Origin of the sequence: Pseudomonas sp. P97.38 (assembly GCF_001269745.1) — a bacterium.
Taxonomy (GTDB): domain Bacteria; phylum Pseudomonadota; class Gammaproteobacteria; order Pseudomonadales; family Pseudomonadaceae; genus Aquipseudomonas; species Aquipseudomonas chlororaphis_E.
Window position 1 is genome coordinate 344,472 of the sequence record NZ_LHVJ01000015.1, and the last position, 224,433, is coordinate 568,904.

Below are 224,433 nucleotides of genomic sequence, written 5' to 3' on the forward strand. Positions count from 1 at the left end.
CGTGCTTCACCGGGCGCGTTGACCGCCCGGCGAACGTGGGAAATACGCCGTTCGGAGTTGGTCACCGAACCCTCTTTCTCGCCCCAGCTGGCCGCGGGCAGCAGCAGGTCGGCGAAGGCGGCGGTCTCGGTGGTGCGGAACGCTTCCTGCAACACCACGAACGGACAGGCTTGCAGCGCGTCCCGTACCGCCGTCTGGTCCGGCATCGATTGGGCCGGGTTGGTGCAGGCGATCCACAAGGCCTTGATCTTGCCGCTGCGCACCTCGTCGAACAGCTCGATGGCGCTCAAGCCCGGGTTGGCCGGCAACTGCTCGACGCCCCAGTAGCGGGCGACCTCATCGCGGTGTTCCGGGTTGTTGGCTTCCCGATGACCGGGCAACAGGTTCGACAGGCTGCCGGTTTCCCGTCCGCCCATGGCGTTGGGCTGGCCGGTCAGCGAGAACGGCCCCGCGCCCGGACGGCCGATCTGCCCGGTGGCCAGGTGGAGGTTGATCAACGCGCTGTTCTTCGCGCTGCCGGCGGTGGACTGGTTCAAGCCCATGCACCACAGCGACAGGAAACTCGGCGTGGTGCCGACCCATTCGGCGCACTGGTGCAGTTGTTCGACACTGATGCCACACACCTGGGCGACCATGGCCGGGGTGTAGTCGCGCACCAGGTTCTTCAATTCAGCCAGGCCTTCGGTGTGGGCCTTGATGAAATCGCGGTCGACCCAGTCTTCCCACAGCAACAGGTGCAAAATTCCGTGGAACAAGGCGACGTCGGTTCCCGGCAGGATCGCCAGGTGCAGGTCCGCCAGGTCGCAGGTGTCGGTGCGCCGAGGGTCGATGACGATGATTTTCATCTGCGGACGGCGGGACTTGGCTTCTTCGAGGCGACGAAACAGGATCGGATGCGCGTAGGCCATGTTGCTGCCGACGATCATCACGCAATCGCTCAGTGCCAGGTCTTCATAGTTGCAGGGCGGGGCATCGGCGCCCAAGCTGCGCTTATAGCCGACCACGGCCGAAGACATGCACAGGCGCGAATTGCTGTCGATGTTGTTGGTGCCGACCAAGGCCCGGGCGAGTTTGTTGAACGCGTAGTAGTCCTCGGTCAGCAACTGGCCGGAAATGTAGAACGCCACGCTGTCGGGACCGTGCTCGGCAATAGTGGTCGCGAAGACGCTGGCGGCATGCTCCAGGGCGCTTTCCCAGTCGGTACGGGCGCGGGCCAGGCCCTTGCCCAGGCGCAGTTCGGGGTACAGGGCGCGGGCGGCGAGGTCGCCGGTCAGGTGCAGGGTCGAGCCCTTGCTGCACAGTTTTCCGAAATTGGCCGGGTGGGTGGGGTCGCCACTGACGCCGAGGATGCGCTCGTCGTCATGGTCGATCAGCACGCCGCAACCGACCCCGCAGTAACAGCAGGTCGAGGCAGTGGTTTGGTGGCTCATCAGCTTGCGTCCCGTAGCGCCAGCAGGACCCGGCCGTTTTCGACACGGGCCGAATGATGATGGGCGCAGCCCACATCCGGCGTCTGGGCCTCACCGCTTTGCAGGTCGATCTGCCAGTTGTGCAACGGGCAGGCCACGCGTTTGCCGTAGATCAGGCCCTGGGACAACGGCCCCCCTTTGTGCGGGCAACGGTCGTCGAGTGCGAAGACTTCATCGTCGCTGGTACGAAAAATCGCGATATCGCCTTTCGGGCCCTGGATGATGCGTGAGCCCAGGGCGTTGATCTCTTCCAATGCGCAGATATCCAGCCAGTTCATGCCGGCACCTCCAGGTTCTTCACGGGGATGACTTCGAACTCTTTTTTCAGCTGGGGTTGTTCCAGGCGCTGTTTCCATGGGTCCTGTTCCAGGGCCAGGGAAAATTTCAGGCGTTCATGCAGCGCTTTGCGGCGGGCCGGGTCTTCCAGCACAGCTTTCTTGATGTGCTCCATGCCGACCCGCTGCATGTAGTGCACGGTGCGCTCGAGGTAGAAGGCTTCTTCGCGGTACAGCTGCAGGAAGGCGCCGTTGTATTCGCGGACTTCTTCGGCGGTCTTGAGCTTGACGAAGAACTCGGCGACTTCGGTCTTGATCCCGCCGTTGCCACCGATGTACATCTCCCAGCCGGAGTCGACGCCGATGATGCCGACGTCCTTGATGCCCGCCTCCGAACAATTGCGTGGACAGCCCGAGACCGCCAGCTTCACCTTGTGTGGCGACCACATGTTGAACAGGTCGTGCTCCAGTTCAATGCCCAGCTGGGTGGAGTTCTGCGTGCCAAAGCGGCAGAACTCGCTGCCCACGCAGGTCTTCACGGTGCGGATGGACTTGCCGTAGGCGTGGCCGGACGGCATGTCGAGGTCTTTCCAGACGCCCGGCAGGTCGTGCTTCTTGATGCCCAGCAAGTCGATGCGTTGCCCGCCGGTGACCTTGACCATGGGCACGCTGTATTTATCGGCGACGTCGGCGATGCGGCGCAACTCCGCCGGCGTGGTCACGCCGCCCCACATCCGCGGCACGACCGAGTAGGTGCCGTCCTTCTGGATGTTGGCGTGGGCGCGTTCGTTGATCAGGCGCGACTGTGGGTCGTCCTGGGCTTCGCCGGGCCAGGTGGAGATCAGGTAGTAGTTCAGGGCCGGGCGGCAGGTGGCGCAGCCGTTGGGGGTGCGCCAGTTCAGGTAGCTCATGGTGCCGGCGATGGTCAGCAGGTGCTCGTCGCGGATCGCCTGGCGGATCTGGCCGTGGTTGAGGTCGCTGCAGCCGCAGATGGCTTTCTCGCTTTTCGGCTTGACGTCCGCCGCACCGCCCACGGTGTTGATCAGGATCTGCTCCACCAGGCCGGCGCAGGAGCCGCAGGAACTGGCGGCCTTGGTGTGTTTTTTCACGTCATCGACGCTGAACAGTCCGTGTTCCTGGATCGCCTTGACGATGGTGCCCTTGCACACGCCGTTACAGCCGCAGACTTCGGCGCTGTCGGCCATGCTCATGGCTTTGTCCTGGCCCTGGTGGCCGACATCGCCCAAGGCGTTTTCACCGAACATGAGGTGATCGCGGATTTCGCTGATCCCGGCGTTTTCACGGATCTGGCGGAAATACCAGCCGCCGTCCGCCGTATCACCGTACAGGCAAGCGCCGACCAGCACGTCGTCCTTGATCACCAGCTTCTTGTAGACGCCGCCAATCGGGTCGGAGAGGGTGATGGTCTCGGTGCCTTCGCCGCCCATGAAGTCCCCGGCGGAAAACAGGTCGATGCCGGTGACCTTGAGTTTGGTCGAGGTCACCGAACCCTTGTAGGTGGCGAAGCCCAGTTGCGCAAGGTGGTTGGCGCAGACCTTGGCCTGTTCGAACAACGGGGCCACCAGGCCATAGGCCGTGCCGCGATGGTTGGCGCATTCGCCGATGGCATAGATGCGCGGGTCGTAGGTCTGCATCGTGTCGTTGACCAGGATCCCGCGGCTGCACGGAATGCCGGACTTTTCCGCCAGCTCGGTGTTGGGGCGGATGCCGGCGGCCATCACCACCAGGTCGGCGGGGATGATGTCGCCGTTCTTGAACTGGACCGAGCCGACCCGGCCGTTGCCGGCGTCGTGCAGCGCTTGGGTCTGCTCGTTGAGGCGAAAGTTCAGGCCCCGCTCTTGCAGCGCGCTTTGCAGCAATTGGCCGCTGGTCTTGTCCAGTTGCCGCTCCAGCAGCCAGTCACCGAGGTGCACCACGGTCACGTCCATGCCCCGCAGCTTCAAGCCGTTGGCGGCTTCGAGGCCCAGCAGGCCGCCGCCGATCACCACGGCGTGCTTGTGGGTCTTGGCCGTGTCGATCATGGCCTGGGTGTCGGCGATGTCGCGGTAGCCGATGACGCCTTCGAGCGTGTGGCCAGGGATCGGCAGGATGAACGGCGTGGAACCGGTGGCAATCAGCAGGCGATCGTACTCGGCCTCGGTGCCGTCCTGGGCGATGACCCGGCGCTTGACCCGATCGATCTGCACCACCTTGCGGTTGAGCAGCAGGTTGATGTGATTGTCCTGGTACCAGCTCAGGTCGTTGAGCACGATCTCTTCGAACGTCTGCTCGCCGGCCAGCACCGGCGACAGCAGGATACGGTTGTAGTTGGTGTGGGGCTCGGCGCCGAACACCGTGATGTCGTACAGCTCGTTGCTCAGCTTGAGCAGTTCTTCAAGGGTCCGAACCCCGGCCATACCGTTGCCGATCATCACCAGTTTGAGTTTTTTCATCAGGGTTCTCCGCGAGCTCATGCCCGTTTCTTCACGGCGATCGGGCTGGCTCGGCCATTTTTTCGAAAACAAAAAAGGCGTCCCGCTAGCAAGCTAGCGAGGACGCCTTTGTCCTGGTCCCGTTCTCTCGGGAAGCACCGCCTTCATCGTTGGAGGCGTTGCCTTATGTCTGTTGCCAGGGGTTATGCAGTGGTTGTGCCAAGTGGGCCGAGGGTGTGGATTTATTGGGCGGGCCGCTGGTCGGGCGCGCAATGGCGGGATTTATTGCACCGAATCAAAGCGTATTGCCCGGTAATGGAGCGTTGGGGCTGGCGCATCGCGGCGCAAGCTTTGCTCCTGCATCGGATCCATTGTGGGAGCGGGCTTGCCCGCGAAAGCGGTGCGTCAGTCAACATCCATGCTGAAGGTGCTGACGCCTTCGCGGGCAAGCCCGCTCCCACAGGATCTCAGCTGTGAAATACCAGGAACAGCAGCACGATGTTCACCACCAGAGACAGCAGCGCCAACGTGCGCCAGACCTTCAGCGGCTCGCGTTCCAACAGTGGCCGGGGCCTTACGCTCAAGCTGCGACGTTCGCCCTGTTCCAGCAACAGCAACCATTCCTCGGCGGTTTCGAAACGCTCGTCCGGGTCTGCCGCTACGGCCCGTTCCAGGCTTTGCCCGAGCCATTCCGCCAGGTCCGGTCGATAACGGTGGGCACTGACCGGCACGCCAAAGCGCGGCCGCTGGAACGCCTCGATCTCGCCATAGGGGTAGTGGCCGGTCAGCAGGAAGTACAGGGTCACGCCCACGGCGTACAGGTCTTGCCGAGCGGTCGGCGCGTGGCCGGCGAAGGCTTCCGGGGCGATGTAGCTGGGCGTTCCGGGCAAGACGTTGGCCTGGTCTTCGGACAGCCCCGGGCAGTAGGCCAGCCCGAAATCCAGCAGGCGCAATTCGCCATCGTCCCCCAGGTGCAGGTTTTCCGGCTTGATGTCGCGGTGGTAGATCTGTCGTCGATGCAGCAGCCCCACCGCGCGCACCAGCCGTTGCGCCAGGTCCAGCCATTGTGCCAATGGCAACGGGCCGCCCTGGTCGAACAGCTCGGCCAGGGTCAGGCCGGGGTATTCGCGCATCACGTAATACAGGTGCTGGCGCTTGGGCACGCCATGGACTTCCGGAAACTGTCGACCGGCGACCCGCCTGAGAAACCATTCTTCGGAGAGCAGCGCTTGCCCGGCTCGACTGTCGTCCCGGAGCTGGCCGGGCAGGGTTTTCAACAGCCATGGCTGGCCCTGGCCGTCGTGCACCCGGTAGAGCAGTGATTGCTGGCTTTGACCGAGCAAAGCTTCGACCTGCCACCCCTCGAAGGCCTGGCCTGCTTTCAGCGCCGGGGGCAGGGGCCATTGCTGCAACTGGATCAGCGCGTCGCCGATGCTCGCTTCGCCCAAGGCGTCGACGCGCACCAGCAAGGCGCTGGCGTTGTCCTGGCTGCCGGCCAGGTGCGCGGCGTTGACTAGGGTCTGCGCTGCGCGATCGAGGTCCGGTTGGTCGCGCAGGACGCCGGCGATGGCCGTGTCCCCCAGGGCGGCCCAGACGCCGTCGCTGAGCAGGACGAAGGTTTCGTCGGGGCGCAGTTCGCCGTCGAGGAAATCCAGCACCAGGTGTTGATCCAGCCCCAACGCCCGCTTGAGCACATGTTGCATGCCCTGTTGGTCCCAGACGTGGTCTTCGCTGATGCGATGCAGCTGATCGGCGTGCCAGCGGTAGACCCGGCAATCGCCGACATGGGCGAGGGTGAAGCGACGGCCCCGCAGGACCAGCGCGCTGACGGTGGTGAGCAGCGGTTGCCCGCCACCGTTGGCTTGCAGCCAGCGATTCTGCGCCAGCAGCAGGCGATCCAGTGCCTGGGCCACGCCCCAGGTTTGTGGCGTGGCGTAGTAGTCCAGGGCCAGCGCCTGCAAGGTCGACCGGGCCGCCAGGCCGCCGTCGGCGCATTGGCTCACGCCGTCGGCGATGGCGAACAGGTAGCCCTTGCTGGCGGCCAGGGCCGGGGCCGGGGTGACCAGGCGCAGGGCGTCCTGGTTTTCGTCCCGTGGGCCGATGGCGCTGGCTTCGGCAAAACTCAGTTGCAGGCTCATGGGGTTGGCTTACACCCGGGCAGCGGTGACGGCGGCCGAACCCCAGGTGGTTCTCCAGCGACGCTTGACGCCGTACAGGCCGAACCAGGCCAGGACGCCGAGGCTGGCGAACAACCACAGCGCCATCTGGTAGCTGCCGGAGCTTTGCTTGATCGCACCCATGCCCGCCGCCAGGGCGAAACCGCCGATGCCGCCGGCCATGCCGATCAGCCCGGTCATCACGCCGATCTCACGACGGAAGCGTTGCGGCACCAGTTGGAACACCGCGCCGTTGCCCGCACCCAGGCCGAGCATGGTGCAGACGAACAGGGCCAGGGCGGCGTAGGAGTTCGGCAGGTTGAAGCCCACCGCGGCAATGCAGATGGCCGCGACGGTGTACATGCCCAGCAAGGTGCGGATGCCGCCGAAACGGTCGGCCAGGGCGCCGCCCAGCGGCCGCATCAGGCTGCCGCCAAAGACGCAGGCGGCGGTGTAGTAGCCGGCCGTTACCGGGCTCAGGCCATACTGGTCGTTGAAGTAGCCGGGCAGGGCGCTGGCCAGGCCGATGAAGCCGCCGAAGGTCACGCTGTAGAAGAACATGAACCACCAGCTGTCACGGTCGCCCAGGGCCTTAAGGTAATCGGCCATGGATTTGGCTTTGGGGCGCTCGGGAGCGTTCTTGGCCAGCCAGGCGAAGAGGACCAGGGTCAGCACCAGGGGGATGAGGGCGAAACCGAACACGTTGGTCCAACCGAACGTCACGGCCATGATCGGCGCGATCAACGCGGCGAGCACGGTGCCCGAGTTACCGGCACCGGCGATGCCCATCGCCTTGCCTTGGTGCTGGGGCGGATACCACTGCGAGGCCAACGGCAGGGCCACGGCGAACGAAGCCCCGGCCACCCCCAGGAACAGGCCCAGCAGCAGGGCTTGTTCATAGCTGTGGATGCCCAGCTTCCAGGCGCAGAACAATGCGCTGATCACGATCACCTGACCCACCATGCCGGCAGTCTTTGGCGAAATCCGATCGGCCAGAAGGCCCATGAACAGGCGCAGCACCGCGCCGGCCAGGATCGGCGTGGCGACCATCAGGCCGCGTTGCTGAGTGGTCAGGTGCAGGTCGGTCGAGATCTGCACCGCCAATGGGCCGAGCAGGTACCAGACCATGAAACTCAGGTCGAAATACAGGAAGGCCGCGAACAGGGTCGGGGTGTGGCCGGATTTCCAGAAGCTTGAATTCATCGCGCACCTCAGCGGTTAAAGTCTCGAAAATGAGTCAGTGCTTCGAGGTGGTGCGCCACAACGGCGACCCCCACCGACCCCGGACGTTGGGGCCAAAGCAAAAAAACGCCGCAACCCGAGTCGCCAAGCCAGGCGAAAAGGGTGTGCGACGTCTTTGTCGTAGGTGGGGCAACCGCCGTTGGTTACCTGTGAGGTTGCTTAAGCGAGATCTGTGCCAACCCGTAAGCGTCTTCGCGAGCAAGCCCGCTCCCACAGGTGACGTGGGTGTTCACAGAGGCTGCATTCACTCTAAAACCCATGTGGGAGCGAGCTTGCTCGCGAAGGCGTCGGGTCAGTCGATATCAATGCCGGATATTGGAGCGCTTTCGCGAGCAAGCCCGCTCCCACAGGTGATGTGGGGTGTTCACAAAGGCTGTGTTCACCCTAAAACCCATGTGGGAGCGGGCTTGCCCGCGAAGGCGTCGGGCCAGGCGCCGTGGGGCGTTCAGCCGAGCAGTTCGTTCATGGCAATGATCTGCTCGGCCACCTGGATCAGCTTCTGCTGGCGGCTCATGGCCTGGCGGCGCATCAGGGTGTAGGCCTGTTCTTCGTTGCAATCCTTCATCTTCATCAGCATGCCCTTGGCCAGTTCGATGCGCTTGCGTTCGGCCAGTTGCTGGTCGCGGGCCAGCAGTTGGGCGCGCAGGGCCTGGTCGCTTTCGAAGCGGGCCATGGCCACGTCGAGGATCGGTTGCAGGCGCGCGGCGTGGATGCCTTCGACGATGTAGGCGCTGACTCCTGACTTGATGGCCTGGCGCATCACATCCGGGTCGTGCTCGTCGGTGAACATGACGATCGGTCGTGGCTGGTCGCGACTGACCAGCACCACTTGCTCCATCACATCGCGTCCGGGTGACTCGGTATCGATCAGAATCACGTCCGGACGCACCGTTTCGACGCGTGCGGGCAGGTCGATGGTCAGGCCGGATTCGTCGATAACCTCGAACCCGGCTTCAATCAGCGCCGCCTTCAGGCGCCCGACTTTTTTCGCGGTGTCATTGATCAGCAGGATACGCAGCATGTGGAAGGCTCCTGTCAGCGACTGGCGAAAAGGGCGGTGGCATCGCTCAAGGCGTGCAGCTTGAAGCTTTTGGCATACCCGGCCGGGTCCGTGCCGTCCCAGGTGGTGCCGTCGATCAACAGGCTGCTGCGCATGTCCGGCAGCGGGGCGGGGATGTCCAGCGCCGCGCAGGCTTCACGGTACAGCGTGAGTTGCTGGACTTGCCGTGCCACGTCCAGGTAGTCCGGGTCCTCGCGCAGCAAGCCCCAGCGGCGGAACTGGGTCATGAACCACATGCCGTCGGACAGGTACGGCAGGTTCACCGCGCCGCCCGCATGGAAGCGCATGGCGTGAGGGTCCTGCCAACTGTTGCCCAGGCCGTCGGCATAGATCCCCAGCAAGCGCGGTTCGATGCAGTCCAGCGGGGCGTCGAGGTATTGCGGCGCACTCAACAGTTGTGCGGTGCTGCGGCGGTTCTCGCTGCTCTGCTCGATGAAGCGGCTGGCCTCGAGGATCGCCATCACCAGGGCCCGGGCGGTGTTGGGGTACTGCTCGACGAACGCGCGGGTGCAGCCCAGGACTTTTTCCGGGTGGTCGGGCCAGATGGTCTGGGTGGTTGCCAGGGTGAACCCCAGGTTCTGCTTCACCGCGCTGGCGCACCAGGGCTCGCCGACGCAGAAGCCGTCGATCCGCCCGGCCTGCAAGTGGGCGATCATCTGGGGCGGCGGCACCACCACGCTGTCGACGTCGGTCAAGGGGTGGATGCCCTGGGCCGCCAGCCAGTAATAGAGCCACATGGCATGGGTGCCGGTGGGAAACGTCTGGGCGAAGGTCAGTTTCGGGCGAGATTGGTGCACATGCCGTTCCAGTGCCTCAGGACTGGTCACGCCCTGGGCCTGCAAGCCGTGGGACAGGTTGATGCTCTGGCCGTTCTGGTTCAGCCCCATCAGCACGGCCATGTCGGTGGGCGCCACGCCGCCGATGCCCAGGTGCACCGCGTAGACCAGGCCGTACAAGCTGTGGGCGGCGTCGATTTCACCACTGACCAGCTTGTCCCGCAGGTTGGCCCAGGATGCCTGGCGCTTGAGGTTCAGGGTCAGGCCGTAGGGCTGGGCGAACCCCTGGGTGGCGGCCACCACCAGGGGGGCGCAGTCGCTCAGGGCCATGAAGCCAAGATTGACCGCGCTCTTTTCCGGGGCATCGCTGCCATTGACCCAGGCCAGGGGGTTGGCTGGAACTTCATTCATCGCGCATCACCTTCCACATGAAAGCGCCGCCATCCGGCTGGATGACGGCGCCCTTGTCCTCAAAACCGTGTGGCACTCATCCCGGCAACGGCATGGGCACCGATGAACGAAAAGGGTGCAAGGCATATGCCAGCCCGGTGCTCATCATCTTTGCATCAAGATTTCAGGCGCCGCGCCTTTCATCCTGTCGCTCCTTCCATTCGCCACGTTGCAGAGGAGACACCGGTGCAGGACACATCATCTCGCTCCACGGTATTGACTGACCCGCGCGAGCGGGTGGTGCACCTGCGGGTCGTCCAGGGTGCGGTGGCGCTGGGCAGCGCAGGGGGCGGGCAGCGCCAGGCCCTGCCGAGCGGTTGGCAAGGGCTGGTGGTGCTGCGCGACCCGTTGCGGTTTTCCGGTGGCCAATTGCATGTGCTGCCGGTCTGCCCGGCGCCGCTGGTGAAGTTGCAGGCGTTCTTCGACATGAGCGATGCCTTCGCCGCGAAAAGAACCGAGGTCGCGCCATGGGCCTTGTTGCCGGTGGCGGATGATGTCGTGCGGACCCCGGCGCGGTTCGAGCGCTGGTTCATTGAACAGGCGCTGGGTGGCACCCCGGGTTATCACGCCGTTGCACCGTTGTTGCGCCAGCATGAAAGCTACGGCCTGGTGCGTTTTTTGTTGGAGCAAGGCACCCGCAGCGAAAAGCTCAACACCCTCGCGCAGCGCTACGGCGTGTCGGTCTCGCATTTTCGTCGGCTCTGCCGGCAGGCCCTGGGCAGCGCGACCAAACCGGCCTTGCGCGGGTGGCGCACGGCCCAGGCGTTGTTGGACATGAGCCTGGGCAACGGTTCGCTGACCGACGTCGCGCTGGCGTTCGGCTTTGCCTCTTCCTCGCATTTCTCCAAGGAAGTGCGCGAGCTGGTGGGGTTCGCCCCCAGCAGCCTGGCCGACATCACCTACCTGCCGGGCAAGTGAACCGATGAACCGTCACGCGTTGTCCCTGTCCTTGCTCCTGCTGCTCGCGCCCCTCGCGGCGCGGGCCGACGTCTACAGCTTCGAGGCTCGCGAGCAGAGTGCGCGAACGTTTTTCAGCGAGCTGGCAGGCGTGCTCGGCAAGCCTGTCATCGTCAGCAAGGTGGCGGCGGCCAAGCGGGTGGGCGGCACCTTCGACTTGCGCACGCCGCAGCAGACGTTCGAGCGCATCAGCGCGCAAATGGGTTTGATCTGGTACAGCGACGGTCAGGCGATCTACCTGTACGACGGCTCGGAAAACAAAAGCTCGATGGCCTCGTTGCAGACGCTGACGGTGGCCAAGCTGCTGGCGTTTCTCAAGCAATCGGGGCTGCACGACCCACGCTATCCGTTGCGCAACGACGGCCTGCGCACCTTTCACGTGTCCGGGCCGCCGATCTACGTCGACCTGGTGCTACAGGCCGCGCAGTTGATGGACAACCAGCGCTCGGAGCTGTTGTTGGGCAAGCAGCAGATCGGCGTGATCCAGGTGCGCAATACCTTCGTCAGCGATCGCCAGTACGAATTGCGCGATGACAAGGTGACGCTGCCGGGGTTGGCCAGTGTGATCGAGGCGTTGTTGCGCGGTGAGCAGCAGTCGGTCGAGCCCACGGTGGCCCAGGCGCCCGGGCCGCGGTCGCGGGCGATGATGCCGGTGTTTCCCCTCGAAGGCCTGGCGAACACGGCCTCGGAACACGACCCTACCGCGCCACGCATCCTCGCGCGGGAGGTGGCCGCCGGCAACATTCGCGTGGTGGCCTACCCGGACACCAACAGCCTGCTGGTCAAGGGGCTGCCGGAACAGGTGCGTTTTATCGAGAACCTGGTGAGTGCGCTGGACACACCCAAGCGCCACGTCGAACTGTCGTTGTGGATCATCGACCTGCACAAGGATGAACTCAATCAACTGGGTATCAACTGGCAAGGCGCGGTGAAATCCGGCGGTACGTTCAGCGCCTCGCTCAACGCCGGTTCGGCGACCACCCTCGACGGTGCGTCGTTCGTCACCCGCGTGCTGGCCCTGGAGCGCACCCAGCGGGCCAACGTCGTGTCGCGCCCGGTCATCCTGACCCAGGAAAACGTCCCGGCGATCTTCGACAACAACCGTACCTTCTATGCGCCGTTGGTGGGAGAGCGCAGCGTCGACCTGCAACACGTGACCTACGGCACCCTGGTCAGCGTACTGCCGCGCTTCGCCCAGGCCGACGAGATCGAGATGTCGCTCAACATCGAGGACGGCAACGAGGTCGAACGTCCGGCCCAGGACGAGCGCCAGGGCGCGTTGCCGACGGTGGGCCGTACTCGCATCAACACAGTGGCGCGGGTGCCCCAGGGCAAGAGCCTGCTGGTGGGCGGCTTTACCCGTGACGACCACGGCGAGCAGATCGGCCGGGTCCCGGTGTTGGGCTCGATCCCGTGGCTCGGCAGGTTGTTCAGCTATCGCCAGAGCCGCTCGGCCAACACCGTGCGCGTGTTCCTGATCCAACCCCAGGAAATTCGCCAGGCCCTTGAACCTGACACGATCGAGCCGGGCGGGCCGTTGCTCACCCCGGAGCAGCACGAGCGCTTGCGGCGTTCTTACTTCAGGCTGTCGCAACCATGAGCCTGCCGCCGGTTTCCATGGGCGGACGCGCCGCCCAGGCCCGCCTGAACAGCGAGAAGGCCGCCGAGCATCCGCAGCCGTCGGTCGACGCCTGGGCGGACGTGGACGACAGCGCCACGACGGCGGTGGCGCAGCGCATGGTGCAGATCAGCGACGAGCTGTCGGCGGCGCTCACCCAGTTCCGTGGCCGCCGCCTGTTCGAGCTCAAGTCCGAAACGCCGACCGACACCTTCGAACGCGTGCTGGAGGACGACACCGTGCCCAAGGCGCGGCAGGTGCTGAGCCTGGCGCGGCTGGCGGACAAACCGGTGGCCTGGCTGCTGGACATGGCGCGGCAACTGTTCCCCGACGACAGCGACCTGGCCCTGGTGCTGCGGGCGTTGTTGCGCCGGCGCAACCTGCAAAGCCCGACCCGCCAGCGCCTCGAAACGCTGTTGCAGACGGTGGTTGCCCAAGGCTCGCCCAAGCGCATGAACGCCGGGATCAACGCGGCGCTCAAGGCGCGGATGTTCGGCGCGAGTATGGCGGTGCGGGCCGGCCTGCTGCGGGAAACCTACCGCGACTTTCTCGAATCCGACGACGGCCCGCTCAATGCCTACCAGGATTGGATCGCCCTGTACGGACCGTCGCAGCGCATGAACGTGCTGGCCTTCATCGAGGCCGCGTTGCTCACCGACATCAGCGCCCAGGACCCCAGTTGCTCGCACGCCGAGTTCGGGCAACTGCTGGGACGACTGACCGACCTCAAGCACCTGCGCTCGGCCGACGGGCTGTTCATCAACGCGTTGCTGGGCGATGCACTCGTCTGCCGGCACAACGCCGATGAGACCGACTGGCTGGTGTTCCTGTTCGGCGTGCTGGCCTACCCCGATGACCTCGACCAATGGCTGCTCGGTGCGGTGGGCGAGCCGGTGCTGCTCAGTTCCCACCGTGACCGTTCGGCGCTGTTGCAGACCGTGCGCCGGCTCAGCCTGCGCTTGCCGCCGTCGTTGTTCGTCGATGAAGACGCGCCGGTGCGCCTGGCCCAACAGTTCACCCGCCTGGCCGATGTCGCCTATGCCCATGAATGCCTCGAACAGCGCCGCGCCGGCGGTTGCCCGTGATGCCGTCCCGGAGCCTGGCCTGAATGCTTAATGTTTTTTTGCGCAACGTCAGCGCGCGCCCGGAACTGCTGATCCTGAGCCTGATGGTGATGATCATCGCCATGCTGATCATCCCGTTGCCCACGGTGCTGGTGGACGCGCTGATCGGCCTGAACATCGTCATTTCGCTGCTGGTGTTCATGGGCTCGTTCTACATCGAGCGCATCCTCAGCTACTCGACGTTCCCGGCATTGCTGTTGCTGACGACGTTGTTCCGCCTGGCGTTGTCGATCAGCACCAGCCGGCTGATCCTGAGCCAGGCCGACGCCGGCGAGATCATCGCCTCGTTCGGTGACTTCGTGATCGGTGAAAGCCTGGTGGTGGGCTTCGTGATTTTTTCCATCGTCACCATTGTCCAGTTCATTGTCATCACCAAGGGCTCGGAGCGGGTGGCCGAGGTGGCCGCACGCTTCTCCCTGGACGGCATGCCGGGCAAGCAGATGAGCATCGACGGTGACCTCAAGGCCGGCGCCATCGATGCCGCCCAGGCCCGGGAAAAACGCAGCGTGCTGGAGCGTGAAAGCCAGTTGTACGGCTCTTTCGACGGCGCAATGAAGTTCATCAAGGGTGACGCCATCGCCGGCATCATCATTATCTTCGTCAACTTCATCGGCGGCATGGCCATCGGTGTCGGGCAATTGGGCATGGACATGTCCGTGGCCCTGTCGACCTACACCCTGTTGACCATCGGCGATGGCCTGGTGGCGCAGATTCCCGCGCTGCTGATCGCCATCGGCGCCGGGTTCATCGTCACCCGGGTCAACGGTGACGACAGCAACCTGGGTCGCAACATGCTCAGCCAGATGCTCGGCAACCCGTTCGTGCTCGGTGTCACCGCGTTGCTGGCGGTTGGCGTCGGCCTGCTGCCGGGTTTTCCCTTGCTGACCTTCCTGGCCATCGCCAGCGCGCTCGGGCTGGTGGTGTTCGTGCGCCAGCGCAAGGCCTGGCGCCAGGGCTCGGCCGAACAGCGCGCCGAACCCGCCGGCCAGGACGCGCCGCAGGCCGATTCTGGCTTGCTCGAAGACGTCGACCACATCGCCACGGAGACCGTCGCACTGATGCTGCTGGTGCCCGCCGCACGCTTGCCAGCGCTGGAAAAGCAGCGGTGGGCTGCGCGCTTTCGCAGCCAGTTCTTCGTCGACTACGGCTTGCGCATTCCCGAACCCCGGCTGCGGGCCAGCGAAGCGCTGCCGGCGCATCAAGTGGCGGTGCTGATCAATGAAGTGCGCGCCGAACAATTCGACATTCACTTCGACCACTGGCGCCTGCTGGACTATTCGCCCGAGCTTGAGCCCCTGGGGTTCGCCCTGGTGCGCGGCAACGACAGCAATCGCCAGGGCGGGGTCTGGGTTGGCGCGGCCGACCGCGAGCGGGTGCAGCAACTGGGCTATCACCTGCGCCCGGCGGACGAGGAATGCTATCGCTGCCTGGTCACATTGCTGGCGCGCAACATCCGCGAGTTTTTCGGCGTGCAAGAAACCAAGCAACTGCTCGACGAAATGGAAAGCCGTTATCCCGACCTGCTCAAGGAAGTGTATCGCCACGTCACGGTGCAGAAGATCGCCGAGGTGCTGCAGCGCCTGATCGGCGAGCGTATTTCGGTGCGCAACATGAAGCTCGTACTTGAATCGCTCGCGCACTGGGCCTCCCGGGAAAAGGATGTGCTGGCGCTGGTGGAGCACGTGCGCGGGGCCATGGCCCGCTACATCAGCAACAAGTTTGCCCAGGGCAACGACTTGCGCGTGCTGCTGTTGTCGCCGGAGTTCGAAGAGGGAGTGCGCCGAGGCATCCGGCAAACCTCCGGCGGCAGCTTCCTCAACCTCGAGCCGGCCGAATCGGAAGAGCTGATGGACCGCCTCAGTGTTGGCCTGGACAGCCTGCACATCGCCCACAAGGACCTGGTGCTGCTGTGCTCGGTGGATGTGCGGCGCTACATCAAGAAACTGATCGAGGGCCGCTTTCGGGAGCTGGACGTCATGTCGTTCGGCGAAATCTCCGAGACCGTTTCGGTCAATGTCATCAAGACGCTGTAGGGAGATCGTTCGTCAATGAACCTGCGCCTGGAACGACACGCCGCCCACCCTTTGCGCCTGAGCGGCCCGCTGATCGAGGCGGCGCTGGGCGAGGTGGTGGTGGGGGAGGTCTGTGAAGTGCGTCGGCACTGGCGCTCGCCCGAGGTGGCGGCCCGGGCGCAGGTCATCGGCTTCAAGCCCGGCGCCGTGCTGCTCAGCTTGCTGGGCGAGGCGAAAGGATTGTCAAGGGAGTCGATGATCGTGCCCACCGGCGCCACCTTGCAATTGACCTGCAGCGATGCCTTGCTCGGCAGCGTGGTCGATCCCCTGGGCCGCATCGTCGAGCGCCTGGCTCCGTCGACGGCCCTGGCGCAACGGGATTGCCCGGTGGACGCCGACCCGCCGTCGTACCAGCAGCGGCGCCCGGTAGCGCAGCCGTTGTCCACCGGCATTCGCGCCATCGACGGCCTGCTGACCTGCGGTGTCGGCCAGCGCCTCGGCATCTTCGCCGCCGCCGGGTCCGGCAAGACCACCTTGATCAACATGCTCATCGCACACACCGATGCCGAGGTCTTCGTGATCGGCCTGATCGGCGAGCGTGGGCGGGAGGTGACCGAGTTCATCGCGCACCTGCGCCAGTCGCCCCAGCGTTCGCGCTGCGTGGTGGTGTACGCCACTTCGGATTTTTCCTCGGTGGATCGTTGCAACTCGGCGCTGCAGGCCACCACCATCGCCGAGTACTTTCGTGACCAGGGCCGGCGCGTGGTGTTGTTGCTCGATTCGCTGACCCGCTACGCCCGCGCGCGCCGCGACCTGGCCCTGGCGGCCGGTGAAGCGCCGGCGCGGCGCGGTTTTCCGGCTTCGGTGTTCGATGCCTTGCCACGCCTGATGGAGCGCCCCGGCATGACCGCTGGCGGCAGCATCACCGCGTGGTACACGGTGCTGCTGGAAAGCGATGACGAGCCGGACCCGATCGCCGAGGAGATTCGCTCGATCCTCGACGGCCACGTCTACCTCAGCCGTGCGCTGGCGGCCAAGGGGCATTACCCGGCCATCGACGTCTTGCGCAGCGTCAGTCGCGTGGCGACACAAGTCACCACGCCGCAGGCTCGGCAATTGGCTGCGTCTGCCCGGGACACGCTGGCCCGTCTCGAACAGTTGCAGGTGTTTGTCGACATGGGCGAGTACAGCCCGGGGGCGGATGCGGCCAACGACCGGGCGATGCAATGCCGCGACGCCCTCGAGCAGTGGCTGCGCCAGCCCACGGATGAGCGCTGCGAGCCCGATGAAACCCTGCGCCGCCTGCATGACATCCTCGCTTGATGGGCGCCGCCTGTTGGCCCTCAGTCAGTGGCGCCAACAGCGCGGTGAGCACGCGCTGCTGCGCGTCCAACGGCAATTGCAGCCGCTGTTGCAGGAACGGCGCGGCTTCGAGGCGCAAGAGGCGGCGCTGCTTGAACTGTTGGCCAGCCACCGCGCGAATGACTGTGTGCTGGATCACGGGCAACTGTTGGCGCTGCTGCGTACCCAGGCCGTCATCCGGCGACGGATCGATCTGCTGCGGGTCGAGCGTGACCGCGTCGACCAGCAATGCCGAGCGGTTGAACAGCAGTTGCAGACCCAGCGCGAGTGCCTGCGCTCGTTGCAACGCAAGCACCTTCAGCTTCAGCGTGCGGTCGAGCAGCAGCGTCGCCGGCAACGGCTGGCGCAGATACGCCAGGAAGAACGGGAGCAGGAAGACATGACGGGGATGAGGCGATGAATCAGGTTGTCGGGGTGCCCGCTCTGCCGGTGCAGGTGTTGGAGCTCGTGGGCGAAGGGCGACTGGACGAGCGAACGGACATTCTCGTCCCGGTGCAAGAGGAGGACCTGCCCCAGGGCGTGCTGGACCTTCTGGCGGCGTTGCCGGTTTTTCCCCCACTCCAGCTGGACAGCGGTCGCGGGCTGGCTCGGCATGCGGTGCCGGTCGTTCAGGAGGGCGACGCTGTCCAGCACCGCGACGCGTCGCCGAGCGGGACGGTCGCGAGGGACGTCAGGCGCGAGCAAAGTCTTACCGCGAAGCCCTTGCCACAGGCGCACCCGTCGTCCGATGCGATCTCAGTGGCGGCGTCGTTACGGCTGGAAATGGCCGTTGAGTACACGAACCCACCCGTGCAGGTGGCACCGATGGAGCCGGTGCCGGCTGAACCGTTAGCGGCTGTCGAGCAAGCGTTGCGCACGTCTGCACCGAGCCCGCAGGTTGTGCGTCTTGTGCCCGGCGCCATCCCGGCGCCGCTTGCTCCGGTGGTCATGCCACCAGCGCCCGATGCAGGGGGGCATGCCTCGCCGGGGTTGCTGCAGGTGCCGTTCAACAACGGTGCGGCCAGCGGCCAGGTGACGATCCATCGGCTGCCGGATGAGCCCGCTCGCCTGATGCTCAGCCCCAGCAATGCCCTGGTCCTGGAGCAACTCAAGGAGCCTTTCGCCCAAGCGCGGGAGCCGACCTGGCGATTGACCGACAGCGGCGGTGAACAACCGCGCCAGGGGTCGCAGCAGACGCCGGATGACGATCAGGACGAAGCGCCGGAACATCCCGCGTGAGGGCCTTGAAACTGCGGCGGGTCGATTCCCGGCTGCACGCCTGTACGCAAGCGATTGAGCGTTGGCGCCGGGCCGGTCGGCCGGCCGGATTGGGCCGGGTGCCTGATCGCTCGGGCTTTATCCAGTTTCGCGCGCTGGGCGACGGCGGGGACTGGCACGGGCTGATCCTGGCCCATGACTGGCTGCATCGAGCACTGCCGACCTCGCCGTCGTGGGTGGGGCGCCAGAGCCCGTTGTCGAGCATCGTCGCTTTGTTCCGTGCGGTGCCTCGGCCCTTGCCGTTGGCGGTGGACGAACTGCGCTACAGCCGGCTGGCGGACATCGAAGGCGTTGAAGGAACGCGATGCCCGACGCACGACCTGCCCTGGCTCGACACGCCTCGCGGGCGCGTGTGGGTCACACGCTTACCGCCGCGGGGCCGCGTGGCCGAGCCAGGGTCACACGCCTGGCTCCAGGCATTGCCGATGCGCCTGGTGTTGCAGTTGGGCGTCAGTGAACTGCGCGCTGCACGGCTTCGGCGACTGCACGAAGGCGATGTCCTGCGCATCACCGAGCGGACTCAGCACGGTTTGCTGGCAAACCGTTGCCTGGGCGTTTTCACATTCACCGAAGAGGGTTTACACATGCAACCGAGCGTGGCCGATGCCGATCCACCGATCCCCCCGTCACCTGGTCCGGCCGTCGATCCGAGCGCGCTGATGGTGCGCCTGGAGTTCGTCCTCGCGAGCTGCGACATCGACTTGGCGCGGCTGTCGCAATTCATCGACGGGCAACTGATCCCACTGGCCGCCGATGCCGCGCAGCACATCGAGATTCGCGCCAATGGCCGGCCCGTGGCCGTGGGGGAGTTGGTGCAAATGGAGGCGCAGTTGGGCGTTGAGCTGCTTAAGGTCTATCGGAACGGCAGCGATGAATGACGTTTCGCTGATCGCGCTGCTGGCGTTCGCTTCGCTGTTGCCGTTCCTGGTGGCGGCGGGCACGTGCTACCTGAAGTTCTCCATCGTCTTCGTCATCGTGCGCAACGTCCTGGGGTTGCAGCAGGTGCCTTCGAACATGGCGCTGAATGCGATCGCGCTGATGCTGGCGATCTTCGTCATGACGCCGGTGATGAAACAGGGCCATGACTATTACAAGCACGAGGCGGTGGTCTTTACCGACCTCGAGTCGGTGGTGAATTTCGCCGAGAACGGCCTGGGCAGCTACAAGGATTACCTGCGTCGGTACACCGACCCGGAGCTGGCGCTGTTCTTCGAGCGCGCCCAGGCGGGCCAGGTCGATGCCGACGCCGACCGGTATGCCGAGGATGACCTGGCGCCGTCGTTGTTTTCGCTGCTGCCGGCCTATGCGCTGAGTGAAATCAAAAGCGCCTTCAAGATCGGCTTCTACCTGTACCTGCCGTTCGTGATCGTCGACCTGGTGATCTCCAGCATCCTGCTGGCGCTGGGCATGATGATGATGAGCCCGGTGATCATCTCGGTGCCGATCAAACTGGTGCTGTTTGTCGCCCTCGACGGTTGGGCGTTGCTGTCCACCGGGTTGGTCAAGCAATACCTGACGTTGTTGGCATAGGGGCGGACGATGAACGACCTGGTCTATGCCGGTAACAAGACCCTGTACCTGATCCTGCTGATGGTGGCCTGGCCGATCATCGTCGCCACGGTGGTCGGCCTGGTGGTGGGGTTGATCCAGACCGTGACCCAGTTGCAGGAGCAGACCCTGCCGTTCGGGTTCAAGTTGTTGGCCGTCGCCGCGTGCCTGTTCCTGCTTTCGGGCTGGTACGGCGAAACCCTGCTGGATTTCAGCCGCGAAGTCATCCGCCTGGCGTTGGACTAGGCCGATGTCGATGACCTTGTTCTTCGAGCTGTACGGCGGGTTTGCCGCCGCGCTCCTGGGCCTGGCACGCCTGGCGCCGATGTTCTTCATGCTGCCGTTCCTCAACAGCGGTGTGCTCACCGGCGTGCCGCGCCAGGCGGTGATCGTGCTGGTGGCACTGGGGTTCTGGGCCTATGTGGGCGTGCCCGTGCCCGCCCTCGACAGCCTGGCGCTTCTTGGCTTGATGCTGCGTGAGGCGAGCATTGGCGTGCTGCTGGGCGGGCTGTTGTGCTGGCCGTTCTGGGTGTTGCATGCCATGGGCAACCTGATCGACAACCAGCGCGGCGCGATGCTCAGCAGCACGGTGGACCCGGCCAACGGCGTCGACACCTCGGAGCTGGCGAACTTTCTCCAGTTGTTCGCCGCGGTGGTGTACCTCGAAGGTGGCGGCCTGCTGTTGATGCTTGAAACCGTTGCCCAGAGCTATCGCCTGTGCGCGCCGGTGAGTGGTTGCGCGATGAACCTGCCGGCCATCCATGCCCTGCTGGACATGCTGGTGGGCAAGACCCTGGTGATCAGTGGACCGGTGGTGGCCGCGTTGCTGGTCAGTGAAGCCCTGCTCGGCTTGCTCTCGCGCTATGCGCCGCAGATGAACGCGTTCTCGGTGTCGCTGACGGTCAAGAGCCTGGTGGCGCTGGTGGTGCTGATGCTGTACTTCGGCGTGCACCTGCCGGATGAAGTGCTGCGCATGGGCGGCATGTCCGCAGGCCTGGCCGACTACCTGGATGTTGAAGAGGGCGGGCATGTCGTCCAGCGCCTCGAAGACTGAAAAACCCACGGCCAAGCGGCTCCGGGATGCGGCCCGCAAAGGCCAGACGTTCAAGGCCAAGGACCTGGTCATCAGTTGCCTGACCCTGTGCGGTATCAGCTACCTGGTCTTCAACAGCTCGCTGGTCGAGGTCATGGAGGTCTACCGGCGGATCATCGACAGCGGCTTTGACGCCGACCTGCAAGCGTACTCGATGATGTGGGTGCTGCTGGGGCTGGAAGCGTTGCTGCCGCTGTTACTGGTGTGCGTGCTGACCAGCGCCGTGCCGGCCTTGCTGCAAAGCGGTTTTGCCTTGGCCAGCGAAGCGTTGAAACTCAATTTTGGCGCGTTGAACCCGGTCAATGGCTTCAAGAAGCTGTTCAGCCTGCGCACCGTCAAGGACACCGTGAAGGCGCTTTTGTACCTGGGCAGTTTCGCCCTGGCGCTATGGGTCGTCTGGGTCACGCAACGGCCGCTGCTATTTGCCCAACTGTTCGCCCAGGCCCCCGATCTGTTCGCGATCTGGGGGCGTTTGCTGCTGGTGCTGGTGCTGGCGTTCCTGGCCTGCGTCGTGTTGATCGTCGTGCTCGATGCGGTGTGCGAGTACGGGTTGTTCATGAAGGACCAGATGATGGACAAGGATTCGGTCAAGCGCGAACACAAGGAGCAGGACGGCAACCCGCAGATCAAGGGCCGCCGCCGTGACCTGCACATGGAGCTGCTGTCGGAGCAGGTCAAGTCCGACGTGCGCAGCTCGCGCATGATCATCGCCAACCCGACCCACATCGCCATCGGCGTGTACTTCCGCCCGGAAATCACCTTGCTGCCGTTCATTTCCCTGATGGAAACCAACCAGCGCGCCCTGGCCGTGCGGGCGTACGCCAAGGAGGTGGGGGTGCCGGTGGTCAACGACGTGGCCCTGGCCCGGCGCATCTTCAAGACCCACCAGCGCTACAGCTTTCTCCAGGTGCAGGAAGTGGAGCAAGTGCTGCGGTTGCTGATCTGGCTGGAGCAGGTGGAGCAGGCGTGAGGCCTCACCAATCCCGGCACCCAACCCGTGGCGAGGGAGCTACTCCCGCTAGGTCGCAAAGCGGCCCCAAAAAACCGACAACGCGATGCATCAGGCTGCCGGATGAGGTCTTGCGGGGTCTGCTGCGCAGCCCAGCGGGAGCAAGCTCCCTCGCCACAAAAGATTTCTGCCGACCAGGGGAAGGCACTCACCGCAATGAGCGCAATTTGGCAGCGCCCCCACCCGCGGTTTGGCTCAATGCACCCGTCAGCGACGCTGGCATTTTTTCAGGAGTGGGGCCGATGAGTCGCAACAACAAACAAGACGAGCAGGTGGCCCTGGAGGTCGTCGATGCGGTGCTCGCGGGCGCGGCGTTGAAAGACGTGCAAGGCATCAGTGACGAACACATGGCCAGCCTCTATGCCTTCGCCTTCGAGTTCTACGAGCAGGGGCGCCTGGACGATGCGCAGAAGTTCTTCCACTTCCTGTGCATCTACGACTTCTACAACAGCCATTACTGGATGGGACTGGCGGCCGTGCACCAGCTCAAGCAAGACCACCAGAAAGCGATCGACCTGTATGCGATTGCCTTCGCCCAAGGCAAGGACGACTACCGGCCAATGCTCTACACCGGCCAGTGTCACTTGGCCCTGGGCAAGGTTGGCAAGGCCCGGTTGTGTTTCGAGTATGTGCTTGAGCAAGCCACGCAAGACGATCTGCGCGAGCAGGCCAAGGTGTATCTCGACACCTTGGCCCACATGGAACAGCAATGTTCGGAGGACTGAACATGAGTGAGATTACCCGCCCCGCGTACCCGGGCGTCACGATGAACCGCGCCGAGGCCTTTGAGCGCTACGGCGCCGCCGCCAGCCAGGCCGCCAGGACCACGCAGTACCGCGAGGCGGGCCAGAAGGCGCTGGAGGACCTGATGTCGGTGCGCTACGAAGGCCAGGGTGGCCCGTCCACCGCCAGCCTGGGCCGGCCCGTGCTGCATCCGCCGCTGCGAGCCGACGGCAACAGGCAGGAGACCAATGGCGACCTGTTCACCTTGTTGATGGCGATGATCAGCGAGCTGATCGGTGAAGTCGACGTCAACAAACTGAAGAACCGCCTGGCGATGCTGCAGAGCATGGCGAGCGCCCGGCAACAGGGGCTGGAAAACCTCTCGGCCGATTACGCCGCGGCACTCCAGGCCTGGGCGGCGGCCGAAGGGCAGGTCGGCAGCAGCCAGGAGCATCTCGAGCAATTGCATGAGCGGCTCGTGCATGCGCAGGGCTTGCTGGCCGAAAGCGAAGCCCGGTTGGCGCAGTTGGACCCAGGGTCCGCCGAGTACGCTGAAGAGCTGAGCCGTCGTGACCAGCTCAAGGGCGAGTTGGCGAGCCACACCCAAGCCTTTAACGCGGCGACCGAGGCCCACCTGAAACTGATCGGGATCGCCAATGCCTTTGCCAACACCTTGAGCGGTTTGGTCGCCAGGGTAGTGGTGTCCGGCATGAGCGGCCCCGCCACGCAAGAGACGGATGAAAAAGCCCTCAGCAGCAGCGCGCTGGCGTTGCTCAATCGCCTCAAGATCATCGAGTTGCTGGGCGAGGCGGCGCAGAACAAGGAGGAACTCAGCCAGGAGCTGTTCCAGGAATTGCAGGTCAAGCTTCAGGAGCACATGAAGCGTGAGTCGGATAAATACCTGGAGGAAGTCCGCAAGGCCGAGGCACTGCAGAAAACCATGGGCTGCATCGGCAAGATCGTCGGGGCGATCTTGAGCGCTGCCACCATTGTCGCTGGCGTGTTGACGGCCAACCCAGTACTGATCGCGGTGGGCGTGGTTGGCGCAGCGGTGATGATCGGCGATGCGGTGGTGGAAGCAAAAACCGGCAAGTCATTCATGGCCGAGGCCATGAAGCCGCTGACCGTCGTCATGCAGGAAGCCATCAAGCGCTTCACCGAGCTCTACACCCAGCTCTTGATCGATTTCGGCGTCGATCCCGAAAAGGCCCGGGACATCGCCCAGATCGCCGGCATGATCCAGGGCGTGATCTCGACCCTGGCGGCGGTGGCCCTGGTCGCCATGGTCGGGGTGCAGGTGATCGGGCCAATGGTGAGTGCCGTCGCTTCGAAACTCGCTTCCGTGGCCGCCCAGGCAGCACCCGCCGCCATGCAAGCCATGAAGCAGATGGCGTCGTCGGTCGGTAACGCCCTGACGCAGGCGCTGACCCAACTGCGTGGGTTCATCACTCACGGCGCCGATCCGGTGACGCTGGCCCGTTACGCCGCGAACCTGGAGATCGCCCAGGCCCTGACCGAATTCGGCAGCGTGGCGGTGCAGGGCGGGTTGCAGATCCAGAGCGGCAAGCACCAGGCCCAGGCCGCCGTGCACCTGGCGGACGTGCGGGTGCGCATGGCGATCAGCGAGGAAATCAGCCGGTACCTGACCCAGGTGGTCGAGGACTACGGGCAAGCGATGCGTGACAGGACCCGACAGATCGAACAGGTCTTCGCCGACCTGCAACGCAGCCATGCCGTGAGCCTGAGCATGGTTCGGCATGTTTGAAATCAATCACTGACCCCAGGTATCCGAGATGATCAATCCTTACGCTACGAGCGGGATCGCCCCTGTACGGGTCGATGCCAACCCAGAGCACCCGTCCAAAACCTATCGTTCCGGTTCCGCCGTGTTCGACGCGGCCACCGCCAGTCAGGTACTCGACCGCGACAGCTTCATCGCGCCGACTGAGCTCGAACGCAGAATCAACGCCTATCAGCCCACCGAAACGGATGGGCAAGACTTCATGGCGGCCTCGATGATGCTCAGCGACGACGCGCGCAACGAACTGATCTTCGACCCCGGCGCCTGGGAAAAACACGCCAACGTGTTGGTGGCCGCGATCATCGCGCTGAACATCGCACGCGTCGCCAATGCGCAACTGCGCGGCCATTTCACCGTCATGGCGTCCGACGCGGCCAAGGCCCAGGGCAGGGCCATCGTCGAGTCCGGCAAGGCGGCGCTGTACAGCGCCATCACCGCAGCCGTGGTGTCCGGCGCCGTCGCCGGTTTTTCCATGGTCAAGACCCTTCACGGACAGGCGCTGAAACACGCCGACATCGACCTGCACAGGCGCAACGCCTTGGACGCCGGCAACCTTGAACGCGACCTCAAGCTGCAGCGCCAGCGGGAGGACTGGGACCCCAAGACCACCTACAAGATCAACACCCTGGATGATTTCGCCCGTCCGACCACTGTCGATTTCAAACCCAAGGGCGCCACCCTGACGTCCCAGGAACAGGCCTGGTTCGATGGTGAGATCCTCAAGGCCCAGAAGGTCGGCCAGACCTCCGACTGGCTGAGCCAGATGGGCAGCAAGGGCATCGAGAAAAAACTGGAAATCGGCCGCGCCCTCGGCGCCATGTCGATGAACTTAAGCCAGGTAGTGGCCAACGTGGTGCGCCTCGCCGAGCACGCCGCGCGGGAGCAGGAAGTGCTGCAGCAAAGCGCGCAGAACAGCCAGAAGGGCCTGGCCGATGAAGTCGCGCAGAAAGACGCGGCCGAAGCCGCGTTGTTGCAGAAGCTGATGGACATGGTGATGCAGCTTTTCCAATCGCGCAGTGACGTTATTCGCGCAGTGACGGCTTGAGCAGGAGAGAACCATGGAAATCACCAAATTCATACCGACGCCAGTCGTATTGCTGCCCAACGTAGACGCTATGGTCGATGCGCCGTTGTTATCGGAGATACCCGCTGAGATTCAAACGGTCAGCTCCCTGACGCAACTTCTTGATCGGTCCATGAGTGCAATGAATCGCAGTATCGCCTATATGCTCAAGAGCCCATTCAACGCCATGTCGCTGGAAGGCATGACCACCGAGTCCGTGGCGCAACGGTTTATCCCGGAGCTTCTCGAGCAGATCCACGCCAAGCGCGATCGCGCGCACATGTGGGCCCAGCGAGCTCGCCAGTGTTGTGCGGTGATGAGCCACAGCATGAAGTCCACGCTTCTGGACGAAAGTCGAATGCGTCAGCTCAACGACGAACAAGGCGAAATACTGCGCAGCCTCAAGCAAGCCTTGGAGCGGGATAAACCTCTCGAAATAGCGGAGGCCCTGGATGTCGGGATCAATTCCTCCAATGACTTCTTCGAGAAACTGCTGGAGCTGATCGACCTGATCAAAAACGGCTACCTCGCCGGCTACGAGCACATCATCGCCGCCTATTCGGACTTCTTCGCCGACTTCAACGCCGAGATCACCGCGCAGATGAAGGACTGGACCGAGGGTGCGAACGACGGCAAGGACGTCAAGCTCGATGCCGGCGCCTTGCGCGCCGCACTGACCCGGCTGATCGAAAAATACAGCCACCCCAATCCGGCTTCGGTGCTGTTTCCAAAACCCGGGGAAGGCGGCGCCAGCAAGGACGAAGCCGAGAAATGGCTCAAGGCCCTGGGCCTGCCCGGCAGGTGTCTCAAGCCAAACGGTGACGGCACCTGGTGCGTGGTCATCGACCTCGACCCGCTCAACCTCATGAAGAGCGGCCTGCCCGCCAGCGGCGGCACCGTGACCTGGGACACCGCCAAGTACAACCAGTGGCAGACCGGCTTCAACGCCCAGGAAGAACGTATGAAGAACCTGCTGCAGTCGTTGACCCAGAAGTATTCGAACGCCAATGCCTACCACGACAACTTCAACAAGACGCTGTCGGCGCATTTGAATCAGTTTGCGGATATGTTGCGGGCGATGTTGAATTTTTGAAGTGTAAGTGGCGGAGGTGTCTGTGACTGAGTTGTGTGTGGAGTCTAGAATAATTGAGTTGTTTTCCGGTTATTTTTTGAAGGCTGAAAAGATAAGTGGCTGCTCTCGATTGATCGAGGATTTAAACGCTGACTCAATGGATTTCGTTGAGCTGGCTATGATTGTAGATGAGGTGTTTGAGCTGGTTCTGGCACCGAGTGAAATAGCCGGTTGGAGAACGGTGTCGGACGTTATAAGTACAGTTGAAAATAATAACATGGGAGTGCGGTGTGCCTGGTGTTGAGGGGGCGTATATGGAGTTTATGGTGGGAGTTAAAGGTGCGCGCGAGGAGTGGTAGAACATCTGTCGAGTCAGATATTAAGAGTGAAATAGAGATATTTTCAGAAGAAGTTAGAGGGCGTTATCGTGTGGAAGAGGTGTTTGTCGATGAGTCTGGTGATTTTAGCTTGGATCTAGGTAGTAACGGGCTTTTCAGCTTTCAGTCCGGCGATGGGGCATTGGTTATGGTGTTCCTATTACGCATATCTTTTTTTCTGACGGAGAATGAAATACAGATTTTGAACGAAGCTTTGGTGTCGGATGACCTTGAGAAAGTCGGTAATATTGAACTTGTGAGTGATGGATGGCTTGCTTACTTCAGTTTGATGGAAGATGTATGCGCTGACTCTTGGTTATGCGTCCTGGGGGAAATGATTTCCTGTTGGGAGCGAATGTTGTTTAGGGTGAAACGAATGGGTCTTGAGGAGTTTAGTCTTGTTAGCAGTTGAAATTTCCGGTGTGGCACGAGCACATAGCTTTACCTGTTTGTCGGAGTTGAATAAGAGTCTGCTCGCTGATGCGGTTGTTGCTTCAGCGGAGGATCGAGAGGCCTTAAAGAGTGTGGTGCAGCAGTTGGTAGGTGATAGGCTGTCTTCGGATTCAGTCGACGAGGCTGGTTTTAGAAGTCGATCGAATAGCACTATTTTGCCTTCGAAAAAAATTCAGGAATTACAGGCGCGAGAGCAAGAGAAAAAAATAAATGTGTTTGATCAAAGTCCATATAAAGAGCAAGTAACGGAAAATAAAAAAATCGAGCGGTTTTTGGGGAAGAATCTGAGTTGTAATCCGGAATTGACATTGATTGCAAGGAGTATCAGAGAAGTAACAGGTAGTCCGATGAGTTTTTCCGAATTTAGCTTGGAACAACAGCAGAAAATTAGAGAGGAAAGTCTCTATATTGGGGGCGCTAAAGAGTTGCTGGCGGATGAGGATACTTTGGATGCCCATGTCCTTGCGACCTTAATAAAAGCTGAAAGTAAAGAATACGATATAGGTAATATGGAACGAAGAAAATGCATGTTTAATCATGTTCGATCTCCTGATAATCCTATTTATCCGTGGAATAGCCATCGCTTTGATTTGGAGATTTTTGAAGTTAAGAATCCTATTCAGTATACTGAAGAGATGCGTAATTTGATCGCAGACAGGTGGGGGGATTTTCTTGTTAGACAGAGCGATGTGGAGAATTATTTGTACCAGGAGGTCGGTATCTCGCAGGTGGATTTGAACGATGGGATATTGAATATTCTACAGTCGCTCAGTGTGTCCGAACGAAAGACCTTGTTGAAAGATGTATTGCATATAAATTGGAGTACTGAGGTTTTTGTTGAGGATGAGCGTAATGCTCGTGATAGTAATCCATTAGGTGCCGAGTACAGACAGCATACTACAGGGGCTAGGTCCAACGTCGTTAGGGTGTCTGATGATGAGGACAAAAACGTTAATAAATGGGTGTTTGAAGCTATTGTACACGGTAAACCGGTTACTTCCGGACCCAGTGGACATACCCTGCGTTATTTGAACCATTTTGCGATGTGCAGTGAAATGCTAACTTTCACTAATCCAGAAATGAAGGAGATTCCTTCGCTGGAAGAGGCAAGGCTTGTGATGCTTGCCAACCTAATGGCGCCAAAGGATCATCATTCCTATCATGAAATAATGCTTGCTTCAATAGGCGTTTACAATGGTGCGGAAATGCTGGCGTATGATCATAAGGATTCTTATGAGGATATTAGGAAAACTGCGATTGGTGCGGCGGCGCTGGATAATGCTAATGCGGTATTGCATGAAACGTAATTTGTTTGGCTGGGTCCGTACTTAGCGGCTTGCTTGAAAAAAACTGAGCAGTTAGCGATCTGGTCTTCCGTTGGAAAGCTAGAGGCGCTGACTGCTCAGTTATTGATATTCTTCTATTGGATTTTGTTTAGCTATAGCGCTGATTTCGTTTCTTTAGGATTTGATGGCTCAATAGTGTGGAATTATTTTTTTTTTTTTTTTTTTTTTTTAGGATAGGTTTTAAACGGGGTTTCTAGCGCTTTAATGTCGTTATAACTGTCTTTGATTTTGTCCTTTTTGCATGGCTTAAGCTGCTTTTGAACTTGCCTGCTCTGATGTTGGCGTTATAGGGGCGTCAATTTTTATTCCCTGCGTGTATTGCAGCTTTCTGGTGGGTATGTGGTTTACTTACTGCTTGTGTCGTAATTTCCTACGTTGGTTAATTAAAAAGCCTACGGAATCCCCCTACGCATCTTCCTATAGTCACGCAGCTCGTCATCCTGAGCCTGCCTGCCGGCAGGCTCAATCGCGCTTCAGTCACTTTCTATAGAGAAGTCTCAGAGTATGGACAGTACAACTGATCAAACGCCGGACCGGTCATTCGTGTTCGACCACTGGCTATTGCAAAGCGATGGAACGCTGACGCGAGACGGACAAGGTGTCCATGTTCCCCCTAAAGAATTGCACGTGCTGCGCCTGTTGCTGGGTTCGGCGGGTTCGGTGGTCGGCAAGGACCACCTGCTGGACCAGGTCTGGCCCCGCATGGACACGGCCGAGGAATCGTTGACCCGCTGCATCTATGCCTTGCGCAAGTTACTCAGGGACAACAAGGATTTCATCGCGACGGTGTACGGCCAGGGGTATCGTTTCACCTGCCCGGTGGTGGCGCTCGATGGGCCGAGCCAGGCAAGGGCTACGGCGCCTTCGCTGGCGGTGCTGCCGTTTCGCAATCTGGACGAGACGGCGGCGCTGGATCTGCAGGATGTAATGATCCGTCAGTTGAGCGTGGCGTTCGGTGAGGCGTTGCGGGTCATTCCCTCGGGCATGATCGCGGCCTGTGGGCCCGTGCAGGATGTGCGCTCGTGGGTCGGGCGGTTGTCGGTGGATTACTGCCTGAGCGGGCGTTTCAGCGGTTCGGGCGCGGCGCCGCTGTGGTCGGTCGAATTGATGCGCGGCGCCGACCAGGCGTTGCTCCATGGGCAGACGCTGGAGGCCAGCGATGCCGGCGAGGCGTTGGGCGCGCTGACGTGCCTGGTGGCCCAGCGCGTACCCGGCCTACGCCCGGTGGGTGATCGGTGTGGTGCCTATCCGGTGGCGGTGGCCTATCTCAATGGGCTGTGCCGCGTGCAACGGCACACGGCCCAAAGCCTGCGCGATGCGGCGGTGCTGTTCAGGCAGTGTGTGAACCTCGATGCCGGGTACGCGCCACCGTGGTGCGGCATGGCGGACGTCTGGCTCGGGCAGGCGATGATCGGGGTGGTCGATCAGGAGCGGGCCATCGAAGAGGCCCATGTGGCGGTTTCCAAGGCCTTGGCGCTGGACCCCGGCAGCCTGCCGGCGTTGACGCGATTGGCCTTGCTTACCAGTCTGCGCGGCTGCGAACAGGCGGCCGAGGTGTTGTTCCGACGCTGCCTGTTGTCGGCCGATCAGGCGGACGTGTTGTACTTTCACGCCTGGCATCACTGGTTCTGGCGCCGTAACGAACTGGCGGCACAAGTCATCGATCAGTGCCTGGCGCACGATCCCGATTGTGTCCGGGCCCGGCTGTTGCAGGTGCGCATTGACGAGCAACTGACCTGGGCCGGCGAGCGGCGCCTGGCATGAAGGGGCGTCGCAATGCTTGGTTGTGCTGGCCGGTGTGTCTCGGCCTGTGCCTGGGCGCGACGCAGGCCAATGCCTGGTGTTGGAGCCAGGCCGGGCAGTTGCATGGCATCGAGCCCGAGTTGCTGCAAGCGATTGCCGACGTCGAATCGGGACAGCGGCCTGGCGCGATCAACCACAACCGTAACGGCACCCGCGACATAGGCCTGATGCAGGTCAACAGCAGCCATCTGCCGCGCCTGCAACGCCAGGGAATTACCGAGCGGCGGTTGCTGGAAGAACCGTGCCTGTCGGTGGAAGTCGGGGCGTCGGTGCTGGCCGAATTCATCGCCCGCCATGGTTACAACTGGACGGCGGTCGGCGCTTACAACGCGGGCAACTCACCCCATCGCCAGGCCGCACGCCTGCGCTATGCGAGCAAGGTCTGGCAGCGCTATCAAGCGCTCACTCAGGGCCAGTCAGGACGACCTGCAACCGAACCGTCGGACGGATGAGCCTCGCCACGGGGCTTGCTCGGGATTCTGATCCCTTACGCGGCACAACCGGCAGATTTCGATCAGGAAGCCTGCTTGCGCAGTGCCTACCATGGCGGCTCATTCGACTGCCCTGGAGTTTGGACGGTGACAGTGCCGACGGCCCCTACGCTACAGCCTTGCGTCCTGCGGATACTCAATGGCCCGTTGCAGGGCTGCGAGTTTGCGCTGGGCGAAGGCACCACGGTGTTCGTGGTCGGGGCGGTGGAGCTGTTGGAGGAGGGCGCACTTTCGGCCAGTGTGCCTGCCGAGGCCATTTTCGTTCCGCTGCAGACCGGTGGCTGTAACTTCGAGGTGCTGGCTGATCAGGCCACGCCGCAGGGCGTGCCGTTGCGGGTGCTCGGCGATTCGGTCGAGGTTCGCCATGTGGCCTTCCAGGCCAGGGTCCAGGTCGGTGGTTTGTACATCGCCTTGCGAGCCCAGAACGAAGCTTGGGCGCCCGATCTTTTCAAGCATCCGAGCGCTGCGCCTGATCATGCAGCCGCACCCATCGCGTGGAACAGTCTGCGGCCCCGTTGGATCGCCTGCGGCCTGGTGCTGGCTGCACTGGCGATTGCGCTCGGCTTCGTGGCGCGACCGGGACCGGCGCCTGAAACCGCTGTTCGTGCATTGATTGCCGGCGCCAGTGCCCAGGTGCAGGTGCTGGGCGGGCGCGATGAGGCGGTGTACGTGTTCGTTTCCAGTGAGCGCGATGCCGGCTGGAGCCGTCAGGTGCTGACGAGCCACCCCACGCTGGCCGGCACCGTGCGGGTGCTGGACCAGGAGCGGCGTCGGCTGGAGCAGGTGCTGATCGACCATGACCCGCAACTGGCCTGGCATGTGCTCGATCTCAAGGACCCGTCATTGCCGCGCCTGTGGCTCAGCGCACAACGCAACCTGCTCACACCCGACAGCCAGGCGCGCCTGCTCGAAACACTGCTGGCGGCGGCGCCCTATGCCCGCGATGTCGTGCTGCAGATGCAGGACGACCGAAGGCTGGCTGACCTGGCCCAGAGTGGTTTGCAACGCCTCTCGCTGGCCTTCAGCCGGGTCGAGCACAGCGACAGTGTCACGTTTGCCGTCGAGGGTAACTTGCAAGATGCCGAGCTGGCTGCGGCGCGCCAGTACGTCGACGATTTTTACCGGCAGTGGGGGGATCGCTACGTGCACTTCACCGTCGAGCTCAAGGACGACGCGCTCAAGGGCAAGTCGTTTCAAACCGGCCCGCAGGGCTACGTCAAGACGGGGTCTTCGTCCTGGCATTTTCTAAATCAGACAGAGTAGGTGACGCATGGCTGGTATCGGACTCCCCATCACATTCCCCGATGACTTTCTCGGCGAGCAGGCCGCGGCATTCGAAGAGGGTGCGAAGAAACTCAAGGAAGCCTTGGACGAAGCGCTGGAGAAGCTGAAAAACGATGCGTCCGACCCCGGCCTGCTGGCGGCCTATCAAACGGCATTTTCCTCGTACACGGTCTTTCGCAACGCCCAGACCAACACGATCAAGGGCTTCAAGGACATCGACATGGCGATCATCCAGGCGGCGCGCTGACGCTTTCTCTTTCGGCTGGCCATCGCGTGTGACGATGGCCCTTTCAGGAGTGCACCGTATGCCTTTGCAAGGTCTTTACCCGTCGGCCATCGAGCGGTTGGCCATCGCTGAATTGCATGGCCCCCAGGAGGGGCCGATCGTTTCGCTGGAGTCGCGCCTGATCGACAGCTATGCCAGGGCTTTCGTTGACAGCGGGCAGGATGTCTCGGCCATCGGTCAGTTGCTGCGCCGCCCCGACATCACCGACCCAGGCGTGTTGGCCCAGTTACAGGAGCTGACGGGGCAATACAACGTCGACATCAACTTGCTCAATGTGATGGTGCGCAAAGCCGTGGGCACCGCCGAAACCCTGTTGCGTGCCTCATGAGAACGAGCCTTTGTTGCGTGTTGCTGTGCCTGGCCCTGGCGGGGTGCCGCCAGCCGAGCCTATTGGAGGGGCTGGATCAGCAACAGGCCAACGAAGTGCTGTCGGTGCTGCAGCGCAACAACATTGCCGCGGTGAAGGTCGACACCGGCAAGACCGGTTACGCAGTGAAGATCGATCCGCCGGATTTTGCTGCCGCCGTCGACCTGCTCAACCTCTACGCGCTGCCTTCCAGGCCGCGTCTGCAAGTCTCCGAGATGTTTCCCGCCGACGCTCTGGTGGCCTCGCCCCGCGCGGAAAAGGCCCGTTTGTATTCGGCGCTGGAACAGCGCGTCGAGCAGTCGCTGGGGGTGCTTGAAGGCGTGGTGTCGGCGCGGGTCCATATCAGTTATGACCTGGACGCCGGCGAGGGCGGTCGCAAGCCTGCGCCTGTGCACCTCTCGGCGGTGGTGCTGCATGAGCGCGACGTCGAGGCGCAGTTGCTGATCAACGACATCAAGCGTTTCCTCAAGAACAGTTTCGCCGCGGTGGACTACGAGAACATCTCGGTGGTGCTGTCCAGGCGCTCGCCCACCCAGCACGTTGCGCCGTCGCGGCTCGCCCCTCGTGGGTATTCGCCCTGGCCGTGGTTGTTGGGGGTGATGAGCGGACTATTGGTGGCCGGTGGGGCGGCCTGGCTTTATCACTTTGCCGGCGTGAGGCGACGTGATGTCGGACGTTGAATGCCTGCGGCGTCTTCTCGCCGAGCCTTTGGCTTATCTGCACCCGCAGCGCCTGGTGGTGCCGCCGGACTTCGAGGGCGAAGAGGCGCGCCGGCTGCTCAATGACATGCTGCGTGATGGGCTGGCGCTGCCACTGGCGCTGCCTTCGACAGCGCTGGGCGGCGTGGCAAAACAGTGGGTTCGCCATTGGCGGCAGCTGCCTTGCGTGGCGTTGCTGATGGGGGCCTATCGGCTGTTGCCCGCGTTGGCGCGAGGGGCGGCATGGCGATGCCTGCCGGCGTCGGTGCGCCGCTTCGCCGGCTGTCGCCTGGGTGCCCGCGGTGGCCTGCCGGTCGCGGGCCTGCCGGTTTCAATCGCGCAGGTCGAAGCGGCCGGCCTCAATGCGCTGTGGGGCTGGCACACGCAGGTCCCACCGTGGCTGCTGGAGTGCCTGGCCTTGCAGTTTTCCGAACCGGTCGTGGGCTTGCACCGGCAGTGGCCGGTCCCTGAACCGGACCCGACGCTTTTCTTTCTGGCGGTGCAGCATGCTCGACTCGATCCGATCCATCGCTGACCTGCCCGTCGATGAAGACGTGCACCTGGCCCGCGAGGACATCGCCGCTGCCCGCCGCCGTCGACGCCTGCAACTCGACGCCCAGCGCCGGGCCCGCGAATGTGTCGAACAGGCGCGGCGCGAGGCCGAAGCGGTGCACGCCGAGGCGTTCCGGCAGGGGTATGCCGAGGGCATCCTGCGGGCGGCCGGGCAGTTGGCGGAAGGCTTGTTGACCGCCCAAACCCTCGGCCAACAACTACACCAGCAACTGATCCGGGCTGCGGGCGATCTGCTCGCCCAGGCCTTGAATCAGCCCCAATGGCTGGACGACATGCTGGCGCGCTGGCTGGTCGGGCAAGCCGGCGATAGCGACGCGGTGTTGCAGGTGCTATTGCCGCAACACTGTCGTCCGCGCGGCGATGAAATGCGCGAGTGCGTGGGCAAGCACTGGTCGGGTGAACTGCACCTGGAGTACCACCCGCAGGATCGCTACGTGCTGCGGCTGGCGGATCAACTGCTGGAGTTCGACCTGGAGGCCACGCGCGAGCGGCTCGCGCCGCGCTTGTTGGCGAGCATTGCCGACTTGCCGGATTCGGTGCGCGTGCTGGACCAGGCCGCGTTGCAAGCCCTGTCGGCGCTGTGCGCCAGTTTCGCCCCACACACCGCGCCTGCCGATGTGCCTTGTGAAGATTGAACCCACACCCGGCACCGTTGCCCTCGATCGCGACGCCGGCTCCCCGGTGCAAACATTGGAATCGCGTTTGCTGGCCGCCCATGAACCCTTGACCGACACCAAGCGTCCTGACCCTGGGTTCGAGCAACTGTATCAATGGCTGTTAGGGATGGAGGGGCAGGGCGAAAAGGCCCTCTATGAATTTTTGCGCGGGCTGCGAGGGCCAGACGGCCACACCGCGGCGTACCCCACCGCAAGCGCATTGAAGGCGGTCACGTTGCAGGTGCTGTTTCGATTGAAGGACGAGGGGCTGGAAAAGTCCCGGCTCTACAAGGAAATCAGCGGCGCCAATGGGCTGGCGTTTGCCATGGAGGTGTTTGTCACAGGGTGGATGCGTGAAGTGTTTGAGCCGATGGGGGATGAGGCGTGGGAGAGGAGTGAGTGGTGACCCGGACCTCCGTTGGTACAACGAATGCTGGACCCGGGTAATCATTCGTGGCGAGGGAGCTTGCTCCCGCTGGGCTGCGCAGCAGCCCCAGGACAGGGCCGCTTCGCGCTGGTGCGCGAGCCCGGCCGAGCGGGAGCAAGCTCCCTCGCCACGGTTGGCCTCTGCCTGAACCAGCTGTGTCAGGCAGAAAACACGGGTGCCGAAGGTGCTTATCCTGGCTGAGTACGCGCGTTGACGTAGGTTGTTCCGGGACGTATAGCGAATACCACCAGGGCGACCAATGCGTTGGCGATATGGTCTACCCATTCTTTTGGAATTGGCAGGGTTGAAAAGTACCGGGAAGCCGAGATGACGACGGCCATGATGACTTGGCCTACGGAGGTTCGTATTGCATTCGTGGAAAACAATTGATTACCTATCTGCTCGGCGGTGGGTATGCGTCCGGTAAGAGGGGTAATCCGGAAGCCGTCCTTGGAGGGGGTTTCCTGGAAGGCGTGCATCGCTTCGCCCATGAACAATTGGCCGAGGACGTCAGCGCCGCCGTTGTAGAGACCTCGCAACCCATCGTGTCCCAGCACCGGGATCAGGGATTCGACAATCTGGCTGGCACGGGCCTCAGGTGACAGGTTTGCGTCGGGCGCCCTGGCGTTCTGCTGTTCAAGCCAGGCCGACAGTTGAAAAGCCAGGCCTTCTGCCTCATGCGCAGGAGGCTTGTTACCTTGAGCCATGACATAACCGGGACCGGAATGGGGGGCGGTGTAGTTCATTGCGGTAAACGACAGAAATTGCAGAGCGCCATTGAGCAGGCCGGCGACGGCCGTACCACCGGGATTGGCCTTGGCGTTGTCGCCGGTCGGGCAGAACAGGCTCACCATATCTTGGGCAAACGTGTAGAGCGCCATTTGTGAACCAAAGGAAGCCAAGGCCGGCAGCGCGGAGGGGACGGTGACCGCGGCGGCGAAGGTAACCAGCGATAGGGTGAGCGTAAGCAGACGGGCCAGGCGCGTTTCCTGGTTTGCCGTACCGTTGCATTCGTCTCTGACCGCACCCAGGACGTTCAACAGTGGACCGATCATCTGGACGATCGAGCCGATGACGTTGCGTGTCAGCGGGGAAGCGGCGCTGGACTGAAGAAGTTTTTCCAGGGCAAATCCAATCAGTTGCCTAGCCACCGTCAGGGTAGCGGTGACAAGACCCGTGCGTAAGACGGAGTGCGTCACGTTGCCGGCCCAGCGTCCAAACTCGCCTTCAAGTTCATTACGGGCCAATTTGCCCAGTTGGTCGCTGAGATAGGCCAGGACTTTTTGAGCACGCAATATGTATCGCTCGGGCTCCACGGAGCCTTTCAAATCTTCGAGGCATGCCAGAAGGCCACTTTCCAGCTCGGACGTGGCGTTCGGTAAGCTGCTGCCAGGGTCTTCTATCAGCAGATCGACGTCGCGTAGAAGAGGAGAGGCGGGCTCAGCGTTGTTGTTTCGCTCGTCAATGATCTTACGGATCGCACCCTCTACGCTGCTTAAGGCAAACTCCATGTCTTGCGAAGAGAGCGGTGCCCTGTGTTCGGTAGGGATCTGCTGATCGATCTCCCGAAGGGTGGCTTCCAGTGAGTCGATATCGATCACCGTGTGCGGTTCATGGGAGTGAATAGGATTAATCGATTGAGTGGCCGGCCGGGCTGTGTCAACGGCGTTCATTTTCTGATCCTGCATGGCGGAACGTGACTGGAATGCTGCAATCGCAGCTGCAGTGATCTTTTGAAGGCTTTTTGCGCTCACCACTATCAAATAACGCTCCCAAGTGCTGGCGGTGGTGCAGGGAGACAAAGATGTAGCCTGCAATCGCCAGGGTTCTCGCCGCTAGCCGTCCTGGCCGGTATACTCGCGTCACTTTTTATTGCCCAGAGTCAAACCCGCCCATGTACACCCTGGCCCGTGAGCTGCTGTTCAAACTTTCCCCGGAAACTTCCCACGACCTGTCCCTGGACCTGATCGGCGCGGGTGGGCGGCTGGGGCTTAACGGTTTGCTGTGCAAGGCCCCGGCGAAATTGCCGGTGACGGTCATGGGGCTGGAATTCCCTAACCCGGTCGGGTTGGCGGCGGGGTTGGACAAGAATGGTGCGGCCATCGACGGGTTCGCTCAGTTGGGCTTCGGTTTCGTGGAAATCGGCACCGTCACCCCGCGTCCGCAGCCGGGCAACCCCAAGCCCCGGCTGTTCCGCCTGCCGCAAGCCGAGGCGATCATCAATCGCATGGGCTTCAACAACCTCGGTGTCGACCATTTGCTCGCCCGGGTGGCGGCGGCCAAGTACCGGGGCGTGCTGGGGATCAACATCGGCAAGAACTTCGACACACCGGTGGAGCGCGCCGTCGACGATTACCTGATCTGCCTGGACAAGGTCTACGCCCACGCCAGCTACGTGACCGTCAACGTCAGCTCGCCGAACACGCCGGGGCTGCGCAGCCTGCAATTTGGTGACTCCCTCAAGCAACTGTTGGCCGACCTGGCCCGTCGTCGTGCGGAACTGGCGGTGATTCATGGCCGGCATGTGCCGATGGCCATCAAGATCGCCCCGGACATGAGCGACGAAGAAACCGCCCAGGTGGCCCAGGCCCTGATCGAGACCGGCATGGACGCGGTGATCGCCACCAACACGACCCTGGGTCGCGAAGGTGTCGAAGGGCTGGAACATGGTGACGAGGCGGGCGGCTTGTCTGGCGCGCCGGTGCGTGACAAGAGCACCCACACCGTGAAGGTCCTGGCCGCCGAACTGGCGGGGCGTTTGCCGATCATCGCGGCGGGCGGCGTCACCGAGGGACGGCATGCCGCCGAGAAGATCAGCGCCGGTGCGAGCCTGGTGCAGATCTATTCGGGCTTTATCTACAAGGGGCCGGCGTTGATTCGTGAGTCGGTGGATGCGATTGCGGCGTTGGGTTGATTCAGACTTTCTGAAAATCGGGCAAATCCAGTGTGGCGAGGGAGCTTGCTCCCGCTGGAGTGCGAAGCACTCCCGAAATCTGCTAACGCGATATGACTGAATCACCGTTTGTGATGGTGTTTGGGCTGCTGTGCAGCCCAGCGGGAGCAAGCTCCCTCGCCACACCTGTGTTCACAGCCAGGCATCGGCGTTGTTCATAAGATCCAAGCAATAAAAAGGGCTCCTCGAAGGAGCCCCTGGGCCGTAGCCCGCCGTCCGGATGGGACGCGCGTGGTTAAATCGATTGGCACATCAGATTGTCGAGTTCTCGAGTGTTAAGCCCTGTGTCAGCCGACGGCGTGAAGTTCGTTGAGTCTATGGATACCCGCAGTGCCGGTCATACCGTCCCAGTTGTCGCCGCGTCCTTCTCGCCAGCCATTGATCCAGGCTTGACGTACTGACGGTAGAGTAAAGGGGCAAAGCTCACGGGATTTACCACCAACGCCATATTGGTAACCGCGTAAAAATGCTCTTTCCAACGGATCACGCTTAAGTCTTCTCATAGGGTGTTGCCCTCACTTGTTGACTGTTTCTTTAGCGTCGGCCCTTGTCGGGGCCGGGGCAGAATCATTCTGCCGTTGGTGGCTCGTTGCCGGCGTGACGAGCCAAGGTGTTGGCGCCGTGGCGACGTCAACCTGTGTTGAGTTCTAACCAAAGCGTCACATGGATGGAATGATCGTTTTGTCATAAGCACGTAACAATAAAGATGTTAGGGCGATAAGTAACTTGATGTTCAGCGTCCGCTTTTGAGCAAGACCCCTGTATGATCAGCCCTGCGCTCAAAGGCGCGGTCCTGACCCGGATGAGAATGTCCTCCCGTTGCACTCGGGTACTATTCGACGAAAGGGTCGGGTTTTCACAATTTGTTGCACAGAATTTTTTATCTGCCCCCGCATCTAAGCTCTTTTAACCTGAGCGGCGAGGGTGGAGAGGCACACCTTCGTGCCACGCGGGTGCTCTTGAGAAAAGCACCTGACTGAACCCGACCCGGCAATGCGTTGCCCGGTCCACTTAGCCAAAGGCGCTGGAATCCCCATGTCCGACCGTTTCGAACTCTTCCTCACTTGCCCCAAGGGCCTCGAAGGCCTGCTCATCGAGGAAGCCGTCGGGCTTGGCCTTGAAGAGGCGCGCGAGCACACCTCGGCCGTGCGCGGCATGGCCGACATGGAGACCGCGTACCGCCTGTGCCTGTGGTCGCGCCTGGCCAACCGGGTGCTGCTGGTCCTCAAGCGGTTCGAGATGAAGAACGCCGACGACCTGTACCACGGCGTGCTGGACGTCGACTGGCAAGACCACATGCTGGCCGACGGCACCCTGGCGGTGGAGTTCAGCGGACACGGTTCGGGCATCGACAACACCCACTTCGGCGCCTTGAAGGTCAAGGATGCCATCGTCGACAAGCTGCGTACCCCGTCGGGCGAGCGGCCGTCCGTCGACAAGCTCAACCCGGACCTGCGCATCCACCTGCGCCTGGACCGTGGCGAAGCGATCCTGTCCCTCGACCTTTCCGGCCACAGCCTGCACCAGCGCGGCTATCGCTTGCAGCAGGGCGCCGCGCCGCTGAAGGAAAACCTCGCCGCCGCGATCCTGATCCGAGCCGGCTGGCCGCGCATCGCCGCCGAAGGCGGGGCGCTGGCCGACCCGATGTGCGGCGTGGGCACGTTCCTGGTGGAAGCCGGCATGATCGCCGCCGACATGGCGCCGAACCTGCGTCGCCAGCAATGGGGCTTCACCGCGTGGCTCGGCCATGTGCCGGCGCTGTGGAAGAAACTCCACGAAGAGGCCACCGCCCGCGCCGCCGCCGGGCTGGCCAGGCCGCCGCTGTGGATTCGCGGCTACGAGGCTGATCCACGGCTGATCCAGCCGGGCCGCAATAACGTCGAGCGTGCCGGCTTGAGCGAGTGGATCAAGATCTATCAGGGTGAAGTCGCCACCTTCGAACCCCGCCCGGACCAGAACCAGAAAGGCCTGGTCATCTGCAACCCACCGTACGGCGAGCGGCTGGGCGACGAAGCAAGCCTGCTCTACCTCTACCAGAACCTCGGCGAACGCCTGCGCCAGGCTTGTCTGAACTGGGAGGCCGCGGTGTTCACCGGCGCGCCGGACCTGGGCAAGCGCATGGGCATCCGCAGCCACAAGCAGTATTCGTTCTGGAACGGCGCCTTGCCGTGCAAGTTGTTGCTGATCAAGGTGCTGCCGGACCAGTTCGTCACCGGCGAGCGTCGCACCCCGGAACAGCGTCAGGCCGAGCGCGAACAGGCTCGCCTTGACCAACAAGCGCCCGCAGCACCGCAGGAGCGCCAGTACAACAAGAATGGTAACCCGATCAAGCCGGCTCCTGTCCCCGCCCCGGTGGTGGAACAGGCACGCTTGAGCGAAGGCGGGCAGATGTTCGCCAATCGCCTGCAAAAGAACCTCAAGTTGCTGGGTAAGTGGGCCAAACGTGAAGGCGTGGACTGCTACCGGGTCTACGATGCCGACATGCCGGAATACGCCATGGCCATCGACCTGTACCACGACTGGGTCCATGTGCAGGAATACGCCGCGCCGAAATCCATCGACCCGGAAAAGGCCTCGGCCCGACTGTTCGATGCCCTGGCGGCCATTCCCCAGGCCCTGAGCGTCGACAAGAGCCGCGTGGTGATCAAGCGTCGCGAACGCCAGAGCGGCACCAAGCAATACGAGCGCCAGAGCGCCCAGGGCACCTTCACCGAGGTCAACGAAGGTGGCGTCAAGCTGTTGGTCAACCTCACCGACTACCTGGACACCGGGCTGTTCCTCGACCACCGGCCGATGCGCCTGCGGATCCAGAAAGAGGCGGCCGGCAAGCGCTTCCTCAACCTGTTCTGCTACACCGCGACCGCCAGCGTCCATGCGGCCAAGGGTGGTGCTCGGAGCACCACCAGTGTCGATTTGTCGAAAACCTACCTGGACTGGGCGCGACGCAACCTCTCGCTCAACGGTTTCTCCGACAAGAACCGCCTGGAGCAGGGCGACGTCATGGCCTGGCTGGAAGCCAGTCGCGACGAATACGACCTGATCTTCATCGACCCGCCGACCTTCTCCAACTCCAAGCGCATGGAAGGGATCTTTGACGTGCAACGCGACCACGTCCAGCTCCTGGACCTGGCCATGGCCCGCCTGGCGCCGGGTGGCGTGCTGTATTTCTCCAACAACTTCCGCAAGTTCCAGCTCGAGGACAACCTCGGCGAGCGCTACGCGGTGGAAGAAATCACGGCCAAGACCATCGATCCGGACTTTGCCCGCAATGGCAAGATCCACCGTGCCTGGAAGATCATGGCCCGTTGACCGATTACTGATTGGATCCACGCAAGCCTTGTAACTCAAGGCTTTCAGCTCATCTTGGGGCTGGTCAAAGTGATGGCTAATAGCTATAACTTAGCCTGTGGCCGGGTTGAACCTTCTGCCTGGCCCTTTTTGAGTCGTGTTTATGGCCTTGCATCAGGTGCGCCCCAGGATCCTGGGCTTTATCAGCGAAGACGTCTCGGCCTGGCTCGTGGCAACGCTGGTCTTGCTGGCCGGCAGCTTTCTGACGGCGGTGCTGAGCTGGGCGATGATGAACCTGTTCGGCCAGCAACTGCGCCAGCGCTTCGAATTGCAAGCCGAGGAGCGTTTCAGCCGGATCGAGGAGCGCTTCCAGGAACAGGAGCAGCGTCTGGATGGCTTGCGGCGCTTCTTCGCCAACTCGGAGTCGGTGTCCAATGATGAATTCCGTGGGTACGCCGAGGCCTTGTTGCGACGTACCCGGGCACTCGCCTGGGCGCCCAGGGTGCGACGGGACAAACGGCTGGCGTTCGAACAGCAGGCGCGGGCCGATGGCTCGATAAACTTCATCGTCCGTGAGGACGACGGCAGCGGTGGCCTGCAGCCGGCCGCCGAGCGGGACGAGTATGTGCCGGTGCTCTACGTGCAAAGCCAGGCCTCCTATGGCTCGCCCTTGGGCATGGACCTGCTGTTCGAGCCCGTTCGGCGGGCCACCCTGGACCGGGCGCGGCAGAGTGGCCGGTTGGCGGTTTCACAGCCACTGGACCTGATTGGCGTCGATCCGGCCTTCACCCGCGGCGTGTTGCTGGCGGCACCGGTCACCCGGCCAGGGGCCACCGAACCGTTCGGGTATGTGGTCGCGGCCATCAGCATGCGCCAACTGGCGGGCGACGGCCTGCCGACGGCCGGTCATGACAACCTGTCGATGCGGGTTATCGACCTGTCTGCGGACGATCGCGAGGAAGCCCTGTTCGAATCGCCCACCCCGGCCGGCCACAGCGAATTGTCGGAGACACGTCGGGTGCGCCTGGCCGATCGCGATTATCGGGTGGAGCTGCGTCCCAGTCGGACGTTCCTGACAACCAACCACTCATCGGCGGCAAGCCTGGTGGTGCTGGGTGGCTTGCTCAGCCTGTTGCTCAGCGCCTTGCTTTACGTGCTGGTCAGCCAGCGGCAACGGGCACTGAAACTGGTGGAGCAACGCACCCGCGAGTTGCGGGCCAGGGAGCAGGAACTGCGCGGCACCCATGGCCAGTTGCGCGGTGTGCTGGATGCGGCGACGGAGGTGGCGATCATCGCCACGGACCTGCGCGGCGTCATCACGACTTTCAACGCCGGCGCCGAACAGATGCTCGGCTACCCCAGCAGCGAGGTCCTGCAAAGCATGACCCTCGAAAGCCTGCATGTGCCGCGTGAACTCCAGGCCCGGGCCGCCCAGCTCGGTGCGCGTTTCGGCAAGCCGATCCCCACCTGTCACGCGATGTTGCTCGAGGGGGGCGAGCAGGGCGGGCAGCAGGCGCGGGAATGGACCCTGGTGCGTCGCGACGGCAGCCATCTGACCGTGAACATGCTGGCCACGCCGATGCTCGATGACCAGGGGCTGTGGGTCGGGCACCTGGCGATCTGCATCGACATCACCGAGCGCAAGCGCGTCCACGAAGCCTTGGCGGCACGGGACCTGTTGCTGAAGAAACTCAGCGCCCATGTGCCGGGCGGCATCTATCAGTTCAAGATGGATTTCAACGGCCGTTTCAGTGTGATCTACGCCAGCGACGGCATTCGCGACATCTACGAATTGGAGCCGCACGTGCTGGTGCAGAACGCCGAGGCGATTTTCTCGCGCATTCATTGCCTGGACGCCGGCCGCGTGCGCAGCTCGATTCGTGCATCGGCCGATACCCTGAGCCCCTGGCGTGAAGAATACCGGCTGCAGTTGCCGCAGCGGGGCCTGCGTTGGGTCCGGGGCGAGGCCACGCCGGAGGAACTGCCTGGCGGCGGGGTGCTGTGGCACGGCTATATCTCGGACATTTCCGATCTCAAGCGGGTGGAGGAAGAACTGCGGGCCCTGTCGGTTACCGACGCCTTGACGGGGATTCGCAATCGCCGTTATTTCCAGGAACGACTGACCTCGGAGATGTCTCGGGTCGAGCGTGGTTCCGGGGGGCTGGCGGTGATCATGTTGGACATCGATCACTTCAAGCGCATCAACGACCAGCACGGTCATGCGGTGGGCGACCGGGTGTTGCAGGCGGTCTGCCAGCGGGTTGCCCAGCGGTTGCGGCGTACCGATGTGTTCTGCCGATTGGGCGGGGAAGAGTTCGTGGTGTTGTGTCCGGACACGGACAGCGAGAGTGCCTATGCCCTGGCCCTGGGACTCTGGGAAGGCCTGCGCTCGGCCCCGATCGAGGACGTGGGAATCGTCACCGCCAGCTTCGGCATCGCCACCTGGCGCGCCGGTGAGGGCGCCGACGCCTTGTTGCTTCGGGCCGACTCGGGCGTGTATGCCGCCAAGCAGGCCGGGCGGGATCGCGTGGAAACGCAGTTGGGATAGCGGTGGGTCAGTAAATGATGATGCCGGCTGTGCCGCCGTCTTCGCGAGCAAGCCCGCTCCCACACAGGTGACAGTGGTGAACACCTAGTTTGCGGCGTACAAGTGACCCTCTGTGGGAGCGAGCTTGCTCGCGAAAGCGGTGGGTCAGTTTGCATTGATGTTGAATGTACCGCCGCCTTCGCGGGCAAGCCCGCTCCCACAGGTTGATCGTTGGCGACCACGGATGTGTGTTCACCGTAAATCCCTTGTGGGAGCGAGCTTGCTCGCGAAAGCGGTGGGTCAGTCGATGGAAATGTTGGACAAGCCTGGCCTCTTCTTCGCGAAGACGGCAGTCCAGACAACCTCAGCCGCAATCCTTTGCGGCGGCGAGGGTTACCAGTTGTAGGTCAGGTCGGTGGTGAGGGTTCGGCCCTGGCCGTAGTAGCAGTCCCAGTTGCTGCGGCAACTGGCGACGTATTTCTTGTCCTCGAGGTTTTCCATGTTCATCCGCACGCTCACGCCCTTGATGTGCAGCGGGGACTTCTCGAAGTCGTAGGACATCATGGCGTCGTAGACCGTGTAGGACGGAATCGTGAATGCGCCTTCGTAGTCGGTGCCGTAGCTCTCGCGCACATACCGTGCGCCGATGCCCGCGCCGAGACCGGCCAGGGGGCTGGCGCCGGTGAAGGTGTAGTCGATCCAGGCCGAGGCGGTCAGGGGTGGCGCACTGGCCGGGTGACGGCCTTCGCGACCATCGTTGTCCTTGGTGTACTCGATGTCGTTGCGCGACACCGAACCGATCACCCGTACGTTCTTGTTCAGGTTGACCTTGCCTTCCAGCTCGATGCCCTGGGAACGTACTTCACCGGACTGGCCGCTGAAGCCGGGGGTGAGTGGATTGGACGTCACCACGTTCTTTTGCACGATGTCGTAGACCGACAACTGGATAAAACCGTCGATAGCCTTGGGTTCGTATTTGATCCCGGCTTCGTACTGCTTGCCCGTCGTCGGCTTGAACGCGGTGTTGCCAAACCCGGTGTCAGTGACGGGGAGGAATGACTCCGAGTAGCTCACATAAGGCGTCAGGCCGTTATCGAACAGGTAGCCGAAGCCGGCCCGGCCACTGAATTTTTCATCCCGGGTCTTGGTGCTGGTCCCGTCAAGCGGACGCTTGTTGTCGGTTTCGGCAAAATCATAGCGGCCGCCCAGCGTGAGGAACCACTTGTCCCATTTGAGCTGGTCCTGGACATACAGCCCGGTCTGGCGAACGGTGTTGTCCCAGCGGTAGGGCGAGCTGAAGTTGATCGCGCCGCCGTACACCGGGTTGTACATGTCGATGGCCGACGCGCTGCGATCGTACAGGCCGAGGAACTTCGATTCGAAATGGTAGTGGTCCACACCCAGCAAGACGGTGTGGTCCAGTGCCCCTGTGTGGAATTTGGCCTGGGCGGTGGTATCGATGTTGTAGACCTTGTTGGTCTGCGACCAGTCGACCCCGTAGCGGCGCATGTAGCGTTGGTCGTTGGCCCCGGTGACCGGGTTGGCGATGAAGCCGTAGCCGTGCAGCGGATCCACGTACTGGTCATCGACCTGGGCGTAACGCGCGGTCTGCTTCAGCGTCCAGACGTCATTGAGTTCATGGGAGGCCTCATAGCCCACGACGAACTGCTCGCGGTTGTACTTGTTCACGTCCGGCTCGCCGAAGAAGGTCGAGCGGCTGTACTTGCCGTTCGGGTTCGGCAGCACCGTGCCGGAGGCGGGCAGGCCCTGGGCGGACGGGGTGTCGTGGTCTTTCTGGTACTGGGCGAAGAAGGTGATGCTGGTTTCGTCGCTGGGGTTCCACGTCAGGCTCGGCGCCAGGAGCATGCGGTTTTTCTCGACGTAGTCGATTTCCGAACCGGAATCTTCCGCCACGCCGGTCAGGCGATAGAGAAATTCGCCCTGGTCATCCAGCGGGCCGGCCAGGTCGAAGCCGAGCTTCTTGCGGTCGTTGTCGCCGGCGCCCAGGGTCACCTCATGCAACGGCGTGGCGGTGGGGCGCTTGCTGACCATGTTGACGATCCCACCCGGCTGATTCTGGCCGTAGAGCACCGAGGCCGGACCCTTGAGCACTTCGATGCGCTCCAGGGTGTACGGGTCGATCTGCAGGGCGCCGCCGGTGCTGCCGCCGCCGTAGGGCAGGTGCAGGCCGTCGAGGTACAGCGGCGTCGGGATGAAGCCGCGGGAAGTCGGTTCGTCGAAGATCGTCACCCGGTCGGAGAAACCGCCACCGGTCATGCCGGCGGTGTAGCGCAGGGCTTCGGTGACGCTCTGCGAGCCGCGCAGCTTGACCTCGTCCTGGGTGATGACGTTGACGGTCTGCGGCACTTCGTTGAGCGGCGTGTCGGTCTTGGTGCCGGTGCCGGTTTTTTTCGCGACGATCCCATCCACCGGCCCCCATGCCGATTCCTGGGTGCCCGAAATGTTGATCGGCGCCAGGTCCAGGCCCGCCCCATCGTTGCGGCTGCGCAGTGTCATGCTGTTGCCCTGGACGCTGTAGGCGATCGGGGTGCCCTGGAGCAACCGGGCCATGGCGGCGGCCGGCTCCAGGTCACCGCTCACCGCGGTGCTGCGCAGGCCACTGACGTCGGCCGGGTTGTAGAGCACTTGCAGGTTGGTCTGGCGACCGAACTCCTGCAACGCGCTGCCCAGCGGTTGCGCCTGGATGTTGATCGGCAGGCTCTGGGCCTGGGCCGTCAGCGGCAGGCCCAGGACCAGCGCGCAGAGGACCGGGACGTGCGGTCGAAACGAATGACGGATCAGTAGAGCCTGGGTGAGCGGTTTCAGTCCTAGCGGTGCTGGCATTATTTTTTCTCGTCAGAATGTTACTGAGAACTATTTCTATTAGCTGCTAGTAAGACGTTGGGCCTTGGGTAAACCGGAAAGACCCAACGTCTTTTTTTAAAGAAATGTTCACCGTCAGGCCGGTTGCAGCTCGGTGACGACATGGCCGGCTTCCATACGCACCAACTGGTCGGCGATATCGAAGTAACGGTCGTCGTGGGAAATCACGATGATGGTCTTGCCCAGGCGCTTGAGGTCCGGCAGCAGTTCGGTATAGAAAATCCGTCGGAAAGTCGGGTCCTGGTCGGCGGCCCACTCGTCGAACACCAGCACCGGGCGCTCTTCCAGCCAGGCGTTGACCAGGGCCAGGCGCTTGCGTTGGCCGGTGGACAGGTCGGTGGTGGTGAAGGTGCCGTCGCGCACGCTGACCTTGTGGGCGATCTCCAGGCGTTGCAGGTACTGGTTGGCGTCGTCGGGGATGTGGGTCTCGCCCTGCACGACGTCGTCGAACAGGTAGTAGTCGGCAAAGATCGTTGTGAACAGTTGGCGGTAGTCGTCGCGGTCCAGGTCGGTCACCGCCTGGCCGTTGAGGCGGATTTCCCCCTGTTGCGGGGCATACAGGCCCAGCAACAGCTTGATCAGCGTGGTCTTGCCGCAGCCGTTTTCACCGATGATGAAAATGATCTCGCCCTGGTCGATCCGCAGGTTCACCGGGCCCAGGCGAAAGGGCGTGGCGCCTTCGACCGACGGGAAGCTGTAGGCCACATTGTTCAGTTCCAGGCTTCGCACCGCGGTCTTGCGATTGCCCGGGTCGCTGAGCAGCAGGTGCGGTTCTGGCGAGGAAAACCGTTCCGACAGCTCGGCGATCCGGCGGAAGGCGATCTGCGCGCGGCTGACGATCGGCAGTGTACCGATCAAGTGTTCCAGCGGCCCCTTCATGTACAGCAGCACCAGCACGAAGCCGCTCATCACCGCTTTGTCCGCGCTTGGCCACAGCGATTGCAGCGCCAGGGCCAGGCCGATGACCACGAAGAACAGCATGGAGCCGAGGGTCTTGGCGACCACGAAGATGTTCACCGAGCGGATCTGTGTGTCGCAGATCGTGTCGGCGGTGCGCTCGATGCCCGAGACGAACATGCGCTGGCGACGCGGACGATGGATGCGCAGTTCCTTGGCGCCCTCGGCGATGGCGTTGTAGTGCTTCTGCAGTTCGTCTTCGTGTTCGCGGGCGTTCAGGAAACCCTGCATGCCGCGGCCTCGGGCGATGTACTGGATGACCGTGCCGATCAGGATCGCCACCACGGTGACCAGGAACATCGGCCACGACAACAGCGCCAGGTAACCCATGCAGCCGAGCGTGACGGTCAGGGAAATGGCCAGCGGGGCAAAGGCAAAGGCGAAGTCGCTGATGGTGTCGACGTCGTGGGTCAGCACCGGGATCAGGCGATGGCTGCGGTAGCGCTCGATCTGTTCGATGGGCGCCGACAGCACTTTTTCCCCCAGGGTCTTGCGCAAACTGGCAATGATCTTCTGGCCGACATAGTTGGTGCCGATGTCCGAGAAGATCGAGCTGGTCAGCGCCAGCAGGCACAGCCCGGCAAACACGCCGACCACCGTGGCGCTGAGGCCGTTGTCGGCGTACAGGACCTGGTTGATCGTCGCCAGCAGCACCGTGACGCTGAGCCCGCCAAGCATGCCCAGCGCAATGGCGCCGATGACAATCAGCCGGAAAGGTTTGAGCAGCGTGAACAGCTCGTGCATCACCCCGCGTGTTGGTTGGTTCATGGCGGTTTCCCTGCTTGAAGAAAGGGCGAAGGCCCCCGCAGGTATTCATCGCAAGGGCTTGAGGACGGAGCGCGCCGGTTGTATCGCGCCCCCCTGTAGAACGGTTGGAAGAACATGGGATTTAGCGACCGGTGTTCGTGGCGAGGGAGCTTGCTCCCGCTGGTCGCGCAGCGGCCTCTCGTCCCCTCAACCCATCCGACACAACCCATGCCCAGGCTATGGGGGCACTGCGCGCCCCATCGGGGATCAATCCCCTCGCCACAGGGCGCACCCCCGCAAGTGAATTCACGGGCTACATATCCCGCACCACCCGAAACCCCAGCCAATCCCCACGCGCATCCGGGTACGCCGCGTTACGGTTGCCCGAGCGGGAAAACACCGGCGCCTCGCCCCAGTCGTTGCCACGGATACGCCGCACTTTGCAGTCGCCGTCGAGCCAGGCGCTGCCGTCGTCCGGGGCGCCGGTGTAGCTGTCGTTGTAGCAATCGGCCGTCCACTCGTAGACATTGCCGTGCATGTCGTACACGCCGAAGGCGTTGGCCGGGAAGCTGCCGGCCGGCGAGGTGAAGTTGAAGCCGTCGGCGGCGCCGTAGGTATTGGCATGCCGGGCGATGCTGTAGTCCTTGCCTTCATCGAACGGGAAGGGGAACGGCCCGGTGCTGCCGCCGCGTGCCGCGTACTCGCGCACCGACTCACTGGTCAGCCGGTAGGGCTTGCCGGTTTTCTTCGACAACCAGGCCACATAAGCATTGGCCTCGTTGAAGTCCATGCACACCGCCGGGTGACGGTCGCTGTATTGCTTTTGCGGGTCGCTGCCCTGGTATTCCGGCACGCCGGCCTTGCAGGCGCGGCCAGGGCGGTCATCGCCGTCGGGCATCGTGTAGCCGGTGTCGCGCAAATAGGCGAACCATTCACCCTTCAACACCTGGAAACGGCTGATCGCCAGCGGCCGGGCGAACGTCACCGGGTGCATCGGGCCTTCATCCGGCTCGCGGCCGACTTCGTCCGGCGGGGTGCCCATCTGGAAGGTGCCGGTGGGCAACACGACCATCTCCGGGCAATCCTTGCAATCGCGAAACACCTGGCCCGGTTGAGACGCTTCGGCGCCGCTGGGCAGCAGGGTGACCAAGGCCAATGCGGCAAGTACTTTCAGTGGAAAACGGTTCATTTTTTCTCTCGATTAAAGTCCAACAAGCGCGGGTCAAATCGCTTGCTTCAACAGCGTCATGAAACGATCGATTTGGGCTTCGTTGTTGAGCAGGCCCGGTGCGGTGCGGATCACCGGCCCGGCATCGCGGTGAACGGCGTCGACGATCACGCGTTGCTTCATCAGGTCGCCGGCCACCTGATCGCTTTCGCGGCCCTTGATGCGGAAAAAGGTAAAGCCGGCCGACAGCGCCGGGCTCAACGGCGTGACCAGTTCAACCTGCGGCATCGCCACCAGTTGTTTTTTCAGGTAGCTGTTGAGGGCGTGAATGCGCGCCTGTACCTCGGCCTTGCCCAGCTCCAGGTGCAGCTTGAAGGCCTCGTCCACCGCCCAGCGGTGCTCGAAGGCATGGAAGCCGCCCGGAGTCATGACGGTGGAAAACGCCGTGGCTTCGGAAAAGGTCGGGATGATCGGCGTGACGTATTTGAGTTCGTCGCTGCGGCTGCACACCAGCCCCGTGCCGCGCGGGCCGAACATCCACTTGTGGGTGCCGGCGATGAAGAAGTCGCAGTTCATCGCCGCAAAGCCCAGGTCCTCCACGCCAAAGCCGTGCACGCCGTCCACCACGTAGACGATGCGTTGATCATCGCGGCGGCCCTGGTTGTGCCGCTCCACCAGCGCACCGATCTGGTCGATGGGCAACTTCACGCCGCTGCCGGAGTGCACCCAGGTCATGCCCAGCACCCTTGTTTGCGGGCGGATGGCGCGGTCGATGGCGGCCAGGATTTCATCGTGGCTTGCGCGGTGGGCGTCCTCGAACAGCTTGATTTTGCGCACGCGGGTGCCGTCCCGTTGGGTGCGCAGGTCGAGGATGGTGTGGGTGGCGTAGTGTTCGTGGACGGTGGTGAGGATTTCCTGGTCGGGCTTGACCTGGACCCCGCCGTAGATCATCGCCAGGCCTTGGGTGGTGCTGCCGGTGAGGGCGATCTGCCTGGGGCCCGCTTGCAGGTAGCGGCCGGCCCAGGCGCGCACGTTTTCCTCGCGGGCTTCGGTGATGCCCAGGTCCCAGTCCATCTGCAGGCCGGGGTTCTTGTCGAGAGCGGCGCGGTGTTGCTCGATGGCCTCGCGCACCGGGCGCGGATGGGTGGTGACGAGGAAGTTGGCGAAATGCAGGTAGTCCGGATCCTGGTCGAACAGCGAGCGCAGTTGCGCCCATTTATCCCGCGGCAGCGACGGCAGCGATGGGGTGCCGGCCGTGGCGGGCAAACTGTTGGCCAGGGGTAGGCCGGCGGCGAGGATCCCGGCCCGCTTCAGGAACGTGCGGCGTTCATTCATGCTGGCCGACCTTCTGGTTCGAGGCCACGGCCGGTCGCGCTGCCTTCTGGACCTGATCCCAGACCCGCAGGAAATTGCCGCCCCAGAGTTTGGCGATGTCGGCTTCGGAGTAGCCGCGGGTGAGCAGTTCGGCGGTGACGTTACGGATGTCGCCGACGTTTTCCCAGCCTTTCACGCCGCCGCCTTCGTTGAAGTCGGAGCTGATGCCGACGTGGTCGATGCCGATCTTGCGCACGGTGTAGTCGATGGCGTCCCCCAGGTCCTTGAGGCTGGCCTTGGGTTCTTCTTCCAGGATGCCGTAGAGCTGAGCGGCGTATTCGCCGAACTTCTGCTCGGGCCAGGCGGCGATGATCGGATCGCCGGGCATCAGCGCCATGGCCAGGTTGGGCAGCGGCGGCAGGTCGAAACGCGCGCGCAGGGCGTTGAGCTTGTCCTGAGTCTTTTGCGTGAGCGGGCGCAGGTACTGGGAGAAACCGACGATCTGCACCACGCCGCCGCTGCGCTTGATCAATTGCAGTTCCTTGTCGCTGAGGTTGCGCGGGATGTCCACCATCGCCCGTGGCGCGGAATGCGAGGCCACCAGCGGTGTGCGGCTCAGTTGCGCGACCTGCTCCAGGGCCTGGGTCGACATCTGCGACACGTCGATGATCACACCGAGGTCATTCAGGCGGGTCACCGCTTGCTTGCCGATGTCCGACAGGCCGCCGAGGGCATCCGGCGAGTCGTTGAAGAACGGCAGCGGGCGCGAGGAATCGGCCCAGTCGTTGTTGCCGATGTAGCTGAAGCCGAACATGCGCATGCCTCGCGCCGTCCACAGGTCCAGCAGGTTCAGGTCATCGCCAAGGGGGTAGGCGTTGAGCATGCTGATGAAAATCGCGAACTTGCCTTCACCGTGCAGCCGGCGAAAATCCTCCGGGGTGTAGGCGATGGCGACCTGGTTGGGGTAGTCGCGGACCAGCCCGGTGATGATCTTGTAGCGCACTTCCTGTTGGTTGCGTGCCTCCTCGACGAAGCCGGCGGTGGGCTTGTGCGGCGCGTTGGGGCCGTTCCACAACTCCGGCCAGCCGAACACCGTCAGCGCCGCGCCGGACAACTGGCCGCGATTGGCTTTCACCAGGTCGAACTGGCCGTCGCCGTCCTTGTCGGCTTCGTGGCCGGCGGTGCCGAAATCCAGCGGTACGGTGATGTGGCTGTCGAAGGAGAGCAGGCGCTCATGCAGGGCCCGGGCCTCTTTCATCACCTTGACCGGGTAGCCGGGGTTGCCCCGCCATCCATAGTCCCAGGCCGCGAGGCCACCGCCCACTACCAAGGCCAGGGCCAGGGGCACGCCGATGAACAGCGCCTTTTTCGAACGTCGTGTTGTCATTGCCGATCTCAGTCAGGTTCGCCTTTGCTGTCTGGGAAGGACGAGTGATGGGTGGGGAAATTTAGCGGTCTGGGAGGGCCTCTTCGCGAGCAAGCTCGCCCCCATTGGGGATCACCTCCAGGTGGCTGACCTCTGTGGGAGCGAGCTTGCTCGCGAAGAGCCCCCCACAGTCTTTAAATTTGTCCCCCCAGCCATCGTCCTAGCTTGGATAACGCCCACCCCAGGGCTGAACACAGGTAAGGCAATGACGATTTCTCGACGAGGGTTCATGGCAGGCCTGGCACTCACCGGTGCCGCTGTGCCTGCGGTGTATTACGGGCATCGCGAACTGACCCGGCCGGACCCGACCATCACCCCCGGCGAGGCGTCCTTCGATGTGGCGGATGTGGCGGGCCAGCGCCGGGCGGATACGTTGCGGGGGATCTGGACGATCCGTTTCAGCGGGCAGGAGGCGGGCCTTTCGGGCGTGCCGGACGACGATCTGCAGCTCTTTCTCGACATCGCCCACAAGGGCCGTGGCCTGGTGGGTTGCCTCGACACCGCCGGCCGGCTGCGCAGCGGCGCCGAGCCGCGCTACCGGGTGCTGGGTGACCTGGCCGGAACCGACCCCAGGCAGTTGAGCTGGCGGCTGGTCGATGGGGCGAGCGGCGTGCCGCGCTATGAATTCATCATGGCCCTGGACGAAGTCTGGGCCGGTTTCGGCAATGCCGGCCCCGCCACCCTCAGCGGGCGCGTATGGTCGCTGGATCGTCCGCTGGCCCAGCCGGAACTCGACAACCGCTTCATCGCCGTCAAGCAGCCGTTTCCCGAAGCCCGCGACCGCGTGCCGCTGAGCCCGGCGCTGTTGGCCTGGCTGGTGTCGCCCGAGCATCGCTTGTTCCATCAACTCTGGCATGCGACGCGGGACAAATGGCACACCCTGGACGAAGGCAAGCGCAACGCCCTGCGCGGCATCGGCTGGCAGCCCGGGCCAAGGGGCCATGAGCGTGACGCGCGCGGACCGCGCAAGGATCGCAACGGCTCGGGCATCGACTTCTTCTTCATGCATCGGCACATGCTGGGCACGGCGCGCTCGTTCCAGCCGTTGCCGTCCTGGCCACGCTTCCCGTTGCCGCAACCGGAACTGGCGCGTGACCGCCTCGGGTTCGCCCGTTATTTCGACAACCACGACGGCACGGCCTTGCCGCCCACCTGGCTGGCCGACGGCGACGAGCAGTACGCCCAATGGGTGAGCGACATCAAGACGGCCGAGACCTATCACAGCAATTTCCAGGTCTGGGAGTCGCGTTATCGTGACCCGCGCTACCTGTCGAAACTGACCCTGGGCCAGTTGGGGTCGGAGATGGAACTGGGGCTGCACGACTGGCTGCACATGCGCTGGGCCTCGGTGCCCAGGGACCCGTCCAACGGCCACCCGGTGCCGTTCGCCCGCGACCCGGCCGACTTCGCCCAGCGCTGGTATGCAGCGGAAAACGACTTTCTCGGCGACCCGTTTTCTTCCCACGTGAACCCGGTGTTCTGGTCCTTTCACGGCTGGATCGACGACCGCCTCGACGACTGGTTCCGTGCCCACGAACGTTTCCACCCCGGCGAAGTGAGCCGCCTGGACGTCAACGGTGTACCGTGGTTCGCCCCGGGTCGCTGGGTGGAAATCGCCGACCCCTGGCTGGGCCCGGACACCCACGGTTGCAGCACCACGCCGGGGCTGCAAGTGGGGCGTTCGGTGGAAATGGACCCGGAAACCATGAAACTGGCCCTGCGCATCACCTTCGGCAGCGACGACAAGAAACTCGCCGAACTGTTTCGCCGGGTGCCACAGCGACCGTGGTATGCGCGCAATCTCAAGGCCAAGCCTGTTTAACCCTTCTGATTGGATGAGCAGAGGCGGGAATTATTTGTGGCGAGGGAGCTTGCTCCCGCTCGGTTGCGCAGCGACCGCAAGATCTTAGGGCTGCTGCGCAGCCCAGCGGGAGCAAGCTCCCTCGCCACGGGTGTCACTCGGCTTGAGGGTGTGCGTTTAGCGCGGTACGGCGATGTCCAGAGCGCGGTTTGCCAGCAGTTCTGCCAACTCGATCATTTGCTGGATGCCCAGCGCAAAATGGCGCCGCGAGCCTTCCAGTTCAAAGGCTTGCTCGCTTGCCATGACGTTGACCGAAGCGAGGGTTTCGCTGAGGTTGGCCAGCACGCATTCCATGTCCGCGCCTTCTGCAACAGTGAACAACTGGCCCGGTGATGGATTGGGTGTTTCAGGTTTGGGGTCGAGATAGAAGGCGAGGGCGCGGTCGGCGGCTTCGTCGAGTTTTTTGGGATCGTCTGCGGGAGGGTTTGGAGTGATCTTGAACATGGTGCAGCTCCTGGTTATTCAAAAGGGCTGACAGCCAGCACTTGCAGATGATGGGTGGCAGCTATGCGCGGGTCTGCAAGACCGGGAACCAGGCACCCGGCAGACCCGAGGGTCTCCCGCACACAGCGGCCATGAAACGAACACAAATGGGCCGATGGCTTGTGGCGATGCACCTGGTATTCGGCGGGCTTGCAGACCCGATCACTGACGAGCAGTGACGGGAAACAAGTTATCGATGGAGGGCCAGGCGCACAAGCCGGCGGATTCTGGCGCAGTTGTAGGTAACGGCGCAAGGCGATGTAGCCTGGCTCGGGAGTCCTACATGGCCGGATAAACAGAACCTAAGCCGAACACCCTTTATAGGGGCGGGAATTATTTGTGGCGAGGGAGCTTGCTCCCGCTCGGTTGCGCAGCGACCGCAAGATCTTAGGGCTGCTGCGCAGCCCAGCGGGAGCAAGCTCCCTCGCCACGGGTGCACTTGGCTTGAGATTGAGTTCAAGTGAACAGCTGGGTGGCTTGATGGTGTGTTCGAGGCCTACATCACCCGCCACCCCCCACCCAACGCCTTGTACAACGCCACGCTGGCCTGGACTCGGGCCAGGCGCAGTTGCACGTTCATGTCCTGGGCGGCGTAGAGGGTGCGTTGGGTTTCCAGCACGGTGAGCAGGTCTTCGGCGCCGGCCTGGTAGCGGCGCTGGGCGATGTCGAAGGCGCTTTGGGCCTGTTGCAGTTCTTCGGCTTGCCACTGCCGTTGTCGGTCGAGGCCGTTGATGCCGTTCAAGGCTTTTTCGACGTCGGCGAAGCCGTTGACGATAGCCGCGCGGTAGGTTTGCAGCAGTTCTTCCTGGCGCGCGGTGGCCTTGTCCCGTTCGGCTTTCAGGCGGCCGTTGTTGAACACTGGCGCCGCCAGGCCGGCGGTGAGGTTGTAGACGGTGTTGCGCAACACCTGGTCGGCGATGTCGGCACCGCTGGCGAGGCTCAGGCCCAGGGTCATTGAGGGCAGCATCGCCGCGCGCGCCACGCGGATGTCGGCTTCGGCGGCGCTCAGGCGCGCTTCGGCGGCGGCGATGTCCGGGCGGCGGCGCAGCAGGTCGCTGGGCACGCCGGCGTCGATGGACGGCCAGTGCAGACGGTCGAAGTCCTCGGCATCGAGGCGGACCGCCTGCACCGGCTGCCCCAACAGCGTCGCCAGGGTGATCAGCGCCTCCCGGGCCTGTTGCTGCACCTGCGGCAGTCGGCGCTGTTGCGCTGCCACCAGGCCTTTCTGCTGGGACAGTTCCACGGCGGTGGCGCTGCCGGCGTCGTAGCGGGTCTGCACCAGGTCGAGCACGCTTTGGGCATTGGCCAGGTTCAGTTCGGCGATGCGTCGTTGTTCGCCCAGGGACAGCGCCTGGGTGTAGCTGTTGGCGACGCCGCTGAGTAGGGTCAATTCCACGGTCGCCCGGTCGAACCGGCTGGCCGCCAGGGTGCCTAGCGCGCTGTCCCGGGCCGCCCGTTTGCCTCCCCAGAAATCCAGCTCATAGGTGGCGCTGAGGTTGGCGTCGTAGTAATCCAGCGAACGGTTGTCCCGATCCACGTCCAGTTGGCTGTAGCCCTTGCCGCGCAAAAGCTCCTGGCGCGTGCCGTTGAGCCCGGCCTTGAGTTCCGGCAGCAGGGGCGCACCGGCGATCACTGCACTGGCCTGGGCCTGGCGAACCCGTGCCATGGCGGCGGCGAGGTCGTGGCTGTCCAGGCGCGCCTGCTCGATCAGACGATTGAGTTGTGGGCTGCCGAATTGCGTCCACCATTGCCGGTTGTCTGCCTCGGCGGTGGGAGTATCGAGGTGTTGCCAGGTCGATGGCGGTTGGATGCCGCTGTCCGGGGGCGACAACGGGGTGCTGCACGCCGCCAGTAGCAGGCTGGCGGCCAGGAGGGTCAGGTGCGCTTTCATCGGCATGCGTTCATTCACTGGTGAGGGCCGCGACGGGGTCGAGGCGGGCGGCCTTGCGGGCCGGCATGAAGCCAAACACAACACCGGTGGCCAGGGCGCAACCGAAGGCGCCGAACACCGCCAGCCATTCGAACGCCACCGCGATCTTGCCCAGCAGCAACGCGCCGCCCACCAGCAGGGCCAGGCCGATGCCGGCCAGGCCGCCGACCACCGAGAGCATCACCGCCTCGGTGAGGAACTGGCGCAGGATGTCCCGTTGGCGGGCGCCGGTGGCCATGCGAATGCCGATTTCCCGGGTCCGTTCGCGCACGGTCATGAGCATGATGTTCATTACGCCGATGCCGCCCACCAGCAGCGAAATCGCAGCAATCGCCCCGAGCATCAGCGACAGCGTCCCTTGGGTGCGTGCCTCGGCCTGGATCATCGCGGCGTTGTTGGTCAGTTCGAAATCCTGCTGGCCGTCGTGCAGGCGCAACAGGGTGCGGGACACCGCCTGTTCGGCCTGATGGACCTTGCCGGCGTCCCGGGCGGCGATCACCACGTATTCCGGGTGCCGGCTGCCGAACAGTCGCACGCTGGCGGCGGAGTAGGGCACGGCGATGCGGTTGTCGGCGTCGGAGTCGCCGGAGCTGGCGCCTTTTTCCGCGAGCACGCCGACCACCTGGAACGGTACGTTCTCGATCAGGATGTAGCGGCCGATGGGGTCGGCGACGTCCTTGAGCAGTTTCTGCCGGACCTTGTGGCCGATCACGGCGACCGCCGCCGCGCTGCGCTCATCGGCATCGCTGAAGTAACTGCCCTGGACCACCGGCCAATTGAAGATGAGCGGAAAGTGCGTGTCGTTGCCGCCGACGTAGCTTTTGTGGTCGAGGTTGCCGAAGCGCACGCTGGCTTCGGCACCGTTGACCGGCATGATGCGCTGCACCTCGGGCAGGGCGGCGAGGGCGGCGAGGTCTTGTTCGCTGATGATGCCCTTGGCGGCGCGCGGGTTGGGCGCGATGCCGTTGAGGTAGATGATGTTGGAGCCGAAGGCGCCCATCTGGGCCATCACCTGGCGCTTGCTGCCTTCGCCCACCGCCAGCATCACCACCACCGACGCCACGCCTATGATGATGCCGAGCAAGGTCAGGGCGGTGCGGAAACGGTTGATCCACATCACCCGCCACGCGGCGTGCACGGCGTCGAGCAGTTCGCCTTTCCAGGCGCCGTTGTTTTCGCTGCCGGCACTCAGGCGCTGGCGCAGGTCCACGGCCTGCAAGGCCTTCGGGTTGGCGCAGGATGTCGCGGGCGCGCCGTTGGCGCTGTCGCTGATGATCGACCCGTCGCGGATTTCGATGATGCGCTTGGCCCGTGCCGCCACTTCGCGGTCATGGGTAATCAGGATCACCACGTGGCCCTGGCTCGCCAGTTCGTCGAGCAAGGCCATGACTTCGATGCCGCTCTGGCTGTCGAGGGCGCCGGTGGGTTCGTCGGCGAGGATGATGTGACCGCCGTTCATCAACGCCCTGGCAATCGACACCCGTTGCTGTTGCCCGCCGGATAACTGATGTGGACGGTTGCCGGTGCGGCTCGCCAGGCCCAGGCGTTCGAGCAACGCCTGGGCGCGGGCATGGCGTTCAGCGGCCGAGGTGCCGGCGTAGATGGCTGGCATCTCGACGTTTTCCTGGGCGGTGCCGGACGGGATCAAGTGGTAGCCCTGGAACACGAATCCGAAGGCTTCGCGCCGCAGCCAGGCCAGTTCGTCGCTGCCCAGGCGTGCGACGTCTTCGCCGGCGAACCGGTACTCGCCGCTGGTGGGCCGGTCGAGGCAGCCGAGAATATTCATCAGTGTCGATTTGCCGGAGCCGGACGCCCCGACGATCGCCAGGAATTCCCCGGCGTGGATCGACAGGTCGATGCCCCGCAGCACTTCCACCCGGGGGCTGTCGCCACCGCCGTAAGCCTTGCGGATGTCCCGCAGTTCGATCAGGGGCGTGTCCATTCAGCCTCCGCTGCCGGGCGCCGGGCCGATCAGCACCCGTTCGCCTTCATCCAGGCCGCCGAGCACCTGGGTGCGCAATCGATCGCTGATGCCGGTGCGTACCGTGCGTGGTTGGACGTCGCCATTATCGGTCACCACCAGCACCTGGCCGGCGGTGTCCTGCAACGCGGCGGTGGGCACGCTGAGCACGTCGCGGGCCTGGGCGGCGACGAAAAATACCTGGGCGGTCATGTCCGTCATCAGGGCGCGGTCGGCGTTGTCGACATCCAGCAGCACGGTGTAGAGCACCACGCGCTCGCTGCCGCTGCGACCACCGGTGGGGCTGCCGCCCTGGCTGGCTTCCAGGGGGCGCGGCGGCACCGGGAGGATCTGGCGAACGTTGCTGCTCCAGCGCCGGGTGCCGCCGGCCAGGGTGGTGAAGTAGGCGTTCATGCCCGGTTTGACGTGGCCGATGTCGGCTTCCGAGACCTCGGCCCAGACCGTCATGGGCGTCAGCCGGGCGATGCGCAGGATCAAGGGGGTCTGCTGCTGCGCGTTGAGCGTCTGGCCTTCCCGGGCGCCGACGGCGACCACGGTGCCGCTCATGGGCGCGTAGATCCGTGTGTAGCCCAACTCGGCCTCGTCGCTGCGCAGGCTGGCCTGGGCTTCGCGGATCCGGGCCTGGAACATGTCGATGCGCGCCTGGGTGGCCCGCACCTCGGCCTGGGCGGTCTGCACGTCTTCCTCGCGGGTCGCGCCGCCGGCCTGCAATTGTTGCTGGCGACGGGATTTCTGTTGGGCCAGGTCGTGCTGCGCCCGTTGCTCCTGCAACTGGGCCTTGAGGTTTTCGATGGCGAAGCGTCCGGCGTCCAGCTTGGCTTTTTGCGTGGACGGATCGATTTCCACCAGCAACTGGCCTTCGCGCACTTCGTCGCCGGCTTCCACGTGGATCTTCTGGATCTGTCCGGACGCCTGGGCGCCGACGTCCACGTAGCGTCGCGGTTGCAGGGTGCCGAGGGCGGTGACGCTGTTTTCGATGTCGCCACGGCTGACGGCGGCGGTCGCCCGGGCGGTGGGCGTCGGCGCGACGGCTTGCCAGGCGGCGAAGGCGACGGCGGGCAGCAGGGTGATGGTAAGGAGCCAGGCGCGTCGGGTAGGGCGGGGACGTTTCATGCAGGGTTCCGGCCGATGGATTCAAGCCCGTCGTAGCAGGGGCAGGGACGGGAGGCTGTTCTGGTAAACGAGCGTTTTGGGCGGGAATTTACTGGTTGAAACACTTGGTAGCAGGTTGGCGCGTCAGCCGCCGCGACCGTGGCGAGGGAGCTTGCTCCCGCTGGGTTGCGAAGCGACCCCAAACACTCAACCTCCGATTTTTCTGGCTCGGTGGAAGTGTTTGCTCTTGGGCCTGCTGCGCAGTCCAGCGGGAGCAAGCTCCCTCGCCACAAAAGCTGTACTGGCCTAGAGATCTAGGGTGTGCGGCTGCGGTTCAACTTGAACGAATAGGCATCGACACAAACGAAAGCTTTAAATCTATATGAGAATTACTATAAATTACGCGATTGAATCTGCCACTATCGTGCCACTGCCTGTTCCAGGCACGCCGAGTGGACACAAGGATAGCGGTCGCAGCCATTGCGCACGGGAGTCATGTTGGAAAACTACTATCGCGAGCTGGTGTGTTTCCTGAACGCCAGGCTAGGCAGCCGCCAGGCGGCCGAGGATGTGGTGCATGACGCCTATGTGCGGGTTCTGGAGCGCGCCAGCGACACGCCCATCGAACAGCCGCGGGCCTTCCTGTATCGCACGGCGTTGAACCTGGTGATCGACGGCCATCGGCGCAACACCCTGCGCCAGGTCGAATCCCTGGACGTGCTGGACAGCGAAGAACGCTTCTTCACGCCATCGCCCCACACCTGTCTCGATCACGGCCAGCGCCTGGACATGCTCCAGCGCGCCCTGGCCGAGTTGCCGCCGCTGTGCCGCGAAAGTTTCCTGTTGCGCAAGCTCGAAGGCTTGTCGCACCCGCAGATCGCCGAGCGCCTGGGCATTTCCCGGGCACTGGTGGAAAAGCACATCGTCAATGCCATGAAGCACTGTCGCGTTCGGGTGCGACAGTGGGACACGCCTTGATTTGCCGCTGGCGAGCCGTGCGGCGGTAAATTTTTTTTCCTTGTCCTCGTTCCTCTCAACAGACGACTTGCCGGCCCTGCACTCGGGCCGGTCGGTTACCCCCAGGCTTTTCGCGCCCTGTTGAGGGGCTTCTCCAGAGGACACTGGAATGACACAGGCAATTGCATCGCCCATCGTTCACGACTTGATCGGCATTGGCTTCGGCCCTTCGAACCTGGCACTGGCCATTGCGTTGCAGGAGCGAGGGCCGGTCCAGGGCGAGTTGGACGTGCTGTTCCTCGACAAGCAGGCCGACTACCGCTGGCATGGCAACACCTTGGTGACCCAGAGCGAGTTGCAGATTTCCTTCCTCAAGGATCTGGTGACCCTGCGCAACCCCACCAGCCCTTATTCGTTCGTCAATTACCTCAAGCAGCACGGGCGCCTGGTGGATTTCATCAACCTGGGCACCTTCTACCCATGCCGCATGGAGTTCAACGACTACCTGCGCTGGGTCGCCGCGCAGTTCGCCGAACAGAGCCGCTACGGCGAGGAAGTGCTGCGCATCGAGCCGGTGCTGCACCAGCAGCAGGTCGAGGCGCTGCGGGTGATTTCCCGCGACAGCCAGGGCGAGGAATTCGTCCGCACCGCTCGTTCGGTGGTGGTCAGCGCCGGCGGCACGCCACGCATTCCGGACGCGTTCAAGGCGTTCAAGGACGATCGTCGGGTGTTCCATCATTCCCAGTACCTGGAGCGCATGGCAACCCAGCCGTGCATGAGCGGCCAGCCGATGAAAGTGGCCATCATCGGTGGCGGGCAGAGCGCCGCCGAGGCTTTCATCGACCTCAACGACAGCTTCCCGTCGGTCCAGGTCGACATGATCCTGCGTGGCTCGGCCCTGAAGCCGGCGGATGACAGCCCGTTCGTCAACGAGGTGTTCTCGCCGGAATTCACCGACCTGGTGTTCCAGCAGCCCCACAGCGAGCGCGAGCGCCTGGTCAACGAGTATCACAACACCAACTATTCGGTGGTGGACATCGACCTGATCGAGCGCATCTACGGGATTTTCTATCGCCAGAAAGTCTCCGGCGTGGCCCGCCATGCCTTCCGTACCCTGACCACCGTGGAAAAAGCCACGGCCACCGACGCCGGTATCGAGCTGGCGGTGCGCAACAGCGCCACCGGCGAATTGACCGTGCGCCGTTACGACGCGGTGGTGCTCGCCACCGGTTATGAGCGGCAGATGCACCGTTCGCTGCTGGCCCCGCTGGCGCCGTACCTGGGCGATTTCGAAGTGGACCGGCACTACAAGCTGATCACCGACGAACGCTGCAAGGCGGCCATCTACATGCAGGGCTTCTGCCAGGCCAGCCATGGCTTGAGCGATACCTTGCTGTCGATCCTGCCGGTGCGCGCCGATGAAATCGCCGGCTCGCTGTATGACCATGGCAAGCACCGCGGGCAAGCGCGCCCGGTGCCTGACCTGCACCTGGCGTCGGCGTAACCTCCCACTGCCAGGCCCCCTGTGGGAACTTGCTCGCGAATGCGGTGGGGCAGTCGATGGCGATGTTGGCTGTGCGGCCGCTTTCGCGGGCAAGCCCGCTCCCACAATGGGCCAGGTGACGACCACAGACTCAAGGCAAACCCAAAACCCTGTGGGAGCGGGCTTGCCCGCGAAAGCGTTCCACCTGAATTTGTGCTGCACGGCAGGCAAATCCTCAGAAATTTCCTACACTCAGTCCACGCCTGCCGCCATTTGACAGGCCCATGGACGGTTCGCTGTTCTCCCGTATTGGCAGTCTGAACCCATCAGCCGGGTGCCCCCGACTCGAACGCAGTCGGCGGCGTCCCGGGCCGACTACGCCAAGCGATGCAATCTGACTCCGATGATGCAGCTTCTACGCACAGGCCTGGCGGCGCTGTTGCTGGGCTCGTTGAGTGTGACGCCACCGGCGCAGGCGGCGCCCGAGTCGTTGCAGGTGCTCGGGCGTTCGAACGTGGAGGATTATTCGGTGTCCCTGGGTGCGGCGGACTGGGCCTGGCTGCGCCAGAAAGGCACGTTGCGGCTGGGGGAGTCGGCGCCGGACTACGCGCCGTTCGGCATGACCGGCGATGGGCGCCACTACGAAGGCCTGACCGCCGACTATGCGCAACTGCTGGGGCAACTCTTGCACGTCCAGGTGGTGGTCCAGCGCTATCCGTCCCGGGCCGAATCGCTCCAGGCCCTGCGTGGCGGCGAGATCGACCTGCTCGGCAATGCCAATGGCTTCGAGGCCGGCGACCCGGACCTGGCGATGTCCCAGGCCTATGCCGATGACCTGCCTACCCTCGTGGCGCGCACCGACGACAGCCAGGACTTGCCGCCGGACCTGGCCGGCAAGCGCGTGGCAATGCTGTACCACTACTTGCCGCCGGACACCGTCAAGGCGTTTTATCCCGAGGCGTCCTTGCAGTTGTACCCCTCGACCCTCAGCGCCATCGGCGCCGTGGCGTTCGGACAGGCCGACGTTTACCTGGGGGATTCGATCAGCGCCCATTACCTGATCAGCAAGAACTACCTGAACAATGTCCAACTGGCGGATTTCTCTCGCCTGGAGGTGCAGCCGTTCGCCTTCGCGGTCAGCCGCGACAACGCGCGCCTGCTGCGTATTCTCAACGCCGCGTTGCAAGCCATTCCGGCCGGCGAGCGGATGAACATCCTGCGCCGCTGGAGTGCCGGCGGCGCCAGCGTGCCGGGGCAGCAGGCGCTGCATTTCAGCGTCAAGGAGCAGCGCTGGCTGGACACCCATCCGCGGATCAGGGTGGCGGTCAACGAGCATTTCCCACCGCTGACGTTCATCGATGACCAGGGCCAGTTGCGCGGTATCAGCGCCGACGTGCTGGCCAGGATCAGCCTGCGCACCGGCCTGAAGTTCGATCTGCTGCGCGGCGGTTCGCTCAACGAGCTCATCGAGCAGGTACGCAGTGGCCAGGCCGATGTGCTGGCGGCCGCGCCCGTCAGCCCCGAACTGGAAGACCAGTTGCGCTTCACCCGACCGTACCTGAGCAACCCGTTCGTGCTGGTGACGCCACGCAAGGTCGCGCTGACCCTGGACCAGATGGACGGTAAGCGGCTAGCGCTGATCCGTGGCAACGTGCTGCGTGACTACCTCTCGGAAACCTTTCCCGGCGTGCACCTGGTGCCCGCAGAAAACGCTGCCGACGCCATGGCGATGGTGGCCGCCGGCACGGTGGAGGGCGCGGTCAATTCGTTGATCAGTGCCCGCTACCTGATTTCCCGCCAGTACCGCGACCGGTTGCAGGTCACCAGCACCGTCGGCACCTTGCCGGCTCGCGTGGCCCTGGTGACCCGGCGAGACTCGACGCAACTGCATTCGATCCTGGACAAGGCGCTGCTGAGCATTTCCCCCGAGGAAATGGACGAACTGACCAACCGTTGGCGCAGTGAAGTGGTGATCGATGACAGCTACTGGCTGCGCAACCGCACGACCATCCTGCGCGGCTTCGCCATCGCGGCGCTGTTGTTGCTGGTGACCCTGGGCTGGGTCGTTTACTTGCGGCGCCTGCTGGAGCAGTTGCGCGTGGCCAAGCAAAGCGCCGACGACGCCAACCGTGCCAAGACCACCTTCGTCGCGACCATGAGCCATGAAATCCGCACACCGATGAACGCGGTGATCGGCATGCTGGAGCTGGCGCAGAAAAAAGCCGACCAGGGCGTCGTCGACCGGTCCGCCATCGAGGTTGCGTCAACGGCGGCCCGCGGCATGCTGGACTTGATCGGCGACATCCTCGACATCGCCCGCATCGAGTCCGGCAAACTCACGTTGACGCCGGAGCGCGCCGCTTTGCATGCGCTGATCGAGTCGGTGGCGCGGATGTTCGACGGGCTGGCCCGGCAGAAACACTTGCGCCTGCTGCTGGACGTGGAGGCCACGCTCCAGCGCGATGTGTTGATCGATCCGCTGCGCTTCAAGCAGATCGTCTCGAACCTGTTGAGCAACGCCATCAAGTTCACCGACCAGGGTGAGGTCCGCCTGAAGGTGCGCGGCGAGCCGGGCCTGGAGGGGGAACGCCTGGACGTGTGCCTGCGGGTCGAAGACACCGGCTGCGGGATTTCGCTTGAGGATCAGCGGCGGCTGTTCAGCCCGTTCAGCCAGGCCGGTCAGAATGCCTCGTCGGCCCGCGGCGGTTCCGGGCTGGGTCTGGTGATCAGTCGAACCCTGTGCGAAATGATGGGCGGCACCCTGAAGTTGAGCAGCGTGCCGGGGCAGGGCACGCAGGTCGAGGTGCTGCTCAGCCTGCCGGTGCTCGACGCTCGGCCCGGCGTGCCACGCGCCGAGACTGCGACTGAGGCTGCGGTGGCGGCTCGGGCGCTGAAGATCCTGGTGGTCGACGACTACCCGGCCAACCGCTTGCTGCTGAGCCAGCAACTGAGCTACCTGGGGCATCACGTCCAGGTCGCGGCGGATGGTGAGCAGGGCCTGCGGGCCTGGCGCAGCGAACCCTTCGACGTGGTCATCACCGACTGCAATATGCCGTTGTTGAGCGGCTACGACCTGGCCCGCGCCATCCGGGCCGAGGAGCGCGCCCGTGACGTGCCGGCAACGCTGCTCCTGGGCTTTACGGCCAATGCCCTGCCGGAAGAGAAGCAACGCTGCGCCGAAGCGGGGATGGATGACTGCCTGTTCAAGCCCATCGGCCTGCGAGAGCTCGCCGCGCGTCTGGCCCAGGTCCTGCCGGAGGTGGCGCCATCACCGCCCAGCGCCGGTTTCGACTTGTCCACCCTCGAACAACTGACCGGCAGCGACACCGACTCCCTCAGGCAACTGCTGCGCGAACTGCTTAGCAGCCATGTCGAAGATCAAGCCCGGCTGCTGCGCCTGTCCGATCAGCGCGACTTGCCGGGCCTGGCGGACCTGGCGCATCGGATCAAGGGCGGCGCGCGGATGATCAACGCGCAGCCGCTGATCGACGCCTGTGAAGCCTTGGAAAACGCCTGCCGCGCCGCCGACCGGAGCACGCTGGCGTCCGCCGTGGAAGGTCTGCGCGCGGTCATGGAGCAACTGGCGCAGCGACTGGCGCAACACATGGCCGGGATGCCCGGTCCGGGGGACGCATGAAAGGGTTTGCCGGGACAAATCCCAACGCCACGAGGAATACATCCTTCTTCAATTTGGGAATAGTCCTACAGCGCCTCTCAAAAGCTTCCTCTAGCCTGACGCCCCTTACTGTTTACGAGCCGGTTCCTGCCGGGCGCGTTGCTATTGGAATGCCTGCCATGCCGAACAAAGCACTACGTATCCTGATTGCCGACACCCAACATACCCATCGAATCGTGCTGGAACGCCTGTTCAATCAACAGGGCTACTTCCGGATTGTCCCGGTGAGCGACGTGCAAGCGCTGCTGACGCTGGTGGAGTACGGCAGCGAGCCCTTCGACCTGGTGGTGGTCAACGCTGGGCTGGCGGAGGGGGCGTTGGACCTGCACGATTTCATCCTCTACAACCCACAGGTGCGTCACGCCATGCTCTACGACGTGCAGCAGATCGGCCTGTCGCCGGTGCCCGCCGTGCGCCGTTCCAGCCTGCATCTGAGTCACGCCCCGTTGCCTGACCTGGCCGCGTTGCGGCGGGTGATGGAGCGGGTCGATCCCCCGGCCAGCGAGCCGGTGCAACCCTGGGGACGGTCCTTGAGGCAAGGCCGTGGTGGTTGAGGCGGGCCGTTGGTCCGCACTGTCGGCCCTGACAGGTGGCAGGGCCTGTCACCTGTGGAACAGTCCGCTGCAAACATGGCATCGGCGCCTTTTATCTTGACCGGGGGAACAGCCTTGAAAGACGTATTGATCGTGGATGACCACCCTGTGATCCGAGGGGCGCTGCGGCTCATTTGCCAGAACGAGGGCTTCCATCGCGTCAGGGATGCCAGTGGCGTGGCTGATGCCAGGGACCTCATCAAGGAGGGTGCGCCTGACCTGGTGATCCTCGATCTGGTAATGAACGGTTTCGACGGCCTGGACCTGCTGGTCTGGATCATGGGCCAGTTTCCCGCGTGCAGCGTGCTGGTGTTCACCGCCCAGGATGCCCAGCATTTCTGCAACCGTTGCATCTCGGCCGGAGCGCGGGGCTTCGTGACCAAGAAAAGCGACTTGAAGGAACTGATCAAGGCCATCCATGCGTTGAAGTCCGGCTATGCCTACTTTCCACAATTGTCCGTGCGCCTCGACTTCCAGCAGCGCACCGAACAGCAGGCCCTGGAAAGCCTCTCCACGCGTGAGCTGTCCATCCTGCGCATGCTGGCGATGGGGATGCGCGGCAAGGACATTGCCGAAAGCCTGTTCCTGAGCCCCAAGACCGTCAGCACCTACAAGACCCGCCTGCTGGAGAAGCTCGGGCTGAAATCGCTGGTGGGGCTCTCGGATTTCGCCAAGCGCAATCATCTCTAAAGCACTTTTTGCCAGGCAGCGGCGGGCGTGAACGGGCTCGCTCCCGCTGGGTATCGTTCTTTTAATGGAACGCTAAGGCTGGTTTTTGCCGTCTAGTGCATCAAAGGGTTGGCTTTTAAGCTGTGTCATCGAATCGCTACACCTGATTGGGAGATATGGCATGAAAAACATCATTGGCCTCTACACCAGCCCCCGACCGCATTGGGTCGGCGATGGCTTCCCGGTCCGCACGCTGTTTTCCTACGACCACTTGGGCAAGCACATCAGCCCGTTCCTGCTGCTGGACCACGCGGCCCCCACCGAATTCGCCCCCACCACTGAGCGACGTGGTGTCGGCCAGCACCCCCATCGCGGCTTTGAAACCGTGACCATCGTCTACCAGGGCGAGCTGGAACACCGTGACTCCACGGGCAGCGGCGGCAAGATCGGCCCCGGCGATGTGCAATGGATGACCGCCGCTTCCGGCATCATTCATGAGGAATTCCACTCCGAAGCATTCGCCCGGCAGGGTGGCTTCATGGAGATGGTCCAACTGTGGGTCAACTTGCCCGCCAAGGACAAAATGGCCCCGGCCGGCTACCAGACGATCCTCAAGGCCGACATTCCCCACATCGCCCTCAAGGACGACGCCGGCAGCCTGCGCCTGATCGCCGGGCAATTCGACGGACAGCAGGGGCCGGCCAGGACGTTCACGCCCATCGACGTCTGGGACATCCGCTTGAACGCCGGCAAGACCCTCACCCTTGACCTGGTCGAAGGTCACAACACGGCCCTGGTGGTGCTGCGCGGTTCGGTCCAGGCCAACGGCCGCGAACGGGTCGAGGCCGGTCAACTGGCCCTGTTCGATCGGGCCGGCGACCAGTTGAGCCTGCACGCCAATAATGAGGCGGTGGTGCTGCTGCTCAGCGGCGAGCCCATCGACGAGCCGATCGTCGGCCATGGTCCGTTCGTGATGAACAGCGAGCAGGAAATCCACCAGGCCTTCGGCGATTTCCATTCAGGGCGCTTTGGGCGGATGGACGACTGAAATAAATGTGGGAGCGAGCTTGCTCGCGATGGCGGCATGACAGTCAAAGATAGGGCGACTGTCGCACCGCCATCGCGAGCAAGCTCGCTCCCACACTGTTTTATGGTGTATCTACAGTTTCTTCAACTTGTGCCACTCTTGCCGTCGATGACCTGCCTGGAGCTGTCCCGATGCTGTCCCTGATCTCCGACCACCCGTTGCTCTGTGCCCTAGTGCTGCTGGTGCTCGACCTGCTGTTGTGGCGACTGGTCAGCGCGCAGCGGACCTATTGGAAAATCGGCACGCGGCTGGTGATTTTTTCGTTGTTCAGCGTGCTGCTGTTCAACGAAGGCCTCAACCCGATGGTGCCGGCGCAGTGGGTCGACGACGTGCCCCGGCACCTGGCGGCCACCGGTTTGCAGATTGCCTGGTGGTTGTTTGCCGCGCGGACCCTGACGGAGTTGATCGGTGCGGCGATGATGCAGCGGGTCGGCCACACCGGGCGGTTGCTGCAGGACCTGCTCGGCGCGGTGATCTTCCTGATCGCCGTCATTGCGGCCCTGGCCTACGTGCTGGACCTGCCGGTCAAGGGCGTGCTGGCGACGTCCGGCGCGGTGGCGATCATCGTCGGCCTGGCCTTGCAGAGCACCCTGAGCGATGTGTTTTCCGGGATCGTGCTCAACACCACCAAGCCGTATCAACTCGATGACTGGATTTCCATCGACGGCACCGAAGGCCGGGTCACCGACATCGACTGGCGGGCCACGCGGTTGCAGACCTCCCAGGGCAGCATGGCGGTGATCCCCAACTCCCTGGCGGCCAAGGCCAAGATCATCAACTTCAGCCGGCCCAGCGACGTGCATGGTTTGTCCATCAGCGTCCAGGTCAGCCCGCACGCCCGGCCGCAAAAGGTCATCGAAGCGCTGGAGCGCGCCATGATCGGCTGCCGTGCGTTGCTCGCCAGCCCGGCACCCTGCGTGACGCTCAAGTCCTCCGGCAGCAGCGGGGCGGAATACGAAATCAGCGGGTTCGTGGCCTCGATGGGGCAAAAGCGCGACGTGCGCAATCAATTGTACGACCTGGCGTTCCGGCATCTGCGGGCGTCGGGCATCAGTCTGTTGTCTACCACGGAAAGCGCGTCGGCCAGCGCGTTCTCGCGGCCCAGGGCATTGCTGGAAAGTTCGAGCATTTTCTCCACCCTGCGCCAGGAGGAAAAGGACACCTTCAGCCAGAACATGACCCTGCAGACCTTCCGCCCCGGCGACATGATCCTGCCGGCGGGAGAGGTCAGCGATCACCTGTTCATCATCGAATCCGGCGTGGTCAGCGTCACCCTCGTGCGCAACGGCCTGACGCTCGAAGGCGGACGCATGGGGCCGGGGGAGGTCATCGGCGAAGCGGGCATCGTCGCCGAGCAAGCCACGCTGGCGAATTTTTCGGCGAAGACGTTCTGCAGCCTCTATCGCATCGAGAACACCTACCTCAAGCCGTGCCTGGAAGCCCGTCGTGACATCAGCGACGCCATGAAGAACCTGCTGGACGTGCGCATCCACCTGGCCGAGAACCTGACGCGCGAAGCCCCCAAGCCGATCGCCAAGAAGCGCTTTTTGCAGTGGCTGCGTAGCCGGGCTTGAGCGAATCCTGAAGTTGCCCCACCCCCCTGTGGTGAGGGAGCTTGCTCCCGCTGGGTTGCGTAGCGACCCCACAATCCTTGCGCCTGCTGCGCAGTCGAGCGGGAGCAAGCTCCCTCGCCACAGGGACGATGTTTTCCAGCACTGATCGGTTTTTTGCCCTTGCCCAACGGCCCGCCCCGATGGGCCATTGGCTACCCGAACTTCCCAACAATTGGCTATTTGTCTTGCGCTATTGCAGGGCTAACGTAGCGCCACACCTCATTGTTCTGGAGTTCACCCATGCAACCGCGTATCGATTTCTACACCGCTTCCCCCGACGCCTTCAAAGCCATGCTGGCCCTGGAAACCGCCGTCTCGAAACTGGGCCTGGAAAAATCCCTGATCGAACTGGTCAAGCTGCGTGCCTCGCAGATCAACGGCTGTGCCTTCTGCATCGATATGCACACCGCCGACGCCCGCAAGGACGGCGAGACCGAACGGCGCCTCTACGCCGTCACTGCCTGGCGCGAGGCGCCGTTCTTCACCGGCCGCGAACGCGCCGCGCTGGCCTGGACCGAAGCCCTGACGCGCCTGAGCGAGACCCACGCCCCGGACGCCGACTACGCTCTGCTGAGCGAACACTTCAATCCCAAGGAAATGGTCGACCTGACCGTGGCGATCAACGCCATCAACGGTTGGAACCGTTTGGCGGTCGGTTTCCGCAAGATGCCCGAGGCGTAAGCCCGCGCGGGTGATCGAGCCCGACAGCGATCCGTGGGGCATGAAGGGCTGGCCAGGCCTCAGACCTTCAGGACCCTGCCGCTGGCCGCCACCGCCACCAGCGCCAGGGCGATCAACCCGAAGGCCACGCTCAGGCTGCTGCCATGGGCCACGAAACCGATCAACGCCGGGCCGGCCAGGATGCCGGCGTAGCCAATCGTGGTGATGGCCGGCACCGCGATGGCCTCTGGCATCAGCGTCTGCTTGCCGACCGCGGTGTACAGCACCGGCACGATGTTCGAACAACCGGCGCCCACCAGCGCGTACCCCAGCAGCGCCGCTTGCCACATCGGTGCCAGGGTTGCCAACAGGAACCCCGTCGCTGCGAGGGTCCCGCCGTAGATGATGATGCGTTTGGGTCCCAGGCGACGCACCACGGAGTCGCCTGTCAGCCGGCCCACCGTCATGGTCAGCGCGAACGCGGCATACCCCAGCCCGGCATAGGCCGTCTCTACCCCGCGCTCGGTGGTCAGGAACACCGCGCTCCAGTCCAGCACCGCGCCTTCGGCCAGGAACACGATGAAACACAAGATGCCGATAAACAGTACCACGCCGTGGGGAATCGCAAACGCCGGCCCCGAGCTCTCGCTGCCATAGGGCAGCAGGTGCGGCGCGGCCTTGAACAACGCCGCCAGCAACAAGGCGTTGACCACCAGCGTCGCCCCCAGGGGCGACAACCCCAGGCCGAGCAGCGCGCTCACCCCGGCAGCGCCAACGATTCCGCCGAGGCTGAACATGCCATGGAACCCCGACATCATGGTCTTGCCGCTGGCCCGTTCGACGATCACCGCTTGCAGGTTAACGGTGGAGTCCACGGTACCGAGCCCGGCACCGAACAGGAACAAGGCCGCCACCAGCCAGGGCAATGAGGTCATCGTCGCCAGCAGCGGCAACGCCAGGCAGACCAGGATCGTGCCGCCACTGAGCACCCGGCGGCAACCGAACCGCGCCGCCAGCGCACCGGAAATCGGCATCGCCAGGATCGAACCCACACCCAGGCACAACAACAGCAGGCCGAGCGTGCCTTCATCCAGGTTCGCCCGCGTCTTGGCGTAGGGCACCAGCGGTGCCCAGGCCGCAATGCCCACGCCGGCGATGAGGTAGGCAAGACGGGTGGACATCTGTTCCAGACGTCCGGGAACAAAGGTTGGCGGGGGGGTGATGGCGGTCATGAATCTTCCTTGGTTTTCGGGCGGTGCGCTCGGGTGACGCAGGCAAGGGGCCTATGCTTGCATATCCACTGACCGCACCGCGACCCCAAGGTGCCCATGCGCTGCCGCGTCCTTCTGGTGTCCAGTGGCTTTACGGGGATGAGGTGTGCTTTTGCGGCGCGGGACCTTAAAGTGGCGGCTCACCTGGCAGCTTCCGGACCCGATTCATGACGCAGTTCTATGACGCACGCGGCAATCTCTATGGGGTGGTTTCACCGCAACAGGTGCGTGCCTTCGGTGTGGGGTTGCCGCCGACGGCTGCCCAGGCCGCCCAGGCCCGCGAATCCTGGGCCGCGGCGGCGATACAGGCATTCTGTGCCTGGGCGCCGGGCGAGAAGCCGGCCGGCGCCAAGGACCATCGCAGCGACGGCCTGTTGATCGGGCCCTTCCAGGAGAAACCACCGTTCGATGTGTTGATCGTCAACACCGACGGCACCCTGGCCGAACGCAGCGGCAACGGCCTGACGATTTTCTCCCAGGCGCTGCGAGAGCAGGGCTTGATGCCGGACGATGGCGAATGTGTGCTGCAGGTTCATCATGACAAGCGCCAAGGCTTTTCACCGTTGCAGACTTCGGTGCGTGCCGCTGAGTTCGAGGGCCTGCAAGGCTTCTGGCTGGACCTGGGGCAGCCACTGTTCGGGCCGCAGGCAGTGGGTGCCCAAGGGGTGGGCAGTGTGACCTTCGATCAACGAGACCTCAGTCGAGTACCTGCGCTCTGTGAGTTGAACCCGGCCTGGGGCCACAGTCAGTTCGTCAACCTGGGCAACCCGCACTGCGTGACGCTGGTGGAGGATGCCGAGGCGTTGCCGGCCAATGCGCAGATGGGCGCTGCGCCACTCTTGCAGGAACTGACCCGCACCGCGTTCGCCGCGCCCGGTGGCGACGGGGTTCCCTGTCCGCTGGGGGTGAACCTGCAATGGGCCTGGCGCGAAGCCGAAAGGCGACTGGCGGCCCGGGTGTTCGAGCGCGGCGAAGGGCCCACCGCCTCCTCGGGCACCAGTGCCAGCGCCGTGGCCTGCGCCGCGTGGCGGGTGGGTTGGGTGACAGCGGGGCCGGTCAGCGTAGTGATGCCGGGCGGCACGGCGCCGATTCTGTTGCAGGAAGAGAGTGGAGAGTTGGTGCGGGTGAGTCTGTTTGGGGCGGCCAGGGTCATGCCTTGAGGGGGGTGGTGAGGCTGATGGCCTCATCGCGAGCAGGCTCGCTCCCACAGTGGATCTTCAGTAGTCATCAATCTGATGTACAACGCTGAACCCCTGTGGGAGCGAGCTTGCTCGCGATAGCGCCGGATCAGTCACCCCAGTATCAATTGATAGACCGCCATCGCGAGCAAGCTCGCTCCCACGGGACGGCATCAGAGGTCAGTCCAATTGCGTTCCGAACTCCACCACCGGCATCTGCCGCTTCATCAGCACTTCACCCTGGCGAATCGAGTAGAGCGGCAGGCCCTGGCTGCGGATCACTTCGTAGTCACTGTCGGCCGAGAGGATCAGCAGGTTCGCCGGGCGTCCGGGTTCCAGCCCGTAGCGTTCGCCCAGGGCCATGGCCTTGGCGCTGTTGTCGGTGACCAGGTCGAGGGCGCTTTGCAGGTTGCGGTAGCCAAGCATGTGGCAGATGTGCAGGCCGGCTTCCAGCACTCGCAGGATGTTGCCGTTGCCCAGGGGGTACCACGGGTCGACGATGGAATCCTGGCCGAAGCAGACGTTCATTCCGGCTTCGAGCAGTTCATTGACCCGCGTGACGCCGCGGCGTTTGGGGAAGGTGTCGAAGCGACCTTGCAGATGGATGCTCTCGGTGGGGCAGGAAACGAAGCTGATGCCCGAGTGCCCGAGCAGCCGGAACAGCTTGGCGCAGTAGGCGTTGTCGTAGGAACCCATGGCCGTGGTGTGGCTGGCGGTGACCCGGGCGCCCATGTCGCGGCTGCGGGCTTCTTCGGCCAGCACTTCGAGGAAGCGCGAGTGTGGGTCGTCGGTTTCGTCGCAATGCACGTCTACCAGGCAACCGGTGCGTTCGGCCAGGTCCATCAAAAATTTCACCGAACTGACACCCTGGTCACGGGTGTACTCGAAATGCGGGATGCCGCCCACCACGTCGGCACCCATGCGGATCGCTTCCTCCATCAACTCGCGGCCGTTGCAGTAGGACTCGATGCCTTCCTGGGGGAACGCGACGATTTGCATATCGACCAAATGGCGGTTCTCTTCGCGCACCTGCAACATCGCCTTGAGGGCGGTGAGCTGGGGGTCGGTGACATCGACGTGGGTGCGCACATGCTGGATGCCATGGGCGGCCAGGGCCTGGAGGGTCTTGCGGGCGCGGGTCTGGGTGTCTTCCAGGGTGATGGTGGCCTTGCGTTCGCCCCAGCACTCGATGCCTTCGAACAGCGTGCCGCTCATGTTCCAGCGCGGCTCGCCGGCGGTGAGGGTGGCGTCCAGGTGGATGTGCGGTTCAACGAAAGGCGGCACCACCAGGTTGCCGCCGGCATCGAGATCCTCCGGCCCGAGGCTCGGGGCCTCGGTCTGGCGGGCGATGCTGGCGATCAGGCCGTTTTCCAGGTGCAGCTCATGCAAGCCTTCGCGGTTGCGCAGGCGGGCGTTGATGATGTGCATCAGGCGAGTCCCTTTCAGAGGTCTTGGAGTGGCGCGTCAGCGGAGCGAGCCCCCATGGCGCTGATCAATAGCACATACGCCAGAGAGTGGCGAGTGCCCTTTACGGCAGTACATCGCGCGCGCGACGGTCAGCCCCGCGTCCCGGACACCGGGGTGTCCGCATTGGCGCCTATGTATCGCAACACCGCCGCCACGATCGCCTCTGGCGCGTCCTCCTGGACAAGGTGCCCGGCATTGGGGACGAGCAGCAGTTGTGCGCCCGGAATCAACCGTTGCAGGGCCTGGCCGCGTTCGATGGGGATCCATTGGTCATTCTCTCCCCAGAGAATCTGCGTCGGGCAACGTACGCTGGGGTACAACCCCTCGACTTCGCGGGTGTAGCGCTCGTCCATCTGCGCAATCTGCCGATAGAACGCCGCCTGGCCGGTCTCGCCGAGCCAGGGCTGGACGTAGGGCGCCAGCTCCCGGTCCGGGATGTCCCGTTCGATCGCGCCGCGGATATAGGTCGGCACGATGGCCCGCTGGATGTAATCGGGCAGGCCGCTGAAGGCCGCTTCGTGCTGACGAACGTGCTGCACGAAAGGCGAGCCCCAGGGCGATAGCGCCACCGGGTCGATCAGCGTCAGGCTGCGGTAGTTCTTACCATTGAGCAGATGCGTGCGCAGCGCGGTGGCGCCGCCGAAGTCATGGGCCACCACATCCGGGCAGTCCAGGCCCCAGTGCGCCAGCAACTGCGCGAGCAATGGGTTCTGCACGCCGAGGGACACATCGGCATCGGGTTGCGCGGATTGGCCGTAGCCCAACAGGTCGAAGTAATGCACCCGGTGAGTGGAAAAGAAGAGCGGGGCGATCCGGTGCCACACATAGGACGAGAAGGGCGTTCCATGGACAAACACCAGCGGTGGCCCGTCACCCTGGATGGCGTAGCGAATGGAATGTCCGTTGAAGTCGTATACCTGATCCAGCAGCCAGTCGGTCATGGTCGATGCTCCGCCGAGAAGGGTTCAGGGGGTAGAGCATAGGCCAATGCAGGGTGGCAGGAGAGCACAGTTGTGGCGAGGGAGCTTGCTCCCGTTGGGCTGCAGCAGCCCCGAAAGCGGCGACAACGATCGACCTGACGACGCAGCCCCAGGCTTAAGGGCCGCTTCGCGGCCCAGCGGGAGCAAGCTCCCTCGCCACGGGAACAGCGTGGGGTCATTCGCCGTGATAGATGCAGCCACTGGTGCAGGTTTCATGGATGCGAATCGCGCTGAGTTCCGGCAGCAACGGCTTCAACTCGTTCCAGATCCACTTGGCCAGGACTTCGCTGGTGGGGTTTTCCAGGCCGGGGATGTCGTTGAGGTAGTTGTGGTCCAGGCGCTCGTAGAGCGGTTTGAAGATCGCCTTGATCTCTGAAAAGTCGCGGATCCACCCGGTGTGCGGGTCGATGTCGCCGCTCAGGTGGATCGCTACCTTGAACGAATGCCCGTGAAGGCGCCCGCACTTGTGGCCGTCCGGCACGTGGGGCAGGCGGTGGGCGGATTCGAAGGTGAATTCTTTGAAAATTTCCACAGGTTCGGGCTCTTTGAAAGATCAGTCGCGAGGCAGGCGGCGCAGTTTATCAGGTTGCCGACGGTGGTGCGCGGCCATGCTGACTAAAGGGTCAGCAATCGCTCGGCCAGGCTACCGTTGGCGGTCAGTTCGAGAAACTCGTCACCGAGGCGGCGACTTTCGTCCATCGCCTTGCGCCAGTAGGTGCGGCGGCTCGGGTCATCGCCCATGAAACGCTTGAAATCGTTACGGTCTGGCAGTTTGCCGTAGGGCAGGCGAGCCAGGTATTCCCGTGACGGCGCCAGTAACAGCACGTCCTGCAGGCGTTCGACGCTGGCCCGACGCCAAGGCAGGCCTTTGTCGAACCAGCCGGGGATGACCCGGTCGGTGAAGTGCGGGTACAGCACGATGTCGTTGCCGCTGTAGGGCAGGTCGAGGTGATAATCCAGCAGGCCACCGTCGCGATAGGTGCCGGCGCCGGCGCCGGGCAGGTCGCGCACCCCTTGCATCACCATCGGGATCGAGCCCGATGCCAGCAGCGCCTGGCGCAGGTTCGAGGCGTCCAGCGGCACGAAGCGGGACGGAAAGTCCTCCAGCGGATGCAGCGGCGGGGCCAGGCGCGGGTCGTGGATGATCAGGCGCTCGAAGTGCCGCGACAGCCGTGCCCGGCCGCGCAGGTTGTCGGCAATCACCGACGACAACCCCAGGCCCAGCCGCCCGCGATGGTCCTGTGCCAGCCAGCCGTGGCTCTTGACCACCATGATGTTGAGCCGGTAGTGCGGGGTTTCGAGGATCGTGTTGTCGCGGCCTTCGAGCAGGTCGTCGAGCATGCGTTGCGAGCTCTGGCTGACGCCGGCCATGGTCACGCCCTTGGCGAAGCTCTGTTCGTTGTACAAGGTGCCCAGGCGTCGGATCCCCTCGGCGGCATCCGGCAGGCAGGCACTGGCGAAGCGCCAGGAACCCACCGAGGCCCCGATCAGCGAGCGTTCCCGGGGCGCGGCAGGCAGCCACTCGCCGAACAGCGCCAGGTCCAGCCCCTGGATCCCCAGGGCTTTCGGGCCACCGGCGGCACCTGGCAGCGTGCCGACGTCGGCGGCATTCAGGCCGGCCTGGCGGATGCGTGCGAGCGCACGGGGGCCGGCCTTGAGGGTGAGGGCGGGGAACTTGATGTGGATGGCTGTCATACCGGTCTCGTGACTTGGGCAAGCGAAGGATTATAGCGACACGCGCTATCTGTGGGGGCGGGCTTGCTCGCGAATGGGGTGGGCCAGCTTGCATCGATGTTGGATGTACTGACGCCTTCGCGAGCAAGCCCGCTCCCACAGGGATCGCGACCTTGACCTGGGTTCGATGATGGCAATTCAGTTTCAGTTAAGTTCGCCCCGATACAGTTCCAAGGTGACGACTATAAAAAGGAGACAACCCATGAACCGCCTGACTGCCTTATTCATCGCGACCCTCATGGCCTTCAACGCGGGCCTGGCTCACGCTCGCGACCTGGGGGCCGATGAGTCCCGCAAGCTGCAAGACGCTGGTACCATCCTGAGCTTTGAAAAACTCGACGCTGCCGCCCTGGCCGAACACCCGGGTGCCACCGTCACCGACTCCGAGCTGGAAGAAGAGTACGGCAAGTACATTTACCAGGTGGAACTGCGCGATGCCAAAGGCATCGACTGGGACCTGGAATTGGACGCCGTCACCGGCAAGGTACTCAAGAATCATCAGGATACGTAATGAAGCTTAATTTACGCGCCCGCAGCCGCTGGGCGCTGGCGCTGCTGGCGGTCTGTTCGGTGGTGGTGGCCCGGGACCTGGACCAGGACGAAGCCCTGCACCTGCGCCAGCAGGGCGTGATCCTGCCGCTGGAGCAACTGCTGCAACAGGCGCTGGACCTTCATCCCGGGGCCAAGCTGCTGGAGGCCGAGCTGGAAGAAAAGCACGGCGTCTATATTTACGAGGTCGAGCTGCTGGACACCGACGGCGTCGTGCGCGAACTGGACCTGGAGGCCGCGACCGGTCGTTTACTCAAAGATAAGGAAGATTGATGCGCCTGCTTCTGGTGGAAGATCACGTTCCCTTGGCCGACGAGCTGATGGCCGGGCTGACACGGCAGGGCTACGCCGTCGATTGGCTCGCCGATGGGCGCGACGCGGTGTATCAAGGCAGCAGCGAGCCCTATGACCTGATCATCCTCGACCTGGGCCTGCCGGGCGTGCCGGGCCTTGAGGTGCTGGCCCAGTGGCGTGCCGGTGGCCTGGCCACGCCGGTGTTGATCCTGACCGCACGCGGTTCGTGGGCCGAGCGCATCGAAGGCCTCAAGGCCGGGGCCGACGATTACCTGACCAAGCCTTTTCATCCCGAAGAACTGCACCTGCGGATCCAGGCGCTGCTGCGTCGCTCCCATGGCCAGTTCAACCAGCCGACGCTCCAGGCCGCCGGGCTGCATCTGGATGAGGGGCGTCAATGCGTGATCCGCGACGGCACCGACATCCAGCTGACCGCCGCCGAGTTTCGTCTGCTGCGCTATTTCATGCTGCACCCCGAGCAGATCCTGTCCAAGAGTCATCTCGCCGAGCACCTGTACGACGGTGAAACCGAGCGCGATTCCAATGTGCTGGAGGTCCACGTCAATCACTTGCGACGCAAACTGGGCCGCAGCGTGATCGAAACCCGTCGCGGCCAGGGTTACCTGTTCGGCGGGCAGGCCCAATGAGCGACCTGCCGTGAGATCCATCCAGCGCCGCCTGAGCCTGGGCCTGATCGGTGTGATGGTGGTGGTGGGCCTGGTCCTGGCCCAAACCAGCCTGTGGCTGTTCGAGTTGGGTTTGCAGCGTTACCTGGAAGCCGGGTTGCGCAACGACAGCGAGAACCTGCTGGTGGCGCTGGTGCGTGGCCCGCAGGGCCTGCAACTGGATGAGCGACGCTTGTCGCCGGCCTACCAGCGGCCGTTTTCCGGGCATTACTTTCGCATCGATTTTGCCGATGCCCACTGGCGTTCCCGCTCGCTGTGGGACCAGGAACTGCCCCGGCTCGACCATCCGGGCCTGCACAGCAACCTGCAACTGGGCCCCGAGGGCCAGAAGCTGCTGGTGTTGCGCACCGATTACCGGCGCCTGGGCCAGGCGATCTCCATCAGCGTCGCCCAGGACTACACCCCCGTGCGCGACAGTTTCCGCCGGATGCAGCAGATCGGCCTGGGCCTGGGGTTGGCGGGGTTGCTGCTGATTCTGTTGCTGCAACGCCTCACTGTGCGTCGGGCCTTGCGCCCGTTGGACCGGGCCCGGGAGCAGATTGCGCAGTTGCAACGCGGCCAGCGTTCACAGCTCGACGAGCAGGTTCCGCGCGAGCTGGAACCGTTGGTGGCGCAGATCAACCATCTGCTGGCCCACACCGAGGACAGCCTCAAACGCTCGCGCAATGCCCTGGGCAATCTCGGCCATGCCTTGAAAACACCCCTGGCGGTGCTGCAGAGCCTGGCGTCGAACGAGAAACTCGACCCACACCCCGAGTTGCGCAAGCTGTTGCTTGAGCAACTCGAACAGGTACGCCAGCGCCTGAACCGTGAGCTCAATCGCGCCCGGTTGGCCGGCGATGCGTTGCCCGGCGCCCACCTCGATTGCGACGCCGAACTGCCTGGCCTGCTGGCGACGCTCAATATGATCCACGGCGAACACTTGCATTTAAGTTACCTCGGCCCTCCTGGCCTGCACCTGCCATGGGACCGCGAGGACCTGCTGGAACTGCTGGGCAACCTGCTGGATAACGCCTGCAAGTGGGCCGACGCCGAAGTGCGCCTAACGGTGACCGAGACGGCCGGGAGATTCAGCCTGGCCGTGGAAGACGACGGCCCAGGCATCCCTGAAGACCGCCGCGACCAAGTGTTCAGCCGCGGCACACGGCTGGATGAACAGACCGATGGCCACGGCCTCGGGCTGGGGATCGTGCGCGACATCGTCGACAGCTGGGGCGGCAGGCTGGTGTTGGACGCCAGTGAGTGGGGCGGGTTGAAGGTGGTGATCGAACTGTCCAAGCGCTGAAGCCTGCACTTGCCCCTGTGGGAGCGGGCTTGCCTTTGTGGCTGGCACAAATCCCCCTGTGGGAGCGGGCTTGCCCGCGAAAGCGGAGTGTCAGTCATGAATGTTTAGCTGATACACCGCCTTCGCGGGCAAGCCCGCTTGTGTCTGAGTAAGGGAATAAACTCTGGGGTGAGAGGGGTAGATGGCAAGCTGTGAGTCCGCGGTGCTTGAAGCACGAGTGGGAGCAAAGCTGCCATCTACCTTTCTACTCTGGCCCATAAGCCCGAACAGTTGTACGAGCGGCACTCGAATCACAAGCGTGGGCAAAGCCAGAGCACTCTCATTTCTGAGTGTAAGAGGGTTTTGCCATGATTTCCTGGGTCGGTATCGATATATCCAAATCAAATCTCGTCGTTTGGGTTCGACCACAGAACCAAGGCTATGAGGTCCCCAATACGTCTGAGGGTTTTGCACAGCTGGTCGAACAGCTAAGCCAATACACGATTGGCCGGGTGTTACTGGAAGCCACGGGCGGCTATGAACGAAAGGTTATGGCAGCACTGCAGGAGGCAGGTTTCAATGTGCTCAGGATCAACCCTCGCCGGGCTAGAGCCTTCGCCGTAGCAATGGGCAAGAATGCCAAGACCGACCCCATCGATGCGGCTGTTCTTGCCGATTTTGCCGAAGCTCTGCATGCGTCTCACGAAAAGCCCATTTCACCTGAGCGTGAAGCACTGCGGGAGCTGATTCAGCTGCGCGAACACTTCGTCCAGCAACGAGATGACAACAAGCGCCGACTACAGCAGGCTCAGCTTCCGGCGGTTATCGAGGTGATCAAAGATCATATTCGCTACCTGCAAATCCAAATCAAGCAGTTTGGCAAAGCCATTAATCAAAGCATGCGTAAGCTGGATGCGGAGAAAGCCGATCGACTCACATCAGTTAAAGGGATCGGCACTGTGGCGACTGCTAGTTTGTTGGTTTACCTGCCTGAGCTCGGTGAGCTTGATCGCAGAGAGATCGCGGCCCTGGCGGGAATCGCCCCCTACAACGACGACAGTGGCAATCACAGCGGCAAACGTCAGATTTACGGAGGAAGAGCGCGGGTCAGACGTGCGCTTTATATGTCGTGCTGGGTTGTCATCCGCTATCACGCCGACTTCAAGGCCCGGTACGAAGCACTTCGAGGGCGAGGCAAGAGCGCGAAAGTCGCGCTCATCGCCTGCATGCGAATATTGCTAATCAGACTGAATGCCATGCTTCGAGACGGCACTGAATGGCGGTGACGGGTGGCAGAGGTAAGACAGTTGCTCCCACATTGAACCGTTGTTCACCATGAATCGGTGGCCATACACGGTCCGGTGTGGGAGCGGGCTTGCTCGCGAAGAGGCCCTCAGTGACAACGGATTTCCCGAATCAATCCCCAGTCCCCCGCCAAATCCCTTTCCCACTCAACCGCGCCCGATCATGGGCCCCGGTGAAGTCCTGCTTCGGCCCCTTCGGTACGATCCCATTGGGGTTGATGGTCTTGTGGCTGCCGTAGTAATGACCCTGGATGTGAACGAAGTCCACGGTCTCGGCGATGCCCGGCCACTGGTACAACTCCCTCAGCCAGTTCGACAGGTTCGGATAGTCGGCGATGCGCCGCAGGTTGCATTTGAAATGGCCGAAATACACCGCGTCGAAGCGAATGAGCGTGGTGAACAGGCGGATGTCCGCCTCGGTCAGGTATTCACCGGCCAGGTAGCGGCGGCTGGCCAACAGGGCCTCCAGCCGGTCCAGCTCGGCGAACAGGCCGTCGAAGGCTTCTTCGTAGGCGGCTTGGGTGGTGGCGAACCCGGCGCGGTACACGCCGTTGTTCACCGCCGGGTAGATCCGCTCGTTGAGCGCGTCGATCTCGCTGCGCAGGTGCGCCGGGTACAGGTCCAGATGATTTTCAGTCAGGCCGTCGAATGCGCCATTGAACATGCGGATGATCTCCGCCGATTCATTGTTGACGATGCGCCCCTGTTGCTTGTCCCACAGCACCGGTACGGTGACGCGGCCGGTGTAGTCGGCGGTGTCGGCGGTGTAGCGCTGGTGCAGGAAGTCCAGGTCGTCCAGTTTGTCGCCGGTGGAGCCATGGGTTTTGTCGAAGGTCCAGCCGTTTTCCAGCATCAGGTAGCTGACCACTGAGACGTCGATCAGGTTTTCCAGGCCTTTTAGCTTGCGGAAAATCAGCGTGCGGTGGGCCCAGGGACAGGCCAGGGAGACGTACAGATGATAGCGCCCGGCCTCGGCGGCAAAACCGCCCTCACCGCTAGGGCCGGCGCTGCCGTCGGCGGTCACCCAGTGACGGCGCTGAGCCTGCTCGCGCTGGAAGCGGCCGTCCTTGCTTTCATACCACTGGTCTTGCCAGCGGCCTTCGACTAACAAACCCATCTCGATCTCCTCGACCTATAAACGTTGGAGAGGAGTCTATTCCGATAGGTTCGAACAAAAAGCGCAAAGGTTAGGCGTTAATCATCAGTTAAATCGAACGATCCCGGCTGTCCCAGTACTGTCGGGCGCGCTCGAACGCCGCTTCACGCGTCAGGCCCAGGCCGCGCAAGGCCAAGGCCATGGTGGCGATCAGGGCCAATTGCGGGTAGCTGTCCTGGACGTCACCGCGCCAGACGGCCTTCAAGTGTTCGGGGTCGAGGCTTTCCGGCTTGACGTGGCGCTGTTCGGCCAGTCGCGGCCATTGCTCGTCCCAGCTGACGCCGCCGGACGTTCCGTAGAGGTGGCTGTCGGCGTCTGGGTTGATCTCGATTTCGCCGCCATCACCCTTGATCACGATGGCGGTGTCGCCCAGCAAGCCGCTGGCTTCACGGTGCACGGCCTGGTAGCCGGGGTGGAAAATGCTCTGCAACCCGCAGCGTGCGCCCAGCGGGTTGAGGATCCGCGCCAGGGAATGGATGGGCGAACGCAACCCGAGGGTGTTGCGCAGGTCGATCATTCGTTGCATCTGCGGCGCCCAGTCCACCAGCGGCATGAAGGCCAGGCCGCCGTTGTCCAGGGCGCCGGCGACCTGCTGCCAGTCCCGGCACAGCGGGATTTGCAGAAAGCCCAGCAATTGTTCGGTGTAGAGCCGGCCCGCCGTATGAGCGCCGCCGCCGTGCATGAAGATCCGCACGCCGTTCTGCCCCAGGCACTTGGCCGCCAGCAGGTACCACGGCAAATGGCGTTTCTTGCCGGCGTAGGTTGGCCAGTCGAGGTCCACCTTCAACCCCGGGACAACCAGGCGCTCACGCAAGGCCTCGGTGAAACCGGCCATTTCCTCGGCGCTTTCTTCCTTGTGCCGCAACAGCATCAGGAAGGCACCGAGCTGGGTGTCCTCGACCTGTTCATCCAGCACCAGGCCCATGGCCTGGCGCGCTTCTTCGCGGGTCAGGTTGCGGGCGCCGCGCTTGCCTTTGCCAAGGATGCGCACGAACGGGGCGAACGGGTGTTCGGCCGGGGTCTCAAGGGTCAGCGAAGCAAAGTCGGTCATAGGCAATTCGTCGGTTTGGGCAGGCCCGCCAACTTGGCGGCGAGTTTGGCGGGAGTGCCTTTGAACAATCGGTTCAAATGCAGGCTGTTGCCTTTGTCCACGCCCAGTTTCAGCGCGGTGTACTTGATCAGCGGCCGGGTCGCGGGGGAGAGCTGGAACTCGCGATAGAAGCCGCGCAACAGTTCGAGGATTTCCCAGTGCTCGGGGCTCAGTTCGATTTCTTCAGCGGCGGCCAGGGCCGTGGCGACATCGGCCGACCAGTCGTCCAGGTCGGCCAGGTAGCCGTCCTTGTCCAGCGCGATGGCGCGTTCGCCCACATTCAACGTGTTCATAGCCAGGTGTTGACCTTGTCATGCTCGATCGACAGTTCGACGAAGGCCGGGTAGTCGATGGCCTTGGCCCAGCCTGGCGCCTGCAAGGCGCGGGCCTGGACGTCTTCGGCGAGCACGAACAGTTTCAGGCCGCGGCCCTGCAGGGTTTCAAACGGCGCGGTGCCAGGCCGTAGGGCATACGTCGCGTCGCCGCACAGCAGCAGGGCATCGTGTTCGCCGAGTATGCGCAAGCAACTGGCGAAACGAGAGTCGCCGAAGGGCGAGTGAGACAATACGTGCAAGGTCGACATCAGAGGGTGATCACCTGGTCGTAACGGTCAATGAGCGCGGCGATCTGTGCCGCGTCCAGTACATTCATGTCGTCCAGCGCCAGCGTATCGGTGGCGACGCCGCGCTCGGCGGCGCTGTCGACGCAGACAAACAGTTGCTCGACGCCGAACAGCGGCAGTGCCTGCAAGTTCGCGCTCAGGTCTTTCTGCTGGACGGCCCTGGCGTCTTGCGCCGCGAGTAACTGGAACACGCCGTCGTCGAGAAACAGCAGGCCGATGGGCAGGTCGAACGCGCCGCCGGCCAGGACGATGTCCAGCGCTTCGCGGGCGCTTGGGCCCGACCATGGGGCCTGGCGGCTGATCAGCAGTAATGACTTGGGCATCAAGCGCCTCCAAAACAGATCAGGCGGTCCGCGTCCTGGATCGCATCGTGCAACTGGCCGAGGCCGGACAGGGCCCAGGGCGCCTCGACACTGGCCGCCGATCGCTGGTAGCGCTGGGCTTCTTCGTCGTTCAACACACCCCGGCGCAACGCCGCCGCGATGCACACCACGCCGTCGAGGCGATGGTCGCTGACGAACGTGCGCCATTCGCGTGGCAGGTCCTGTTCGTCCTGGGGCGTGACGATGCTGGCGCCGGCGTTATAGACGCCGTCCTGATAGAAAAACAACCGCACGATTTCGTGCCCACCGGCCAGCGCGGCCTGGGCGAACAGCAAGGCACGGCGCGAGGAGGGCGCGTGAGCGGCGGAAAACAGCGCGATGGCGAACTTCATGACAGACCCGGTCAGCGAAACTGCGGCCATGATAAAGCTTTATGGGCGGTGGGGCGATTGCCAAGGGGGCTCGACACGAAGGGCATGGCGAGTACGGTGTGGTGAGCGAGCTTGCTCCCTCGCCATGGTTTACTGCTTGTCTTCAAGGCCATGCAGCTGGCAATACTCCGCCCAGTCCATCCCCGCCATTTCCGCCACTTCCTTGTGCACCTCCAGGCGCTGGGCCTGGTAGTCCTCGGGCGAGGCGGCGGTCAGTTGCAGGGTCAATTCCCAGGCGAACAGGTGCTGGCGCTCGGCCTCGGCTTCGAAGGCTTCATGCAGCCGTTCGGCGCGATATTGTTCGGCGGTCTCGCCCTTGGCCTGGGCGAGCAGCGGGTTGAGGGTGTCCAGTTCGTGGCGCAGGTGCGGGCGTTCGTCGAGAAACCTTGCCAGGGCCCGTTCGTGTTGTTGTTCGGTTGCCGCCATGGTGACTCCTTTGGTTGGTGGCCCACAGGTTGCGCGAATCGACGCCTGCTGTCGCGGGTAAATTTCAGTAAAGCAGCGCGACGGTTCGGGTCGTAGTGCTACAGTCGGTTTTTTTCGGTGAGAGAACGCAATGCGAATGTTGACGGTGGCCCTGGCCGCTACCTTGCTGGCCGGCTGTGCGGGTTCGGCGATGAACCAGGCCCGGACCCAGGCGCCCTACAAGACCCTGGCCTCGGACAAGCCTGCGCAGGTCGTGGCCCAGTGCGTGCAGTTTGCCTGGCAGGATGAAGCGGTGTTCGGCGTCGATGCCGCGGCGTACCTGCAACCCGGCGAGAAGGGTGGCCTGACGGTGTACACCCGCTCCGCCGAATCGTTCGTCGATGTCCTGGCCGGCGCCAACGGCACGGCGTTGAACTACTACGCTCAGCACGACGACTTCGTCGCCAAGCGTCGGCTGGCGGCGCTGGCGACCTGTTTGTAAGCCGCCAGCCCAGCAGCCCTGTGGGCGTTCAGTCCGCCGCTTCCAGGCGCTTCTGGAAGAAAAAGTGCTGGTGGCCCGGTGGGTAGTCGTCGATGTGGCCGACTTCCGTGAAGCCTTGCTTGCGATAGAACGCCGGTGCCTGGAAGTCGAAGGTGTCCAGAAAGATGCCCACGCAGTTTTTCTCCCGCGCCAGGTCTTCGGCCATTTGCATCAGGGTCGAGCCCGTGCCCTGGCCCCGGGCCTGTTCCGGCACGACCAGCAACTCGATGTAGAGCCAGCGGAAAAATATTCGCCCGTAGAGCCCGCCGACGACTTCAGCGCTGTGCTCGTCGCGTATCAGCAAGGCGACGAGCTCGGGCACCGTGGCGCCGGTCTGGGCGCTGTTGTAGGCGCGCAGCGGCGCGAGAATGGCCTGGCGCTCCTCGTCGGTGGGCGCATCGGTGCGTTCGATTCGCAGCGTCATCGGGTATGTCCTTAAGCGGGAATGATCTGCGCGAGACTATCGCAACGGGCGCATTGCGCAAACCGGGCCATACTGGCTAGGTCCTAAAACAAGAAGAGACCTGACCCATGATGTTCCAATCCCTTGCCAGGACCCTCCTGGCCACCTCGCTGACCCTTGGCTGCCTGGCCGCGCAGGCCGCGTCCCAGGCGCCGGTTGCCGCCGAAAACGGCATGGTGGTCACCGCCCAGCACCTGGCCACCCACGTGGGCGTCGATGTGCTCAAGAACGGCGGTAATGCCGTGGATGCAGCCGTGGCGGTGGGCTATGCCCTGGCGGTGGTCTACCCGGCGGCGGGCAACCTGGGGGGCGGCGGCTTCATGACCCTCCAACTGGCCGACGGCCGCAAGACCTTCCTGGACTTCCGCGAAAAAGCCCCTCTGGCGGCCACCGCCAACATGTACCTGGACAAGGACGGCAACGTCGTGCCCGAACTCAGCACCCGTGGCCACTTGGCGGTGGGTGTGCCCGGCACCGTGTCCGGCATGGAGCTGGCGTTGCAGAAATACGGCAGCAAGCCCCGGGCTGAACTGATCGCCCCGGCCATTCGCCTCGCCGAAGAAGGGTTCACCCTCGAGCAGGGCGATGTCGACCTGCTGGAAACCGCAACCGATGTGTTCAAGAAGGACATGCGCGACTCCGGGGCGATTTTCCTGCACAACGGCGAGCCCATGCAGGTTGGCCAGAAACTGGTGCAGAAGGACCTCGCCAAGACCCTGCGGGAAATCTCCGCCAAGGGCGCCGATGGCTTCTACAAGGGCTGGGTCGCCGATGCACTCGTCACCTCCAGCCAGGCCAACAAGGGCATCATCACCCAGGCCGACCTGGACAAGTACAAGACCCGTGAGCTGGCGCCGGTGGAGTGCGACTACCGCGGCTACCACATTGTTTCGGCGCCGCCGCCCAGTTCCGGTGGGGTGGTGTTGTGCCAGATCATGAACATCCTCGACGGCTATCCAATGAAGGAGCTGGGTTTTCATTCGGCCCAGGGCATGCATTACCAGATCGAAGCCATGCGCCACGCCTATGTGGACCGCAACAGCTACCTGGGTGACCCGGATTTCGTGAAGAACCCCATCGACCACCTGCTGGACAAGCAATACGCCGCCAAGTTGCGCGCCGCCATCGAGCCGCAAAAGGCTGGCGATTCGCAGAAGATCAAGCCGGGCGTGGCGCCCCATGAAGGCAGCAACACCACCCATTACTCCATCGTCGACCAGTGGGGCAACGCCGTTTCTGTCACCTACACCCTCAACGACTGGTTCGGTGCCGGGGTGATGGCGAGCAAGACCGGGGTCATCCTCAATGACGAGATGGACGACTTCACCGCCAAGGTCGGCGTGCCCAACATGTACGGCCTGGTGCAGGGCGAGGCCAATGCCATCGCACCGGGCAAGGCGCCGCTGTCGTCCATGAGCCCGACCATCGTCACCAAGGACGGCAAGACGGTGATGGTGGTGGGGACGCCGGGCGGCAGCCGTATCATCACGGCGACCTTGCTGACCATCCTCAACGTGATCGACTACGGCATGAACCTCCAGGAAGCCGTCGATGCGCCGCGTTTCCATCAGCAGTGGATGCCCGAGGAGACCAACCTGGAAACCTTCGCCGCCAGCCCCGATACGCAGAAGCTGTTGGAAAGCTGGGGCCACAAGTTCGCCGGCCCGCAAGACCCCAACCACATCGCGGCGATCCTGGTCGGCGCGCCGTCGCTGGGTGGCAAGCCGGTGGGCAAGAACCGCTTCTATGGCGCCAACGACCCTCGCCGTAACACCGGGTTGTCGTTGGGTTACTGATCCCGTCAACGTTTGCAGAGGAAAGTCATGAGCACCGCATTGCTGATCATCGATGTCCAGAACGGACTGTGCAGTGGCGAAGAAGAATGTTTCGACATCCAGCGCGTCATTCGGACCATCAACGACCTCAGTGCCAAGGCCAGGGCGGCCGGCTGGCCGGTGATCCTGGTCCAGCATGAGGAACTGGAAGGTTCGCTGACCCATGGCTGCGACGCCTGGCAACTGGCTGACGGCCTGCTGACTGACGCAGACGACCTGCGGGTGCGCAAGACCACGCCGGACGCCTTCTACCAGACCGACCTGCTGTCGCTGCTGCAAGCGCGGAGCATCGATCGGCTGGTGGTCTGCGGGCTGCAAACCGATTACTGCGTCAACGCCACCGTGCGCCAGGCCCATGCCCTCGGCTATGACCTGGTGCTGGCGGCCGACGCCCACTCCACGGTGGACAACGGCAGCATGACGGCAGAGCAGATCATCGCCAACCACAACAACCGTCTGGGGCGCCTGAGCAGCGCCGTGTCGCGGATCGACGTGGTGCCGGCGCAGGCCGTGCGGTTCTGACCCCACCCAGCACCTGTGGCGAGGGAGCTTGCTCCCGCTCGACTGCACAGCAGTCGCTTGAATGATGGGGCCTGCTTTGCAGGCCAGCGGGAGCAAGCTCCCTCGCCACGGAACCTGATCGCCAGGGCAGGACGCCGGTGCTTCAATTGCGCCCAGCCACCCCGGCCACGGGCGCCTTGGCCCGTTCAACCTTGCGGTACGTCAGCAGCACGATACCGGTGACCACGATCGCGCCGCCCAGCACCTGGCCCGGGTTGAGCATCTGGTCCAGCACCAGCCAGCCAATCAGCAGCGTGGCCAGCGGTTCGATGTTCATCACCGGGGCGTTGCGCGGCATGTCCAGGCGCGGCACGCAGATGAACAGGACGGTGAACCCGGTGCCGTAGAGCACCACCAGCGTGGCCAGGGCCAGCCAGCCGGTGCTGCTGGCCGGCAGGTCGAAACCGCCAGGCAGGGCGCCGGTCAGGCCGGCGAGGTTGACGCTGCTGAAGACGATGAAAATCGTCAGCAGGCTGCGCACCGAGCCGCGCACCTGGGACAACTTGTGGTCGGTAATCCACAAGGCGCAGGCAAACACGCAGGCGGCGCAGAAGGCCAAACCCACCCCGACCAGCCATTGCGGGCCGACGCTCTGTTCAGAGGCCAGCCGCGCCGGCACCTCCAGCACGAACACCAGGCCCACCAGGATCATCCCCATCAGCGCGGCGGTGCGCGCGGTCGGGCGGGGCCCACCCAGTGCCCAGGTGAGCAGCGCCAGCAGAATCGGAAAGAGGTTGCCGACCAGCAGCGCCAACGCCACGGGCACCCGTGCCACGGCGGAGTAGAGGCACAGGCTCTGGGCACCGATCAACAACCCCAGCGTCAGCTGCCAGCGCCACGCACCGCGGGGCAGGCGCAGGCTCTGGCGTTGCCACAGCACCAGGGCGGCCAGCACCAGCAAGGTCCCGCCCGAGCGCAGCAGGATCGCCAGCAGCACCCCGGCGCCGTCGTCGAAGGCGGCCCGGGCGGCGACATGATTACCGGCAAAGGCGCAGCCCATGCACAGCAGGACAAGCACCGCGAGGTGCCGGGGAAGTGGAGTGGGAGCGGCAGTAGCGAGGGTCATGGCAGTCTCGAAGGGCAGGCCACCCGAGCAAGTATTTCGGATGACCATTATTGTTATTAGTTATCGTACAACATGAGTTTTTACCCCACGAAAGGCCAGGAAACAAGCGCGCAGTCGATATCAGTGGCTCGCCATCAGTGGGATGAAATGCGGGTCGTCGCAACAAAACGCAGGATTGTCCATCTTGTACGATGTCTTATCACGGAGTAAAACTGTGCTCCCGTCCAATAACAATAACGGAGAGACGCACGATGGATGCTTCGCAATCTTCAACCGCCGCCGATCAGGGGCGTCGGGTCTTCCTGAAAAAATCCCTGGTGGTTTCGGCGGCTGCCGCTACCTTGGGCAACCTGCCGGGGCTCGCCCAGGCCGAACCGCTGAGCCAGCGTTACCCGGACCCGTTGATCAATATCCTCGACCCCAGCTTCATGGACTTGCGCATCTTCAACGCCAGCGTGGAAAAGCTCGCCACCGGCCTGCGCTGGGCGGAAGGGCCGGTGTGGATCGGCGACGGTCGCTACCTGCTGGTCAGTGACATTCCCAACAACCGCATCGTGCGCTGGGATGAAATCACCGGTGATCTCTCGGTGTACCGCGAGCACTCCAACTTCTCCAACGGCATGTGCCGGGATCGCCAGGGACGGTTGCTGGTGTGCGAAGGTTCCACCACCTCCAGCGAAGGCCGGCGCGTGACCCGCACCGAGCACAACGGCACGATCACCGTGCTGGCAGACAGTTTCGAGGGCAAGCCGCTCAACTCGCCCAACGACATCGTCTGCAAGAAGGACGGTTCGATCTGGTTCACCGACCCACCGTTCCAGACCGGCAACAACTACGAAGGGCACAAGGTCACACCGGCCCAGCCCCATGCGGTGTACCGCATCGATGGCGAGACCGGTACGCTCAGCCGGGTGATCGACGACCTGGCGGGGCCGAACGGGCTGTGCTTTTCCCCGGACGAGAAAATCCTCTACGTGGTCGAAGGCCGGGCCAAGCCCAACCGTCTGATCTGGGCGATCACGGTCAAGGACGACGGCACCTTGGGCGAGCGGCGCAAGCACATCGAGGGCCTGGACTACGCCGCCATCGATGGCATCAAGTGCGACGAAAGCGGCAACCTCTGGTGCGGCTGGGGCGGCAACGGTGACCCCAAGGCCGACCTGGAAAAACTCGATGGCGTGCGGGTGTTCAACCCTCAAGGCAAGGCTATCGGGCACATCTCCCTGCCGGAACGCTGCCCCAATGTCTGCTTTGGCGGCCGGGAAGGTAACCGGTTGTTCATGGCGGGCAGCCATTCGTTGTATTCACTGTTCGTGAATACGCGGGGGGCGACGTTCGCCTGATCGATCGAGTGCTGTCAGGCAGCCCTTTTCCTGTGGCGCGGGCTGCCTCGCAGCCCCGCGCAAGCAAGCGCCCTCGCCACGGGAGGGGCGACGCCGGTCATTTATGGCCGACGTCCAGCCTGGTGTAGGTCACTTTCCCGCCTTCGCTGGCGTACCCGACGTTGTCCAGAGTGTAGACGCCGGCCTTGAAGTAGAAGTCGTAGCCGTACCAGGAAGGGTCCAGCTTGACCTGTTTGCCGAGGCTGTTGATCAGCACGGTGAGCTTGCCTTGCTTGTCCATCTGCAACGCATAGGTGAAGGCTTTGTTCAGCGCCATGTTCGGCACGCTGAAGAGCACCGGGCTCTTCACGTCCTTGGGCTTGACCCGGTATTCCACGTCGAGGTTGCCGGTGCCCTTGGCGTAGCGATACACCAGTTTGAGCAGCGGGGCGGGGGCGTCCTTGGCGTGGATCTGCGCCACCACGACCCGTCCTTCCGACGGTACCTGGTTTACCGACAAGGTGCCGTTGAGGGTGTTGAGGCCACTGTTGTAGCGCCAGTTGCGCAGCTTGCCGTCCTTACTGGTTTCCCGCAGTTCGGAGCGCGGGAAGTCGCTTTTGCCGGTGTGGGAACCGGTCACCGGTGCCCAGAACACGATGCGCTCGCCGTTGCGGTTGAAATACGGGCTCTGCAGCGTCGGCATGGCCTTGGTGGCCACGGTCAGGGCCGGCGTTTGCACGGGCAGGGTGATGTTCCAGACAGTCAGGTCAATCATGCTCAAGCGCTCCAACGGGGCTGGCCGTCGTTCATCGATACTCGGTCTGCTGGGCAACCAATGGCCTTGCCGGGCGCAGTGACTGGTTTATCGACGGCGTGCCGTTTCGCTGGAGCGGCAACTGACGAGCGGCTCTGGGTGGCGCCTCGCAGCTGGACAAGGGAATGCTGTCAATCTGATGCTGATCGGTTAGAGTACGCGCCGCCCGAGAGATGGATCCCGGGCGTTTTCCCATGGAGTATTCAATGAACCACCTCAGCAAGATCGCTGCCTGCGCACTGCTCGGCCTGGCCCTGGCGGGCTGCACCGGCGCCCCGATGAAAACCCAGCAATACGACAGCAGCCAATACACCGTAGTCGGCCACAGTGAAGCCAAGGCCACCGGCCTGCTGCTGTTCGGGGTGATCCCGATCCAGCAGAATAGCCGTTTCGTGCGCGCCCAGACCGCTGCGATCAAGGCTAAGGGCGGCGACGCCATGATCAACACCCAAGTCCAGGAAAACTGGTTCTGGGCGTGGGTCCTGACCGGCTACACCACCTCGGTGTCCGGTGATGTGGTCAAGCTGAAGAACGTTCAGTAAGCCATCACTCTGTGGCGAGTCAGCGTCTCCCTCGCCACAGTCCCCTCAGTGCCCCCCGACCACCATCCGACTGAACGGCACCACATACGCCTGCAACGTCACCAGCCCGCCCACCAGGATCGCCAGCACGACCGAGTGGAAGAATACGTAGCGCAGGATTTCCCCTTCATGGCCGTACCAGCGAGTCGCGGTGGAGGCGACCACGATCGATTGCGCATCGACCATCTTGCCCATCACCCCGCCGGAACTGTTCGCCGCCGCCATCAGCACCGGGCTGATCCCCAACTGTTCCGCCGTGACCCGCTGCAAGCCACCGAACAGCACGTTGGACGCCGTGTCCGAACCGGTCAGCGCCACGCCGAGCCAGCCCAGCAGTGTGCCGAACATCGGGTAGAAGATGCCCGTCGCGGCGAAGGCCAGGCCCATGGTGGCGTCCAGCCCCGAATAGCGCGTGAGGAACCCCAGGGCCAGCATCGCCACGATGGTGGTCAGCGAATAGCGCACCACCCACAGCGTGCGCAGGTACTGGCGCAGCAGTTGCGGGATCGAATAGCCCATCAGCAGGCCGCCGAGGATGGCCGCCAGGAAGATGCCGCTGCCGGTGGCGGTGAACCAGTTGAACTTGTAGATCGCTTCCTCGGTTTTCGGTTGTGGCACCACCGGCGGGACTTTCTCGATCTGCTGGTGCAGGGTGCTGAACGTCAGCATCGGCGAGAACAGCGGATTGGCCTCGCGCACCGGCTTGCCTTGCGGGTCCAGCTTGACCGACTGGGTCTGCGGGTCGAGCGCCGCACGGGTGTCGAACAGGTTCTTGAAGCCCTGGGTGCCCCAGGCGAAGACGAACACGGTGAGGATGATCCACGGCATCCACGCCCGCAGCACGGCCGGGCGCGCATCGCTGGCGAACGCACCGCCGGCGACGGGCTGTGCCTGTTCGCTGGCCTCGATCTTCGAGTCATCGACCCGCCCCGACAGCGCGGCGGAGGTGTGCACCGTGGCCGGTTTCCAGACCTTGAGGAAGCCGGTCAGGCAGGCCATGGAAATCAGCGCGGCAATCACGTCCACCAGCATCGGTCCGTGGTAGTTGGAGACCAGGAACTGCGGGATGGCGAAGCTGACGCCGGCCACCAGGATCGCCGGCCAGATTTCCAGCATCTTGCGCCAGCCGGCGAATGCCCAGATCAGCCAGAACGGGACGATGACCGAGAAGAACGGCAGTTGCCGGCCGACCATCATCGACAGCTCCATTTCATCCAGGCCGGTGACCTTGGCCAGGGTGATGATGGGCGTGCCAAGGGCACCGAACGCCACGGGCGCGGTGTTGGCGATCAAGGCCAGGCCCGAGGCGGCCAGGGGCGAGAAGCCCAGGCCGATCAGGATGGCCCCGGTCACCGCCACCGGCGTACCGAAGCCGGCCGCGCCTTCGAAGAACGCGCCGAAGCAGAAGGCGATCAGCAGCAATTGCAGGCGCCGGTCGTCGGTGATGCGTGCGAGGGAATCCTGCAGGACCTTGAACGAGCCGTTCTCGGTGGTCAGGCGGTGCAGGAAAATGATGTTGAGCACGATCCAGCCAATGGGTAACAGGCCGTTGGCCGCGCCGTACAACGCCGCCGACCCGGCCATCCCGGCGGGCATGCCGAAGGCGAAGATCGCGATCAGCAGGGCCGACGCCAGGGCCAGCAGCGCCGCCAGGTGCGCCTTGATATGAAAGAACGCCAGGGACGCCAGCATCACCACCACCGGGACCGCCGCCAGGAGCGTCGACAGCACTGCATTACCGAAGGGATCGTAGACTTGTTGCCAGACCATGTTCCACCTCTGCTTTTTATTATTGGAAGTGCAGGCCCCGTGGGGGTTGGCAGAACAGTATAGAAGGGGATTGGGCGGCAGGCCGTCTCGTCAGTTTTGCTCCTCTCGCAGCGCCAGGCTCAAGCCATCGCAGCTTTGCGACCAGGCACTCAACCAGGGCGCCAGCGCCGGCGACTGTTCGGCCAGCCCCAGTGCGCGGATGAACTCACCCGGTGCAACCGTGCCCCGGGCCGAGCGGAACAGGCCCCGCATGATCACCACGCCGACCACGCGCCCCTGGCTGATGAAACGGTGTTCCATGAAGGTCCACTTGTCGTCCCAGCCGAGCATCCGCGAGTGCACCTCGAACGCTTCGAACAGCTTGAGTTCGCGCCGGAACTTGCCCCAGACATCCCCCACGATCGGCACCGCACGGTGGCGCAGGGCGACTTTGTAGGCGCCGCTGCGCAGCACGTAATCCATGCGCCCGACGTCGGCCAGGGTGAAGTAGCGCCCGTTGGTGACGTGGCGGTTGAGGTCCAGGTCCAGTGGCCAGACGCGCATCCGCACCACAGTGGTGCCCAAAGGGTCAGTGGGCTTGCGCCAGGGACGACGCAACAGCATCAACAAGAGTCGGAACCAGAGATTCATGAGCACGCCACCAGGATGGAAATGGCGCACTTTAGCGGCGTGGCCGAGGCCGGGCTAGGTGCGTAAATGACTGTTTTTCGGGAAAACGCGCGTTTGGGGCAGGTGGCATATCCTGTGGCGAGGAAACTTGCTCCCGTTGAGTGATCAACCCGCCGGGAGCCTGGGACCGCTGCGCGCTCCAGCGGGAGCAAGCTCCCTCGCCACGGGGTGGATTGTTGATTCAGGCCTTGGCGGCCATTGCCGTCACTTCCACGCGCATGCCTTCTACTGCCAGCGCCGCCACGCCCACGGCCGCGCGCACCGGCCAGGGTTTGGCGAAGAAGCGTTTGTAGACTTCGTTGAAGGCGGCGCGATCCGCCATGTCGGTGAGGTAGATGGTCAGGTGCAGGACCCGGTCCATGGAGCTGCCGGCGCGTTCCAGGGCGGTCTTGAGGGCTTGCAAGGTGCATTCGCTTTGCAAGGTGATGTCGCCCAGCTCCAGGCTGCCATCGGCCCGGGTCGGGATCTGGGTGGAAACCAGCAGGCCGCCGAAGCCGGCAACGTCGGAAGAGATGGAATCTGCGTCTGGGTCGGGGGTGAAGGTGATGTCTGGATTGGCCATGCAAGCCTCTTGTCGAAAGGGGTGAGGAGCGGATTCAGGCGGCCAGTTTACCGTCTCTCGTCGAGCCTTTCGTGATTTCCTTGAGTGGCCGCTGTCAGCTCCGGCCCTGGGCCAGCCGTTGGGTGGTCGGGATGTGCCCGAGGGGTGGGTTGACCAGCGCCGCGCTCGCCGCGATCTGCTGCGCCTGTTCCCACTCCAGGTCGGGCCGTAGCCACTGGAGGGCTTCCTCGCCGGTGAAGGCCAGCAGGCGCTGCTGCTTGCTGGCGATGTCGCCGTAGGTCACCAGGGTCAGGCCATCGCAGCCGTTGGGTGTTTCGCTGGCCTGGGCCAGGGCCGCGAGGAAGATCGGCGCGGCCTGGTTGGACGCGGTGTAGCTCAGGCGCGGGGAGGCGGGCGCCAGGGTGGCGTCGGCCGACTCGTACCAGCCGTTCACCGCCACCAGCACCCGGCCCTCGCGCTTGATTCGATCGAAGACCTTGGAGCGCATCACCAGGTGCAGCGGCAGATGGGTCAGCGGCGGCATCGTTCCGACGGACCAGATCGGCGACCAACCCCAGCGCACCTTGATGCACTCCAGGCGCCCGCCCCGGCAGCGAATGGCACTGAGCTGCATGTTCGGCTTGATCAGGTTCTGCTGGTCGTGGGGTTTGAACTGAGCCGTCACCGACAGCCCGGCGGCGGGCGCACTGGCCTTGAAACCCGTGCCGTGGGTATCGCGTTGGGCAAAAAACGCCAGGGACTCCTTCGAGGAAACCTGTTGGACTAGGCATTCGTACATGGCGAAACTCCGGCAGTGAACTGCAAGGACACTCAATGCGCCCGCCGTTCAAGCCGTGATGCCCCGTCGCTTGCAGCGGTGTCATGTAGCTACGAGCCGTAGCGAGACGCTTGGTTCGAAAATCCTGAGGGCGGGGGGACGAGTGGCGGGTGGGCTGGGCCGAAACCGCCGGATCGGCGTGCAGCCCTGTCGAGTCAGGCCGCCACCGTCACTTGCGGGCCTGGATGAAATCCACGAAGGCCCGCAGCGGCGAGGGCAGGTAGCGGCGGCCGGGGTAGTAGAGGAAGGGGCCGGTGAAGCGCTGCCACCAGGGTTCGAGGACCGGTTCGAGGGCGCCGCTGTCGAGGTAGGGGCGCAGCCAGTCTTCGAACAGGTAGATTACGCCTAGCCCATCCAGGGCGGCCTGGACCGCCAGGTCCACCGCGCCGCCGATCCGCACGATCAACGGGCCGCTCGGGTCGACGCTCACGGTTTCGCCGTCGCGTTCGTACTCCCACGGCGGCATGGCGCCGCTGGCGAACTTGCCCCGCAGGCAGGCGTGCTGGAGCAGGTCCCGCGGGTGTTCGGGGCGGCCCATGGCGTCCAGGTACGCCGGTGAGGCCGCCGTGGCGAAGCGTTGGAAACGCGGGCCGATGGGGATAGCGATCATGTCCTGCTCAAGGCGCTCGTCGTAGCGGATGCCGGCGTCGCAACCGGCCGCGAGCACGTCCACGAAGCTTTCTTCGGCAATCACCTCCAGGCGAATGTCGGGGTAGCTTTTCAGGAACGGCGTGACGATCGCGGGCAGCACCAGCCTGACCGCGCTGGCCGGCACGTTCAGCCGCAGCGTGCCCGAAGGGCGGTCGCGAAATTCGTTGACCACGTCCAGCGCCGACTCGACCTCGCCTAGGGCCGGCACGATGCGCTCCATCAACCGGGCACCGGCCTCGGTTGGTACCACGCTGCGAGTGGTGCGGTTGAGCAGGCGCACGCCCAGGCGCTGCTCCATCCGGCGTACCGCATCGCTGAGGCTGGAGGCAGACTTGCCGCTGAGCCGCGCGCCTTCGCGAAAGCCCCCTGCGTTGACCACCGCCACGAAGGCCAGCAAATCCTGGATATCCGCCGCCATTGTTCTCTCCCTCGTACAAGCTGTGCCGATTGCACCTGATTATCAGCGCAATGGTCAATGCTTATAGTGCTCGTACTTTCATTGATCCAAGGGGCACGCGATGAGCATTGCAGACAAGGCAGGCACTTTTCTACTGGGCGACCGTGCGGTCAAGCGCATGGGCTACGGGGCGATGCAACTGGCGGGGCCCCATGTATTCGGGCCACCCAAGGACCCGGCGGCGGCCGTCGCGGTGCTGCGTGAGGCCGTGGCTAGCGGGGTCAACCACATCGACACCGCCGACTTCTACGGCCCGCACGTCACCAACCGGTTGATTCGCGAAGCGTTGCACCCCTATGCCGAGGACTTGACCCTCGTGACCAAGGTGGGCGCAGTGCGCGGCGCCGATGCCTCCTGGAACCCGGCCCAGAGCCCCGCCGAGTTGACCCAGGCGGTGCACGACAACCTGCGCAACCTGGGCCTGGATGTGCTGGATGTGGTCAACCTGCGGGTATGGGGCAATGTGAGTTCGCCCTCGGACGAATCCATCGAGCAAGCCTTCACGGCCCTGGCTGAGTTGCAGCACCAGGGACTTATCCGGCATTTGGGCGTGAGCAACGTCACCGTCGCGCAGGTCAGGCAGGCCCAAGGCATCGCCAAGGTTGTCTGTGTGCAGAACCACTTCAACCTGACCCATCGGGCCGACGAGTCCCTCATCGCCGAGCTTGGCCGCGAAGGCATCGCCTACGTGCCGTTCTTCCCGTTGGGCGGCTTCACGCCGTTGCAATCGCAAACCCTGTCCAGCGTCGCGGCGCGCCTGGAGGCGTCGCCGCTGTGCGTGGCCCTGGCGTGGCTGCTGCAACGGGCGCCCAACATCCTGTTGATCCCGGGTACGTCATCGTTGGCGCACCTGCGGGAAAACCTCAGTGCCAGCGAGCTGACCCTTGCACCGGCGCTGCTCGCCGAGCTGGACGCCTTGGTGGAGGTGGGCTGACGTCGGGCGCGCGACTCAGTCCGGCTCCGGCCGATGCTGTTCGGACCAGCCGTGGGTCGGCCGGGCGCGGTCTTCGTTGAACATTTCTTCGAGCAATGCGTTGGCTCGTCGGTAGGCGTTGTGGCGGAAGTCGAGGTCGTCCGCCGGATGGGCCACGATCTCGTCGAGCATCTGCAGGTTCAGGCGACGGAACTGGTCCGCGCGCTCCCGCGCTTCGTAGCTGCCCACACCCATCTGCACTAGGGCGCTTCGACCCAGTGCCAGCGCGCTTTCGAAGGTTTCCCGCTCGGCGGCCTCCACGCCCAGTTGCCGCAGGGCGATGATGTGCCCCATGTCCCGGGCCCGGGCAAGCAGCTTCAAGCCGGGGAAGTGTTCCCGGACCAGGCGCGTCAGCTTCAGGTTGTCTTCCTGGTCGTCGATCGCATTGATCATCACCACGGCCTGGCCCGCGCCGGCCGCTTCCAGCAGGTCGAGGCGGGTGGCGTCGCCGTAGAACACTTTCACACCGAATTTGCGCAAGGTCTCGATGTTGTCCGGGTCGTGGTCCAATACCACCACCTCGACGCCGCAGGACATCAGCAGGCGGCCGGCGATCTGCCCGAACCGGCCGAACCCGGCGATGATCACCCGGGGCGTCTGCGGGTCGACCAGGTCGGATTCCTGGCGGTTCTTCTTGCTGGCGGACTCCATGCGCGCCAACAGCAGGATGAGCAACGGCGTCAGGCACATCGACAGGGCCACGGCCAGCGTCAGGCTTTTACCCCATTGCTCGGTCAGGATGCCGGCGACCGTCGCGGCGCCGAACACCACGAAGGCAAATTCGCTGCCCTGGCCCAGCAGCACCGCCTGCCATGAGCGCTGGCCACCGGGGACGTTGAGCAAGCGTGCGATAAGCCGGATCACCAGCAGCTTGATCAGGATGAAACCCAGGGTCAGGGTCAGGACCTTCAGCGGCGCATGGATCAGGGTGCCGAAGTCGATCGACATGCCCACGCCGATAAAAAACAACCCCAGCAGTAAGCCTTTGAACGGCTCGATGTCGCTTTCCAGGGCGTGCCGGTATTCCGAGCTGGCCAGCAGCACCCCGGCGAGGAATGCGCCCATCGCCATCGACAGGCCGGCTTCCTCCAGCAGGAACCCGAAACCGAATACCAGGAAGAGGGCGACGGCACTGAAGATTTCCCGCAGGCCGGATTTGGCGACAAAGCGCAGCAGCGGCCGGGAAACGTAACGGCCGAGCACCACGACAAGGCCGACTGCCGCGACGATCTTGCCGATCGACAAGGCCAGGTCGGCGCCTGACGGGGTTCCGCCGTGGGCCGCCAACAGGGGGATCATGGCCACCAGGGGAATGGCGGCGATGTCCTGGAACAACAGCACGGCAAAACTGCTGCGCCCCACGGCAGTCGCGGTCAGGTTGCGTTCACTCATGGCCTGCATGGCAATGGCCGTGGAGGACAGGCTCAAGGTCAGGCCCACTAGCAGCGCCGCCGTCCAGTTCAGGCCAAGCAGCGCGCAGAACGAGGCGATGGCTGCGCCACAGGCGAGCATTTGCAGCGCGCCGCCGCCAAACACCATTTTGCGCAGCGCCCACAAGCGCTTGGGGTCCAGTTCGAGGCCGATGATGAAGAGCATCAGCACCACGCCGATCTCGGCGAATTCCAGGATCGCCTTGACGTCGGTGACGAGCTTCAGGCCCCAGGGGCCGATGGCGCAACCGGCGAGCAGGTAGCCCAGCACCGGGCCCAGCCCCAACCGGACGGCGATCGGCACGATCAGAGCCGCCGAGCCCAGGTAGATGAGCATTTCAATCAGGCTATGTGTTTCCATTTCAATCGTCCTTCCAGGCGGCCAGGCGAGCGCAATAGTGCTCGATTTGTGCGTCTTGGGCGTCGCAGGCACCGGCATACGCGCCGTGCACGACCACCGGCTCCAGCCACCGCATGTGGCAGTAGAGGGCTGTCGCGTGGAGGGGTTGGGCCAGCGCCGGGAACCCGGGGTAGTCGCCCATCTGGAAATGATCGTGCGCGCCACCGGTGGTGACGGCCCACAGCAAGGGCTTGCCCTTGAGGGCGACGGCGCCCTTGCCATAGGCCCAGCCCTGGGTGAACACCTTGTCGATCCACAATTTCATCAGCGGTGGGGCGCTGTACCAGTACATCGGGTGTTGCAGCACCACCAGTTGCGCTTGCTCGACTGCCCGCTGTTCGGCCTCGACATCGATGTCGAAGTCCGGATACAGCTCGTAGAGGGAGCGGATGACCACTTCCGGGTGACGGGCGGCGCGCCTGAGCATCTCCTGGTTGACCCGCGATTTATCGGGGTAGGGATGGGCGTAAATGATAAGAATCATCGGGTGAACTCCATAACGTTCAATTGGCTCCGTCGATCCTTTGGTACACGTGAGCGAAGGGGGAACGATTGCGCCCGAGCGCGGTGTCGGGCAGAAAAAAAGCGCCTTCCCGGACAGGGCCGGGGCAGCGGGGCCGGACATCCTATCGAGGAAGGCGCCGATTGTTTAGCGCATTATTCGTTGTGGGGGTTTTTCCAGCCGTTGCCGGGCTAACCATTCAAGGGCAGCAGGACCTTGGCCTCCAGGCCGCCACCGCGACGATTGTTCAGGCTCAGCGTCCCGCCATGCTCCAGCACGGTGGCCCGGGCTGCTGACAGGCCCAGGCCGACACCGCCGGTGTTTTTGTTGCGTGAGCCTTCGAGACGGAAGAACGGAGCGAATACCCGCTCCTGGTATTCGGGGGCAATGCCTGGGCCGCGGTCGAGGATGCGAATCTCGACGTGATCGGTCCAGGCCTTGAGTTGCACCGCCGGTTCGCTGCCGTACTTGATCGCGTTGTCGATCAGGTTCACCAAGGCGCGCTTGATCCCGATGGGCCGGCCGACATAGACGAACCGCTGGGCGCCCTCGAAGGCCACCTCGATGCCGGCGTCCTTGAAATCATCGACGACGGTGTGCAGCAGTTCGGCCAGGTCGAAGGCGGTGGCATGCTCCAGCCGGGCGTCGTCGCGGAAGAACTCCAGGGCCGAGTTGACCATCGCCTGCATCTCGTCCACGTCCCTGAACAGCCGGGATTGCTGCTCGGCATCGTCGATGAACTCCCCGCGCAGGCGCATGCGGGTCAACGGTGCCCGCAGGTCATGGGAGATGGCGGCGAGCATCTGCGTGCGGTCTTCGATGAAGTGCCTGAGCTGGGCCTGCATGGCATTGAAGGCGAGGATCGCCTGGCGGATTTCGTAAGGGCCGATCACGGGAATGGGCGGGGCCCGGTGATCCACGCCAAAGCGCCTGGCCCCTTCGGCGAAGCGTTCCAGGGGCGCGGCCAGGTGCCGGGTGGCGACCAGCGCCACGATGAAGGTCGACAGCAGGATCAACGCCAGGATGATCAGGTTGCGCTCCCAGTCTTCCAGCCCCCAATTGCGCGCGGGCATGGAAAACATCACCCACGAATGATCGCTCAGTTCGATCAGTGCGGCGTAGCGCGCGCCGGGTTCGCCAGCGGGCCAGTCGCTCGGCTCGTAGCCTTCTATCCGCGCATCCGGCCTGCCCAGTTGCTGGCGCAGCCGCGCCGCGCCGTCGTTGTATTGCGGGTCGTCATCGACCACTGGCACTCGAGCGTCGTCATGGTGTTGCAGCCATTGCGTGCTGAATGCCTGGTCGCTGGCGGCCCTGGCGATGGCGGGGCGCTGTTCGGGCGTTGCCGAGTCGATGATGCGGCTGATGGCGGAGATCTTTTCGAACAGGCCGGTTTCCATCAGGGGCGGGCGCGCCCAGGCATCGGCCAATTGGCTGAACAGCGCGTTCAGGGCCAGCAACGTCAGCATGGCACCGAGGGTCGTCAGGGCGATCCAGCGCGCCAGGGTGTCCCGTGGGCGCTTGGCGCCCGAGCGCGGCGGTTTCATCGTTTTACCACCTGGGGCGTGAACAGGTAGCCGCCGTTGCGCACGGTGCGGATCATCGACGCGCCGGTGCTGTCGGTTTCCAGCTTGCGGCGTAGCCGGCTGACTTGCACGTCGATGCTGCGGTCGAACGCGTCGTAAGTCTCGCCACGGGCCATGTCCAGCAACTGCTGGCGGCTGAGCACCCGGCGCGGGTGCTCGACGAAGACCAGCAACAGTTCGAACTCGCCGGTGGAGAGCGGGATCATGACGTTGTCCGGTGAACGCAGTTCGCGGCGGGTGACGTCCAGTTGCCAGTTATCGAACGCCAGCACCCAGCGGGACGTGTCGTTGGCGGGGCTCCTGGTTTCGCCGGTGCGCCTGAGGACGGCGCGGACCCGGGCCAGGAGTTCGCGGGCATCGAACGGTTTGGTCAGGTAGTCGTCCGCCCCCAGCTCCAGGCCCACGACGCGGTCACTCAATTCGCCCATGGCGGTGAGCATGACGATGCCCACGGTGTGCTCGGCCCGCAGTCGCTGGCACAGCACCAGGCCACTGTCGCCCGGCAGCATGACGTCGAGGATGATCAGGTCCGGCAACCGGCGTTCCACCGCTTGCCAGAGGGCGCGACCGTCGGCGGCCACGTCCACGCTGTAACCGTGTAGTTCGAGGAATTTGCGCAAGAGGGCGAGGACTTCGAGGTCGTCGTCCACCAGTAGTAAATGGCTCACGGCGGGCACGCTGGGCAAGGAATACAGGCGTCGATACTAGGGTCAATCCAGGGCCCGCGTCATATATTTCAATCCGGAAATAAAGTTACCGCTGGGCAATGTTGCGGAAATCTTCGGGCAAGAAAACGGCGGCAGGATTGCGCCGGTGTCAGTCAGTTTGCCTGCGACCACACTCGCCACGGGCATTCAGGCAGCACTTCCTCAATTCCTTGCCGAGACAGCCCCGTATGCCGCTCACCGATCCCGCTTCGTTACGTGTTCGATATTCCCTGGTCCTGGCACTCGCCGCCCTCGCCAGCGGCTGTGCCCAGACGCCGGCGGCCACGCCCGGCCGTTGCGAGCATGCGCGCTATGGCGTCCATGATCCCGCCGAGCCCATCAACCGCGGCATCTTCGCTTTCAACCGGACGGTGGATGACTATGCGCTGGCCCCGGTGGCCCGCGGTTACCGCAAGCTCCCTGGGTTCTTCCAGGCCGGTGTGCACAACTTCGTGGCGAACTTCGGCGAGCCCAAAGTGTTCGTCAACGACCTGCTGCAAGGCAACGCCCAGCGCTCGGTCAACACCCTGGGCCGTTTCGTGATCAACACCACGGCGGGCATCGTCGGTCTGGTCGATGTCTCCGGCAAACTGGGTATTGAACGCCACGAGGCCGATTTCGGCCAGACGTTCGGCGTCTGGAACGTCGCGGCGGGGCCGACCGTGGAACTGCCGATACTGGGAACGGCCAACCTGCGGGACGCTACGGGCAAGGTGATCGATTTCATGGTCAGCCCGTTCGGTGACAACAGCAGTACCGTCGACACCCTGGGCACGCTCAACACCGCCGGCGGCATCGTCGATGGACGTGCGCAGGCGTTGCCGCTGACAGACGAACTGCGAGCCCGACCGGACTATTACGCGGCCCTGCGAGAGGCCATGGCGCAGCGGCGCGCCGATGTTGTCGCCGAGGGCAAGCTGGGCGCGGTGGTGACCGATCAATCAACGTGCCCGGACGAGGAGAACGCCGATGAGTAGGGGCGCGCTGGTCTTGCATCGACGGATGCGCACGCTTGAGCAGGGGGCCTTGCACTGCCGCGAGGTGGAGCTGCACCTGGCCGAGGATGGGCGCCATGTGGTGCTCAGCCGCTATGTCGAGCGGTTCAGCCAGGACAATGTCGGTTGGTGCGCCGTGCACCAGCATCGAGTGGCGTTGGTGGACATGGTGCGCTGGATGGTCGAGAACGGCGAGCGCTGAGGACGCTGGCTGTCAAATTGCCAGCTTTTCCGACCGCGGATCAATGAAACATTTCTACATACTTGAGGCTCAAGAATGGTTGTACGATGTCGTATCTAATGTGTTCGACTGTGGCCCGTTTCTCACAAAAAAAATAACGGAGATTCCATCCATGTCGAGCATTCCGTCCGTCGAAGGCAAGGCCGCCGCGCCCGCCCAAGGCCGCTTTGTACGAATACTCAAGCTTCTGGGCCCGGGCATCATCGCGGTCCTTTCCTGGCTCGGCGCCGGCGACCTGATCACCTCTTCGGTGGCCGGTGCGAACTACGGCTACGCGATGATGTGGGTGCTGGCGGTGTCGCTGCTGCTCAGATACCTGATCGTCAACATCATCGCGCGCTTCCAGCTCTGCAATAACCAGGGCATGACCATCTTGCAGGGGTACGCCCAGCTCAACCCGTTCTTCGCCTGGTTCCTGCTGGTCTATGCGCTGCTCATGGGCCACTTGATGAACGCCTACATGATCAAGGGCGCCGGCGAGTCCTTGGCGATGCTGCTGCGGGTGGACTACCCGTTGCTGTGTTCGATGGCGGTGGTGCTCGCGGTGTGGCTGCTGGTGGGGCGCAACATCTATTCGATGATCGAAGGGGTGATGAAGGCGCTGCTGGCGATCATGACCCTGGCGTTCATCGCCCTGGCCGTGATGTCCGGACCGGATGTGGTGGGAATCGTCAAAGGCACCATCGGCTTCAGCATTCCTGCGGACGAAGGTGTCCACGGTGCGCTGCTGGTGGCAGTCTCGGTGATTGGCGCGGTGGCCGGCTCGATTGCCAACTTCGTGCATCCATACGTCATGCGCCAGAAGGGCTGGACCGGGCCCGAGCACAAGCGCATCCAGCGCAACGACCTGCTGTTCGCGGTGTTCGTGGGGATCGTCATCAACCTGGCGATCTGGATCGTCGGCGCCGAGATCCTGCGGCCCAACGGCATTGAAGTCAAAACCCTGGGTGACCTGGGCAAGGCGTTGGAAATCTTCTTCGGCCCCATCGGCTGGTACGTGTTCTTCGTCGGTGTATTCGCCACGCTGTTCGCCAGTATTTCCGGCAAGACCACGGCGTTCCCGATGCTCATTACCGATGCCTTCCAGCACGTCTTGCCCAAGCGTCGGGAGCGCTACGGCAAGGAGTTCCACCGTGACCCGATGCACAAGTGGTTCATGCTCTTCATCCTCGTCACACCGTTGATCTGGTCGATGCCCGGCATGCCGGACTTTGTCACCCTGACCATCGGTGTCAGCGCGCTGAACATCGTCGGCCTGCCGGTCATTTCCCTGGGCCTGTTGATCATGTCCAACCAGAAATCGTTGCTGAGCAAGCAATACCGCAACAACCTGTTCGAGAACATCGCACTGTTGTTTGCCACGGGGCTGGCGCTGTGGGTGGCGTTCCAGCTGGGGGTCGATCTGTTCACCTGATGGGCGATAGGCCCGGCTCGATAGGGGACTGCTAGACTTCACCGTCCAGTCCCTCTCTCGGAGAACGCGGATGAACAACAAGAACACGATCTGTCTCTGGTACGACGGCGCTGCGCTGCAAGCGGCCCAGTTCTATGCGCAGACCTTCCCGGACAGCAAGGTGCTGGCCGTGCACCGTGCGCCGGGCGATTTCCCTTCGGGCAAGCAGGGCGATGAGTTGACGGTGGAGTTCACGGTGATGGGCATCCCGTGCCTGGGGTTGAACGGAGGGCCGTCGGTCAAGCACGGCATTGCGTTTTCCTTTCAAGTGGCCACTGATGACCAGGCCGAAACCGACCGCTTGTGGCACGCGATTGTGAGCAACGGCGGGCAGGAAAATGCCTGTGGCTGGTGTACGGACAAGTGGGGCATCTCCTGGCAGATCACCCCTCGGGTCCTGAGCGAGGCCGTCACTCACCCGGACCAGGCGATCGCCAAGCGCGCCTTCGACGCCATGATGACCATGACCAAGATCGACATCGCGGCGATCGAGGCGGCCGTCAGGGGTTGATCACGGCTGATCCACCGCCTTCGCGAGCAAGCTCGCTCCCACAAAGGTGCGCGGTGGGGCGCCGCAGAGCCATTTGTGGAAGCGAGCTTGCTCGCCAAGGCGTCGGCCGAAGACTTACCCCTTGCCACCCTCCGGCAACTTGGCAATCACCTTGATTTCAAACTCAAACCCATACAACCAGGTCACACCGACCGCCGTCAGGGTCGGATGCGGAGCGTTGCCCCAGAATTCGGGCACAACCTCCCAGATGGCCTCGAATTTCGCTTCGGGGTCGACGATGAAAACGGTGACGTCCACCACGTCGTCGAAGGTGCAATCGGCGGCCGCGAGAATCGCTTTCAGGTTGTTGAACGCCTGCCGCACCTGGGCTTGCAGTTCGGGCACCGGCGAACCCTCCTCGGTGCTGCCGACCTGCCCGGACACGAACAGAAACCCGTTGGAACGAATGGCCGGCGAATAGCGATTGCGCTCGTAAAGCGCCTGGCGTCCGGCGGGGAAAACAACGTCACGCTGTGTCATGCAGACCTCCATCAATGGGCCGTGAGCGACCCGAAATCAACGATGAAGTCACTCTAGGGACTTGTGCCCAGGCGATAAACGAGCAACCTTGGCGATCACTGTTTGTAAAACCCAAACAATCCGACAAGTGCCGAGGCAGATATGGATCGTTTCGATGCGATGCAGGCGTTCGTGCGGGTGGTGGAGGCGGGCAGCTTCACCAAGGCTGCCGAGACCCTGCACATGAGCAAGACCACCGTGACGCAACTGGTCCAGCAACTGGAGGCGCGCTTGCGGGTCAGGTTGCTCAATCGCACCACGCGCAAGGTCAACGTCACCGCTGACGGCGCGGCCTATTACGAACGGGTGATCCGGCTGCTGGCGGACATGGACGATGCCGAGACCAGCCTCGCCGGTGCGCAGACCTTGCCCCGTGGACGGCTGCGGGTGGACGTGCCGAGTCCGCTCGCTGCCATGATCCTGGTGCCGGCCTTGCCTGCGTTCTATGCGCGGTACCCGGACATCCAGATCGACCTGGGTGTCAGCGACCGGATTGTCGACATGCTCGATGAAAACGTCGATTGCGTGGTGCGTGGCGGCGAGCTGGTGGATCAGTCACTGGTTGCCCGGCGCATCGGCGATTTGGCCCTGGGCATTTTCGCCGCGCCGGGTTACCTGGCGCGTCACGGCGCGCCGGATCATCCGCAGGCGCTGGAAGATTCCCAGCACCGTGTCGTTGGTTTCCTCTGGGCGCGCACGCGCAAACCCATGCCGTATGCGATGCATCGCCGGGGCGAGCGCTTGCAGGTCAAGGGCCGCTACGCGTTGGCCGTCGACGATGGCAACGCCTACCTGGCGGCGGGCCTCGCGGGGCTGGGGGTGCTGTGGCTGCCCCGGTACATGTCCAGGCCATACGAAGTGCAAGGCCAGCTCGTGCCGCTTTTCGAAGACTGGCGCATAGACCCCATGCCGCTCTACCTGGCCTATCCGCCGAACCGCCACCTCAGCGCCAAGTTGCGGGTGTTCATCGAATGGGTCGCGGAGTTGATGGCGTTGCATGCGCCCGTTATCAATCGTCATGATCCGTGACTACTGACCGCTGCATGCATTTCCAAGCAAGGAAGACGGATGATCGCCCAGGCAATCGTGATACTGCTGGACTACGCGTTGTACCTGATACCCGGCCTGGTGCTCTTCGGGCTGTGGTTCGGCTTGACGCCCAAGGCCCTGACGGGAACGCGTATTTTGATTCTGCTGATGGCGTTCGTGCTGATGCGCGACGTGATGACACCGCTGCGCCTGTGGTCGCTCAAGGGGGACTTGCAGATCAGCTTTCTCGCCAACCCGTTCGTGCTGGCCACACTGGGGCTGTCGTCGCTGGGGCTGATCGCACTGAGTGCTCGCTTGTTGCCCGATCTGTGGCAACTGGTGGTGTTGTCCAAGGGGCGTCGATTGACGGGCGTTGCCCTGGGCGTCGGCGTGGGAGGCTTGATCGGCTTGCCGCTGCGGCTTTGTCAAGCGACTGATGCGGCAATGCTGCCAGGCTATTGGGCATGGTTGCCGGGCATGGTGGTGCTGGCCTATGGCGCCAATATGCTCGAAGAAGTGCTGTTTCGCGGTTTCCTTCAGGGCCATCTCGAACAGCATGTCAGCGCCCTGCGAGCGGCGCTGATCAGTGGTGTGGCGTTTGCGGCGTGCCATGGGTTCCTCGCCTTGAGCGTGACGTCGCTTGGCTGGCCAATTCTTCTTTTCACGTTGGTGGAGGGGTTGGCTTGTGGGTGGGTGCGCATGCGCCACGGGGTCGTGGCATCGACCGCGACGCACGGTACCGCGATCTTGCTGATGGCGGTACCGATGGTGGGCAACGGCTGAAGCAAACCAGATGCAAGAGGGGTCGAAGGCGTATCGATACCTTGAATCGAGTTGAACCTGGGCGCCCTGGATGCCCCTGATCAGTTGATGCCGACCTACGAGTGCTGGACCCGGCGGCGCGAGGCCTGGTTGCCGGCGTTCGTGCACATGAAACCGTACGCAGGCGACCGTGAGGGCCCAGGGCGGTCAGAGCCGTAGGCGATCAACCGAAGCCGACAATCGCCTTGGTCTCCAGATACTCCTCGAACCCATGGACGCCATACTCGCGGCCATTGCCCGAGCGCTTGTAGCCACCGAACGGCGCCATCGGATTCCACGCCGGGTAGTTCAACAGCACCTGGCCTGCGCGAATGCGCGACGCCACGCTGCGCACCTGGTCGAGGTCCTGGCCCTGGACATGGGCCCCGAGGCCGTAGACGGTGTCGTTGGCGATGGCGACGGCTTCGTCCAGCGTGTCGTAGGGGATGATGCACAGCACCGGGCCGAAGATCTCTTCCTGGGCGATGCGCATGGCGCTGTCCACCTGGGAGAATACCGTCGGCCGGGCATAGAAACCTTTGTCAAAGCCGGGCACGCGGCCTGGCCCGCCGCACAGCAATTTTGCGCCTTCCTCCAGGCCGAGGGCGATCATGCCTTGCACGCGGTTGAACTGCGCTTCGTTGGCGATGGGGCCGAGGACGGTGGCTTCCGATTGCGGATCGCCAACGATGATCGCGTTGGCGGTCGCGGCCGCGAGGGCTTCGACTTCCGCCAGGCGACTGCGCGGCACGATCATCCGGGTCGGTGCGCTGCAGGACTGGCCGACGTTGCGAAATGCCGACATCACGCCTGGCGGCACGGCCTTGGCCAAGTCCGCGTCCGGCATCAGCAGGTTCGGTGATTTGCCGCCCAGTTCCTGGGTGACGCGCTTGACCGTGGGCGCGGCGGCCTGGGCCACCAGCGCGCCGGCGCGGTTCGAGCCGGTGATGGAGATCATGTCGATGTCCGGATGCGCCGCCATGGCCGCGCCGACGTCGGCACCACTGCCGTTCACCAGGTTGAAGACGCCTGGAGGGAGGCCTGCGTCATGCACCAGTTGGGCGAAGAGCAGGGCGCTCAACGGCGACAGCTCGCTGGGTTTGAGGACCACCGTGCAGCCGGCGGCAATCGCCGGGGCGACCTTGGCGGTGATCTGGTACAGCGGCCAGTTCCACGGCGTGATGAGGCCGCAGACGCCGATGGGCTCGCGGTCGATGGCGGTGCCGTTCTCGACCTTGCGAAACGCATAGGTGGCCAGCAGGTCACGGGCCACCCGGACATGTTCGGCCGCCAGCGGCACCTGCATGGCCCGGGCGAAACCGATGGCGGCGCCCATTTCCAGCGAGAGCGTCTGGGCCAATGCCTCCTTGTGTTCGAGGATCAGCTCATGGAGTCTGCCCAGGATCGATGCGCGCGTGGCCACCGGGGTCGCGGCCCACCCCGCAAAGGCCCCACGGGCGGCGGCCACTGCCCGGTCAACGTCCTCGCTGGAGCCGCGGGCGACTTCGGCGATCACCGCTTCGGTGGCCGGATTGACCACCGGCAGCGTGGCCGGGTGGGCCGCAAACGACCAGTCGCCATTGATGTAAAACTGCCCATGCGTCAGCGGGCTATTCGAAGATCGGGTGGTCATCCAACGGGCTCCCATGGGGCGTGATGCGATGGCCGGCAGCAGATCGCGATGCCGTTTCTCGTCAATAAACTATCAAAGCCGTTGCGATGGCTTGTGCCGTTGTTGAGCCTGGCAAAGGATAATCTGCTGTATCTGCCGGGCAGACGGGGCAAAACGTAGCGGCGCAGGTTTCATGGCGCAAAAAACCTCGGGTCGTCAGCCGATGGCTTGGGCGGTTCAGACAAGCTTGCCGGTGCTCGCGATCGAGAGCGGCGTGGCGAAGGCCAACGGCTCGGTGAAGCGGCGGATGTCGAACGGGCTGATCAAGGTGCTGGTGCTGCCGGTGCTGATCAACTCGGCCATGACATCGCCGACGCCTGGGCCGAGCTGGAAACCATGTCCGCAGAACCCGAAGGCGTAGAACAGCCCCGGCACCTTGCCGCTGGGGCCCATGATCGGCAGCGAGTCCGGGGTATAGCTCTCGATGCCGCTCCACACGCGGATGATGTTGAGGTGGCCGATCCCTGGCAGCAGGCGACTCATCTGGTGCATCTGGTTGAGCAGGCTTTCCGGCTGGAAGTAGGCGCGACGGTTGATCATGTCCGGCTTGCAGCGGTTGCCACCGCCGATGATGAGGTTGCCCCGGGGGATCTGCCGGAAGTAGATCACTTCTTCCTTGATCTTGGTGAACACCCCGATCACCGTCGGTAACGCATAGGGCACCGGTTCAGTGACCGACATCTGCGGCCCGTTGGGCTCCAGGGGCACGGCTTCGTCGAACTGTTCGGACAGCCTTGCCCCCCAGGCGCCCGCCGTGATCAGCAGCTGCTCGCCGATGAACTGCTGGCCGTCGGTGGTGGTTACGTGGAATTCGCCGTTGACCTTTTGCACGTCGGCCAATTCCGTGCGTTCGCGGACGTGGGCCCCGGCCCGGGTTGCCGCGCGGGCAAAGGCCGGTGCCGCCAGGCGCGGATTGGCGTGACCGTCGTGGGGGGCGTACGAGCCGCCCTTGACCTCGGGGCCGAGGAAGGGAAAGCGCTCGTGCAAGGCTTTGCCGGTGATGATCTGCAAATCCAGCGCCCGGGCCTCGGGGGCGTCGGCGTAGGCCTGCAGCTCGGCGATCTCGTCTTCGCGATAACACACGCGCATGTGGCCGCTGGGAATGAATTCCAGGTCGTCGCCGATCAGTTCGGGTAGCCGTTTCCATAACCCGTAGGAGCGGTTGGACAGCTCCAGTTGGCCAAGGAATCGCCCTTGGCGCCGCACGTTGCCGAAGTTCACCCCACTGGCGTACTGGCCGATCAGGTCGCGTTCGAGCAACGTCACCGAACGCCCGCGCTGGCGCAGGAAAAACGCCGACGCCGCGCCCATGATGCCGCCGCCGATAATCAATACATCGCTTTTTTGTGGCTTCATGATGTGTGCTCGATAGGCCCATGGGGCGAGGGTGAACAGGTGCCCGCGGGGACACCGGCCAGCGCTTCGATTTCGATGAGGTAACCGTGATGCAGGGCCGGCACCGGGACCACGGCCCGGGCAGGGCGGTGCTCGCCCAGGTAGCGGGCGTAGAGGCGGTCGAAGGCCGGCCAGTGTTCGATGCCGGCGACATAGACCGTCACCTTCACCAGGTCGCCGGGTGTGCAACCGGCTGCGCCGAGAATCGCCATCAGGTTATCCAGGGCAATGCAGGCCTGGGCCTCGAACGGCTCGCCGACGCTGTGGCTGCCATCGGCGCGTACCGGCAGTTGCCCGGACACATAGAGCACGCCCCGGTGCACCACGGCCTGGGTGTAATGCCCACCCGGCGCGGCGGCCTGGGGAGTATGAATCAAGGCGATTTCACCAGCCATGCAGGCGACTCCAGGTCTGGATTTCGCCGCTGGCCTCCCAGGCGCTGTACTGAGGAAACTGCGCGCCCGTGGCGCACGCGTGGTTGGGCAGGATGCGCAGGCGGCTGCCGATGGGAAACCGTGTCGTGATGTCCACGTTTTCGGGCCGTTCCAGGGTGATGATGCCGTGCTCCTGATTGGCGCCGGTGAGCCGCGCGCCGTCGATCCAGTCGCCGGCCTCGCTGCACACCTGGCCGTAGCCAAAGTCGCGCCGTTGGCGCTGCGTCCCCCGGTCGCGACTCATGGCCATCCAGCCGGCATCGGTGATGATCCAGCCTTTGTCTTTCTGATGACCGATCACGGTGGTCAGTACGCTCAGGGCCAACTCGTCGGCGGAGCAAACACCGACGTTGTGCATCACCAGGTCGAAGAACACATACACCCCGGCGCGAACTTCGGTGACGCCTTCCAGGTGCTGCGCCGACAAGGCCGTGGGTGTCGAGCCGATGCTGACCTGCGGGCAGGCCAGGCCGGCTTCGCGGATGCGCTGGGCGGCGCTGACACAAGCGTGCCGCTCCTGTTCAGCCAAGGCTTGCAGCGCCTGGGGCGTGTCGAGTTCGTAGCTGGATCCGGCGTGGGTCATCACGCCGCACAGGTGCATGCCGCCGTCGCTGAGCGTGTTCGCGATGTCGACGAGCGACGGGTCCTCGATCCGCAGGCCGGATCGATGGCCGTCGCAATCGATCTCGATCCAGACGGCGAAACGTTCGTTGTGGTGCCGGCCGAAATCGACGACGGCCTGGGCGGCGGCCAGGCTGTCGACCAGGAGGCTCAGCTGGCAGCCCTTGCGCCTGAGGGCCAGGGCCTGGGGCAATTTGCCAGGAGCCATGGCGACCGCATAGAAGATGTCCTGGATGCCGTTGGCGAAACAGTGTTGCGCTTCCTTCAAGGTGGAGACGGTGACCCCGCTGGCGCCGGCCTGGATCTGCGCCTGGATCACGGGCAGGCATTTGCTGGTCTTGATGTGCGGGCGCAGATGGACGCCCAATGCGTCCATGCGTTGCTGCATGCGCTGGATATTGCGCTGCATTCGCGGCACATCGATGAGCGCGACCGGGGTGTCGAGAGAGGCGAGGGAGACGGGCATGGGCAGGGCTCGGTGAGGGGAGACAGGGCGACTCTACGCAGCCATCGTGAAGTTATGGTTCAATGCTTCGTCATCTATCATTAAGTTGAATTGAATGATTGCCATCGAAGACCTGCGCATGGCCGTGACGCTGGCGCGTTCCGATTCGTTGAGTGCCGCCGCCAGGGCCCTCAATGTCTCGCCGCCGGCGTTGTCCATGCGCTTGCGCAAGCTGGAAACGCTGCTCGGCCTGACCTTGGCCAACCGCGACGCCCGGCGCCTGAGCCTGACCGCCGACGGCGAGCGGTTCTCGCGCCAGAGCGCGTTGTTGCTTGAGCAGTTGGAGGCGCTGCCCGAGTCGTTCAAGCAACAAGACGATCAGATGGCCGGCACCCTCAGGCTGGCGGCGCCGTTCGGCTATGGTCGACAACGCATCGCGCCGCTGCTGGCCCGTTTCGCCCGGCTGCATCCGCACCTGTGCCTGCACCTGGATTTGCGCGAAACGCCCTGGCCTGATCGCCATGACAGCGACGCGGTGATACACGTCGGCGCCCTCAGTGACAGCCAGTGGGTGGCCCGGCCCCTGACCCAGAATGACCGATGGCTCTGCGCAAGTCCGGCCTATCTGGAGCAGTACGGTACGCCTGCGTTACCTGAGCAACTGGCCGAGCACCGCTGCATCTGCATTCGGGAAAACGATGAAGACGTCACGCTGTGGCATCTGCGCAACGGGCAGACGCGCAAGACATTGCGCATCAAGCCTGCGCTATTGAGCAACGACGGCAGCGTGGCCCGGCGTTGGGCCGAGCAGGGGCTGGGCTTGGTGCTGCGTTCGCAATGGGACGTCAGCAAAGCCATCGCCGAAGGCCGCCTGGTGCGGGTGCTCGCCGATTGGCAATTCGACAGCGCCCCGATCAACCTGCTGGTGCCCTCGCGCAAGCTGCGCAGCGCACGGGTACAGGCCTTGGTGAGCTTCTTCGAGGCTGAATTGAAGGCCTGAGTTCTACAGGCCTACCGCCTTCGCGAGCAAGCTCGCTTCCACAGTGGTTTGGTGGTGTGCATCCAGTGCAGCAACACCCGATACCTCCTGTGGGCGCGAGCTTGATCGCGAAAGCGATCGTCCATTCCACACAGCCGTCAGCACTGCCTATTCCAGGCGTAGATTCTGCCGTAAAGCACCCTTTGCAGCGCCGGTTTGCGCACCATAACTGCCCGCAAAGCCTCAGAAACACGGGTGCAGCGCCCACGCCTGGAGCATCCCGCAAAGTCTGCTGAGGGAGCCCCGCAAAACGGTGGTTTGTACCAAGCGGCCAGTATTTTTAACCGTTTTTCCACGGTCTCATGGTGTTGTAATGAAAACGTGATGCAGCGATGCCGCGACGCCTCACGACCCGCAGCAATGTTTGCCACGTCAGGCCCTCAACCATCATCAGGACCCGCACTCATGAGCTTTCTTCGACCCAAGTACATCACCTTCGACTGCTACGGCACGTTGACCAATTTCCAGATGGGCACCATGACCCGCGAGCTGTTTGCCGACCGTGTCAGCGCCGGGCAGATGGACCAGTTCGTCACGGACTTCGCCGCCTATCGCCTGGACCAGGTGATGGGTGACTGGCGGCCCTATGATGAAATCATCAAGACCTCCCTGATGCGGGTCTGCAAGCGTTGGGGCGTCGAGTACCGGGGCGAAGGCCAGCTCTATTACGATGCCGTTCCCACCTGGGGCCCGCACGCCGATGTACCGGCGGGCCTGTCGAAGATCGCCGACAAGATCCCTCTGGTGATTTTCTCCAACGCGATGGACGAGCAGATCATGTCCAACGTCGACAAGCTCGGCGCGCCTTTCCATAAAGTCTTCACCGCCCAGCAGGCCCAGGCCTACAAGCCGCGCCTGGCGGCCTTCGAATTCATGCTCGACAACTTAGGTTGCGGGCCGGAGGACGTGCTGCACGTCTCGTCCAGTTTCCGCTACGACCTGATGCCCGCCCACGACATGAAGATCAGGAACAAAGCCTTCGTCGCCCGTGGCCATGAACAACCGGGCAACGCCATCTACGGCTACCACCAGATCGCCGATATCGGTGGCTTGCCCGGCCTGGTCGGGCTCTGAGGCGCACGCACTCTTCAAGGTCAAAGGGGTTAGACATGGGCAGTGAGTCCTATTGGCTCGATACCGCACCGGTATTTACCGGTGCCCAGCTCGGCGGGTTGCCGGGGCAGGTCGACGTCGCCATCGTCGGTGGCGGCTTCACCGGCCTGGCGGCGGCCCGCGCCTTGGCCTTGAAAGGCGCCAGCGTGGCGGTGCTGGAGGCCGGCAGGGTGATCGGCGAAGCCTCGGGGCGCAACGGCGGCCATTGCAGCACCGGCGTGGCCCAGGACTACGCCGCACTCACCGCCAGCCTTGGCGCCGATAAGGCGCGTGCCTACTACCAGGCCTACGAAAGCGCGGTGCAAAGCGTCGTTTCGCTGGTGGAGCAGGAGGGGATTGCCTGCGACCTCAAGCGCAACGGCAAGCTCAAACTGGCCGCCAAGCCGATGCACTACGAAGGGTTGGCGCGCACCTGCGAGCTGATTCGCAAGGAGGTCGATGCCCAGGTCCAATTGCTGTCCGCGCAAGAGACCCGGGCGGAGGTCAACTCCAGCCAGTTCCACGGCGGCCTGTTGCAGCGCAACGGCGTGCAGATGCACGTCGGGCGCTTCGGGATCGGCCTGGCCGAGGCGGCGGCGCGTCACGGCGCGCTGATCTTCCAGGGCGTCACGGTCAAGGACTGGAAGGCCAGCGCCGGCGGCTATCAGGTCAACACCAGCAAGGGCACGTTGCACGCCTCGCAGGTCTTGTTGGCGACCGGCGCCAGCCAGCAGGGCGGCTTGGGTTGGTATCGGCGGCGCATTGTCCCGGTGGGCAGCTTCGTGGTGGCTACCGAGGTGTTGCCGGACGCATTGATCGACAGCCTGCTGCCGGCCCGGCGCTCCTATGTCACCAGCCGGATGATCGGCAATTACTTCCGGTTGACGCCGGACAATCGCCTGCTGTTTGGCGGCCGCGCGCGGTTTGCCATGTCCGACAGCGTGTCCGATGCCAAGAGCGGCAAGGTGCTGCAAGCGGCGATGGTGCGGATGTTCCCGCAACTGGCGAACACCCGGATCGATTATTGCTGGGGCGGCCTGGTGGACATGACGTCCGATCGCCTGCCCCGGGCCGGGCAGCATGGCGGGGTGTTCCACTCCATGGGCTACAGCGGCCATGGCGTGCAGATGTCGGTGCACATGGGCCAGGTCATGGCCGAGGTCATGGCCGGCAAGGCCGAGGCCAATCCTTGGCGTGAACTCGATTGGCCGGCCATCCCCGGCCACTTCGGCAAGCCTTGGTTCCTGCCGTTGGTGGGGGCGTACTACCGGCTGCAGGACTACCTGCACTGAGTTTCATGAAGTTGCTTGGCGTTCCATTCACGTTGCGTCAACCGTGCGCAACCGAGCCCTTATCACTTGGAAAGGTAGAACTGACATGACTGACAATAAGAACAGCATCGACAGCCAGTTGATTACCGGCACAGAAAGTCTGCGTGTTTTCGAAGGGCTCAACCGCGGCATGTCGCGTCGCCACGCCTTGCAGATGCTGGGACTGGCGGGTGTCGCGGCAGCGGGGGCCGGCAGCCTGTTCGGCGCCGCGGGCAAGTTGTTCGCCGATGAACAGGCCAACCCCGGCAAAGGCAAGCCCGGCGGGCGTATCCGCGTCGCGGGCATCTCCAGCTCGACCGCCGATACCCTGGACCCGGCCAAAGGCTCGTCGTCCACCGACTACGTACGTCACTACATGTTCTACAACGGCCTGACCCGTTTCGACAGCCACATGGTGCCGCAACTGGAGCTGGCCGAACGCATCGACACCACCGACGCCACGCTCTGGGTCGTCACCCTGCGCAAGGAAGTGACGTTCCACAACGGCAAGGGACTGACTGCTGCCGATGTGGTGTATTCGCTGATGCGCCACAAGGACCCGATCACCGGTTCCAAGGTCATGTCGCTGGCGGAGCAGTTCGCCGAGGTCAAGGCCACCGGCACCCACGAGGTGCAGATCCGCCTGAGCGGCCCGAATGCCGAACTGCCGTCGATCCTCGCCGTTTCTCACCTGCTGATCGTCCCGGAGGGCACCAGCGACTTCAACCAGGGCATCGGGACCGGGCCGTACAAGGTCAAGGAGTTCAAGCCTGGGGTGCGTTCGATCGGTGCACGCAACACCGGCTACTGGAAACCCGGCCTGCCGTACCTGGACGAGATCGAATTCATCGGCATCGGCGACGAACCATCGCGGGTCAACGCGCTGCTGTCGGGCGACGTGCAGATCATCAACGAGGTCAACCCGCGCTCGACCACGCGGATCAAGGACAGCAGCGGCCACCGTGTGGTGGATTCCCCGTCGGGCAACTACACCGACCTGATCATTCGCCAGGACCAGATGCCCGGCCAGAGCGCCGAGTTCACCGAGGCGCTGAAACTGCTGCTGGACCGCGAGCAGGTCAAGTCGGCGATCTTCCGTGGCTTCGCCCGGGTCGGCAACGACCACCCCATCGCCCCCGGCGCGCGGTTCTACAACGCCGACCTGCCGCAGCGGGTCTACGACCCGGAGAAGGCCAGGTTCCTGCTCAAGAAGGCCGGCATGGAAAGCATCAGCATGCCGCTGATGTGCTCGCCGGCCGCCACCGGTTCGGTGGATGTGGCCGTGCTGTTGCAGCAATCGGCCAAGGAAGCCGGGCTCAAGCTCAACGTCAACCGCCTGCCGAGCGATGGCTACTGGTCCAACCACTGGGCCAAGCACCCGCTGAGTTTCGGCAACATCAACCCGCGTCCCAACGCCGACATGCTGTTCTCGCAGTTCTTCCAGTCCTCGGCGCCGTGGAACGAGTCCGGTTGGAAGAACCCGCAGTTCGACCAACTGTTGGTGCAGGCCCGGGGGGAAACCGACGAGGCCAAGCGCGGCAAGATGTACGCCGACATGCAGACCCTGGTGCACGACCACAGCGGCATCGGCATTCCGGTGTTCATCAGCAACATCGACGGCGTCGACCAGCGCGTCAAGGGCTATGGCACCAACCCGCTGGGCGGTTTCATGGGCTACATGTTCGCCGAGCAAGTCTGGCTGGACGCCTGATGAACGTCGGGTATCGGCCGGGTGACCGGGCAGGAGGGCAGGGTGATGAATAGCAGCACACTGTGGCTGATCGGCCGGCGCGCAGGCGCCGCGATCGTGACGCTGTTGATCGTCTCGATGGTGGTGTTCGCCATCACCGCGGTGTTGCCGGGAGACGCGGCACAACAGGCCCTCGGACAGTTCGCCACGCCGGAGCAGGTCGCGGCGCTGCGGGTGAAGATGGGCCTCGATCAGCCGGGCGTGCTGCGCTACCTGCACTGGTTGACGAGCCTGCTCAGTGGCGACCTCGGCGTGTCGGTCTCCAATGCCGTGCCGGTCACCGAGCTGATGGCCGGCAGGGTGCCCAACACGCTGATGCTGGCGGCCACCACGGCGCTGGTCTCGGTGCCCGTGGCATTGATCCTGGGCATTGGCTCGGCGATGTGGCGTGGTGGCCGCGTCGACGGTTTCATGAGCTTCTTTACCCTGATGATGGTGGCGGTGCCGGAGTTCCTGGTCGCGACCCTGGCGGTGCTGATCTTCGCGGTGAACCTGGGTTGGCTTTCGGCGCTGTCCTACGCCAGTGAAATCACCTCGCCGTGGCAGTTCATGCGCACCTACGCCTTGCCGGTGATGACGCTGTGCTGCGTGATCGTTGCGCAGATGGCGCGCATGACCCGGGCCGCGGTGATCGATCAGCTGGACAGCCCCTACGTGGAAATGGCCCGCCTCAAGGGCGTGAGTGCGGTGCGGGTGGTGTTGCGGCATGCCTTGCCCAACGCGATTGGACCGATCGCCAACGCCATCGCCTTGAGCCTCTCCTACCTGCTGGGCGGGGTGGTGATCGTCGAGACGATTTTCAACTACCCCGGCATCGCCAGCCTGATGGTCGATGCGGTGACCAACCGTGACATGGCGCTGGTCCAGGCCTGCACCATGCTGTTCTGCACGGCGTACCTGATGTTGGTGCTGATTGCCGATCTGTGCGCGATCCTTTCCAATCCGAGGCTGAGAAACCAATGAACAATCCCATTGTGAAATCCCCGACGGCGGCGGTCGCACTGGCATTGGGCAAGGACGCTCACGGTTCGTCCTGGCTGGGGCTGATCGGCGCCGTGATGTGCGCGGCCTGGCTGCTGGTGGCGATCTTTGGCCCCTGGCTGGCACCGCACCCGGTGGGCGAGGTGGTCTCCGACAACATCTTCGACAGTTTCAGCGCGGCCTACCCGCTGGGCACCGATTACCTGGGTCGCGACATGCTCAGCCGCATTCTCGTAGGGGCGCGCCTCACGGTGGGGCTGGCGCTGGTGGCGGCGGTCCTGGCCAGCGGGCTGGGCACCAGTTGCGCGCTGCTGTCAGTGGTCTCGCCCAAGTGGCTGGATGAGTTGATCAGTCGGCTGATGGACGCCTTCATTTCGATCCCGAGCAAGATGCTGGCGCTGATCATGGTCTCGGCCTTCGGTTCGTCGGTAACGCTGCTGGTGTGCACGGCGGTGCTGAGCTACACGCCGGGCGCGTTCCGCATCGCCCGCAGCATGGCGGTGAATATCGAGGCGCTGGAGTACGTGCAAGTGGCGCGCACCCGGGGCGAGCGGCGGCTGTACGTCGCCTGTGTGGAAATTCTGCCGAACATGCTCAACCCGGTGCTGGCTGACCTGGGGTTGCGTTTTGGCTTCATCGTCCTGCTGCTCAGCGGCATGAGCTTCCTCGGCCTCGGCGTGCAACCGCCGGACGCCGACCTGGGATCGCTGGTGCGCGAGAACATCGGTGGCCTCAACCAGGGCGCACCGGCCATTGTGATCCCGGCGTTGGCCATCGGCACCCTGACCATTGGCGTCAATCTGTTTATCGATCGCCTGTCGTCACGGCGCAATCGACGTTCGGGAGGCCATTGATATGAGTGAATTGATCCGAGTTGACAACCTGCGGGTGGTCGCCAGTGGCGAGCGTGGTGACGTGGAGATCGTCAAGGGCGTGAGCTTCGCCCTGGAAAAAGGCGAGGTGCTGGCCCTGATCGGCGAGTCCGGCTCCGGCAAGACCACCATCGCCCTGGCGCTGCTCGGCTACGCCCGGCGCGGTTGTCGCCTGGCGGGTGGGGTGGTGCAGATCGGCGAGCACAACATGCTCGCATTGAGCGAGAGCGAGTTGCAGGGCTTGCGTGGCAACCGAGTCTCGTACATCGCCCAAAGCGCCGCGGCGGCGTTCAACCCGGCCAAAAGGCTGATCGACCAAGTGGTGGAAGGGGCGCTGATCCATGGCCTGGGCAGTCGGGCCACGCTGGAAACCAAGGCCATGGAGTTGTTTCGCGACCTGGCGTTGCCGAACCCCGAGCGCATCGGCCGTCGCTATCCTCATCAAGTGTCCGGTGGGCAATTGCAGCGGGTCATGGCGGCCATGGCGCTGATCAGCGATCCGCTGCTGGTGGTGCTCGACGAGCCGACCACCGCCCTGGACGTGACCACCCAGATCGATGTATTGCGCGCCTTCAAGCGCGTGGTGCGCGAGCGCGGCGCCACGGCGGTCTACGTGTCCCACGACCTGGCCGTCGTGGCCCAGATGGCCGACCAGATCGTGGTGCTCAACGGCGGGCAGATCTTCGAGCAGAGCGCCACCGCGCCGTTGCTCAAGGGCCCGGCCCACGCCTACACCCGCAGCCTGTTGGCGGCGGCGCGACCGGACACGACCCTGCGCCCGCCGTGCGGCGTGGCGCAAGACACGCCGCTGCTGACCATCCAGGGCTTGACCGCCGGCTATGGCAACAAGGATGCGCGCGGCATGCCGACGATCCGTGTCCTGGAGGATATCGACCTGACGGTGCGCCGGGGCCAGGCCATCGGTGTGATCGGTGAGTCGGGTTCGGGCAAGTCGACCCTGGCGCGGGTGGTGGCGGGGTTGCTGACCCCGGCGGTCGGCCGGCTGACGTTCGACGGGCAACCCCTGGGGGGCAGCCTGTCCGAGCGCACCGATGAACAATTTCGACGGATCCAGATGGTGTTCCAGAACGCCGACACCGCGCTCAATCCGATGCACAGCATCAGTACCATCCTGGGCCGGCCGCTGAAGATGTATTTCGGCCTCAAGGGCGCGGCCCTGCGTGAGCGTATCGGTGAGCTGCTGGACCTGGTACGCCTGCCGCGGGACTTGGCCGAACGCCGCCCCGGCGAGCTTTCCGGCGGGCAGAAACAGCGCGTCAACCTGGCCCGGGCGCTGGCGGCCAAGCCGGACCTGATCCTGTGCGATGAAGTGACCTCGGCCCTCGACACCGTGGTCGGCGCGGCGATCCTCGAACTGCTGCGCGACCTGCGCCAGCAACTGGGGGTTTCCTACCTGTTCATCAGCCATGACATCTCCACGGTGCGGGCGCTGTGCGACGACATCGTGGTGATGTACAGCGGCTACAAGGTCCAGGCCGGTGCGCGGCAAGCCTTCGCCCAGGCGCCGTTCCATCCCTACACCGACCTGTTGATCCATTCGGTGCCAGAAATGCGCCAGGGCTGGCTGGAAAGCTGCGGCGCCACGACTTGCGGCTCGCTGCCCGTCCTGGGGCCGAGGGCCGATGTGCCGGGGTTGTGCACCTTTCTCGAACGTTGCCCGGTGCGGGTCGATGGCGTGTGCAATCGCACCGCGCCGCCGCGACGAATCATCGACGGCGGCAGCGAAGTGCTCTGTCATCACGACAGCGGCGAGCTGCTCAAGACCCAACAGGATTCAAACAGCATGATCGTGGGAGCCTACGCATGAACGCGCGTTTTGTGAGGTTGGCCGAACAGGGCCGGCCCGTTGTCCGATTGAAGGTCGATGGCGAACCCATCGAGGCGTTGCAGGGCGACACGCTGATGGTCGCGCTGTTGACCCATGGCCCGGCGCTGCGCCAGTCGGAGTTCGACCCCGGCAGTCGCGCCGGCTTCTGCCTGATGGGCGCCTGCCAGGATTGCTGGGTCTGGACCCGCGGCGGCGAGCGCCTGCGCGCTTGTTCCAATGAAGTGCGCGAAGGACTGGACATCATCACCCGGCAACCGGAGGCGATATGGCCACTGCGCGGATGAACACTCATCGAATTGCCATCGTCGGCGCGGGCCCGGCCGGCGTGCGATGCGCCGAGACCCTGGTGGCGGCGGGCTTCAGGCCGATCCTGATCGATGAAAATCGTCGCGACGGCGGGCAGATCTACCGCCGCCAGCCCGAAGGCTTCACTCGCAGCTACGCGACGCTGTACGGCACCGAGGCGGACAAGGCCAGGGCCTTGCACGACAGCTTCGACCGCCTGCGCCCGCAGATTGACTATCGCCCGGACACCCTGGTCTGGAACCTGACGCCGGGCCAGCTGTGTTGCGTCAGCCAGGGCGTGCATTCGACGGTGGAATACGACGCCCTGATTCTTTGCACCGGTGCCACCGACCGCTTGATGCCGGTCGAAGGCTGGCAACTGGGCGGCACCTACAGCCTCGGCGGGGCGCAGATCGCGCTCAAGGCCCAGGCCGTTTCCATCGGCCATCGCGTGGTGTTCATGGGCAGCGGGCCGTTGCTGTACCTGGTCGCCAGCCAGTATTTGAAAGCCGGGGCCTCGGTGGCCGCGGTGCTGGACACCTCGCCCCTGGGCCATCGGCTCAAGGCCTTGCCCAAGCTCATGGCACGCCCGGGATTACTGTTCACCGGGCTGAAACTGCTGGCGCAACTGTATCGGGCGAAGATCCCGGTGCACCTGGGCATTTCTCCCCTCGGCGTGCTCGGCGAGGCCAGCCGTGGCGTCAGCGGCGTGCGGGTGCGCCGCGCGAATGGCGAGACGTTGACCGTGGCATGCGACGCGCTGGCGCTGGGTTACCACCTGCGGCCGGAGACCCAACTGGCCGACCTGGCGGGCTGCCGCCTGCGCTTTGACGAGGCGAGCAGTCAATGGTGGCTGGACACGGACGCCGAGGGCCGGACCTCGGTCAGTGGCGTCTACGCGGCCGGCGATGGGGCGAAGGTCCGCGGTGCCGATGCCGCCGAACATGCCGGTCGCCTGGTCGCCATGGCGCTGCTCCGTGACCTGCAACAGCCGGTGGCGGCGATACTCCTGGCCGATCAGCAGCGTGCGCTCAAGGTCATGGATACGTTTCGCCTGGGCCTGGCCGAGGCATTCCCCTGGCCTGCCGAACAAGCCGGGGCCTTGCCGGACGAGGCCATCGTCTGTCGCTGCGAAATGATCAGCGCCGGCGAGTTGCGCCGCACCGTCAGCGAGAAGGGCGCCTGCGAAGTGAACCGGGCCAAGGCGTTCAGCCGGGTCGGCATGGGCCGCTGCCAGGGCCGTTACTGTTCCCAGGCCGGGGCCGAAGTGATCGCCGCCGCCGCTGGCATCCCGGTGCAGGAAGTGGGGCGCCAACGTGGCCAGGCACCGGTGAAACCGCTTTCGATGCTGACCCGGGAGGTAACCCCATGACGGTGCAACGAGCCGATGTGGTGATTGTCGGCGGCGGCCTGATGGGCTCGGCCACGGCGTTTTTCCTGCGGCAGCGGGGGCAGTCGGTGATCCTGCTGGAGCGTGACCAGGTCGGCCAGTACGCCAGCGGTGTGAACTTCGGCAATGTGCGACGCCAGGGGCGTTTTCTCGGGCAGTTGGAACTGGCGAACCGTTCGTGGGCCTTGTGGAAGCGCCTGCCGGAGTTGATCGACGATGACCTGGAATTCATCGCCAGCGGTCACATGCGCGTGTGTTATCGCGAGGATGAAATTGCCGAGCTCCAAGCCTACGCGGCGGCGCCTGAAGCGGCGCAGCTGGATTTGCAGATCTACCGGGGCGCCGAACTGCACGAGCGCTTCCCGTTCCTGGGCAAGGACGTCAAGGGCGGCTCCTATGCGCCCCACGACGGGCATGCCAACCCACGCTTGGCGGCACCTGCGTTTGCGCGGGCGGCCCGGCGGCTCGGGGCGCGGATCGAAGAGCGCACCGAAGTGGCCGACGTGCACAAGAGTGGCGAGGGATTTGGCGTGACCACCACCGATGGCCGCCAGTTCAGCGCCGCGCAGTTGCTGATCACCGCCGGTGCCTGGGGCGAGAAGCTCTCGGCGCAATTCGGCGAACCGGTTCCCCTGGAAACCAACGGCCCGCAGATGGCCGTCACCGAACCGGTGCCGTATGCCTTGCCAACGGTGATCGGCGTGTACACCAAGATCCCCGAGGAGGTGATCTACTTCCGCCAGATCCCGCGGGGCAACATCATCATTGGCGGGGGGTATCGCAGCAAGCCGGACATGCTCAACCGCCGGGCCTACGTCGAGCCGCGCAGCATCCTCAACCAGCTGGAGCAGATGCGGCGCCTGGTGCCGGGCATCGACAACCTCAACATCATCCGGGTGTGGAGCGGGATCGAAGGGTACCTGTCGGACGCTTTGCCGGTGATGGGTCGCAGCGGCACTGTCGACGGTCTGTTCTATGCTTTCGGCTTCAGCGGCCACGGCTTCCAGCTCGGCCCGGGCGTCGGCGACGTCATGGCCGAACTGATCAGCACCGGCAGCACCAGCACCTCCATCGAACCGTTTTCCATTCGCCGGTTCGCCTCATCCGCCGAGCAACGGAGCAAGGCTTCATGAAACCTCGGGTACTGGCCATCCTCGAACGCCTGCTGGCCTTTGAAACGGTCTCTTCGCAGTCGAACCTCGCCTTGATCGAATACGTGCGCGACCTGTTGCTGAGCAAGGGCATCGAGTCGTTGATCGTCGAGGATGAAAGCGGCAAGAAAGCCAACCTGTTCGCCAGCACCGGGCCACGGGAGTTGCCGGGGATCCTGCTGTCCGGGCACACCGACGTGGTGCCGGCGGCCGGGCAGGCCTGGACGGTCCCGGCGTTCCAGGCGACGCTGCGGGACGGCCGGATCTACGGCCGTGGCAGCTGCGACATGAAGGGCTTCATCGCCCTGGCCATCGACGCCATGCTCGATGCGGCCGAGCATCCGTTGAGCCGGCCGTTGCAGCTGGCGTTGTCCCACGACGAGGAAATCGGTTGCGTGGGGGTGCGACGCTTGCTCGATGTGCTGCACCTGGCGCCGGTGCGACCGTTCCTGTGTGTGATCGGCGAGCCGACCAACATGCAGTTCGTGCTCGGCCATAAGGGCAAGGGTTCCTACCGCACCTACTGCCGTGGCCTGGAGGCGCATTCGTCGCTGGCGCCGCGCTCGGTGAATGCGATCCACCTGGCCTGCGACTTCATCGCCGCCTTGCGCCAAAGCCAGCAGCGGTTGCAGGCGCACGGAGCGCAGGATGCGGATTACGACGTGCCCTACAGCACCGTGCATGTGGGACAGATTGTCGGCGGCAAGGCGCTGAACATCGTGCCGAACCTGTGCACCCTGGATTTCGAAGTGCGCAACCTGCCGGCCGATGACCTCGACGGGTTCCTGGAGCAGTTGCGCGAACACGCCGAATTGATCGTCAGGGAGGCCAGGCAGTTGTCCAGCGTGGCGGCCATCGAGATCGAAACCGTGAACGTCTACCCGGGCCTGGACACTCACCCGAGCGTCGAGGCGGTGCGTTTCCTCAAGGCCTTCGCCGCCCCGGACACCGGCACCGCCAAGGTCTCCTTCGGCACCGAGGGCGGCCTGTTCAAGCAACGTCTGGACGTGCCGGTGGTGGTCTGCGGCCCGGGCTCGATCGAACAGGCGCACAAGCCCGATGAGTTCATCGAGATCAGCCAGATGGAAGCGGGCGAGCGATTCCTGGATGGGCTGCTGGGATCGCTCAAGCGCTAGACTCCTGTGGGAGCTTGCTCGCGAAAATGGTGTGTCTGCCGCTGCCTAGGTAGCTGACCTGACGCCTTCGCGAGCAAGCCCGTTCCCACGGGGTTTCTGCTTGCCGCAATTATCGCAGCCACCCCAAAGACAACTGTGTGAGCTTGCCCCCACTCGGGATTCTCCAACAAGGGGAATCATCAGGATCAGGTTGATTCCGGCGGTCGGTAGAGCCTGCCGTCCCGTCGCGATTTTCAGCATCCAACACTGCGTCAAAATACCCTTTCAGCATCCTGCCCCGTGGCATCTCCCTAGACTGGAATGACCTCGGAACAGGACACGACCATGCTCAAGAATCGCCTGAAAGACCCCAACCTGCTGGTAGAACTCGCCTACATCGATGGCCAATGGGCCGCCGCTGATGACGCGGCCACCCTCGACGTGCTGGACCCGTCCAGCGGCCAGTGCCTCGCGCGGGTGCCGGCAATGGGGGGCGGCGAAACCCATCGCGCCATCGAGGCCGCCGAGCGTGCCTGGCCAGCCTGGCGTGCGCGTCCGGCCGCCGAGCGTGCGGCGCTGCTGGAGCGCTGGTATCAGGCCATGATCGACAACCTCGACGACCTGGCGCTGATCATGACCTGTGAACAGGGCAAGCCGCTGAACGAAGCCAAAGGTGAAATTCGCTACGGCGCCAGTTTCGTCAAATGGTTTGCCGAGGAAGCCCGCCGGGTGTACGGCGAGACCATCCCGACGCCCAGCGGCGACCGGCGCCTGCTCACGCTCAAGCAGCCGGTGGGCGTCTGCGCGGCCATCACACCGTGGAACTTCCCCAACGCGATGATCACCCGCAAATGTGCGCCGGCCCTGGCGGCGGGCTGCCCGGTGATCGTCAAGCCGTCGGACCTGACCCCGTTGTCGGCGCTGGCGCTGGCGCTGCTGGCCGAGCGGGTGGGGATTCCGGCCGGGGTGTTCAACGTCGTCACCGGCCTGCCGACGGCCATCGGCGAAGCGCTGACCAGCAACCCGGTCGTGCGCAAGATTTCCTTCACCGGCTCAACCGCCGTCGGCCGTTTGCTGATGCGCCAGAGCGCCGAGCACATCAAGCGCCTGAGCCTGGAACTGGGCGGCAATGCCCCGTTCATCGTGTTCGACGACGCCGATCTGGAGCAAGCCGTGGCCGGCATCATGCTCAGCAAGTTTCGTAATGCCGGCCAGACCTGCGTGTGCGCCAACCGCATCCTGGTGCAGGATGGCATCTACGAGCGTTTCGCCGCGCGCCTGGTGGAAGAGGTGGGCAAGCTCAAGGTCGGCAGTGGCCTGGAGGCCGATGTGACGATCGGCCCGCTGATCAATCCGGCCGCGGTCGACAAGGTGGCCCGACATATCGACGATGCCTTGAACCAGGGCGCTCGGCTGCTGTGTGGGGGCGTGCCTGACGGCGACAGCCAGTTCGTCCAGCCGACGGTGCTGGGGGAGGCCCACGCTGGCATGTTGCTGGCCAGCGAAGAAACCTTCGGCCCGGTGGCGCCGCTGATGCGCTTTAGCACCGAGCAAGAAGCCCTGGCCCTGGCCAATGCCACGCCGTATGGCCTGGGGGCGTACTACTTCACCCAGGACCTGCGCCGCTCATGGCGGGTCGGGGAAGCGCTGGAGTTCGGCATGGTCGGCCTCAATACCGGGATCATTTCCATGGAGGTCGCGCCGTTCGGCGGGGTCAAGCAATCCGGCCTGGGACGCGAAGGCAGCAAGTACGGCCTGGATGAATACCTGGAAGTCAAAGCCTTCCACATCGGTGGGCTGTGAGCCGGTCACCGTTCGAACCAACACCGTGGAGCCACGATAGATGAATAGACCCTTTCGAATCGCCGCCATTGCCGGCGATGGCATTGGCAAGGAAGTCCTGCCGCAAGGATTGCGGGTACTGGAGCAGGCCGCAAAAACATGGCAGTTGGCGCTGAGCATCGAAGTGCTCGACTGGGCCCACTGCGACTACTACCTGGAGCACGGGCAGATGATGCCCGCCGACTGGTTCGAGCGTCTCAAGGGCTTCGACGCGATCTACTTCGGCGCCGTGGGCTGGCCGGACAAGGTCCCGGACCATGTGTCGCTGTGGGGCTCGCTGCTCAAGTTCCGCCGCGACTTCGACCAGTACGTGAACATCCGCCCGGTGCGCCTGTTCCCCGGCGTGCCGTGCCCCCTGGCCGGACGCGAAGCGGGGGACATCGACTTCGTGGTGATCCGCGAGAACACCGAGGGCGAATATTCTTCCGTCGGCGGCAAGATGTTCGAAGGCACCGAGCACGAGTTCGTACTCCAGGAGTCGGTGTTCACCCGGCGCGGTGTCGATCGCATCCTCAAGTTCGCCTTCGACCTGGCCCAGGCCCGGCCGCGCAAGCGCCTGACGGCGGCGACCAAGTCCAACGGCATCTCCATCAGCATGCCCTACTGGGATGAGCGCACGGCGCTGATGGCCGAGCAGTACCCGCAGGTGCAATGGGACAAGCAACACATCGATATCCTGTGCGCGCGTTTCGTCCTGCAACCGGATCGGTTCGACGTGGTGGTGGCGTCCAACCTGTTCGGCGACATCCTCTCCGACCTGGGGCCGGCCTGTGCCGGCACCATTGGTATCGCGCCTTCGGCCAACCTCGATCCGCAGCGGCGCTTTCCGTCACTGTTCGAGCCGGTGCATGGTTCGGCGCCGGACATCTATGGGCAGAACATCGCCAACCCGATCGCGATGATCTGGTCCGGGGCATTGATGCTCGACTTCCTCGGCAACGGCGATGAACGTTACCGCGCCGCCCACGACGGCATTCTCAAGGCCATCGAGCAGGTGATCGCCGAAGGCCCGATCACCCCCGACCTGGGCGGCCAGGGCTCGACCCAGGACGTCGGCAGGGCGATTGCCGAGGCGCTCCGGGCCGATTGAACGCCATCCACTCGCAGCACCTTTGCCCGCGCACACTGCGGGCTTTTTTTATGGGACTGCGCAGGTAAACCCTGCGGGTGGTGTCCTACCTGACGACATAAACCTTGCGCACATAGACCAGGCTCTTCCAGGCACACGGCGCATTCAGCGGCACGAACACTGTATCGCCCGTGCCGACCAGCAGTTCGCGGCCATCGGCGGCCTGGAGGGTGACGCTGCCTTCGAGCAGGTGCATGAGTTCATGCAGCTTGTGCGGTCGTGAGCCGCGGGTGTAGGGCGTCGAATCCCAGAGGCCGACGCGCAGGTCAGTGGCCTCCTCGACGAATAGATTGTGCGAGCGACATTGCGGCGCGGCACTGAGCAGGATCTGCGCATCGGGCGCCGCCGAAGGCGAGAGCAGGGTGTGGGCGGGCAGCGCCGTGAGCCCGGGCATCCGCGCGTCGATCGCCTGCGCATCGGCACAGAAGGCCCAGAGCGACTGAGGGTGTGCCTCGACCTCCAGTGACGTCCCGCGGCCGATCACCGCGCTGTCCCCTGGCTTGAGCAGCAGCGTGTGCGCCGGGCTACGCAGGGTGACGTCGCCGGCGTGCACCACGATCGTTTCACTGAACGGGTAATCCTCGACGGTCAATCGTCCGCTCGCCCGGACCACCCCGGCCGCCATGCCATCCGCGCCATGGTAGGCAATGAGCCTGTCGAACGGATCGTTGGGCCCCAGGGTGCCTTCGGTGAACGGGGTCGAGGGGAGGCGGCCGTCGGCGTGGGCCAGCAGCATGGCGGTGGGTTCGAGCATGGCGATGATTCTCTTGGAATGTTGTTCGGAACGGGAAATGCTCAGCCGACGGCCTGGGTCGCCAGCGCGAACTGCTGTACGCCGCCGCTGGGCTGTGGCGGCGTGCCCCGGGCCATCTGGGCGACGCTGTCGACCTGCTTGAGCCCGGCGTCTTCCAGCCAGGGTGCCAGGCCCGTGTGGACGGGAATGTCGATGCGCACGAAGGCGTCCGGCACCCGGGCCAGCAATTGAGTGATCAAGTGCCGGGCCTGCTCGGCGGTTTGCGCCACCACCGGGCCAATGCAGCGGCCACGGCCAAAGGGGCGCAACAGGGCGAAGGCGCACAACTGGCCGTCGCGTTCGATGCCCACCGAATGCTCGACGACCTCGAACAGGTCCGTCAGCACGGCTTCCCGGTCCAGCCCGCTGCCGGCGTTGGCCAGTTGGATCAGGCGGGCGTTGTCGGCGCTGGTCAACGCCCGGCAATGCTCACCGGCGGCCAATGCTTGCAGGGCCGGCACCCGCGCCTGCCCCTGATGCTGCTGGACATGCCCAAAGTCGACGAAACCCTGGCTGGCATACAACGGCGCGCCGGCCAGCGTGGCATTGAGGATGGCCGTCCGCGTGCCGCAGGCCTCGATGGCCAGTTCCATCAACTTGCGTCCGATTCCCTGGCCCTGGTACTCGTCGCTGACAATCACCAGGCCGATGGTGGCATGGCCGCCCTGAGGGCAGGTGAAGGCCGAACCGATCACGCGGCCTTGGTCTTCCACGACGAACCCGTGGGCGACACGCTGCAACATGGCCCAGTCTTCCAGCCGATGGGGCCATTTCAACTGCACCGACAAAGCGTGCGCCGAAGGGACATCGGCGGCCGTCATGGAACGGTAGGAATAGGTGGGGCGTTGCGCATTTGACATGGCGAGTCACCGCTGGAAAAGGTGCTTGATGGGGGCGGATTCAACCGCTGCTGGTGCTTGTATCTCACCTGCAACGGGCCCTGACAAGCGCCAGCAATTGATTCGGCAGGTTAGGTAAGCCTCGGCTTTTGCCGCCACATTTCTTGCTCAAATGGGCGGCTTGGCCAGCAGTAAATACCGGGCCGTTTTTCAGTGGCCCGGCGCAAGGCTCGCCGTGTATCGCCTGTCACGCGACGGGCCTTTGGGCGGGCGATCAGCCTTTTTTCAAGGTCGACAACAGGTCGGTCAGCCCGGGCATGGTCGGGCCGGACTCGTTGGAGATGAGCCCGGTTTCCGAGCGACTGAACAGCGACTGCAGGATGATCTTTCGCGACTCTTCGTCCACTTGCGTGTCGTTGCTCAAGGACAGGTACAGGTGCGTGAGCTGTTCTCGTTCCTCGGCGTCTCGTTGCAGGTGAAACGCGCTGAAGATCAGCTTGGAGAGCGTCCTGACGGTAAAGGCCAGCGTTGACAGGAGCGAGACGAAAATCAGCGCGCCCTCAATCTGACTGAGCCCCACCGGAGTCCGCGCGCCACTCAACCAGATGTTGAAAGACGTCCACAGCCAGATGACAGAGACGAACAGGATGACGCCGAGCACGCCGGTCCAGATGTAGCCGCGGGTCTGGTGCTCGCTGGCTTTCTTCGCCCAGTAGGTGGCCGGTCCCTCCAGACGCAGCTTTTCCCGGTAGGTGGCTTCCAACGTGTTGAGGCGCTGGGTCCAGGCCTCTTCTTCGGTCTTGTGCCAGTCGGAAAACGTACTCAGCTCTTTTTCAGCTTTGCGGGTGAGCCTGGCTTTGGCTTTGAAGAACTTGGAATGGACGTCGCGCAGGGCCAAGGTTTGCGCAGCGGCGCGACCGGTGAAAGCGCTTTCCAGGGGCAGCTTGAATTCATAAGCCGCCAGGTAGCCCGTCAGGTGATCGAATGAATCCAGGTGCTCGCTTTTTCCAAGGAAGATCCCGTCATAGAAGCCTTCCGCCACCGCCGGTTGTTGTGCGTGCAGCTCCAGCCATTTGCGCGTTGCGGGGGACTTGCTGTAGAGCCAGACATCCGAGAGGCGCTCTTCGGGCTGGTCATCGTAGATAAAGTCGTTCTCATCGACCTCGATCTGGTATCGGAGGACGGCCAGGCTGCTGGCCAGGTTTTCGAAGGCTTGGTGCTTCGCAGACATATTTTTGACCTGGAGCGCTTCATGTTGCGCTTTCCAGAAGCTCAGTTCGTTTTTCATGAACTCGCTTTTGGCGGCGATACTCTCGAACACATAGTGTTCGCCGTTCAAGGTGATCAGCGTCCTTGCAGCTTCATTCATGCAGGCGGTCCATCAGAAGTTGAAGGCTAAATGCTATCACTTCGGCGGAGGCCAGAGGTAGTTGTCGGCCTGGTCTTGCGCCCGTTGCGGTCAGTAACTGCGCGCTCGGTCCACGCATCCCAGCATCGGTTCGCCCTGTTGATGCCGACGAATGTTTTCCAGCAACCCCGCAAAGGCGCTGTCGGGTTGCGTCATGGCAGCGATGTGGGGCGTCAGCAGGATCTGCGGATGAGTCCAGAACGGATGGTCCGGCGGGGCCGGCTCCTGTTCCAGGACGTCGAGCACGGCAGCGCTCAATTGGCCGCTCGCCAGGGCTTGGAGCAGGTCCGCTTCGACCAGGTGCCCACCGCGGCCCATGTTGACCAGCGAGGCCCCCTTTGGCAGGTGCTGGAACAACGAGCGGTCGAGGATCCCACGGGTCTGCTCGGTCAGCGGCAGCACGCACACGACGATGTCGCACTGGCCGAGAAAGGCCGGCAGTTGGTCGGCGCTGGAAAAGCAGGTCACTCCGTCAATGCGATGTTCGCTACGCGCCCAACCCGACAAGGCGAAGCCGAAGGCCTGCAAGGTGGCGAGTATCTGTCGCGCCTGCAAGCCCAGGCCCATGACCCCGACCCGGCGTTGTTGCGCGGGCACCAGCCGGTGCGCCTGCCAGTTCCCCTGGGCCTGTTGCTGGCGGTAGCGCAGCATGTCGCGGTGCAGGCCGAGCACGGCGAAGCTGGCGTATTCGCACATGCCCTGGGTGATGCCCGGGTCGAGCAGGCGCACCACCGGCAGCGTGGCCGGCAGGCGGTCGAGGTCGAGCTGATCGACCCCCGCCGACAGGGCGAACAGCACTTGCAGGTTCGGCAGCAGTGTCTGGATGTCGTCCGGTGCCTGCCAGGCCGCGAGGTAGCGGATTTCCCGAGGGTCGCCGATGTCTGGCCAGGCACGCCATTGGATGTCCGGCGCGTGTTCGGCGAACAGCCGTTGCCAGTGTTCACCGCGTACCGGGTCAGCTTTGTAGAGCAGGGCCATGGATCGCTTCTCGCCTGAAATCAAGGAGCCTCAAGCATGCCTCAACGGCGGAGCAGGATCTGTCGAAAGGAGCGGCGATAAAACCCGGCGCTGCGTTGCAGGGCCCTCGGGGCGGCAGATTCGATGGGCCTGGGGCGCCTTGGAGGATTCTGCTGTTTGCCGACGTGTAAACAGTCGATCCGAATTTCTCAGTGACCAAGTTCGGCTTAGACAATCGTGTCGAACGCTTAACCTGTGATCACACCGCAGCCGCTTCCCGGGTGCGAGGCTCACGATGGGAAATGCCAATGAACAGTAAAGTCGAAGAAACCCCAAGTCTGCTCCGTCAACGTGATCAATTCGTGCCTCGTGGCCTGGTCACCGCTCACCCCTTGGTGATCGACCGGGCCCAGGGTGCGCAACTGTGGGACGTGGACGGCAAGCGTTACCTGGACTTCGTCGGCGGTATCGGTGTGTTGAACATCGGCCACAACCACCCCAAGGTCGTCGCGGCGGTGCAGGCCCAGTTGCAGAAGGTGTCCCACGCCTGCTTCCAGGTCGTGGCCTACACGCCTTACCTCGACCTGGCCCAGCGGCTGTGCCGGATGATCGGCGGCGAGCAGGCCTATAAGGCGGCGTTCTTCACCTCCGGCGCCGAAGCGGTGGAAAACGCCGTGAAGATCGCCCGGGCCCACACCCAACGCTCGGCGGTGATCGCCTTTCGCGGCGGGTTCCACGGCCGGACCTTGCTCGGCACCACGTTGACCGGCATGAGCCAGCCGTACAAACAGAATTTCGGACCGTTCGCCCCGGAGGTCTTCCACACGCCTTATCCGAATGCCTATCGCGGCGTTACCAGCGAGATGGCGCTCCAGGCCCTGGACGAATTGCTGGCGACCCAAGTGGCGCCCGAGCGCGTCGCCGCCATCATCATCGAGCCGGTGCAGGGCGACGGCGGTTTCCTCGCGGCCCCCGCCGAGTTCCTCCAGGCGCTGCGAGCGCTGACCGAGAAGCACGGCATCGTGCTGATCCTCGACGAGATCCAGACCGGGTTCGGTCGCACCGGTAAATGGTTCGGCTACCAGCACGCCGGGATCCAGCCGGACCTGGTCACCGTCGCCAAGAGCCTGGCCGGTGGCTTGCCCTTGTCGGGCGTGGTCGGCAAGGCGCAGATCATGGACGCGCCGCTGCCGGGCGGGCTGGGTGGCACCTATGGCGGCAACGCGCTGTCGTGCGCGGCGGCGCTGGCGGTGATCGAGGCCTATGAGCAGGAGCACCTGCTGGCCCGTGGCGAAGCCCTGGGCGAGCGCCTGCGCCAGGGCTTGTTGCGCTTGCAGGCCCGCTACCCGCGTATCGGCGACGTGCGCGGCAGCGGTTTCATGCTGGCGATCGAGCTGATCAAGGACGACGAAGCCCGCACGCCGGATGCCGAGTTGAACCAGCGGCTGATCGACGAGGCCCGGCTGGGCGGGCTGCTGGTGATCAAGTGCGGGGTCTACCGCAACGTCTTGCGCTTCCTGGCGCCGCTGGTGACCGACGAAGCGCAGGTCGACGAAGCGCTGCAGATTCTCGAGGGCGCGTTGGCGCGGGTCATGAATTGAATTGCCACACTCGGCGCAATTCCTTGGAAGAACGGCATTAGGGACTCATCAGAGGTTTACCCATGAGGCTGACTGAATATCGAGCGTTGTTGATCGACTGCGACGAGGTTCTGGTGGACCGCGATTCCGGTGTCTGGACGGCGTTGCAGCCGCTGTTGGAGCAGCGTGGCGAGCCGCAGGACAAGGCCCGGGTGTTGGCCGAGTTCGACGAGGCGTTGCAAGCCCTGTACCCGCGTTTCGGCGACCTGGGTTTCAGTGGCCTGCTGTGCTTTGCCCACCGCCAATTGGCCGAACGCTGGAGGCTCAAGGTCAGTTGGGAGGAGGGCATGAGTTTCGCCCGCTCGGCCGCCAGTTGGTCGTTGTTCGAGGATGGGCCGGGTGCGATGCTCTACCTGCGCAAGTTCTATCGCCTGCTGGTGCAGGGAGACCGGGATGCCGAAGATCGCGGTGTGTTGTGCGAGCGGCTGGGCATCGAGCCGGAAGATTTCATTTCCCTGGCCAGCGATCCCTTGCAGGATCACGCCTGGTTGCAGGCCAATGCCCTCGACGCCGAGGCTGTCCTGCGGGTGACCCGCCCGGGCGCCCGTGCATTGGCCGTCGGGGCGGCCTGCCTGATCTGTCGCGACCCCGACAAAGCGTCCCGGCCGTGCAGCGCGGACTACTGCATCGACAGCATGGCTGACCTGGTGGCTCAGCATCAGCTGTCTTTACGACGCTGATTTTGTTAGAAGATTGTCTTACAAACGGCAGGCAAGAGGTATGCGATGGAAGGTTTAGCGAAACTGGACCGGATCGACATCAGCATTTTGGTAGAGCTTCAAAAAGACGGTCGCATGACCAACGTCAGCCTGGCCGATGCCGTTGGCCTGTCGGCCAGTCCCTGTCTGCAACGGGTCAAGCGGTTGGAATCGCTGGGGTATATTTCCAGCTACAAGGCCCATCTGAACCTGGCCAAGATCACCGATTCGGTGACGGTTTTCACCGAGGTCACCCTGAGCGACCACAAGCGCGAGGATTTCGCCAAGTTCGAATCCAATATCCGCCTGGTGGATGAAGTGCTCGAATGCCACCTGATCAGCGGCGGCTACGACTACCTGGTGCGCTTCATGACCCGCAGCATCCAGGATTACCAGGACGTGATGGAAAGTCTGTTGGACCGCAACATCGGCATCTCCAAGTACTTCAGCTACATCGTCATCAAGTCTCCGGTGCGCAAGGACGAGATTCCGCTGCGCAAGCTGCTGCGCCATTGAGTCAGCGCTTGGCCGACTGGATCAGCGAGCGCACCCGGCGCCCCAGGTCGGTCAGGCTGAAGGGCTTGGTCATGATCCAGGTCGTCGCATTGGCGCTGACCAGGCTTTCCCCCTCGGCGAAGCCGGTGATGAACAGCACCTTCAGTTCCGGGTCGCGCCTGCGCAACTCGTCGGCGAGGCCGATGCCGTTCATGGCGCCGGGCAGGCCGATGTCGGTCAGCAACAGGTCGATGGCCCCGGCTTTTTCGGCTTGCTGCAAGGCCGAGACGCTGTCCAGGGCCTCGACGACGCGATAACCGGTTTCCGCCAGGTACTCCGAGACCATCTGCCGGATGGCCGCTTCGTCGTCCACCAGAAGGATCGTTTCGTTGCCGCCGGGTTGCACCGGCGCCGCGCTGTCGGGCGCGGCGGTTTTCGTGCGTTGGGAAGCTCGGCGCGCCACCGGGAAATACATCGTCACCGTCGTACCTTCGCCGACATTGCTCTGGATCCTGACGTGCCCTGCGGACTGCTGGGCAAATCCGTAGATCATCGACAGGCCCAGCCCCGATCCCTCGCCCAGGCGCTTGGTCGTGAAGAAGGGGTCGAACACCCGGGACAGGATGTCGGCACTGATGCCCGTTCCCGAGTCCGAGACCGCGATCGCTACATACGGCCCCGGCGGCAACAGTTTTGCGTCGGCGCCGTTTTCCTCGATCACGTGGCGGTGGACGTCGAGCTTGAGGACGCCGCCTTCGGGCATGGCGTCCCGGGCGTTGATCGCCAGGTTGAGCAGCGCATTCTCCAGTTCGTTCGGGTCACACTTGATCGGGTCGTTGTTGCGGAACGAACACTCCACAACGATGTTCGGCCCCACGGAGCGGCGGATCATTTCTTCCAGGCCGGCGACCACCTTGCGCGGTTCGAGGACCGCCGGTTGCAGCGATTGTTGCCGGGAAAAGGCCAGCAGCCGCTGGGTGAGGGCGGCGGCCCGGGTCGCCGAGGTCAAGGCCACGGCGTTGTAGCGCGACAGCTCGGCGTACTGCTGGCTGTCGATGCGCCGCTGCATCAGCTCCAGGCTGCCCGTGATGCCTGCCAGCAGGTTGTTGAAGTCGTGGGCGATGCCGCCGGTGAGCTGGCCGACCGCTTCCATTTTCTGGCTTTGCCGCAGCTTCGATTCGGCCAGGGCGCGTTCGTGCTGTTCGGCCTCCAATTGCCCGGTACGCTGGGCGATGCGTGCTTCGAGTTGGTCGTTCCAGTCTCGCAATGCGGCTTCCAGTTGCACTCGCTCGTTGATGTCTTCGACGGTGCCATACCATTGTTCGCAGTGCCCGGCAGCGTCGAGGCTGCACAATGCCCGGACCCTGAACCAGCGGTATTCGCCGGTGTGCCGGCGCAGGCGAATCTGCGCGTCGAAGGGTTGCAGGCTCGCCAGGGACTGGTTCCACAACCGGGCGATGGTGAGTTTGTCGTCAGGGTGCGCGGCGTTCAACCATTGGCGCCCCAGCGTCTGCTCCGGGGTCCGGGCGGTGTAGTCGTACCAGCGCGGATCCAGCGACAGCAGCGCGCCATCGCTGGTGGCCGTCCAGGGCCAGAGTGGGTTGAGCTCGGCCGCGATCCGGTAGTGCCTTTCACTCTCGCGCAGCTTTGCCTCGGTCAGGCGCATGGCGTGCAAGGTCACGGAGCGCTTCAAGGCCGCCCCGATCAGGTTGGCGTAGCCGCGCAAAAAATCGATATCGCTCTGGGTAAACTGCCGGGGATGGCGACAATCGACCTCGAAGATCCCGAACGGTCGCGTCTCGGTGGCGCCATGGACCAGCACGTTGACGAAAGCCTGGACGCCGTTCTGGATCTGGAAGTCGTGATAGCGAAAACGGGTTTCGGTGGCGATGTCCGTGGAAATCACCGCACTGCCGGTGTCCAGCGAGTGGCGTTCGGGGGTGCCGTCCAGCGCCTGCACCCGGACCTGGCCCACCACGCCCGGAGCCCAGCCGACTCCGTTGCGCACGGTCAGCGTGAGGCCATCCTCTTCCAGCAGCATGAATTTCGCCATGTGGGTTTCGAGTGCATCGCCCACCAGACGGCACGCCTCGTCGAGGATGTGCTCCAGGTCGTCCGACACCAGCGCCAGCTCACCGAGTTCGGCCAGCACCTTGCGTTGGCGCAGTAACGTATCTTCCATTGCCATGTGGGTCACCCTTGCTCCGTCTTCCATATCCGAGGGCCGGGCGCGGGCTAGGTTCACACGAATCGATGACCGTGCCTGTTCACTTCACCTGTGGGAGTGAGCTTGCTCGCGAAGGCGGTAGGTCAGGCGCTGCAACATGGCTTGATCCACTGCCTTCGCGAGCAAGCTCGCTCCCCCATGGGTTGCCTGGTCGCAGGCTATCCCTGGGGGAGCGAGCGGCTTGCGCAGCGTTATTGCTGAAGAAACTTCAACAGGTCCTGGTTCAGGCGATCCTTGTGGGTCTCGGTCAGGCCATGAGGGGCCCCGGCGTAGACAATCAGTCGGGCGCCCTTGATCAGTGCGGCCGAGGCTTTGCCCGAGGCGTCGATGGGGACGATCTGGTCGTCGTCACCGTGGATCACCAGGGTCGGCACGTCGAACTTCTTCAGGTCGGCGCGGAAATCGGTGGCCGAGAACGCCGCGATCGAATCGTAGGTGTTCTTGCTGCCGCCCAGCATGCCTTGCGCCCAGAAAGACTGGATCAGGCCTTGGGACGGCTTGGCACCCTTGCGGTTGTAGCCGTAGAACGGCCCCGAGGCGATGTTCAGGTACAGCTGCGAGCGGTTCTCCAGGGACGCCTTGCGCAGGCCGTCGAATACCTCGATGGGCAGGCCGCCGGGGTTGGTGTCGGTCTTGAGCATCAACGGCGGCACGGAGGACACCAACACGGCTTTCTTCACGCGTCCGGTGCCGTGGCGACCAATGTAGCGCGCCACTTCACCACCGCCCGTGGAGAAACCGACCAGGGTCACGTCCTTCAGGTCCAGGGCTTCGATCACGGCTGCCAGGTCATCGGCGTAGTGATCCATGTCGTTGCCTTCCCAAGGCTGGCTGGAGCGACCGTGGCCGCGACGGTCGTGGGCGATCACGCGGTAGCCCTTGGAGGCGAGGAACATCATCTGCGCTTCCCAGCTGTCGGAGTCCAGCGGCCAACCGTGGCTGAACGTCACGACCTGGCCATCGCGCGGGCCCCAATCCTTGTAGTACAGCTGCACGCCATCTTTTGTGGTGATGTAGCTGGCGGACTGGATGACGCTGCCGACAGCGGACACCGGGGCAGTGGCCTGGGATGGGGTGGCGGCTTCGGCGCCGAGGGAGGCCAGTGCCAATGTGGCGACGGCCAGGGTGCGGTTCAGTGTGTTCATGGTCTCTCTCCTAAGGGGTTGGTCTGTCTGGTTGCGACCGTTGTCGATCGCTTGGTGTGCAGATTAGAGAGGGACGCCGATGTCGAGAACGGTGCGGGTATCGATAGCAACTATGCGCTTGACCGATAGCTGGGCTTCGCTCCGCTGGGTGGGGCGAACCTGTTGGGAAAGAGGCGCTGAGACCCGCTAGGCAGGCTCTACCTGCGCCGCCAGGTAAACTTGGCGGCGCAGCCATTGGTGCCCGGCATCCTTGTTGTTGCGCGGATGCCAGGCCAGCGACAGGCGCAGGGTCGCCAGTTCGACGGGGGGCTCGAACAGGTCCAGGCGGTCGCGGTACTGGGCAAGGAAACGCGCGGGCAGGGTGCACACCGCATCCGTTGCCGCAATCAACGAGGGCGCGAGGGCATAGCTTTGAATGGAAAATGCCACGTTGCGCACGCGGTTCAGCTCCACCAATGCATCGTCGACCACACCTGCGAAGCGTCCGCCTTCGGAAGAGACGAGCACGTGGTCGAGGGCGCAAAAACCGTCGAGGTCGAGCGGGCCGGTTCCCCGTGGATGGCCTTTGCGCTGGGCGGTCAGGAAACCATCCTCCCAGAGCGCGCGCTGCATGACATCGTCACGCAGGGCCTGCGGCACGGTGATCAGCAGGTCGATCTGCCCTTGCTCCAGGCGTTCGAACACATCGTGTGCAGGGTGAACGAAAGCCAGCCTGGCGTGCTTGGCCTCTCGCGCCAGGCCCGCGCAAAGCGCCGGTGCGAGGAGCGCTGCCGGCGTTTCGAATAACGCGATGACGAAGGTGCGGGTCGTTGTGGCCGGGTCGAATGCATCGGGTTCACTGGCCAGCCGCTTGAGTCCTTCGAGTACCTGCAGCAAGTCTTGCTCCAGCGCTTGCGCCCGGGGCGTGGGCACGACGCCTCGGCCGTTCGCCGCCGGCACGAACAGCGGATCGGCGAGGATGTCTCGCAAGCGTGCCAGCCGCGCGGACAAGGCCGGTTGGCTGATGCCCAAGCGGACGGCGGCCCGGGTGACATTGCGCTCCTCCAGCAGCGCCTTGAGCGTCAGCAACAGTGCCGCGTCGAAATCCGTGTAGTTCATCATGATCTCCGATCAGCGCCTTCAGGCAGGCGGCTGTACGGGCATCAAATCAAACCAGGCAGTGGTCTGTACAGGGCGAGCCGGGCTTGCTCGCCCGTCTCAGTCACGGTTGCGATAGTCGGCCGGCACCCATTCATAGTGCCCGGCTTGTGCGCGAAGGTGGCCTATCCCTGGGAACGGCAAGTGCGCGGCCGCCGACAGGCGCGCTTCGTTGGCCGAGGCCTTGAACTGTTGTTGGCGCTGGGCGCGTGCGTGGTCCTGGTCGACATCGAAAGTGACCGTCACGTCAGGTCGGGCAAACTGGATCGGGCCGACGTGGAGGAGATCGCCCCAGAAATCGATGCTCTCACCCTGGCTCTCGACCCGGTAGACGCTGTGGCCCGGGGTATGGCCAGGTGTCGGGAGCGCCGTGATGCCGGGCACCAGGGTCGTAGGGCCGCTGAAGGTCTTGACCCGGCCCGCATCGACGTAAGGCCCAACGGTCCTCTGGCTCTTCTCCAGGTCCTGGGGTTTGAGTCCTTTGCTCAGATTGGCCGGGTCGAGGAAGAAATCGACGTCGGCCTGGGCCACGTGGACGGTCGCATTGGGGAACATCATCTGCCGGTTGCGCGACAGCCCGCCGGAGTGATCGGCGTGGATGTGGGTGAGCAGGACGTCGCTGATGTCCTCCAGTTTATAACCGGCCGCCGCCAGGCTCTGGGGCAACTTGCCCGCCACCTGGCCAAACAGCTCGCCGGCTCCGGTATCCACCAGCAGCACCCGTGGACCGGTGTCGATCACATAGGCGTTGATCGACGTCTCGACGGGGTTGCGAATAAAGCTGTTTTTCAGCAACGCATCGATCTTCTCGGCGCTGATGCCTCGCAGCAGCGGGTGCAGGTCCAGCGGCAGCGTGCCGTCGCTCAGGGCGGTGATCTGGAAGGCGCCGACCTGGAATCGGTAGACACCTGCCACCTGCGGTTTGTGGATGGGCAGGGGCTCCGCGACCGGTGTCGCGGCGGCATTTACCGAGGTGATCGTCCCCGCCAGAACCAGGGTGGTAAACAGTGTCGCGAGCGGGAGGGGGACTTTGTTGAACATGTCGAAACTCCTTGATAGCGCAGGCTTCGTTGATCGCGCGAATCAGCGTAGGTCAGGTGCGCACCAGGAAGAACGGTTGTGTTGGTTATACGAGGCATCGGCCAGGTGGATGGCCAGCAGTTTCAAGCCGTGAGCTTCCAGTGGGACGCAGGCGACAAAGCCGGGTGGGGTGTGTCCGGCAGGCGAAAGTGGGAAGTGCTGGGGCTTTCGCGAGCAAGCTCGCTCCCACAAGGTTTTGTAGGGTCAATGACCTGGAGGACAGTCCTTGTGGGCGCGAGCTTGTTTGCGAAGGTGGCGCATCAGCCCCTCAATGCTCGACAGGCGCCTGCGGCGCTTGCTCGGCTTCGGCCGCCAGTTTCAGGCGATCCGCCTTGCTGATGTACTTGGGTTTCTGCGGGGCCAGTTTGGCGCTGGCCTTTTTCGCATGGGCCTGCAGCAACTGCTTTATTTTCTTGCGACGATTCATGACGTCTACTCGGTGTGTAAGCGCGCGGATGATATCAGCAGCGTGAAGCGCGCGGCTCTATTTGAAGAACGTGCTCGGTGTCTTGCCAAACTGCTTGCGGAACATGTTGGTGAACGCACTCGGGCTTTCGTAGCCCAGCGCCAGCGCAACGTCGATGATCTTCTCGCCCATTGCCATGCGCTCGACCGCCTGCAACAGGCGCACCTGCTGCCGCCACTGCCCGAAAGTAATGCCGGTTTCCTTGCGGAACAGCCGCTGGATGGTCTTCTCGTCAAGGCCCAGGCGGGCGCTCCAATCCGACAGCGTCGAGCCGTCGGCGGGGTCGCCTTGCAACGTGACGCAGATTTTCTTGATACGCCGGTCCGCCGGCTGCGGCAAGTGCAGGGGCAGGGTGGGGAGCAGGGCGAGTTCATCGAGAATCAGCTGCATCACCCGGGCGGCCCGGGTGTTCGGGGCATAGGGGAGTTGCAGATGCACGGCGACCTTGATCAATTCGCTCAAGAGGGCGGAAATGCTCACCGCCTTCGTTTCGGTCGGCAGGTCTGCGGCGGCATCGGGCCGGACAAACAGGCTGCGCATTTTCACGTGCCCGACGCAGCGCACCGAATGCACCTGCCCGCAGGGCATCCACAAACCCCGATTCGACGGTACCGTCCATTGGCTGGACGCCGTGTGCACCACCATCACGCCTTCGACGGCGTAGATCAGCTGGTGCTTTTCATGGGAGTGCGAGGCGATCAGCCAATTGTCCGGGTAATCGGTCGCCCTCCCGATCATTGTCCAGGCGCCTTCGTCGATCTCGAGCAATGCTTCATTCAACGGTTTGATCATGATGTCCTTTTTGCGACGGTTGGTTCCCTTGTCCAGTGAGACAGACATTTTCGTGGATTCTAGGATGATGCCGCGCCTGTCAGAAAGTGCTGTCACCTTCTGCCTACGTTTTTTTTTCAGACCCATCGCCTGGAAGCTTTGTCATGTCCACCACCGCCACAGCCTCGACCACGGCCTCCGTCGCCAATCAAACGAGCCCGCTTGTCATGCGGGTCATCGGTGCCTGCGCCCTCGCGCACCTGATCAATGACCTCATCCAGGCCGTGCTGCCTTCCATCTATCCGATGCTGAAGGCCAACTACGGCCTGACCTTCACCCAGGTGGGATTGATCACACTGACCTTCCAACTGACGGCCTCGCTGTTGCAACCGTGGGTGGGCTATCACACCGACCGTCATCCCAAGCCCTGGCTGCTGCCCGCCGGGATGGTCTGCACCCTCATCGGCATTCTGATGCTGGCGTTCGTCGGCAGCTTCGGTGCCATCCTCCTGGCCTCCGCGCTGGTGGGCATTGGCTCGTCGACCTTCCACCCGGAAACCTCGCGCGTGGCACGCCTCGCTTCGGGCGGCCGCTATGGCCTGGCGCAGTCGACCTTCCAGGTCGGTGGCAATGCGGGCAGCGCCTTCGGCCCGCTGCTGGCCGCGGCCATCGTGATCCCCTATGGCCAGGGTCACGTCGCCTGGTTCGGCTTGTTTGCGGCATTCGCGATCCTGGTGCAGTACGGCCTGAGCCGCTGGTATCGCAACCACCTCAACCTGTTCAAGCTCAAGCAGGGCGGCAAGGCGACCCACGGCCTGTCCAGGCAGCGAGTGACCGCGGCCCTGGTGGTCCTGGCGTTGCTGGTGTTCTCCAAGTATTTCTACATGGCCAGCTTCACCAGTTATTTCACGTTCTACCTGATCGAAAAATTCCAGCTGTCGGTGACCAGTTCCCAGCTGTACCTGTTCCTGTTCCTGGGATCGGTGGCCGCTGGCACCTTCTTCGGTGGCCCCATCGGCGACAGGATCGGCCGCAAGAAGGTCATCTGGTTCTCGATCCTGGGCGTGGCGCCGTTCACCCTGGCACTGCCCTACGTGGACCTGTTCTGGACCGGCGTGCTGAGCATGATCATCGGTTTCGTCCTGGCCTCGGCGTTCTCCGCCATCGTGGTCTTTGCCCAGGAACTGGTGCCGGGCAATGTCGGCATGATTGCCGGCGTGTTCTTCGGCCTGATGTTCGGCTTTGGCGGCATCGGTGCCGCGCTGCTGGGTTACCTCGCCGACATCCACGGTATCGAATACGTCTACACCCTGTGTTCCTACTTGCCGTTGCTGGGTGTGCTGACGGTCCTGTTGCCGTCCACCAAGGGCGTCTGAACCGCAGGTGCGCCTTGCGGCGCACCTGCACACCATGGCCTGGAACGTCGAGCCACGAACGGTTAGTCCTGCTGTGATCGACTGACCGGGAGTCGCAGCAGGAGCCTGTTTGGCTTGTGCTATGGCAAAGCGTCGCGCTCCGCAAAGATGCCGGCTATTTGCTCCGCGTTCTCGGCCCCCCAGGTGCACAGGGGGATGATCGCCTCGGCCAGGCTGCGCCCCAGCGGGGTCAGCGCATAATCCACGCGCGGCGGCACTTCCTTGTAGTCGGTCCGTGCCAGCACGCGGTCGGCTTCCAGATCCTTCAACTGCTGGATCAGCACCTTGTCGCTGACGGCTGGGATCAAACGCTTGAGCTCGCCATAACGCTTCGGCCCCTCGCGCAGGAAAAACAGGACGAGCGGTTTCCACTTGCCCGAGATGATGCGCAACGTGGCGTTGAGCCCGAAGCCGGTACCGCAGATTTCAGGAGAAAAGGTCATATTTTGATACTTACCAAAAGGTGCATACTTGTTCTTAGGTTATCAGGGCGGCATCCTCGCGCTCAACGAGCAATTTTCTGCTTGGGTTAAACGCCAACGAGGGATGCATGATATGACCAGACTGAATGGAAAGACCGCCGTGATCACCGGCGGTGCTACCGGGATCGGCCTTGCGGCGGCAAAACGGTTCATAGAGGAAGGGGCTTTTGTCTTCATTTTCGGTCGCCGGCAAGAGGCGCTCGATGCCGCCGTGGCCGAACTCGGGGCCAATGCCCGTGCGGTGAAGGGCTCGGTTTCCGACCTGTCCGACCTCGACCGACTTTACGCGGCGGTGAAGGCCGAGCGCGGGACCCTCGACATCGTCTTCGCCAACGCCGGGGCGGGAAGCCAGCTTGTGCTTGGCGAAATCACTGCCGAACACATTGACGAAATCTTCGAGACCAATGTGAAGGGGGCGATCTTCACGGTCCAGAAGGCGCTACCGCTGATGGGCCAGGGTGGCTCGATCATCCTGACCGGTTCGAGTGCCGGTACCACGGGGGCGCCGGGCTTCAGCGCCTACAGCGCCAGCAAGGCGGCAGTGCGCAACCTCGCGCGGACTTGGGCGCTGGACCTGAAGGGCACCGGCATCCGGGTGAACGTGCTGTCGCCCGGGCCGACGGCGACCGAACTCGCCAAGCAGGCGCTGGGAGAGGAGGGCATGAAGGTCTTCGCCTCGATGAACCCGCTCCAGCGCATGGCTGATCCGGCCGAGCTTGGCGCGGCGGCGGCCTTTCTTGCCTCTCAGGACAGCAGCTTCATGACCGCTGGCGAACTCGCGGTCGACGGCGGCCTGGCGCAAATCTGACTCGCTGCATAAGAGCTGCCACCATTTGATTGTGGCGAGGAGCGGTGTAACGATGGCGAGCGATCCGAGCTCAGTCGCTCGCCTCATGACTTCTATGGAGCAGGTAACCCTTCGATGGACATCCAGTTTCGCGGTCACGCAATGCCTCATAATCCGTCCGCAGGCACCTGCGATGAATACAGCGTCAGCGGCATCTCCAGCTTCGATGACGTGCACGGCGCTTATCAGCACATCGCGGCCCGTCACCCAGGTACCAAGCCATTGCTTTCGCTTGATGACCTGCACCAGGCCCGCTACACCTGCGGGCATGCACGGGACAACCTGGGGCTGGATAGTGCATCCGAGCAGGACATCGCCGGGTTGCCGCCCGAATGCTTTGAAAACGGCGAGTACCTGGGGTATTCCACGACCAAGGCCGAATTCGCCATCGGCTATCGCAATTTCATGAACCTGGTCGCGGCCACGTCATTCCAGGACGCCTGCGCCCACGGCCTGACCCTCGACACAACAGCCCTGCAAGAGTGGGAGGCGTATCAGCAAGACCCGGTGTCATTGCTCGACCAGCCGCTCTCGGCACTCGTGGTGCCGGTTGAACAGAGTTACCAGGCGCTCGCCGCTTTCCCCAACGGCTACTTCACTTGCGACCTGGACCCCGCGCAGAACTTCGCGGTGGCCCGCCATTTTGCGCTGACTCATGGTTATGAATTGATCGGGGTGGGGGCATCCTATCTCGGCTACCTACGCGCAGAACCGCCCGCCCCAGAGGAGGCCCTTGCGGTGGCGGCGGATTTCTGTGCGTTGTACAACACCCGTGACGAAGACCGCGAAACGGTGATTGCCCGGGTCATGGCGGCGATCAACGGGCGTACGCACCTTTGGTTGCGGTATGTGGAGTAGCTGACAGGTGGACCGCGCATGAACGAACTGCCAACAGCCGGCGTCGGCCACGACGAGGCGATGCGCAAGAAGATCAACGCCGCCGTGGCTGCAAGAAACCTGGCGAGTGCGGCGAATAACACCAAGTGGGATGAACTGATCAGTCATTTCCGCCAGCGCGAGGGATGGTGCCCGTCCTGGCGGCACAAGTCAGTCTCCGGCTACATCTCGGGGTGGGATGTGGAATGGTTCTACCATTTGCCGTTTCCATTCGCCTGCGTCGAATGGTTCGACATCGGCCTGACGCAAGAAGGCCCGTTCCGGGGACGGCTGCTGGCCCCGACAACCATCGACCACACCGACGAACTATCGGCAGTGGTCGCACGGATTGGATTCGAATTCGAAGTGCGTGGCGATGTGTTGAGGATCTGGGGTTATTTGCCTAAGTGCTATGAGGATTTTCCAGCGGCCTGATATCCGTGATCACGTATTCTTTCAATAGCCGCGCAAATAGCCTCAATCTAGTGACTTGTCTTTAATGGGTTACACCAGTGGACTGCACAGTTGTTATGGGAGTGCTTTTGCGTCCGGGGCATGAAGGGGGTGTCGAGTGACCCCAGCGCTATCGATATCCAGTCAGAAAACTCACCCTCAGTGCGCGACCAGAATAAGTTCGAACCACAGTGCGCGCAGAACTCGCGTACGGCTGTCTTCGAAGAAACGAATGCCTTGATACTGGATGCCCCCTCAAGTATCCGTAACGCGCTACGCGGAACACTACCGTACGAAGCAAATGCAGCCCCATGGCCTTTGCGACATTGAGAACAGTGACAGTGAGTGACCGCTTTGGGGGATGTGATGAGCTCGTATCTGACGACTGAGCACAAGCAACTGCCCTGATATTTCTCGTCCATGGTCTAGGTCGTGCTATGAAGAGGCCTCAGCTTATCAGCTTGAGACTCCAGGTGTTGGTCTACCATCGTTGGTGTTCTGATCAGGAGTTCAGGTCGGCCAAAGAGGTCGTATGGCCAGAGAGGTCTGCGAACGCAGGCATCTTCGACCCAGCTGTGTAACGTGCCCACGTCGTATGGTTGGGCGGTAAGACCGGCTCTACTTCAAAAAGTGATGACAATGACATTGACTGTCGAAGGATTGGTCAAGATAGCAATGACTAATCCTATAAATGCCGAAATCTGTTCTCGTTTGCCTGCACTCCAGCTACGTCAGTGCTTTCTCACAGCAGGCTGCCTTTTCCAACCTGTCTGGAATCATCAAACAAACCTGCCGAGTGAGTGGGGCGTAAAGGATTACGATGTTTTTTATTTTGATGATGACCTGTCTTGGGAGGCAGAAAATGAGGTTATCACCTCGGCTCAGCGTCTTTTCCGTGACCTTGAGGTAAATATCGAAATCAAGAATCAGGCCCGTGTTCACCTTTGGTACCACCAGCGGTTTGGTCGGCCTTATCCTCAGCTTCAGTCGGTAAGAGATGGCATCGATAGATACCTGGTTGCGGGTACGTGCATTGGGCTGGATGTTGAAACGAACGGGGTCTATGCGCCGTACGGTTTGGCCGACGTAGCGGATGGGGTTCTGCGCATCAACCCGAGGAATCCTCAGCCAGATTTGTTCGGTCTGAAGGCCAGGAGTTACCAAGCTCGCTGGCCCTGGCTTCACATCGTGGAACCTTGTATCTGCGGAGGATAAATACGCTGCCTGGCATTGAGTCCTGACTGCTAGGGAATCATTTCCTCAGGAAACAGGTCGACGCATCGCAAGGATGGCGGCGCCAAAACCGATGAACGTCGAGCCCACCAGCCGGCTGATCCATATGGAGAACGCTGGACGGGTCAGCAGGCCCTTGACCTGGGCCGCAGCGGCTGCGTACAGGCTCAGTGACACCAACGACAACCCCATGAATATCGAGGTGAGCAACAGGAATTGCGGCAACAGCGCTGCGCCCTGGTCGATAAATTGTGGGAAGAGGGCGGTGAAGAACATCGTCGCCTTAGGGTTGGTGGCAGCGGTCAGGAACGCCGACTTGTAGAGCTTTTTGCGCGACGGGGCTTGGACTGTCCCGTCTGGCTGGATCTGCTGGGCGAGGATCGGCTGCCGAGTGAGCAACTGCCTGGCGCCCAGGTAGAACAGATAACCGGCACCCAGGACCTTCACCGCGTTGAACATCCATTCGGAGCTGGCAAGCAGGGCACCCAGGCCGGACATCGCCGCCGCCGACAGGCAGAACAGCCCGCAGGCATTGCCCAGCGAAGACCACACCGCGTACCGCGGCCCATAGGCCAGGCTGTTATTGATCGCCATCACGGTCGCAGGGCCGGGGCTTGCGATGGCAATCGCGGCGACCAGGGTAAAGGCCAGGATTGAGTGCAGGTCCATGGTCTCATTCATAGGTGGTTGGAGACGGGCATAGTACAAGACAACCCTAGAATTGCCTGGATAAAGCGGCCATCAGGATCCCGGCGGCAATTGCTGGAAGCGGCTTGCGCAGGGTCAGCATCATGACGGCGGTCGTCAGCAGGGCCAGCCGCGCACCGTTGTCACCGGTGACCGCCAGCGGCGTGAGCACCGCCACCAGTACCGAGCCGGACATGGCGTTGATGAACTGCTGCACCCGGTAGTTGATCGGGACGAATGACATCACGAACACGCCGCCCCAACGCGTCGCGAGGGTCACCACGGCCATGATCAGGATGATCAGGAATGTGCCGTAGCCTGAGGTCTCAATGCTCATGTTTTTTCTCCGTCCACACCGCGCCCAGCACGCCACCGGCCAATGCCCCGGTGACCACGTGGGCGTTTTCAGGCAGGTACCTGTACGCCAGCAACGACGCGCCGGCGGCCACGCTCCAGATGATCAGCATGCGCAGGTTCTTTTGGCCTCCGAGTACCATGGCGAGCAGAAAGCAGCCCATGACCATGTCCAGGCCGAGGCTCACCGGGTCCTGGATGACGCTGCCGAACTTCAACCCCAGCCAACTGCCGAGCGCCCAGGCCGACCACAGCGCCAGGCCACCGCCAAACAGCAGGCCCAGGCCTGGCTTGCGGTTATTGAACGCCTGCATGGACATTGCCCAGTTGGCGTCCGAGACCACCAGCATCACGCCGTAGCGCCGGGCCCAGGGCAGTTCCCGCAGCCAGGGATACAACGTGGCCCCCATCAGCAGATGCCGGGCATTGATCGCGAATACCGTCACCACCAGCGGCAGCACCGGAACGTGCGGCCCCCACAGGTCAAGCACGGCAAATTGCGCGGCGCCGGCGAATACCAGGGTGCTCATCAGCAGGGTTGACGTTGCGTCCAGGCCGGTTTGCGCTGCGGCAAGGCCGAAGGCAACGGCAAATACAATCACGAACAGGGAAATCGGCAACAGCTGCTTGAAGCCACTCCACACCAGGTTCCTATCCAGGCTCACGGAGCCTGCTTCGACACTCAACACACTTCACCTCAAGTTGGACCGCGATCGGGCGCTATTGTGAAAGCAACCATTGGCTTCAGAAAAGCGAATAAGTGTCATGGGTACCATTCGAGTTTCGAATACTGATGCCTGCGCTTCAGTCGCGACCTGTCGGCCTTCGTTGAAGCGGCGACATGGCATTAGCCGCAAGGAGATGATTTCTGTTGCCGGCGACGTGGAAATCAACGAATGATGGGCACGGGACCCTGGCGAAATGACAGATGAGCATGGACTGGAACGACCTGAGGTATTTTCTCGCCGTGGCGCGAACTGGAAGCCTGACCCAAGCGTCCTCGGATCTCAGGGTCAGCCAGTCCACCGTTGGCCGGCGCGTCATCGAACTGGAAAAGGCCATCGGTATGACGCTGTTTCAGCGTCACCCGACGGGCTATTTCCTGACCGATGATGGCCGTGAGGTGCTTCGGCATGCCGAGCTCGTCGAAGACCGGGTCATGGCCCTGGAACTCGGCGTCGCAGGCAGGGACGACAAGCCCGCCGGGACCGTGCGGCTTGCAACATCGGAGAACCTTGCAACGGACCTTGTCATTCCCGCGCTGCCGGCGTTCCGGGAGCGTTACCCGGGTATCTGCCTGGAAATCATCACCAGTACCGTCACGGCCGAGCTTGGCCGACGCGAAGCGGACATTGCGCTTCGAGTCGTTCGGCCCACTCGGGGCAATCTGAAGGTCAGGCGGGTGGGCCACATGACCTACTCGGTCTATGGCAGTCGGGATTACCTGGCGCGTCACCCCTGTATCGAAGGCGAGCCTTTGGGCGGGCGGCATTTCATTACCTGGGACGACAGCCACGCGTTCATGCCGGCCGCGGCCTGGCTCATGCGTGAGCACCCGCGTTGCAAGGTCGCGCTGGTGACGAGCAGTCTACCGACCCAGATCGCTGCGGTGCGAGCCGGACTCGGCCTGGCGGTGATCCCTGACTTTCTGGTCGCCAAGGAAGATTTCATCCGCGTCGTCCCACCCGAGCAGATGTTCAGCGCCGAGGTCTGGCTGGTGACTCACGCAGACCTCGCTGCCTCTGCCCGTGTTCGAGCCGTCGCAGATTTTATCGCTGAGCACATGATGGGCGCCGACCCCTGCCTTTCAGTCTTTTGAAAGGGCCTGGAGGGCACTGGCCCGTCATGATGTCGGGGAGGTCTTGCCGGCCCACAGGTCGACGGGCCCCAGGCGATCCGCCGCCTGTGTCTGAAGCATCCAGCCGGGGTACTCGGGCGGTAGTTCGCTGACCGCGTCGAGCCGGGCGATTTCATCGTCACTCAGCACAATGTCGACAGCGGCGACGTTGTCCTCGAGCTGGCTGAGTCGTTTCGCGCCGACGAGCACCGAGGTCACGACGGGTTTCGACAGCAGCCAGGCCAGGGCGATGCGGGCCGGGCTGCAGCCATGGGCCTGGGCGATGGGCTTGAGGACATCGATCACGTTCCAGGCGCGCGCCTTGTCCACAATCGGAAAGTCGAACGACGCACGCCGCGAATCTTCCGGTGCCTGGTTCTCACGGCTGAACTTGCCGGACAGCAGGCCGCCGGCCAGGGGGCTCCAGACCAGCAAACCCATGTGCTCCGCTTCCAGCAGTGGCTTGAGTTCGCGCTCCAGGTCACGTCCGGCGATCGAGTAGTAACCTTGCAGCGTATGGAACCGATCGAGGTTCAGGCGCGCAGAAATCCCCAGCGCCGTTGCAATCCGCCAGGCCTGCCAGTTGGACACGCCCAGGTAACGGACTTTGCCCTGCCGGACCAGGTCGTCCAGTGCGCGCAGGGTTTCCTCCAGGGGCGTCACGTTGTCGGTGGCGTGGATCTGGTAGAGATCGATGTGGTCGGTCTGCAGCCGCCGCAGGCTCGCTTCGACAGCGTCCATGATATGCCCGCGCGAGGCGCCGACGTCGTTTCGGCCGGGGCCCATGCGGCTGTACACTTTTGTCGCCAGCACGACTTCGTTGCGCGCGATGCCAAGGTTCTTGAGCGACTGGCCGAGGGTTTGCTCACTCGCGCCCCCGGAGTAGACATCGGCCGTGTCGAAGAAGTTGATGCCGGCGTCGATACTTGCCTTGACCAGTTCGTCCGCCGCGGATTGGCCGACGTCTCCGATGTGTTTGTAGATACCGCTGCCGTCGCTGAACGTCATGGTGCCAAGGCACAGTTGAGAGACAAGCAGGCCGGTGTTGCCCAGGGTCTTGTATTTCATCGCGTTCTCCTCAAGACGCGGCAGCGTGATCGAGCCGATGAGCCACGCTGCGCGTACTTCATTGATGGTCGGTCACCAGGCGCGCTTGCCGTGCGTTCCTGGTGTCACGGACTAAGCTAGATGCTTCATTTTCGGAAAAAAACGCCAGAAAACGCAGGATGATTTTCTATTTTTGGAAAATCTGCGACAGCGCCCGGGGCCTTTCAACGTCTACCGAGCGCGCAAACCGGCGCCTCAGATCAGGCAGTAGTCGCTGTATTGACCCATCCCCTTGTGAGCCCCCTTGACCAGGTGGACGTAGTGGCCGTTTACCCAGTCCACCGGCAGGCAATCGTCCACCTGGAGCACGGCGTCGGTGTGGGCCTTGAGCCAATCCGCCGGCATGCGGCGCTTGCCCAATTGCTTGGCCTGGGCCTTGTCTCGGGCCACTACCAGCAGGTAGCGGTGGGCTTCACCAAATACGTCACGCTCGTAGCCACCCAGGTTGATGAAAAACAGCTTGGGTTCGTCGGGGCCTGGGGCCATCGGGCTGAATTCGACCCGGTAGGTGTCGATGCCGTCGACTTCCAGCCAGGAATCGATATGCAAACCCTGACGGCTGCCGAACCACGCCTGGCGCAGTTGGGGGTACGCCCGTTCGAGTGAGTCCGCCTGGGCGAACACCACGTCGTGTACTTCGATGCTGGCCCGAGGGTGACGACCGCCGAGCATGACTACGTACAGCATGAAAACTCCTCACTAGAGGTTGCGCATAAATCTATACAAGGTTTGAATTTATCTGTACAAGAAACTAATGTTGTACAGGTATTTTCTCATTCTACAGGTTCTCCATGGCGCACCCTGTTCGTTGGGCCTGCCTCTGCCTGATGCTGACGGTGATGACCTCGGCTGCCGCAGACTGGCGAACGACGCTGCCCACCGCGCAACGGCTGGGGCAGGGCGATTTCACCTGGTTCGGCCTGCGCCTGTATACCGCCCGGTTGTGGACCGCCGGCCCGGTACAGGATTGGAACCAGCCCTTCGCGTTGGAGTTGCTTTATCACCGATCGATATCCCGGGAAACGCTGGTGCAGGCCAGCCTCGAGGAAATGCAGCGGCTAGGCCCCGGCAGCCTGACAGCCCAATCCCTTGAGGCCTGGACCCAGGCGATGCAAGTCGCATTCGTAGACGTGCGCCCCGGCATGCGCATCACTGGCCTGTACCTGCCGGGCAAGGGTTGCCGCTTCTACGTGGACGGCAAGCTCAGCCATGAAGTGGCCGACCCGTCGTTTGCCCGAGCGTTCTTCGCCATCTGGCTGGATCCGCGGGCCCGCGACCCACAATTGCGCCAGCGTCTGCTCGGCCTGGCGGACAACGACCGAGGGACCTGAACATGTACAAAGCGCTTTTGCTGGTGGCCTGCCTGTTTCTCGGCAGTTGTGGCAATGTCGGCGTCGAGCACTATGCCGGGGAACAACCGCGCTTGGACCTGGCGGCGTTCTTCTCGCGACCGGTGCAGGCCTGGGGGATGTTCCAGAAGCGGTCCGGAGAAGTGGTCAAGCGCTTCCACGTTCGCATCGACAGTCGCCGTGAAGGCGAGCGGCTGATCCTCGATGAACATTTCCTCTACAGCGACGGCACGCGACAGCAGCGTACCTGGACGATTGTGCCGGACGGCCCGGGTCGTTGGCGCGGAACCGCCGGGGATGTGATCGGCGAGGCCCAGGGCGAAGTGGCCGGTAACGCACTGCGTTGGCGTTACCGATTGGACTTGCCCGTGGAAGGACGGCATTGGGAAGTGGACCTGGACGACTGGATGTACCTGATGGATGAAGACACCCTGATCAACCGTTCGAGCATGAGCAAACTGGGGGTGGAGATCGGCCAGATCACCTTGTTCTTCCGCCGCTTGCCGGAGGGCACGCCATGAATTTGAGTCAACTCACTGAGCGAGTCACGGCCGGGGAAGTCGAAGCGCTTGAGTTGCTGTCGCTGGAAGGCGGCTTCTACCTCCTGCGCGCCATGACCGGTACCGGTCCGGTCACCCTGAGCGATGCCCAGGGCGAGCCTGTTCGATTGCGTTCATCCACCGAGCTGCGCCAGTTGCTGATCGATCTGCCACCCGTGCCGTGCACGTTGGTGCAGTACGTGGTGCATGATGAGATGTGTGGACAGCGTGACGGCCCCATCGCGCCCTTGCGGCTGCCGTTGACACTGGCCAGCCAGTGGTAGAGAGGCCGCGGCTCAGCGCCACGCCGCGAGGCGCACAAGCAGGGGAAAGGCCAATGCCCAGACCGCGCTCAACAGCAGGCCCGTTTCCATGACGCCCAGCGGCAGCTCGACCTGCGCCACTCTGGCGCCGCCCAGGTAGGCCAATGGGCCTCCCACTGCGCCGAGTACCGCCGCGCGCCAGACGGGCCGGCCGGTCCAGGCCAGGCTGTGGCGCAAGCCGCTGGCCAGGACCAGCCACAACAGTGCCAGCCACAGGGGCAGCGGCCAGCTATCGAAGCGGAATACGTCCAACGCCCCCAGCAGGCTATCCAGCGCACAACCGGCCAGGGCGGTGCGCAGCAGGGCCTTTACCTCGCCATTGAAGTCCGGGCACAGCCACAGATGCAGGCCCAGGCCGACGGGCACCAGCAACAACAGCCAGGGATGCTGAGCGCCTAGTACGCAGATCCACCAGCCGACCTGCAACCAGAGGGCATTGGCGACCAGCCATCGCCTGGGCATCAAGCCTGCCCGGGCAAGGCTGCACGCCGCGCCTGGGGCGCGGCCCAGAGCAGGTGCGCCACGCCAATGGCGCGCTCCTGGAAACCGCCCTGGCAATAACACAGGTAGAACTCCCACAGACGCTGGAACGTATCGTCGTAGCCCAGCGTCGTCAGTTCGGTACGCGCCTGTCGCAAGTTATCGCGCCAATGTTCCAGGGTGCGGGCGTAGTCCAGGCCGAAATCCTCCAGATGCACGAGGTTGAGGGCGGTGTGACGGCTGGCGGTGTCGAGCATCACGCTCAGCGAGGGCAGGGCGCCGCCGGGGAAGATGTAGCGTTGGATGAAGTCCACCGAACGCCGTGCCTGGGCATAGCGCTGGTCTCGGATGGTGATTGCCTGCAACAGCATGAGGCCATCGGGTTTGAGCAGTGCCGCGCATTGGCGGAAATACACCGGCAGGTAGCGGTGGCCGACAGCCTCGATCATTTCGATCGAGACGAGCTTGTCGAAGGTGCCCTTGAGGTCGCGGTAGTCTTCGCGCAGCACCGTCACGCGCTGCTCCAGCCCCAGGGCCTGCACGCGCTGCACGGTATAGGCGTACTGCGCTTCGGAAAGGGTCGTGGTGGTGACCCGGCAGCCGTGCCGGATGGCCGCGTGGATCGCCAGGCTGCCCCAGCCGCAGCCGATCTCCAGCAGATGATCGTCGGGGCGCAGTTCAAGCTTCTGGCAGATGTTTTCCAGCTTGTGCAACTGGGCTTGTTCCAGTGTTTGCCCGGCGTGCTCGAACTGGGCGGCGGAGTACATCATGGTCGGGTCCAGCAGCCGCTCGAACAAGGCATTGCCCAGGTCGTAGTGGGCCAGGATGTTGCGCCGGGAACCGCGTCGGCTGTTGCGGTTCAACCGATGCAGCAGTCGCAGGGCCGGGCGACCCAGGCGCGCCAGGCCGCCTTCAAGGGCATCGAGCACGTCCAGGTTGGCGACGAACAGGCGGGTCACCAAGGCCAGGTCCGGGCTGCGCCAGAAGCCGTGGATATAGGCCTCGCCCGCGCCGATCGAGCCGTTGCCGGCGATCATGCTCCAGGTGGTGTCGTCGAGGATCTCCACTTCGGCCTGCAACGGGCTGGCGGCATCACCGAAGTTCCATTGCCGCCCATGGCTGAGCAGCCGCAGGTGACCGTGGCGCAGCTTGCCCAGTTGAGCGAGCACGGCGGTGCGGGCCAGCCCGCCGAGCAAAGGCGCCAGCCCCGTGGACTTGCTAACGCTCAGGGTGGAATTGGACATGGTCGGGGTTCTCGCAAGGTTGGCCGAGCGCCAGGTCGCCCGGGCGGGTCGTGTGGTCATGGATTGGGGTGCGCTTGAACAACAGGCGCAAGGCTTGCCAGTAAATGGCCGAGACAGTGCGCAGGCTCATCCAGGGGAACGCCAGGATGTATCGATGCAACGCCTTTCGATCCAGCGGCTGGCGGCGCAAGGCGAGGTCGGCCTCGAAAACCCTGTCGGCGCCTTGCCAGTTCTCCATGTGAATGCGCACGTGCTGTTCGTCCAGGGCGAATCGCAGGCGATAGTCCATGTCCATCGGCATGAACGGCGACACATGGAAGGCTTTGGTCACGGCGAACGGTTTGGCGAGGTCGTCTGGCACCGGCAGCACGTAGTGGAACCGCTCACGCCACGGCGTGTTGCGCACTTCAAGCAGGATCGCCGCCAGGTGCCCGTCGCGGTCGTGGCAGAAATAGAAACTCACCGGGTTGAACGACAGGCCCCAGCAACGCAACTGCGTGAGCAGGTGGACCGGGCCCTCGGGCGTTTGTCCCGTGGCCTGTCCGACCAGCAGGCGGGCGGCCTGGGCCAGTGACTCGCCTTGGCGGGTCCGCGCCGGCAGGTAGTCGCCCTCGCGCCAGCTCAGCGGTGCCAGGCGCCAACGCCCCAGCCAGCGCGACAGGCCGAGCAGCCAGGCTTGCTCGTCCAGGTCCAGGTAGAACAGGCCGATCCGGTAGCGGAAGGCATGGCGCCGTGGCGACAGGCGACGGTGGCTGATCCAGCCCAGGCAAAGGCTGCTGTTCACAATGTTTCTCCGAAATGCTCAGCCACCTTCAGCGCGCTGACCACCCCGTCCTCGTGAAACCCGTTGCCCCAGTAGGCGCCGCAGTAGTAACTCAATTGCTGGCCCTGCAGTTGCGCGTGGTCCGCTTGCGCAGCCGATGCGGCCAGGCTGTATTGCGGATGGGCGTACTGGAAGCGGGCGATGATCTTCGCCGGGTCCACCAGCGCTGTCTGGTTGAGGCTTACGCAGAAGGTCTCCGATGCCTGGATACCTTGCAGGATGTTCATGTTATAGGTCACGGCCGCCGGGGCCTGGTCGCTGCCGCCGAGGCGATAGTTCCAGCTGGCCCAGGCCCTCCTGCGGCGCGGCAGCAGGCGGCTGTCGGTGTGCAGCACGACGTCATTGTCGGCGTAGCGGATCGCGCCTAGTACGGCGCGTTCTTGCGGGCTGGGCGCTTCCAGCAGCGCCAGGGCCTGGTCGCTATGACAGGCGAACACCACGCTGTCGAAGCGTTCCGGGCCGGCGGCGCTGGTCAGCGTTACGCCGCCTTCGTCGCGGCTGACCCGGCGAACCTTGCAGTTGAGCCGAATACGTTGCGCGAACGGTTGGCACAGCGGCGCGATGTAACTGCGCGAGCCGCCTTCGATGACCCGCCATTGCGGACGGTGATTGACCGACAGCAAGCCGTGGTTGCGGCAAAAGCGCACGAAGAACTGCAGGGGGAAGTCGAGCATGTCCGCGGGGGACATCGACCAGATCGCCGCCCCCATCGGCACGATGTAATGCTTGATGAAGCGCTGGCCGTAGCCCTGCGCCCGCAGGTAGCTGCCCAGGGTGGTGCTGGCATCGATACGCTGCTCATCCAGGTCGGCGAGCGCCTGGCGGTTGAAGCGCAGGATATCGCGCAGCATTCCCCAGAATCCCGGCGACACCAGGTTGCGACGCTGGGCGAACAACGTGTTCAGGTCGTGACCGTTGTACTCCAGGCCGGTGAGCGGGTCATGCACCGAGAAGCTCATCTCGGTCGGCCGTGAGGCGACCTTGAGCTGATCGAGCAAGCGGATGAAGTTCGGATAGGTCCAGTCGTTGAAGACAATGAAGCCAGTGTCGATGGCATAGTGCTCGCCACGCCAGGCCACATCGACGGTGTGGGTGTGACCGCCAACCCATTCGGCGGCCTCGAACACCGTCACTTCGTGTTTGCGTGACAGCAGGTGGGCGCAGGTCAGGCCCGCGATGCCGCTGCCGATGATAGCTATACGCATCGGTCGTCAATCCTGTTCATGGCGCGCCAGGCGTTGGCCCAGCTTCAGGCGCAGGCGCGCGGGCATGGACCCGAGCAGGCGCAACACCAGGGTGAAAATGCCGGGGAAGTTGATCTCCAGCGGCCGTCGCGGCAGACGCTTGGCGATATGCCGTGCGGCGCGCTGCGCCGACCACAGTTGCGGCATGGGGAAATCGTTGCGGCGGGTCAGGGGCGTGTCGACGAAGCCGGGGTTGACCAGGGTGACGTCGATGCCCTCGCGGGCCAGGTCGATACGCTGCGACTCCACCAGATACCGCACGGCCGCCTTGGACGCGCCGTAAGCACCGGCGCGAGGCAAGGCCAGCCAGGTCACCGAACTGCCCATCAACACCAGGTGGGGTCGCTGGCCATTGCGCAGCAAGGGCAGGGCGGCCGCCAGGCAGTGGCTGACCCCCATGAGATTGGTGCGCATCACTCGCTCGACCACGGCGGGGTCGAAATGGCCCGGTTCCAGGTACTCGCAGGTGCCGGCATTGAAGATCGCCATGTCCAGCGCTCCCCAGGCAAGCTGGATCCGGGCGGCGATCCCGGTCACTTGCTCCGGGTCGTCGAGGTCGCCGATGGCCAGCAATACCTGGCCGGGAAACCGCTCCGCCAGAGGTGCGAGGCTATCTGCGCGACGACCGCCCAATGCCACCTGATGGCCTTGCTCCAGCAGGTGTTGCGCGAGCGCGGCCCCGATGCCGCTGCTGGCGCCGGTCAGCCAGCAACGGCTCATGCCAGCCGGCCCTTGAGCCAGCGGATGGCGCCGCCCATGACCGGGATGTGTTCATAGAGCAGGGCGCCGGCGTCGAAATAATCCTGGTGGAAATGGACCCGGTCGCTCCACTGCAAATGACTGCAGCCTTGCAGGGTGATCTGCTCGCCGCGGGCCAGGCGTGGATGACGGAAATGCAGGGTCCAGCGCAGGTAACCTTGCCCAGGCTGGACTTCGTCGGCGCTGGTGAAGGCATAGCGGATGTCGTGGGCGTTGGCGTACAGCTCGGTGAAGTAGGCCCGCAGGTCCTTCAGGCCCTGGATCTGATGCAGGGGATCGCGGAAGATGATGTCTTCGCTGTACAGCTTTTCCAGTGCATCGAGGTTGTCTCCCGTGAGACGGGCAAAGTCCTCGGCGAATTGCTGCAGGTAGGCTGACATACGGCACTCCAGGCAATCCTGTACAAAAAAGAAATGTTGTACAGGTATGGCTGAAGCGTACGGTTAAATCTGTACAAGTCAATCCTCTTGTACAGTTTTTTGTTTCAACGATCGAGCTCGGCAAGTTGCCGACGCAGTTCCGCGACGTCTGCTTGCAGCGCGCGAACCTGCTCTTCGGCGGCAATCTGCGCCGTGACGTCGCGTTGGATGCCGATGTAGTACGTCAACTGGTCCGCCTCGTTGTGCACGGGCGTGATAGACAATTCGTTCCAGAACAGACTGCCGTCCTTGCGATAGTTGCGCAGGACCTGACGGCAGGGCCGGCCCTGGCTGATCGCCTCGCGGATAGCGGCGATGCCCGCCTGATCATGATCCTGGCGCTGGAGAAAGCGGCAGTCTTGGTAGAGGATGTCGTCGGCGCTGTAGCCGGTGAGGCGTTCGAAGGCCGGGTTGGTATAGATGAGGATGCTGTCGTTGCCCTCCTGCTCGGCGACGACGATGCCATCGTTGGAGTTTTCGACCATCAATTGCAGCAGCTTTGCGTCGATCATTGGGCCCACCCACGAAATAATGCAGCGGTCTGCGTAGCGCACCTGTGCGAAGCGTCGGTGCGGTTTGCCACATGATGACCTACGGATGCTCGCCGCAGAAAGACTGTATGGGTTTAGAATGTGCCACCTTTCGGATAAACCCCTCGTATGACTGAAGCCACCCCACCCGATTTGCTGCCCATGCGTGACGTGGTCAGCCTGACCGGCATCAATCCGGTGACATTGCGTGCCTGGGAACGACGCCATGGGTTGATCCGCCCGCAACGCACCGACGGTGGTCATCGGTTGTACACGGTCGAGGATGTACAGCGCATACGCGACATCCTGCGCTGGACGGCCGGTGGCCTGCCCATCAGCAAGGTCGGCGAACTGCTCGAAGGCCAGCACGAGGTGGTCCCGCCCGAGGACAACGCGCTTGACGATTGGCGTGCCGCCGTCGTGCACGCCACCAAGGCCTTCGATGCCCGGGCGCTGGAAGACCTCTATCACCGGTTGTTCACGCTATTGCCCAAGGCTGTGGTACTGCGCAAGGTGTTGATGCCGGTCTGGCAAGACCTGGCGGCGGGCAGTGCGTTGGGGGCGTGCAGCCAATGGCTGTTTCTCGACACGTTCCTGCGCAATCGCCTGATGCTGCGCCTGCAGAGGGATCAGGCGGATGCGCCGCGCGTACTGCTGGCTGGTACCGAAGGGCATGCCGAACTGCAGTTGCTGTGCGCCGCCGTGCTGCTGGGCGGCAAGCAGCAACGCATCGATGTGCTCGGTTGCGGGCAACCCTTGCAAGAGCTTGCCCTGGTGTGCGCGGCCATCCAGCCGGCGGCGCTGGTGATTGCGTTGCAGGCGCCGGTCAACCCCCTCCTGGCCACGCGCCTGCGTTCGTTACAGATGGACATCGCTTGCCCACTAGCCCTGACGGGGGTGGGGCTGGCTGGCTCGCAAGCCGCCCTGCAAGGCATTCCGCTGCGCCTGTTGAACGAGCAGGACGCCGATGTCGAGGGCGTGCTCAACGCCTTGATCAAAGGCTCCCTGGATCTGTGACCGCTTGTTTGCACGATTGCATGCAGGCATTGAGGCCATCCAAGTGATGGCCTTTTGATTTCGGGTGGATCCCGCTAGAATCCGCACCCCTCTTCGTGAGCGGCAACTAGAACATTACGCAAGGAAGTTGATATGCAATTTGCAAAAGCCATAGGTCTTGTCCTGGCCTTGAGCCTCACTGGCTGCGCCAGCTTCACCAAGGATGAAGTCGCCCCAGTGAACCTGCCTTCGATGGCCGGTTATTCGAACAAGCCGAACGTCTATGTCGACTTCGATTTCTATCAGGGCGAACCTGACAGTGCCAAGGCCACCGAAGTGCCGCAGGCCCGCGACATGCTCAAGCCCGAACTGAAACGTACCATCGATGAATCGGGGCTGTTTGGCCGCGTGGTTTTCGACGAATTCCAGAAGCAACCCGGTGACTACAGCCTGCGCCTGAAGGTCTACAACCACGCGCCAGGCGGCGGTCAGTTGGTCTTGGCGTTCATCAGTGGTTTCTCGCTCGGGATTATTCCTGCACTGGCAACGGACCAGTACACCATGAGCCTGGAAACCGTGGATGAGCGTGGCCAGCCACTGGGCAAGGCCAACAACCATGACGCGATCAACACCTGGATGGGCATCTGGTTCCTGCCACTGGCAGGCAATACCCCCAAGGCAGCCGTCACTGACACCTTCAACCGCCAGGTCAATGCGCTGTTGAAGAACTGGGTCGACAACAACCGCACGAAATACTCCGCTGTCGACACCCGCATTCCACGGGGCTGACACCGCTGAAAAAAAAGAGCCGCGATTGCGGCTCTTTTTTTTGCTTACTTCAACGCTTGAGTGAATTGCGGGTCGCTGTACAAGTTTTTGAGCAGGTCCTGCACCATCGGGTTGTAGTTGTTCGCGGCCGCCGGGATGGCGATCGGGCCGAAGAAACTGCTGTCCCATTCACGCTGCACGTCCTTGGTGGCTTCGTAGAGAACCTGGTCGCCCTTGCGCAGCGTGAAGCGTGCGGACAACTCGCCATGACCGCTACCCATGCCTGCCGTGAGCTGGTTCTTGACCAACCGGACTTGCAACTGACGGTCAGCGCGTGGGTCCAGCAGACCCGCCTGGCGCAGTTCGTCGTTGATCGCTGCCTGGATGTGCAGCGGAACGCTACCGGCAGGCGAAGAGATCGGGTTCATGCGCACCATCAGCGACCCTTGGCCGGAATCGGCATCGACCTGGGCTTCACGCACGGGCTGCATGGGCTCCTGTTGCTTGAGCTGTTGAACGTTCTGGAAGTTGGGTTCGTAGCGGGTCATGGTCACACCGCAGCCTTGAAGCAGCAGGGCGCAGAACGGTAGAGCCAGGTAGAGCTTCTTCACAGCAAATCCTTATGTGCTTTTTTTAAAGAGGCGTGATTATCGACAGATAGCCATGAGCCATCAAGGATTAGACGTGTGCCGTGCCGATGACGAATGCCTGCCGCGCCATTGCAGCTTGCAGCAGATGAGCAAGGACCGCTGCCTGTTGCCAGCGGTCCTCGGTTGCCAGAGGGCGTGTTATTGCGCTGCTTTCTCGATCAGGTTGGCCACCACCTTCGGGTTGGAAACCATCACCACGTGGGAGGCGCCTTTCACCACGACCGTCTGTTTGGAATGTGCACGCTCTGCCATGAACGCCATGGCTTGAGGCGGGATGTTCTTGTCCTTGTCGCCGTACACGAACCAGGATGGAATGGTTTTCCAGGCCGGGTCGGTCGCGGCTTCGTTGAGCGCGGCGACGGTGACCGGACGCTGACCGGCAGCCATCAGGCGTGCTTCGGCCTCAGGTACATCGGCGGCGAACTGGTCGTGGAACTTGTCCTGCTGGATGTACAGATCCTTGCCGCCGTCGGCCAGCTCCACCGGGGCCGCCAAGGCCGAAGCCAGGGTGCCGCCCGGGAACCGTCCAGACAATTGCGCCGCCGTCTCGCCCGTCTCGGGCGTGAACGCTGCCACGTACACCAGGCCCTTCACGTTGGGGTTGCCGTACGCCGCTTCACTGATCACCGAGCCGCCGTAGGAGTGGCCGACCAGGACCACCGGCGTCTTGATGTTCTTGACGATGCTCGCTACGGCCTGGGCATCACTGCTGACGCCCCGCAAAGGGTTCGCCGCCGCAATGACCGGATAGCCGTCCTTTTCCAGAATTTTCACCACGCCGTTCCAGCTCGAAGAGTCGGCGAAAGCGCCATGCACCAGCACGACAGTGGGTTTGACGTCGGCCGCGTTTGCAAGACCGGCAGCTGCGAAAGCGGTGGCGAGGGCCAGGCCAGAAAGAAGCTTTTTCATGAGTCACTACCTTTAAAAAGAAGAAGCGGGTGGTTGCCTGTTGTGGCGGTGTGCACGTTCGGGAAGGCCCCTGACGTCAGACCGAGACGTGAAGGCGCACATCGACATTGCCGCGGGTGGCGTTGGAGTACGGGCAGACCTGGTGGGCCGCGTCGACCAGCGCCTGGGCATCGGCTTGATCAAGGCCCGGCAGGCTGATGTGCAGGTCGATGTCGAGGCCGAAACCGCCGGGGATCTGGCCGATGCCGACGTGGGCGGTGATCGAGGCGTCGTCCGGGATCTTGCGCTTGCCCTGGCTGGCGACGAATTTCAGCGCGCCGATGAAGCAGGCCGAGTAACCGGCGGCGAACAGTTGTTCAGGGTTGGTCGCCGCACCGCCGGCGCCGCCGAGTTCCTTGGGTGTGGTCAGCTTCACGTCGAGGATGCCGTCGTTCGAAACAGCGCGGCCATCACGGCCACCAGTGGCGGTTGCTACTGCGGTGTAGAGTGCTTTCATGATGTTTCTCCTGAGAGTAGATGCGGACGGTGCTGGCTATGTTTTAGCGCTTTAAATGTTTGTGCGCTAAGAAGTTGAATTAAAATTAGCGCATTGAAATTTAGCGCGCAAGTTAATTTTTAGAAATACATTGAAGTTTCCATTAACACATTGTTTTTCAAGGGAATATTTTTTAAGGCACGAAAACGTCTGTGCCGTCCTTGAGACGACAGCGATGGCTTGGCTTCTGAACCGTTATCGATCGGTCAACGTGTTGATTTTCGCTGACGCCTCGAAGGCAGAGGTCGCGCTGTTCTTCAGATCACCGCTTATTGGCCACGGCTAACGAACGTTGCGATGCAGCATCAGACGCGCACTTTCGTGAAGGCCGCGCGTCAGTTCCTGCAAGCGCAGGAACTCTTCAGGGTGTTGCGCGGCCACGTCTTCACGGGGTGTTGGCGAGGCCAGGTCATGCAGGGTGGGTGAGCTGCCGTCGTGTTGCATCTGCAGCAGGAAGTGTTGGGTCACGCCGCCGATGATCGGGAAGGTGCCTTCGCGCAACACCAGCGGCACCACGCGTTCGCCTTCGGGGGCGGGTTGCTGGATGTCCCGGCCCATGGCGCCGTTGGTGAAGGGGATGCCCGCCAGGCCCGCCACGGTGGGCAACAGGTCGGCCAGGCCGACGGCCTCCTCGATCACGCGGGGCGCGAGGCCTGGGGCGTGGATCAGCAACGGTACGTTGTTGCTTTCCAGGCCCAGTTGTTCGAAGGCGGGCGCCATGTGCGGGATCTGGCTGATGCGTGTGTTGTGGTCGCCAAAGAACACAAAGATGCTGTTGTCGTAGTAGCCGCCGGCCTTGGCGATCTCCATCAGGCGGCCGATGTTGTAGTCCAGCAGGCGCACCGCGTTGTATTGCTCGACGCTGCGCGAACCGGCGGCCTGGGCTTGTTCCAGCGTCACGTCACTCACCCGGAAGCCGTCGTTGTGCTTGGGGATGGTGAAGGGGCGATGGTTGCCGGAGGTTTGCAGGTAAGCGAAGAACGGCTGGTCCTTGGGGACGGCGCGCAGCCGTTCGTCACTCTCTTTGAACAGGTCTAGGTCGGAAATGCCCCACACATCCACCCGTGGCGATCGCCAGTCGCTCTCTTCAAACAGTTGCACATCGTCGATGCTCTGGCGGATCAGTGCATTGATATTGGCCCAACCGGCGTTGCCGCCGATCATGTAGAACTTCCGATAGCCCTCGAACGCGTTGATCAGTGTGTGCTGGCGGGTGATCAGCGGGTTACGCGTGGCCGTCTCCTGGCGGGTGACGTCGGGTACACCCGTGATGCTGGCCCAGACGGTCTTGGCGGTGCCCGTGACCGGCACGTAGAAATGCTTGAAGAACCAGCTCTGCGTGGCGAGTTTGTCCAGGTTCGGCGTGGGATTGAGTGGGTTGCCGTAGGCACCGACGGCGCTGGTGCCGAGGGACTCGAGCATCACAAAGATCACGTTCGGCGGGCGCTCGCCGGCCAGCCGATAGGGCTGTACGCCTTGATGGCGCTTGAAGTCCAACTGCCGGGCATCCGGCCGATCCACCCCCAGGTACTTGGCGATTTGCGGATAATGCTGGCGCACCAGGGCTTCATCGAACTGCGATTGGCCAGTTTTCAGGGTGTCGTACAGAAACAGCACCGGGTTCAGCCCCACGGCGGCCACTTGGCTGTTGCCGGAAAAAAATGCATCGCTCCAGCGCAGAGGCACCGGGTTTTCCAGGTTGAGGTTGGCGACGCGGCCGAGCAGTGCCAGCAACACGGCGACCACGCCCATCACCGAGACGGATGCCAGCGCCCATCGGTTGAGGGAGGTGGGCGCGCGGTCCAAGGTCAAGCGCTCCAGGCGGACCAACGCCCACACCCACGCCGCCACCGCTGCCAGCCAGCCGGCGGTGATCCATAGCACCGGGTAGGTTTCCCACACCATCTGTTGTGAAATCTGCGCGTCTTGCAGGTAACGCAGTACCGTCGCATTGATGCGTACGCCCAGGTAGGCGTAATGACCGAAGTCGATGATGTACACCAGGCCGATCATCGCCAAGGCCACAGCCAGATACGCGCGCGCCAGCCAGCGCAGGGCCGGGAGGGTGGTAAGGTTCCAGCGCGGCAGCCACGCCAGCACGGCCAGCGGCAGCAGGAGCAGCACGGCCAGGCGCAGGTCGAAACGCAGGCCGATGCCCAGGGTTTCCAGCAGCGCCGGGGCGGTCAAGTCCAGACCTGAAAAACCCAGCAGAAACGCCAGCCGCAGCGCCGCCAGCAATGCAAATACCAGCCCGATCGCGCCCACGCCGTAGCGCAAGCGGCGTGATTGCAACGCGCTCATCATTGACCTCTGTGCCATTTCAAAAGGGGACGCCAGGCGATGCCGATCAACAACCCTGCACCGGCGATCAGGCAGTAGCCGGCCAGCAATGGGTCCACCAGATAATCCCAATAGTTTTCCGAGGCCTTGAGCCGCAAGGCGAACGCCAACGTGCCGATCGCCAACATCCCCACCGCCAACGCATGCCTCAGCCACAGCATCAGCAGCGTCGCCGCCGCCACCAGCACGATCATCGGTCGAGGGTTGAAGCCCCAGCGGTAGGGGTCGAAATAGGTCAGGCCCAGCGTGGCGGGGTAGAGCACCAGGCTCAACAGGCCGAACAGCAGCCACATTTGCACCTGGTGCCGTCGAGCGAGCGGCGGCACCACGCCCAGGCGATTGAGCACGACCCACGCCAGCAGCACCAGCGTGCTGATGGCCAAGTCATCGGTAAAACTGCGCACGTACGCCGCCAACGGCAGCTCATTGACCTGCACAAAACTCACCGCCGCCAGCATGGGCAACAGCCATGGCCGCCAGGGTGCGGTGAACCGGAGCGTGCTTAACAACACAAACCCCAGCAGCACGAAACTCAAGTGGGCCTGCCACAGAGAAACCATCACAGACGCTCCGCCAGCCAGGCTTCGTTGAAGCTGACATGTTTGATAAACGTGTTATTCCACGAGTACACCAGGTGATACATGCCGTCCGGGCTGCGGCTGAAGTACGGGTACTCGTATTCGAAATCGCAGCCTTGGGGCTTGCATACGCGGTAGTCGAGGTTACTGAGGAAGCGTTGCGCCAGCGGTAACCGTTTCGCACCGCTGGAGGCGCGAAAGCCTTCGCCAATGATTGCTTTATAGGCTTCGGGGGAAAACGGCTGACCGAGCGGGTCGGGCGACTGATCCAGTTCCACCACGGTGCGCCACTGACTGAGCTGGGCGTCGGTGCTGTAGAGGCTGAGTTTGAAGCGGCCGTCCTGCAGGTCGTTCAGGGCCACCAGCAAACCGTCATCCGCGGTGCCCACCGCCGCCAGCGACGAGTTGGGATTGGCGGGCTCCAGTGGGTACGGCGGGCTCCAGGTTTGCCCGGCGTCCTCGGTGCGGCTGGCCAGCACGCGGTGATGGGTGTCGCCGGCATAGCGCAACATCGCCACGGCGCGCTGGCCGTCCAGCGGCACGATGGTCGGTTGCAGGGCGTTCTTGCCACGGCTGATGCGGAACTTGTCGATCACGGCGCCATCCGCGCTCAGGTACAGGTACTCGGCAAACTTGCCCATGAACTCGTGGTACACCGGCAGGCCGATGGAGCCGTCGGCGTGGAACACCGGGGCGGCACGCACCAGGGTGCTGATGTTGAAGAACGGCGAGGTCACCAATTGCCGGGGCGCTGTCCAGCTGGCACCGAGGTCATCGGAGACCATCACGTTGATCGCACTGGTGGCCCAGCCGCCTACCGAGACCGATACGTAGAACATCCACAGGCGATTATCCGGCGCCAGGGCAATCACCGGGTTGCCGAGCTTGCGGATGTGACGTTGGGTGCCGTCGCGGGTGCTTTCCCGCGTGGCCAGTACCTGTTCGGCGCCCCATTCGCCGCTGCGGGCATCAAAGCGGGCGGTGCGCACCTGCACATCGGCGGCGCCTTCGCGCGAACCGGCGAACCACACGGCCATCAGGTCGCCGCCGGGCAGGGCCGTGACCGACGAGGAATGCACGAAATCCGTGAGCTGGGTGGACACGAATCGGCTGCTGTACTGCGTCGGTGCATCGACGTTTGCGGTGTTCGAAGCGACCTGGGCAAACGGCGCCAACACATGGGGCGGATGGCTTTGCCAGGCCGCGAAGAACACTCCCAGCAAGAGGCCAATCAATAAGGTGGAGCGCATAGGGAACCCGTGGCAAGAGAAATTACTACCCACGTTCATCCGGCAGGCGCTTCCTGCGACCGGTGAGCATGGATAACGGCAGGTTGTCCCGCACCAGGACACTTTCAAACAGCGCCGCCAGCACGTGGATACACACCAGGGCCAGCAGCCCATTGGCGGCCGTTTCATGGACCTGGAGCGGCCAATCGGCGCCCCACAAGGCGTCGACTTCCTGCATCAGGAAACCGCTGACGCCGATCAGCAGCAACGCCAGCAACATCGACAGCATCACCAGCGCGCCAATGGGCGAGTGGCCCAGGCGATGTTGCGGGCGACCGTTGAGCAACGAGCGCACGTGGGCATTGAGTCTTCTGGGGGTAGGCCAGAAGTCCGCCCAACGTGCACTGCGCGGTCCGACAAATCCCCACACGGTTCGTACCAGCAGCCAGGCCATGGCGTAGTAGCCCAGCCAGACATGCCAATCGTCGCCGGCTTCGTTGAAGAAGTAGTTGGCGACAAAGACCCCGGCAATGGAGGCATGGAACAGCCTCACCAAGGGGTCCCACAAGCGCAGGGATTCGCCGGGCATCAGCCTTTGATCTCCGTCTTCACCGCCTTGCCGGTGACCGGGTCGTGGTAGATTTCGACCTTGCGCTTGTCCTTGTCGAAACCGTAGATCTCGTAGCAGTTGCCGTCAGTGACCTTGAATTTGCTGATGGTGTAGCCGTCAGCCTTGAGTTTGTCCTGGAAGGCTTTTTCGTCTTGCCATTGCGAGCGCTCGGCGGTGGTGCATTGCGGGCCGGCGAAGGCCAGAGGGCTGGCGATGATCAGGGACAGCAGGAGAATTTTGCGCATGGAAAAGCTCTCAGCAGATGTGGGAGATCTCACAATGCAAAACCAACCTTAGGACAATCTTAGTTTGCAACGAGCCGTAACATCTTTGCCGAAATAACCCCGACCAGAACCCGGCATGATGCCGCCGGTTCCTCCAGAGACTTTTGCCATGCGCCTATTGCTTGTCGAAGATGACCGTGCCCTCGGCCAAGGGATTCGCGTGGCCTTGGGGGCCGAAGGCTACACCCTGGACTGGTTGCAGGATGGCGCCGCTGCCTTGCACGCCCTGCGCAGCGAAAGCTTCGATTTGCTGTTGCTCGACCTCGGCCTGCCACGGCTCGACGGGATTGACCTGCTGCAACAACTGCGCGCCGGACAGCATGACTTGCCGGTGCTGATCCTCACCGCTCGGGACGGCACCGCCGAGCGCATCGCCGGCCTCGACGCCGGTGCCGACGACTACCTGGTCAAACCTTTCGACGTGGAGGAACTCAAGGCCCGCGTCCGTGCCCTGTTGCGCCGCAGCCAGGGCCGCGCGCAACCGATGCTCGAACACGCCGGTGTCAGCCTCGATCCGGCCACCCAGCAGGTGCGCTACCAGGACGCCGACATCATCGTCACCCCCATGGAGTACCAATTGTTGCACCAATTGATGGTGCGCCCCGGCAAAGTGGTGACCCGCGAGCGCTTGTCCCGCGCGCTGTACGGCTGGCAGGAACGGGTGGAGAGCAACACGCTGGAAGTGTTGATCCACAACCTGCGTAGAAAGCTGTCCACCGAGCTGATCCGCACCGTGCGCGGTGTTGGCTATGTGCTGGCGCTCAAACCATGAATTCCGTACGTGCGCGCATCCTCGTTCCGGTGCTGGTGCTGATCCTGCTCGGAGACGCCTTGATCAGTTGGCTGGTGCTGCGCGACAGCCACCACGAAATCGAGGAGGTCTACGACGCCCAACTGGCCCAAAGCGCGCGCCTGCTGCAAGGCGTGCTGCGCCAGCGCGACCCCGGCGAAGCGGATTGGGACCGCTTGTACCAGGCCTTCGACCAGGCCATGAGCCGCGTGGGCGAGGAGGGCGTGGCCCATCCTTATGAAACCCGGTTGACCTTCCAGGTCTGGAGCAGCGAAGGTGAGCTGCTGGTGCGTTCCGCGCAAGCCCCTGTGCTCGCGGCGCCCCCGACGACCCTGGGCTCCCACGATCTGCTGCTCAATGGCAACGACTGGTGCGCCTTCCTCCTGGCCGACCCGCAACAGGGCCTGCTGATCTGGGTGGGCGAGCGCGATGACATCCGCCAGGACCTGATCCAGCGCATCGTGCGCCACACCCTCTGGCCCACCCTGATTGGCGTGCCGCTGCTGACCGTGCTGATCTGGCTGGTCATCGGCTGGGGGCTCAAGCCCCTGCGCGCCATGGCCCGCTCCATCCGCGGACGTACGGCCGAAACCTTGCAGCCACTTCATCTGAAACCACTGCCCAGCGACCTGGAACCCATGCAAACCGCGCTCAACCGGTTGCTGGTGCAAGTGGACGAGTTGCTCGAACGCGAACGCCGCTTCATCGCCGATGCCGCCCATGAATTGCGCACGCCCCTGGCGATCCTGCGCATCCATGCCCAGAACGCCCAGAACGCCGACACGCCTGAACAGCGGTACGAGGCGCTGGACTTCCTGGTAAACGGTGTAGACCGCGCCACGCGCATCGGCAGCCAACTGCTGACCATGGCCCGCATCGAGCCACAACTGAAGAATCCCAAGCGCAGCCATGTGCAACTGACCGAACTGGTGCGCGAAGAACTGGCCGAACTGACGCCGCTGGCCATGGAAAAAGACGTGGAGCTGGTGCTGGAAGGCAACGAGGAATGCTGGGTAGAGAGCGAGCCCGTGGCGTTGGCCATCGCACTGCAGAACCTGGTGACCAACGCACTCAACTTTTCCCCGCCCGGCAGCGAAGTGAAGGTGCTGATCGGCGCCCATTGCCTGAGCGTGGAGGACCAGGGGCCGGGGATCGATGAAGAGGAAATGGGCCGATTGTTCGAGCGCTTCTACAGCCGGGGCAATGCCAAGGGCGCCGGGTTGGGGCTGTCGATTGTAGAGATGATCGCCACCAAGATTGGTTGCGACTTAAGGCTCTACAACAAGCCTGGAGGCGGTTTATGCGCGGAGCTGACCTTGAATCGGGTCGCCCCTCGGGTGGATGGGCCAGTGAGGGTTGCGCGTTCGGAAGCGATGGATGAACCGGTCGGCTGAAACCCGTGTCTGCTGTTCACACGGGCATTCTTCGAGCATCGGGCTCGTTCAGATCAATAAGTTCTCATAAAACGCACCAGACGGACGCTCAGGATGGGCCGATTGGATTTCCAGGATCCACAGGCCGGTATTGGGGGATTGCGCCAGGTTCCCGATTTCGCTCCCTTGCAGGGTTGCAGCGGCCTTCGCTGAAACCGTGAGTCACTTGGCCGCCAGATGCTTTCAGGGTTAAAGTCAACTTCAAGGTCAATGGGTGTCTGGAGCGGCTATGAGGATTGGCGAACTGGCGAAAATCAGCGGGTTGGCGCCTTCGCGCATCCGCTTCTACGAGGCGAGCGGCCTGATCCGGTCGGTGGAGCGCAAGGCCAACGGTTATCGTGACTATGCGCCTGAGACCGAGTGGATCCTGCAGATCATCACGGGGGCACAAGCGGCGGGGTTTTCATTGGAGCAGATCCGGCAATTGATGCCGGTGGACGCCAATGGCTGGCAGGAGGACGAGCTGCTTGGCGGGCTCAGGCAAAAAGTCGAGGAAATCGAAATCCTGCAGCAGCGACTGGCCCAGAACAAGGCCCAACTGCTGCTGGTCATCAAGGGCATCGAGGGCAAGCCCGAGGGCGTGGCGTGTGCCGATAACGCGCAATTGTTGTTGCACCGCCTGCGTGAAGAAGGGGCGAGGGCAGCCCCAGCCCGTCAGGATGGGGTGACGTCCAAGGGGAAAAAAGCACGCAGGGTTTGAAGCTGAAAAAAACTGTTGACCTTAAAGTTGACTTCAATCTTAAGGTGGCTGCCTCCCCCCGCTGAGGACTGCCCCATGAGTTTGTTCGACCCCCTGATCCTTCCCAACGGCTCGACCATCCAGAACCGAATCGCCAAAGCCGCCATGGAAGAGAACATGGCAGACGCCGACCAGGCGCCCTCCGAAGCCCTGATGCGGCTGTATCAGGCATGGGCCGATGGCGGAGCCGGCCTGATCATCACCGGCAACGTCATGGTCGACGGCCGTGCCATGACCGGTCCGGGGGGCGTGGTGTTGCAGGATGACCAGCATCTGGACAAGTTCCAGCGCTGGGCACGTGTCGGTCGATCCGGCGGTGCGCAATTCTGGTTGCAGATCAACCACCCAGGTCGCCAGATGCAGGCCAACCTCGGGCAAAAGGCCTGGGCACCGTCTGCTGTGCCGCTGGACCTGGGCTCTATGTCCAAGCTTTTCTCCACGCCTCACGCCATGACCCCGGCGGTGATTGAAGAGGTCATCCAGCGCTTTACCCGCAGCGCGCGCCTTGGCGAGCAGGCCGGTTTCACCGGGGTGCAGATCCACGCTGCCCATGGTTACTTGTTGAGCCAGTTCCTTTCACCGCTGACCAACCAGAGGACGGACGAGTGGGGCGGCTCCCTGGAAAACCGCGCGCGCCTGTTGCTCGACATCGTCAAGGCCGTCCGGGCGGTGGTGTCCGCGGATTTTGCGGTGGCGGTCAAACTGAATTCTGCTGACTTCCAGCGCGGAGGGTTCACGGCCGACGACGCCAGGAAGGTCGTCGAGTGGCTCAACGATCTGGGGGTGGACCTGGTGGAGCTGTCGGGCGGCAGTTACGAAGCTCCCGCCATGCAGGGTGATGCGCGCGATGGGCGTACCCTGGCGCGTGAGGCCTATTTCGTCGAGTTTGCCCGCGACATCCAGACCGTCGCCAGGATGCCCGTGATGGTCACCGGCGGTGTGCGCCGACGCCCGGTGGCCGAGCGCGTCGTGGCCAGTGGGGTGGACATGGTGGGCATCGGGACGGCGCTGGCCATCGACCCGGGCCTGCCTCGTGATTGGCGACAGGGTAAGGACAGCGCCCCTCAACTGCCGCCGATCACCTGGAAGAACAAAGCCTTCGCGGCCCTGGCCAACATGGCGGTGGTCAAGTTCCAACTGAGTAAACTCAGCCGCGACAAGCAGCCCGACCCGACGGTGTCGCCATTGCGTGCGCTGATCTTGCAGCAGCTCGCGGTGCTCTGGCGCACTCGGCAATATCGGCGTTGGGTGCAGAAGCGTCTGGTGTGAGGTGTCGGGGCTTTTCGTGGCCGCTGGCGATTGTGCCGGTGTCTTCCTGGAGGCCCTGAACCGGATTTCCCGATCCGCCTGGATGACACGCCGTTGCACGCCTTCGAACGTTCAGTCCATCAAGTCCGCAGCCAGTTCGTCCTCTGCGCCAAATGTCTCCATGAGAGACTTCCACAGGCCGGTAGATTGAGACGGTTCAACGATCCCCAACTTGTTGCGGATGGCCTCGAAGGTGTCCATGGTCATGTCGTCGCCCGAATAATGCTTCTTGAGTCCACGGTTCAGTTGTCGCCGCATATCCGTCGAGACTTCGGTGTACTCATTGAAGTCTGGCTTGGTAGCCCGTCTCGCGTCCATGGTTCTTGAGTAGATGGTGTCGCCGTTCAACATGACCCTGAACCAGATGGATTCGGCCAGGTGTTTCCAGCCGTATGCCAGTTTCGCTTCGACTTTCAACGTCATTTTCTCCATCCGGTAGTCATGCAGCACGGTTTCGAGAATCAGTTGTTCGGAATTTTGGAACGCGGTTGCAGCGACGATGTTGCCCGCAACGTCTTGGCCAAGCAGCCCATGACCTACCAAGTGGCACCACTCGTACCAAATGGCTGAATGCCCCTTGTTGAGGGTGAACCTCCCGCCCTTGCGGGCGTACTGCGTGGCGGATAGTTCCTCGCCTACTTCTTCCAATGTTGCCGCTTTCATCTTTTTGGTGTGTATGCGTTTACCGACGAAGCCATGCATCAGATCGTGTATCTGCGGTTGTTTCTTGCCCTCATAGGGCACGAACCAAGCCCATGAGCCTTGCAGTAGCATGAAGTTCATCAGCCCATGATTGACGGCTCGAAACCTGCGTTTGGCGATTTTCCCGGATGAGGCATTCTTGTCATTGGAAAAGCGTCCGTAGGTCGGGGCACCGCCTTTCCTGGGGATGACGCGCACGATCGAGCGGTCATTTTCCAGCAAGATTTCTTCGAGCGGATTGATGGGCGAGCCATCGCTGAGCGCCCTGGTTCCGAACCTTTCCTGCACGGCCCAGCGATTACCTTTCAAGTCTCGAACGTAGAAGGTATCGTTTCGGCAATAGACTGAGTATTCGTTGGGCATTTTGAACCTCTTCTACTTTCCGGCAGCGCTACGCTTGTCACCGACCTACCCGCAATTGTTCCGATGTCCACAGCCATGATGAGGCTAGCAGACGATACCGTCCTTTTCTAACGGCCTTGGTTATTGAATCAGCACCTCAATCGACAAGTGGAACAAACTAACGTCGTGGTAGTCTTCAAGTGTGCCCCCTGGCTTGGCAGGGTGGCGGCCCGCAATGCTGGAGTCTTTTTTCCATAGGAGGTTTCGAGTGCCCTGGAAGTCAAACCTTGTAGTGCTTGCCCTGTCTGCCGTTGCCTTTTCGGCGCAGGCCCAATCCGATAATCAAGTGGTCGAGGACATGGTGACTCGCTCGGCCAATGTCTGCCCTGGCCACAGCACCGAGCGCACCACGCCCACGGTGAAGGTGGTGCCTGTCGGCGCGTTGCGGGTGATGCTCGATCGCGGCTTGGTCATGTGTCCCGATCGGCGTCTGGATGCCGATGCGCCAGCGGTGTTCTACGGCAGGGTCGGCGTATTCGAATGGAACCCCGAAGTGCCTGCAAGCTCGCAAGTGATCGCCAAGCAGATCGACGCCATGACCCGCAAGGACGAGTACCCCTCGGAGACCTTGGTTTGGGACGCAACGGGGACGCCCCTCCAGCAGCGTACGGTGCCGGCTTTCGAACCCAAGCCAGGGGCTGCTGTGCTGTATCGGATACGCTAAACGCTCTGCATCCACACGCCTGCGCGGCGAACCTTTCCAGAGAGAGGCAGAGTCGGCATGGTGCAGCACCCTCTCGGCTTCCCGGGGACGATTCAGGGCCTGGTTTCAGCCGCGAGTCCATGGCCGGCTGAACCTGGATGTCCCGAGGCGAAAAGTCTCGTGTCGGGCTAGCCTGGGGAAGGCCATGCACATAAGGAAATGGACCTCACCATGACAGACCGCGAACGGCTCCACCTGGATGGCTATGTCCTGCTGCGCCGGGCGATCCCGGCCGAATGGCTGGCAGGCCTGCGCGTCGTGTTCGATGCGGGTGTCAGGCCCTCGGATCAATGGCCGACGCCGCGTGGCTGGGACTGGCGACATTCGCTGCTGGAGGGTGATGCGCAGATTCAGGCGGTGTGCCGCTTGCCGCCGTTGCTGGCAGCGGTGGGCGAAGTGATCGGCGAACGGTTCTTCCTGGCCCAAGTGGAAGGGCGCGAGCCTCTGGCGGGCGGCGGCCACCAGCAGTTGCACCGCGACCTGTCGGCCCAGCGTCCCGGCGACACGGCCGTCGCCCTGGCGTTCTTCGACGACTATGGCCCCGAGAACGGTGCGACACGCCTCGTGCCCGGCAGCCATCGCCCCGACCCGCAAGCCCCCACCTTCGATTTCACTGATGAGTCCCGCTCCGTCCAACTGTCGGGTTGCGCCGGTGACATTCTGGTTTTTGACGCCGAACTGGTTCACGCCGCCAGCCTGAATGTGAACGGTGCGCGTCGTCGCTCCATCCTGATCGGGTACTTTTCAGAGCAGCTCTATGCCTCGCACCTGGAGACCGCCGCGCTGCGCAGCATCCAGATGGACACGAGCGAGCGATTCGAACCTTCCGGGGTTGCCTTGGGCCCGCTGTAGCACGACTTCTGCCCAACGCGGCGGGAAGGCTGTCCGGCCGCTCGGCTCATGGCTCGAATTCCGCTTGCAACATCGCCAGGAATGCTTCCCTGGCAGGGTGCGGGCCGGCGTTTTCATGCCAATAGAACAGGTTGTCGATGCCCGTCAGTTCGGCGAACTCATACCCGCTCCAGCCGGCGCCCTGGCGGTATTGTTCATAGATCCCGCGCGGCACCAGCGAGACGCCGGCACCCGCACTGACACACCCGACGATGGCGCCATAGCTGGCGATGCTGACGATGGGTTGCACTTGACCGTGACGCAGCAGCCATTGCTCCAGCGCCAGGCGATAAGGGCAGCCCGAAGGCCACATGAAGATCGCCTTGCCTCGAAGGTCTGCGGCGCTGCGCAACGGTCCGTGGGATTCGGACGCGATCAGCACCAGGTCTTCGCGGTACGTCACCACCCGTTTGAGCCCAGGCCGCTCGATGTCGACGGCGACGATCACGCCGTCGAGGCGGTGACGCTGACTGTCGTCCAGCAGTTGGGACCAGGTTCCGGTGCTCAGTTCCAGGGACACTTGCGGGTATCGGGCGTGGTATTTCGCCAGCAGTTGCGGCAGGCGCCCGCTGGCGCTGGACTCAATGGCGCCAATGCGCAGCGGCCCGCTCGGCGTACTGTCAGGCCCAACCGCGTGGCGCGCCTGTTCCGTCAGGTTCAGGATTTTTTTCGCATAGTCCAGGAACACTTCGCCCGCCGGGCTGATCCGCAGGCCGCGACCTTCACGAAAAAACAACGCGGTGCCCAGTTCCCGCTCCAGCGACTTGAGGCGTGCAGTGATGTTGGACGGTACGCAGTGCAGCACTTCGGCCGCACGGGCAATGCTGCCGGTGTCGCAGACCGTCTTGAGCATGCGCAGTTGGGACAGTTCCATAGCTCACCCAAAGTGAATGATGGATTGAGTTTAAGTCACTTGTGCTGAGGTGGGAGAGGTTTCGATACTCCCAGGCAAACGGCCTTGTGCAGGAACTCAGGATGCAAACCCGTGGCATGTCGTTCGAAGGCGCCAAGAGCCTGCGCAAACCGAACGTGAAGGTTCTTCTGGCGACGCTGTTCGTGATTGTCTGCTGGGCCTATTCACCGATTGGTATCCACATTGGCTTGCAGGCCTACACGCCCGGTCAACTGGCGTTGATGCGGTTCCTCATCGCTTCGCTGTTCATGGCCCTCGTGGCGACGGTGAAGGGGATTGCCCGGCCGCGGCTCAGGGATTTTCCGCTGCTGGCGGTGTTGGGTTTTCTGGCCGTGAGTCTGCACCACATTGCTCTCAATTACGGACAGCGCGGTGTCAGTGCCGGTGCGGCCAGCGTACTGGCTCAATCCACGCCGCTGTTCAGCACGTTGCTGGCGCAATGGGTCTTCAAGGAACGCGTCTGTGGTTGGCGCTGGGGCTGCGTGTTGTGCGGGCTATTGGGCGCCGTCGTGGTGGTCGCGGGGGATCATGGCTGGGGAGCGATGGACGCCCATGGGCTGTTGATCCTGTTGGCGGCGCTGTCCTGGAGCTTGTATTTCTCTTTGCAAAAACGCCACGCCCATCGTTACGACGGATTGACCATGGTGTGCTACACCCTGTGGTCAGGCACCCTGCTGTTGTTCGTGTTTGCACCGGGCCTGGCGGGTGCGGCGCGCCAGGCCTCGGTATCGGAGAACCTGGCGGTGCTGACCCTCGGCGTTTTCCCCAGCGCGCTGGCCTATCTCGCCTGGGCCTATGTGCTGGCGCACAGCAACGTGAGTCGAGCAACAATGGCGCTTTACCTGATACCGCCCACCGCGATGTCGATGGCCGCCCTGGTGCTGGCCGAGCGTCCCTCGATAATGGTCATGACAGGAACCGTTATCGTGTTGGTGAGTGTGCTTGCGTTGAATTTCGAGCCGAAAACGAAGAAGTCTCCGACAGCTTTTTAGGGTTGGCCCTCGGAAGTGCTCCCCTTACGATCTGACTCTGCCAGGACGCCCCTTGGGGCATCCGATGCCCAGTCTCAATCGTGAGGACAGTTCGATGCCTGAAACCGTATTCGCCAAGACCGACGAACGGAGTTACCGCGCTTGCGACATTTGGCGTTACCATGACGACAAATGTCGCAAGGAGGTCAGTGTCATGTCCCTAGCCAAGCAAGCAGACGCTTCAGCCGTCAAAACCACGGCGAGGGCGAAGAAGGCCAGCAGGAAGCCTACCGAAGTGTTGTTACAGGGCCGCAAGGGGGATGAGCGCTTGTTGATCATCCGCTACGCGCAGGAGGGTTTTTACCTGAGCGACGTCAAGGAGATGCTGTCCACGTCCACGTTGTACCTGGAGCATGATCTGGTTCAGCGCATTACCGGCAAGTCCGTCAGGACCATCCAGCGCCTGGCGAAGGAGACCCAGCCCATTCGCCTGAACCCGCAGCAGAGCACGGTGGCTTTCCAGTACGCCCAGGTCCTGGAACAGGCCATCAATGTCTTTGGCAGCCAGTCGTTGGCGGAGGACTGGTTGAGAAAGCCCTGCAAGTACCTGGACGGCCACGTGCCACTGGAACTGATCGACAACGCGCTGGGCTTCCAGGTGGTGGAGGATTACCTGACCCGGATCGAACACGGGGTTTACCAGTGAATCCTTTGCCCTGGGAGGGGCGATGGCACGCTTGGCGCCTTGATCGCGAGGTCTACAAGCAAACCTGGGACAGCGGCATTGGTGCGCAACGAAGCGGTGGCCGGTGGAACCCGCCCGGACGACGGGTCATCTACGCTTCGGCTGACCCGGCCACGGCCATTCTGGAGGTGGCGGCGCACCTGGGGTTCGATGCGCTGGACACGGTGCCCCACCTGCTGACCTGCTTCGAGGTGCTGGATGCGGCGCTCATCAAAGTGGTCCAGGCTGAAGACGTGCCCAATCCGAACTGGCTGGCTCCGGCTCGCCCCTCGCCCAATCAGCAGCAGTTCGCCGACGCGTTGCTGGCGCAGCACCCCTTCGTGCTGATTCCTTCGGCGGTGACCCGGCATTCCTGGAACCTGCTGGTGAGCTGCGACCTGGCGGCGGATCAGTTCAGGCTGGTCTCGCAGGAGCGGTTCGGCCTGGATACTCGTTTGGTCAAGTGAGCACCGGCCCTGTTCGATGAGTGTGGACGGTGGGTCCTTGCTCATTTTTTGAGTGGATAATCCTTACCCCACAACCGCACGGTGGTCATCGCTTCGTTCATGCCTTCGAACACGAACTTCTGCCGCATGGCGGTTTTCGGCGGGATGGTGACTTCGTCCGGGTTGTCCAGGCCAGTGAGCTTGTTGGCGTAACCGGCCTGGTCGATGGCCAGCAGCACACCGGTCTGGCCGAGGTTGATCAGGCGCAGCTGGGTGTCGGTGCTGTTCTTGAAACCGAGGGTGATGGTGTAGATGTCTTCGCTGGATTCCAGTTTCAGCACTTCCACCTGGATACGGTCCTTCATCTGTTCGCCAGAGGAAATGATCGCCGCGCCGTCAGTGCCCTGGACCGATTCGCGACCATCGAGCACGCCTTCGCTGACACCGCCCAACAGGTTCTTTCCCGCCGTGATGAACGTCGAGACGGCGGACTTGGTGGAGTCCTTGATGACGCTGTCCGTCGACTCGCCTTCGGCCAGGCACAGCGAGCAGAACAAAAGGCTGGAGACGAGGAGGGTGGCGCGTGACGGTGGAAGGGTCATACCTGGGTCCTTGAGGTGGTCTGCAACGCCCGTGAGCAGGGCGAAAGGCATGATAGCCGCGACAGGTGCGGCTAGCGATCCACGTCCTTGAGTTTTTCCGACATTTTGACCAGGGTTGCCAACGAATCCGCATTCATCTTGCGCATCAGGGCGCCGCGGCGCACTTTCACGGTGACTTCGCTCACCCCCAGGCGGGCGGCCACCTGTTTGTTCAAGAGGCCCGATACCACCCACGCCATGACCTCGCGTTCTCCGTCGGTCAGGGTGTCGTGGCGGCGCTTCAATTCGTCCAGGGCCGCCGCGGCCTGGCGTCGTTGCTGGTCACGGTCCAGCCCCTGGGTGATCGCGTCGAGCAGGTCCTGCTCACGAAAGGGCTTGGTCAGGAACTCCAGCGCTCCAGCCTTCATGGCTTTGACCGACATCGGGATGTCGCCGTGGGCGGTGATGAAGATCACCGGGACCAGGATGTTCAAACGGGCCATGCCCTGCTGGAAATCCAGCCCGCTCACGCCCGGCATGCGCACGTCGAGGATCAGGCAGGCCGGTGCGTCCGGCAACCGGGCTTGCATGAACTCGCGGGCCGAGCCGAAGGCCATGCTTGCCAGGCCCACCGAGGCCAGCAGGTCTTGCAGCGAGGCACGTACCGAGCTGTCGTCGTCGACGATGTAGACCATCGGTTCGGCGGTGTCGTGGGCGTCAGTTCTGCTCATCGGGCTCCCGTGTCACGGCAGGCAGGGTGAAATGAAAGGTCGCGCCCGATTGCGGGTTGCTGGCGACCCAGATCCGTCCGTCATGGGCCTCGATGATGGAGCGACTGATGGCCAGGCCCATTCCCATGCCGTCCGGCTTGGTGCTGTAGAAAGCATCGAACACCCGTTCGTGGTCGTTGCCGGCGAGGCCCTTGCCCTGGTCGGACACGGAAAAATGCAGCTGTCCCGCTTCCAGCCCGGCACGGACGTCGAGGGTCCGGCGATCGTCGTCATCGACCTGGCGCAGGGCGTCGATGGCGTTCATTGCCAGGTTCAGGAGCACTTGCTGGATCTGCACCTCGTCCACCAGCATCGGCGGCAGTCTTTCCTGGATCTGCACACGCAAGTGGATGTTCTGCTCGTTCAACTCGCCGGCCAACAACCGCAGCGCGGCGTTCACCGTGTCGGCCACGTTCAACCACTGCTTGGTCGGCGCCTGGTGACGGGCCATGCCGCGCAGCCGGGCGATGATGTCACTGGCCCGATGGGTGTCGGCGAGGATGCGTTCCACCGCCTGTCGGGCCTTGGGCAGGTTGGGCGGGTCATTGGCCATCCAGCGCAGGCACGCGCTGCTGCTGTTGGCGACGGCGGCCAATGGCTGGTTCACTTCGTGGGCGATGGAGGCCGCCAGTTCGCCGAGCATGTTCACGCGGGCAATGTGCGCCAGGTGCGCTCGGGTCCGGTGCACGGTGCCGATGGCGGCCGACAGGCGCAGCGCCAGGTAGGTCGTGCCGGCGATGGCGGCGAGGCTGATCAGCACGTTGATCAGGCCGGCTTCCGAGTCACCGAAGCGGGTGTACCGGTAGCTTAAGATCGTCAGCACCATGCAAGCGACCGACACGCCTGCCACCGCCCGAGCCGGCAGGAGCCTCACGGCGATCAGCACCACCACGATCTGGAACACGCCCACCGCGATTTCCAGGTCGGTGACGGTGTCTATCGCGGCGATGCCGAGCGCCAGGCCCAGCAACAGCAGCAAGCGAAGCGTCAGCTGGGTTCTTCTCATTAACGGTTCATCCCACGGTTGTGGCGGCTGCCAAGGCTTCAGTGACGCAGTGTATACCGCCGAAATCGCTTCAGGAGGGATTGTCCAGGCTGAACTGGTCGGCCACTTCATCGTAGGCGAACAGCTCCGCGTAGCGTCCCCATTGGGTGACACAGTCCAGGGTGTGGGCGGCGTCGTGCTCGGACATGAAGTCCTCCAACTGGTCGCGAAAACGCCTGGCCGGTGCGGTACGGGTGGGCCGGTCATCCAGCACCCGGCGCACGTGCCCCGCCAGCGGGACATACCGAAGCAGGTGCTGGGCGAACAATTGCTTGCGCTCATCGACGGCCGAGTCCGCATAGCGTTGCCCGGCCGGCAGCAGGGTGATGTGGCCGTCGTGCATGTCGGCGAAGCGCATCAGTTGCAGCACCTCGGCCACCGGGAAAAGATCGCTGGCGCTGTAGCGCAACGCCCCGGCCAATTCACGCAAATCCGCCTGGCCGTCGTAGGGGTGATCCTGGACCGCCTCCATCAACCCGGCCAACGCGTTGGTGGAAATCGACGGCAGTACCATGCCTACGCCACTGCCGGCAAACACGTCCCGGCGCGCGGAACCTGCCGTGCCGCCGCCGGCCATTTGCACATAGATGTGCTCGACCAGCGCCTGGAAGGCCGGGTCGCTGCGGTTGCGTGGTTGGCTGAGGTCCACGTTGATGTGCGTCATCACTCGCCCCGGGTTGGAGGAAAAGATCAGGATCCGATCACACATCAGCACCGCTTCTTCGATGTTGTGGGTGACCATCAGTATCGACTTGATCGGCATGCGCTTTTCTCGCCACAGGTCCAGCAGGTCGGTGCGCAGGGTCTCGGCCGTCAGCACGTCCAGTGCGGAAAACGGCTCGTCCATCAACAGCACATCCGGCGCCACCACCAATGCACGCGCCAGGCCGACGCGCTGGCGCATACCGCCTGACAGCTCCTTCGGGAAAGCGCTTTCGAACCCGTCGAGGCCAATCAGGTCGATGGCGGCCAGGGCTCGGCGCCGTCGCTCAGGGGCCGCCACGTGCAAGGCTTCGAGGCCGATCTCGACGTTTTGCAACACCGTCAGCCAGGGGAACAAGGCAAAGCTCTGGAACACCATGCGCACCGAGCTCGCATCCCCTTGCGCATCCGCCGGGAAGTCGACCACACCCGCGGTGGGGGTAATCAACCCGGCGATGGCGCGCAGCAAGGTCGACTTCCCGGACCCTGAGCGCCCCAGCAGGCCGACGATCTCCCCTTCGTCCAGACGCAGGCAGACGTCGTCCAGCACCAGTCGCTCGGCACTGCCTGCCGTACCGTAGACGTGCCCCAGTTGCCGCACATCGACGAGGCAACGTTTGTCGATCACATGCATCGCTCTCTCCTCAATCAATTCGAAGCCGACGTTCGGCATAGCCGTACAAGGGGCGCCACAGCAGTCGGTTGAAACCCACCACGAACATCGCCATGACCGACACCCCCAGGGCCACGCGCTGCAAATCCCCCGCCGAGGTGGCCAGGGCAATGAACGACCCCAGGCCCGAGGCATACAGGTGCTCATGACCCCAGAACACGGCTTCGGCGACGATGCTGGCGTTCCAGGAGCCGCCTGCCGCCGTCAAGGCGCCGGTGACGTAGTAGGGGAATACCCCCGGCAGCGCGACCTGGCGCCACCATTGCCAACCGCGCACCTGGAAGCTGCGCGCCGCTTCCCGCAGGTCGGTCGGCAAGGCGCTGGCGCCGGCGATCACGTTGAACAGGATGTACCACTGGGTGCCCAGGACCATCAGCGGCGACAGCCAGACATTGGGGTTGAGCTTCAGGGCAACAATGGCGACCACCGCGAACGGGAACAGCACGTTGGCCGGGAACGCCGCCAGCAACTGCGCGATGGGCTGCAAGCGCTCGGCCCAGCGCGGGTTCAGGCCGATCCAGACGCCGATGGGCACCCAGACCACGCTGGCAAGCACAATGAGCACGGCGACGCGCAGCAGGGTCGCCAGGCCCAGGCCGAAAACCTCGATCACGTCGCCCAGGCCCAGGGTGCTGCCAATGAAGCGCGACAGTTGTACCGCGCCGACCAGGCAAGCGACCGCCACCAGGCTCCTCCAGGCCAGGTCGGCCAGGCGGTTGAAGCGGGCGCCGGTGTGAAAACGCAGGCGGCGGGCAAACCGTGCAAGCCTGTCCAGCGGCAACGCGGCCATGAGGTCTTCCAGCACGAGCAACACCCACGGCACCAGTCGGGTCGCGCGCAGCAGGTCGTAGACCCTGGAGCGTGGGCGTTTTTGCGAGGCGGTCTGTTCGAAGCGAAAGCGGTCCGCCCAAGCGACGATGGGGCGGAAGAACAGCAGGTCATAGAGGATGATCACCACGGCCATGGCGAATACCGCCCAGGCGATCGCCACGGCGTTTTTCTGCGCGATCGCCAAGGCCAGCCATGAGCCGATACCCGGCAAGCTGACGGTGGTGTCGCCGACGGTGATGGCTTCGGACGCGACCACGAAAAACCAGCCGCCGGACATGGACATCATCATGTTCCACACCAGGCCAGGCGTGGCGAAAGGCAGTTCGAGCCTGACAAAGCGTTGCCAGGGCGAAAGCGCGAACTGCCGGCTGACTTCCTGGAGGTCGTGGGGCACGGTTCTCAGCGACTGATAGACGCTGAACGTCATGTTCCAGACCTGGCTGGTGAAAATGGCAAAGATCGCCGCGCATTCCACGCCCGTTTCCTTGCCCGGAAACAGGCCCATGAAGAACACCACGGTAAAGGTCAGGAAACCCAGCACCGGCACTGACTGAAGGATGTCCAGCGCCGGCAGGATAACGAGGGCCGCCTTGCGGCTCTTGGCGGCCAGCGTGGCGACGACCAGGGAAAAGACCAACGAGGCGAAGAGGGCGATGAACATGCGCAGGGTGGTGCGCAAGGTGTAGGCCGGCAGGTGGCTCAGGTCCACGGACAACGGCGAGGAAACCAGGGCACCGAGAGGCTGGTTCATCTGTTCGACGCCATAGAAAATGAACGCCGCCAGCAAGGCGATGAGGCTGAGCAGGGTGACGTCGGCCCACCAGGATGCGTGCTCGTTATCGTTCAGGGAGGGCAATGCGGGGGCACGGAATGAAGAGCGCATCGAGCACCTCGTTCAGGGTGTCGGTATTGACGTGCGCTGAGGTTAAGGCGGGCCCTGGGCAATGACCACTGAGATTAAGGACGCGAAACGATACCTTGGTATAGCCGTGGCGAAGGCCTGCGTTCTGATCCGGTTTTTTTGCCGGCAGGTGGCCCTGTCATGCAACGGCAGGCCCACGCCAGAATAGGGCAGGCACGCGGTGCCCAATTCACATGTTCATTGGTTGCGATTCTTTCAGGAGGGCTCATGGCGAAGATGGCGATGTTCTTGGGTGGGTTTTTGGCGCTGACCTTGTTGATCGGCGTGCTTGCGACGATTTCGCCGGTGTGAGCCGGCGAGGGTAAGGGCTGCCGTGGCTAGCGGTGCAGGATCACCTGGGCGATATCCTGCAAGCCTATGATGCGCTGGGCGGCGTTGAGCTTGATGGCTTCCTTGGGCATGCCGAAGACCACGCAACTGGCTTCGTCCTGGGCCACGGTGCTGCTGCCGGCGTCGAGCATTTCCTTCAGGCCGCGGGCGCCGTCGTCGCCCATGCCGGTCATGATCACGCCGGTGGCGTTGCGTCCGGCGAACTTGGCCACGGAGCGGAACAGCACGTCCACCGAAGGCCGGTGACGGTTGACCAGCGGGCCGTCCACCACCTGCACGTGGTAGAACGCGCCGCTGCGGGTCACCATCATGTGTTTGCCGCCCGGGGCGATCAACGCCAGGCCCGGGTGGATGCGGTCGTTGTTGCGCGCCTCGCGCACTTCGATCTGGCACAGGCTGTTGAGCCGGGCGGCGAACGAAGCGGTGAATTTCTCCGGCATGTGCTGGACGATGACAATGCCCGGGCACACGCGAGGCAGGGCGGTGAGCACCGCTTCCAGGGCCTGGGTGCCGCCGGTTGAGGTGCCGAGGGCGACGATGCGCTCGGTGGTCTGCGCCATGGCGTGGCCATTGGCGGCGGGCAGCATGGCGTCGGCCGTGAGTTTGGTGGCGGGCGTCAGTGCGACCGGGGCGGCGCGCTTGCCCAGGTTACGCACATTGACCTGGGCGGCGGCGCGGATCGCCGCCACCAGTTCCGGCGCCGATTCCAGCAGGAAGTTCTTCAGGCCGGTGGTGGGCTTGGTGATGATTTCCACCGCCCCGGCGGCCATCGCCTGTAAAGTGGTTTCCGCGCCCCTGGGGGTCAGGGACGAGCAGATCACCACGGGCGTGGGGCGTTCGCTCATGATCTTCTTGAGGAAGGTGATGCCGTCCATGCGCGGCATTTCCACGTCCAGCACGATCACATCGGGCCACTCACGGGCCAGTTTGTCCATGGCAAAAATCGGGTCGGACGCGGCGCCCATGACGTGGATATCCGGGGTGTCGCTGAGGATCGCCAGCAACACCTGGCGGACCACGGCCGAGTCATCCACCAGCAGTACATTGATCTTTTTTGACATGGTTAATGCCGAGTCCTTATCGGTTGGTGCCTGACCCACACGTCGCCATTGCACAGGTCGAAGATGATGCTTCGGTAGCCGGTGCTGCCCATGTCCTGGGCAATCAGGTCGAGGCGGTAGAGGGCGGTCATTTCCAGGGCGGCGTTGATGTTCAGCCGTGCCACATCACCGTAGGGAATGTGGCGTTGCAGCTCGGGGAACATCTCGCCACCGCCGAACAGCTTCAGTTGGTAGTCTTCGGGGTCGGTCCGGTGGGCCCGCGCCTGGCGAATGAACAGCTCGATGGCCTCGTCGGCGTACAGGCCATTGAGGGCCGTGGAGCAACGTGAGCGGCTGGGCAACATGAAATGGCACATGGCGCCGATTTTGCGTACGGGGTGCCACAGGGTGATCGCCACGCAGGAACCGAGGATCGTGCGCAGCCGGGTCGGGCAGGTGGCGAAGCGGAATTCCCCCGGTGCCAGGTACACCTCTTGCACTTCCCTCATCAAGGCGCTCATGGCTTGCGATAGATCGAGGGGGCCACCAGTTTCAGCGCATCGGACACACCGTTGAGGCTTTCCGAATGGCTGATGATGAAGTAGCCGCCGGGCTTGAGTCGAGGGATCAGGCGGGCGACGACCTTACTCTTGGTGGCTTGGTCGAAATAGATCATGACGTTGCGCAGAAAGATCACGTCGAACTCTCCCAGGTCGGGCAACGTGTCGTTGAGGTTGACCTGGATGAAGTGGACCCGGCTGCGCAACGTCCGGTCGATGAGAAAAGTGCCTTGCTGGCTGCCGGTGCCCTTGAGGCAATACTTCACCAGCAGTGGATGGGGCAGGGTGCGTGCCCGTTCCATCGGGTAATGCCCGGAACGGGCCTTGGCCAGTACTTGGCTGCTGATGTCCGAACCGATGACTTCCCAAGGCGTGGTCCCCAGCCCTTCGGCCAGGGTCATCGCCAGGCTGTAGGGTTCTTCTCCCGACGAACTGGCGGCGCTCCACAGGCGGAACGTCTTGCCCGGCGTGGCGTTGGGCAGCACCTGCTGGCGCAGGAAGTCGAAATGCTTGGGCTCGCGGAAGAAGTAGGTTTCGTTGGTGGTGAGCAGGTCCAGCGCCACCTGCAATTCATCGGTGCGCTGGCCGTTCATGATCAGCTTGAAATAGTCGCCGTAGCTGTCCAGCTCATAATGCTTGAGGCGCTTGAACAGGCGCCCGGCGACCAGGGCTTTCTTGGCCTCGGACAGGTTGATGCCGGCGGCCTGGTACAACCAGGACTGGAACTGGCTGAACTCACGATCGCTGAGGGCCACTGAATTCACGGTGCGTTCCTTGCAACTGTCGACGTTCACGGGGCCTCGACTTCCAGCGCGCTCGGGCTGGCTTCGGCGAGTTGCGACATTTCGTCGATGGACAGCACGCGCCCGACCTCCAGCACGATGACGAACTTGCCATCGACCTTGGCCATGCCGCTGATGAAGTCGGCGCGGATCTTCGCCCCGAAGCTGGGCGGCGGTTCGATCTGCGACGACGGGATTTCCAGGACGGCCGACACCGTGTCCACCAGCAGGCCGATGTCCTGGGCGTGGCCGTCCTCGGTGTTGGCCTCGATGATCACCACGCACGAGCGTCGGGTGATCGTCGAGTTCTGCCGGCTGAACCGCGCCGACAGGTCCACCACCGGCACGACCGCGCCGCGCAGGTTGATCACCCCGCGCACGAAAGCCGGCATCATCGGCACGACCGTGAGGTTGCCGTACTCGATGATTTCCTTGATGCACAGGATGCCGATGGCGAACATCTCCGTGCCGAGCATGAATGTCAGGTACTGCGCTTCTTCCTCGACCGCAGCGGCGGTTTGACGTGTCGTAGCGATGGCGCCCATGCCTGTATCTCCTTTAAGCGAGCTTGTGAAAACCGACCGTCAGAACCGGGTGAATTCGGATTCGTCCGGAGCGCTCGCCATGCTGTAGGCAAAGGCCTTGGGCAGGGCGGGCACGGCGGCGCGCGCCGGTTTGCGGCTGGACGGGCCCGGGGTGTTGTCGACTTTCAGCGGCTGGCTGGCCGACTTGGGCGGCGTGTCCAGGGTGAAGAAACTCATGGCCTGCTGCAGTTGCTCGGCCTGGCTGCTCATTTCCTCGGCGGTGGCGGCCAGCTCTTCGCTGCTGGACGCGTTCTGCTGGGTCACCTGGTTGAGTTGGGTCATGGCGGTGTTGATCTGCGCCACGCCAGCGGCTTGTTCCTCGGAGGCCGCGCTGATTTCCTGCACCAGGTCCGAGGTCTTGTTGATGGACGGGACCATCTCGTTGAGCAAATGCCCGGCAGTCTCGGCCATGTCGACGCTGCTGGAGGACAGCTCGCCGATTTCCTGGGCCGCCACCTGGCTGCGCTCGGCCAGTTTGCGCACCTCGGCGGCGACGACGGCAAAGCCCTTGCCGTGTTCGCCGGCGCGAGCGGCTTCGATGGCGGCGTTGAGGGCCAGCAGGTTGGTCTGGTAGGCAATGTCGTCGATGATGCTGATGCGCTGGGCGATTTTCTTCATCGCCACCACGGTCTGCTGCACCGAGTCGCCGCCTTCGGTGGCTTCCTTGGCGGCCTTGCTGGCCATGCCGTCGGTGACCTTGGCGTTCTCGGTGTTCTGGTTGATGCTGGCACTCATCTGTTCGATGGACGCGCTGGTTTCCTCGACGCTGGCCGCTTGTTCGCTGGTGGCCTGGCTCATGGATTGGGCCGTGGCACTGACCTCTTCGGAGGCGCTGGCCAGGTTGTCCGCCGCGTTGCGCACTTCACCGATGATGTGGGAGAGCTTGCCCACCATGTTCTGCATGGCGTTGAGCACCATGCCGGTTTCGTCCTTGGAGCCGGCTTCGATTTTCGCGTTCAGGTTGCCTTCGGCCAGTTGTTCGGCCACCGATGCGGCTTGCTTCAGGGGACGGGAAATGATCCGCGAGATGAACAGCGCCAGGCCCAGGCCGGTCAGCAGGGCTGCCGCCAGCACGGCAATGATCGACAGGCGCGATTTCTCGAACAACGCGGTGCCACGTTCGCTGGCCACGCCGGCACCGGCGTCATTGAGGTCCACCAGTTTCTGCAGGTCGGCGGTCACCAAATCGAAGCGACGTTTGGACTCGCCCCGCAGCAGTGCATGGGCCTGGTCCGACAGGTTCTGCCGGGACAGTGCCATCAGGTCCTTGCTGACCGCCAGGTAAGCGACCCAGTCAGAGCGGGTGGTCTCGAACAACTGGCGGTCTTCGGCGTTGGAGAGCAGTTTTTCGTATGTCGCCAGGCGGGTCTCGAAGGCTTTTTTGGATTCTTCGGCTTCCTGTTCGACCGTGTTGCGTTCCTGCTCGGAATCAGCGGTGATGTGGCGGTTTTCCTTGAGACGATAGTTCGCCGCGAAAAACCGCATGCCCGAGGCGGCGCGCATCGACGGCATCCAGTTGTCGCGGATCTCCTGGGTGGTGCCGTTCACCTCGCCCAGCTGGATGATCGAGAACACACCCATGGCAGCGGTCAGGGCCAGCACCATCAGAAATGACGTGATCAGTTTGGTGGCGATTCTAAGATCGTAGAACCATTTCATCGGGAAGTACCTCTCCATGGAATTGCTAAAGCGTCAGCGAGCAGTGGCTTGTTGAAATTGAGTGGTGTAGCGGTTTTCTATCTGGGCGATCTGGGTCAGCAGCGCGGGGATGTCGAGAATCAACGCCACGGCGCCGCTGCCCAGGATGGTCGAGCCGCTGATGCCGCGCAGGGCGCCGAACAACTTGCCCAAGGGCTTGATGACGGTCTGGAATTCACCCAGCAGGTCATCCACCACCAGCCCGGCCTTGAGTTCGGCGTAGCGCACCACCACCACGTTCTGCCGGCGCGAGGCCGGGCCTTCGTGGTTGAAGTGGTCGCGCAGGTAGACCAGCGGCAGGACTTCACCGCGCAGGTCCAGGTAACCCTGCTCGCGGCTGGCGATCCCGTCGTCTTCGCTCAACTCGACACATTCCTGGACCATGTCCAGCGGGATGACGTAGGTGGACTGGTCGATGCCCACCAAAAAGCCGTTGATGATTGCCAGGGTCAGCGGTAGGCGGATGCGCACCACGGTGCCCTGGCCCGGCTGGCTGTCCAAGTCGACGGTGCCGCGCAGCAGGGTGATGTTGCGCTTGACCACGTCCATGCCCACGCCCCGTCCCGACAGGTTGGTAACGGCCTGGGCGGTGGAGAAACCCGGTTCGAAGATCAGGTTGTAGATCTCCTGGTCGGTGGGGGTGGCGCCGGGGGACACCAGCCCGCGTTCCTGGGCTTTTTCCAGGATCCGGTCGCGGTTCAGACCGGCCCCGTCGTCGGCGATTTCCAGCACGATGTTGCCCGAGTCGTGGTAGGCGTTGAGGTGCAAGTGCCCCTTGGCCGGCTTGCCGGCCGCCAACCGCGCCTCGGCGGTTTCGATGCCGTGGTCCATGGCGTTGCGCAACAGGTGCATGAGCGGGTCGCCGATCTTTTCCACCACGGTCTTGTCCAGCTCGGTTTCGGCGCCGTTGATGATCAGGTCGATGTCCTTGCCCAGTTCCTGGCTGACGTCGCGCACCACTCGGCGGAAGCGGTTGAAGGTCTCGCCAATGGGGATCATGCGCAGGCGCAGGGCACCGTCGAGGATCTCCTCCACCAGGGCGGACACGCTGGAGGTGGACTCCTGCAACGGTGCGTTATGGCAGGTGCGCGCCAGCAGGCTTGCGCCGGCGCTGGCGATGACCAGTTCGCCCACCAGGTTGATCAACTCGTCCAGCTTGTCGGCGTTGACCCGCACATAGGCGCCGTCCTTGGCCTTGTTGTCGGTTGTCGTCGGTTGTTTGTCGAGGGCGACCCGGGAGGCCGCCCGCGGGGTCTTGCGCTGGTCCGGCAACAGCTCGCCGGTGGTGACCAGCGCGGTGTTTTCCTCGGGCTGTTCCGGCTGGGTCGTGACCAGGCCGGTATTCGCCGCAGGCGCGGCATCCTCAAGGGCGACGATTTCGATGACGCAATCTTCGCGGACAAAATCGAAGACTTCGTTGATCGCCTGATGGCTGGCCGCCGAGCTGAACTCGATGTCGAAGCCCAGGTAGCAGGATTCGGCGTCCCAGGCTTCGATGGCGGGCAGGGTGTCCGTCAGGGTGCTGAGGTCGACGATTTCACCGAGGGTTTGCAGGTAGCGCAGGAACGACAGCGGGTCCATGCCATTGCGAAATACCTCCTGGCCGAAGCGCAGGGAAATGTGCCAGAGGCGCAGTTCGCCGGGTGCCTGCGCGGCGCTGCTGCTGGCCGCCGTGGGTGTGTCGGTGGAGGGCGGCGCCTGGTATCCCTGCAGCACCTGGCACAGCTCCATCTCGCGTTTCAACGCCGGGGGCGTCAGTGTCCCGCCCTGGTTGGCCACTACGTTGATCAGCTCCAGCATGTGATCGCTGGACTTGAGCAATACGGCGATCAAGCCGGTGTCCACCTCGACGCTGCCATTGCGCAGGCGATCGAGCACGTCTTCGACGATGTGGGTGAAGCTGACGATCGGTTCCAGGCCGAACAGCCCGGCCGAGCCCTTGATGGTGTGGGCCGCGCGGAAGATCGCACCGATGGCGTCATCGTCGCCCGGGTTGGTTTCCAGTTGCAGCAACGACTCTTCCATCGCCTGCAACTGTTCCCGTGCCTCGACGATGAAGGTCTGTTGTGCCTGATCGAGATTGATGCTCACGCTCATATCCTTTGTCGTGTCGGGCCGCAATACAGGGGCCTAGGCTGGCAGGTTGCACAGCTCGAGTGTTTCGGTGACGGCTTTGCTGCGACCGGTGAGGGCCAGGTGGGTGCCGGCCTTCGGCGCCTCGCGCAGCACCATCAGCAGCAGTTGCAGCCCGGCGCCGTCCATTTCAGTGACCTGCGACAGATCCACCTCCATGCGCGGCGTGGCCCCTAGGTGGGGCAGCCACTGTGCGGACAGGTCGGCGGCGGTGTAGATCGTCAGCTCACCGTCGATCTGCACCTGCGCGGTGTCATCGACGGTTTCGTACAACAACGGCATTGCAGCCTCCAGCCCTCAGGGCAGAATCAGTTTGGACACCGCCGCCAGCATCTGCGCCGGCTGGAACGGCTTGACCACCCAGGCCTTGGCCCCGGCCGCCTGGCCTTCCTGCTTCTTCGACTCCTGGGATTCGGTGGTCAGCATGATGATCGGCGTGAACTTGTAGCTGGCCAGCTTCTTGACCTCCTTGACGAAGGTGATGCCGTCCATGTTCGGCATGTTCACGTCACTGATGATCAGGTGGACTTTCTGACCGTTGAGCTTGCCCAGCGCGTCTTTGCCATCGCTGGCCTCGATCACGTCGTAGCCGGCACTTTTCAACGCGATGCCGACAACCTGCCGAACGCTCGCCGAGTCGTCGACAACCAATACACTTTTAGCCATGAACGGCTCTCCTAAAAGAAGGTTATTTCCTGTGAAGCTTGCTGCACGCTCGAGTCGCCGTGGTGGTTGCGGCGTTGCTCGTCAGTGGCGTAAGTGGTTTCCATGCGCGCCAGCCATTGGCGGGCATCGATGGTGACGGCTTGGTCGGGCGACTGGCTGGCCTGCTGCAAGTGCACATGCAGGTCTTCGATGTTGTCGCGCACGTGGCTGAGGATCTGGCTGACCCGATCCTGGAATTGCAGGCTGACCAGCACTTCGGTGAGTTCGTCGCGGATCCCGAAGCTTTCCTGTTGCAGCAGCTCGGCCGAATTGGCCAAGCGCCCGGTCACGCTCTTGAAGCGCTCCAGCACGCGCTGGATGCTTTGCTCGGAGGCACTGACCGAATGACTGTCCTGGTCTGCGCCGCTGGAGGCGGCCTGGACCAGTTGGGTAATGGCGGTGTTGATGATGTCGACCTTGGCCGACATCTGCTGGCCGGTCTCGCTGGACTTGCTCGACAGGCTGCGCACGGCGTCGGCCACCACCGCAAAACCACGCCCGGCTTCACCGGCACGGGCGGCTTCGATGGCGGCGTTGAGGGCCAGCAGGTTGGTCTGGGCGGCAATCGCCGCGACGTCGGCGGCCATGGTCCGCAGCTCGCCAGTGTAGGCGGTCAGGTTGCGCACCTGGGCCAGGGTTTCATCGCGGCTGGTCTGGGCCGTTCTCAAGATGTCGATGAGCTGGACCAGCTCGCTTTCGCTTTGGGCGAGCACCTGCACGGCACCGCCGCTGCCACTGCCGGCCAGTTCGCCGGCGGCTTGCTGCGAGGCTTGCACGGTGTCTTCCAGGCGGGAGGAGATACCGGTGAAGCGGCTGGTCAGCGAGACGATCGCGGTTTCGGTCTGCTGCCGGGAGCTCTCCACTTGCTTGGCCCAGATCGGCATGGCGCCCAGGACCACTTCGTTGAGTTGCGCGTTGGAGTGGTGGGAGCGCTGCTCGCTGGCGTGCCGTTCATGCTGGGCAGTGGCCGCGGCGAATGCACGGTCGAACTGCCGGCGCTGCGTCCGCGCGCCCCACACGCCCGCGGCAATACCCAAGGCCAGGATCACCGCGCTCAACGCAATGTTCTGCCCGCTCAGGCCGTTGAGCAGCAGCACGCCGATGCTTGCGACGACGGCCACGAGCACGGGGTTCCAGAGCAGGCGTGGTTGGATAGAGGTAAAGGAATGACCGTGTGAATACGACGTCATGGTTCGGTCCTTGAACAGTGTTGCTACAGGTTATTGGCGAATAACTGGTTATCTGCGACCCCTGGTCAGACTTGAAGACCAGTCGTCCGATTCCGACCGCTGTAGGCAATGACCTACGCAGCGCGTGGCACTGTGCTATCTCAGACTAGACGCTGTCTCCCAATTGTCGAGTCGGACCGACGAAGCCATTTGTGCACGCGATCCCCTGTGGCGAGGGGATTTATCCCCGATGGGCTGCGAAGCTGCCCCACACCTGACGACTCGGTACGAGAGATGTATTGATTTCAGCTTGTCAGGGTCGCTTCGCAACCCAACGGGGATAAATCCCCTCGCCACAAGTGCTGATTGCGCTAAATTACCTGGCATTGGATTTTGAACCTGCCCTCATGAGTTCCCATGCTGCCGACCCCGCCTCTCTGGAAAACCTACCTGCTGTTCCTGGCCCCCATGGTCCTGTCCAACTTCCTGCAATCGATGTCCGGCACGTTCAACAGCATCTACATTGGCCAGATGCTGGGCACCCAGTCCCTGGCGGCGGTGTCGGGGATGTTCCCCATCGTGTTTTTCTTCATTGCGTTGGTGATTGGCCTGGGTGCGGGGGCAGGGGTGCTGATCGGGCAAGCCTATGGCGCCGGCGAAACCGGAACGGTCAAGGCGGTGGCCGGTTCGACGTTGCTGCTGGGGGCGATCATCGGCTTGGTGGCGGCGGTGCTCGGCAGTGTTTTCGCGCGCCAGGCGTTGCAGGGGTTGGGGACCCCGGCGGATGTGCTGGACGAGGCCGTTTCGTATGCTCGGGTGATGATGTGGCTGTTGCCGATGCTGCTGGTGTTCGTGCTGTTCACCCAATTGCTGCGTGGCGTGAGCGATACGCTGACGCCGCTGTTGGCGTTGCTGGTGTCCACCGGCGTCGGGCTGCTGCTGACCCCGGCGTTGATCCGGGGCTGGCTGGGGTTGCCGCAGATGGGCATCCAGAGTGCGGCCCTGGCGGGGCTTGTGGGCACGACCTCGGCCATGGTCATGCTGGCCTGGCGCCTGAACCGCCGTGAGCACCCTTTGGCGCCGGATCGCGCCTTGTTCGCGGCAATGCGCCTGGACCGCGAGATCCTTGGCAAAGTGTTGGGCATCGGCTTGCCCACCGGCCTGCAGATGGTGGTGATCTCGGTGTCGGAGCTGGTGATCCTGGCGCTGGTCAATCGCCACGGTTCCCAGGCCACGGCGGCGTATGGCGCGGTGACGCAGATCGTCAATTACGTGCAGTTCCCGGCGCTGTCGATCGCCATCACCGCGACGATCCTGGGCGCCCAGGCCATCGGCGCCGGTCGGCTGGAGCGGCTTGGGCCGATCCTGCGCACGGGGCTGCTGGTCAACGTCTGGCTCACCGGCGGGCTGGTGGTGCTGGGGTATCTGTTGTCCCATTGGCTGCTAGGGTTGTTCATCACCGATCCGGCGGCGCGGGTCCAGGCCGAACACCTGTTGCACATCATGCTCTGGAGTTTGCTGGTGTTCGGCTTCCAGGCGGTGGTCGGCGGCATCATGCGCGCCAGCGGCACGGTGCTGGTGCCGGTGGCGATCTCGATCTTCTGCATCGTCGGGGTGGAGGTGCCGGTGGCTTACCTGCTGGACGCACACTTCGGCCTGCAAGGCGTATGGATGGCATTTCCGGTGGCTTACCTGAGCATGCTGTTGCTGCAAACGGTCTACTACAAGCGGGTCTGGCAGCATCAGCGGATCGAGCGGCTGGTATAGCCCAGGCAACCCAAGGCCCCCCACAAGGGCGGCGCTTTTTTGCAGTTTGATAACCCAAGGATTCCCATGTCTGTACAGCACTCATCCACGGCCTATCGCGCATTCCTTTTCGACATGGATGGCACGCTGCTCAATTCCATTGCCGCCGCCGAGCGGATCTGGACCCGCTGGGCCCAACGTCACGGTGTGGACGTGGTCACGTTCCTGCCGACGATCCATGGCGTGCGCGCCATCGACACCATCGCCCGCCAGCACCTGCCGGGTGTGGACGCTGCGGCCGAGGCCGAGCAGATCACCCGGGAGGAAATCGAGGACGTCGTGGGCGTGGTGCCCGTGCCCGGTGCGCTGGCGTTCCTGCAAAGCCTGCCGCCGGCGCAATGGGCAATCGTCACCTCGGCGCCCATGGCCTTGGCCTTGCGCCGCATGGAAGCGGCCGGGATACCGCGTCCGGCGGTGATGGTCACCGCCGAAGACGTAAGCGATGGCAAGCCCGACCCTACCTGCTACCGACTGGCCGCAGAACGGCTCCAGGTGAAGCCAGGGGGGTGCCTGGTGTTCGAGGACGCCGAGGCCGGCATTCGCGCGGGCGAGGCGGCGGGAGCGGACGTGATGGTGGTGACGGCGACCCATACGCACCCGATGGACACTGTCCACGGGCAGATCCGCGACTATCGCGGGCTGGGCGTTCGCCTGGAGGACAACGGATCGATGCGCCTGAGCACCACCCCATAATCCACCCTTACGACCTCTGTGGGAGCGAGCTTGCTCGCGAAGACGGCGGGCCTGCTCGGGTTGATGCAGGGTTCAATGGCCTCTTCGCGAGCATGCTCGCTCCCACACAGGCAGGGTCATCGTTCCCACTGTTCGAGCAGGATCGAGACGAACTTTTCCGCCGCAGGTGACAGCGATGCCCCCCGTCGATACACCAGTCCCAGCGACCGGTTCACCACCGGTTCGATCAGCGGGACGCTGACCAGCGTGGGGTGATCCTCGGCCGGCATCGCCAGGCTCGGCATGGCCGAGACGCCGAGCCCGGCCTCCACCAGGCCCAGCGATGTCGACAGGTGCTGGACCTCATAGAACCACTGCGGGCGCCAGCTCAAGCCCGACAGCGCGTGGTCCAGCAGCATCCGGTTGCCGCTGAGGCGACCGACGCCGATAAGGCGGTAATGACTCAGTTCCGACCAGGTCACCGCGCTGCGCTTGGCCAATTCATGATCGCGGCGGCACGCCAGGACAAAGGGCTCGTTGACCAATGGCACGAACTCTATGTCGGGGTGCTGGCCGCTCATCATGTTGATACCGAAGTCGGCCTCGCCCCGCAGGACCGCCTCCAGCCCTTCGTTGGCGCTGAGATCCAGCAGGCGGATGCGAATCTGCGGATAGCGTTCGTTGTAGAGACGGATGACCGAAGGCAGGAAGTAGAAGGCCGCGGTCGGGATGCAGGCGAGGGTAACCCGGCCACTCTGCCGCTCGGCGAGTTCGCGGATGTTGAGAATCGAGTCGTCGAAGTCATCCAGCAGGCGCCGGGCCTTGGGCAAAAAGTCCCGGCCGACGCTGGTGAGGCTGACCCGTCTGGTGGTGCGGTCGAGCAGGGCGGTGCCCAAGCCTTCCTCGAGTTTTTTCATCCGGCGGCTTAACGCCGGCTGGGACAGGTGCAACGCATCGGCGGCCTCATGAAAGCTTCCCAGTTCGGCGATTTTTACGAAAGAACGAATGTCGTTGAGTTCATATTGCATCGTTTTGTCCCGCTGAAAGACTTGTTCGCGTGTGGGAGAATCGCCAACAGTCATGCATGAAATGAAATAATGGCGCTGATATTTGCATTGGAAACAATTTTTAAAGGCTGCGACTCTTGCAATCAAGACATCAATTGCTCCGATTGATCAACAAGAGTCTGTGTTATGCAACGAATTCCCTGTGTGTTGATGCGCGGTGGTACCTCCAAGGGCCCGGTGTTCCTTGCTTGGGATCTGCCCGTGGCGATCGAAGAGCGTGACGAGCTGCTGCTCAACCTGATGGGCTCCGGCCACGAGCTGGAGATCGACGGTATCGGCGGCGGCAGCCCGCAAACCAGCAAGGTCGCCATCGTCAGCCCCTCGCTTCATCCTGACGCCGATGTCGATTACCTGTTCGTCCAGGTGATGGTTTCCCAGCGGCGGGTCGACACGGCGCCCAACTGCGGCAACATGCTGTGCGCCGTCGGCCCGTTTGCCGTGGAGCAGGGGTTGGTGAAGGCGTCTCAGGAGCGTACCCAGGTGCGCATTCGCAACCTCAACACCGGCACGTTCGTGAACGCCGAAGTGCTGACACCCGGTGGGAAAGTCAGCTACGAAGGCGACACCGCCATCGACGGCGTCCCTGGCACGGCTGCGCCGGTGCAACTGACGTTCCTCGATGCGGCGGGCAGCAAGACCGGTAAGTTGTTCCCGACCGGGAGCAAACAGGACGTGATCGACGGTATCCCCGTGACCTGCATCGACATGGCCATGCCGATGATGATTGTCGAAGCGGGCCACTTGGGTAAGCGCGGCGACGAAAGCCCGGCTGAGCTGGATGCCGACAAGGAGTTCCTGCGCCGCCTGGAGTCCCTGCGCCTGCAAGCGGGTCTGGCGATGGGCCTGGGCGATGTCAGTGACAAGGTCATCCCCAAGCCGGTGCTGGTCTCGCCGGCCAAGGCGGGCGGCACCGTCCAGGTGCGCTACTTCATGCCACACAACTGCCATCGGGCGCTGGCGATCACGGGCTCCATTGGCCTGGCCACCGCTTGCGTCACCGAGGGCAGCGTGGTTGCGCAGTTGCTCGGCGAGGCCCGCGAGCCGCGCTTGAAGCACGTGCGCATTGAACACCCCAGTGGCGGTATCGACGTTGTATTGTCCTACACCGGCGCCCGGGGTGAGACGATTCGTGCCTCGGTGGTGCGGACGTCACGCAGGCTGTTTTCCGGTTATGTCTACGCCACGGCGCCTCAACGACTCGTCGGATAGCTTCCCTCGGTCGTTGCCGTTTCCTGCATCAGCACAATTCTAAAAATGGGTGATGCCATGAAAGTTGTAAAATCGCTCTACTTCCAGATTCTGCTCGCCGTGCTGTTGGGTGTGCTGGTCGGACATTTCTGGTCGCAGCAGGCGATCGCCCTGAAGCCGCTGGGGGATGCCTTCATCAAGTTGATCAAGATGATGATCGCGCCGGTGGTGTTCTGCACGATCGTCACCGGCATCGCCGGCATGAGCGATAAACGCTCCCTGGGTCGCTTGTTGAGCAAGACCATGCTGCTGTTCCTGGGCCTGACCGTGATCAGCCTGATCATCGGCCTGGTGGCGGTGTACCTGTTCAAGCCTGGCGTGGGCATGAACATCGACCCGACCCAACTGAGCACCAAGGGTCTGTCGCAGTACACCGATTCCGCCGCGAAGCTGGGCGTCGTCGAGTTTTTCATGCACATCATTCCCGACACGTTCCTCGGCGCCTTCAACAAGGGTGAAGTGCTGCCGGTGCTGTTCATCGCGGTGCTCTCGGGTTTTGCCTTGTCGGCCATCGGTGAACGCGGCAAGCCGGTACTGGACGTGCTGGAATCCGCCTCGCACATGGTGTTCAAGATTTTTTCCTACCTGATGCGCTTCGCCCCGATAGGTGCCTTCGGCGCGTTGGCGTTCACCGTTGGCCAATACGGCATCACCTCGCTGGGTTCCCTGGCCAAGCTGATCATGACGCTGTACATCGCCTGTGCGTTCTTCGTCATCGTGGTGCTGGGGGGCATCTGCCGGGCCCACGGGTTCAGTCTCTGGAAACTGCTGCGCTACTTGCGCGAAGAATTCCTGGTGGTGCTCGGGACGTCTTCCACCGAACCGGTCATGCCACGGATGCTGGAAAAACTGCAGGCGCTGGGGTGCAAGAAAGGCGTGGTCGGCCTGGTGCTGCCAACCGGGTACTCGTTCAACCTCGACGGCACGGCGATTTACCTGTCCCTGGCGGCGGTGTTCATTGCCCAGGCCTGCAACATCGACCTCACGCTCGGGCAGACCGTGACGATGCTCGCGATCATGCTGTTGTCCTCCAAGGGTGCCGCCGGCGTGACCGGTTCCGGTTTCGTCGCCCTGGCGTCGACCCTGACGGTGATCCACGACATTCCCTTGGCAGGCCTGGCCTTGCTGATCGGCATCGACCGCTTCATGTCGGAGGCCCGGGCCTTGACCAGCCTGGCCAGCAACGCGGTCGCCACGGTGGTCATCTCCATCAGCGAAAACGCCTGCGATCGCGACCGGTTGCTTAGCACGCTGGACGGCAAGCCGGGAGCCTCGGTCGGCCAGGTCCAGGCTCACACCTGGGAACAGCCGAAGGTCACCAAACCCGTCTAGCCGTTTCCGCTAGCCCTTTTCCCTGCCTCATAAAACTTCCGCCAGGCGCCGTTCATCGTGCCGCCTGGCGGGTTAGGGGCCGTGCGCCTTGGCGTCGGCCACGCTACTCATAAGAACAAGAGATCAAACCTATGCTCGCATTGCTTGGCTTGGCCATGGTGGTCGTCTTCACCGTTTTGATCATGACCAAACGGCTGTCACCGATTGTCGCCCTGACCGTGGTGCCCATCGTTTTCGCTGTCCTGGGTGGGTTTGGCGGCACCACCGGCAAGATGATGCTCGACGGCCTGAAAATGGTCGCTCCTTCGGCGGCGCTGCTGCTGTTCGCGATTCTGTTCTTCGGCCTGATGATCGACGCCGGCCTGTTCGATCCGCTGATCCGCAAGATCCTCAAGCGGGTCAACGGCGACCCGATGAAAATTGCCATCGGCACTGCGCTGCTTTCTCTGATGGTGGCCCTGGACGGCGATGGCACCACCACCTACATGATCACCTGCGCGGCCATGCTGCCGCTCTACAAGCGCATCGGCATGAACCCGATGATCCTGGCGACCATTGCCATGCTGTCGCTGAGCATCATGAGCGGCATGACGCCTTGGGGTGGGCCTGCCACCCGCGCCATCGCCGCGCTGGGCCTGGATGCCGGCGAATACTTCGTGCCCTTGCTGCCCACCATGATCGGCGGAGCGATGTGGGTGGTCTTCACCGCATTCCTGCTGGGGCGCGCCGAGCGCAAACGCATTGGCAATATCCAATTGGAGAGCGGCGGCGGTAACTGCTACATCAAGGCGATCCTCGAGGACACTCCTTACAAACGCCCGAAACTGGCCTACGTCAACCTGCTGCTGGTCATCGCGGTGATGGTGGCGTTGGTGATGGGGATCATGCATTCGGCGATCCTGTTCCTGATCGGCTTCGTGCTGACGCTGATGATCAACTACCCGCAGTTGGATATTCAGAAAGAACGCATCCTGGCCCATTCGGGCAATGCCATGACCGTCGTGCTGCTGGTGTTTGCGGCAGGCATCTTCGCTGGCATCTTCTCCGGCACCAAGATGGTCGATTCCCTGGCACAAACCCTGGTCGACTGGATCCCACCGTCCTGGGGCCACCTGTTCCCGCTGGTGGTGGCGATTACCAGCATGCCGTTGACCTTTGTGCTGTCCAACGACGCCTATTACTTCGGTGTGGTGCCGATCCTGGCGAATGCGGCGGCGGCCTATGGCATCGATCCGGTGGAAATCGCCCGAGCCTCGATCCTCGGCCAGCCGGTGCACCTGATGAGCCCGCTGGTGGCGTCGACCCTGTTGTTGGTCGGCATGGTCGACCGCGACATCGGCGACTTCCAGAAAGCCACCGTCAAGTGGGCCGTGCTGACCTCACTGGTCATTACCGCGCTGGCCCTGCTGACCGGAGCGATCAGCCTCTTCACCTGATTCACCCAACCCGCTGTTTTTCTGCGCGCCTGCCCGGTCAGGCGCGTGCTGTCCTGCACCCCGAATAACAACATTGAGTAGTGAGCCATGAGTACTTTGCATACCCAACGGGCGCTGTTTTCCCTTCTTGGCCTGTTGCCGCTGGCCAGCGCCAGCGCCGAAGGATTGATCGATGACAGCAAGCTCAAGCTGCAATTGCGCAACGTCTATTTCAATGAGAATTTCCGCGACGAACACGGCATGAGCGCGCGAGCGGCGAGGACGGCGAAAAGCGAGCGAACCGAATGGGCCCAGGGGTTCCTGCTGGACTACCAGTCAGGATTCACCCCCGGCCCCCTCGGTGTGGGTGTCGATGCCCTGGGGCTGCTCGGGGTCAAGCTGGATTCCGGTCGCGGCCGCAGCGGCACCGGCTTGTTGCCCGTGCATGACGATGGCCGCGCGGCTGACGAATTCGCCAGCCTCGGCCTGACGGCCAAAGCGCGCCTGGCCAAGACCACGATCAAGTACGGCACGCTGTTGCCGAAGACGCCGGTGCTGATCTACAACGATGCGCGGCTGTTGCCGCAGACCTACCGGGGCACCCAGGTCAGCAGCGTCGACATCCAGGACCTGACGCTCACCGGCGGCTACTTGGATCGATTCAAGTTGCGTGACTCCAGCGACAGCATGCCGATCGTCCCCGACGGCTACAGCGGCGACAAATCGGGCGACTTCAGCTACGCCGGCGCCGAATACAAGCTCGGGAAGAACGTTCGCCTGAGTTACTTCTACGGTGAGCTGGAAAACTTCTACCGACAGCACTTCGCCGGGATCCAGCACGACCTGCCCTTGGGTCGCGGCGTGCTGACCAGCGACCTGCGCTATTTCAACAGTGTCGACAGCGGTTCTGCCTACGGCGGCAAGGTCGACAACACGATGCTGAGCGGACAATTGTCCTATGCGATCGCAGGCCATACCGTGGGCGGCGGCTACCAGGTGCTCAATGGCGATGCTGGCTTGCCTTACATCAGCGGTGCCACGGTCTATTCGTTTAGCAACGCGGGCATCGGGAAGTTCATCGAAGAGGATGAAAAGACCTGGATGCTCAACTACGGCTACAACTTCGCCGCCCTCGGCGTCCCTGGCCTGACCTTTTCGACCCGCTACCTGAGTGGCAACGACGGCCATTCCGACACGGCGATCAAAGAGTGGGAGCGAGACGCCGAACTGGCTTATGTCGTGCAACAAGGCACCTTCAAGGGCCTGGGTGTGCGGTTGCGCAATTACGTCTACCGCGCCGACTACGCCCGTGGACGAGACAGCAACCGGATCTACTTCACCTACGACATTGCGCTCTGGTGAGTAGGAGGGCGGCCCGCGACGCCGGCGGGCCGTGATTGCGCTGTCATTCGGCCTCCCGCAACGCCCCTCGGATAAGCGAAGCGAATGCCTGCGTCACGTCATCCTTGTCATGCCGTCCTCGCACCAGGGCCCCCGCCAGCGCTTCGCCCGCGCCGACCAGCCCGGTGCAGCGACGCTCCAGCTCAACGGTTGCCAGCGCGGCGTGGGGCTTGAGCACGCTCGTGAACATCTGCACGCAGTTATCCAGCAGCTCCTGGAAAACCGCCGCCTTTTCGTCGCTGCCTGCCAGCGCCGCGCCCACGGCATAAAATTCGTCGGTGTTGTCAGCCGCGCACTGGATGTAGGCGCTGGCCAGCCGTTGGGCGGTGTCTTCCAGCGTCCGGGTGGAGCCGGTCATGGCGTCACGGAATGCATTGACCCGTTCGGTATCGATCCATTTATAGAGCTCGATCAGCAGGAGCGAACGGGTGCTGAAATGGTCGTAGACCACCGGTTTCGACACCCCCGCACGCACCGCCAGATGCCCCAGGGTCAGGCGGTCGGCGCCTTCCTCGCGCACGATCAGTAAGGCGGTGTCCAGCAACTGTCGCCGTCGTTCGGTCTTCGAAAGCCGGCGGGTGGAAGACGTGGCCGGGGGCTCGATGTCTGTTTGCACTTCGTCGCTCCAGGTGAAAAAACCTACCAATGGTAGGCGGTGAGGTGTAGGGTCATGGTTACTGGCCTACCAATGGTAGGTTTCGTTCCCAACGCTAGGAGAACATACCATGTCTATTGATCCTATTCTGTTTATGGGCGGCTCTGGCGCCATCGGCCATCATTCTGCTCAAGCATTGCGCGCGGCCCATCCCGGCGTACCGCTGCTGATCGGAGGGCGCGACCTGGGCAGGGCCCAGCGGGCCGCAGAGCAGATCGGCGGGGCCCAAGGCGTGCTGATCGACGCTGCTGCGGATGACCTGGGGCTCGGCGATCGTCCCGTGAGCGCGGTCGTGGTGTTCTACATGGATCACGCCCTCGCGGGGTTGCGCTTCGCCCAGCAACGGGGTGTGCCGCACCTGAGCATATCGTCCGGCATCTTCGAGATCGCCCCGGAAATCGCCACCTACATGCACAGGCCCGACGCCGCGCCCATCGTCCTCGGATACGAGTGGATGGCCGGTGCCACGACAGTGTCGACCTTGAGTGTCGCCGAGGCATTCAGTCGCGTACGCGACATCAGGATCAGCGCGTTGATCGATGAGCAGGACATCGGAGGCCCGACGGTGGCAACCGACTTCGAACACTTGAACAGGATGCTGCCGGCCGCACTGACACGGCGCGAAGGGGTGTACGTCTGGCGTGAAGGCGAGGAGGCCAAGGCACGTTTTCAAGCGGTGGACGGCAGGGCGATCGACGGCAGCGGTTTTTCGTCCATCGACGTCGTTGGTCTGGCGGCTGCCACGGGCGCAGCCGATGTGCAATTCAACATGGCCATCGGCACGAGTTCGACCCGTCACCAGGGCGGTCCGATGTCGACCGAAATCATCATCGAACTGGCGGGCGAGGATCAGCTGGGCAAGGCGCTGCGTACCCGGCATGCGCTCGTGCACCCGGCGGGCACTGCACCGCTGACCGGCCTCAGCGTGGCCTCACTCCTGGAACGGCTGCTGGGGCTCGATGGGCAACCACCTACTGCGCCCGGCCTCTATTTCCCTTATCAACTGCTGGACGCCGCGACGTACCGGCAGCGCCTGGAGAAGGAGGGCGCAACGCTGCGCGAGTTGCCCTTGTAACGGCTGTCTGGGGACGGGGCAGCCTGGAATCAACCTGACACCTTGAGGCCGCTTGCCGCCCCATGAAGCTGTCAGTGTTGCCTGATAGCGTGGGTTGGCGGCTAACGCTGCCCAGGGGCAATAGTACAGTTGGACTATTGCCGGACTGGGAGTGGTCTGGCCTGATGGAGCGCCCATCTCTCGACCTGAGAGGTCAGGACAAGGATATCCGTATGAGGACATCGGTGGTTGCGACCTTGATGTTGGCTGTCGCCCTGGGGCTGGGCGTTCCACCCGTGACGGCGGCAGAAGACAAGGCGTTCGACGTGGCGGCCTTGCCGTTATCAAAGGCGCCCTTGGGGGCTTTCCGTGCACGCTGAACCCAACAAGGAAACGTTCTTGAAAAACTCACCCGCCAAACAACCTGATCTGGATGCTGCCCACTTCAAGCGTACCTCGACGGCATCGTTCTGCTTCGCCCTTGCCGTTTGCGGCGCGGGAATCCCTGGCCTCGTCATGGCTGACGCGACAGCGACGTCGACCGATTCATCCTCGGCCGCGTGTGTGAACGAAGCAGACTTCCACGCCGGTACGGTGGTGGAGTCTGAAAGCCGTGACAACCTGTCGCCCGCGCTCAGCCGCAGCAAGACCGAGACGCTGGGGCCGCAAGCGTTTGCCGGAGCCACGCCGGTGGCTTCCTCACACACGTCATACCTGAACGATGCGCCGTTCTTCTTGACGACGACATTTGCCGAGGTCAGGGACGGCCAGCTGATTCGCTATGGCGATCGGCATGGCGCGGGCGCCTCGTTGGTGACCACCACCTACCACCCCGCAGCCGCCGTGCCGATCGATCTGCAACCCGGGCAGACGGTCGACGTTCGCTACAAGAGCCAGGCAGTCAGTGCCGGCGCAACGGTTGAGTATGAGGTCACGGAGCAACTGACCTACAGCGGCCGTGAGACCCTCACCACGGCACTCGGCACGTTCAACACCTGCAAGTTCACCAACCGGATTTCGGTGGGCTCGCCGGCGGGGGCACAATCTGCGCCGGTCGTCGTTCATAACTGGTTTCCTGCCGAGGGGCCTTATCGAGGACAATCGATCAGGGCTGTCACGCCCGCGGCCAATGGCGTGCCGGAGCGAATCACTGAAGTTGTAAAGATGCAGTATCGAGCGCAATGACATTGGCTTGCCCCAAGGCTCAATTATCTAACGCTCGCTTCATTGGATTAACAACGCTATTGGCCACGATCGGGTGTTGTGAACTGAACAACAACCGGTGAAAGGAATGCCCCCGGTCTGCGAAATGATAGGGAAAATAACGTGCGCAGATAATCAATTGGTCGGGACGACATGATGGCATTTTAAGTTCATGTCGTTTCACTAATTGAAAGTCTGACTAGTACAGGTGTGCTAGTTCAGGTGTTCTATATCTTAAGTCACAAGACTCGGACATCATCGGATCGTTTTTCTATTCGAATGGATGTCGTGTGTTGTGTGATATGAGTTGCCGAATTATCGTGGCAGATGAGCATCCGCTGTTTCGCGAAGGCCTGATGGTATTGCTTGAACGTTTGATACCCGCTGCAATGATCGAGCAAGCAGGTAACCTGGAAGAAGTGCGAACGTTGATCGCGCAAGAGCGCCCCGTCGATACATTAATTCTTGAAATTCGTCTTCCTGGATTAAACGCCATTAGTGAGCTGGCTCAACTGCGTCAGGAGTTGAGGCATGTCAAATTAATAGTGGTGTCGACCATTGATGACGGCGATGTCGTTGGCCAAGTCATGGATGCCGGCGCAGATGGGTTCGTCGGCAAGAGCCTCTCTTCGGAAGAAGTGGGCAAGGCCATCGTCGATATCCTGAAAGGCAAAGTGTTGGTCAAGTACGAATCTTCCAGCCTGCTGCCACTGGATCTGAACGATGATATGAGCCGACTGACCTCCCGGCAGAGGGAAGTCTGGCGGCTGATCGCCCAAGGCAAGACCAACAAGCAGATCGCCGCGCTGCTTGAAATCTCGCCTTTCACGGTGCGAATCCACGTTTCGTCCCTTATCCGTGTGTTGAACGTTCCCAACCGGGCGGTGGCCGCCGCCCGTTATGCCGGGCGCCAGACGCAGGACGCTTCGCCTTAGCCGAGGCGGCAGGCCTTGAGACGTCTTTGGCGCCCCCAAGCCCGGGGCCGCTACCGGTCAACTGACTAGGGGCGAATCGGGCTCCCGTCCTGGCGATCCATGAGCTTGACCAGTTCGAGCAAGACACCGCGCAGCTCCGGCGGGCGCACGGGCTTGGCCATCACCGAGATGTTCAGGTTGTGCAGCGACTGGCGTATCCGCTCGATCTCATGCCCGGTGATGACCAGCGCCGGGACTTCCCAGCCGCGCTGCTCGCGTATGGCGGCGATGCATTCTGAGCCGGAGACTTTCGTCCCGAGGTCAAAGTCGGCAATGATGATGTCGCAGTCACTGGTCAGCCCCTCGCCATCGCTGTGGCTTTCCACCAGGCAGCCCCATTTCTCCAGCAGCGCCGAGGTCGCCATCAGGACGTTGGCGTCATCCTCCACCAGGCAGACCCGCAACCCATTCAGGCGCTCATGGAAGGGGGTCGCCCTGGGCGTGTTCGGGGTCTTGGGCGTGGCGGGCTCCAGGCCGCCGATGGTCACCCTGGTGCCTTGTCCCACCCGGGAACGGATGTGGATGTCGACATCGAGCAATTGGCTGATCCGCTTGACGATGGACAGGCCCAGGCCGAGGCCTTCGACGTCCTTGTCGCGGACATGGCGCACGCGATAGAACTCGTCGAACACGTGGGCCAGGTGCTCGCTGGCGATGCCGCGCCCCTTGTCGTAGATGACCACCGCCAGGCGGCTGGCCTGGCGTCGCACGCCGATCAATACGGGCTGGCCGGGGGCATATTTGAGGGCATTGGACAAGACGTTCTGGACCATCGTCGTGAGCAGCCCGGGATTCACCGCGACCCAGTAAGGGCAGGGGCGCAACCGCAACTCGACGCCCGCCCAGCGCGCGGCTTCGGTGTTCTGCTTGACGACATCCTGCAACAACGCCCCAGGTGGACGGTGTCCGCCTGGGGCACCAACTTACCGTGATCCAGGGTGTAGATGTCCAGGATCGAACGAAACAGCTGCGACACGGTATGCAATGAGCGGTCGATGTTATCGACCAGGCGCAGCTCTTCCAGGCCCAGTTTGGCGTCGCGCAGGCAAGCGGTGAACAGGCCGATCGAGTGGATCGGCTGGCGCAGGTCATGGCTGGCCTGGGCCAGGAATCGGGATTTTTCCTGGTTGGCTGTGATCGCTTCCTCCGAGGCGATGCGCGTGCGCTTGAGCAGGATGTGCGCATAGGCGGGTACCACGATGGTGGTTACGATCAACATCAGGAACATGTACGGCTGGGTGCGCCAGAAGGCGTTGAGCCAGAAAATCAACACCAGGGTCAACAGCGCGATGGCCGTGGCGAGCGCCAGGTAGCGGGAGCCGAAGCGCATGCCGTTGCCCAGGGTCACCCAGAGCAGTGCCGCATAGATAGGCAAGGCGCCTTCGCCGCCCAGCACCATGGCGAAGGCAATGCCGGCGTAATCGTGCAGCATCGTGAAAAGGCGCCGCCAGAAGAAGTGCCCCGGCCAGTGCTTGATGATCATGCGCAGGAAGATCGAGACGACGAAAAACGTCGAGATGTAGATGATGATGGGGATGTAGCGCGCATTCCCTCCGCCATCCAGTCCCTCCAGGACGACGATGTACAACCAGGCGCAGGCGCTGACGACCAGGCGGAGCGTGGCTTGGTCGAGTTCGCTGTTTTTTTCCATTGGCCTTGATCCCCTCATGAACATCGACAGGTGCGTTCGGCGATGCTCGGCATTATGGTTTAGCCATGGTCGATGCAGGTAGGCGCACGGGGGCCGCGGATGGACAGCCGGCGTCATGACCCGGACTGGTCGGGGGAGGCTGGCGAGTGGTTCGGCTGCCAGGTGTGCAGTTGGAGACGGCAGGTTCGCGGTCCCCAACGTTCGATGAGGGTGCTGACGGATACCGATCGTTCGGGGGCTGGGCCCGAACAGGTCACTCCTTAATAGACCCGGTAGTACTTCACGACATCGTCGATGAAGTAGATGATCAAGGTCGAACCTTGGCTTTGGCTCTGTGGCTTCTTGTTGCCGGTCACGCTGGTGACATCATTGGCCACGCCTTGGGCTTTCGAGAGCTGCGCCGAGGTGTCGTACATTTTCAAGCTGGTTTCGGTGGAAACGTATTTATGGGCCAGCTTCATGTACTTATCCAGGCCCTCTTCGCTCTTTTCGTATGTCCAGTTCGACTCGTTGCTGGTACTGGTCGAGTTGAGCTCTTCACTGCTCGGAGCGCCAAACATTTGATTGATCTGATTTTTTGTTGTCTTGCCCGGCGTGATCTTTTGCTTGAGGTAAGCAATGTCATATTTATTAGCGCCCGAGTTCAAGGAATTCATCGAACTCATCAAGTCACCGGTGTTGGCACAACCGTGGAGGGCGCCGACCAACACGCACAGGGCTATTCCGTTTTTTAATGTTTTTCCATACGTGAGGGACATAATACTTACCTTAGTGATTGCCAGCCTTTCCATTTCAACCGGGTAGGCGTTCAAGTTACGCCAGGCGTGCGAACCTGGCATCGATTGTGATTAATCGAATTTGCCCGACATAACGTTCTAATCGCGCAGCACCGTGCGCCACGATCATCAGTGCGTTGATTGGTTTTTATACGCGGTTGACTGTTTGGCAGCGCGTTGCGGAGCCTTTACAGCTTAGGGGGGGAGATAGGCCTGGCGCCATAGTACAAGTGTGCTATGAGCGAGGGAGGGGGAGAGAAATCAATATCCAGGCCAGGCGTCTTTCTCGCTTGAAGTTGCATGGCCATTAAAATGCTAGTTATCAGGTTATGGTGTGAGTCACCGTGAGTATGCTGGCGATCAAAGACAAGGCGTGTTGGCGTCGCGCCGGTATCTTCGTCTTGCCGCGGCGCTGCTGTCCGTGGAACAACCTTCAAGCGAGACGGCCGATGGCGCGCGCCAGATTGGCCCGTGCCTGCTGCTCGAACGCCTCGAAGTACACCGCGTTGGTATAGATGCGCTCGCGCGTCAGGAATCCTTCCAGGACCTGGCGCCGCTTCCGGCGGTATAAAAACGAGGGCACATGGCGGTATTCGCGCCGCACTTGTTGGTCGTATTCCTCGAAGCGCTCGAACGGGGCGCCAAGGATCGCCAGGTCCGTGTCCACCAGCACCGCTTCGTCGATCGTCGCCGGGGCGCCGTCGTGTCGCGTCACCATGATCAGGTCATGAAGCCTGCGTCGGGTGGCTTCGTCCAGACCGCTATCGCGTGCCACCGTGTCCAGCCACTGCGCGCTGCGCAGTTCGTTGTCGTGGCGAAGAGGGTCATAGATCGCGTCGTGGAACCACAAGGCGAGGTCGACCTCGGCAGGGGACTGACAGGCCGCGTCCACGCAATGGCGCACTTGAAGGCATTCCTCCAGATGCTGGCAACTGTGGTACGCGCGGTGCGGTTCGCGGTAGTGGCGAATGAGCGCTTCGTGCGTCTGGCGCGACGCGCATTCGACCCCAAGCTGCGCCCAGACACGGGCCCAGGCGGCAAAACCCAAACGCTCGGACACGTCGGGCTCGGCGCTTGCCTGACCAGAAGTCGATGGCGGCTTCAATCCAGTGTCACCAGGGATTTTACGACGGCGATGATGCCGTCGATCTCAAAAGGTTTGGCGACGACACGGGCAAACAGATCGGCACGCTCCAACCCCAGGTGAGCCTGTGCACCGCTCATCAATATGATCGGTATGGCGGTGAGGTGCGCTCTGTTTTTAACGGACTCGGCAAACTCGATCCCGGTCATGGCCGGCATCATGAAGTCCGTGATGATCAAGTCCGGCCGTTCCCTTTCCAGGATTTCCAGCGCCTTGACCGCGCTACCCGCGGTAATCGCAGCAAACCCTTCGTCCTCAAGGGCAAAGCTGAGGATGTCGGCGATCAAATACTCATCATCGATAATCAGGATCGTCTTCATTTTTCAACCACGCGCCAAGGCCACCCTCGAAACCTGGAGCGAAACACATGCGTTGATCGCCAGCTCGTTGCCACTCGCATTTTTCAGACCTTTCTGACGACGATTCCGGCATTGCCCATGACCACCTCAAGCAACGAGAGGTCATAGGGGTTATCCCTGATCTTGAGAATCGAGAGTTGCCGTTGAAGTTCAGTACCGTTGCGTCCGAACTGGATGAGTAACAGGTTATCCATCACGCTGGAAAGTTCGGGCACTGCCAGGACGAACTGATCACTGAACATGCGCTGGATTTCCCACGACGCGATGACCGTCACCCCGCGAGAGCGCAATTCGCCCAGCACGGCGGTGAAGACTTCGAGCACGCGTGTTTGATCGACGGCGACCCTGCCCATGGCCACCAGGCTGTCGAGGAACACACGCCTGATTCGCTTCTGCTCGACGAGGGCGAGCAGTTCGTACGCCACGCGGTCGATCAGGCCCGTCGAAGCGGAGTTCCACACCAGGTGCAATGCCCCGGTTTCTTCCATCCCGGCAAAATCGTGGCCGAGCGCCCTGGCCTTCATGCGCATGCGTTGCGGAGATTCGTGGAAGCCAAAATACAGGCCGGGCTCCTGGGGGGTGGAGCCGGCCAGGAACTGCGCGCCGACGGAGGTTTTGCCCGCACCGGACGGGCCCATGATCAGCGTGACCGACGACGTCATCAGCCCACCGCCGATCTGCGTGTCCAGCGATGGGATTCCGCTGCTGATCATCTCCATGTGGTCGCTGTCCCTGAGGGCGGGGTGGGTCAGGACACTTTCGATGCGAGGGTAGATGGTGATGCCTTTCTCGGTGATCTCGAATTCGTGGGGACCGGTGATCGCGCCGCTGCCACGGGTCTTGCGCAGTTTTATCCGGCGAACGGATTTGCAGTCGATGATCTCTTCGCCCATTTCGATGACACCGTCGACCATGGTGTGTTCGGGGCTGCCATCGTCGAGCTGGGAACTGGTGAGGAACAGTACGGTGCAGCCGGCAAAGGCCGCATGCCCTTGCAGCTCGGAGATGAACTGCTTGGTGTCCAATGGCGTTTCCGCTTTCGAGCGGGCGTTGAGCAAGCCATCGAGGATCAGCAGGCTGGATTTCTGCCGGCTGATTTCCCGGCGCAACAGCTTGACCACTTCGTCCAGCCCTTCGTTTTCCAGCGTATCGAACGCGCTGACGAACTGGATGTTCTGATTGACCTCTTCCTTTTTGTAGAAGGTCAGCGTGGACAGGAACTGGAAGAGCCGGTCATGGGGTTCGGCCAGCAACGTGGCGAAAAGCACGCGGCCGCCATGGTCGATATGGTTGAAGCCGATCTGGTTTGCCAGGATGGTCTTGCCCGACCCTGGCCGCCCTTGAATGATGTAGGACGAGCCGGCGATGAGGCCTCCCTTCAACAGCGTATCGAGGCCATCAATCCCGCTCTCAAGGCGTTTAAGCTGTTTCAACTCTGGTCCCTCTGCGCTGATCTTCATCGAGATTCGGATGGTGCGCCGCTCATTCACGGCACGTCTCGCATGCAAAGGTTGTAGTGTAACCCTGCCACACGGTTTTACGGCTCAATGTTTATGGATATGCATGGAGACTGCCGGGACTGTGAAGAGTTCGCGGAAAGCGAGGGGAGGTTTCAACGGGCAGGTTCGGAAAAAACGTCGATCGCGCTCACCTTGCCGTGCATCACGTGCGGGGCCCTGCACACCTGGGCGCCGAAGGCCAGGCCGACGCCCAGCAGCGGCAGGCGTCCCTGGAAGTGATTGATCACCTCGATATAGCCGACGTCGGCCGGATGCCCGGGGCCAGGGCCCAGCACGCAGAAATCCGGGGAGAACGCCTCGATAACAAGAAAACGCCTGTGCGCACAGCTGTGTAATCGCTCAGCTGAGTGTTTGTAACTTCAGTCACTAACGTAGCGGCCGTCCTACTCCAGGTACCTCGCCCAGACCGTCAAGGTGATGAGCGACCTGGCCGGCATCAGATCTGCTCCAGCAACCAGCTACGGAACGCCCGCAGCGACGGCAGCATTTCGTTGCGGGGCGGGTAGGTCAGGTAATAGCTGCGGCGGCTGGCGACCGGCAGGTCAAGGCTGATCAGTTCGGCGTTGGCCAGCTCATCGGCCACCAGGATGCGCGGTACCAGGCCGATGCCGATGTCCGCCTTCACCGCCTGGATCAGGTGAGAGGTGAGTTCGAAGCTGGGGCCCAGGCGCATCATGCGGTGGGGCAGGTTGTAATGGCTGAACCAGTCGCCCCAGACGGTGGGGTTGTTCGCCACGTTGAGCAGCATCTGTTCGCTGATCCGCTGTGGGGTCCACGTCTCATGGGCCTTGGCCGCTTGCGCGGAAATGACCACGGTCAGTTCTTCGGCGTGCAGGCGATGGCTGATCAGGCCGGGCATGTCGGCATGGCCGACGACGATGGCGGCATCGATGTCGCTGGTGTCGAAGTCGATGGCATCGATCCGGGAGTTGATGTGCACCAGGATGCCGGGGTGAGTCTTGTAGAACGCATGCAGCCGCGGCAGCAGCCACTTCGAACCGAACGTCGGCAATGTCGCCAGGCGCAAGGTGCCACTGCCGGACTGATACGCCATCGCCTGCAACGTCGCGCTACGGATGCGCCCGAGCGCTTCACTCATTTCCCGCTGGTACAGGCGTCCGACGTCGGTCAGCCGGACCTGCCGGCCTTCACGACGAAACAGCGTCAGCCCCAATTGTTCTTCCAGGGCCTGCACCTGCCGGCTGACGGCGCTCTGGGTCAGCGACAGCTCCACGGCGGCGCGGGTATAGCTTTCATGCCGGGCCGCGGCTTCAAATGCCAGCAGCAGCGACATGGACGGTGTGAGGTGACGGTAATTCATTCGTAAAATTCATCGATAGCGGCAGGATTATCCGTTTGTCCAGCCGTAGAGCCTGAGGGAACATTGGCTAAAATGCCGGTCCGAGCCTGACCGATTCATGCGCCGGCGACAAGTATGACCTGATGAGACCCTTAAGAGGCCATTAAATGATCGCCCAATTGCCGGCCGTTGCCCCTGCGGCCCATTACCCGGAATTTCTCGAGGCCCTGCGCGCCAGCGGCTTTCGTGGCCACCTGAGTGCCGACTACGCCACCCGTACCGTGCTGGCGACCGACAACTCGATCTACCAGCGCCTGCCGCAAGCCGCGGTCTTTCCCCTTGACGCCGATGACGTCGCGCGCATTGCCCGGCTGATGGCCGAACCGCGCTTTCGCCAGATCAAACTGACGCCACGAGGGGGAGGCACTGGTACCAACGGCCAGTCCCTCACCGACGGCCTCGTGGTCGACCTGTCGCGGCACATGAACACCATCCTTGAGATCAACGTGGCCGAGCGCTGGGTGCGGGTGCAGGCGGGCGTGGTCAAGGACCAGCTCAACGCTGCGCTCAAGCCCCATGGGTTGTTCTTCGCCCCGGAGCTGTCCACCTCCAACCGCGCCACCGTGGGCGGTATGATCAACACCGATGCCAGCGGCCAGGGCAGCTGCACCTACGGCAAGACCCGCGATCATGTGCTGGAACTGCACAGCGTGCTGCTCGGCGGTGAGCGCCTGCACAGCCAGCCGCTGTCCGACGCCGAGCTGACGCAGGCCTGCGCCGAGCCCGGGCGCATCGGCGAGGTGTACCGCACCGCGCGGCAGATCCACGACACCCAGGCCGACTTGATCGAGTCGGTGTTCCCCAAGCTCAACCGCTGCCTGACCGGTTACGACCTGGCGCACCTGCGCGATGAGCAGGGGCGTTTCAACCTCAACAGCGTACTGTGCGGCGCCGAAGGCTCGCTGGGTTTCGTGGTCGAGGCCAAGCTCAACGTGCTGCCGATTCCCCACTATTCGGTGCTGGTGAACGTGCGCTACGGCAGCTTCATGGACGCCCTGCGCGATGCCAATGCGTTGCTGGCCCACGAGCCGCTGTCGATCGAAACCGTGGATTCGCGGGTGCTGATGCTGGCGATGAAGGACATCGTCTGGCACAGCGTCGCCGAATACTTTCCGGCAGACGCCGAGCGCCCGACCCTGGGCATCAACCTGGTGGAATTCAGCGGCGACGACGCTGCCCAGGTGAATGCTCGCGTGGCGGCGTTCGTGGAGCACCTGCAAAGCGACAAGACCATCGAGCGCCTGGGCCATACGCTGGCCGAAGGCGCCGCGGCGGTGAACCGCGTCTATGCCATGCGCAAGCGCTCGGTGGGCTTGCTGGGCAACGTCGAGGGCGAGGTTCGCCCGCAACCGTTCGTGGAGGACACGGCGGTCCCGCCGGAGCGGCTCGCCGACTACATCGCCGAGTTCCGCGCATTGCTTGACAGCCACGGCTTGAGCTACGGCATGTTCGGCCACGTCGACGCCGGGGTGCTGCACGTACGCCCGGCCCTGGACATGAAGGACCCGGCCCAGGCCGCGCTGGTCAAGCCGATTTCCGATGCCGTGGCCGAACTCACCCAACGCTACGGTGGCTTGCTGTGGGGTGAGCATGGCAAGGGCCTGCGCTCGGAATACGTACCGGCGTTCTTTGGCGAGCTGTACCCGGCGTTGCAATCGCTCAAGGGCGCATTCGACCCCCACAACCAGTTCAACCCCGGCAAGATCTGCACGCCGCCGGACGCCAGCGAAGGCCTGCTCAAGGTCAACGAAGTGACCCTGCGCGGTGAACTGGATCGGCAAATCGACGAGCGCGTGTGGCAAAGCTACGGCACCGCCATGCACTGCAATGGCAACGGTGCCTGCTACAGCTTCGACCCCGACGACGCCATGTGCCCGTCGTGGAAAGCCACCCGCGAACGCCAGCACTCGCCCAAGGGCCGGGCGTCGTTGATGCGCGAGTGGTTGCGCCTGCAAGGCGCGGCCAATGTCGATGTACTGGAGGCGGCACGTGACGGAGCGTCCTGGCTCAAAGGCTTGCCGACGCGGTTGCGCAACAACCGTGCGCGGTCACAGGGCGAGGCGGATTTCTCCCATGAGGTCTACGACGCCATGGCCGGCTGCCTGGCCTGCAAATCCTGCGCTGGGCAGTGCCCGGTCAAGGTCAACGTGCCGGAGTTTCGCTCGCGCTTCCTGCAGCTCTACCATGGCCGCTACCAACGGCCGCTGCGCGACTACCTCATCGGCTCGCTGGAATTCACCATCCCCTACATGGCCTACGCACCGGGCCTGTACAACGCGGTGATGGGTTCCAAATGGCTGAGCCGGCTGCTCGCGAACCAGGTCGGCATGGTCGACAGCCCGCTGATCAGTCGCTACAACCTCCAGGCCACCTTGACCCGCTGCAAGGTCGCCGTCGCCAGCGTGCCTGCCCTGCGTGAGTTGAGCGCCGCACAACGTGAGCGCAGCGTGGTGCTGGTGCAGGACGCCTTCACCCGCTACTTCGAAACACCGCTGCTGGCGGCCTTCATCGAGCTGGCTCACCGCTTGGGCTACCGGGTTTTCCTTGCACCCTACAGCGCCAATGGCAAACCGTTGCACGTGCAGGGTTTCCTCGGTGCCTTCAACCAGGCGGCGATCCGCAACGCCACCCAGCTCCAGGCCCTTGCCGACTGCGCAGTGCCCCTGGTGGGCCTCGACCCGGCCATGACCCTGGTCTATCGCCAGGAATACCAGAAGGTGCCGGGGCTCGACGCGTGCCCGAAGGTCTTGTTGCCCCAGGAATGGCTCGTCGATGCGGTGGCGCCGCAGACGGCGCCTGTGGCGCGCACGTTCCGCTTGCTCGCACACTGCACGGAAAAGACCAATGCACCCGCCAGCACGGCCCAATGGCAGACCGTGTTCGCCCAGTTGGGGCTCAAGCTGGTGACCGAGGCGACCGGCTGCTGCGGCATGTCCGGCACCTACGGGCATGAGGTTCGCAACCAGGACAGCTCGCGAACCATTTTCGAGCAGTCCTGGGCCGATAAGCTGGACAAGGAAGACGAAGCCTTGGCCACGGGCTATTCCTGCCGCAGCCAGGTGAAGCGCCTGGCGGACAAGCAGCTGCGTCACCCGCTGGAGGTGGTCTTGGAGCAGGTGTTGGCCGGGCAGGCGCAGAAGGCTGGCTGAGTCCGGTGGGCTCAGACGGGGGGCTATTCTCTGGCTGGGCCTGCGCTTTCGCCAGTTGGCTCGTTCCTACCGGTGGCAGCGCTCCTATTGACTCATGATCGCCACCCGCCGACCGGCCATGTAGCACAACGTTCCGCCCAACGCGGTCAAGGCGCAGAGGGCGTAGAACATGGTCGGCGCCGGGGTGTGCATCAACAGGAAGCCACAGATCACCGGGCTCAAGGCGCCGCCGAGCGCCGCGAGGTTCTGCGCGCCGTAGTAGCTGCCGCGCAGCGCTTCCGGGGCCAGGGTGTCGACGAATAGGAACTCCGCCGGGTAGATGATCATTTCGCCGAGGGTGAAGATGAACATCGCCACACACCAACTCACCCAGCCATCGGCCAGGCTGAAACCGATCAGGCCGAGGATGAACAGGCTGGTGCCGGCGGCGATCCAGTGGCGCAATTGCTCGCGCTTGAGGAACCGGCCGATCTGGTACTGCAGCAGGATCACGCTGATGGCGTTGCAGGCGAGCAGCGCCGCCATGGTTTCCAGGGCGCGCTTGGCGTCGTGGGTCACCAACAGGTATTGCGACAGGTACAGCGTGAAGCGTCCGTGGACCACGGTGCTGAACAGGCAGCCGCAGGTGAACATGATCAAGGTGCGGTCGTTTTTCAGCGTCGTCAGGGTCCTGAGAAAGCTCTGGGGTTGGCCGATGGCGGGCACCTGCACGGCGTCTTTGGCGATGCCACTCATCAGCAAAATGCTGAGGAACGCGATGCCGCCGGCGATCAGGAAGGGCGCTGTCGGGTATACCCCGGCAATCACTACACCGAGCATCGGGCCCGTGGCGTAGCCGATGTTGGTCAAGGTGTAGCGCAGCGAAAACGCCTTGGCCCGCTGGCCCATCGGCAGGTGCTCGCTGAGAATCGCCTTCGAGCCGATCAGGAACAGCGCCGAGGCGGTTTCAGTGACCACCAGCGTGGCGGTGGTCAGGTAGAGGTTGTTGGCGAACGTCAGCAAGACGAAACCGATGCCGCTGGAGAGCATGGCCAGAATCAGCAGCCGGCGCTTCTCCAGCCGGTCGATGATGTAGCCGCCGTAGAGCGCCAGCAAGGTGGCGATGAACACCGCGATGCCCAGCAGCAGGCCGACGTCCTGTTGGTCGAGGCCGAGCTTGGTGCTCAGGAACAGCGTGAGCAGCGGGCTGGTGATGGCGCGGCTGACGACGATGGTCAGCGAGCAAATCATCAACCGGCGAATGACGAGGGAGTAAGTGGCCACGGTGAGGCAAATGTCCTTATTCAGGTTCGGTGGTGGGCGAGGGTAATCGTATCGTTGCCCCTGTTCATGTCAGGCCGCGATCCAGTGCCGCCACCGATTCCAGCGTCTCGACCTGGCGCAGTTGCGCCAACAGCGCCTGTGCGTGTCGCGGTGCCAACGCCCGTCCAGCCAGGCTGAAGAATTTCTCCTCCAGGGCCTCATCGCTCAGCGGGTTGCCCGGTGCGCCCAATGGGATGTCGACGCACAGGCTCGCCTGTCGGCCGTCCGCGGCTCGCACCGTCACGACGGGCTCACCATCCTCGGACAGCAATGGGTCCACTTCCAGTCGAATGCGAGACATCCAGTGGGCGATGCGGGGGTCGCTGCGCCGGGCATCGTCGTAGGCTTCCAGCCGACAATGGCCCAGCACCAGTCGTGCGGCGAGGGCGTAGCGCAGGCTCATCTGCGCCGCGGCCAGGCTGGCGACGGCATGCCCGCCGCACATGTCCTGGAGCAACCCGCACAGGGAAATGTGGATGTCGTCGACCTGCTCGGCGCTGATCTGCAAGTGCGTCAGCAGCAGGCCCAGCGCATCGATCGCCGAATGCGTGCCGCGGCAGGCGGCGTAAGGCTTGATCGAGCAACGGGCGAGTTTCCAGACCTGGCCGAGGTCTTGATCCAGCGCCTCGGGCGCGGCGGTTTCGGCGGCCAGGGTCTTGAGAAACCCGCCCCACACATCCTCGAACAGTTGGCTCGGCCCGGTGATGCCTTGCTGGGCGAACCGCGCGGCCAGCAGGCCACCTTCGGCGGCGCGACCGCTGTGCAGCTTCTTGCTTTGGGAGCCGTCATGGATGAACGCCCAGAGTCCGCCGCTGAAACTGCCCGCGATGCCCAGGGCCGACAGGGTCTGCGTGGTGTCGAGGCCGAGTATCCGCGCACTGGCGGCCGCTGCGCCAAACACGCCGCAGGTGGCCGTGGAATGCCAGCCGGCGCCGTTGTGTGCCGAGTAACTGCCACAGGCTTCCAGCACCCGGCGGCCGATTTCGTAGCCAATGACCACGGCGACGATGAAGGTTTGTCCATCCACCTCTCGGCCCGCCATTGACACCGCGGCCATCACTGCCGGGAGCACGACGGCGCCGGAGTGATCGCAGCCGCCGGTGTCGTCCAGTTCCAGCGCATGGGCGGCGATGCCATTGAGCATGGCCGCTTGGGCGGCGCCGACGCGTGTGTCGGTGCCCCACACCGGCGTGTGACCACGCTCGCCCGCAAACACGGCCCGTGCCTGCCGCGCCACTTCGCTGCCTGCCCCGGCGAGACTGGCCCCGAACGTGTCGATGATGTGGCGTTTGGCCTGGGTCACCAGGGCGGGGGGCAGATCCTCGAAGCGAGTCTCGACGCAGAATCGCGCCAGGCGTTGCAGGGCCGTTGTGTGACCTGGAGTGGATGCGTTCATACCCCGTAATCCCGATAGTGACGTTCGTACACCGCCGCCGGGTGATCTTCCGTCAACGGCACCTGGGCGTCGGCCCACCACCGCGCGACTTCACCGGCGGTGGTGATCCACACGTCCTGATGTTGCTGGATGCCTTCCAGCAATTCACGCAACACGCCGATGCGCCCCGGGGTGGCGATGACCTCCGGGTGCACGCGCAGTACGTAACAGAGGCCGAAGCGGTGAAAACCGGCGAAGTCCATCTGCAGGTTGCCCAGCGTGTGACTGTAGGAGGCGATCCGTGATTGCGCCGGTGGCACGGCCGGGCTGAGGTTGAAGGCGAAGTACGGTTCGTCTTCGAGCTCGTAGTGCAGTGGCAGCTCGATCACCTCGGGGGCTGTCTGGTGAGCGAACGGCAAGTCATCGCCCCGCCAGGACGAAGACCAGCGGATGCCCTGGTCGCGCAACGCTTCGCTGAACCCTGGCGCGCCATTTCCCGCTGGAATCCGAAACCCCACCGGGCGCTGGCCGGTCAGCGAGGCGAGGGCGTCGCACCCTTTGCCGATGTCGGCGCTTTGCTCGGCCAGGGACAGGTTGTCGTAGTCCTGGTGGCGATAGCCGGCGCAGGCGATCTCATGGCCGCCGGCCTGGATCGCCTTGACATGCCCGGGGTTCTCTTCGGCGACGATGCCCGGAATGCACCAACTGCTGGCGATCCCAAGTTCTGCCAGCAACGCCAGCAGCCGGTCGACGCCGCGCTGGCTGCCATAGCGCCAGACCGACAGGGTCTTGTCGCGCCCAGCGACCTCGGGCGCCTGGGTGAGGATGCCGTGGATGTCGTTGTAGTCGACGGTCACTACCACCGCGCAGCGATAGCCCTCGGGCCAGAGACGGGAATCAACCATGGTGATGCTCCTTCAGCCACCACTGGGCGACATCGCAGCAGGTGGCGAACCACACGTCATCGCGCTGGCGCATGTGTTCGAAGAGTTTTTCCAGCAAGAGGATGCGTCCTGGCTTGCCGATGATCTTGGGGTGCAACAGGGTGGTCAGGCACAGACCTTCGTCCATGGCCCCGTCGTATTCGCGGCACCAGTTGTCCAGGGTCAGTGCGTAACTGGCGGTGCGGTCCAGCCCTGAAGGAAAGTTCGGTGCGCGGGTGTAGGCCAGGGATGCATAGTCGTCCATTTCCCAGCGGCCGGGAATTTCCACCAGGGGCGTGTCGAAACCCGGCACGTTAACCAGGTAAGGTCGGTCATCGCCGCGCATGCTGCTGGAATAGGTCACGCCGGCCTCTACCAACACGCCCGGGGTTTCGGCACGCCAATCGCCGGAGGGGGTGCGAAAGCCTTCGGCGCGGATATTCAGGTGCTTGTGGAACACCTCGCGGGAGCGCTTCATCACGTCCTTCTGCTGGTCCAGCGTCAGGGCGTAGAAGGACTCGTGCTTGTAGCCGTGGTACGCCACTTCGTGGCCGCGCTCGACGATCGCCTGGCATTGCCTGGGCCAGTTCTCCACGACCCAGGCCGGGACGAAGAACGTCGTCGGGATCTGGAAGGCGTCGAGCAGGTCGAGGATGCGCGGCAGCGCACGGTAAGGGCCGTAGCCACCGAAGCCGAAGTACTCGGGCTTGCGCCAGATCGAACCGTCGAGCATGGCATCGCCCGTCGGGCCGTCCAGGTCGAACGCCAGGGCCAGGCAAGCCTTGTAAGGCGTGGGCCAGAGGGGGCGGGATGAGGAGGACATCGTTACGCTCCAACCATTCATGGGTAAACACCGCAGGGTCCGATTTAGGAGCGAGCCTGCTCGCTCCTAAATCGGTTCCTGGGTGGATGCAGAACCTACAGATACCCCAAGCCCTGTGGGAGCGAACTTGCTCGCGAAAGCGGCAGGTCAGTCACCCCAGGGCGAACCTGCCTATTTGCCGGCGTTGATGGTCACTGTCTTGATGGCGCCTATTTCCAGGTCCCATTTCTTCAGGATGGCCAGGTAGCTGCCGTCATCGATCATGCTCTGCAAGGCCTCTTTCACCGCCTCGCTCAACTCCGGTTTTTTCTTGCTCAGGCCCATGCCGGAGAACTGGACGGAAATCGGCTGGCCGACGGTCTTGTACATGTCTTTTTCCTGGGTCTTGAGGTAAGACAAGGTCTCGCTACCCTGCATCGCGGCGTCGATACGGCTCTGGCGCAGTTGCGCGCGGGCGTCCGCCGAGCCTTCGGTGCCGATGACCACGATGGCCGGCTTACCGGCTGCCTCGCAGTGAGCCTTGCTGAACGCCGCGATTTCCGCCGGGAAGGTCGTGCGGCGGCTGGTGCCGACTTTCTTGCCGCACAGGTCGGTTATCTCGCTGGTGTCCTTGTTTTTCTGCAACGTGTAGAACTGCGGGCCGCTGGTGAAGTAGTCGACGAAGGTCACGCTGGCCTGGCGCTCGGCGGTGTCGGTCATGCCCGACAGCACCATGTCCACGCGGTCGGTGGTCAGTGCGTTGATCATTTGCTCGAAGCCGGTTTCCTGCCACTTGATCTTCACCCCCAGGCGTTCGGCCAGGGCATTGCCCAGGTCGTAATCCAGGCCTGTCAGGGTGTTGGTGGCCGGGTCCTTGAAATCCATGGGCGGGTAGTTGGGCATGATCGCCACAACGATCTCGCCCTTGTCCTTGATGCTGGCGGGCAATTGGGCCGCGAAGCTGATGCTCGAAGCCATCAGGCCGGCGAGTACTGCTGGGATAACGAAGTTCTTCATGGTCGTTCTCTTATGAGTGTTGTGGCGCCAACCGGCGCTTAGGTTCGAACGGCAGAAATGAAGCTTTGGGTGCGTGGGTTTTGCGGACTTATTAGTATTTCTTCGGGGCTTCCAGCCTCCACGATCTGCCCGCCGTCCATGAACACCATGCGGTTGGACACTTCGCGAGCGAAGCCCAGTTCATGGGTGACGACGATCATGGTCATGCCGGTTTGCGCCAGGTTGCGCATCACCGACAGCACCTCACCGACCAGTTCCGGGTCGAGTGCCGAAGTGGGTTCATCGAACAGCATCAGCTTGGGGCGCATGGCCAGGGCGCGGGCGATCGCCACCCGTTGCTGCTGGCCGCCCGACAGTTCGATCGGGTAGCTGTTGCGCTTGTCGGCCAGGCCGACGCGAGCCAGCAGCTCAAGGGCCTCTTCATGGGCTTCCTTGGGCGAGCGCTTGAGCACCTGGCACGGCCCCTCGGTGATGTTCTGCAGCACGGTCATGTGCGGGAAAAGGTTGAAGCGCTGGAACACCATGCCGGTGGCCAGGCGCTGGCGGGCAATCTGCGTTTCGTTGAGCTCATGCAGCTTGTTGCCGACCACGCGGTAACCCACCAGCTCGCCGTCGACCCAGAGGCCGCCCTTGTCGATCTTTTCCAGTTGGTTGACGCAACGCAGCAAGGTGCTCTTGCCCGAGCCGGACGGACCGATGATGCACAGCACTTCGCCTTGCTCGACTTCGATATTGATGTCCTTGAGCGCGTGGTACTGGTCGTAGTATTTGTTCAGGCTCACGGCCTTGACGATGCTTCTCATGTCCGATTCCTCACGAACGCTTGCCGGCGCCGCGAGCGAAACGACGCTCCAGGCGGCTTTGACCGAAGGACAGGACCGTGACGGCGACCAGGTACCAGATACCGGCGACGATCAGCAACTCCATGACTCGGGCGTTGGCGTAGTAGATGTTCTGGGCGTTGTAGAGCAGTTCCGAGTATTGGATGACACTGGCCAGGGAGGTCATCTTGACCATGCCGATGAACTCGTTGCCCACAGGCGGAATGATGATCCGCATGGCCTGCGGCAGGATGATCCGGCGCAACGCCTGCAGACGCGGCATGCCGATCGACTTGGCGGCTTCGTACTGGCCGGTGTCCACCGACAGCAGGCCGGCGCGCACCACCTCGGCGGTGTAGGCGCCCTGGTTGATGCTCAAGCCGAGCAGGGCCGCCACGAACGGTGTCATCAGGCTCACGGTGTCCAGTTCGAAGACCCCGGGGATGCCGACCGTGGGGAAAATCAGCGCCAGGTTGAACCACAACAGCAGTTGCAGGATCAGCGGCGTACCACGGAACAGCCAGGTGTATGTCAACGCCACGTAGCGCAGGATCGGGTTGGCCGACATGCGCATGATGGCGGTGATCACCCCGAACACGATCCCCAGTGCCATGGCCAGCACCGCCATGACGATGGTGTTGAACAAGCCCCACAGGATCGCTTGCGAAGTGATGAACTGACCGATGTAGGACCATTCGATCTTGCCCTCGGCGAAGGCGCGCACCAGGCCCAGCAAGGCGATGACGATCACGGTGGCAAAGAAGATGCGCCCGTAGTAACGCCGGGGGACGTGCTGGTACTGGGTGATGTCGAACTGGTTTTCCGCCAGTTTGCGCTCCGCCTGGAGGCGCTCTGCCTGTGTCTGGCTCATGTTGGTTCTCCAAATGCTGGTGTTTCAGGTCAAGCACAATCGGAGCAGGAGCGAGCCAGCTCGCTCCTGCCTCGGTCAGAGGCGGAAGCCTTGGTAGTCCTCGGTCCACGCCTGCTGCGCGGCGAGGGCGGTTTTCAGCCGGCCGATCTGTTCGCGCACCTGTTGCGGCGCGGTGCCGCCCCAACCGCTGCGGGCCGCAATCGCCGCTTCCAGCGTCAGGCTTTCGCGCACTTGCGGCGTGAGGCGTGGGTCGATTTCGGCCAACAGTGCCGGAGAGGCTTCCCACAGTTCGATGTCATGTTTCTCACAGGCCTTGACCAGTGCGCCGGTGATTTCATGGGCCTCCTTGAACGGCACGCCGCGCACGGCCAGCCAGTCGGCCACTTCCGTGGCGAGGGTGAAGCCCAACGGTGCCTGGCGCCGTAGCTCCTCGACATTGACCTGCAGGGTGGCGACCATGCCCGCCATGGCTGGCAACACCAGCAACAGGGTGTCGACACTGTCGAGCACGCCGTTCTTGTCTTCGCTCAAGTCGCGGTTGTAGGACAGGGGCAGGGACTTGAGGGTCGACAGCAGGCCGGTCAAGTTGCCGATCAGGCGACCAGCCTTGCCGCGCGCCAGTTCGGCGATGTCCGGGTTCTTCTTCTGCGGCATGATCGAGCTGCCTGTGGCGTAGGCATCATCCAGCGTGACCCAGCGAAATTGCCGCGACGACCATAGGCATAACTCCTCGGCAAGGCGGGAAATGTTGATTCCCAGCATGCTGGCGATGAACAGGAATTCAGCCACGTGGTCGCGGCTGGCAACGGCGTCGATGGAGTTTTCGCACACGCCGCTGTAGCCCATTTCCTTGGCCGATTGCTGAGGCAGACGGGCGATGGCGGAACCGGCCATGGCTGCCGCGCCGAGAGGCGACAGCGAAGTGCGTACGTCCCAGTCCACCAGACGCTGGACGTCACGGAGCATCGACTGAGCGTGCGCCAGCAAGTGGTGGGCGAAGACAATCGGTTGCGCCTGCTGCAAGTGGGTAAAGCCCGGGCAGATGCTTTGCACATGCTGTTCGGCTTGCGCCACCAGAGCTTGCTGCAACGCCAGCACTTGCACGGCCAGGGTGCGAACGTGGTCACGCAGGAACAGGCGCAGGTCGTTGGCAGTCTGGTCGTTGCGCGAGCGGCCGGCCCGCAGTTTGCCGCCCAGGGCCCCGAGGCGCTCGGTGAGCAGGCGCTCGATGAAGGTGTGGACGTCTTCGTCGTCCAGGGTCGGGGCAATGCTGCCGGCGCGGAAGTCGGCGCCGATCTGGTCGAGGGCGCCAAGCATGGTTCGGGTTTCTTCTTCGCTCAGCAAACCGGCGCGTTGCAGCTCCCGGGCATGGGCCTTGGACCCTGCGAGGTCGTAGGGGGTGAGGCG

216 protein-coding genes and 3 pseudogenes (2 of these 219 running past the window's edge) are annotated in these 224,433 nt (G+C 63.3%); 106 read left to right on the forward strand and 113 right to left on the reverse strand.

The window, feature by feature from the left end; genetic code table 11:
- The 7 genes from AD664_RS11745 to AD664_RS11775 all read right to left on the reverse strand — a co-directional run.
- Positions 1–1,430 carry the 5' portion of a nitrate reductase gene (locus AD664_RS11745; protein WP_053146684.1) on the reverse strand. Its footprint begins 1,297 nt before the window's first position, so the window shows 1,430 of its 2,727 coding nt (coding positions 1–1,430); it begins with the start codon at positions 1,428–1,430; its stop codon lies beyond the left edge, outside the window.
- On the reverse strand, positions 1,430–1,747 hold the full coding sequence (gene nirD / locus AD664_RS11750; protein WP_053146687.1) for a nitrite reductase small subunit NirD: 318 nt from the start codon (positions 1,745–1,747) through the stop codon (positions 1,430–1,432). The genes AD664_RS11745 and nirD overlap by 1 nt, the downstream gene beginning before the upstream one ends.
- The gene (nirB, locus tag AD664_RS11755; protein ID WP_053146689.1) at positions 1,744–4,197 is read right to left on the reverse strand and encodes a nitrite reductase large subunit NirB; all 2,454 of its coding nucleotides are present in this window, start codon (positions 4,195–4,197) and stop codon (positions 1,744–1,746) included. Before nirB ends, nirD begins: the two co-directional genes overlap by 4 nt.
- A gap of 446 nt (positions 4,198–4,643) precedes the next feature.
- The gene (locus AD664_RS11760; protein WP_053146691.1) at positions 4,644–6,314 is read right to left on the reverse strand and encodes a bifunctional protein-serine/threonine kinase/phosphatase; all 1,671 of its coding nucleotides are present in this window, start codon (positions 6,312–6,314) and stop codon (positions 4,644–4,646) included.
- A 9-nt stretch (positions 6,315–6,323) separates the two neighbouring features.
- Entirely contained in the window at positions 6,324–7,535 is a 1,212-nt protein-coding gene (locus AD664_RS11765; RefSeq protein WP_053146693.1) for a NarK/NasA family nitrate transporter, read from the reverse strand.
- Between the two features lie 484 nt (positions 7,536–8,019).
- Positions 8,020–8,595: an ANTAR domain-containing response regulator gene (locus tag AD664_RS11770; protein ID WP_047737436.1), complete on the reverse strand. Its 576-nt coding sequence runs from the start codon at positions 8,593–8,595 to the stop codon at positions 8,020–8,022.
- A 14-nt stretch (positions 8,596–8,609) separates the two neighbouring features.
- A complete protein-coding gene (locus AD664_RS11775; RefSeq protein WP_042729592.1) occupies positions 8,610–9,821 on the reverse strand; it encodes a CmpA/NrtA family ABC transporter substrate-binding protein in 1,212 nt (403 codons plus the stop codon).
- 225 nt (positions 9,822–10,046) lie between these two features.
- On the opposite strand from AD664_RS11775, the gene AD664_RS11780 reads away from it, so the two are divergent.
- The 28 genes from AD664_RS11780 to AD664_RS11910 all read left to right on the forward strand — a co-directional run bounded on the left by AD664_RS11780 (position 10,047) and on the right by AD664_RS11910 (position 35,239).
- Entirely contained in the window at positions 10,047–10,778 is a 732-nt protein-coding gene (locus tag AD664_RS11780) for a helix-turn-helix domain-containing protein (protein ID WP_053146696.1), read from the forward strand.
- Positions 10,779–10,782: 4 nt separating this feature from the next.
- The gene (gene sctC, locus AD664_RS11785) at positions 10,783–12,417 is read left to right on the forward strand and encodes a type III secretion system outer membrane ring subunit SctC (protein WP_053146698.1); all 1,635 of its coding nucleotides are present in this window, start codon (positions 10,783–10,785) and stop codon (positions 12,415–12,417) included.
- Entirely contained in the window at positions 12,414–13,520 is a 1,107-nt protein-coding gene (sctW, locus tag AD664_RS11790) for a type III secretion system gatekeeper subunit SctW (protein ID WP_053146700.1), read from the forward strand. The genes sctC and sctW overlap by 4 nt, the downstream gene beginning before the upstream one ends.
- A 23-nt stretch (positions 13,521–13,543) precedes the next feature.
- Complete coding sequence (locus AD664_RS11795; RefSeq protein ID WP_053146702.1) at positions 13,544–15,592, forward strand: EscV/YscV/HrcV family type III secretion system export apparatus protein; 2,049 nt, start codon at positions 13,544–13,546, stop codon at positions 15,590–15,592.
- A 15-nt stretch (positions 15,593–15,607) separates the two neighbouring features.
- On the forward strand, positions 15,608–16,894 hold the full coding sequence (gene sctN, locus AD664_RS11800) for a type III secretion system ATPase SctN (protein ID WP_053146705.1): 1,287 nt from the start codon (positions 15,608–15,610) through the stop codon (positions 16,892–16,894).
- Entirely contained in the window at positions 16,878–17,333 is a 456-nt protein-coding gene (locus tag AD664_RS11805; RefSeq protein ID WP_053146707.1) for a type III secretion protein, read from the forward strand. Before sctN ends, AD664_RS11805 begins: the two co-directional genes overlap by 17 nt.
- Positions 17,330–18,151 carry a hypothetical protein gene (locus AD664_RS11810; protein ID WP_053146710.1) on the forward strand — a complete coding sequence of 274 codons (822 nt, stop codon included), beginning with the start codon at positions 17,330–17,332 and terminating at the stop codon, positions 18,149–18,151. Before AD664_RS11805 ends, AD664_RS11810 begins: the two co-directional genes overlap by 4 nt.
- Positions 18,148–19,068: a FliM/FliN family flagellar motor switch protein gene (locus AD664_RS11815; RefSeq protein ID WP_053146711.1), complete on the forward strand. Its 921-nt coding sequence runs from the start codon at positions 18,148–18,150 to the stop codon at positions 19,066–19,068. Before AD664_RS11810 ends, AD664_RS11815 begins: the two co-directional genes overlap by 4 nt.
- Positions 19,061–19,720, forward strand: a complete 660-nt coding sequence (locus AD664_RS11820; RefSeq protein WP_053146712.1) for an EscR/YscR/HrcR family type III secretion system export apparatus protein — start codon at positions 19,061–19,063, stop codon at positions 19,718–19,720. Before AD664_RS11815 ends, AD664_RS11820 begins: the two co-directional genes overlap by 8 nt.
- Before the next feature lie 9 nt (positions 19,721–19,729).
- On the forward strand, positions 19,730–19,984 hold the full coding sequence (locus tag AD664_RS11825) for an EscS/YscS/HrcS family type III secretion system export apparatus protein (RefSeq protein ID WP_042732696.1): 255 nt from the start codon (positions 19,730–19,732) through the stop codon (positions 19,982–19,984).
- 4 nt (positions 19,985–19,988) lie between these two features.
- On the forward strand, positions 19,989–20,792 hold the full coding sequence (gene sctT, locus AD664_RS11830; protein ID WP_053146713.1) for a type III secretion system export apparatus subunit SctT: 804 nt from the start codon (positions 19,989–19,991) through the stop codon (positions 20,790–20,792).
- Complete coding sequence (locus AD664_RS11835; RefSeq protein WP_053146714.1) at positions 20,767–21,801, forward strand: EscU/YscU/HrcU family type III secretion system export apparatus switch protein; 1,035 nt, start codon at positions 20,767–20,769, stop codon at positions 21,799–21,801. The genes sctT and AD664_RS11835 overlap by 26 nt, the downstream gene beginning before the upstream one ends.
- Before the next feature lie 281 nt (positions 21,802–22,082).
- Positions 22,083–22,565 (forward strand): type III secretion system translocator chaperone SicA, encoded by a 483-nt coding sequence (gene sicA, locus AD664_RS11840; RefSeq protein ID WP_047737409.1) that lies wholly within the window; start codon positions 22,083–22,085, stop codon positions 22,563–22,565.
- Positions 22,566–22,567: 2 nt separating this feature from the next.
- Positions 22,568–24,328 carry a type III secretion system translocon subunit SctE gene (gene sctE, locus AD664_RS11845; RefSeq protein ID WP_053146716.1) on the forward strand — a complete coding sequence of 587 codons (1,761 nt, stop codon included), beginning with the start codon at positions 22,568–22,570 and terminating at the stop codon, positions 24,326–24,328.
- Positions 24,329–24,356: 28 nt separating this feature from the next.
- A complete protein-coding gene (locus tag AD664_RS11850; protein WP_053146718.1) occupies positions 24,357–25,409 on the forward strand; it encodes a cell invasion protein in 1,053 nt (350 codons plus the stop codon).
- Between the two features lie 13 nt (positions 25,410–25,422).
- Entirely contained in the window at positions 25,423–26,520 is a 1,098-nt protein-coding gene (locus AD664_RS11855; protein WP_053146720.1) for an IpaD/SipD/SspD family type III secretion system needle tip protein, read from the forward strand.
- Between the two features lie 37 nt (positions 26,521–26,557).
- Positions 26,558–26,803 (forward strand): phosphopantetheine-binding protein, encoded by a 246-nt coding sequence (locus tag AD664_RS28180; RefSeq protein ID WP_371260956.1) that lies wholly within the window; start codon positions 26,558–26,560, stop codon positions 26,801–26,803.
- A gap of 125 nt (positions 26,804–26,928) precedes the next feature.
- Positions 26,929–27,288 carry a hypothetical protein gene (locus tag AD664_RS11860; RefSeq protein WP_053146722.1) on the forward strand — a complete coding sequence of 120 codons (360 nt, stop codon included), beginning with the start codon at positions 26,929–26,931 and terminating at the stop codon, positions 27,286–27,288.
- Complete coding sequence (locus tag AD664_RS11865; RefSeq protein WP_256207097.1) at positions 27,275–28,636, forward strand: hypothetical protein; 1,362 nt, start codon at positions 27,275–27,277, stop codon at positions 28,634–28,636. The genes AD664_RS11860 and AD664_RS11865 overlap by 14 nt, the downstream gene beginning before the upstream one ends.
- A 543-nt stretch (positions 28,637–29,179) precedes the next feature.
- Complete coding sequence (locus tag AD664_RS11870) at positions 29,180–30,439, forward strand: winged helix-turn-helix domain-containing protein (protein ID WP_083454181.1); 1,260 nt, start codon at positions 29,180–29,182, stop codon at positions 30,437–30,439.
- Positions 30,436–30,930, forward strand: coding sequence for a transglycosylase SLT domain-containing protein (locus AD664_RS11875; protein ID WP_053146726.1), 495 nt, complete (start codon positions 30,436–30,438; stop codon positions 30,928–30,930). The genes AD664_RS11870 and AD664_RS11875 overlap by 4 nt, the downstream gene beginning before the upstream one ends.
- A gap of 126 nt (positions 30,931–31,056) precedes the next feature.
- A complete protein-coding gene (locus AD664_RS11880) occupies positions 31,057–32,232 on the forward strand; it encodes a PrgH/EprH family type III secretion apparatus protein (protein ID WP_053146728.1) in 1,176 nt (391 codons plus the stop codon).
- Between the two features lie 7 nt (positions 32,233–32,239).
- A complete protein-coding gene (sctF, locus tag AD664_RS11885) occupies positions 32,240–32,500 on the forward strand; it encodes a type III secretion system needle filament subunit SctF (RefSeq protein ID WP_042730845.1) in 261 nt (86 codons plus the stop codon).
- A gap of 58 nt (positions 32,501–32,558) precedes the next feature.
- A complete protein-coding gene (gene sctI, locus AD664_RS11890; RefSeq protein ID WP_053146730.1) occupies positions 32,559–32,867 on the forward strand; it encodes a type III secretion system inner rod subunit SctI in 309 nt (102 codons plus the stop codon).
- On the forward strand, positions 32,864–33,586 hold the full coding sequence (locus tag AD664_RS11895; RefSeq protein WP_053146732.1) for an EscJ/YscJ/HrcJ family type III secretion inner membrane ring protein: 723 nt from the start codon (positions 32,864–32,866) through the stop codon (positions 33,584–33,586). The genes sctI and AD664_RS11895 overlap by 4 nt, the downstream gene beginning before the upstream one ends.
- Positions 33,573–34,139: a secretion system protein gene (locus tag AD664_RS11900; RefSeq protein WP_053146734.1), complete on the forward strand. Its 567-nt coding sequence runs from the start codon at positions 33,573–33,575 to the stop codon at positions 34,137–34,139. The genes AD664_RS11895 and AD664_RS11900 overlap by 14 nt, the downstream gene beginning before the upstream one ends.
- Entirely contained in the window at positions 34,111–34,812 is a 702-nt protein-coding gene (locus AD664_RS11905; protein ID WP_053146736.1) for an HrpE/YscL family type III secretion apparatus protein, read from the forward strand. The genes AD664_RS11900 and AD664_RS11905 overlap by 29 nt, the downstream gene beginning before the upstream one ends.
- Positions 34,793–35,239, forward strand: coding sequence for a hypothetical protein (locus AD664_RS11910; RefSeq protein ID WP_053146738.1), 447 nt, complete (start codon positions 34,793–34,795; stop codon positions 35,237–35,239). Before AD664_RS11905 ends, AD664_RS11910 begins: the two co-directional genes overlap by 20 nt.
- Positions 35,240–35,448: 209 nt before the next feature.
- Here AD664_RS11910 and AD664_RS11915 read toward each other — a convergent pair whose 3' ends face one another.
- Complete coding sequence (locus AD664_RS11915; protein ID WP_256207098.1) at positions 35,449–37,062, reverse strand: hypothetical protein; 1,614 nt, start codon at positions 37,060–37,062, stop codon at positions 35,449–35,451.
- Positions 37,063–37,154: 92 nt separating this feature from the next.
- Here AD664_RS11915 and AD664_RS11920 point away from each other — a divergent pair, with 92 nt between their 5' ends.
- Complete coding sequence (locus AD664_RS11920) at positions 37,155–38,174, forward strand: quinone-dependent dihydroorotate dehydrogenase (RefSeq protein ID WP_053146740.1); 1,020 nt, start codon at positions 37,155–37,157, stop codon at positions 38,172–38,174.
- A gap of 326 nt (positions 38,175–38,500) precedes the next feature.
- Here the strand turns inward: AD664_RS11920 and rmf are convergent, their stop codons facing one another.
- A complete protein-coding gene (rmf, locus tag AD664_RS27005; protein WP_003223300.1) occupies positions 38,501–38,716 on the reverse strand; it encodes a ribosome modulation factor in 216 nt (71 codons plus the stop codon).
- Between the two features lie 532 nt (positions 38,717–39,248).
- On the opposite strand from rmf, the gene rlmKL reads away from it, so the two are divergent.
- Positions 39,249–41,522 carry a bifunctional 23S rRNA (guanine(2069)-N(7))-methyltransferase RlmK/23S rRNA (guanine(2445)-N(2))-methyltransferase RlmL gene (gene rlmKL, locus AD664_RS11925; RefSeq protein ID WP_053146742.1) on the forward strand — a complete coding sequence of 758 codons (2,274 nt, stop codon included), beginning with the start codon at positions 39,249–39,251 and terminating at the stop codon, positions 41,520–41,522.
- Positions 41,523–41,664: 142 nt separating this feature from the next.
- Positions 41,665–44,049: a GGDEF domain-containing protein gene (locus AD664_RS11930; RefSeq protein ID WP_053146743.1), complete on the forward strand. Its 2,385-nt coding sequence runs from the start codon at positions 41,665–41,667 to the stop codon at positions 44,047–44,049.
- Between the two features lie 372 nt (positions 44,050–44,421).
- Here AD664_RS11930 and AD664_RS11935 read toward each other — a convergent pair whose 3' ends face one another.
- The 5 genes from AD664_RS11935 to pvdM all read right to left on the reverse strand — a co-directional run bounded on the left by AD664_RS11935 (position 44,422) and on the right by pvdM (position 52,484).
- Positions 44,422–46,872 carry a TonB-dependent siderophore receptor gene (locus AD664_RS11935; RefSeq protein ID WP_080964322.1) on the reverse strand — a complete coding sequence of 817 codons (2,451 nt, stop codon included), beginning with the start codon at positions 46,870–46,872 and terminating at the stop codon, positions 44,422–44,424.
- A gap of 114 nt (positions 46,873–46,986) precedes the next feature.
- The gene (locus tag AD664_RS11940) at positions 46,987–48,636 is read right to left on the reverse strand and encodes a cyclic peptide export ABC transporter (protein ID WP_053146745.1); all 1,650 of its coding nucleotides are present in this window, start codon (positions 48,634–48,636) and stop codon (positions 46,987–46,989) included.
- A 292-nt stretch (positions 48,637–48,928) separates the two neighbouring features.
- A complete protein-coding gene (locus tag AD664_RS11945) occupies positions 48,929–49,804 on the reverse strand; it encodes a formylglycine-generating enzyme family protein (RefSeq protein ID WP_053146746.1) in 876 nt (291 codons plus the stop codon).
- Between the two features lie 33 nt (positions 49,805–49,837).
- Positions 49,838–51,118, reverse strand: a complete 1,281-nt coding sequence (locus tag AD664_RS11950; RefSeq protein WP_053146748.1) for an aminotransferase class V-fold PLP-dependent enzyme — start codon at positions 51,116–51,118, stop codon at positions 49,838–49,840.
- Complete coding sequence (gene pvdM, locus AD664_RS11955) at positions 51,111–52,484, reverse strand: pyoverdine-tailoring dipeptidase-like protein PvdM (protein ID WP_053146751.1); 1,374 nt, start codon at positions 52,482–52,484, stop codon at positions 51,111–51,113. The genes AD664_RS11950 and pvdM overlap by 8 nt, the downstream gene beginning before the upstream one ends.
- A 244-nt stretch (positions 52,485–52,728) precedes the next feature.
- On the opposite strand from pvdM, the gene AD664_RS11960 reads away from it, so the two are divergent.
- The gene (locus AD664_RS11960; RefSeq protein WP_083454183.1) at positions 52,729–54,345 is read left to right on the forward strand and encodes a PvdJ/PvdD/PvdP-like protein; all 1,617 of its coding nucleotides are present in this window, start codon (positions 52,729–52,731) and stop codon (positions 54,343–54,345) included.
- Between the two features lie 156 nt (positions 54,346–54,501).
- On the opposite strand, the gene AD664_RS11965 is transcribed toward AD664_RS11960, so the two are convergent.
- The 4 genes from AD664_RS11965 to AD664_RS11980 form a co-directional block, all read right to left on the reverse strand.
- A complete protein-coding gene (locus AD664_RS11965; RefSeq protein ID WP_053146754.1) occupies positions 54,502–54,828 on the reverse strand; it encodes a DUF6124 family protein in 327 nt (108 codons plus the stop codon).
- A gap of 535 nt (positions 54,829–55,363) precedes the next feature.
- A complete protein-coding gene (locus AD664_RS11970) occupies positions 55,364–56,758 on the reverse strand; it encodes an efflux transporter outer membrane subunit (RefSeq protein WP_053146755.1) in 1,395 nt (464 codons plus the stop codon).
- Between the two features lie 10 nt (positions 56,759–56,768).
- On the reverse strand, positions 56,769–58,739 hold the full coding sequence (locus AD664_RS11975) for a MacB family efflux pump subunit (RefSeq protein ID WP_053146758.1): 1,971 nt from the start codon (positions 58,737–58,739) through the stop codon (positions 56,769–56,771).
- The gene (locus AD664_RS11980; protein ID WP_053146760.1) at positions 58,740–59,891 is read right to left on the reverse strand and encodes an efflux RND transporter periplasmic adaptor subunit; all 1,152 of its coding nucleotides are present in this window, start codon (positions 59,889–59,891) and stop codon (positions 58,740–58,742) included. It lies immediately after the preceding gene.
- A gap of 474 nt (positions 59,892–60,365) precedes the next feature.
- Here AD664_RS11980 and AD664_RS11985 point away from each other — a divergent pair, with 474 nt between their 5' ends.
- The 8 genes from AD664_RS11985 (at position 60,366) to AD664_RS12020 (ending at position 70,629) form a co-directional block, all read left to right on the forward strand.
- The gene (locus AD664_RS11985; RefSeq protein ID WP_042732749.1) at positions 60,366–60,848 is read left to right on the forward strand and encodes a sigma-70 family RNA polymerase sigma factor; all 483 of its coding nucleotides are present in this window, start codon (positions 60,366–60,368) and stop codon (positions 60,846–60,848) included.
- A 148-nt stretch (positions 60,849–60,996) separates the two neighbouring features.
- The gene (locus tag AD664_RS11990; RefSeq protein ID WP_053146762.1) at positions 60,997–62,331 is read left to right on the forward strand and encodes a lysine N(6)-hydroxylase/L-ornithine N(5)-oxygenase family protein; all 1,335 of its coding nucleotides are present in this window, start codon (positions 60,997–60,999) and stop codon (positions 62,329–62,331) included.
- A gap of 382 nt (positions 62,332–62,713) precedes the next feature.
- Entirely contained in the window at positions 62,714–65,947 is a 3,234-nt protein-coding gene (locus AD664_RS11995) for a transporter substrate-binding domain-containing protein (protein WP_053146764.1), read from the forward strand.
- 158 nt (positions 65,948–66,105) lie between these two features.
- On the forward strand, positions 66,106–66,540 hold the full coding sequence (locus AD664_RS12000; protein ID WP_053146766.1) for a response regulator: 435 nt from the start codon (positions 66,106–66,108) through the stop codon (positions 66,538–66,540).
- 114 nt (positions 66,541–66,654) lie between these two features.
- Positions 66,655–67,269 carry a response regulator transcription factor gene (locus AD664_RS12005; protein WP_042732779.1) on the forward strand — a complete coding sequence of 205 codons (615 nt, stop codon included), beginning with the start codon at positions 66,655–66,657 and terminating at the stop codon, positions 67,267–67,269.
- Between the two features lie 160 nt (positions 67,270–67,429).
- Positions 67,430–68,296, forward strand: coding sequence for a pirin family protein (locus AD664_RS12010; RefSeq protein ID WP_053146769.1), 867 nt, complete (start codon positions 67,430–67,432; stop codon positions 68,294–68,296).
- Between the two features lie 170 nt (positions 68,297–68,466).
- Positions 68,467–69,909, forward strand: a complete 1,443-nt coding sequence (locus AD664_RS12015; protein ID WP_042732781.1) for a mechanosensitive ion channel family protein — start codon at positions 68,467–68,469, stop codon at positions 69,907–69,909.
- A 279-nt stretch (positions 69,910–70,188) separates the two neighbouring features.
- Complete coding sequence (locus AD664_RS12020; RefSeq protein ID WP_053146771.1) at positions 70,189–70,629, forward strand: carboxymuconolactone decarboxylase family protein; 441 nt, start codon at positions 70,189–70,191, stop codon at positions 70,627–70,629.
- 59 nt (positions 70,630–70,688) lie between these two features.
- On the opposite strand, the gene AD664_RS12025 is transcribed toward AD664_RS12020, so the two are convergent.
- Complete coding sequence (locus AD664_RS12025) at positions 70,689–71,840, reverse strand: MFS transporter (RefSeq protein ID WP_053146773.1); 1,152 nt, start codon at positions 71,838–71,840, stop codon at positions 70,689–70,691.
- 206 nt (positions 71,841–72,046) lie between these two features.
- Here AD664_RS12025 and AD664_RS12030 point away from each other — a divergent pair, with 206 nt between their 5' ends.
- A complete protein-coding gene (locus AD664_RS12030; protein WP_053146775.1) occupies positions 72,047–73,039 on the forward strand; it encodes a DeoR family transcriptional regulator in 993 nt (330 codons plus the stop codon).
- Positions 73,040–73,237: 198 nt separating this feature from the next.
- On the opposite strand, the gene codA is transcribed toward AD664_RS12030, so the two are convergent.
- From codA to AD664_RS12050, 4 genes are all read right to left on the reverse strand, one after another.
- Positions 73,238–74,485, reverse strand: a complete 1,248-nt coding sequence (gene codA / locus AD664_RS12035) for a cytosine deaminase (protein WP_053146777.1) — start codon at positions 74,483–74,485, stop codon at positions 73,238–73,240.
- 128 nt (positions 74,486–74,613) lie between these two features.
- Positions 74,614–75,465, reverse strand: a complete 852-nt coding sequence (locus AD664_RS12040) for an alpha/beta fold hydrolase (RefSeq protein ID WP_053146780.1) — start codon at positions 75,463–75,465, stop codon at positions 74,614–74,616.
- Between the two features lie 214 nt (positions 75,466–75,679).
- Positions 75,680–76,036, reverse strand: a complete 357-nt coding sequence (gene queD, locus AD664_RS12045; RefSeq protein WP_003203918.1) for a 6-carboxytetrahydropterin synthase QueD — start codon at positions 76,034–76,036, stop codon at positions 75,680–75,682.
- Positions 76,037–76,119: 83 nt separating this feature from the next.
- The gene (locus AD664_RS12050) at positions 76,120–77,199 is read right to left on the reverse strand and encodes a hypothetical protein (protein ID WP_053146782.1); all 1,080 of its coding nucleotides are present in this window, start codon (positions 77,197–77,199) and stop codon (positions 76,120–76,122) included.
- Between the two features lie 241 nt (positions 77,200–77,440).
- Here AD664_RS12050 and AD664_RS12055 point away from each other — a divergent pair, with 241 nt between their 5' ends.
- From AD664_RS12055 to AD664_RS12075, 5 genes are all read left to right on the forward strand, one after another.
- Positions 77,441–77,749, forward strand: coding sequence for a PepSY domain-containing protein (locus tag AD664_RS12055; protein ID WP_053146784.1), 309 nt, complete (start codon positions 77,441–77,443; stop codon positions 77,747–77,749).
- Positions 77,749–78,060 (forward strand): PepSY domain-containing protein, encoded by a 312-nt coding sequence (locus AD664_RS12060; protein ID WP_042728343.1) that lies wholly within the window; start codon positions 77,749–77,751, stop codon positions 78,058–78,060. The genes AD664_RS12055 and AD664_RS12060 overlap by 1 nt, the downstream gene beginning before the upstream one ends.
- Complete coding sequence (locus AD664_RS12065) at positions 78,060–78,728, forward strand: response regulator transcription factor (RefSeq protein WP_042728344.1); 669 nt, start codon at positions 78,060–78,062, stop codon at positions 78,726–78,728. The genes AD664_RS12060 and AD664_RS12065 overlap by 1 nt, the downstream gene beginning before the upstream one ends.
- Before the next feature lie 10 nt (positions 78,729–78,738).
- The gene (locus tag AD664_RS12070; protein ID WP_053146786.1) at positions 78,739–80,052 is read left to right on the forward strand and encodes a sensor histidine kinase; all 1,314 of its coding nucleotides are present in this window, start codon (positions 78,739–78,741) and stop codon (positions 80,050–80,052) included.
- A gap of 347 nt (positions 80,053–80,399) precedes the next feature.
- Entirely contained in the window at positions 80,400–81,317 is a 918-nt protein-coding gene (locus AD664_RS12075; RefSeq protein WP_053143539.1) for an IS110 family transposase, read from the forward strand.
- 130 nt (positions 81,318–81,447) lie between these two features.
- Here the strand turns inward: AD664_RS12075 and AD664_RS12080 are convergent, their stop codons facing one another.
- The 7 genes from AD664_RS12080 to AD664_RS12110 all read right to left on the reverse strand — a co-directional run bounded on the left by AD664_RS12080 (position 81,448) and on the right by AD664_RS12110 (position 85,383).
- Complete coding sequence (locus tag AD664_RS12080) at positions 81,448–82,452, reverse strand: glutathione S-transferase family protein (protein ID WP_053146788.1); 1,005 nt, start codon at positions 82,450–82,452, stop codon at positions 81,448–81,450.
- 88 nt (positions 82,453–82,540) lie between these two features.
- On the reverse strand, positions 82,541–83,542 hold the full coding sequence (locus AD664_RS12085) for a glycosyl transferase family protein (protein WP_053146789.1): 1,002 nt from the start codon (positions 83,540–83,542) through the stop codon (positions 82,541–82,543).
- The gene (locus AD664_RS12090; RefSeq protein WP_053146791.1) at positions 83,539–83,874 is read right to left on the reverse strand and encodes a TusE/DsrC/DsvC family sulfur relay protein; all 336 of its coding nucleotides are present in this window, start codon (positions 83,872–83,874) and stop codon (positions 83,539–83,541) included. The genes AD664_RS12085 and AD664_RS12090 overlap by 4 nt, the downstream gene beginning before the upstream one ends.
- Positions 83,871–84,164 (reverse strand): sulfurtransferase complex subunit TusB, encoded by a 294-nt coding sequence (tusB, locus tag AD664_RS12095; protein WP_053146793.1) that lies wholly within the window; start codon positions 84,162–84,164, stop codon positions 83,871–83,873. Before tusB ends, AD664_RS12090 begins: the two co-directional genes overlap by 4 nt.
- Complete coding sequence (gene tusC / locus AD664_RS12100) at positions 84,164–84,526, reverse strand: sulfurtransferase complex subunit TusC (RefSeq protein WP_053146795.1); 363 nt, start codon at positions 84,524–84,526, stop codon at positions 84,164–84,166. Before tusC ends, tusB begins: the two co-directional genes overlap by 1 nt.
- Positions 84,526–84,918 (reverse strand): sulfurtransferase complex subunit TusD, encoded by a 393-nt coding sequence (gene tusD / locus AD664_RS12105; RefSeq protein WP_053147069.1) that lies wholly within the window; start codon positions 84,916–84,918, stop codon positions 84,526–84,528. Before tusD ends, tusC begins: the two co-directional genes overlap by 1 nt.
- A 129-nt stretch (positions 84,919–85,047) precedes the next feature.
- Positions 85,048–85,383: a DUF6388 family protein gene (locus tag AD664_RS12110; protein WP_053146796.1), complete on the reverse strand. Its 336-nt coding sequence runs from the start codon at positions 85,381–85,383 to the stop codon at positions 85,048–85,050.
- Positions 85,384–85,513: 130 nt separating this feature from the next.
- On the opposite strand from AD664_RS12110, the gene AD664_RS12115 reads away from it, so the two are divergent.
- Positions 85,514–85,864 (forward strand): hypothetical protein, encoded by a 351-nt coding sequence (locus AD664_RS12115; RefSeq protein WP_047737184.1) that lies wholly within the window; start codon positions 85,514–85,516, stop codon positions 85,862–85,864.
- A gap of 28 nt (positions 85,865–85,892) precedes the next feature.
- Here AD664_RS12115 and AD664_RS12120 read toward each other — a convergent pair whose 3' ends face one another.
- On the reverse strand, positions 85,893–86,327 hold the full coding sequence (locus AD664_RS12120; protein ID WP_053146798.1) for a GNAT family N-acetyltransferase: 435 nt from the start codon (positions 86,325–86,327) through the stop codon (positions 85,893–85,895).
- 107 nt (positions 86,328–86,434) lie between these two features.
- Between AD664_RS12120 and ggt the strand changes: the two genes are divergently transcribed.
- On the forward strand, positions 86,435–88,162 hold the full coding sequence (gene ggt, locus AD664_RS12125) for a gamma-glutamyltransferase (protein WP_047737179.1): 1,728 nt from the start codon (positions 86,435–86,437) through the stop codon (positions 88,160–88,162).
- Between the two features lie 27 nt (positions 88,163–88,189).
- Positions 88,190–88,723, forward strand: a complete 534-nt coding sequence (locus AD664_RS12130) for a cysteine hydrolase family protein (RefSeq protein WP_053146801.1) — start codon at positions 88,190–88,192, stop codon at positions 88,721–88,723.
- Between the two features lie 142 nt (positions 88,724–88,865).
- Here the strand turns inward: AD664_RS12130 and AD664_RS12135 are convergent, their stop codons facing one another.
- Complete coding sequence (locus tag AD664_RS12135; protein ID WP_042731688.1) at positions 88,866–89,828, reverse strand: DMT family transporter; 963 nt, start codon at positions 89,826–89,828, stop codon at positions 88,866–88,868.
- Between the two features lie 251 nt (positions 89,829–90,079).
- On the opposite strand from AD664_RS12135, the gene AD664_RS12140 reads away from it, so the two are divergent.
- Positions 90,080–91,171, forward strand: coding sequence for an SMP-30/gluconolactonase/LRE family protein (locus tag AD664_RS12140; protein ID WP_042731682.1), 1,092 nt, complete (start codon positions 90,080–90,082; stop codon positions 91,169–91,171).
- Between the two features lie 97 nt (positions 91,172–91,268).
- Here the strand turns inward: AD664_RS12140 and AD664_RS12145 are convergent, their stop codons facing one another.
- The gene (locus AD664_RS12145) at positions 91,269–91,925 is read right to left on the reverse strand and encodes a polysaccharide lyase family 7 protein (RefSeq protein WP_053146803.1); all 657 of its coding nucleotides are present in this window, start codon (positions 91,923–91,925) and stop codon (positions 91,269–91,271) included.
- A 245-nt stretch (positions 91,926–92,170) separates the two neighbouring features.
- Between AD664_RS12145 and AD664_RS12150 the strand changes: the two genes are divergently transcribed.
- Positions 92,171–92,506, forward strand: coding sequence for a hypothetical protein (locus tag AD664_RS12150; protein WP_042731684.1), 336 nt, complete (start codon positions 92,171–92,173; stop codon positions 92,504–92,506).
- Positions 92,507–92,551: 45 nt separating this feature from the next.
- On the opposite strand, the gene AD664_RS12155 is transcribed toward AD664_RS12150, so the two are convergent.
- The 5 genes from AD664_RS12155 to AD664_RS12175 all read right to left on the reverse strand — a co-directional run bounded on the left by AD664_RS12155 (position 92,552) and on the right by AD664_RS12175 (position 97,432).
- A complete protein-coding gene (locus tag AD664_RS12155) occupies positions 92,552–94,315 on the reverse strand; it encodes an L-lactate permease (protein ID WP_053146806.1) in 1,764 nt (587 codons plus the stop codon).
- A 90-nt stretch (positions 94,316–94,405) separates the two neighbouring features.
- Positions 94,406–94,945: a thioesterase family protein gene (locus tag AD664_RS12160; RefSeq protein ID WP_053146808.1), complete on the reverse strand. Its 540-nt coding sequence runs from the start codon at positions 94,943–94,945 to the stop codon at positions 94,406–94,408.
- Positions 94,946–95,165: 220 nt separating this feature from the next.
- Positions 95,166–95,546 (reverse strand): RidA family protein, encoded by a 381-nt coding sequence (locus AD664_RS12165; RefSeq protein WP_053146809.1) that lies wholly within the window; start codon positions 95,544–95,546, stop codon positions 95,166–95,168.
- Between the two features lie 94 nt (positions 95,547–95,640).
- A complete protein-coding gene (locus tag AD664_RS12170) occupies positions 95,641–96,324 on the reverse strand; it encodes an SOS response-associated peptidase family protein (RefSeq protein WP_053146811.1) in 684 nt (227 codons plus the stop codon).
- Between the two features lie 208 nt (positions 96,325–96,532).
- On the reverse strand, positions 96,533–97,432 hold the full coding sequence (locus tag AD664_RS12175; RefSeq protein WP_053146813.1) for a LysR family transcriptional regulator: 900 nt from the start codon (positions 97,430–97,432) through the stop codon (positions 96,533–96,535).
- A gap of 100 nt (positions 97,433–97,532) precedes the next feature.
- On the opposite strand from AD664_RS12175, the gene AD664_RS12180 reads away from it, so the two are divergent.
- Positions 97,533–98,405 (forward strand): aldo/keto reductase family oxidoreductase, encoded by an 873-nt coding sequence (locus tag AD664_RS12180; RefSeq protein ID WP_053146815.1) that lies wholly within the window; start codon positions 97,533–97,535, stop codon positions 98,403–98,405.
- A 15-nt stretch (positions 98,406–98,420) separates the two neighbouring features.
- Here the strand turns inward: AD664_RS12180 and kefC are convergent, their stop codons facing one another.
- The 4 genes from kefC to AD664_RS12200 all read right to left on the reverse strand — a co-directional run bounded on the left by kefC (position 98,421) and on the right by AD664_RS12200 (position 103,027).
- The gene (gene kefC / locus AD664_RS12185) at positions 98,421–100,235 is read right to left on the reverse strand and encodes a glutathione-regulated potassium-efflux system protein KefC (RefSeq protein WP_053146817.1); all 1,815 of its coding nucleotides are present in this window, start codon (positions 100,233–100,235) and stop codon (positions 98,421–98,423) included.
- Between the two features lies 1 nt (position 100,236).
- Positions 100,237–100,758, reverse strand: a complete 522-nt coding sequence (gene kefF, locus AD664_RS12190) for a glutathione-regulated potassium-efflux system oxidoreductase KefF (RefSeq protein WP_053146819.1) — start codon at positions 100,756–100,758, stop codon at positions 100,237–100,239.
- A 209-nt stretch (positions 100,759–100,967) separates the two neighbouring features.
- Entirely contained in the window at positions 100,968–102,320 is a 1,353-nt protein-coding gene (locus tag AD664_RS12195) for a cell wall metabolism sensor histidine kinase WalK (RefSeq protein ID WP_053146821.1), read from the reverse strand.
- Positions 102,317–103,027: a response regulator gene (locus AD664_RS12200; protein WP_053147071.1), complete on the reverse strand. Its 711-nt coding sequence runs from the start codon at positions 103,025–103,027 to the stop codon at positions 102,317–102,319. Before AD664_RS12200 ends, AD664_RS12195 begins: the two co-directional genes overlap by 4 nt.
- 227 nt (positions 103,028–103,254) lie before the next feature.
- On the opposite strand from AD664_RS12200, the gene AD664_RS12205 reads away from it, so the two are divergent.
- The 4 genes from AD664_RS12205 to AD664_RS12220 all read left to right on the forward strand — a co-directional run bounded on the left by AD664_RS12205 (position 103,255) and on the right by AD664_RS12220 (position 106,266).
- Positions 103,255–104,043: a VacJ family lipoprotein gene (locus AD664_RS12205; protein WP_053146822.1), complete on the forward strand. Its 789-nt coding sequence runs from the start codon at positions 103,255–103,257 to the stop codon at positions 104,041–104,043.
- A complete protein-coding gene (locus AD664_RS12210; RefSeq protein WP_053146823.1) occupies positions 104,036–104,263 on the forward strand; it encodes a hypothetical protein in 228 nt (75 codons plus the stop codon). The genes AD664_RS12205 and AD664_RS12210 overlap by 8 nt, the downstream gene beginning before the upstream one ends.
- 151 nt (positions 104,264–104,414) lie before the next feature.
- Positions 104,415–105,716, forward strand: a complete 1,302-nt coding sequence (locus AD664_RS12215) for an Nramp family divalent metal transporter (RefSeq protein WP_053146824.1) — start codon at positions 104,415–104,417, stop codon at positions 105,714–105,716.
- A 70-nt stretch (positions 105,717–105,786) separates the two neighbouring features.
- The gene (locus AD664_RS12220) at positions 105,787–106,266 is read left to right on the forward strand and encodes a VOC family protein (RefSeq protein WP_042729100.1); all 480 of its coding nucleotides are present in this window, start codon (positions 105,787–105,789) and stop codon (positions 106,264–106,266) included.
- A 114-nt stretch (positions 106,267–106,380) separates the two neighbouring features.
- Here the strand turns inward: AD664_RS12220 and AD664_RS12225 are convergent, their stop codons facing one another.
- A complete protein-coding gene (locus AD664_RS12225; RefSeq protein WP_042729099.1) occupies positions 106,381–106,785 on the reverse strand; it encodes a RidA family protein in 405 nt (134 codons plus the stop codon).
- Positions 106,786–106,926: 141 nt separating this feature from the next.
- Between AD664_RS12225 and AD664_RS12230 the strand changes: the two genes are divergently transcribed.
- Positions 106,927–107,853, forward strand: a complete 927-nt coding sequence (locus AD664_RS12230; RefSeq protein WP_053146825.1) for a LysR family transcriptional regulator — start codon at positions 106,927–106,929, stop codon at positions 107,851–107,853.
- 39 nt (positions 107,854–107,892) lie between these two features.
- A complete protein-coding gene (locus AD664_RS12235; protein WP_042729097.1) occupies positions 107,893–108,636 on the forward strand; it encodes a CPBP family intramembrane glutamic endopeptidase in 744 nt (247 codons plus the stop codon).
- A gap of 202 nt (positions 108,637–108,838) precedes the next feature.
- Here the strand turns inward: AD664_RS12235 and AD664_RS12245 are convergent, their stop codons facing one another.
- The 4 genes from AD664_RS12245 to AD664_RS12260 form a co-directional block, all read right to left on the reverse strand.
- Positions 108,839–110,287, reverse strand: a complete 1,449-nt coding sequence (locus AD664_RS12245) for an aldehyde dehydrogenase family protein (RefSeq protein WP_053146826.1) — start codon at positions 110,285–110,287, stop codon at positions 108,839–108,841.
- A 216-nt stretch (positions 110,288–110,503) separates the two neighbouring features.
- Positions 110,504–111,682 carry an FAD-binding oxidoreductase gene (locus AD664_RS12250; protein ID WP_053146827.1) on the reverse strand — a complete coding sequence of 393 codons (1,179 nt, stop codon included), beginning with the start codon at positions 111,680–111,682 and terminating at the stop codon, positions 110,504–110,506.
- Positions 111,679–112,116, reverse strand: coding sequence for a RidA family protein (locus AD664_RS12255; RefSeq protein ID WP_053146829.1), 438 nt, complete (start codon positions 112,114–112,116; stop codon positions 111,679–111,681). The genes AD664_RS12250 and AD664_RS12255 overlap by 4 nt, the downstream gene beginning before the upstream one ends.
- Positions 112,106–113,242 (reverse strand): DSD1 family PLP-dependent enzyme, encoded by a 1,137-nt coding sequence (locus AD664_RS12260; RefSeq protein WP_053146831.1) that lies wholly within the window; start codon positions 113,240–113,242, stop codon positions 112,106–112,108. Before AD664_RS12260 ends, AD664_RS12255 begins: the two co-directional genes overlap by 11 nt.
- 94 nt (positions 113,243–113,336) lie before the next feature.
- Here AD664_RS12260 and AD664_RS12265 point away from each other — a divergent pair, with 94 nt between their 5' ends.
- The 13 genes from AD664_RS12265 to AD664_RS12325 all read left to right on the forward strand — a co-directional run bounded on the left by AD664_RS12265 (position 113,337) and on the right by AD664_RS12325 (position 128,987).
- The gene (locus tag AD664_RS12265; RefSeq protein WP_053146833.1) at positions 113,337–114,221 is read left to right on the forward strand and encodes a LysR family transcriptional regulator; all 885 of its coding nucleotides are present in this window, start codon (positions 113,337–113,339) and stop codon (positions 114,219–114,221) included.
- Between the two features lie 444 nt (positions 114,222–114,665).
- On the forward strand, positions 114,666–115,334 hold the full coding sequence (locus tag AD664_RS12270) for a haloacid dehalogenase type II (protein ID WP_042729090.1): 669 nt from the start codon (positions 114,666–114,668) through the stop codon (positions 115,332–115,334).
- A 35-nt stretch (positions 115,335–115,369) separates the two neighbouring features.
- Positions 115,370–116,644 carry an FAD-binding oxidoreductase gene (locus tag AD664_RS12275; RefSeq protein WP_053146834.1) on the forward strand — a complete coding sequence of 425 codons (1,275 nt, stop codon included), beginning with the start codon at positions 115,370–115,372 and terminating at the stop codon, positions 116,642–116,644.
- Between the two features lie 85 nt (positions 116,645–116,729).
- Positions 116,730–118,373 (forward strand): ABC transporter substrate-binding protein, encoded by a 1,644-nt coding sequence (locus tag AD664_RS12280; protein WP_053146836.1) that lies wholly within the window; start codon positions 116,730–116,732, stop codon positions 118,371–118,373.
- Between the two features lie 45 nt (positions 118,374–118,418).
- Positions 118,419–119,375, forward strand: coding sequence for an ABC transporter permease (locus tag AD664_RS12285; RefSeq protein ID WP_042729087.1), 957 nt, complete (start codon positions 118,419–118,421; stop codon positions 119,373–119,375).
- Positions 119,372–120,247: an ABC transporter permease gene (locus AD664_RS12290; RefSeq protein WP_047735664.1), complete on the forward strand. Its 876-nt coding sequence runs from the start codon at positions 119,372–119,374 to the stop codon at positions 120,245–120,247. The genes AD664_RS12285 and AD664_RS12290 overlap by 4 nt, the downstream gene beginning before the upstream one ends.
- A gap of 1 nt (position 120,248) precedes the next feature.
- Entirely contained in the window at positions 120,249–122,093 is a 1,845-nt protein-coding gene (locus AD664_RS12295; RefSeq protein ID WP_053146838.1) for an ABC transporter ATP-binding protein, read from the forward strand.
- Positions 122,090–122,398: a (2Fe-2S)-binding protein gene (locus AD664_RS12300; RefSeq protein WP_042729084.1), complete on the forward strand. Its 309-nt coding sequence runs from the start codon at positions 122,090–122,092 to the stop codon at positions 122,396–122,398. Before AD664_RS12295 ends, AD664_RS12300 begins: the two co-directional genes overlap by 4 nt.
- On the forward strand, positions 122,380–123,771 hold the full coding sequence (locus AD664_RS12305) for an NAD(P)/FAD-dependent oxidoreductase (RefSeq protein ID WP_053146839.1): 1,392 nt from the start codon (positions 122,380–122,382) through the stop codon (positions 123,769–123,771). Before AD664_RS12300 ends, AD664_RS12305 begins: the two co-directional genes overlap by 19 nt.
- Entirely contained in the window at positions 123,768–124,922 is a 1,155-nt protein-coding gene (locus tag AD664_RS12310) for an FAD-binding oxidoreductase (RefSeq protein ID WP_053146841.1), read from the forward strand. Before AD664_RS12305 ends, AD664_RS12310 begins: the two co-directional genes overlap by 4 nt.
- A complete protein-coding gene (gene argE, locus AD664_RS12315) occupies positions 124,919–126,076 on the forward strand; it encodes an acetylornithine deacetylase (protein WP_053146843.1) in 1,158 nt (385 codons plus the stop codon). Before AD664_RS12310 ends, argE begins: the two co-directional genes overlap by 4 nt.
- A 324-nt stretch (positions 126,077–126,400) precedes the next feature.
- Complete coding sequence (locus AD664_RS12320) at positions 126,401–127,858, forward strand: NAD-dependent succinate-semialdehyde dehydrogenase (protein WP_053146845.1); 1,458 nt, start codon at positions 126,401–126,403, stop codon at positions 127,856–127,858.
- A 40-nt stretch (positions 127,859–127,898) separates the two neighbouring features.
- Entirely contained in the window at positions 127,899–128,987 is a 1,089-nt protein-coding gene (locus AD664_RS12325; RefSeq protein ID WP_053146847.1) for a tartrate dehydrogenase, read from the forward strand.
- 85 nt (positions 128,988–129,072) lie between these two features.
- Here AD664_RS12325 and AD664_RS12330 read toward each other — a convergent pair whose 3' ends face one another.
- The 4 genes from AD664_RS12330 to AD664_RS12345 form a co-directional block, all read right to left on the reverse strand.
- The gene (locus tag AD664_RS12330; RefSeq protein WP_053146850.1) at positions 129,073–129,780 is read right to left on the reverse strand and encodes a cupin domain-containing protein; all 708 of its coding nucleotides are present in this window, start codon (positions 129,778–129,780) and stop codon (positions 129,073–129,075) included.
- Between the two features lie 41 nt (positions 129,781–129,821).
- Positions 129,822–130,679, reverse strand: coding sequence for a GNAT family N-acetyltransferase (locus tag AD664_RS12335; RefSeq protein WP_053146852.1), 858 nt, complete (start codon positions 130,677–130,679; stop codon positions 129,822–129,824).
- A gap of 253 nt (positions 130,680–130,932) precedes the next feature.
- Positions 130,933–132,027 (reverse strand): DUF6161 domain-containing protein, encoded by a 1,095-nt coding sequence (locus AD664_RS12340; protein WP_053146854.1) that lies wholly within the window; start codon positions 132,025–132,027, stop codon positions 130,933–130,935.
- A 90-nt stretch (positions 132,028–132,117) separates the two neighbouring features.
- The gene (locus AD664_RS12345; RefSeq protein WP_053146856.1) at positions 132,118–133,044 is read right to left on the reverse strand and encodes a glyoxylate/hydroxypyruvate reductase A; all 927 of its coding nucleotides are present in this window, start codon (positions 133,042–133,044) and stop codon (positions 132,118–132,120) included.
- A gap of 287 nt (positions 133,045–133,331) precedes the next feature.
- Here AD664_RS12345 and gabT point away from each other — a divergent pair, with 287 nt between their 5' ends.
- The 3 genes from gabT to AD664_RS12360 all read left to right on the forward strand — a co-directional run bounded on the left by gabT (position 133,332) and on the right by AD664_RS12360 (position 135,877).
- Entirely contained in the window at positions 133,332–134,624 is a 1,293-nt protein-coding gene (gene gabT / locus AD664_RS12350; protein ID WP_053146858.1) for a 4-aminobutyrate--2-oxoglutarate transaminase, read from the forward strand.
- 62 nt (positions 134,625–134,686) lie between these two features.
- Positions 134,687–135,343 (forward strand): 2-haloalkanoic acid dehalogenase, encoded by a 657-nt coding sequence (locus AD664_RS12355; protein ID WP_053146859.1) that lies wholly within the window; start codon positions 134,687–134,689, stop codon positions 135,341–135,343.
- Between the two features lie 45 nt (positions 135,344–135,388).
- Positions 135,389–135,877, forward strand: a complete 489-nt coding sequence (locus tag AD664_RS12360) for an Lrp/AsnC family transcriptional regulator (RefSeq protein ID WP_042730597.1) — start codon at positions 135,389–135,391, stop codon at positions 135,875–135,877.
- A gap of 1 nt (position 135,878) precedes the next feature.
- On the opposite strand, the gene AD664_RS12365 is transcribed toward AD664_RS12360, so the two are convergent.
- From AD664_RS12365 to AD664_RS12385, 6 genes are all read right to left on the reverse strand, one after another.
- Positions 135,879–138,044 carry an ATP-binding protein gene (locus AD664_RS12365; RefSeq protein WP_053146861.1) on the reverse strand — a complete coding sequence of 722 codons (2,166 nt, stop codon included), beginning with the start codon at positions 138,042–138,044 and terminating at the stop codon, positions 135,879–135,881.
- 230 nt (positions 138,045–138,274) lie between these two features.
- A complete protein-coding gene (locus AD664_RS12370; RefSeq protein ID WP_053146863.1) occupies positions 138,275–139,228 on the reverse strand; it encodes an alpha/beta fold hydrolase in 954 nt (317 codons plus the stop codon).
- A gap of 186 nt (positions 139,229–139,414) precedes the next feature.
- On the reverse strand, positions 139,415–140,326 hold the full coding sequence (locus tag AD664_RS12375) for a LysR family transcriptional regulator (RefSeq protein WP_083454184.1): 912 nt from the start codon (positions 140,324–140,326) through the stop codon (positions 139,415–139,417).
- A gap of 99 nt (positions 140,327–140,425) precedes the next feature.
- Positions 140,426–141,406: an MBL fold metallo-hydrolase gene (locus AD664_RS12380; protein WP_053146867.1), complete on the reverse strand. Its 981-nt coding sequence runs from the start codon at positions 141,404–141,406 to the stop codon at positions 140,426–140,428.
- A gap of 307 nt (positions 141,407–141,713) precedes the next feature.
- Positions 141,714–141,872 carry a DUF2986 domain-containing protein gene (locus AD664_RS27015; protein WP_083454185.1) on the reverse strand — a complete coding sequence of 53 codons (159 nt, stop codon included), beginning with the start codon at positions 141,870–141,872 and terminating at the stop codon, positions 141,714–141,716.
- Between the two features lie 57 nt (positions 141,873–141,929).
- Positions 141,930–142,751, reverse strand: coding sequence for a helix-turn-helix domain-containing protein (locus AD664_RS12385; protein WP_053146869.1), 822 nt, complete (start codon positions 142,749–142,751; stop codon positions 141,930–141,932).
- A 95-nt stretch (positions 142,752–142,846) separates the two neighbouring features.
- Between AD664_RS12385 and AD664_RS12390 the strand changes: the two genes are divergently transcribed.
- Positions 142,847–144,058, forward strand: a complete 1,212-nt coding sequence (locus AD664_RS12390; protein ID WP_053146872.1) for an MFS transporter — start codon at positions 142,847–142,849, stop codon at positions 144,056–144,058.
- Positions 144,059–144,177: 119 nt separating this feature from the next.
- On the opposite strand, the gene AD664_RS12395 is transcribed toward AD664_RS12390, so the two are convergent.
- Positions 144,178–144,540, reverse strand: coding sequence for a helix-turn-helix domain-containing protein (locus AD664_RS12395; protein WP_053146874.1), 363 nt, complete (start codon positions 144,538–144,540; stop codon positions 144,178–144,180).
- A gap of 112 nt (positions 144,541–144,652) precedes the next feature.
- On the opposite strand from AD664_RS12395, the gene AD664_RS12400 reads away from it, so the two are divergent.
- The 3 genes from AD664_RS12400 (at position 144,653) to AD664_RS12410 (ending at position 146,737) form a co-directional block, all read left to right on the forward strand.
- The gene (locus tag AD664_RS12400) at positions 144,653–145,387 is read left to right on the forward strand and encodes an SDR family NAD(P)-dependent oxidoreductase (RefSeq protein WP_053146876.1); all 735 of its coding nucleotides are present in this window, start codon (positions 144,653–144,655) and stop codon (positions 145,385–145,387) included.
- Between the two features lie 141 nt (positions 145,388–145,528).
- Positions 145,529–146,284: a DUF4253 domain-containing protein gene (locus AD664_RS12405; protein ID WP_083454192.1), complete on the forward strand. Its 756-nt coding sequence runs from the start codon at positions 145,529–145,531 to the stop codon at positions 146,282–146,284.
- Between the two features lie 18 nt (positions 146,285–146,302).
- Positions 146,303–146,737, forward strand: coding sequence for a DUF6678 family protein (locus tag AD664_RS12410; protein ID WP_053146880.1), 435 nt, complete (start codon positions 146,303–146,305; stop codon positions 146,735–146,737).
- A gap of 47 nt (positions 146,738–146,784) precedes the next feature.
- Here the strand turns inward: AD664_RS12410 and AD664_RS27020 are convergent, their stop codons facing one another.
- The gene (locus AD664_RS27020) at positions 146,785–147,177 is read right to left on the reverse strand and encodes a GFA family protein (protein ID WP_080964270.1); all 393 of its coding nucleotides are present in this window, start codon (positions 147,175–147,177) and stop codon (positions 146,785–146,787) included.
- Positions 147,178–147,394: 217 nt separating this feature from the next.
- Between AD664_RS27020 and AD664_RS27025 the strand changes: the two genes are divergently transcribed.
- A complete protein-coding gene (locus AD664_RS27025) occupies positions 147,395–147,970 on the forward strand; it encodes a nucleotidyltransferase family protein (protein ID WP_083454186.1) in 576 nt (191 codons plus the stop codon).
- Between the two features lie 45 nt (positions 147,971–148,015).
- Here the strand turns inward: AD664_RS27025 and AD664_RS12420 are convergent, their stop codons facing one another.
- Genes AD664_RS12420 through AD664_RS12430 form a run of 3 tightly spaced genes read right to left on the reverse strand, consistent with a single transcriptional unit; the run spans position 148,016 to position 149,718 of the window.
- Positions 148,016–148,657: a LysE family translocator gene (locus AD664_RS12420; protein WP_047735645.1), complete on the reverse strand. Its 642-nt coding sequence runs from the start codon at positions 148,655–148,657 to the stop codon at positions 148,016–148,018.
- Between the two features lie 46 nt (positions 148,658–148,703).
- Positions 148,704–149,012, reverse strand: coding sequence for an AzlD family protein (locus AD664_RS12425; protein ID WP_053146884.1), 309 nt, complete (start codon positions 149,010–149,012; stop codon positions 148,704–148,706).
- Positions 149,002–149,718 carry an AzlC family ABC transporter permease gene (locus AD664_RS12430; RefSeq protein WP_053146886.1) on the reverse strand — a complete coding sequence of 239 codons (717 nt, stop codon included), beginning with the start codon at positions 149,716–149,718 and terminating at the stop codon, positions 149,002–149,004. Before AD664_RS12430 ends, AD664_RS12425 begins: the two co-directional genes overlap by 11 nt.
- Before the next feature lie 245 nt (positions 149,719–149,963).
- On the opposite strand from AD664_RS12430, the gene AD664_RS12435 reads away from it, so the two are divergent.
- The gene (locus AD664_RS12435) at positions 149,964–150,848 is read left to right on the forward strand and encodes a LysR family transcriptional regulator (RefSeq protein WP_053147073.1); all 885 of its coding nucleotides are present in this window, start codon (positions 149,964–149,966) and stop codon (positions 150,846–150,848) included.
- Between the two features lie 24 nt (positions 150,849–150,872).
- On the opposite strand, the gene AD664_RS12440 is transcribed toward AD664_RS12435, so the two are convergent.
- Positions 150,873–151,934, reverse strand: coding sequence for an aldo/keto reductase (locus AD664_RS12440; RefSeq protein WP_053146888.1), 1,062 nt, complete (start codon positions 151,932–151,934; stop codon positions 150,873–150,875).
- A 234-nt stretch (positions 151,935–152,168) separates the two neighbouring features.
- Positions 152,169–152,660: a DUF1543 domain-containing protein gene (locus AD664_RS12445; RefSeq protein WP_053146889.1), complete on the reverse strand. Its 492-nt coding sequence runs from the start codon at positions 152,658–152,660 to the stop codon at positions 152,169–152,171.
- 104 nt (positions 152,661–152,764) lie between these two features.
- On the opposite strand from AD664_RS12445, the gene AD664_RS12450 reads away from it, so the two are divergent.
- Genes AD664_RS12450 through AD664_RS12460 form a run of 3 tightly spaced genes read left to right on the forward strand, consistent with a single transcriptional unit; the run spans position 152,765 to position 154,145 of the window.
- The gene (locus AD664_RS12450; RefSeq protein ID WP_053146891.1) at positions 152,765–153,304 is read left to right on the forward strand and encodes a chalcone isomerase family protein; all 540 of its coding nucleotides are present in this window, start codon (positions 152,765–152,767) and stop codon (positions 153,302–153,304) included.
- Positions 153,305–153,306: 2 nt separating this feature from the next.
- Positions 153,307–153,843 carry a DUF3833 domain-containing protein gene (locus AD664_RS12455; protein ID WP_053146893.1) on the forward strand — a complete coding sequence of 179 codons (537 nt, stop codon included), beginning with the start codon at positions 153,307–153,309 and terminating at the stop codon, positions 153,841–153,843.
- The gene (locus AD664_RS12460; protein ID WP_053146896.1) at positions 153,840–154,145 is read left to right on the forward strand and encodes a DUF6482 family protein; all 306 of its coding nucleotides are present in this window, start codon (positions 153,840–153,842) and stop codon (positions 154,143–154,145) included. The genes AD664_RS12455 and AD664_RS12460 overlap by 4 nt, the downstream gene beginning before the upstream one ends.
- A gap of 12 nt (positions 154,146–154,157) precedes the next feature.
- Here the strand turns inward: AD664_RS12460 and AD664_RS12465 are convergent, their stop codons facing one another.
- The 7 genes from AD664_RS12465 to AD664_RS12495 form a co-directional block, all read right to left on the reverse strand.
- Complete coding sequence (locus tag AD664_RS12465) at positions 154,158–154,646, reverse strand: DUF2878 domain-containing protein (protein ID WP_053146898.1); 489 nt, start codon at positions 154,644–154,646, stop codon at positions 154,158–154,160.
- Positions 154,646–155,908, reverse strand: a complete 1,263-nt coding sequence (locus AD664_RS12470) for a cyclopropane-fatty-acyl-phospholipid synthase family protein (protein ID WP_053146900.1) — start codon at positions 155,906–155,908, stop codon at positions 154,646–154,648. The genes AD664_RS12465 and AD664_RS12470 overlap by 1 nt, the downstream gene beginning before the upstream one ends.
- The gene (locus AD664_RS12475) at positions 155,883–156,692 is read right to left on the reverse strand and encodes a DUF1365 domain-containing protein (protein WP_053146902.1); all 810 of its coding nucleotides are present in this window, start codon (positions 156,690–156,692) and stop codon (positions 155,883–155,885) included. Before AD664_RS12475 ends, AD664_RS12470 begins: the two co-directional genes overlap by 26 nt.
- Positions 156,689–157,936 (reverse strand): NAD(P)/FAD-dependent oxidoreductase, encoded by a 1,248-nt coding sequence (locus tag AD664_RS12480; RefSeq protein ID WP_053146904.1) that lies wholly within the window; start codon positions 157,934–157,936, stop codon positions 156,689–156,691. The genes AD664_RS12475 and AD664_RS12480 overlap by 4 nt, the downstream gene beginning before the upstream one ends.
- A 6-nt stretch (positions 157,937–157,942) precedes the next feature.
- On the reverse strand, positions 157,943–158,695 hold the full coding sequence (locus tag AD664_RS12485) for an SDR family oxidoreductase (protein WP_053146906.1): 753 nt from the start codon (positions 158,693–158,695) through the stop codon (positions 157,943–157,945).
- Positions 158,692–159,114: a nuclear transport factor 2 family protein gene (locus AD664_RS12490; protein WP_053146908.1), complete on the reverse strand. Its 423-nt coding sequence runs from the start codon at positions 159,112–159,114 to the stop codon at positions 158,692–158,694. Before AD664_RS12490 ends, AD664_RS12485 begins: the two co-directional genes overlap by 4 nt.
- A 104-nt stretch (positions 159,115–159,218) precedes the next feature.
- A complete protein-coding gene (locus AD664_RS12495) occupies positions 159,219–159,665 on the reverse strand; it encodes a PAS domain S-box protein (RefSeq protein WP_053146910.1) in 447 nt (148 codons plus the stop codon).
- A 147-nt stretch (positions 159,666–159,812) separates the two neighbouring features.
- On the opposite strand from AD664_RS12495, the gene AD664_RS12500 reads away from it, so the two are divergent.
- Positions 159,813–160,700 (forward strand): MerR family transcriptional regulator, encoded by an 888-nt coding sequence (locus tag AD664_RS12500; protein ID WP_053146912.1) that lies wholly within the window; start codon positions 159,813–159,815, stop codon positions 160,698–160,700.
- A 132-nt stretch (positions 160,701–160,832) separates the two neighbouring features.
- Complete coding sequence (locus AD664_RS12505) at positions 160,833–161,468, forward strand: hypothetical protein (RefSeq protein ID WP_047735632.1); 636 nt, start codon at positions 160,833–160,835, stop codon at positions 161,466–161,468.
- Between the two features lie 44 nt (positions 161,469–161,512).
- Here the strand turns inward: AD664_RS12505 and AD664_RS12510 are convergent, their stop codons facing one another.
- The 8 genes from AD664_RS12510 to AD664_RS12545 all read right to left on the reverse strand — a co-directional run bounded on the left by AD664_RS12510 (position 161,513) and on the right by AD664_RS12545 (position 168,543).
- Positions 161,513–162,058: a hypothetical protein gene (locus AD664_RS12510; protein WP_053146914.1), complete on the reverse strand. Its 546-nt coding sequence runs from the start codon at positions 162,056–162,058 to the stop codon at positions 161,513–161,515.
- A 177-nt stretch (positions 162,059–162,235) separates the two neighbouring features.
- Positions 162,236–163,006, reverse strand: a complete 771-nt coding sequence (locus AD664_RS12515) for an alpha/beta fold hydrolase (RefSeq protein WP_053146916.1) — start codon at positions 163,004–163,006, stop codon at positions 162,236–162,238.
- Between the two features lie 76 nt (positions 163,007–163,082).
- Entirely contained in the window at positions 163,083–163,502 is a 420-nt protein-coding gene (locus AD664_RS12520) for an organic hydroperoxide resistance protein (RefSeq protein WP_042728483.1), read from the reverse strand.
- A gap of 321 nt (positions 163,503–163,823) precedes the next feature.
- Positions 163,824–165,842 (reverse strand): LTA synthase family protein, encoded by a 2,019-nt coding sequence (locus AD664_RS12525; protein ID WP_053146918.1) that lies wholly within the window; start codon positions 165,840–165,842, stop codon positions 163,824–163,826.
- Entirely contained in the window at positions 165,842–166,441 is a 600-nt protein-coding gene (locus AD664_RS12530) for a hypothetical protein (protein ID WP_053146920.1), read from the reverse strand. Before AD664_RS12530 ends, AD664_RS12525 begins: the two co-directional genes overlap by 1 nt.
- Complete coding sequence (locus tag AD664_RS12535) at positions 166,441–167,709, reverse strand: exo-alpha-sialidase (RefSeq protein ID WP_053146922.1); 1,269 nt, start codon at positions 167,707–167,709, stop codon at positions 166,441–166,443. The genes AD664_RS12530 and AD664_RS12535 overlap by 1 nt, the downstream gene beginning before the upstream one ends.
- Positions 167,710–167,734: 25 nt before the next feature.
- On the reverse strand, positions 167,735–168,277 hold the full coding sequence (locus AD664_RS12540) for a cytochrome b/b6 domain-containing protein (protein WP_053146924.1): 543 nt from the start codon (positions 168,275–168,277) through the stop codon (positions 167,735–167,737).
- Entirely contained in the window at positions 168,277–168,543 is a 267-nt protein-coding gene (locus AD664_RS12545; protein ID WP_042728488.1) for a PepSY domain-containing protein, read from the reverse strand. Before AD664_RS12545 ends, AD664_RS12540 begins: the two co-directional genes overlap by 1 nt.
- A gap of 148 nt (positions 168,544–168,691) precedes the next feature.
- Between AD664_RS12545 and AD664_RS12550 the strand changes: the two genes are divergently transcribed.
- The gene (locus tag AD664_RS12550) at positions 168,692–169,354 is read left to right on the forward strand and encodes a response regulator (protein ID WP_053146926.1); all 663 of its coding nucleotides are present in this window, start codon (positions 168,692–168,694) and stop codon (positions 169,352–169,354) included.
- Positions 169,351–170,766 carry a sensor histidine kinase gene (locus AD664_RS12555; RefSeq protein ID WP_083454187.1) on the forward strand — a complete coding sequence of 472 codons (1,416 nt, stop codon included), beginning with the start codon at positions 169,351–169,353 and terminating at the stop codon, positions 170,764–170,766. The genes AD664_RS12550 and AD664_RS12555 overlap by 4 nt, the downstream gene beginning before the upstream one ends.
- A 48-nt stretch (positions 170,767–170,814) precedes the next feature.
- Here AD664_RS12555 and AD664_RS27875 read toward each other — a convergent pair.
- Positions 170,815–170,904, reverse strand: a pseudogene (locus AD664_RS27875) ((Fe-S)-binding protein); the annotation flags it as partial.
- Positions 170,905–171,034: 130 nt separating this feature from the next.
- On the opposite strand from AD664_RS27875, the gene AD664_RS12560 reads away from it, so the two are divergent.
- Together AD664_RS12560 and AD664_RS12565 are read left to right on the forward strand one after the other, a co-directional pair.
- Positions 171,035–171,505, forward strand: coding sequence for a MerR family transcriptional regulator (locus AD664_RS12560; protein ID WP_053146928.1), 471 nt, complete (start codon positions 171,035–171,037; stop codon positions 171,503–171,505).
- A 75-nt stretch (positions 171,506–171,580) separates the two neighbouring features.
- Positions 171,581–172,813, forward strand: a complete 1,233-nt coding sequence (locus AD664_RS12565; RefSeq protein WP_053146931.1) for an NADH:flavin oxidoreductase/NADH oxidase family protein — start codon at positions 171,581–171,583, stop codon at positions 172,811–172,813.
- A 111-nt stretch (positions 172,814–172,924) separates the two neighbouring features.
- Here AD664_RS12565 and AD664_RS12570 read toward each other — a convergent pair whose 3' ends face one another.
- Positions 172,925–173,917 carry a hypothetical protein gene (locus AD664_RS12570; RefSeq protein WP_053146933.1) on the reverse strand — a complete coding sequence of 331 codons (993 nt, stop codon included), beginning with the start codon at positions 173,915–173,917 and terminating at the stop codon, positions 172,925–172,927.
- 247 nt (positions 173,918–174,164) lie between these two features.
- Between AD664_RS12570 and AD664_RS12575 the strand changes: the two genes are divergently transcribed.
- Both AD664_RS12575 and AD664_RS12580 read left to right on the forward strand, forming a co-directional pair.
- Positions 174,165–174,620: a hypothetical protein gene (locus AD664_RS12575; protein WP_053147075.1), complete on the forward strand. Its 456-nt coding sequence runs from the start codon at positions 174,165–174,167 to the stop codon at positions 174,618–174,620.
- 210 nt (positions 174,621–174,830) lie between these two features.
- Complete coding sequence (locus AD664_RS12580) at positions 174,831–175,511, forward strand: phytanoyl-CoA dioxygenase family protein (RefSeq protein WP_053147077.1); 681 nt, start codon at positions 174,831–174,833, stop codon at positions 175,509–175,511.
- A gap of 46 nt (positions 175,512–175,557) precedes the next feature.
- Here AD664_RS12580 and AD664_RS12585 read toward each other — a convergent pair whose 3' ends face one another.
- A complete protein-coding gene (locus tag AD664_RS12585) occupies positions 175,558–176,424 on the reverse strand; it encodes a LysR family transcriptional regulator (RefSeq protein ID WP_053146935.1) in 867 nt (288 codons plus the stop codon).
- Between the two features lie 101 nt (positions 176,425–176,525).
- Here AD664_RS12585 and AD664_RS12590 point away from each other — a divergent pair, with 101 nt between their 5' ends.
- The 3 genes from AD664_RS12590 (at position 176,526) to AD664_RS12600 (ending at position 178,625) form a co-directional block, all read left to right on the forward strand.
- Entirely contained in the window at positions 176,526–177,455 is a 930-nt protein-coding gene (locus tag AD664_RS12590) for a DMT family transporter (protein WP_053146937.1), read from the forward strand.
- A 193-nt stretch (positions 177,456–177,648) separates the two neighbouring features.
- Positions 177,649–178,140: an antitoxin Xre/MbcA/ParS toxin-binding domain-containing protein gene (locus tag AD664_RS12595; protein ID WP_053147079.1), complete on the forward strand. Its 492-nt coding sequence runs from the start codon at positions 177,649–177,651 to the stop codon at positions 178,138–178,140.
- A complete protein-coding gene (locus tag AD664_RS12600) occupies positions 178,137–178,625 on the forward strand; it encodes an RES family NAD+ phosphorylase (protein WP_053146940.1) in 489 nt (162 codons plus the stop codon). The genes AD664_RS12595 and AD664_RS12600 overlap by 4 nt, the downstream gene beginning before the upstream one ends.
- Positions 178,626–178,666: 41 nt before the next feature.
- Here the strand turns inward: AD664_RS12600 and AD664_RS12605 are convergent, their stop codons facing one another.
- The 5 genes from AD664_RS12605 to AD664_RS12625 all read right to left on the reverse strand — a co-directional run bounded on the left by AD664_RS12605 (position 178,667) and on the right by AD664_RS12625 (position 184,089).
- A complete protein-coding gene (locus AD664_RS12605; protein ID WP_053146942.1) occupies positions 178,667–179,206 on the reverse strand; it encodes a hypothetical protein in 540 nt (179 codons plus the stop codon).
- 71 nt (positions 179,207–179,277) lie between these two features.
- Positions 179,278–179,916, reverse strand: a complete 639-nt coding sequence (locus AD664_RS12610; RefSeq protein ID WP_053146944.1) for a response regulator transcription factor — start codon at positions 179,914–179,916, stop codon at positions 179,278–179,280.
- Entirely contained in the window at positions 179,903–180,961 is a 1,059-nt protein-coding gene (locus tag AD664_RS12615; RefSeq protein WP_053146945.1) for a sensor histidine kinase, read from the reverse strand. The genes AD664_RS12610 and AD664_RS12615 overlap by 14 nt, the downstream gene beginning before the upstream one ends.
- A gap of 70 nt (positions 180,962–181,031) precedes the next feature.
- A complete protein-coding gene (locus tag AD664_RS12620; RefSeq protein WP_053146947.1) occupies positions 181,032–182,336 on the reverse strand; it encodes an AAA-associated domain-containing protein in 1,305 nt (434 codons plus the stop codon).
- A 10-nt stretch (positions 182,337–182,346) separates the two neighbouring features.
- Positions 182,347–184,089, reverse strand: a complete 1,743-nt coding sequence (locus AD664_RS12625; RefSeq protein ID WP_053146949.1) for an ABC transporter permease subunit — start codon at positions 184,087–184,089, stop codon at positions 182,347–182,349.
- A gap of 159 nt (positions 184,090–184,248) precedes the next feature.
- On the opposite strand from AD664_RS12625, the gene AD664_RS27510 reads away from it, so the two are divergent.
- On the forward strand, positions 184,249–184,419 hold the full coding sequence (locus AD664_RS27510) for a hypothetical protein (protein ID WP_157061564.1): 171 nt from the start codon (positions 184,249–184,251) through the stop codon (positions 184,417–184,419).
- 26 nt (positions 184,420–184,445) lie between these two features.
- Here the strand turns inward: AD664_RS27510 and AD664_RS12630 are convergent, their stop codons facing one another.
- From AD664_RS12630 to AD664_RS12670, 9 genes are read right to left on the reverse strand one after another with little or no spacing between them, the layout of a single operon-like run.
- Positions 184,446–185,519, reverse strand: coding sequence for a chemotaxis response regulator protein-glutamate methylesterase (locus AD664_RS12630; RefSeq protein ID WP_042730621.1), 1,074 nt, complete (start codon positions 185,517–185,519; stop codon positions 184,446–184,448).
- A gap of 2 nt (positions 185,520–185,521) precedes the next feature.
- Entirely contained in the window at positions 185,522–186,019 is a 498-nt protein-coding gene (gene cheD, locus AD664_RS12635; RefSeq protein ID WP_080922096.1) for a chemoreceptor glutamine deamidase CheD, read from the reverse strand.
- On the reverse strand, positions 186,016–186,852 hold the full coding sequence (locus AD664_RS12640; RefSeq protein ID WP_042730623.1) for a protein-glutamate O-methyltransferase CheR: 837 nt from the start codon (positions 186,850–186,852) through the stop codon (positions 186,016–186,018). The genes cheD and AD664_RS12640 overlap by 4 nt, the downstream gene beginning before the upstream one ends.
- A complete protein-coding gene (locus tag AD664_RS12645) occupies positions 186,849–187,385 on the reverse strand; it encodes a chemotaxis protein CheW (RefSeq protein ID WP_042730624.1) in 537 nt (178 codons plus the stop codon). The genes AD664_RS12640 and AD664_RS12645 overlap by 4 nt, the downstream gene beginning before the upstream one ends.
- A 39-nt stretch (positions 187,386–187,424) precedes the next feature.
- Complete coding sequence (locus tag AD664_RS12650; RefSeq protein WP_053146951.1) at positions 187,425–189,083, reverse strand: methyl-accepting chemotaxis protein; 1,659 nt, start codon at positions 189,081–189,083, stop codon at positions 187,425–187,427.
- Between the two features lie 33 nt (positions 189,084–189,116).
- Positions 189,117–191,213 (reverse strand): chemotaxis protein CheA, encoded by a 2,097-nt coding sequence (locus AD664_RS12655; protein WP_053147081.1) that lies wholly within the window; start codon positions 191,211–191,213, stop codon positions 189,117–189,119.
- A gap of 39 nt (positions 191,214–191,252) precedes the next feature.
- Positions 191,253–191,537, reverse strand: coding sequence for a lipid asymmetry maintenance protein MlaB (locus tag AD664_RS12660; RefSeq protein WP_053146953.1), 285 nt, complete (start codon positions 191,535–191,537; stop codon positions 191,253–191,255).
- A gap of 15 nt (positions 191,538–191,552) precedes the next feature.
- Entirely contained in the window at positions 191,553–191,921 is a 369-nt protein-coding gene (locus tag AD664_RS12665; protein ID WP_003203044.1) for a response regulator, read from the reverse strand.
- Positions 191,922–191,932: 11 nt separating this feature from the next.
- Positions 191,933–193,150, reverse strand: coding sequence for a methyl-accepting chemotaxis protein (locus AD664_RS12670; protein ID WP_053146955.1), 1,218 nt, complete (start codon positions 193,148–193,150; stop codon positions 191,933–191,935).
- A gap of 396 nt (positions 193,151–193,546) precedes the next feature.
- On the opposite strand from AD664_RS12670, the gene AD664_RS12675 reads away from it, so the two are divergent.
- Entirely contained in the window at positions 193,547–194,896 is a 1,350-nt protein-coding gene (locus AD664_RS12675) for an MATE family efflux transporter (RefSeq protein ID WP_053146957.1), read from the forward strand.
- A 66-nt stretch (positions 194,897–194,962) separates the two neighbouring features.
- Positions 194,963–195,628, forward strand: coding sequence for an HAD-IA family hydrolase (locus AD664_RS12680; RefSeq protein ID WP_053146959.1), 666 nt, complete (start codon positions 194,963–194,965; stop codon positions 195,626–195,628).
- A gap of 116 nt (positions 195,629–195,744) precedes the next feature.
- Here the strand turns inward: AD664_RS12680 and AD664_RS12685 are convergent, their stop codons facing one another.
- On the reverse strand, positions 195,745–196,635 hold the full coding sequence (locus AD664_RS12685) for a LysR family transcriptional regulator (RefSeq protein ID WP_042732875.1): 891 nt from the start codon (positions 196,633–196,635) through the stop codon (positions 195,745–195,747).
- Between the two features lie 165 nt (positions 196,636–196,800).
- Between AD664_RS12685 and AD664_RS12690 the strand changes: the two genes are divergently transcribed.
- The 4 genes from AD664_RS12690 (at position 196,801) to AD664_RS12705 (ending at position 202,031) form a co-directional block, all read left to right on the forward strand.
- Positions 196,801–197,883: a 4-oxalomesaconate tautomerase gene (locus AD664_RS12690; protein ID WP_053146961.1), complete on the forward strand. Its 1,083-nt coding sequence runs from the start codon at positions 196,801–196,803 to the stop codon at positions 197,881–197,883.
- A gap of 45 nt (positions 197,884–197,928) precedes the next feature.
- Complete coding sequence (gene dctA, locus AD664_RS12695; RefSeq protein WP_053146963.1) at positions 197,929–199,254, forward strand: C4-dicarboxylate transporter DctA; 1,326 nt, start codon at positions 197,929–197,931, stop codon at positions 199,252–199,254.
- 131 nt (positions 199,255–199,385) lie between these two features.
- Positions 199,386–200,690: a CitMHS family transporter gene (locus tag AD664_RS12700; RefSeq protein ID WP_053146965.1), complete on the forward strand. Its 1,305-nt coding sequence runs from the start codon at positions 199,386–199,388 to the stop codon at positions 200,688–200,690.
- An 87-nt stretch (positions 200,691–200,777) separates the two neighbouring features.
- Positions 200,778–202,031: an OprD family porin gene (locus AD664_RS12705; protein ID WP_053146968.1), complete on the forward strand. Its 1,254-nt coding sequence runs from the start codon at positions 200,778–200,780 to the stop codon at positions 202,029–202,031.
- A 43-nt stretch (positions 202,032–202,074) separates the two neighbouring features.
- On the opposite strand, the gene AD664_RS12710 is transcribed toward AD664_RS12705, so the two are convergent.
- Positions 202,075–202,686 (reverse strand): TetR/AcrR family transcriptional regulator, encoded by a 612-nt coding sequence (locus AD664_RS12710; protein WP_256207099.1) that lies wholly within the window; start codon positions 202,684–202,686, stop codon positions 202,075–202,077.
- Positions 202,687–202,795: 109 nt separating this feature from the next.
- On the opposite strand from AD664_RS12710, the gene AD664_RS12715 reads away from it, so the two are divergent.
- From AD664_RS12715 to AD664_RS12730, 4 genes are all read left to right on the forward strand, one after another.
- Positions 202,796–203,800 carry a hypothetical protein gene (locus AD664_RS12715; protein WP_053146969.1) on the forward strand — a complete coding sequence of 335 codons (1,005 nt, stop codon included), beginning with the start codon at positions 202,796–202,798 and terminating at the stop codon, positions 203,798–203,800.
- A 212-nt stretch (positions 203,801–204,012) separates the two neighbouring features.
- Positions 204,013–204,159 carry a hypothetical protein gene (locus AD664_RS27515; protein ID WP_157061565.1) on the forward strand — a complete coding sequence of 49 codons (147 nt, stop codon included), beginning with the start codon at positions 204,013–204,015 and terminating at the stop codon, positions 204,157–204,159.
- Positions 204,160–204,178: 19 nt separating this feature from the next.
- Positions 204,179–204,964 carry a hypothetical protein gene (locus AD664_RS12725; RefSeq protein ID WP_053146973.1) on the forward strand — a complete coding sequence of 262 codons (786 nt, stop codon included), beginning with the start codon at positions 204,179–204,181 and terminating at the stop codon, positions 204,962–204,964.
- 320 nt (positions 204,965–205,284) lie between these two features.
- The gene (locus AD664_RS12730; RefSeq protein ID WP_053146975.1) at positions 205,285–205,917 is read left to right on the forward strand and encodes a response regulator transcription factor; all 633 of its coding nucleotides are present in this window, start codon (positions 205,285–205,287) and stop codon (positions 205,915–205,917) included.
- A 65-nt stretch (positions 205,918–205,982) separates the two neighbouring features.
- On the opposite strand, the pseudogene AD664_RS12735 reads toward AD664_RS12730, so the two are convergent.
- The 7 genes and pseudogenes from AD664_RS12735 to AD664_RS12765 form a co-directional block, all read right to left on the reverse strand.
- Positions 205,983–207,607: pseudogene (locus AD664_RS12735) on the reverse strand (hybrid sensor histidine kinase/response regulator).
- A 260-nt stretch (positions 207,608–207,867) separates the two neighbouring features.
- The gene (locus AD664_RS12740; RefSeq protein WP_080922032.1) at positions 207,868–208,365 is read right to left on the reverse strand and encodes a hypothetical protein; all 498 of its coding nucleotides are present in this window, start codon (positions 208,363–208,365) and stop codon (positions 207,868–207,870) included.
- A gap of 451 nt (positions 208,366–208,816) precedes the next feature.
- The gene (locus tag AD664_RS12745) at positions 208,817–209,488 is read right to left on the reverse strand and encodes a hypothetical protein (protein ID WP_157061566.1); all 672 of its coding nucleotides are present in this window, start codon (positions 209,486–209,488) and stop codon (positions 208,817–208,819) included.
- On the reverse strand, positions 209,485–209,847 hold the full coding sequence (locus AD664_RS12750; RefSeq protein WP_053146979.1) for a response regulator: 363 nt from the start codon (positions 209,845–209,847) through the stop codon (positions 209,485–209,487). The genes AD664_RS12745 and AD664_RS12750 overlap by 4 nt, the downstream gene beginning before the upstream one ends.
- Before the next feature lie 83 nt (positions 209,848–209,930).
- Positions 209,931–211,346, reverse strand: coding sequence for an ATPase domain-containing protein (locus AD664_RS12755; protein ID WP_053146981.1), 1,416 nt, complete (start codon positions 211,344–211,346; stop codon positions 209,931–209,933).
- A gap of 179 nt (positions 211,347–211,525) precedes the next feature.
- Positions 211,526–211,708 (reverse strand): annotated as a pseudogene (locus tag AD664_RS12760) (aminodeoxychorismate/anthranilate synthase component II); the annotation flags it as partial.
- Between the two features lie 134 nt (positions 211,709–211,842).
- Entirely contained in the window at positions 211,843–212,727 is an 885-nt protein-coding gene (locus AD664_RS12765) for a LysR substrate-binding domain-containing protein (protein ID WP_053146983.1), read from the reverse strand.
- A 146-nt stretch (positions 212,728–212,873) separates the two neighbouring features.
- Here AD664_RS12765 and AD664_RS12770 point away from each other — a divergent pair, with 146 nt between their 5' ends.
- Entirely contained in the window at positions 212,874–215,915 is a 3,042-nt protein-coding gene (locus AD664_RS12770; protein WP_053146985.1) for an FAD-binding and (Fe-S)-binding domain-containing protein, read from the forward strand.
- Between the two features lie 84 nt (positions 215,916–215,999).
- Here AD664_RS12770 and AD664_RS12775 read toward each other — a convergent pair whose 3' ends face one another.
- The 8 genes from AD664_RS12775 to argH form a co-directional block, all read right to left on the reverse strand.
- Positions 216,000–217,178, reverse strand: coding sequence for an MFS transporter (locus AD664_RS12775; protein WP_053146987.1), 1,179 nt, complete (start codon positions 217,176–217,178; stop codon positions 216,000–216,002).
- A 64-nt stretch (positions 217,179–217,242) separates the two neighbouring features.
- On the reverse strand, positions 217,243–218,613 hold the full coding sequence (locus AD664_RS12780) for an MmgE/PrpD family protein (RefSeq protein ID WP_053146988.1): 1,371 nt from the start codon (positions 218,611–218,613) through the stop codon (positions 217,243–217,245).
- A complete protein-coding gene (locus tag AD664_RS12785; protein WP_053146990.1) occupies positions 218,610–219,497 on the reverse strand; it encodes a polysaccharide deacetylase in 888 nt (295 codons plus the stop codon). Before AD664_RS12785 ends, AD664_RS12780 begins: the two co-directional genes overlap by 4 nt.
- The gene (locus tag AD664_RS12790) at positions 219,490–220,338 is read right to left on the reverse strand and encodes a polysaccharide deacetylase (protein WP_053146992.1); all 849 of its coding nucleotides are present in this window, start codon (positions 220,336–220,338) and stop codon (positions 219,490–219,492) included. The genes AD664_RS12785 and AD664_RS12790 overlap by 8 nt, the downstream gene beginning before the upstream one ends.
- Positions 220,339–220,509: 171 nt before the next feature.
- Complete coding sequence (locus tag AD664_RS12795) at positions 220,510–221,334, reverse strand: ABC transporter substrate-binding protein (RefSeq protein WP_053146994.1); 825 nt, start codon at positions 221,332–221,334, stop codon at positions 220,510–220,512.
- Positions 221,335–221,372: 38 nt separating this feature from the next.
- Positions 221,373–222,137 (reverse strand): amino acid ABC transporter ATP-binding protein, encoded by a 765-nt coding sequence (locus AD664_RS12800; RefSeq protein WP_042729207.1) that lies wholly within the window; start codon positions 222,135–222,137, stop codon positions 221,373–221,375.
- A gap of 10 nt (positions 222,138–222,147) precedes the next feature.
- Positions 222,148–223,026 carry an amino acid ABC transporter permease gene (locus AD664_RS12805; protein ID WP_042729206.1) on the reverse strand — a complete coding sequence of 293 codons (879 nt, stop codon included), beginning with the start codon at positions 223,024–223,026 and terminating at the stop codon, positions 222,148–222,150.
- 75 nt (positions 223,027–223,101) lie between these two features.
- Positions 223,102–224,433, reverse strand: partial view of an argininosuccinate lyase gene (argH, locus tag AD664_RS12810; protein WP_053146996.1) — the 3' portion only. Its footprint extends 96 nt past the window's final position; only the last 1,332 of its 1,428 coding nucleotides appear in the window; its start codon lies beyond the right edge, outside the window; the stop codon is at positions 223,102–223,104.

What these genes read in the sequence shown, in the direction of transcription:
- AD664_RS12700 (WP_053146965.1), top strand. Translation starts at nt 199,386, where the DNA reads ATGCTCGCATTGCTTGGCTTGGCCATGGTGGTCGTCTTCACCGTTTTG.
- AD664_RS11900 (WP_053146734.1), top strand. Translation starts at nt 33,573, where the DNA reads ATGTCGGACGTTGAATGCCTGCGGCGTCTTCTCGCCGAGCCTTTGGCT.
- AD664_RS12285 (WP_042729087.1), top strand. Translation starts at nt 118,419, where the DNA reads ATGAATAGCAGCACACTGTGGCTGATCGGCCGGCGCGCAGGCGCCGCG.
- AD664_RS12260 (WP_053146831.1), bottom strand. Translation starts at nt 113,242, where the DNA reads ATGCCCGTCTCCCTCGCCTCTCTCGACACCCCGGTCGCGCTCATCGAT.
- AD664_RS11970 (WP_053146755.1), bottom strand. Translation starts at nt 56,758, where the DNA reads ATGAAAGCGCACCTGACCCTCCTGGCCGCCAGCCTGCTACTGGCGGCG.
- AD664_RS12325 (WP_053146847.1), top strand. Translation starts at nt 127,899, where the DNA reads ATGAATAGACCCTTTCGAATCGCCGCCATTGCCGGCGATGGCATTGGC.
- AD664_RS12225 (WP_042729099.1), bottom strand. Translation starts at nt 106,785, where the DNA reads ATGACACAGCGTGACGTTGTTTTCCCCGCCGGACGCCAGGCGCTTTAC.
- AD664_RS12490 (WP_053146908.1), bottom strand. Translation starts at nt 159,114, where the DNA reads ATGTCAGCCTACCTGCAGCAATTCGCCGAGGACTTTGCCCGTCTCACG.
- AD664_RS12445 (WP_053146889.1), bottom strand. Translation starts at nt 152,660, where the DNA reads ATGCTGTACGTAGTCATGCTCGGCGGTCGTCACCCTCGGGCCAGCATC.
- AD664_RS11850 (WP_053146718.1), top strand. Translation starts at nt 24,357, where the DNA reads ATGATCAATCCTTACGCTACGAGCGGGATCGCCCCTGTACGGGTCGAT.
- AD664_RS11810 (WP_053146710.1), top strand. Translation starts at nt 17,330, where the DNA reads ATGAATCAGGTTGTCGGGGTGCCCGCTCTGCCGGTGCAGGTGTTGGAG.
- AD664_RS11945 (WP_053146746.1), bottom strand. Translation starts at nt 49,804, where the DNA reads ATGAACCGTTTTCCACTGAAAGTACTTGCCGCATTGGCCTTGGTCACC.
- AD664_RS12545 (WP_042728488.1), bottom strand. Translation starts at nt 168,543, where the DNA reads ATGCGCAAAATTCTCCTGCTGTCCCTGATCATCGCCAGCCCTCTGGCC.
- AD664_RS12245 (WP_053146826.1), bottom strand. Translation starts at nt 110,287, where the DNA reads ATGACCACCCGATCTTCGAATAGCCCGCTGACGCATGGGCAGTTTTAC.
- AD664_RS12685 (WP_042732875.1), bottom strand. Translation starts at nt 196,635, where the DNA reads ATGCAATATGAACTCAACGACATTCGTTCTTTCGTAAAAATCGCCGAA.
- AD664_RS11760 (WP_053146691.1), bottom strand. Translation starts at nt 6,314, where the DNA reads ATGAGCCTGCAACTGAGTTTTGCCGAAGCCAGCGCCATCGGCCCACGG.
- sctW (WP_053146700.1), top strand. Translation starts at nt 12,414, where the DNA reads ATGAGCCTGCCGCCGGTTTCCATGGGCGGACGCGCCGCCCAGGCCCGC.
- AD664_RS12305 (WP_053146839.1), top strand. Translation starts at nt 122,380, where the DNA reads ATGGCCACTGCGCGGATGAACACTCATCGAATTGCCATCGTCGGCGCG.
- AD664_RS12170 (WP_053146811.1), bottom strand. Translation starts at nt 96,324, where the DNA reads ATGTACGAATGCCTAGTCCAACAGGTTTCCTCGAAGGAGTCCCTGGCG.
- AD664_RS12030 (WP_053146775.1), top strand. Translation starts at nt 72,047, where the DNA reads ATGACGCAGTTCTATGACGCACGCGGCAATCTCTATGGGGTGGTTTCA.
- cheD (WP_080922096.1), bottom strand. Translation starts at nt 186,019, where the DNA reads ATGAGCGCCTTGATGAGGGAAGTGCAAGAGGTGTACCTGGCACCGGGG.
- AD664_RS12535 (WP_053146922.1), bottom strand. Translation starts at nt 167,709, where the DNA reads ATGCGCTCCACCTTATTGATTGGCCTCTTGCTGGGAGTGTTCTTCGCG.
- AD664_RS12055 (WP_053146784.1), top strand. Translation starts at nt 77,441, where the DNA reads ATGAACCGCCTGACTGCCTTATTCATCGCGACCCTCATGGCCTTCAAC.
- AD664_RS12690 (WP_053146961.1), top strand. Translation starts at nt 196,801, where the DNA reads ATGCAACGAATTCCCTGTGTGTTGATGCGCGGTGGTACCTCCAAGGGC.
- AD664_RS12460 (WP_053146896.1), top strand. Translation starts at nt 153,840, where the DNA reads ATGAATTTGAGTCAACTCACTGAGCGAGTCACGGCCGGGGAAGTCGAA.
- AD664_RS11975 (WP_053146758.1), bottom strand. Translation starts at nt 58,739, where the DNA reads ATGGACACGCCCCTGATCGAACTGCGGGACATCCGCAAGGCTTACGGC.
- kefF (WP_053146819.1), bottom strand. Translation starts at nt 100,758, where the DNA reads ATGATTCTTATCATTTACGCCCATCCCTACCCCGATAAATCGCGGGTC.
- AD664_RS12120 (WP_053146798.1), bottom strand. Translation starts at nt 86,327, where the DNA reads ATGACGCTGCGAATCGAACGCACCGATGCGCCCACCGACGAGGAGCGC.
- AD664_RS11985 (WP_042732749.1), top strand. Translation starts at nt 60,366, where the DNA reads ATGTTGGAAAACTACTATCGCGAGCTGGTGTGTTTCCTGAACGCCAGG.
- AD664_RS12290 (WP_047735664.1), top strand. Translation starts at nt 119,372, where the DNA reads ATGAACAATCCCATTGTGAAATCCCCGACGGCGGCGGTCGCACTGGCA.
- AD664_RS11995 (WP_053146764.1), top strand. Translation starts at nt 62,714, where the DNA reads ATGATGCAGCTTCTACGCACAGGCCTGGCGGCGCTGTTGCTGGGCTCG.
- AD664_RS27515 (WP_157061565.1), top strand. Translation starts at nt 204,013, where the DNA reads ATGAGGACATCGGTGGTTGCGACCTTGATGTTGGCTGTCGCCCTGGGG.
- AD664_RS12670 (WP_053146955.1), bottom strand. Translation starts at nt 193,150, where the DNA reads ATGACGTCGTATTCACACGGTCATTCCTTTACCTCTATCCAACCACGC.
- AD664_RS12110 (WP_053146796.1), bottom strand. Translation starts at nt 85,383, where the DNA reads ATGGCGGCAACCGAACAACAACACGAACGGGCCCTGGCAAGGTTTCTC.
- AD664_RS12680 (WP_053146959.1), top strand. Translation starts at nt 194,963, where the DNA reads ATGTCTGTACAGCACTCATCCACGGCCTATCGCGCATTCCTTTTCGAC.
- AD664_RS12060 (WP_042728343.1), top strand. Translation starts at nt 77,749, where the DNA reads ATGAAGCTTAATTTACGCGCCCGCAGCCGCTGGGCGCTGGCGCTGCTG.
- AD664_RS11930 (WP_053146743.1), top strand. Translation starts at nt 41,665, where the DNA reads ATGGCCTTGCATCAGGTGCGCCCCAGGATCCTGGGCTTTATCAGCGAA.
- AD664_RS12400 (WP_053146876.1), top strand. Translation starts at nt 144,653, where the DNA reads ATGACCAGACTGAATGGAAAGACCGCCGTGATCACCGGCGGTGCTACC.
- nirB (WP_053146689.1), bottom strand. Translation starts at nt 4,197, where the DNA reads ATGAAAAAACTCAAACTGGTGATGATCGGCAACGGTATGGCCGGGGTT.
- AD664_RS12755 (WP_053146981.1), bottom strand. Translation starts at nt 211,346, where the DNA reads ATGAAGATCAGCGCAGAGGGACCAGAGTTGAAACAGCTTAAACGCCTT.
- AD664_RS11820 (WP_053146712.1), top strand. Translation starts at nt 19,061, where the DNA reads ATGAATGACGTTTCGCTGATCGCGCTGCTGGCGTTCGCTTCGCTGTTG.
- AD664_RS12015 (WP_042732781.1), top strand. Translation starts at nt 68,467, where the DNA reads ATGCTGTCCCTGATCTCCGACCACCCGTTGCTCTGTGCCCTAGTGCTG.
- AD664_RS11875 (WP_053146726.1), top strand. Translation starts at nt 30,436, where the DNA reads ATGAAGGGGCGTCGCAATGCTTGGTTGTGCTGGCCGGTGTGTCTCGGC.
- AD664_RS12605 (WP_053146942.1), bottom strand. Translation starts at nt 179,206, where the DNA reads ATGACCCTTCCACCGTCACGCGCCACCCTCCTCGTCTCCAGCCTTTTG.
- AD664_RS12230 (WP_053146825.1), top strand. Translation starts at nt 106,927, where the DNA reads ATGGATCGTTTCGATGCGATGCAGGCGTTCGTGCGGGTGGTGGAGGCG.
- sicA (WP_047737409.1), top strand. Translation starts at nt 22,083, where the DNA reads ATGAGTCGCAACAACAAACAAGACGAGCAGGTGGCCCTGGAGGTCGTC.
- tusC (WP_053146795.1), bottom strand. Translation starts at nt 84,526, where the DNA reads ATGCCCAAGTCATTACTGCTGATCAGCCGCCAGGCCCCATGGTCGGGC.
- codA (WP_053146777.1), bottom strand. Translation starts at nt 74,485, where the DNA reads ATGCACATCATCAACGCCCGCCTGCGCAACCGCGAAGGCTTGCATGAG.
- AD664_RS12665 (WP_003203044.1), bottom strand. Translation starts at nt 191,921, where the DNA reads ATGGCTAAAAGTGTATTGGTTGTCGACGACTCGGCGAGCGTTCGGCAG.
- sctC (WP_053146698.1), top strand. Translation starts at nt 10,783, where the DNA reads ATGAACCGTCACGCGTTGTCCCTGTCCTTGCTCCTGCTGCTCGCGCCC.
- AD664_RS12390 (WP_053146872.1), top strand. Translation starts at nt 142,847, where the DNA reads ATGTCCACCACCGCCACAGCCTCGACCACGGCCTCCGTCGCCAATCAA.
- AD664_RS12505 (WP_047735632.1), top strand. Translation starts at nt 160,833, where the DNA reads ATGCAATTTGCAAAAGCCATAGGTCTTGTCCTGGCCTTGAGCCTCACT.
- tusB (WP_053146793.1), bottom strand. Translation starts at nt 84,164, where the DNA reads ATGTCGACCTTGCACGTATTGTCTCACTCGCCCTTCGGCGACTCTCGT.
- AD664_RS12275 (WP_053146834.1), top strand. Translation starts at nt 115,370, where the DNA reads ATGGGCAGTGAGTCCTATTGGCTCGATACCGCACCGGTATTTACCGGT.
- AD664_RS12215 (WP_053146824.1), top strand. Translation starts at nt 104,415, where the DNA reads ATGTCGAGCATTCCGTCCGTCGAAGGCAAGGCCGCCGCGCCCGCCCAA.
- AD664_RS12050 (WP_053146782.1), bottom strand. Translation starts at nt 77,199, where the DNA reads ATGACAGCCATCCACATCAAGTTCCCCGCCCTCACCCTCAAGGCCGGC.
- AD664_RS12385 (WP_053146869.1), bottom strand. Translation starts at nt 142,751, where the DNA reads ATGTCTGTCTCACTGGACAAGGGAACCAACCGTCGCAAAAAGGACATC.
- AD664_RS12560 (WP_053146928.1), top strand. Translation starts at nt 171,035, where the DNA reads ATGAGGATTGGCGAACTGGCGAAAATCAGCGGGTTGGCGCCTTCGCGC.
- AD664_RS12805 (WP_042729206.1), bottom strand. Translation starts at nt 223,026, where the DNA reads ATGAGCCAGACACAGGCAGAGCGCCTCCAGGCGGAGCGCAAACTGGCG.
- kefC (WP_053146817.1), bottom strand. Translation starts at nt 100,235, where the DNA reads ATGGAAACACATAGCCTGATTGAAATGCTCATCTACCTGGGCTCGGCG.
- AD664_RS12410 (WP_053146880.1), top strand. Translation starts at nt 146,303, where the DNA reads ATGAACGAACTGCCAACAGCCGGCGTCGGCCACGACGAGGCGATGCGC.
- nirD (WP_053146687.1), bottom strand. Translation starts at nt 1,747, where the DNA reads ATGAACTGGCTGGATATCTGCGCATTGGAAGAGATCAACGCCCTGGGC.
- AD664_RS12280 (WP_053146836.1), top strand. Translation starts at nt 116,730, where the DNA reads ATGACTGACAATAAGAACAGCATCGACAGCCAGTTGATTACCGGCACA.
- AD664_RS12450 (WP_053146891.1), top strand. Translation starts at nt 152,765, where the DNA reads ATGGCGCACCCTGTTCGTTGGGCCTGCCTCTGCCTGATGCTGACGGTG.
- AD664_RS12500 (WP_053146912.1), top strand. Translation starts at nt 159,813, where the DNA reads ATGACTGAAGCCACCCCACCCGATTTGCTGCCCATGCGTGACGTGGTC.
- AD664_RS12250 (WP_053146827.1), bottom strand. Translation starts at nt 111,682, where the DNA reads ATGAAGCCACAAAAAAGCGATGTATTGATTATCGGCGGCGGCATCATG.
- sctT (WP_053146713.1), top strand. Translation starts at nt 19,989, where the DNA reads ATGTCGATGACCTTGTTCTTCGAGCTGTACGGCGGGTTTGCCGCCGCG.
- AD664_RS11870 (WP_083454181.1), top strand. Translation starts at nt 29,180, where the DNA reads ATGGACAGTACAACTGATCAAACGCCGGACCGGTCATTCGTGTTCGAC.
- AD664_RS12370 (WP_053146863.1), bottom strand. Translation starts at nt 139,228, where the DNA reads ATGAACACACTGAACCGCACCCTGGCCGTCGCCACATTGGCACTGGCC.
- AD664_RS12530 (WP_053146920.1), bottom strand. Translation starts at nt 166,441, where the DNA reads ATGGTTTCTCTGTGGCAGGCCCACTTGAGTTTCGTGCTGCTGGGGTTT.
- AD664_RS12180 (WP_053146815.1), top strand. Translation starts at nt 97,533, where the DNA reads ATGAGCATTGCAGACAAGGCAGGCACTTTTCTACTGGGCGACCGTGCG.
- AD664_RS12330 (WP_053146850.1), bottom strand. Translation starts at nt 129,780, where the DNA reads ATGCTCGAACCCACCGCCATGCTGCTGGCCCACGCCGACGGCCGCCTC.
- gabT (WP_053146858.1), top strand. Translation starts at nt 133,332, where the DNA reads ATGAACAGTAAAGTCGAAGAAACCCCAAGTCTGCTCCGTCAACGTGAT.
- AD664_RS12480 (WP_053146904.1), bottom strand. Translation starts at nt 157,936, where the DNA reads ATGCGTATAGCTATCATCGGCAGCGGCATCGCGGGCCTGACCTGCGCC.
- AD664_RS12555 (WP_083454187.1), top strand. Translation starts at nt 169,351, where the DNA reads ATGAATTCCGTACGTGCGCGCATCCTCGTTCCGGTGCTGGTGCTGATC.
- AD664_RS12080 (WP_053146788.1), bottom strand. Translation starts at nt 82,452, where the DNA reads ATGGGTTTGTTAGTCGAAGGCCGCTGGCAAGACCAGTGGTATGAAAGC.
- AD664_RS12520 (WP_042728483.1), bottom strand. Translation starts at nt 163,502, where the DNA reads ATGAAAGCACTCTACACCGCAGTAGCAACCGCCACTGGTGGCCGTGAT.
- AD664_RS12590 (WP_053146937.1), top strand. Translation starts at nt 176,526, where the DNA reads ATGCAAACCCGTGGCATGTCGTTCGAAGGCGCCAAGAGCCTGCGCAAA.
- rmf (WP_003223300.1), bottom strand. Translation starts at nt 38,716, where the DNA reads ATGAGAAGACTTAAGCGTGATCCGTTGGAAAGAGCATTTTTACGCGGT.
- AD664_RS12580 (WP_053147077.1), top strand. Translation starts at nt 174,831, where the DNA reads ATGACAGACCGCGAACGGCTCCACCTGGATGGCTATGTCCTGCTGCGC.
- AD664_RS12625 (WP_053146949.1), bottom strand. Translation starts at nt 184,089, where the DNA reads ATGCGCTCTTCATTCCGTGCCCCCGCATTGCCCTCCCTGAACGATAAC.
- AD664_RS12355 (WP_053146859.1), top strand. Translation starts at nt 134,687, where the DNA reads ATGAGGCTGACTGAATATCGAGCGTTGTTGATCGACTGCGACGAGGTT.
- AD664_RS11940 (WP_053146745.1), bottom strand. Translation starts at nt 48,636, where the DNA reads ATGAACCAACCAACACGCGGGGTGATGCACGAGCTGTTCACGCTGCTC.
- AD664_RS12205 (WP_053146822.1), top strand. Translation starts at nt 103,255, where the DNA reads ATGCCGCTCACCGATCCCGCTTCGTTACGTGTTCGATATTCCCTGGTC.
- dctA (WP_053146963.1), top strand. Translation starts at nt 197,929, where the DNA reads ATGGGTGATGCCATGAAAGTTGTAAAATCGCTCTACTTCCAGATTCTG.
- AD664_RS12375 (WP_083454184.1), bottom strand. Translation starts at nt 140,326, where the DNA reads ATGAACTACACGGATTTCGACGCGGCACTGTTGCTGACGCTCAAGGCG.
- AD664_RS12165 (WP_053146809.1), bottom strand. Translation starts at nt 95,546, where the DNA reads ATGGCCAATCCAGACATCACCTTCACCCCCGACCCAGACGCAGATTCC.
- AD664_RS12340 (WP_053146854.1), bottom strand. Translation starts at nt 132,027, where the DNA reads ATGAATGAAGCTGCAAGGACGCTGATCACCTTGAACGGCGAACACTAT.
- AD664_RS11855 (WP_053146720.1), top strand. Translation starts at nt 25,423, where the DNA reads ATGGAAATCACCAAATTCATACCGACGCCAGTCGTATTGCTGCCCAAC.
- AD664_RS12765 (WP_053146983.1), bottom strand. Translation starts at nt 212,727, where the DNA reads ATGAATTACCGTCACCTCACACCGTCCATGTCGCTGCTGCTGGCATTT.
- AD664_RS12360 (WP_042730597.1), top strand. Translation starts at nt 135,389, where the DNA reads ATGGAAGGTTTAGCGAAACTGGACCGGATCGACATCAGCATTTTGGTA.
- AD664_RS12065 (WP_042728344.1), top strand. Translation starts at nt 78,060, where the DNA reads ATGCGCCTGCTTCTGGTGGAAGATCACGTTCCCTTGGCCGACGAGCTG.
- AD664_RS12220 (WP_042729100.1), top strand. Translation starts at nt 105,787, where the DNA reads ATGAACAACAAGAACACGATCTGTCTCTGGTACGACGGCGCTGCGCTG.
- AD664_RS12040 (WP_053146780.1), bottom strand. Translation starts at nt 75,465, where the DNA reads ATGACCGACTGGCTGCTGGATCAGGTATACGACTTCAACGGACATTCC.
- AD664_RS27510 (WP_157061564.1), top strand. Translation starts at nt 184,249, where the DNA reads ATGCAACGGCAGGCCCACGCCAGAATAGGGCAGGCACGCGGTGCCCAA.
- AD664_RS12335 (WP_053146852.1), bottom strand. Translation starts at nt 130,679, where the DNA reads ATGTCAAATGCGCAACGCCCCACCTATTCCTACCGTTCCATGACGGCC.
- AD664_RS12405 (WP_083454192.1), top strand. Translation starts at nt 145,529, where the DNA reads ATGCCTCATAATCCGTCCGCAGGCACCTGCGATGAATACAGCGTCAGC.
- pvdM (WP_053146751.1), bottom strand. Translation starts at nt 52,484, where the DNA reads ATGACAACACGACGTTCGAAAAAGGCGCTGTTCATCGGCGTGCCCCTG.
- AD664_RS12090 (WP_053146791.1), bottom strand. Translation starts at nt 83,874, where the DNA reads ATGAACACGTTGAATGTGGGCGAACGCGCCATCGCGCTGGACAAGGAC.
- AD664_RS12565 (WP_053146931.1), top strand. Translation starts at nt 171,581, where the DNA reads ATGAGTTTGTTCGACCCCCTGATCCTTCCCAACGGCTCGACCATCCAG.
- AD664_RS12660 (WP_053146953.1), bottom strand. Translation starts at nt 191,537, where the DNA reads ATGCCGTTGTTGTACGAAACCGTCGATGACACCGCGCAGGTGCAGATC.
- AD664_RS12025 (WP_053146773.1), bottom strand. Translation starts at nt 71,840, where the DNA reads ATGACCGCCATCACCCCCCCGCCAACCTTTGTTCCCGGACGTCTGGAA.
- AD664_RS12395 (WP_053146874.1), bottom strand. Translation starts at nt 144,540, where the DNA reads ATGACCTTTTCTCCTGAAATCTGCGGTACCGGCTTCGGGCTCAACGCC.
- AD664_RS12715 (WP_053146969.1), top strand. Translation starts at nt 202,796, where the DNA reads ATGTCTATTGATCCTATTCTGTTTATGGGCGGCTCTGGCGCCATCGGC.
- AD664_RS11905 (WP_053146736.1), top strand. Translation starts at nt 34,111, where the DNA reads ATGCTCGACTCGATCCGATCCATCGCTGACCTGCCCGTCGATGAAGAC.
- AD664_RS12750 (WP_053146979.1), bottom strand. Translation starts at nt 209,847, where the DNA reads ATGAAGACGATCCTGATTATCGATGATGAGTATTTGATCGCCGACATC.
- AD664_RS11950 (WP_053146748.1), bottom strand. Translation starts at nt 51,118, where the DNA reads ATGAATGAACGCCGCACGTTCCTGAAGCGGGCCGGGATCCTCGCCGCC.
- AD664_RS11980 (WP_053146760.1), bottom strand. Translation starts at nt 59,891, where the DNA reads ATGAAACGTCCCCGCCCTACCCGACGCGCCTGGCTCCTTACCATCACC.
- AD664_RS12470 (WP_053146900.1), bottom strand. Translation starts at nt 155,908, where the DNA reads ATGTCCAATTCCACCCTGAGCGTTAGCAAGTCCACGGGGCTGGCGCCT.
- AD664_RS11825 (WP_042732696.1), top strand. Translation starts at nt 19,730, where the DNA reads ATGAACGACCTGGTCTATGCCGGTAACAAGACCCTGTACCTGATCCTG.
- AD664_RS12785 (WP_053146990.1), bottom strand. Translation starts at nt 219,497, where the DNA reads ATGGTTGATTCCCGTCTCTGGCCCGAGGGCTATCGCTGCGCGGTGGTA.
- AD664_RS12620 (WP_053146947.1), bottom strand. Translation starts at nt 182,336, where the DNA reads ATGCATGTGATCGACAAACGTTGCCTCGTCGATGTGCGGCAACTGGGG.
- AD664_RS12155 (WP_053146806.1), bottom strand. Translation starts at nt 94,315, where the DNA reads ATGGTCTGGCAACAAGTCTACGATCCCTTCGGTAATGCAGTGCTGTCG.
- AD664_RS12295 (WP_053146838.1), top strand. Translation starts at nt 120,249, where the DNA reads ATGAGTGAATTGATCCGAGTTGACAACCTGCGGGTGGTCGCCAGTGGC.
- AD664_RS12130 (WP_053146801.1), top strand. Translation starts at nt 88,190, where the DNA reads ATGAGCACCGCATTGCTGATCATCGATGTCCAGAACGGACTGTGCAGT.
- AD664_RS12175 (WP_053146813.1), bottom strand. Translation starts at nt 97,432, where the DNA reads ATGGCGGCGGATATCCAGGATTTGCTGGCCTTCGTGGCGGTGGTCAAC.
- AD664_RS12075 (WP_053143539.1), top strand. Translation starts at nt 80,400, where the DNA reads ATGATTTCCTGGGTCGGTATCGATATATCCAAATCAAATCTCGTCGTT.
- sctF (WP_042730845.1), top strand. Translation starts at nt 32,240, where the DNA reads ATGGCTGGTATCGGACTCCCCATCACATTCCCCGATGACTTTCTCGGC.
- AD664_RS12210 (WP_053146823.1), top strand. Translation starts at nt 104,036, where the DNA reads ATGAGTAGGGGCGCGCTGGTCTTGCATCGACGGATGCGCACGCTTGAG.
- AD664_RS12380 (WP_053146867.1), bottom strand. Translation starts at nt 141,406, where the DNA reads ATGTTCAACAAAGTCCCCCTCCCGCTCGCGACACTGTTTACCACCCTG.
- AD664_RS12160 (WP_053146808.1), bottom strand. Translation starts at nt 94,945, where the DNA reads ATGAATCTCTGGTTCCGACTCTTGTTGATGCTGTTGCGTCGTCCCTGG.
- AD664_RS12800 (WP_042729207.1), bottom strand. Translation starts at nt 222,137, where the DNA reads ATGAGAAGCATCGTCAAGGCCGTGAGCCTGAACAAATACTACGACCAG.
- AD664_RS11965 (WP_053146754.1), bottom strand. Translation starts at nt 54,828, where the DNA reads ATGTTCAAGATCACTCCAAACCCTCCCGCAGACGATCCCAAAAAACTC.
- AD664_RS11990 (WP_053146762.1), top strand. Translation starts at nt 60,997, where the DNA reads ATGACACAGGCAATTGCATCGCCCATCGTTCACGACTTGATCGGCATT.
- AD664_RS12420 (WP_047735645.1), bottom strand. Translation starts at nt 148,657, where the DNA reads ATGGACCTGCACTCAATCCTGGCCTTTACCCTGGTCGCCGCGATTGCC.
- AD664_RS27015 (WP_083454185.1), bottom strand. Translation starts at nt 141,872, where the DNA reads ATGAATCGTCGCAAGAAAATAAAGCAGTTGCTGCAGGCCCATGCGAAA.
- AD664_RS12270 (WP_042729090.1), top strand. Translation starts at nt 114,666, where the DNA reads ATGAGCTTTCTTCGACCCAAGTACATCACCTTCGACTGCTACGGCACG.
- AD664_RS12085 (WP_053146789.1), bottom strand. Translation starts at nt 83,542, where the DNA reads ATGACCGACTTTGCTTCGCTGACCCTTGAGACCCCGGCCGAACACCCG.
- AD664_RS12000 (WP_053146766.1), top strand. Translation starts at nt 66,106, where the DNA reads ATGCCGAACAAAGCACTACGTATCCTGATTGCCGACACCCAACATACC.
- AD664_RS12650 (WP_053146951.1), bottom strand. Translation starts at nt 189,083, where the DNA reads ATGAAATGGTTCTACGATCTTAGAATCGCCACCAAACTGATCACGTCA.
- AD664_RS12610 (WP_053146944.1), bottom strand. Translation starts at nt 179,916, where the DNA reads ATGAGCAGAACTGACGCCCACGACACCGCCGAACCGATGGTCTACATC.
- sctI (WP_053146730.1), top strand. Translation starts at nt 32,559, where the DNA reads ATGCCTTTGCAAGGTCTTTACCCGTCGGCCATCGAGCGGTTGGCCATC.
- AD664_RS12115 (WP_047737184.1), top strand. Translation starts at nt 85,514, where the DNA reads ATGCGAATGTTGACGGTGGCCCTGGCCGCTACCTTGCTGGCCGGCTGT.
- AD664_RS12235 (WP_042729097.1), top strand. Translation starts at nt 107,893, where the DNA reads ATGATCGCCCAGGCAATCGTGATACTGCTGGACTACGCGTTGTACCTG.
- AD664_RS12540 (WP_053146924.1), bottom strand. Translation starts at nt 168,277, where the DNA reads ATGCCCGGCGAATCCCTGCGCTTGTGGGACCCCTTGGTGAGGCTGTTC.
- AD664_RS12525 (WP_053146918.1), bottom strand. Translation starts at nt 165,842, where the DNA reads ATGAGCGCGTTGCAATCACGCCGCTTGCGCTACGGCGTGGGCGCGATC.
- AD664_RS12615 (WP_053146945.1), bottom strand. Translation starts at nt 180,961, where the DNA reads ATGAGAAGAACCCAGCTGACGCTTCGCTTGCTGCTGTTGCTGGGCCTG.
- AD664_RS11835 (WP_053146714.1), top strand. Translation starts at nt 20,767, where the DNA reads ATGTCGTCCAGCGCCTCGAAGACTGAAAAACCCACGGCCAAGCGGCTC.
- AD664_RS12585 (WP_053146935.1), bottom strand. Translation starts at nt 176,424, where the DNA reads ATGGAACTGTCCCAACTGCGCATGCTCAAGACGGTCTGCGACACCGGC.
- AD664_RS11960 (WP_083454183.1), top strand. Translation starts at nt 52,729, where the DNA reads ATGACGATTTCTCGACGAGGGTTCATGGCAGGCCTGGCACTCACCGGT.
- ggt (WP_047737179.1), top strand. Translation starts at nt 86,435, where the DNA reads ATGATGTTCCAATCCCTTGCCAGGACCCTCCTGGCCACCTCGCTGACC.
- AD664_RS11895 (WP_053146732.1), top strand. Translation starts at nt 32,864, where the DNA reads ATGAGAACGAGCCTTTGTTGCGTGTTGCTGTGCCTGGCCCTGGCGGGG.
- AD664_RS11795 (WP_053146702.1), top strand. Translation starts at nt 13,544, where the DNA reads ATGCTTAATGTTTTTTTGCGCAACGTCAGCGCGCGCCCGGAACTGCTG.
- AD664_RS12705 (WP_053146968.1), top strand. Translation starts at nt 200,778, where the DNA reads ATGAGTACTTTGCATACCCAACGGGCGCTGTTTTCCCTTCTTGGCCTG.
- AD664_RS12345 (WP_053146856.1), bottom strand. Translation starts at nt 133,044, where the DNA reads ATGGCCCTGCTCTACAAAGCTGACCCGGTACGCGGTGAACACTGGCAA.
- AD664_RS12770 (WP_053146985.1), top strand. Translation starts at nt 212,874, where the DNA reads ATGATCGCCCAATTGCCGGCCGTTGCCCCTGCGGCCCATTACCCGGAA.
- AD664_RS11775 (WP_042729592.1), bottom strand. Translation starts at nt 9,821, where the DNA reads ATGAATGAAGTTCCAGCCAACCCCCTGGCCTGGGTCAATGGCAGCGAT.
- AD664_RS12150 (WP_042731684.1), top strand. Translation starts at nt 92,171, where the DNA reads ATGAACCACCTCAGCAAGATCGCTGCCTGCGCACTGCTCGGCCTGGCC.
- AD664_RS11765 (WP_053146693.1), bottom strand. Translation starts at nt 7,535, where the DNA reads ATGAATTCAAGCTTCTGGAAATCCGGCCACACCCCGACCCTGTTCGCG.
- AD664_RS12730 (WP_053146975.1), top strand. Translation starts at nt 205,285, where the DNA reads ATGAGTTGCCGAATTATCGTGGCAGATGAGCATCCGCTGTTTCGCGAA.
- AD664_RS11910 (WP_053146738.1), top strand. Translation starts at nt 34,793, where the DNA reads ATGTGCCTTGTGAAGATTGAACCCACACCCGGCACCGTTGCCCTCGAT.
- AD664_RS12455 (WP_053146893.1), top strand. Translation starts at nt 153,307, where the DNA reads ATGTACAAAGCGCTTTTGCTGGTGGCCTGCCTGTTTCTCGGCAGTTGT.
- AD664_RS11805 (WP_053146707.1), top strand. Translation starts at nt 16,878, where the DNA reads ATGACATCCTCGCTTGATGGGCGCCGCCTGTTGGCCCTCAGTCAGTGG.
- AD664_RS12645 (WP_042730624.1), bottom strand. Translation starts at nt 187,385, where the DNA reads ATGGGCGCCATCGCTACGACACGTCAAACCGCCGCTGCGGTCGAGGAA.
- sctN (WP_053146705.1), top strand. Translation starts at nt 15,608, where the DNA reads ATGAACCTGCGCCTGGAACGACACGCCGCCCACCCTTTGCGCCTGAGC.
- AD664_RS12740 (WP_080922032.1), bottom strand. Translation starts at nt 208,365, where the DNA reads ATGTCCCTCACGTATGGAAAAACATTAAAAAACGGAATAGCCCTGTGC.
- AD664_RS12595 (WP_053147079.1), top strand. Translation starts at nt 177,649, where the DNA reads ATGTCCCTAGCCAAGCAAGCAGACGCTTCAGCCGTCAAAACCACGGCG.
- AD664_RS12010 (WP_053146769.1), top strand. Translation starts at nt 67,430, where the DNA reads ATGAAAAACATCATTGGCCTCTACACCAGCCCCCGACCGCATTGGGTC.
- AD664_RS12780 (WP_053146988.1), bottom strand. Translation starts at nt 218,613, where the DNA reads ATGAACGCATCCACTCCAGGTCACACAACGGCCCTGCAACGCCTGGCG.
- sctE (WP_053146716.1), top strand. Translation starts at nt 22,568, where the DNA reads ATGAGTGAGATTACCCGCCCCGCGTACCCGGGCGTCACGATGAACCGC.
- argE (WP_053146843.1), top strand. Translation starts at nt 124,919, where the DNA reads ATGAAACCTCGGGTACTGGCCATCCTCGAACGCCTGCTGGCCTTTGAA.
- AD664_RS12570 (WP_053146933.1), bottom strand. Translation starts at nt 173,917, where the DNA reads ATGCCCAACGAATACTCAGTCTATTGCCGAAACGATACCTTCTACGTT.
- AD664_RS12140 (WP_042731682.1), top strand. Translation starts at nt 90,080, where the DNA reads ATGGATGCTTCGCAATCTTCAACCGCCGCCGATCAGGGGCGTCGGGTC.
- AD664_RS12320 (WP_053146845.1), top strand. Translation starts at nt 126,401, where the DNA reads ATGCTCAAGAATCGCCTGAAAGACCCCAACCTGCTGGTAGAACTCGCC.
- AD664_RS12300 (WP_042729084.1), top strand. Translation starts at nt 122,090, where the DNA reads ATGAACGCGCGTTTTGTGAGGTTGGCCGAACAGGGCCGGCCCGTTGTC.
- AD664_RS12425 (WP_053146884.1), bottom strand. Translation starts at nt 149,012, where the DNA reads ATGAGCATTGAGACCTCAGGCTACGGCACATTCCTGATCATCCTGATC.
- AD664_RS12195 (WP_053146821.1), bottom strand. Translation starts at nt 102,320, where the DNA reads ATGAAACCGCCGCGCTCGGGCGCCAAGCGCCCACGGGACACCCTGGCG.
- AD664_RS12630 (WP_042730621.1), bottom strand. Translation starts at nt 185,519, where the DNA reads ATGTCAAAAAAGATCAATGTACTGCTGGTGGATGACTCGGCCGTGGTC.
- AD664_RS12485 (WP_053146906.1), bottom strand. Translation starts at nt 158,695, where the DNA reads ATGAGCCGTTGCTGGCTGACCGGCGCCAGCAGCGGCATCGGGGCCGCG.
- tusD (WP_053147069.1), bottom strand. Translation starts at nt 84,918, where the DNA reads ATGAAGTTCGCCATCGCGCTGTTTTCCGCCGCTCACGCGCCCTCCTCG.
- AD664_RS12310 (WP_053146841.1), top strand. Translation starts at nt 123,768, where the DNA reads ATGACGGTGCAACGAGCCGATGTGGTGATTGTCGGCGGCGGCCTGATG.
- AD664_RS12135 (WP_042731688.1), bottom strand. Translation starts at nt 89,828, where the DNA reads ATGACCCTCGCTACTGCCGCTCCCACTCCACTTCCCCGGCACCTCGCG.
- AD664_RS12790 (WP_053146992.1), bottom strand. Translation starts at nt 220,338, where the DNA reads ATGTCCTCCTCATCCCGCCCCCTCTGGCCCACGCCTTACAAGGCTTGC.
- AD664_RS12795 (WP_053146994.1), bottom strand. Translation starts at nt 221,334, where the DNA reads ATGAAGAACTTCGTTATCCCAGCAGTACTCGCCGGCCTGATGGCTTCG.
- AD664_RS12675 (WP_053146957.1), top strand. Translation starts at nt 193,547, where the DNA reads ATGCTGCCGACCCCGCCTCTCTGGAAAACCTACCTGCTGTTCCTGGCC.
- AD664_RS12435 (WP_053147073.1), top strand. Translation starts at nt 149,964, where the DNA reads ATGGACTGGAACGACCTGAGGTATTTTCTCGCCGTGGCGCGAACTGGA.
- AD664_RS12365 (WP_053146861.1), bottom strand. Translation starts at nt 138,044, where the DNA reads ATGGCAATGGAAGATACGTTACTGCGCCAACGCAAGGTGCTGGCCGAA.
- AD664_RS12550 (WP_053146926.1), top strand. Translation starts at nt 168,692, where the DNA reads ATGCGCCTATTGCTTGTCGAAGATGACCGTGCCCTCGGCCAAGGGATT.
- AD664_RS12145 (WP_053146803.1), bottom strand. Translation starts at nt 91,925, where the DNA reads ATGATTGACCTGACTGTCTGGAACATCACCCTGCCCGTGCAAACGCCG.
- AD664_RS12440 (WP_053146888.1), bottom strand. Translation starts at nt 151,934, where the DNA reads ATGAAATACAAGACCCTGGGCAACACCGGCCTGCTTGTCTCTCAACTG.
- AD664_RS12255 (WP_053146829.1), bottom strand. Translation starts at nt 112,116, where the DNA reads ATGGCTGGTGAAATCGCCTTGATTCATACTCCCCAGGCCGCCGCGCCG.
- rlmKL (WP_053146742.1), top strand. Translation starts at nt 39,249, where the DNA reads ATGTCCGACCGTTTCGAACTCTTCCTCACTTGCCCCAAGGGCCTCGAA.
- AD664_RS11920 (WP_053146740.1), top strand. Translation starts at nt 37,155, where the DNA reads ATGTACACCCTGGCCCGTGAGCTGCTGTTCAAACTTTCCCCGGAAACT.
- AD664_RS12495 (WP_053146910.1), bottom strand. Translation starts at nt 159,665, where the DNA reads ATGATCGACGCAAAGCTGCTGCAATTGATGGTCGAAAACTCCAACGAT.
- AD664_RS12515 (WP_053146916.1), bottom strand. Translation starts at nt 163,006, where the DNA reads ATGAAAAAGCTTCTTTCTGGCCTGGCCCTCGCCACCGCTTTCGCAGCT.
- AD664_RS11770 (WP_047737436.1), bottom strand. Translation starts at nt 8,595, where the DNA reads ATGCTGCGTATCCTGCTGATCAATGACACCGCGAAAAAAGTCGGGCGC.
- AD664_RS12265 (WP_053146833.1), top strand. Translation starts at nt 113,337, where the DNA reads ATGATTGCCATCGAAGACCTGCGCATGGCCGTGACGCTGGCGCGTTCC.
- AD664_RS11935 (WP_080964322.1), bottom strand. Translation starts at nt 46,872, where the DNA reads ATGCCAGCACCGCTAGGACTGAAACCGCTCACCCAGGCTCTACTGATC.
- AD664_RS12465 (WP_053146898.1), bottom strand. Translation starts at nt 154,646, where the DNA reads ATGCCCAGGCGATGGCTGGTCGCCAATGCCCTCTGGTTGCAGGTCGGC.
- AD664_RS27025 (WP_083454186.1), top strand. Translation starts at nt 147,395, where the DNA reads ATGACATTGACTGTCGAAGGATTGGTCAAGATAGCAATGACTAATCCT.
- AD664_RS27020 (WP_080964270.1), bottom strand. Translation starts at nt 147,177, where the DNA reads ATGGACGAGAAATATCAGGGCAGTTGCTTGTGCTCAGTCGTCAGATAC.
- AD664_RS12020 (WP_053146771.1), top strand. Translation starts at nt 70,189, where the DNA reads ATGCAACCGCGTATCGATTTCTACACCGCTTCCCCCGACGCCTTCAAA.